At 60.5% G+C, this 228,884-nt stretch carries 210 protein-coding genes, 1 tRNA gene, 5 pseudogenes and 1 riboswitch (1 of these 217 running past the window's edge); of the genes and pseudogenes, 130 read left to right on the top strand and 86 right to left on the bottom strand.

The features are described from left to right. Positions 1-90: 90 nt before the first annotated feature. The 4 genes from NJC38_RS04675 to NJC38_RS04660 all read right to left on the bottom strand — a co-directional run bounded on the left by NJC38_RS04675 (position 91) and on the right by NJC38_RS04660 (position 4,256). Positions 91-855, bottom strand: a complete 765-nt coding sequence (locus tag NJC38_RS04675) for an amino acid ABC transporter ATP-binding protein (RefSeq protein ID WP_045482932.1) — start codon at positions 853-855, stop codon at positions 91-93. A 10-nt stretch (positions 856-865) separates the two neighbouring features. Next, positions 866-1,963 carry an amino acid ABC transporter permease gene (locus NJC38_RS04670; protein ID WP_253111794.1) on the bottom strand — a complete coding sequence of 366 codons (1,098 nt, stop codon included), beginning with the start codon at positions 1,961-1,963 and terminating at the stop codon, positions 866-868. Positions 1,964-1,973: 10 nt separating this feature from the next. Beyond that, on the bottom strand, positions 1,974-3,155 hold the full coding sequence (locus tag NJC38_RS04665; RefSeq protein WP_253111793.1) for an amino acid ABC transporter permease: 1,182 nt from the start codon (positions 3,153-3,155) through the stop codon (positions 1,974-1,976). A 72-nt stretch (positions 3,156-3,227) separates the two neighbouring features. Further along, positions 3,228-4,256, bottom strand: a complete 1,029-nt coding sequence (locus NJC38_RS04660; protein WP_045482940.1) for an amino acid ABC transporter substrate-binding protein — start codon at positions 4,254-4,256, stop codon at positions 3,228-3,230. Positions 4,257-4,740: 484 nt separating this feature from the next. On the opposite strand from NJC38_RS04660, the gene NJC38_RS04655 reads away from it, so the two are divergent. Together NJC38_RS04655 and rhlB are read left to right on the top strand one after the other, a co-directional pair. Further along, entirely contained in the window at positions 4,741-5,397 is a 657-nt protein-coding gene (locus NJC38_RS04655; protein WP_045482943.1) for an alpha/beta fold hydrolase, read from the top strand. An 84-nt stretch (positions 5,398-5,481) separates the two neighbouring features. Continuing rightward, a complete protein-coding gene (gene rhlB, locus NJC38_RS04650) occupies positions 5,482-6,981 on the top strand; it encodes an ATP-dependent RNA helicase RhlB (RefSeq protein WP_253111792.1) in 1,500 nt (499 codons plus the stop codon). 441 nt (positions 6,982-7,422) lie between these two features. Here the strand turns inward: rhlB and moaE are convergent, their stop codons facing one another. From moaE to NJC38_RS04625, 5 genes and pseudogenes are all read right to left on the bottom strand, one after another. Further along, positions 7,423-7,869, bottom strand: a complete 447-nt coding sequence (gene moaE / locus NJC38_RS04645) for a molybdopterin synthase catalytic subunit MoaE (protein WP_253111791.1) — start codon at positions 7,867-7,869, stop codon at positions 7,423-7,425. 2 nt (positions 7,870-7,871) lie between these two features. Beyond that, positions 7,872-8,117: a MoaD/ThiS family protein gene (locus NJC38_RS04640; protein ID WP_045482953.1), complete on the bottom strand. Its 246-nt coding sequence runs from the start codon at positions 8,115-8,117 to the stop codon at positions 7,872-7,874. Continuing rightward, complete coding sequence (moaC, locus tag NJC38_RS04635) at positions 8,114-8,596, bottom strand: cyclic pyranopterin monophosphate synthase MoaC (RefSeq protein WP_253111790.1); 483 nt, start codon at positions 8,594-8,596, stop codon at positions 8,114-8,116. The genes NJC38_RS04640 and moaC overlap by 4 nt, the downstream gene beginning before the upstream one ends. 151 nt (positions 8,597-8,747) lie before the next feature. Continuing rightward, positions 8,748-10,142: a PhoH family protein gene (locus tag NJC38_RS04630; protein ID WP_045482957.1), complete on the bottom strand. Its 1,395-nt coding sequence runs from the start codon at positions 10,140-10,142 to the stop codon at positions 8,748-8,750. A 564-nt stretch (positions 10,143-10,706) separates the two neighbouring features. Next, positions 10,707-11,834, bottom strand: a pseudogene (locus tag NJC38_RS04625) (polysaccharide deacetylase family protein); the annotation flags it as partial. A 148-nt stretch (positions 11,835-11,982) separates the two neighbouring features. Between NJC38_RS04625 and yaaA the strand changes: the two are divergent. The 16 genes from yaaA to NJC38_RS04545 all read left to right on the top strand — a co-directional run bounded on the left by yaaA (position 11,983) and on the right by NJC38_RS04545 (position 32,812). Continuing rightward, entirely contained in the window at positions 11,983-12,762 is a 780-nt protein-coding gene (gene yaaA / locus NJC38_RS04620; protein ID WP_253111789.1) for a peroxide stress protein YaaA, read from the top strand. An 843-nt stretch (positions 12,763-13,605) separates the two neighbouring features. Further along, on the top strand, positions 13,606-14,922 hold the full coding sequence (locus NJC38_RS04615) for a nucleotide sugar dehydrogenase (protein ID WP_045482961.1): 1,317 nt from the start codon (positions 13,606-13,608) through the stop codon (positions 14,920-14,922). Between the two features lie 121 nt (positions 14,923-15,043). Next, on the top strand, positions 15,044-16,528 hold the full coding sequence (alg8, locus tag NJC38_RS04610; RefSeq protein WP_253111864.1) for a mannuronan synthase: 1,485 nt from the start codon (positions 15,044-15,046) through the stop codon (positions 16,526-16,528). A 40-nt stretch (positions 16,529-16,568) separates the two neighbouring features. After that, positions 16,569-17,741, top strand: coding sequence for an alginate biosynthesis protein Alg44 (locus NJC38_RS04605; RefSeq protein WP_253111788.1), 1,173 nt, complete (start codon positions 16,569-16,571; stop codon positions 17,739-17,741). A 2-nt stretch (positions 17,742-17,743) separates the two neighbouring features. Continuing rightward, entirely contained in the window at positions 17,744-19,183 is a 1,440-nt protein-coding gene (gene algK, locus NJC38_RS04600) for an alginate biosynthesis TPR repeat lipoprotein AlgK (RefSeq protein WP_253111787.1), read from the top strand. Continuing rightward, positions 19,180-20,688, top strand: coding sequence for an alginate export family protein (locus NJC38_RS04595; protein ID WP_045482966.1), 1,509 nt, complete (start codon positions 19,180-19,182; stop codon positions 20,686-20,688). Before algK ends, NJC38_RS04595 begins: the two co-directional genes overlap by 4 nt. A gap of 26 nt (positions 20,689-20,714) precedes the next feature. Continuing rightward, on the top strand, positions 20,715-22,325 hold the full coding sequence (gene algG / locus NJC38_RS04590) for a mannuronan 5-epimerase AlgG (RefSeq protein WP_253111786.1): 1,611 nt from the start codon (positions 20,715-20,717) through the stop codon (positions 22,323-22,325). Between the two features lie 14 nt (positions 22,326-22,339). Next, positions 22,340-23,779: an alginate O-acetyltransferase gene (locus NJC38_RS04585; protein WP_253111785.1), complete on the top strand. Its 1,440-nt coding sequence runs from the start codon at positions 22,340-22,342 to the stop codon at positions 23,777-23,779. 8 nt (positions 23,780-23,787) lie between these two features. Continuing rightward, positions 23,788-24,912 (top strand): mannuronate-specific alginate lyase, encoded by a 1,125-nt coding sequence (locus NJC38_RS04580; RefSeq protein WP_253111784.1) that lies wholly within the window; start codon positions 23,788-23,790, stop codon positions 24,910-24,912. A gap of 161 nt (positions 24,913-25,073) precedes the next feature. After that, entirely contained in the window at positions 25,074-26,627 is a 1,554-nt protein-coding gene (locus tag NJC38_RS04575) for an MBOAT family protein (RefSeq protein WP_045482971.1), read from the top strand. A 10-nt stretch (positions 26,628-26,637) separates the two neighbouring features. Continuing rightward, a complete protein-coding gene (locus tag NJC38_RS04570; protein ID WP_253111783.1) occupies positions 26,638-27,810 on the top strand; it encodes an alginate O-acetyltransferase in 1,173 nt (390 codons plus the stop codon). A 13-nt stretch (positions 27,811-27,823) separates the two neighbouring features. Next, complete coding sequence (locus NJC38_RS04565; RefSeq protein ID WP_045482977.1) at positions 27,824-28,507, top strand: alginate O-acetyltransferase AlgF; 684 nt, start codon at positions 27,824-27,826, stop codon at positions 28,505-28,507. A gap of 104 nt (positions 28,508-28,611) precedes the next feature. Continuing rightward, a complete protein-coding gene (locus NJC38_RS04560; RefSeq protein ID WP_045482980.1) occupies positions 28,612-30,063 on the top strand; it encodes a mannose-1-phosphate guanylyltransferase/mannose-6-phosphate isomerase in 1,452 nt (483 codons plus the stop codon). A gap of 111 nt (positions 30,064-30,174) precedes the next feature. Continuing rightward, complete coding sequence (locus NJC38_RS04555; RefSeq protein ID WP_253111782.1) at positions 30,175-30,636, top strand: multidrug transporter; 462 nt, start codon at positions 30,175-30,177, stop codon at positions 30,634-30,636. A 334-nt stretch (positions 30,637-30,970) separates the two neighbouring features. Further along, a complete protein-coding gene (locus tag NJC38_RS04550; protein ID WP_253111781.1) occupies positions 30,971-31,789 on the top strand; it encodes an SDR family oxidoreductase in 819 nt (272 codons plus the stop codon). 354 nt (positions 31,790-32,143) lie between these two features. Further along, complete coding sequence (locus NJC38_RS04545; RefSeq protein ID WP_253111780.1) at positions 32,144-32,812, top strand: class I SAM-dependent methyltransferase; 669 nt, start codon at positions 32,144-32,146, stop codon at positions 32,810-32,812. A 240-nt stretch (positions 32,813-33,052) separates the two neighbouring features. On the opposite strand, the pseudogene NJC38_RS04540 reads toward NJC38_RS04545, so the two are convergent. The 5 genes and pseudogenes from NJC38_RS04540 to NJC38_RS04520 form a co-directional block, all read right to left on the bottom strand. Then, positions 33,053-33,303: pseudogene (locus NJC38_RS04540) on the bottom strand (transposase); the annotation flags it as partial. Between the two features lie 218 nt (positions 33,304-33,521). Then, positions 33,522-34,379: an HlyD family secretion protein gene (locus NJC38_RS04535; RefSeq protein ID WP_253111779.1), complete on the bottom strand. Its 858-nt coding sequence runs from the start codon at positions 34,377-34,379 to the stop codon at positions 33,522-33,524. A 21-nt stretch (positions 34,380-34,400) separates the two neighbouring features. After that, positions 34,401-34,601 carry a DUF1656 domain-containing protein gene (locus NJC38_RS04530; RefSeq protein ID WP_045482991.1) on the bottom strand — a complete coding sequence of 67 codons (201 nt, stop codon included), beginning with the start codon at positions 34,599-34,601 and terminating at the stop codon, positions 34,401-34,403. Further along, positions 34,591-36,774 (bottom strand): FUSC family protein, encoded by a 2,184-nt coding sequence (locus NJC38_RS04525; protein WP_253111778.1) that lies wholly within the window; start codon positions 36,772-36,774, stop codon positions 34,591-34,593. Before NJC38_RS04525 ends, NJC38_RS04530 begins: the two co-directional genes overlap by 11 nt. 24 nt (positions 36,775-36,798) lie before the next feature. Further along, positions 36,799-38,298 carry an efflux transporter outer membrane subunit gene (locus NJC38_RS04520; RefSeq protein ID WP_253111777.1) on the bottom strand — a complete coding sequence of 500 codons (1,500 nt, stop codon included), beginning with the start codon at positions 38,296-38,298 and terminating at the stop codon, positions 36,799-36,801. Positions 38,299-38,498: 200 nt separating this feature from the next. On the opposite strand from NJC38_RS04520, the gene NJC38_RS04515 reads away from it, so the two are divergent. From NJC38_RS04515 to NJC38_RS04500, 4 genes are all read left to right on the top strand, one after another. Continuing rightward, on the top strand, positions 38,499-39,437 hold the full coding sequence (locus tag NJC38_RS04515; protein WP_253111776.1) for a LysR family transcriptional regulator: 939 nt from the start codon (positions 38,499-38,501) through the stop codon (positions 39,435-39,437). 87 nt (positions 39,438-39,524) lie between these two features. Further along, positions 39,525-40,238, top strand: a complete 714-nt coding sequence (locus NJC38_RS04510; RefSeq protein ID WP_253111775.1) for a YajG family lipoprotein — start codon at positions 39,525-39,527, stop codon at positions 40,236-40,238. Positions 40,239-40,274: 36 nt separating this feature from the next. Then, the gene (locus NJC38_RS04505) at positions 40,275-40,832 is read left to right on the top strand and encodes a hypothetical protein (protein ID WP_253111774.1); all 558 of its coding nucleotides are present in this window, start codon (positions 40,275-40,277) and stop codon (positions 40,830-40,832) included. A 333-nt stretch (positions 40,833-41,165) separates the two neighbouring features. After that, on the top strand, positions 41,166-42,140 hold the full coding sequence (locus tag NJC38_RS04500) for a D-glycerate dehydrogenase (protein WP_253111773.1): 975 nt from the start codon (positions 41,166-41,168) through the stop codon (positions 42,138-42,140). Here the strand turns inward: NJC38_RS04500 and NJC38_RS04495 are convergent, their stop codons facing one another. Further along, the gene (locus NJC38_RS04495) at positions 42,141-43,043 is read right to left on the bottom strand and encodes a DMT family transporter (RefSeq protein ID WP_253111772.1); all 903 of its coding nucleotides are present in this window, start codon (positions 43,041-43,043) and stop codon (positions 42,141-42,143) included. A gap of 134 nt (positions 43,044-43,177) precedes the next feature. Here NJC38_RS04495 and NJC38_RS04490 point away from each other — a divergent pair, with 134 nt between their 5' ends. After that, a complete protein-coding gene (locus NJC38_RS04490) occupies positions 43,178-44,098 on the top strand; it encodes an AraC family transcriptional regulator (protein ID WP_253111771.1) in 921 nt (306 codons plus the stop codon). A 113-nt stretch (positions 44,099-44,211) separates the two neighbouring features. Here the strand turns inward: NJC38_RS04490 and NJC38_RS04485 are convergent, their stop codons facing one another. Genes NJC38_RS04485 through NJC38_RS04475 form a run of 3 tightly spaced genes read right to left on the bottom strand, consistent with a single transcriptional unit; the run spans position 44,212 to position 46,501 of the window. Next, a complete protein-coding gene (locus NJC38_RS04485) occupies positions 44,212-44,541 on the bottom strand; it encodes a DUF3325 domain-containing protein (RefSeq protein ID WP_253111770.1) in 330 nt (109 codons plus the stop codon). Then, entirely contained in the window at positions 44,541-46,133 is a 1,593-nt protein-coding gene (locus tag NJC38_RS04480; protein WP_253111861.1) for a PepSY-associated TM helix domain-containing protein, read from the bottom strand. Before NJC38_RS04480 ends, NJC38_RS04485 begins: the two co-directional genes overlap by 1 nt. A gap of 20 nt (positions 46,134-46,153) precedes the next feature. Beyond that, a complete protein-coding gene (locus NJC38_RS04475) occupies positions 46,154-46,501 on the bottom strand; it encodes a DUF3649 domain-containing protein (protein ID WP_045483014.1) in 348 nt (115 codons plus the stop codon). A 193-nt stretch (positions 46,502-46,694) separates the two neighbouring features. Here NJC38_RS04475 and NJC38_RS04470 point away from each other — a divergent pair, with 193 nt between their 5' ends. The 5 genes from NJC38_RS04470 to NJC38_RS04450 all read left to right on the top strand — a co-directional run bounded on the left by NJC38_RS04470 (position 46,695) and on the right by NJC38_RS04450 (position 51,918). Next, positions 46,695-47,198, top strand: a complete 504-nt coding sequence (locus NJC38_RS04470; RefSeq protein ID WP_045483016.1) for a sigma-70 family RNA polymerase sigma factor — start codon at positions 46,695-46,697, stop codon at positions 47,196-47,198. Next, the gene (locus NJC38_RS04465) at positions 47,195-48,172 is read left to right on the top strand and encodes a FecR family protein (RefSeq protein ID WP_253111860.1); all 978 of its coding nucleotides are present in this window, start codon (positions 47,195-47,197) and stop codon (positions 48,170-48,172) included. The genes NJC38_RS04470 and NJC38_RS04465 overlap by 4 nt, the downstream gene beginning before the upstream one ends. 97 nt (positions 48,173-48,269) lie before the next feature. Further along, positions 48,270-50,618: a TonB-dependent Fe(3+) dicitrate receptor FecA gene (gene fecA / locus NJC38_RS04460; protein WP_253111769.1), complete on the top strand. Its 2,349-nt coding sequence runs from the start codon at positions 48,270-48,272 to the stop codon at positions 50,616-50,618. A gap of 264 nt (positions 50,619-50,882) precedes the next feature. After that, complete coding sequence (locus NJC38_RS04455; protein ID WP_045483025.1) at positions 50,883-51,308, top strand: HPF/RaiA family ribosome-associated protein; 426 nt, start codon at positions 50,883-50,885, stop codon at positions 51,306-51,308. A gap of 265 nt (positions 51,309-51,573) precedes the next feature. Then, complete coding sequence (locus NJC38_RS04450; RefSeq protein ID WP_045493773.1) at positions 51,574-51,918, top strand: DUF3509 domain-containing protein; 345 nt, start codon at positions 51,574-51,576, stop codon at positions 51,916-51,918. Positions 51,919-51,981: 63 nt separating this feature from the next. Here NJC38_RS04450 and NJC38_RS04445 read toward each other — a convergent pair whose 3' ends face one another. Next, the gene (locus NJC38_RS04445) at positions 51,982-52,455 is read right to left on the bottom strand and encodes a phosphate-starvation-inducible PsiE family protein (protein WP_045483028.1); all 474 of its coding nucleotides are present in this window, start codon (positions 52,453-52,455) and stop codon (positions 51,982-51,984) included. A 238-nt stretch (positions 52,456-52,693) separates the two neighbouring features. Between NJC38_RS04445 and NJC38_RS04440 the strand changes: the two genes are divergently transcribed. Then, entirely contained in the window at positions 52,694-52,957 is a 264-nt protein-coding gene (locus tag NJC38_RS04440; RefSeq protein ID WP_253111768.1) for a YebG family protein, read from the top strand. A gap of 64 nt (positions 52,958-53,021) precedes the next feature. On the opposite strand, the gene NJC38_RS04435 is transcribed toward NJC38_RS04440, so the two are convergent. Genes NJC38_RS04435 through pdhA form a run of 3 tightly spaced genes read right to left on the bottom strand, consistent with a single transcriptional unit; the run spans position 53,022 to position 56,220 of the window. Further along, positions 53,022-54,125: a dihydrolipoamide acetyltransferase family protein gene (locus tag NJC38_RS04435; RefSeq protein ID WP_253111767.1), complete on the bottom strand. Its 1,104-nt coding sequence runs from the start codon at positions 54,123-54,125 to the stop codon at positions 53,022-53,024. 18 nt (positions 54,126-54,143) lie between these two features. Next, positions 54,144-55,130 carry an alpha-ketoacid dehydrogenase subunit beta gene (locus tag NJC38_RS04430; RefSeq protein WP_253111766.1) on the bottom strand — a complete coding sequence of 329 codons (987 nt, stop codon included), beginning with the start codon at positions 55,128-55,130 and terminating at the stop codon, positions 54,144-54,146. Beyond that, positions 55,123-56,220 carry a pyruvate dehydrogenase (acetyl-transferring) E1 component subunit alpha gene (gene pdhA, locus NJC38_RS04425; RefSeq protein ID WP_253111765.1) on the bottom strand — a complete coding sequence of 366 codons (1,098 nt, stop codon included), beginning with the start codon at positions 56,218-56,220 and terminating at the stop codon, positions 55,123-55,125. The genes NJC38_RS04430 and pdhA overlap by 8 nt, the downstream gene beginning before the upstream one ends. A 346-nt stretch (positions 56,221-56,566) precedes the next feature. Here pdhA and NJC38_RS04420 point away from each other — a divergent pair, with 346 nt between their 5' ends. Further along, positions 56,567-57,367 carry a transglutaminase family protein gene (locus NJC38_RS04420; protein WP_253111764.1) on the top strand — a complete coding sequence of 267 codons (801 nt, stop codon included), beginning with the start codon at positions 56,567-56,569 and terminating at the stop codon, positions 57,365-57,367. Here NJC38_RS04420 and NJC38_RS04415 read toward each other — a convergent pair. Beyond that, complete coding sequence (locus NJC38_RS04415; protein ID WP_253111763.1) at positions 57,364-57,927, bottom strand: hypothetical protein; 564 nt, start codon at positions 57,925-57,927, stop codon at positions 57,364-57,366. The genes NJC38_RS04420 and NJC38_RS04415 overlap by 4 nt on opposite strands. Before the next feature lie 410 nt (positions 57,928-58,337). Here NJC38_RS04415 and NJC38_RS04410 point away from each other — a divergent pair, with 410 nt between their 5' ends. Then, the gene (locus NJC38_RS04410) at positions 58,338-58,790 is read left to right on the top strand and encodes a hypothetical protein (RefSeq protein ID WP_253111762.1); all 453 of its coding nucleotides are present in this window, start codon (positions 58,338-58,340) and stop codon (positions 58,788-58,790) included. Between the two features lie 101 nt (positions 58,791-58,891). Beyond that, positions 58,892-60,388 carry a hypothetical protein gene (locus NJC38_RS04405; protein WP_253111761.1) on the top strand — a complete coding sequence of 499 codons (1,497 nt, stop codon included), beginning with the start codon at positions 58,892-58,894 and terminating at the stop codon, positions 60,386-60,388. A 19-nt stretch (positions 60,389-60,407) separates the two neighbouring features. Here NJC38_RS04405 and NJC38_RS04400 read toward each other — a convergent pair whose 3' ends face one another. After that, positions 60,408-60,860, bottom strand: coding sequence for a flavodoxin (locus tag NJC38_RS04400; protein WP_253111760.1), 453 nt, complete (start codon positions 60,858-60,860; stop codon positions 60,408-60,410). Positions 60,861-61,117: 257 nt separating this feature from the next. On the opposite strand from NJC38_RS04400, the gene NJC38_RS04395 reads away from it, so the two are divergent. The 7 genes from NJC38_RS04395 (at position 61,118) to NJC38_RS04365 (ending at position 64,974) form a co-directional block, all read left to right on the top strand. Further along, a complete protein-coding gene (locus tag NJC38_RS04395; protein ID WP_045483051.1) occupies positions 61,118-61,723 on the top strand; it encodes a hypothetical protein in 606 nt (201 codons plus the stop codon). A 171-nt stretch (positions 61,724-61,894) separates the two neighbouring features. Next, positions 61,895-62,461: an antibiotic biosynthesis monooxygenase gene (locus NJC38_RS04390; protein ID WP_253111759.1), complete on the top strand. Its 567-nt coding sequence runs from the start codon at positions 61,895-61,897 to the stop codon at positions 62,459-62,461. A gap of 178 nt (positions 62,462-62,639) precedes the next feature. After that, on the top strand, positions 62,640-63,347 hold the full coding sequence (gene folM, locus NJC38_RS04385; RefSeq protein ID WP_253111758.1) for a dihydromonapterin reductase: 708 nt from the start codon (positions 62,640-62,642) through the stop codon (positions 63,345-63,347). A gap of 20 nt (positions 63,348-63,367) precedes the next feature. After that, a complete protein-coding gene (gene folE / locus NJC38_RS04380; protein WP_045483060.1) occupies positions 63,368-63,931 on the top strand; it encodes a GTP cyclohydrolase I FolE in 564 nt (187 codons plus the stop codon). Then, complete coding sequence (gene folX, locus NJC38_RS04375) at positions 63,931-64,302, top strand: dihydroneopterin triphosphate 2'-epimerase (RefSeq protein ID WP_045483063.1); 372 nt, start codon at positions 63,931-63,933, stop codon at positions 64,300-64,302. Before folE ends, folX begins: the two co-directional genes overlap by 1 nt. A 44-nt stretch (positions 64,303-64,346) precedes the next feature. Continuing rightward, positions 64,347-64,640: a DUF1244 domain-containing protein gene (locus tag NJC38_RS04370; protein WP_045493779.1), complete on the top strand. Its 294-nt coding sequence runs from the start codon at positions 64,347-64,349 to the stop codon at positions 64,638-64,640. After that, on the top strand, positions 64,633-64,974 hold the full coding sequence (locus NJC38_RS04365) for a HopJ type III effector protein (protein ID WP_253111757.1): 342 nt from the start codon (positions 64,633-64,635) through the stop codon (positions 64,972-64,974). The genes NJC38_RS04370 and NJC38_RS04365 overlap by 8 nt, the downstream gene beginning before the upstream one ends. A gap of 86 nt (positions 64,975-65,060) precedes the next feature. Here NJC38_RS04365 and trxB read toward each other — a convergent pair whose 3' ends face one another. Both trxB and NJC38_RS04355 read right to left on the bottom strand, forming a co-directional pair. Next, a complete protein-coding gene (gene trxB, locus NJC38_RS04360) occupies positions 65,061-66,023 on the bottom strand; it encodes a thioredoxin-disulfide reductase (RefSeq protein WP_045483069.1) in 963 nt (320 codons plus the stop codon). A 122-nt stretch (positions 66,024-66,145) separates the two neighbouring features. Continuing rightward, entirely contained in the window at positions 66,146-66,745 is a 600-nt protein-coding gene (locus NJC38_RS04355) for a peroxiredoxin (protein WP_045483072.1), read from the bottom strand. A 250-nt stretch (positions 66,746-66,995) separates the two neighbouring features. Here NJC38_RS04355 and cysZ point away from each other — a divergent pair, with 250 nt between their 5' ends. From cysZ to NJC38_RS04335, 4 genes are all read left to right on the top strand, one after another. Continuing rightward, the gene (gene cysZ / locus NJC38_RS04350) at positions 66,996-67,757 is read left to right on the top strand and encodes a sulfate transporter CysZ (RefSeq protein WP_045483075.1); all 762 of its coding nucleotides are present in this window, start codon (positions 66,996-66,998) and stop codon (positions 67,755-67,757) included. 212 nt (positions 67,758-67,969) lie between these two features. Beyond that, the gene (locus NJC38_RS04345) at positions 67,970-68,449 is read left to right on the top strand and encodes a hypothetical protein (RefSeq protein WP_253111756.1); all 480 of its coding nucleotides are present in this window, start codon (positions 67,970-67,972) and stop codon (positions 68,447-68,449) included. A gap of 261 nt (positions 68,450-68,710) precedes the next feature. Then, positions 68,711-69,058: a hypothetical protein gene (locus NJC38_RS04340; RefSeq protein ID WP_144403190.1), complete on the top strand. Its 348-nt coding sequence runs from the start codon at positions 68,711-68,713 to the stop codon at positions 69,056-69,058. Positions 69,059-69,606: 548 nt separating this feature from the next. Then, complete coding sequence (locus tag NJC38_RS04335; protein ID WP_253111755.1) at positions 69,607-70,779, top strand: glycosyltransferase family 1 protein; 1,173 nt, start codon at positions 69,607-69,609, stop codon at positions 70,777-70,779. 24 nt (positions 70,780-70,803) lie between these two features. Here NJC38_RS04335 and NJC38_RS04330 read toward each other — a convergent pair whose 3' ends face one another. After that, on the bottom strand, positions 70,804-71,286 hold the full coding sequence (locus NJC38_RS04330; RefSeq protein WP_253111754.1) for a glutathione peroxidase: 483 nt from the start codon (positions 71,284-71,286) through the stop codon (positions 70,804-70,806). A gap of 110 nt (positions 71,287-71,396) precedes the next feature. Beyond that, positions 71,397-71,882, bottom strand: a complete 486-nt coding sequence (locus tag NJC38_RS04325) for a peptidylprolyl isomerase (protein ID WP_045483084.1) — start codon at positions 71,880-71,882, stop codon at positions 71,397-71,399. On the opposite strand from NJC38_RS04325, the pseudogene NJC38_RS04320 reads away from it, so the two are divergent. From NJC38_RS04320 to NJC38_RS04310, 3 genes and pseudogenes are all read left to right on the top strand, one after another. Then, positions 71,851-72,202 (top strand): annotated as a pseudogene (locus NJC38_RS04320) (DUF3565 domain-containing protein). The gene NJC38_RS04325 and the pseudogene NJC38_RS04320 overlap by 32 nt on opposite strands. Positions 72,203-72,292: 90 nt before the next feature. Next, on the top strand, positions 72,293-74,383 hold the full coding sequence (gene pta / locus NJC38_RS04315) for a phosphate acetyltransferase (RefSeq protein ID WP_253111753.1): 2,091 nt from the start codon (positions 72,293-72,295) through the stop codon (positions 74,381-74,383). Between the two features lie 61 nt (positions 74,384-74,444). Continuing rightward, positions 74,445-75,362, top strand: a complete 918-nt coding sequence (locus NJC38_RS04310) for an acyltransferase (protein WP_253111752.1) — start codon at positions 74,445-74,447, stop codon at positions 75,360-75,362. Positions 75,363-75,391: 29 nt separating this feature from the next. Here NJC38_RS04310 and NJC38_RS04305 read toward each other — a convergent pair whose 3' ends face one another. Next, positions 75,392-76,123 (bottom strand): OmpA family protein, encoded by a 732-nt coding sequence (locus NJC38_RS04305; RefSeq protein ID WP_045483092.1) that lies wholly within the window; start codon positions 76,121-76,123, stop codon positions 75,392-75,394. A gap of 454 nt (positions 76,124-76,577) precedes the next feature. Between NJC38_RS04305 and NJC38_RS04300 the strand changes: the two genes are divergently transcribed. Further along, positions 76,578-77,756 (top strand): HD-GYP domain-containing protein, encoded by a 1,179-nt coding sequence (locus NJC38_RS04300; protein ID WP_253111751.1) that lies wholly within the window; start codon positions 76,578-76,580, stop codon positions 77,754-77,756. Here NJC38_RS04300 and NJC38_RS04295 read toward each other — a convergent pair. The 5 genes from NJC38_RS04295 to NJC38_RS04275 all read right to left on the bottom strand — a co-directional run bounded on the left by NJC38_RS04295 (position 77,749) and on the right by NJC38_RS04275 (position 86,712). Then, the gene (locus tag NJC38_RS04295; RefSeq protein ID WP_253111750.1) at positions 77,749-80,433 is read right to left on the bottom strand and encodes a LuxR C-terminal-related transcriptional regulator; all 2,685 of its coding nucleotides are present in this window, start codon (positions 80,431-80,433) and stop codon (positions 77,749-77,751) included. The two genes, NJC38_RS04300 and NJC38_RS04295, sit on opposite strands and share 8 nt — an antisense overlap. Before the next feature lie 196 nt (positions 80,434-80,629). After that, positions 80,630-81,988 (bottom strand): DUF1329 domain-containing protein, encoded by a 1,359-nt coding sequence (locus NJC38_RS04290; RefSeq protein ID WP_253111749.1) that lies wholly within the window; start codon positions 81,986-81,988, stop codon positions 80,630-80,632. Positions 81,989-82,013: 25 nt separating this feature from the next. Then, positions 82,014-83,951 carry a DUF1302 domain-containing protein gene (locus NJC38_RS04285; RefSeq protein ID WP_253111748.1) on the bottom strand — a complete coding sequence of 646 codons (1,938 nt, stop codon included), beginning with the start codon at positions 83,949-83,951 and terminating at the stop codon, positions 82,014-82,016. Between the two features lie 343 nt (positions 83,952-84,294). Further along, on the bottom strand, positions 84,295-85,977 hold the full coding sequence (locus NJC38_RS04280) for a fatty acid--CoA ligase (protein WP_253111747.1): 1,683 nt from the start codon (positions 85,975-85,977) through the stop codon (positions 84,295-84,297). A 105-nt stretch (positions 85,978-86,082) separates the two neighbouring features. Then, positions 86,083-86,712: a LysE family transporter gene (locus NJC38_RS04275; protein ID WP_045483107.1), complete on the bottom strand. Its 630-nt coding sequence runs from the start codon at positions 86,710-86,712 to the stop codon at positions 86,083-86,085. A gap of 101 nt (positions 86,713-86,813) precedes the next feature. Between NJC38_RS04275 and NJC38_RS04270 the strand changes: the two genes are divergently transcribed. Beyond that, positions 86,814-87,779, top strand: coding sequence for a 2-hydroxyacid dehydrogenase (locus tag NJC38_RS04270; RefSeq protein WP_253111746.1), 966 nt, complete (start codon positions 86,814-86,816; stop codon positions 87,777-87,779). A gap of 154 nt (positions 87,780-87,933) precedes the next feature. Here NJC38_RS04270 and NJC38_RS04265 read toward each other — a convergent pair whose 3' ends face one another. Beyond that, positions 87,934-89,061: an IS481 family transposase gene (locus NJC38_RS04265; protein WP_253111859.1), complete on the bottom strand. Its 1,128-nt coding sequence runs from the start codon at positions 89,059-89,061 to the stop codon at positions 87,934-87,936. A gap of 179 nt (positions 89,062-89,240) precedes the next feature. On the opposite strand from NJC38_RS04265, the gene NJC38_RS04260 reads away from it, so the two are divergent. From NJC38_RS04260 to NJC38_RS04250, 3 genes are all read left to right on the top strand, one after another. Further along, entirely contained in the window at positions 89,241-89,477 is a 237-nt protein-coding gene (locus tag NJC38_RS04260) for a hypothetical protein (RefSeq protein ID WP_253111745.1), read from the top strand. Between the two features lie 46 nt (positions 89,478-89,523). Then, positions 89,524-90,522, top strand: a complete 999-nt coding sequence (locus NJC38_RS04255) for a class I SAM-dependent methyltransferase (RefSeq protein WP_253111744.1) — start codon at positions 89,524-89,526, stop codon at positions 90,520-90,522. 40 nt (positions 90,523-90,562) lie between these two features. Further along, a riboswitch (yybP-ykoY riboswitch) is annotated at positions 90,563-90,682 on the top strand. Between the two features lie 87 nt (positions 90,683-90,769). Next, a complete protein-coding gene (locus NJC38_RS04250) occupies positions 90,770-91,354 on the top strand; it encodes a TMEM165/GDT1 family protein (protein WP_045483111.1) in 585 nt (194 codons plus the stop codon). 3 nt (positions 91,355-91,357) lie between these two features. Here NJC38_RS04250 and NJC38_RS04245 read toward each other — a convergent pair whose 3' ends face one another. Then, on the bottom strand, positions 91,358-92,176 hold the full coding sequence (locus NJC38_RS04245) for a M48 family metallopeptidase (protein WP_253111743.1): 819 nt from the start codon (positions 92,174-92,176) through the stop codon (positions 91,358-91,360). A gap of 291 nt (positions 92,177-92,467) precedes the next feature. On the opposite strand from NJC38_RS04245, the gene NJC38_RS04240 reads away from it, so the two are divergent. After that, on the top strand, positions 92,468-92,920 hold the full coding sequence (locus NJC38_RS04240; protein WP_253111742.1) for a hypothetical protein: 453 nt from the start codon (positions 92,468-92,470) through the stop codon (positions 92,918-92,920). A gap of 3 nt (positions 92,921-92,923) precedes the next feature. Here NJC38_RS04240 and NJC38_RS04235 read toward each other — a convergent pair whose 3' ends face one another. Genes NJC38_RS04235 through NJC38_RS04225 form a run of 3 tightly spaced genes read right to left on the bottom strand, consistent with a single transcriptional unit; the run spans position 92,924 to position 93,993 of the window. Then, a complete protein-coding gene (locus NJC38_RS04235; protein ID WP_253111741.1) occupies positions 92,924-93,547 on the bottom strand; it encodes an SOS response-associated peptidase in 624 nt (207 codons plus the stop codon). 3 nt (positions 93,548-93,550) lie between these two features. Beyond that, positions 93,551-93,811, bottom strand: coding sequence for a DUF2007 domain-containing protein (locus NJC38_RS04230; protein ID WP_045493784.1), 261 nt, complete (start codon positions 93,809-93,811; stop codon positions 93,551-93,553). Next, positions 93,811-93,993 (bottom strand): CPXCG motif-containing cysteine-rich protein, encoded by a 183-nt coding sequence (locus tag NJC38_RS04225; protein WP_045483118.1) that lies wholly within the window; start codon positions 93,991-93,993, stop codon positions 93,811-93,813. The genes NJC38_RS04230 and NJC38_RS04225 overlap by 1 nt, the downstream gene beginning before the upstream one ends. A 138-nt stretch (positions 93,994-94,131) precedes the next feature. Between NJC38_RS04225 and NJC38_RS04220 the strand changes: the two genes are divergently transcribed. Both NJC38_RS04220 and NJC38_RS04215 read left to right on the top strand, forming a co-directional pair. Next, entirely contained in the window at positions 94,132-95,301 is a 1,170-nt protein-coding gene (locus tag NJC38_RS04220; protein ID WP_253111740.1) for a 1-acyl-sn-glycerol-3-phosphate acyltransferase, read from the top strand. Between the two features lie 148 nt (positions 95,302-95,449). Next, on the top strand, positions 95,450-95,671 hold the full coding sequence (locus NJC38_RS04215) for a hypothetical protein (RefSeq protein WP_253111739.1): 222 nt from the start codon (positions 95,450-95,452) through the stop codon (positions 95,669-95,671). 69 nt (positions 95,672-95,740) lie between these two features. Here the strand turns inward: NJC38_RS04215 and NJC38_RS04210 are convergent, their stop codons facing one another. Further along, positions 95,741-96,322: a YajG family lipoprotein gene (locus NJC38_RS04210; protein ID WP_045483125.1), complete on the bottom strand. Its 582-nt coding sequence runs from the start codon at positions 96,320-96,322 to the stop codon at positions 95,741-95,743. A gap of 179 nt (positions 96,323-96,501) precedes the next feature. Between NJC38_RS04210 and NJC38_RS04205 the strand changes: the two genes are divergently transcribed. Beyond that, positions 96,502-96,735 (top strand): hypothetical protein, encoded by a 234-nt coding sequence (locus NJC38_RS04205; protein WP_045483128.1) that lies wholly within the window; start codon positions 96,502-96,504, stop codon positions 96,733-96,735. Between the two features lie 665 nt (positions 96,736-97,400). After that, positions 97,401-98,912 (top strand): malate dehydrogenase (quinone), encoded by a 1,512-nt coding sequence (gene mqo, locus NJC38_RS04200; RefSeq protein ID WP_253111738.1) that lies wholly within the window; start codon positions 97,401-97,403, stop codon positions 98,910-98,912. A 127-nt stretch (positions 98,913-99,039) separates the two neighbouring features. On the opposite strand, the gene NJC38_RS04195 is transcribed toward mqo, so the two are convergent. Next, on the bottom strand, positions 99,040-99,936 hold the full coding sequence (locus NJC38_RS04195) for a homocysteine S-methyltransferase family protein (RefSeq protein WP_253111737.1): 897 nt from the start codon (positions 99,934-99,936) through the stop codon (positions 99,040-99,042). A gap of 109 nt (positions 99,937-100,045) precedes the next feature. On the opposite strand from NJC38_RS04195, the gene NJC38_RS04190 reads away from it, so the two are divergent. Next, entirely contained in the window at positions 100,046-100,867 is an 822-nt protein-coding gene (locus NJC38_RS04190) for an ABC transporter substrate-binding protein (protein ID WP_253111736.1), read from the top strand. Continuing rightward, positions 100,864-101,697, top strand: coding sequence for an amino acid ABC transporter permease (locus tag NJC38_RS04185; protein ID WP_045483138.1), 834 nt, complete (start codon positions 100,864-100,866; stop codon positions 101,695-101,697). The genes NJC38_RS04190 and NJC38_RS04185 overlap by 4 nt, the downstream gene beginning before the upstream one ends. Before the next feature lie 53 nt (positions 101,698-101,750). Here the strand turns inward: NJC38_RS04185 and NJC38_RS04180 are convergent, their stop codons facing one another. The 3 genes from NJC38_RS04180 to NJC38_RS04170 form a co-directional block, all read right to left on the bottom strand. Further along, positions 101,751-102,044 carry a PA4642 family protein gene (locus NJC38_RS04180; protein ID WP_253111735.1) on the bottom strand — a complete coding sequence of 98 codons (294 nt, stop codon included), beginning with the start codon at positions 102,042-102,044 and terminating at the stop codon, positions 101,751-101,753. A 65-nt stretch (positions 102,045-102,109) separates the two neighbouring features. Continuing rightward, complete coding sequence (locus NJC38_RS04175) at positions 102,110-102,589, bottom strand: hypothetical protein (protein WP_045483142.1); 480 nt, start codon at positions 102,587-102,589, stop codon at positions 102,110-102,112. A 48-nt stretch (positions 102,590-102,637) separates the two neighbouring features. Beyond that, positions 102,638-103,195, bottom strand: a complete 558-nt coding sequence (locus tag NJC38_RS04170; RefSeq protein ID WP_045483145.1) for a hypoxanthine-guanine phosphoribosyltransferase — start codon at positions 103,193-103,195, stop codon at positions 102,638-102,640. Between the two features lie 200 nt (positions 103,196-103,395). Here NJC38_RS04170 and upp point away from each other — a divergent pair, with 200 nt between their 5' ends. Continuing rightward, on the top strand, positions 103,396-104,034 hold the full coding sequence (gene upp / locus NJC38_RS04165; protein ID WP_045483148.1) for a uracil phosphoribosyltransferase: 639 nt from the start codon (positions 103,396-103,398) through the stop codon (positions 104,032-104,034). Positions 104,035-104,038: 4 nt separating this feature from the next. After that, positions 104,039-105,316, top strand: a complete 1,278-nt coding sequence (locus tag NJC38_RS04160; RefSeq protein WP_253111734.1) for a uracil-xanthine permease family protein — start codon at positions 104,039-104,041, stop codon at positions 105,314-105,316. A gap of 406 nt (positions 105,317-105,722) precedes the next feature. Here NJC38_RS04160 and hemH read toward each other — a convergent pair whose 3' ends face one another. After that, positions 105,723-106,748, bottom strand: coding sequence for a ferrochelatase (gene hemH, locus NJC38_RS04155; protein ID WP_253111733.1), 1,026 nt, complete (start codon positions 106,746-106,748; stop codon positions 105,723-105,725). Positions 106,749-106,756: 8 nt separating this feature from the next. Beyond that, on the bottom strand, positions 106,757-107,665 hold the full coding sequence (locus NJC38_RS04150) for a TIGR01777 family oxidoreductase (RefSeq protein ID WP_253111732.1): 909 nt from the start codon (positions 107,663-107,665) through the stop codon (positions 106,757-106,759). A gap of 306 nt (positions 107,666-107,971) precedes the next feature. Here NJC38_RS04150 and NJC38_RS04145 point away from each other — a divergent pair, with 306 nt between their 5' ends. From NJC38_RS04145 to NJC38_RS04095, 11 genes are all read left to right on the top strand, one after another. Then, on the top strand, positions 107,972-108,961 hold the full coding sequence (locus NJC38_RS04145; RefSeq protein ID WP_253111731.1) for an NAD(P)/FAD-dependent oxidoreductase: 990 nt from the start codon (positions 107,972-107,974) through the stop codon (positions 108,959-108,961). After that, positions 108,958-109,173: a TIGR02450 family Trp-rich protein gene (locus NJC38_RS04140; RefSeq protein ID WP_045483164.1), complete on the top strand. Its 216-nt coding sequence runs from the start codon at positions 108,958-108,960 to the stop codon at positions 109,171-109,173. The genes NJC38_RS04145 and NJC38_RS04140 overlap by 4 nt, the downstream gene beginning before the upstream one ends. A 328-nt stretch (positions 109,174-109,501) precedes the next feature. Next, the gene (locus NJC38_RS04135) at positions 109,502-110,464 is read left to right on the top strand and encodes a DUF523 and DUF1722 domain-containing protein (protein ID WP_045483167.1); all 963 of its coding nucleotides are present in this window, start codon (positions 109,502-109,504) and stop codon (positions 110,462-110,464) included. Between the two features lie 3 nt (positions 110,465-110,467). Further along, entirely contained in the window at positions 110,468-111,400 is a 933-nt protein-coding gene (locus NJC38_RS04130; RefSeq protein WP_253111730.1) for a MerR family transcriptional regulator, read from the top strand. Between the two features lie 19 nt (positions 111,401-111,419). Next, complete coding sequence (phrB, locus tag NJC38_RS04125) at positions 111,420-112,859, top strand: deoxyribodipyrimidine photo-lyase (protein ID WP_253111729.1); 1,440 nt, start codon at positions 111,420-111,422, stop codon at positions 112,857-112,859. Beyond that, complete coding sequence (locus NJC38_RS04120) at positions 112,859-113,281, top strand: nuclear transport factor 2 family protein (RefSeq protein ID WP_045483176.1); 423 nt, start codon at positions 112,859-112,861, stop codon at positions 113,279-113,281. Before phrB ends, NJC38_RS04120 begins: the two co-directional genes overlap by 1 nt. Continuing rightward, positions 113,278-114,069, top strand: a complete 792-nt coding sequence (locus NJC38_RS04115) for an SDR family NAD(P)-dependent oxidoreductase (protein WP_253111728.1) — start codon at positions 113,278-113,280, stop codon at positions 114,067-114,069. The genes NJC38_RS04120 and NJC38_RS04115 overlap by 4 nt, the downstream gene beginning before the upstream one ends. Continuing rightward, positions 114,066-115,313, top strand: a complete 1,248-nt coding sequence (locus NJC38_RS04110) for an FAD-dependent oxidoreductase (RefSeq protein WP_253111727.1) — start codon at positions 114,066-114,068, stop codon at positions 115,311-115,313. The genes NJC38_RS04115 and NJC38_RS04110 overlap by 4 nt, the downstream gene beginning before the upstream one ends. Next, positions 115,310-116,116, top strand: a complete 807-nt coding sequence (locus NJC38_RS04105; RefSeq protein ID WP_253111726.1) for a DUF1365 domain-containing protein — start codon at positions 115,310-115,312, stop codon at positions 116,114-116,116. The genes NJC38_RS04110 and NJC38_RS04105 overlap by 4 nt, the downstream gene beginning before the upstream one ends. After that, positions 116,097-117,365 carry a cyclopropane-fatty-acyl-phospholipid synthase family protein gene (locus NJC38_RS04100; protein ID WP_253111725.1) on the top strand — a complete coding sequence of 423 codons (1,269 nt, stop codon included), beginning with the start codon at positions 116,097-116,099 and terminating at the stop codon, positions 117,363-117,365. Before NJC38_RS04105 ends, NJC38_RS04100 begins: the two co-directional genes overlap by 20 nt. Then, entirely contained in the window at positions 117,358-117,825 is a 468-nt protein-coding gene (locus NJC38_RS04095; RefSeq protein ID WP_253111724.1) for a DUF2878 domain-containing protein, read from the top strand. Before NJC38_RS04100 ends, NJC38_RS04095 begins: the two co-directional genes overlap by 8 nt. A gap of 66 nt (positions 117,826-117,891) precedes the next feature. Here the strand turns inward: NJC38_RS04095 and NJC38_RS04090 are convergent, their stop codons facing one another. From NJC38_RS04090 to hemA, 6 genes are all read right to left on the bottom strand, one after another. Then, complete coding sequence (locus NJC38_RS04090) at positions 117,892-118,410, bottom strand: acyloxyacyl hydrolase (RefSeq protein ID WP_045493787.1); 519 nt, start codon at positions 118,408-118,410, stop codon at positions 117,892-117,894. A 115-nt stretch (positions 118,411-118,525) separates the two neighbouring features. Beyond that, the gene (gene murI / locus NJC38_RS04085; protein ID WP_253111723.1) at positions 118,526-119,341 is read right to left on the bottom strand and encodes a glutamate racemase; all 816 of its coding nucleotides are present in this window, start codon (positions 119,339-119,341) and stop codon (positions 118,526-118,528) included. Beyond that, the gene (locus NJC38_RS04080; protein ID WP_162484332.1) at positions 119,338-120,084 is read right to left on the bottom strand and encodes a molybdopterin-synthase adenylyltransferase MoeB; all 747 of its coding nucleotides are present in this window, start codon (positions 120,082-120,084) and stop codon (positions 119,338-119,340) included. Before NJC38_RS04080 ends, murI begins: the two co-directional genes overlap by 4 nt. Further along, complete coding sequence (gene prmC, locus NJC38_RS04075) at positions 120,078-120,911, bottom strand: peptide chain release factor N(5)-glutamine methyltransferase (protein ID WP_253111722.1); 834 nt, start codon at positions 120,909-120,911, stop codon at positions 120,078-120,080. The genes NJC38_RS04080 and prmC overlap by 7 nt, the downstream gene beginning before the upstream one ends. Then, entirely contained in the window at positions 120,912-121,994 is a 1,083-nt protein-coding gene (gene prfA, locus NJC38_RS04070; RefSeq protein WP_045483203.1) for a peptide chain release factor 1, read from the bottom strand. Continuing rightward, complete coding sequence (hemA, locus tag NJC38_RS04065; RefSeq protein ID WP_045483205.1) at positions 121,991-123,268, bottom strand: glutamyl-tRNA reductase; 1,278 nt, start codon at positions 123,266-123,268, stop codon at positions 121,991-121,993. The genes prfA and hemA overlap by 4 nt, the downstream gene beginning before the upstream one ends. Before the next feature lie 214 nt (positions 123,269-123,482). Here hemA and NJC38_RS04060 point away from each other — a divergent pair, with 214 nt between their 5' ends. From NJC38_RS04060 to ychF, 8 genes are all read left to right on the top strand, one after another. Continuing rightward, the gene (locus tag NJC38_RS04060; protein WP_045483208.1) at positions 123,483-125,210 is read left to right on the top strand and encodes a tetratricopeptide repeat protein; all 1,728 of its coding nucleotides are present in this window, start codon (positions 123,483-123,485) and stop codon (positions 125,208-125,210) included. A 208-nt stretch (positions 125,211-125,418) separates the two neighbouring features. Next, entirely contained in the window at positions 125,419-126,036 is a 618-nt protein-coding gene (gene lolB / locus NJC38_RS04055; RefSeq protein WP_045483211.1) for a lipoprotein insertase outer membrane protein LolB, read from the top strand. A 4-nt stretch (positions 126,037-126,040) separates the two neighbouring features. Beyond that, the gene (gene ispE, locus NJC38_RS04050) at positions 126,041-126,889 is read left to right on the top strand and encodes a 4-(cytidine 5'-diphospho)-2-C-methyl-D-erythritol kinase (RefSeq protein ID WP_045483214.1); all 849 of its coding nucleotides are present in this window, start codon (positions 126,041-126,043) and stop codon (positions 126,887-126,889) included. 39 nt (positions 126,890-126,928) lie between these two features. Next, positions 126,929-127,003 (top strand) — tRNA-Gln (locus tag NJC38_RS04045). Between the two features lie 45 nt (positions 127,004-127,048). Further along, entirely contained in the window at positions 127,049-127,990 is a 942-nt protein-coding gene (locus tag NJC38_RS04040) for a ribose-phosphate pyrophosphokinase (protein ID WP_002552145.1), read from the top strand. Between the two features lie 139 nt (positions 127,991-128,129). Further along, on the top strand, positions 128,130-128,726 hold the full coding sequence (locus NJC38_RS04035; protein WP_045483216.1) for a 50S ribosomal protein L25/general stress protein Ctc: 597 nt from the start codon (positions 128,130-128,132) through the stop codon (positions 128,724-128,726). A 190-nt stretch (positions 128,727-128,916) separates the two neighbouring features. Further along, positions 128,917-129,498, top strand: a complete 582-nt coding sequence (gene pth, locus NJC38_RS04030) for an aminoacyl-tRNA hydrolase (protein WP_045483219.1) — start codon at positions 128,917-128,919, stop codon at positions 129,496-129,498. A gap of 165 nt (positions 129,499-129,663) precedes the next feature. Further along, positions 129,664-130,764 (top strand): redox-regulated ATPase YchF, encoded by a 1,101-nt coding sequence (ychF, locus tag NJC38_RS04025; protein ID WP_045483222.1) that lies wholly within the window; start codon positions 129,664-129,666, stop codon positions 130,762-130,764. A 475-nt stretch (positions 130,765-131,239) separates the two neighbouring features. Here the strand turns inward: ychF and NJC38_RS04020 are convergent, their stop codons facing one another. Continuing rightward, positions 131,240-131,827, bottom strand: a complete 588-nt coding sequence (locus NJC38_RS04020; protein ID WP_045483225.1) for a TetR/AcrR family transcriptional regulator — start codon at positions 131,825-131,827, stop codon at positions 131,240-131,242. A 165-nt stretch (positions 131,828-131,992) separates the two neighbouring features. Between NJC38_RS04020 and NJC38_RS04015 the strand changes: the two genes are divergently transcribed. From NJC38_RS04015 to NJC38_RS04000, 4 genes are all read left to right on the top strand, one after another. Next, positions 131,993-133,093, top strand: coding sequence for an alkene reductase (locus NJC38_RS04015; RefSeq protein ID WP_045483228.1), 1,101 nt, complete (start codon positions 131,993-131,995; stop codon positions 133,091-133,093). Positions 133,094-133,145: 52 nt separating this feature from the next. Beyond that, the gene (locus NJC38_RS04010; protein ID WP_253111721.1) at positions 133,146-133,928 is read left to right on the top strand and encodes an SDR family oxidoreductase; all 783 of its coding nucleotides are present in this window, start codon (positions 133,146-133,148) and stop codon (positions 133,926-133,928) included. Between the two features lie 219 nt (positions 133,929-134,147). Further along, complete coding sequence (locus NJC38_RS04005; protein WP_253111720.1) at positions 134,148-135,146, top strand: NADP-dependent oxidoreductase; 999 nt, start codon at positions 134,148-134,150, stop codon at positions 135,144-135,146. Between the two features lie 149 nt (positions 135,147-135,295). Next, positions 135,296-136,303 (top strand): aldo/keto reductase, encoded by a 1,008-nt coding sequence (locus NJC38_RS04000; protein WP_253111719.1) that lies wholly within the window; start codon positions 135,296-135,298, stop codon positions 136,301-136,303. Between the two features lie 114 nt (positions 136,304-136,417). Here the strand turns inward: NJC38_RS04000 and NJC38_RS03995 are convergent, their stop codons facing one another. Further along, positions 136,418-136,654, bottom strand: coding sequence for a helix-turn-helix transcriptional regulator (locus NJC38_RS03995; protein ID WP_045483240.1), 237 nt, complete (start codon positions 136,652-136,654; stop codon positions 136,418-136,420). Positions 136,655-136,730: 76 nt separating this feature from the next. Between NJC38_RS03995 and NJC38_RS03990 the strand changes: the two genes are divergently transcribed. Continuing rightward, entirely contained in the window at positions 136,731-137,048 is a 318-nt protein-coding gene (locus NJC38_RS03990) for a hypothetical protein (protein WP_253111718.1), read from the top strand. Between the two features lie 738 nt (positions 137,049-137,786). Here the strand turns inward: NJC38_RS03990 and NJC38_RS03985 are convergent. Next, positions 137,787-138,074 carry a helix-turn-helix transcriptional regulator gene (locus NJC38_RS03985; RefSeq protein WP_253111717.1) on the bottom strand — a complete coding sequence of 96 codons (288 nt, stop codon included), beginning with the start codon at positions 138,072-138,074 and terminating at the stop codon, positions 137,787-137,789. Between the two features lie 128 nt (positions 138,075-138,202). On the opposite strand from NJC38_RS03985, the gene NJC38_RS03980 reads away from it, so the two are divergent. Both NJC38_RS03980 and NJC38_RS03975 read left to right on the top strand, forming a co-directional pair. After that, positions 138,203-138,535: a hypothetical protein gene (locus NJC38_RS03980; RefSeq protein ID WP_253111716.1), complete on the top strand. Its 333-nt coding sequence runs from the start codon at positions 138,203-138,205 to the stop codon at positions 138,533-138,535. 225 nt (positions 138,536-138,760) lie between these two features. Continuing rightward, positions 138,761-140,401 (top strand): methyl-accepting chemotaxis protein, encoded by a 1,641-nt coding sequence (locus tag NJC38_RS03975; protein ID WP_253111715.1) that lies wholly within the window; start codon positions 138,761-138,763, stop codon positions 140,399-140,401. Positions 140,402-140,413: 12 nt separating this feature from the next. Here NJC38_RS03975 and NJC38_RS03970 read toward each other — a convergent pair whose 3' ends face one another. Both NJC38_RS03970 and NJC38_RS03965 read right to left on the bottom strand, forming a co-directional pair. Next, positions 140,414-141,169: an NAD-dependent deacylase gene (locus NJC38_RS03970; protein WP_253111714.1), complete on the bottom strand. Its 756-nt coding sequence runs from the start codon at positions 141,167-141,169 to the stop codon at positions 140,414-140,416. Then, positions 141,166-141,447, bottom strand: a complete 282-nt coding sequence (locus tag NJC38_RS03965) for a hypothetical protein (protein WP_253111713.1) — start codon at positions 141,445-141,447, stop codon at positions 141,166-141,168. The genes NJC38_RS03970 and NJC38_RS03965 overlap by 4 nt, the downstream gene beginning before the upstream one ends. Before the next feature lie 206 nt (positions 141,448-141,653). Between NJC38_RS03965 and NJC38_RS03960 the strand changes: the two genes are divergently transcribed. Both NJC38_RS03960 and NJC38_RS03955 read left to right on the top strand, forming a co-directional pair. After that, positions 141,654-142,760 (top strand): saccharopine dehydrogenase, encoded by a 1,107-nt coding sequence (locus NJC38_RS03960; RefSeq protein ID WP_253111712.1) that lies wholly within the window; start codon positions 141,654-141,656, stop codon positions 142,758-142,760. Beyond that, entirely contained in the window at positions 142,757-143,227 is a 471-nt protein-coding gene (locus tag NJC38_RS03955; RefSeq protein ID WP_253111711.1) for a DUF2269 domain-containing protein, read from the top strand. Before NJC38_RS03960 ends, NJC38_RS03955 begins: the two co-directional genes overlap by 4 nt. A 9-nt stretch (positions 143,228-143,236) precedes the next feature. Here NJC38_RS03955 and NJC38_RS03950 read toward each other — a convergent pair whose 3' ends face one another. Continuing rightward, a complete protein-coding gene (locus NJC38_RS03950; RefSeq protein ID WP_045483260.1) occupies positions 143,237-143,707 on the bottom strand; it encodes a MarR family winged helix-turn-helix transcriptional regulator in 471 nt (156 codons plus the stop codon). A gap of 252 nt (positions 143,708-143,959) precedes the next feature. Here NJC38_RS03950 and NJC38_RS03945 point away from each other — a divergent pair, with 252 nt between their 5' ends. The 6 genes from NJC38_RS03945 to NJC38_RS03920 all read left to right on the top strand — a co-directional run bounded on the left by NJC38_RS03945 (position 143,960) and on the right by NJC38_RS03920 (position 150,900). Further along, entirely contained in the window at positions 143,960-144,913 is a 954-nt protein-coding gene (locus NJC38_RS03945; protein WP_253111858.1) for a PDR/VanB family oxidoreductase, read from the top strand. Positions 144,914-144,947: 34 nt separating this feature from the next. After that, complete coding sequence (locus tag NJC38_RS03940) at positions 144,948-146,027, top strand: aromatic ring-hydroxylating dioxygenase subunit alpha (RefSeq protein ID WP_045483266.1); 1,080 nt, start codon at positions 144,948-144,950, stop codon at positions 146,025-146,027. 240 nt (positions 146,028-146,267) lie between these two features. Then, positions 146,268-147,602 carry an MFS transporter gene (locus NJC38_RS03935; RefSeq protein ID WP_253111710.1) on the top strand — a complete coding sequence of 445 codons (1,335 nt, stop codon included), beginning with the start codon at positions 146,268-146,270 and terminating at the stop codon, positions 147,600-147,602. A gap of 72 nt (positions 147,603-147,674) precedes the next feature. Continuing rightward, entirely contained in the window at positions 147,675-148,916 is a 1,242-nt protein-coding gene (locus NJC38_RS03930) for an OprD family porin (protein WP_253111709.1), read from the top strand. Positions 148,917-149,132: 216 nt separating this feature from the next. Continuing rightward, complete coding sequence (ycaC, locus tag NJC38_RS03925; protein WP_045483275.1) at positions 149,133-149,759, top strand: isochorismate family cysteine hydrolase YcaC; 627 nt, start codon at positions 149,133-149,135, stop codon at positions 149,757-149,759. Positions 149,760-149,946: 187 nt separating this feature from the next. Continuing rightward, entirely contained in the window at positions 149,947-150,900 is a 954-nt protein-coding gene (locus NJC38_RS03920; RefSeq protein ID WP_253111708.1) for a LysR family transcriptional regulator, read from the top strand. 65 nt (positions 150,901-150,965) lie between these two features. On the opposite strand, the gene NJC38_RS03915 is transcribed toward NJC38_RS03920, so the two are convergent. Next, positions 150,966-153,329, bottom strand: coding sequence for a TonB-dependent receptor (locus NJC38_RS03915; protein WP_045483280.1), 2,364 nt, complete (start codon positions 153,327-153,329; stop codon positions 150,966-150,968). A gap of 283 nt (positions 153,330-153,612) precedes the next feature. Between NJC38_RS03915 and NJC38_RS03910 the strand changes: the two genes are divergently transcribed. Next, entirely contained in the window at positions 153,613-155,214 is a 1,602-nt protein-coding gene (locus NJC38_RS03910; protein WP_366855439.1) for a sulfatase-like hydrolase/transferase, read from the top strand. Positions 155,215-155,289: 75 nt separating this feature from the next. On the opposite strand, the gene NJC38_RS03905 is transcribed toward NJC38_RS03910, so the two are convergent. After that, positions 155,290-156,195 (bottom strand): TauD/TfdA family dioxygenase, encoded by a 906-nt coding sequence (locus tag NJC38_RS03905; RefSeq protein ID WP_045483286.1) that lies wholly within the window; start codon positions 156,193-156,195, stop codon positions 155,290-155,292. A 177-nt stretch (positions 156,196-156,372) separates the two neighbouring features. On the opposite strand from NJC38_RS03905, the gene NJC38_RS03900 reads away from it, so the two are divergent. Then, the gene (locus NJC38_RS03900) at positions 156,373-157,287 is read left to right on the top strand and encodes a LysR family transcriptional regulator (RefSeq protein WP_253111707.1); all 915 of its coding nucleotides are present in this window, start codon (positions 156,373-156,375) and stop codon (positions 157,285-157,287) included. 237 nt (positions 157,288-157,524) lie between these two features. Continuing rightward, positions 157,525-158,199: a hypothetical protein gene (locus NJC38_RS03895; RefSeq protein WP_253111706.1), complete on the top strand. Its 675-nt coding sequence runs from the start codon at positions 157,525-157,527 to the stop codon at positions 158,197-158,199. Between the two features lie 53 nt (positions 158,200-158,252). Here NJC38_RS03895 and NJC38_RS03890 read toward each other — a convergent pair whose 3' ends face one another. Next, a complete protein-coding gene (locus NJC38_RS03890) occupies positions 158,253-159,128 on the bottom strand; it encodes a hypothetical protein (protein WP_253111705.1) in 876 nt (291 codons plus the stop codon). A gap of 192 nt (positions 159,129-159,320) precedes the next feature. Beyond that, the gene (locus NJC38_RS03885; RefSeq protein ID WP_253111704.1) at positions 159,321-160,331 is read right to left on the bottom strand and encodes an ABC transporter substrate-binding protein; all 1,011 of its coding nucleotides are present in this window, start codon (positions 160,329-160,331) and stop codon (positions 159,321-159,323) included. A 287-nt stretch (positions 160,332-160,618) separates the two neighbouring features. Between NJC38_RS03885 and NJC38_RS03880 the strand changes: the two are divergent. Further along, positions 160,619-161,122, top strand: a pseudogene (locus NJC38_RS03880) (ABC transporter permease); the annotation flags it as partial. An 18-nt stretch (positions 161,123-161,140) separates the two neighbouring features. Here NJC38_RS03880 and NJC38_RS03875 read toward each other — a convergent pair. Beyond that, a complete protein-coding gene (locus NJC38_RS03875) occupies positions 161,141-162,211 on the bottom strand; it encodes a transposase (RefSeq protein ID WP_253111703.1) in 1,071 nt (356 codons plus the stop codon). A gap of 63 nt (positions 162,212-162,274) precedes the next feature. Here NJC38_RS03875 and NJC38_RS03870 point away from each other — a divergent pair. After that, positions 162,275-162,436, top strand: a pseudogene (locus NJC38_RS03870) (transposase); the annotation flags it as partial. Positions 162,437-162,535: 99 nt separating this feature from the next. On the opposite strand, the gene NJC38_RS03865 reads toward NJC38_RS03870, so the two are convergent. After that, the gene (locus tag NJC38_RS03865; protein ID WP_253111702.1) at positions 162,536-164,560 is read right to left on the bottom strand and encodes an ATP-binding protein; all 2,025 of its coding nucleotides are present in this window, start codon (positions 164,558-164,560) and stop codon (positions 162,536-162,538) included. Positions 164,561-164,779: 219 nt separating this feature from the next. On the opposite strand from NJC38_RS03865, the gene NJC38_RS03860 reads away from it, so the two are divergent. Genes NJC38_RS03860 through NJC38_RS03850 form a run of 3 tightly spaced genes read left to right on the top strand, consistent with a single transcriptional unit; the run spans position 164,780 to position 172,170 of the window. Further along, a complete protein-coding gene (locus NJC38_RS03860) occupies positions 164,780-167,608 on the top strand; it encodes a TonB-dependent receptor (RefSeq protein ID WP_253111701.1) in 2,829 nt (942 codons plus the stop codon). A 60-nt stretch (positions 167,609-167,668) separates the two neighbouring features. Beyond that, the gene (locus tag NJC38_RS03855; protein ID WP_253111700.1) at positions 167,669-170,488 is read left to right on the top strand and encodes a M16 family metallopeptidase; all 2,820 of its coding nucleotides are present in this window, start codon (positions 167,669-167,671) and stop codon (positions 170,486-170,488) included. After that, positions 170,485-172,170, top strand: a complete 1,686-nt coding sequence (locus tag NJC38_RS03850) for an ABC transporter ATP-binding protein/permease (protein WP_253111699.1) — start codon at positions 170,485-170,487, stop codon at positions 172,168-172,170. Before NJC38_RS03855 ends, NJC38_RS03850 begins: the two co-directional genes overlap by 4 nt. On the opposite strand, the gene NJC38_RS03845 is transcribed toward NJC38_RS03850, so the two are convergent. From NJC38_RS03845 to NJC38_RS03830, 4 genes are all read right to left on the bottom strand, one after another. Continuing rightward, complete coding sequence (locus NJC38_RS03845; RefSeq protein ID WP_253111856.1) at positions 172,161-174,548, bottom strand: TonB-dependent receptor; 2,388 nt, start codon at positions 174,546-174,548, stop codon at positions 172,161-172,163. The genes NJC38_RS03850 and NJC38_RS03845 overlap by 10 nt on opposite strands. A 120-nt stretch (positions 174,549-174,668) precedes the next feature. Beyond that, complete coding sequence (locus tag NJC38_RS03840) at positions 174,669-175,508, bottom strand: FecR family protein (RefSeq protein WP_253111698.1); 840 nt, start codon at positions 175,506-175,508, stop codon at positions 174,669-174,671. Continuing rightward, entirely contained in the window at positions 175,505-176,029 is a 525-nt protein-coding gene (locus NJC38_RS03835; protein WP_253111697.1) for an RNA polymerase sigma factor, read from the bottom strand. The genes NJC38_RS03840 and NJC38_RS03835 overlap by 4 nt, the downstream gene beginning before the upstream one ends. Before the next feature lie 722 nt (positions 176,030-176,751). After that, positions 176,752-177,486 (bottom strand): FadR/GntR family transcriptional regulator, encoded by a 735-nt coding sequence (locus tag NJC38_RS03830; RefSeq protein WP_045494978.1) that lies wholly within the window; start codon positions 177,484-177,486, stop codon positions 176,752-176,754. Positions 177,487-177,635: 149 nt separating this feature from the next. Between NJC38_RS03830 and NJC38_RS03825 the strand changes: the two genes are divergently transcribed. From NJC38_RS03825 to NJC38_RS03815, 3 genes are all read left to right on the top strand, one after another. After that, a complete protein-coding gene (locus NJC38_RS03825; protein WP_253111696.1) occupies positions 177,636-178,361 on the top strand; it encodes a FadR/GntR family transcriptional regulator in 726 nt (241 codons plus the stop codon). Between the two features lie 177 nt (positions 178,362-178,538). Continuing rightward, positions 178,539-179,561 carry an iron chelate uptake ABC transporter family permease subunit gene (locus NJC38_RS03820; RefSeq protein ID WP_045492425.1) on the top strand — a complete coding sequence of 341 codons (1,023 nt, stop codon included), beginning with the start codon at positions 178,539-178,541 and terminating at the stop codon, positions 179,559-179,561. Beyond that, positions 179,558-180,349: an ABC transporter ATP-binding protein gene (locus tag NJC38_RS03815; protein WP_253111695.1), complete on the top strand. Its 792-nt coding sequence runs from the start codon at positions 179,558-179,560 to the stop codon at positions 180,347-180,349. Before NJC38_RS03820 ends, NJC38_RS03815 begins: the two co-directional genes overlap by 4 nt. On the opposite strand, the gene NJC38_RS03810 is transcribed toward NJC38_RS03815, so the two are convergent. After that, the gene (locus tag NJC38_RS03810; protein WP_045492429.1) at positions 180,346-181,020 is read right to left on the bottom strand and encodes an RraA family protein; all 675 of its coding nucleotides are present in this window, start codon (positions 181,018-181,020) and stop codon (positions 180,346-180,348) included. The two genes, NJC38_RS03815 and NJC38_RS03810, sit on opposite strands and share 4 nt — an antisense overlap. A gap of 230 nt (positions 181,021-181,250) precedes the next feature. Between NJC38_RS03810 and NJC38_RS03805 the strand changes: the two genes are divergently transcribed. Together NJC38_RS03805 and NJC38_RS03800 are read left to right on the top strand one after the other, a co-directional pair. Then, the gene (locus NJC38_RS03805; RefSeq protein WP_253111694.1) at positions 181,251-182,225 is read left to right on the top strand and encodes a hydroxyacid dehydrogenase; all 975 of its coding nucleotides are present in this window, start codon (positions 181,251-181,253) and stop codon (positions 182,223-182,225) included. 83 nt (positions 182,226-182,308) lie between these two features. After that, on the top strand, positions 182,309-183,637 hold the full coding sequence (locus tag NJC38_RS03800; RefSeq protein WP_253111693.1) for an MFS transporter: 1,329 nt from the start codon (positions 182,309-182,311) through the stop codon (positions 183,635-183,637). A gap of 42 nt (positions 183,638-183,679) precedes the next feature. Here NJC38_RS03800 and NJC38_RS03795 read toward each other — a convergent pair whose 3' ends face one another. Next, entirely contained in the window at positions 183,680-184,369 is a 690-nt protein-coding gene (locus NJC38_RS03795) for a helix-turn-helix domain-containing protein (RefSeq protein ID WP_045494983.1), read from the bottom strand. Between the two features lie 325 nt (positions 184,370-184,694). Then, positions 184,695-185,705 (bottom strand): AraC family transcriptional regulator, encoded by a 1,011-nt coding sequence (locus NJC38_RS03790; RefSeq protein ID WP_253111692.1) that lies wholly within the window; start codon positions 185,703-185,705, stop codon positions 184,695-184,697. Between the two features lie 559 nt (positions 185,706-186,264). On the opposite strand from NJC38_RS03790, the gene antA reads away from it, so the two are divergent. The 4 genes from antA (at position 186,265) to NJC38_RS03770 (ending at position 191,487) form a co-directional block, all read left to right on the top strand. Next, positions 186,265-187,665 carry an anthranilate 1,2-dioxygenase large subunit gene (gene antA / locus NJC38_RS03785; RefSeq protein ID WP_253111691.1) on the top strand — a complete coding sequence of 467 codons (1,401 nt, stop codon included), beginning with the start codon at positions 186,265-186,267 and terminating at the stop codon, positions 187,663-187,665. Between the two features lie 2 nt (positions 187,666-187,667). Then, positions 187,668-188,159 carry an anthranilate 1,2-dioxygenase small subunit gene (antB, locus tag NJC38_RS03780; protein ID WP_045492437.1) on the top strand — a complete coding sequence of 164 codons (492 nt, stop codon included), beginning with the start codon at positions 187,668-187,670 and terminating at the stop codon, positions 188,157-188,159. A gap of 19 nt (positions 188,160-188,178) precedes the next feature. After that, positions 188,179-189,204 carry an anthranilate 1,2-dioxygenase electron transfer component AntC gene (gene antC / locus NJC38_RS03775; protein WP_253111690.1) on the top strand — a complete coding sequence of 342 codons (1,026 nt, stop codon included), beginning with the start codon at positions 188,179-188,181 and terminating at the stop codon, positions 189,202-189,204. 273 nt (positions 189,205-189,477) lie between these two features. Next, entirely contained in the window at positions 189,478-191,487 is a 2,010-nt protein-coding gene (locus NJC38_RS03770) for a U32 family peptidase (RefSeq protein ID WP_253111689.1), read from the top strand. A 168-nt stretch (positions 191,488-191,655) separates the two neighbouring features. Here NJC38_RS03770 and NJC38_RS03765 read toward each other — a convergent pair whose 3' ends face one another. Together NJC38_RS03765 and NJC38_RS03760 are read right to left on the bottom strand one after the other, a co-directional pair. Beyond that, positions 191,656-192,288 (bottom strand): hypothetical protein, encoded by a 633-nt coding sequence (locus tag NJC38_RS03765; protein ID WP_253111688.1) that lies wholly within the window; start codon positions 192,286-192,288, stop codon positions 191,656-191,658. Then, complete coding sequence (locus NJC38_RS03760) at positions 192,275-192,790, bottom strand: GNAT family N-acetyltransferase (protein WP_253111687.1); 516 nt, start codon at positions 192,788-192,790, stop codon at positions 192,275-192,277. Before NJC38_RS03760 ends, NJC38_RS03765 begins: the two co-directional genes overlap by 14 nt. 378 nt (positions 192,791-193,168) lie before the next feature. Here NJC38_RS03760 and nirB point away from each other — a divergent pair, with 378 nt between their 5' ends. The 3 genes from nirB to NJC38_RS03745 all read left to right on the top strand — a co-directional run bounded on the left by nirB (position 193,169) and on the right by NJC38_RS03745 (position 197,878). Beyond that, positions 193,169-195,730 carry a nitrite reductase large subunit NirB gene (nirB, locus tag NJC38_RS03755; protein ID WP_045492448.1) on the top strand — a complete coding sequence of 854 codons (2,562 nt, stop codon included), beginning with the start codon at positions 193,169-193,171 and terminating at the stop codon, positions 195,728-195,730. Then, entirely contained in the window at positions 195,730-196,113 is a 384-nt protein-coding gene (gene nirD, locus NJC38_RS03750; RefSeq protein ID WP_253111686.1) for a nitrite reductase small subunit NirD, read from the top strand. The genes nirB and nirD overlap by 1 nt, the downstream gene beginning before the upstream one ends. 415 nt (positions 196,114-196,528) lie before the next feature. Then, on the top strand, positions 196,529-197,878 hold the full coding sequence (locus NJC38_RS03745) for an OprD family porin (RefSeq protein WP_253111685.1): 1,350 nt from the start codon (positions 196,529-196,531) through the stop codon (positions 197,876-197,878). Positions 197,879-197,883: 5 nt separating this feature from the next. On the opposite strand, the gene NJC38_RS29145 is transcribed toward NJC38_RS03745, so the two are convergent. Then, on the bottom strand, positions 197,884-199,224 hold the full coding sequence (locus tag NJC38_RS29145; RefSeq protein ID WP_052483537.1) for a HAMP domain-containing sensor histidine kinase: 1,341 nt from the start codon (positions 199,222-199,224) through the stop codon (positions 197,884-197,886). A gap of 1 nt (position 199,225) precedes the next feature. Continuing rightward, a complete protein-coding gene (locus NJC38_RS03735) occupies positions 199,226-199,915 on the bottom strand; it encodes a response regulator transcription factor (RefSeq protein WP_045492457.1) in 690 nt (229 codons plus the stop codon). A gap of 402 nt (positions 199,916-200,317) precedes the next feature. On the opposite strand from NJC38_RS03735, the gene NJC38_RS03730 reads away from it, so the two are divergent. From NJC38_RS03730 to NJC38_RS03715, 4 genes are all read left to right on the top strand, one after another. Then, positions 200,318-201,643 (top strand): OprD family porin, encoded by a 1,326-nt coding sequence (locus NJC38_RS03730; RefSeq protein ID WP_045492459.1) that lies wholly within the window; start codon positions 200,318-200,320, stop codon positions 201,641-201,643. A 190-nt stretch (positions 201,644-201,833) separates the two neighbouring features. Next, positions 201,834-203,858 carry a DNA topoisomerase III gene (locus NJC38_RS03725; protein WP_253111684.1) on the top strand — a complete coding sequence of 675 codons (2,025 nt, stop codon included), beginning with the start codon at positions 201,834-201,836 and terminating at the stop codon, positions 203,856-203,858. A 61-nt stretch (positions 203,859-203,919) separates the two neighbouring features. Further along, positions 203,920-204,288: a hypothetical protein gene (locus NJC38_RS03720; protein ID WP_253111683.1), complete on the top strand. Its 369-nt coding sequence runs from the start codon at positions 203,920-203,922 to the stop codon at positions 204,286-204,288. Position 204,289: 1 nt separating this feature from the next. Continuing rightward, the gene (locus tag NJC38_RS03715) at positions 204,290-204,475 is read left to right on the top strand and encodes a DUF1289 domain-containing protein (protein ID WP_253111682.1); all 186 of its coding nucleotides are present in this window, start codon (positions 204,290-204,292) and stop codon (positions 204,473-204,475) included. A gap of 211 nt (positions 204,476-204,686) precedes the next feature. On the opposite strand, the gene yghX is transcribed toward NJC38_RS03715, so the two are convergent. The 4 genes from yghX to NJC38_RS03695 all read right to left on the bottom strand — a co-directional run bounded on the left by yghX (position 204,687) and on the right by NJC38_RS03695 (position 209,606). Continuing rightward, positions 204,687-205,574, bottom strand: coding sequence for a YghX family hydrolase (gene yghX, locus NJC38_RS03710; RefSeq protein ID WP_253111681.1), 888 nt, complete (start codon positions 205,572-205,574; stop codon positions 204,687-204,689). 55 nt (positions 205,575-205,629) lie between these two features. Further along, the gene (locus tag NJC38_RS03705) at positions 205,630-208,014 is read right to left on the bottom strand and encodes a TonB-dependent receptor (RefSeq protein WP_253111680.1); all 2,385 of its coding nucleotides are present in this window, start codon (positions 208,012-208,014) and stop codon (positions 205,630-205,632) included. A gap of 109 nt (positions 208,015-208,123) precedes the next feature. After that, positions 208,124-209,080 carry a FecR family protein gene (locus NJC38_RS03700; protein WP_253111679.1) on the bottom strand — a complete coding sequence of 319 codons (957 nt, stop codon included), beginning with the start codon at positions 209,078-209,080 and terminating at the stop codon, positions 208,124-208,126. Continuing rightward, complete coding sequence (locus NJC38_RS03695; RefSeq protein ID WP_253111678.1) at positions 209,070-209,606, bottom strand: sigma-70 family RNA polymerase sigma factor; 537 nt, start codon at positions 209,604-209,606, stop codon at positions 209,070-209,072. Before NJC38_RS03695 ends, NJC38_RS03700 begins: the two co-directional genes overlap by 11 nt. Before the next feature lie 197 nt (positions 209,607-209,803). Between NJC38_RS03695 and NJC38_RS03690 the strand changes: the two genes are divergently transcribed. The 3 genes from NJC38_RS03690 (at position 209,804) to NJC38_RS03680 (ending at position 213,629) form a co-directional block, all read left to right on the top strand. Then, positions 209,804-211,906: a TonB-dependent siderophore receptor gene (locus NJC38_RS03690; protein WP_253111677.1), complete on the top strand. Its 2,103-nt coding sequence runs from the start codon at positions 209,804-209,806 to the stop codon at positions 211,904-211,906. A 23-nt stretch (positions 211,907-211,929) separates the two neighbouring features. After that, on the top strand, positions 211,930-212,661 hold the full coding sequence (locus NJC38_RS03685) for a DUF4198 domain-containing protein (RefSeq protein WP_253111676.1): 732 nt from the start codon (positions 211,930-211,932) through the stop codon (positions 212,659-212,661). Between the two features lie 239 nt (positions 212,662-212,900). Next, positions 212,901-213,629: a DUF4198 domain-containing protein gene (locus NJC38_RS03680; RefSeq protein WP_253111675.1), complete on the top strand. Its 729-nt coding sequence runs from the start codon at positions 212,901-212,903 to the stop codon at positions 213,627-213,629. Between the two features lie 258 nt (positions 213,630-213,887). On the opposite strand, the gene NJC38_RS03675 is transcribed toward NJC38_RS03680, so the two are convergent. Next, a complete protein-coding gene (locus NJC38_RS03675) occupies positions 213,888-214,328 on the bottom strand; it encodes a thiol-disulfide oxidoreductase DCC family protein (RefSeq protein WP_253111674.1) in 441 nt (146 codons plus the stop codon). A 139-nt stretch (positions 214,329-214,467) separates the two neighbouring features. On the opposite strand from NJC38_RS03675, the gene NJC38_RS03670 reads away from it, so the two are divergent. From NJC38_RS03670 to NJC38_RS03660, 3 genes are read left to right on the top strand one after another with little or no spacing between them, the layout of a single operon-like run. Continuing rightward, on the top strand, positions 214,468-214,962 hold the full coding sequence (locus NJC38_RS03670; RefSeq protein ID WP_253111673.1) for a MarR family transcriptional regulator: 495 nt from the start codon (positions 214,468-214,470) through the stop codon (positions 214,960-214,962). Then, positions 214,952-215,698, top strand: a complete 747-nt coding sequence (locus tag NJC38_RS03665) for a class I SAM-dependent methyltransferase (RefSeq protein ID WP_253111672.1) — start codon at positions 214,952-214,954, stop codon at positions 215,696-215,698. Before NJC38_RS03670 ends, NJC38_RS03665 begins: the two co-directional genes overlap by 11 nt. A gap of 51 nt (positions 215,699-215,749) precedes the next feature. Next, entirely contained in the window at positions 215,750-216,556 is an 807-nt protein-coding gene (locus NJC38_RS03660) for an AraC family transcriptional regulator (RefSeq protein ID WP_253111671.1), read from the top strand. Here the strand turns inward: NJC38_RS03660 and NJC38_RS03655 are convergent. The 3 genes from NJC38_RS03655 to NJC38_RS03645 all read right to left on the bottom strand — a co-directional run bounded on the left by NJC38_RS03655 (position 216,508) and on the right by NJC38_RS03645 (position 219,397). Next, positions 216,508-217,167, bottom strand: coding sequence for a LysE family transporter (locus tag NJC38_RS03655; RefSeq protein WP_144403339.1), 660 nt, complete (start codon positions 217,165-217,167; stop codon positions 216,508-216,510). The genes NJC38_RS03660 and NJC38_RS03655 overlap by 49 nt on opposite strands. Before the next feature lie 131 nt (positions 217,168-217,298). Next, complete coding sequence (locus NJC38_RS03650) at positions 217,299-218,156, bottom strand: transporter (RefSeq protein WP_253111670.1); 858 nt, start codon at positions 218,154-218,156, stop codon at positions 217,299-217,301. A gap of 281 nt (positions 218,157-218,437) precedes the next feature. Then, entirely contained in the window at positions 218,438-219,397 is a 960-nt protein-coding gene (locus NJC38_RS03645; RefSeq protein ID WP_253111669.1) for an AraC family transcriptional regulator, read from the bottom strand. Positions 219,398-219,707: 310 nt separating this feature from the next. Here NJC38_RS03645 and NJC38_RS03640 point away from each other — a divergent pair, with 310 nt between their 5' ends. The 4 genes from NJC38_RS03640 (at position 219,708) to NJC38_RS03625 (ending at position 225,005) form a co-directional block, all read left to right on the top strand. Continuing rightward, entirely contained in the window at positions 219,708-220,967 is a 1,260-nt protein-coding gene (locus tag NJC38_RS03640) for an MFS transporter (RefSeq protein WP_253111668.1), read from the top strand. Between the two features lie 82 nt (positions 220,968-221,049). Beyond that, positions 221,050-222,675 (top strand): GMC family oxidoreductase N-terminal domain-containing protein, encoded by a 1,626-nt coding sequence (locus NJC38_RS03635; protein ID WP_253111667.1) that lies wholly within the window; start codon positions 221,050-221,052, stop codon positions 222,673-222,675. Between the two features lie 162 nt (positions 222,676-222,837). Then, complete coding sequence (locus tag NJC38_RS03630) at positions 222,838-223,653, top strand: hypothetical protein (RefSeq protein WP_253111666.1); 816 nt, start codon at positions 222,838-222,840, stop codon at positions 223,651-223,653. A gap of 338 nt (positions 223,654-223,991) precedes the next feature. Further along, on the top strand, positions 223,992-225,005 hold the full coding sequence (locus NJC38_RS03625) for an alpha/beta hydrolase (protein ID WP_253111855.1): 1,014 nt from the start codon (positions 223,992-223,994) through the stop codon (positions 225,003-225,005). 52 nt (positions 225,006-225,057) lie between these two features. Here NJC38_RS03625 and NJC38_RS03620 read toward each other — a convergent pair whose 3' ends face one another. After that, positions 225,058-225,951, bottom strand: a complete 894-nt coding sequence (locus tag NJC38_RS03620) for a LysR family transcriptional regulator (RefSeq protein WP_253111665.1) — start codon at positions 225,949-225,951, stop codon at positions 225,058-225,060. A gap of 156 nt (positions 225,952-226,107) precedes the next feature. Between NJC38_RS03620 and NJC38_RS03615 the strand changes: the two genes are divergently transcribed. Then, on the top strand, positions 226,108-227,346 hold the full coding sequence (locus NJC38_RS03615; protein ID WP_253111664.1) for an MFS transporter: 1,239 nt from the start codon (positions 226,108-226,110) through the stop codon (positions 227,344-227,346). Here NJC38_RS03615 and NJC38_RS03610 read toward each other — a convergent pair. Continuing rightward, positions 227,317-227,643, bottom strand: a complete 327-nt coding sequence (locus NJC38_RS03610) for an AzlD domain-containing protein (protein WP_253111663.1) — start codon at positions 227,641-227,643, stop codon at positions 227,317-227,319. The two genes, NJC38_RS03615 and NJC38_RS03610, sit on opposite strands and share 30 nt — an antisense overlap. Further along, positions 227,640-228,374 carry an AzlC family ABC transporter permease gene (locus NJC38_RS03605; protein ID WP_253111662.1) on the bottom strand — a complete coding sequence of 245 codons (735 nt, stop codon included), beginning with the start codon at positions 228,372-228,374 and terminating at the stop codon, positions 227,640-227,642. Before NJC38_RS03605 ends, NJC38_RS03610 begins: the two co-directional genes overlap by 4 nt. A 166-nt stretch (positions 228,375-228,540) precedes the next feature. Here NJC38_RS03605 and NJC38_RS03600 point away from each other — a divergent pair, with 166 nt between their 5' ends. Continuing rightward, positions 228,541-228,884, top strand: the 5' portion of a protein-coding gene (locus NJC38_RS03600; protein WP_253111661.1) for a LysR substrate-binding domain-containing protein. The gene runs 610 nt beyond the window's last position; only the first 344 of its 954 coding nucleotides appear in the window; its start codon is at positions 228,541-228,543; its stop codon lies beyond the right edge, outside the window.

Below are 228,884 nucleotides of genomic sequence, written 5' to 3'. Positions count from 1 at the left end.
GATTACAAGGTTCAGCCGGCTGGAGCTTGGGTTGCGGGGCGAAAAAAAACCCGGGCATCAGGCCCGGGTTCTTTATCGCTCAAGCGCCGATCAATGAATGATCTGGCTCAGGAACAGGCGGGTACGGTCGCTTTGCGGGTTGTCGAAGAAGTCGTCAGGTGCAGCCTGTTCGACGATTTCGCCGCGGTCCATGAAGATCACGCGGTTGGCCACGGTCCGGGCAAAGCCCATTTCGTGGGTTACGCAAAGCATGGTCATGCCCTCTTCGGCCAGGCTGACCATGGTGTCGAGCACTTCCTTGACCATTTCCGGGTCGAGTGCCGAGGTTGGCTCGTCGAACAGCATGATTTTCGGTTTCATGCACAAGGCGCGGGCGATCGCCACACGCTGCTGCTGACCGCCAGAGAGCTGGCCCGGATACTTGTTGGCCTGCTCCGGGATACGCACACGCTGCAGGTAGTGCATGGCGATCTCTTCGGCTTCCTTCTTCGGCATCTTGCGTACCCACATCGGTGCCAGGGTGCAGTTCTGCAGAATGGTCAGGTGCGGGAACAGGTTGAAGTGCTGGAACACCATGCCCACCTCACGGCGGATGGTTTCGATCTGCCGCAGGTCCGAGGTCAGCTCGGTGCCGTCAACGATGATCCGGCCCTGCTGGTGTTCTTCCAGACGGTTGATGCAGCGAATGGTGGTGGACTTGCCCGAACCGGACGGGCCGCACAGCACGATACGCTCGCCCTGGCGAACATTGAGGTTGATGTCCTTGAGCACATGGAACTGGCCATACCACTTGTGCACGCCTTCCAGGCGGATCATGCCTTCAGCGCCCAGAGGCTTTTTGACTGCTTCACTCATCACGAAACTCCTAACGCTTGTGGCCAGTGTCCAGCTTGCGCTCCAGATGCATGGAGTAGCGGGACATACCGAAACAGAAAATCCAGAACACCAGGGCCGCGAACACGTAGCCCTCGGTCGCCATGCCCAGCCAGGTCGGGTCGGCCGCAGCCTGCTTGACGCTGTTGAGCAGGTCGAACAGACCGATGATGATCACCAGGCTTGTGTCTTTGAACAGGGCAATGAAGGTGTTGACGATGCCGGGAATCACCAGCTTCAGGGCTTGCGGCAGAATCACCAGGCCCATCGCGCGCCAGTAGCCCAGGCCCATGGCCGCAGCGGCTTCATACTGGCCCTTGGGAATGGCCTGCATGCCACCGCGCACCACCTCGGCGATGTACGCCGACTGGAACAGGATCACGCCGATCAGCGCCCGCAGCAGCTTGTCGAAGTTCATGCCTTCAGGCAGGAACAGCGGCAGCATCACCGAGGACATGAACAGCACGGTGATCAGCGGCACGCCACGCCAGAACTCGATGAAGGTCACGCAGACCACCTTCACCGCCGGCATGTTCGAACGCCGCCCCAGCGCCAGCAGGATACCCAGCGGCAAAGCACCGGCGATACCCACCGTGGCGATCACCAGGGTCAGCATCAGGCCGCCCCACTGGCTGGTCGGTACGGTGCTCAGACCGAACGCACCGCCGTGCAGCAGGTAGAAGGCAATGATCGGGTACAGCACCAGGAAGCTCAGGCCGTAGACCACCTTGCGCGGCACGGCCTTGATGAACAGCGGCGCGATACCGACGATGGCCAGAATCACGGTCAGGTCGACACGCCAGCGTTGGTCGCTGGGGAAGTAACCGTACATGAACTGCCCGAAGCGCTGCTCGATGAACACCCAGCAGGCGCCCGCCTTGGTGCAGTCGGCGCGGGTTGTGCCGCTCCAGTTCGCATCCAGAATGGCCCAGTTGATGATCGGTGGCAGAATCAGCCAGACCAGATACAGCGAAAACAGCGTCAGCAGCGTGTTGAACCAGCTTGAAAACAGGTTCGAACGCATCCAGCCGATCACCCCGACAGTGGCCTTGGGTGGCGCCAGATTAGGTTTGAAAATATGTGTGCTCATGCGCGTTTCCTCACCGCTCGATCAGCGCAATGCGCTTGTTGTACCAGTTCATCAGCAGAGAAATGCTGATGCTGATTGCCAGGTACACGCTCATGGTGATGGCAATGACCTCGATGGCCTGACCGGTCTGGTTCAGCACGGTTCCTGCGAACAGCGAGACCATCTCCGGATAGCCGATACCGGCCGCCAGCGACGAGTTCTTCACCAGGTTCAGGTATTGGCTGGTCAGCGGCGGAATGATCACCCGCAGTGCCTGGGGAATGATCACCTTGCGCAGGGTCGGACCAGGACGCAGCCCAAGCGAGCGAGCCGCCTCGGTCTGGCCGTGGCTCACCGACTTGATGCCCGACCGCACGATCTCGGCGATAAACGCCGCGGTATATACGGTCAGGGCCAGAGTCAGGGCCAGCAGTTCAGGGATCAGGACCCAGCCGCCGACAAAGTTGAAACCGCGCAGCTCAGGCATTTCCCAGTGCACGGGCACGCCGAATACCAGCATGCTCAGGCCGGGAATGGCCAGCAGGATGGCAAGGCCGGCCCAGAACTTGTGGAACGGCTCGCCGGTCAGTTCGAAGCGCTTGTTGGCCCAGCGGGTCATCAGGACAGTGGCGATCACCGCCACCACCAGGCTGACCACAAAGGCGGTCATGCCTTCGGCCGCCAGGGCTCTTGGCATGTTCACGCCGCGGCTGCTGACATAGAACATGTCGAGGTAGCCATGGGCATTGCGTGGCCCGGGCAGGGTCAGGAATACCGCGAAGTACCAGAACAGAATCTGCAGCAAGGGCGGAATGTTACGGAAAACCTCGACGTAGACAGTTGCCAGCTTGTTGACCATCCAGTTGGGCGACAGGCGGGCGATACCGATGACGAACCCCAGCAGGGTCGCCAGAATGATGCCGATAAACGATACCAGCAAGGTGTTGAGCAATCCGATCACGAAGACCCGGGCGTAGCTGTCCGCTTCGGTGTAGTCGATCAGGTGCTGGGCGATGCCGAAGCCGGCACTGCGCTCCAGAAAGCCGAAACCAGAGGTGATGCCACGGTGTTCCAGGTTGGTCTGGGTGTTATCGAAGAGAAACCAGCCCAGGGAGATCACCGCTACGACGGTGATGATCTGGAATAGCCAGGCGCGCACTTTGGGGTCGCTCAGGGTGAGCTTTTGTTTAGGTGCGTCGATTTTATTCTGCATGAAATGCCCCGGAATAAATAAACATTACAAGACGCCCGACCACCTCTTCAGGTGGTCGGGCGCTGGGTCATATCAGCGGATCGGTGGAGCGTACTGGATGCCGCCCTGGTTCCACAGAGCGTTCAGGCCACGCTTGATTTTCAGCGGGGTGGTTTCGCCCAGGTTGCGCTCGAAGACTTCGCCGTAGTTACCAACCTGCTTGACGATCTTCACTACCCAGTCTTTTGGCAGTTTCAGGTCTTTGCCGTACTCGCCGTCAGCACCGAGCATACGGGCAACATCAGGGTTTTTGGTCGACTTGGCTTCAGCTTCGACGTTCTTGGAGGTCACACCGGCCTCTTCGGCGTTGAGCATGGCGAACAGGGTCCACTTGACGATGGAGAACCACTCTTCGTCGCCTTTACGCACGACCGGGCCCAGAGGCTCCTTGGAAATGACTTCCGGCAGTACGACGTAGGACTCCGGGCTGGCCAGCTTGCTGCGCTGTGCGTACAGCTGCGACTGGTCGGAGGTCAGCACGTCGCAACGGCCGCTTTCCAGCGACTTGGCGCTTTCGTCGGAGGTGTCGAAAGTGATCGGGGTGTACTTCAGGCCGTTGGAGCGGAAGTAGTCGGAGACGTTCAGCTCGGTGGTGGTACCGGCCTGGATGCACACGGTGGCGCCGTCCAGTTCCTTGGCGCTCTTGACGCCCAGTTTGTTGTTTACCAGGAAGCCGATGCCGTCGTAGTAGGTCACGCCGGCGAACACCAGGCCCATGCCTGAGTCGCGCGAGCTGGTCCAGGTGGTGTTACGCGACAGAATGTCGACTTCACCCGATTGCAGGGCGGTGAAACGCTCCTTGGCGTTCAGCTGGCTGAACTTGACCTTGGTGGCGTCACCGAACACGGCAGCCGCTACTGCGCGGCAGACGTCCGCATCGATACCGGTGATGGTGCCCTTGGCATCAGGAACGGAGAAGCCTGGCAGACCATCACTGACGCCGCACTGTACGAAGCCTTTCTTGACCACCGCATCGAGGGTTGCGCCAGCATTGGCTGCACCGGTTACACCCAGTGCGGCTACAGCAGTCACTACAGCCAGCGTGGATTTCAACATCTTCATTCATAACCTCCGGATTGCTCTTTGTTGTTTGGAGCTTCAGTCACGTCGCACCCTTGTGAGGCATCAATGACCCGTGTTGGCTTGTTTTTGGGTCATGCGACGTTGGGTCTGTTCATGTGGGCTCAGGATCTCCCTGGCACCGCCTGTAACCGTTACCCGCAGTCCCGCGGACCAAAGCTCCCTGATTGTTCCGTAGCTGTGCTGCGGAATGAATCTTGCCGACAGTCCTGTAGCTGGGATTGCCGTGCGACGCTCGACGGTAAAGCTAATAGCAAAATAGTGTTACCGGTCGACGTGAGCACTCTGACTCCGCATGATGCATAGCAAACCGCGTACCAGACCGCTCGCCGGGTCGATAAACAAACAGGTCAAGACCAAAAGTTGTAACCTTGCGACATCTTCGTTCAGATTTGACAGACGCTCGCCGCACCACGCACCTATTCAATGCACATCAAAATGCGGCGCGCACAATTTCGGAGCACACATGACTACACCGCTGATCCTTGAGCCTTCCCGCCAGGCCGATGCCTGCGTCATCTGGTTGCACGGCCTGGGCGCCGACCGGCATGACTTCGAGCCGGTCGCACAGGCGCTGCAAACCACACTGGGCAGTACCCGTTTCGTGTTACCGCAGGCGCCACACCGCCCCGTTACCATCAACGGCGGTTACCAGATGCCCAGTTGGTACGACATCATTGCCATGAGCCCGGCCCGGGCGATCAGTCACGAAGAGCTGGAAATTTCGGCGCAGACCGTGATGGACCTGATCGAGGCGCAGCGTGACAGCGGCATCGACCCGGCGCGGATTTTCCTGGCCGGCTTCTCGCAAGGCGGCGCGGTCGTGCTGCACACCGCCTATCGCCGCTGGCAGGGGCCGCTGGGCGGTGTTCTGGCGCTTTCGACCTACGCCCCCACCTTCAGCGACGGCATGAGCGTGTCGGCCAGCCAGCAACGGATCCCGGCCTATTGCCTGCACGGTTACCACGATGAGGTGGTGCTCAATGCCATGGGCCGCACCGCCTACGAGTATCTGCAATCACTTGGGGTCGATGCCCAATGGCAGGAATACCCGATGGGCCATCAGGTGTTACCGCAGGAGATTGCCGACATCCAGACCTGGCTGAGCGCAAGACTGGGGTAACACCGCCTGAGGTCTGTTGCCACTACGCCGAGCCAGCAACTTGCTTTACACTGCTCGGCGTACATTCCTTGACCAACTGACGAGATGACCGTGCTCAAAGCACTCAAGAAGATGTTCGGTAAAAGCGAGGCTGAGCCGCTCGCGCCTGTGCCGACAACATCCAGTTCCGCTGCCGTGATCAGCACTGAAAGCCACCCAGCCCGAACTGCCGCGCCGCAGCCGGCCAACCCCCAGGACAGCACCCAGGCCCCACCACGCCCGGTGCGGGCAGACAAACCCCGTGCAGACAAACCTGCCGAGGACAAGGCAGTGGCGAAGCCGCGCGCCGAACGCCAGCGCCCGGCCCGCAAACCCAAGCCCGTCGACACCTGGAAGCCTGAAGATTTCGTTGTCGAACCTCAGGAGGGCAAGACCCGCTTCCACGACTTCAAGCTCGCCCCGTCGCTGATGCACGCCATTCACGATCTGGGCTTTCCTTATTGCACCCCGATCCAGGCCGGCGTTCTGGGTTATACCCTCAAGGGTCAGGACGCTATTGGTCGGGCCCAGACCGGCACCGGCAAGACCGCAGCCTTTCTGATTTCGACCATTACCCAGCTGCTGCAGACCCCAGCGCCCAAAGAGCGCTACATGGGCGAGCCGCGCGCGCTGATCATCGCCCCGACCCGCGAGCTGGTGGTCCAGATCGCCAAGGACGCTGCGGCGCTGACCCGCTACACCGGGCTGAACGTGATGACCTTCGTCGGCGGCATGGACTTCGACAAGCAGCTCAAGCAGCTCGAAGCGCGCTTTTGCGACATTCTGGTCGCCACTCCGGGCCGTCTGCTGGACTTCAATCAGCGTGGCGAAGTGCATCTGGACATGGTCGAAGTCATGGTCCTCGACGAGGCTGACCGCATGCTCGACATGGGTTTCATTCCCCAGGTCCGCCAGATCATCCGCCAGACGCCGCCCAAGAGCGAACGCCAGACCCTGCTGTTTTCGGCCACCTTCACCGATGACGTGATGAACCTGGCCAGGCAGTGGACCACTGACCCGGCGATTGTCGAGATCGAGGCCGAGGGCGTGGCCAATGCCAATGTCGAGCAGCATGTGTATGCGGTGGCTGCGGCCGACAAGTACAAGCTGCTGTACAACCTGGTCAGCGACAATGGCTGGGAGCGGGTGATGGTGTTTGCCAACCGCAAGGATGAGGTACGCCGTATCGAGGAGCGCCTGGTGCGCGATGGCGTGAATGCTGCGCAGTTGTCCGGTGATGTGCCGCAGCACAAGCGGATCAAGACGCTGGAGGGGTTTCGCGAGGGCAAGATTCGTGTGTTGGTCGCCACCGATGTGGCAGGTCGGGGGATTCACATCGACGGTATCAGCCATGTGATCAACTTCACCTTGCCTGAGGTCCCGGATGATTATGTGCACCGTATCGGTCGTACAGGCCGGGCCGGTGCCGAGGGTGTATCGATCAGTTTTGCCGGTGAGGATGATTCGTACCAGTTGCCGGCGATCGAGGAAAAGCTGGGGCGCAAGATCAGTTGCGAGATGCCGCCGACCGAACTGCTGCGGGCAGTGGAGCGTAAGCGCTCCTGATTCGAACGTTACGTAGGAGCGGCTTCAGCCGCGAAGACAACTGCGAAGACCTTTCGGTCGATGCAAGATTGTTTGCCGCGGTTGCCTGGGCTGCGGGTTCCGCCCCGACGGGCGGGTCACTTTGGGGCGCCAAAGTGACCAAAACGCTTGCTCCGGCTAGTCCCGCTTCAAGCGGGATTCCCTCGCTCCGGCGCCGATTTGGCGGTCGGCGCGATGGGCGTCCTGCCCAGCGCACCTGCTCCTGATATCAAGAGCAGCGACATCCATGTCGGTTTCCCCACCCAATCGACACCTACTCTCGGCCAGCGCCAATCGTCGCGTTCGGCGTCGTCTTTACTATCTCGGCTCGAAGAGCAAAAGCGAAGCACCGCAATGGCAACGATGGACTGAAGCCAGACCTATATTCTTTTGGAATACTTCTGCCAGGACGAAACACCACGCCTACCAGCGCTTCGCAGCCTCTTCATCACTACTACGCCCATCCACCCAGCGCTGCCCTTGCGGCGTGGTTTCGCGTTTCCAGAACGGTGCGCGGGTCTTGAGGTAGTCCATGATGAATTCGCAAGCCTCAAACGCCGCCTGACGGTGGGCGCTGGTGACGCCGACGAAGACGATCGGTTCGCCCGGCTCGAGGTTGCCGACCCGGTGCAGCACTTCAACGCCCAGCAGCGGCCAGCGTTGCCGCGCCTGGTCGACGATCTTGCCCAGCGCCTTTTCAGTCATGCCGGGGTAGTGCTCCAGGAACATCCCCGACACCTCCAGGCCCTCGTTGAAGTCGCGCACGTAGCCCACGAAGCTGACCACCGCCCCAACCCCACGATTGGCCGCATGCAACGCGTTGACCTCGGCGCCAGGATCAAAGGTCGCGGCCTGGACACGAACACTCATGTTCAGCCTCCGGTTACCGGTGGAAAGAACGCCAGTTCATCGCCATCCTGAACCGGTTCGGCCAGGGAGCAGAGTTCCTGATTACGGGCGCACATCACCCCCGCTTCGCCCAGCACCTGCCAGACGCCATCACGGGCCAGCAAGTGCTGACGCACGGCATCGAGGCTGGAGAAGTCGCCGGCGAGCTGTTCACTGTCGCGCCCCAGCACCTCACGGTAGCGGGCGAAGTACTGCACGGTCAGGCTCATTGTTCAGACTCCTGATCCGCCACGAAGTGGCCACTCTTGCCGCCGAGTTTTTCCAGCAGCCGCACCGCCTCGATGACCATGCCGCGGTCCACCGCCTTGCACATGTCATAAATGGTCAGCGCCGCCACACTGGCGGCGGTGAGCGCTTCCATTTCCACCCCGGTCTGCCCGGACAGCTTGCAGCGGCTGGTGATCAGTACCGCGTCCGCACCCTCGGCCTGCAACTCGACCTTGACGCCGGTCAGCATCAATGGATGGCAGAGAGGGATCAGGTCACTGGTCTTTTTCGCCGCCTGGATACCGGCAATACGCGCAACGGCGAACACATCGCCCTTGGGATGGCCGCCGGCGACGATCATTTGCAGGGTCGATGGCAACATGCGCACCCGCGCCTGGGCCACCGCTTCGCGGAAGGTCACTGCCTTGTCGGTCACATCGACCATATTGGCGCGACCTTGGGAATCTAGATGAGTCAGCACAACCTTCACTCCGGAACAGGAGTGAAGATTGTAAACCCAAATGCTGCGACTCATGAGGTAGGAGCGAGCTTGCTCGCGAAAGCAGACAGCACATTCGTGGCGCCTGGTGAATTCGCGAGCAAGGCGGATCGCCGCCCGCTCGCTCCAACTGCTACAGATGGCTCTCGGCGTATTCGGCGAGGATCGAGCGTGGCACCCCTTGCAGGGTGATGTGCACGCCATTGGGGAAATCCTTGAAGCGCTCCGTCAGGTAGGTCAGCCCCGAACTGGTGGCCGACAGGTAAGGGGTGTCGATCTGTGCCAGGTTGCCCAGGCAGACCACTTTGGAACCGGCACCGGCACGGGTGATGATGGTCTTGATCTGGTGCGGGGTCAGGTTCTGGCATTCATCGATCAGGATCAGGCTCTGCTGAAAGCTGCGACCACGGATGTAATTGAGGGATTTGAACTGCAGTGGCACTTTGCTAAGGATGTAATCGACGCTGCCATGGGTGTTTTCGTCCTCCATGTGCAAGGCTTCGAGGTTGTCGGTGATGGCGCCCAGCCAGGGTTCCATTTTCTCGGCCTCGGTGCCGGGCAGGAAGCCGATTTCCTGGTCCAGACCCTGCACGCTGCGGGTGGCGATGATGCGCCGGTAGCGCTTGGTGACCATGGTCTGTTCGATGGCGGCGGCCAGGGCCAGGATGGTTTTGCCGGAGCCGGCGGCGCCGGACAGGTTGACCAGGTGAATGTCCGGGTCCAGCAATGCAAACAGCGCCAGGGCCTGGTAGATATCACGTGGTTTGAGGCCCCAGGCTTCCTGATGCAGCAGCGGCTCCTGATGCATGTCGAGGATGATCAGTTCGTCATTCTTGACGCCCTTGACCCAGCCCACGAAGCCTTGCTCATCGATGATGAACTCGTTCATGTGCACTTGCGGCAGGTTTTCGTTCAGTTGTACCCGGTGCCAGGTGCGGCCGTGGTCCTGACGGGTTTCGACCTTGTTGACCCGCTCCCAGAACGAGCCGCTGAGTTCGTGATAGCCGCGTGACAGCAGCGAGACGTCATCGACCAGTTGGTCGGTGCTGTAGTCCTCGGCGGCAATGCCACAGGCGCGCGCCTTGAGGCGCATATTGATGTCTTTGGTGACCAGCACGACCGAGCGGTCCTTGCGACGTGCGTGCAGATCAATCAACTGGTTGATGATGATGTTGTCGTTGAGATGCTCGGGCAGCGGACTGCTGGACTCCTCGCGCTTGCTCATCAGGATCGACAGACTGCCTTTGAAAATACCGGTACCACGGTCGATGGGCACGCCCTTCTCGACATCCTCGGGTGAGGCTTCACCGAGGGTCTTGTCGATCAGGCGAATGGCCTGGCGGCACTCGGCAGCGACCGAATGCTTGCCATCCTTGAGCTTGTCCAGCTCCTCCAGGACGGTCATGGGGATGGCGACGTGATGTTCTTCGAAATTCAGCAGAGCGTTCGGATCATGGATCAATACGTTGGTATCGAGCACGTAAAGGATAGGCTGGTTGTTGGAGGGGCTGCGTCCGTGATCATCCATACTCGCTCACCTTTATAGAAGCCAGGCAGCACGGTCTCAATGGGTCACCGTGCCACGGGAAGGCCGCCGAGCGCTGTCCTTGAGGCAGGACAGCAAGCGCTCAAGGTGGGTCTTGTCTGACGCCACCTGTGTTGCAGGTTTCGGCGGTCTGACTCAGGTAATACCGCAAAACAGATGACAGAAAAAAGTACTTTGACAGTTTTTTGAAGTTTATTTCACAGGGTGACCAATAGCGCTTGGCGCAGGGCCATCAGCCCGTTACAGTCGCTAATTGAGTGCATCCGGGTCAGCCTCGCCAGCGGGCATCTGCATCTGTCCCGGCTCGATCCGCTGTACCGGTCCGGCGCCCGCCGGCCCTGGCTCAGAAGGCGTTGGTTGTTGAGGCTGCGGCTCCTGCGGTGCCTGTGCAGGCTGCTCCTGATCCGTTGGCTGCTCTTCAGACGTCTGCTGCTCTTGCAGCGCCCGCTGTTCTTCGAGTTCCTGCTGCTCTTTGGCCCGCAGCGCTTCCTGCAAATGCCGCTCCTGAGCCTCCAGCGCTTGCTGCTCCTGCTGCTGCGCGTCCTCTGGCGCTCGCTCGATCGTGCGGCAGTCTTCCCAGGTCAGCTCACTCTGTGCGCTATTGGCCAGCAACAATGGCAAGGCCGACTGAGCGCGGTTACCGGTGTCATGGAACACCACCGTGCCTTTGCGCCAGAGCAGCATCAGGGTCTGTACCCGGTCGCTGATCTGCGCCGAATTCAGCCGGCCCAGGTTGTCCTGGGCATCAATGGTCCATAACGAGACCCGCAGATCCTGTGCACGGAAGAACTCGCCGCTGTCCGGGCGTCGATGGCCATAAGGCGGACGAAACAGCGGCACCATGCTGTCGGGCAGAATGCGCTCGACCAGGTCGGCGCTGCGTTGCACCGAACCTTGCCAGTCACGCCACTGGCTATGCGAGCGATACTCCCAGCCCTGAATCCCGACGCATTGCTGGCGATACAGATTTTGCAAGGCAGCGGCCGAACTGCTGTTCAAACGTGCTTGCAAGGGTTTGCCGAGGACAAAGAAGGTGGCGGTCATCTTCTGCTGGCGCATGAAGTCCGCCAGCCAGTCGGTGTCGCCATTGACAGGGCTCGGCCCGCCTTCGAAGTTGAGCATGAAGGACCGGTCAGGCATGTCGTCACCGGTCAGCTCATCGGAGTTGTAGCGGGCGATCTCGCTGCTGGTCTGGGGAAACAGGGCCGCCTTGTAGAGCAATTCGTCGAGATACTGGCGGTGGAACAGTGCGCTCGGTGCCCCCCAGGCGGCATAGAAGGAATCGGGCGCGATGCTGAATTCCTCGGCGCGCTGGCGCAGTTGCTCCATGTCCTGGGCATAGACACAGAAGTTGGCATCGGTGGTGCAACTCACCCGCGCCTGACGAAAGTTATCCAGCAGGCGCACCCACAACCGGTGGCGCAGCAGATTGATCGACGCCATGTTCACGTAGCGCAGCCCCAGACGGGCTTTCAAGGCTTCCTCGTCCTGCTGCTCGCTGAGCCACAAGGCACGCGCGAAACCGAGAATCTCGGCCCGTGAGGCCACATCGAACAGGGCAGGGCTTTCCAGGCGCTCGGGCCAGATGCTGCGATCGATCAGGGCCACATCCGGGACCGCCGCATGAACCTTGACGCCCAACAGACACGCGAAAACTGCCAGAACGATACGCAAACCCTGTGCTCCCTCGATTTTAATGCTGACGGCGATCCAGGCGGCACTATAGCCGATTGAGCGGCAGCGTTAACGGCTATGAACCCTATAGCTGGAGTGATCTGCCATCAGCCCCTAGAATCGGCGCACGATTTAAGGAGTGCCGCCCATGCTGATGGTGATATCCCCAGCCAAGACCCTCGATTTCGAGACCCCGCCCACCACTACCCGTCACACCCTGCCCCAGTATCTGGACCATTCCCAGCAACTGATTACCCAGTTGCGCGAGCTGACGCCCCCGCAGATCGCCGAGCTGATGCATCTGTCGGACAAGCTGGCCGGCCTGAATGCTGCACGTTTTGGCAGCTGGAATCCGGACTTCAACCTGGCCAATGCCAAACAGGCATTGCTGGCGTTCAAAGGTGACGTGTACACCGGTCTGGCTGCCGAGACGCTCAATGAAGCCGGCCTGGACTACGCCCAGCAACACCTGCGCATGCTCTCGGGCCTGTATGGCCTGCTGCGGCCGCTGGACCTGATGCAGCCTTACCGCCTGGAAATGGGCACCCGGCTGGCCAACGCCCGTGGCAAGGACCTGTATGCCTTCTGGGGCACCCGGATCAGTGAGTGGCTGAATCAGGCGCTGGCCGATCAGGGCGACGACCTGCTGCTCAACCTGGCGTCCACCGAATACTTCTCGGCGGTCAAGCGCAGCGCCCTGCAGGCACGGGTCATTGATACCGAGTTCAAGGACTTCAAGAACGGCCAGTACAAGATCATCAGTTTCTACGCGAAAAAAGCACGCGGCATGATGAGCCGTTTTGTCATTGATGAACGCATCCAGTCGCCTGAAGCACTTCAGGGGTTTGATGTGCAGGGTTACTACTACAGTGCCGAACAGTCCACGGCTAATAAGCTGGTGTTCCTTCGTGACGCACCTGCCGACTGATTGATGCCCTGCTGACACCTCCCGCTTCCCGGCCCGGTAAGGCAGATAGCCATTACCGGGGCCGCGGCTGTCAAGTTCCTGCAATAAACCGCCGGATAAGTGGCGCCTGAAAAATGGCAAAAGGGTCTATGATTCTTTTACTTCTTCACGCTTATCGAAAAAAAATCATTTTTTTAGCCGATGGCCTGTGGCCTTAGATGGTTAGTGGCCACTAACCATCAAACTAGCTGAAACGCTTAACTTTAAAGGACTGGGCCGGGGGCAGCCATCATTTTGCAACTACCCGGCTAGTTGGCCAACTTTGAAAATCTGCGGAAAACGGGACGAGTGGCCCGGAACTATTTCATGCCACTCAGGTTCCTACATCCCGTAACGATTCAGGCCCACCATGTAGGTAATAACTTACAGCGACACGGAGAGCGACAGGGGTTACCACAACGTAGTTTGATCACTGGGATGATCAAGGCTGTCGGTATCGAATCAATACATAGACTTATAACGTCAGACAGGAAAGACATTGAGCCGAACGCTTCAGACAGGACGAGACAGGATGGCGAGGCCCTGGCCCCGCAGTGTTGCTGATCTTACGGGCTGATGAAGGCGGTTCAGTAAGTGGTACATGACTCCCAGAGCAAACCCCTGCCCTCACGGACAGGCTATTTGCCACGTGTACCTGGCGTCAATTGAGTCGGCCCTCCCTGTATTTGGCTACTCATTAAATTAAACATGCCTGCGTTAGTTAAGTGACTTGTTATAAGTCACCGCTGCCGACGTAGGGAATCTGCTGGCCCGCGTTTCATACCCAGCAACTTTTAGTTAGGCGTTACAATCGAGGAGAGTGCGATGCGTATCAGCATTTTTGGTTTGGGTTATGTCGGTGCAGTGTGTGCCGGATGCCTTTCTGCACGGGGTCATGACGTTGTCGGTGTAGATATCTCTGCCGAGAAGATTGCCCTGATCAATAACGGTAAGTCGCCCATCGTCGAGCCCGGTCTGGGCGAGTTGCTGGAACAAGGTATCCGGACCGGCAAACTGCGCGGAACCACTGACTTCTCCGAAGCCATCCGCAGTACTGACCTGTCGATGATCTGTGTCGGGACGCCCAGCAAGAAGAACGGCGACCTGGAACTTGATTACATCGAATCGGTGTGCCGCGAGATCGGTTACGTCCTGCGCGAAAAAAACTCGCGCCACACGGTAGTTGTGCGCAGCACCGTACTGCCAGGCACGGTCGCCAATGTGGTGATCCCGATCCTGGAAGATTGCTCGGGCAAGAAGGCCGGCGTCGATTTCGGCGTGGCAGTCAACCCGGAATTCCTGCGCGAAAGCACCGCGATCAATGACTATGACCAACCGCCAATGACCGTCATCGGCGAGTTCGACAAAGCCTCCGGTGACGTGCTGCAGTCGCTTTACGAAGAGCTGGATGCGCCGGTGATCCGCAAGGACATCGCGGTCGCCGAGATGATCAAGTACACCTGCAACGTGTGGCACGCCACCAAGGTGACCTTCGCCAACGAGATCGGCAACATCGCCAAGGCGGTCGGCGTCGATGGTCGTGAAGTGATGGAAGTGGTCTGCCAGGACAAGACCCTGAACCTGTCGCAGTACTACCTGCGTCCGGGCTTCGCCTTCGGCGGCTCGTGCCTGCCCAAGGACGTCCGCGCCCTGACCTACCGTGCCGGCAGCCTGGACGTCGAAGCGCCGCTGCTCAACTCGCTGATGCGCAGCAACGTCTCGCAGGTCCAGAACGCCTTCGACATCGTTGCCAGCCACGACACCCGCAAGGTTGGCCTGCTGGGTCTGAGCTTCAAGGCCGGCACTGACGATCTGCGTGAAAGCCCGCTGGTGGAGCTGGCCGAGATGCTGATCGGCAAGGGCTTCGAGCTGAGCATCTACGACAGCAACGTCGAGTATGCCCGCGTCCATGGTGCCAACAAAGACTACATCGAATCGAAGATCCCCCACGTCTCCTCGCTGCTCAACGCGGACTTCGACAAGGTCATCAACGACTCGGACATCATCATTCTGGGTAACCGTGATGAGCGCTTCCGCGCGCTGGCCGACAAAGCGCCGGAAGGCAAGCGGGTGGTCGATCTGGTGGGCTTCATGTCCAAACCGACCACTGAAAACGGCCGCGCCGAAGGCATTTGCTGGTAAGCGCAGCAGTAAGTTTTAAGCGGCAAGCTTCAAGCTGTCAGCCGCTGCCCCAAGTCCGGAGCCTGATGCTCCTGACCTGTGGTTTGCAGCTGACAGCTTGCAACTAATCCGAAGGATGCTTCTGATGGACAGGCTTAAAAACGGCCTTTTGCAGGCTGCCGGTTGGCTGTTTTACCTGACTCTGCTGGGTGCGCTGGTGACTGCGCTGCCAACCAGCATCTTCGACTCGCAGTCGAAGAACTTCATTTTCCTCATCGGTATCGTCGGTATCTGGCGTTACTCGATGGGCGCCACGCACTTTGTGCGCGGCATGCTGTTTCTCTACGTGGTCTACCCGCGCCTGCGCCGCAAAATGCGCAAGCTGGGCGAGCAAGCCAACCCTTCCCACGTGTTCCTGATGGTTACCAGCTTTAGGATCGATGCCAGCACCACCGCCCAGGTGTACAGCTCGGTCATTCAGGAAGCCATCGACTGCGGCCTGCCGACCACCGTGGTCTGCTCGCTGGTCGAGCTGTCTGACGAGTTGCTGGTCAAAAGCCTCTGGGAGCGCCTCAATCCACCAGAGCGGGTCAGCCTGGATTTCGTCCGGATTCCCGGCACCGGCAAACGTGACGGCCTGGCCTATGGCTTTCGCGCCATCTCCCGGCACATGCCCGATGACCGTGCGGTGGTGGCAGTGATCGACGGCGATACCGTGCTCAACAAAGGCGTGGTGAAAAAGACCGTGCCGTGGTTTCACCTGTTTCCCAATGTCGGTGGCCTGACCACCAACGAATTCTGCGAAGTGCTCGGCGGCTACGTGATGAGCGAGTGGCACAAGCTGCGCTTCGCCCAGCGGCACATCAACATGTGCTCGATGGCCCTGTCCAAGCGGGTACTGACCATGACCGGACGGATGTCGGTGTTCCGCGCCAGCGTGGTCACCGACCCGGAATTTATTGCCGACGTCGAGGCCGACTCGCTGCACCACTGGCGCCTGGGCACCTTCCGCTTTTTGACTGGCGACGATAAATCCAGCTGGTTCAGCCTGATGCGTCTGGGTTACGACACCTTTTATGTGCCCGACGCCGCCATCAATACCGTGGAGCACCCGCCAGAGAAAAGCTTCCTGAAAGCCAGCCGCAAGCTGATGTACCGCTGGTACGGCAATAACCTGCGGCAGAACTCCCGCGCCCTGGGGCTGGGCGTGCGACGCCTGGGCATCTTCACCAGCATCGTGCTGTTTGACCAGCGCGTGTCGATGTGGACTTCGATTCTGGGCCTGACCGTGGCGATCATCGCCAGCTTCAAATACGGCGGCGCGTTCCTGCTGATGTACCTGCTCTGGATCGGTATTACCCGCCTGATCCTGACCCTGTTGCTGGCCTGCTCGGGGCACCGGATCGGCCCGGCCTACCCGATCATTCTCTATTACAACCAGATCGTCGGCGCCCTGATGAAGATCTACGTGTTCTTCCGCCTGGATCGTCAGTCCTGGACCCGCCAGGACACCAAACTCAGCCGCGACATGGCCAGCTTCCAAGGCTGGTTCAACACCTGGTCGTCCCGAACCATGACCTTTTCAGCCGGCAGCATTTTTGTCGCTGTGTTGCTGACCATGGTCTGACCGGGCCTCTGAATCAATCGATCAATCAGGAAAACTCACCATGAATACCGCCGTGAACGCCAATGTCGTGCATGAATCCGAAGCCCAGCGCCAGCACGCCCGAGTCAAGCTGCCGGCCAAACTGCGCCTGCTCAACGGGGCGCCCAACGCGCCGCTGGTCAAGGTCGAAGACCTCAGTGCCGGCGGCCTGAGCTACATCGCCCCGAACCCGCAAGCCTTGCGCGTCGGCGAAGTGATCAAGGCGCGCATGCAGTTTCTGGTCGACAACCTGGGCCTGGCCATGGACGTCGAGTTGCTGATCCAGTCGATCAACCCCACCACCGGCCGGGTCGGTGCGCAGTTCCAGAACCTTGAGCCGCAGGACATCGCCACCCTGCGCCACCTGATTACCTCGCACCTGGCCGGCGACATCGTCAGCGTTGGCGAAGTACTGGCCACCCTGCAACGCGATAACTTCACCCGGCCGCGCAAGAACAAGGCCGGCGAAGGCGGCATGGGCTTCTTCGGACGGCTGCGCGCCGTGACCTTCAGCCTGGGGATTTTCATTGTCGGCCTGGGTGCGTTCGGCTTCATTCTCAAAACCGTCTACGGCCTGTACTTCGTCAGCCACGCCTCGGCCGGCCTTGTCACCGTACCGAGCCTGGACGTGACCATGCCTCGCGAAGGCACGCTGCAAAGCCTGGTGCAGGTCAACCACGAGGCCGAGAAAGGCGCGCCACTGGCCTCGTTCAACACCAACATGCTGGAGATGCTCAAGGGCGGCCTGGCCGGTGAAGACCTGCAACCGGCGAAGATTGAAGAGCTGTACGGCAAGCAACTGAGCGGCACCCTGACCAGCCCGTGCGACTGCGTTGTGGCTCGCCAACTGGTAGCCGACGGCCAATATGCCTCCAAGGGCCAGGTGATCTTCCAATTGGTGCCACGCAACACCCCGGCCACTGTTGAAGCCCGCTTCACCTATCGCCAGTTCCGTGACGTCAAGCCCGGCACCCAAGTCAGCTTCCAGATCGCCGGCGAAGACCAGGTGCGCACCGGCCGGGTGGTCAGCAGCGCCAACCTGACCAATAACGACCTGTCGACCGACATTCGCGTGCAAATCAAGCCTGACGAGTCGCTGAGCAGCGCCTTCATCGGTCGTCCGGTGGAAGTGGTCAGTGATCGCGGCCCGTCGATGAACTGGCTGATCGATAAAGCCGTGGCTGCAGGTCTGTAATCATGAACCGTCCGCTTCGACGCTCGTCGATCTTCCCGCTGCTGTCCGCGACCACATTGGGCCAGGCTGTTGCTCTGGGACTGGCTGTGACCCTGGCTGGCTGCGCCGGCCTGCCCGATCAGCGCCTGGCCAATGAAGCCATGCAGAACGGCGATACTGCCCTGGCGGAGCGCAACTATCGGCAACTGGCCGAGCTGGGTTACAGCGATGCCCAGGTCGGTCTGGCCGACATTCAGGTGGCCAGCGGTGACCCGGCCCGCCTCAAGGAGGCCGAGGCCACCTACCGGGCTGCGGCGGCCACTTCGCCACGCGCCCAGTCACGCCTGGGCCGGCTGCTGGCCGCCAAGCCCGACGCCACCAATGCCGAACGCAAAGAAGCCCAAGGGCTGCTGCAAAAAGCCTTCGCCAGCGGCGAGTCTGGCAGCCTGTTGGCGCTGGCCATGCTTTACCTGCAATACCCGCACAGCTTCCCTGAGGTCAACGCCCAGCAGCAGATCAGCCAGTGGCGCAGCATGGGCTATGCCGAAGCCGGCCTGGCACAGATCGTTCTGTACCGCACCCAAGGCACCTACGAGCAGCATCTGGATGAAGTCGAGAGCATCTGCAAACAGGCGCTGGCCAGCACCGACATGTGCTACGTCGAACTGGCCACGGTCTACCAGACCCGTGGCCAGGCCGACCAGCAAAAAGCCCTGCTCGACCAGCTCAGAAGTGCCTACTCGGCCGGCCGGGTCGACGCCCAGCGCGTCGACAGCGTGGCCCGGGTACTGGGCGATGCGCAGGTCGGCAGCCCTGATCCGCAAACCGCTCAGCAATTGCTCGAAGGCATCGCGCCGGGCTACCCGGTGTCATGGGTCACCCTGGCCAAGCTGCTCTACGACTTCCCGGAGCTGGGCGACGTCGACAAGATGATGGAGTACCTGGACAACGGCCGCGCTGCCGACCAGCCGCGCGCCGAACTGCTGCTGGGCCGACTCTACTACGAAGGTAAATGGGTACCGGCTGACGCGAAGAAAGCCGAGCAGCACTTGAGCAAGGCCAGTGCCAGCGAACTGTCTGCCCACTACTACCTGGGCCAGCTGTACCGCCGTGGCTATCTGGGTCAGGTATACCCGCAAAAAGCCGTGGATGAACTGCTGCTCGCCGCCCGTGGCGGGCAGGCCAGCGCGGACTTCGCCCTGGCGCAGCTGTTTTCCCAGGGCCGCGGCATCAAGCCTGACCTGGTCAATGCCTGGGTCTTCAGCCAACTGGCCAAGACCCACAATCCGACCCCGCAGGCCGATGAACTGGCCCAGCAGATCAACCCACAACTGTCACCCGCACAACTCGCCGCTGCCCAGCAGCTGTTGCAACGCGAGCAAAAAGCCCGGGGCGCGACCGCCAGCCAGAACGCGCTGGTCCTGCAGACCCTGCAAAAAGACGACGGTGAGGAAGCACTATGAAGCTGAACCCTTTGATGGCCGCTGGCATGGGCCTTGGTTTCACCCTGCTGTGGGCCTGCCCGACGCTGGCCGCCATGACTGAAGAAAAAAACTTCGGCCTGGAAGCGAAGATCACCGCGCAAAGCGAGGATGACCGCGACCTGGGCACCCGCTCCGGCGGTGACGTCAAGGGTATCGGCCTGGACCTGCGCCCCTGGGTATACGGCGAGCGCGGCAACTGGAGCGGCTACGCCATGGGCCAGGTGGTCACCGCCACCGATACCATCCAGACCGACCCGCTGGAACAGACCACCATCGACAGCAATGGCCAGAGCGGCACGCAGATCTCCCGCGGTAACGCCAGCGAGCGTGAAGTCGACAAGACCTACGCCGCGCTGCGTGAATTCTGGATCGGCTACAGCGGCTTCACCCCCTACCCCGGGGAAGTACTCAAATTCGGCCGCCAGCGCCTGCGCAACGCTGATGGCCAGTGGCACGACACCAATATCGAAGCGCTGAACTGGACCTTCGACACCACCCTGCTGCGTGCCGAACTGGGTGCCGCTCAGCGTTTCAGCGAGTACCGCACCGACCTCACCGAACTGGCGCCGGAAGACGAAGACCGTCAGCACCTGTTCGGCTCGGCCAGCTATCAATGGACGCCAGGCCACTGGGCCGGCATCCGCGCCCACCACAGCCATGACGACGGCAAGCTCAAGCGCAGCGGCGAAGTGCTCGACGATCTGGACAAGACCGCCAATGGCGACCTGACCTGGGTCGGCCTGAACGTCGACAGCGATGCCTATAACCATCGCAATACCCACACCGTCAATTACTGGGGCAGCCTGACCTGGCTGACCGGTAACCGCGACCAGATCGGCGCCAACTACGACAACACCACCGACCAGTACCTGGCCGGCGACAAGACCGGGCGTAACGTCAATGGCTGGGCGACCGACCTGGGCATCCGCCTGCGTCTGGACCCGCAATGGCAAGTCGGCGCCGCGTACTCGCGCGCCAGCAAGGATTACGAACAGAACGGCCTGGAGAGCAACCGCTCGAACTGGACCGGCACCCGCTCGCGCGTGCACCGCTTCGGTGAAGCCTTCCAGGGTGAAATGGCCAACGTCGAAAGCGCTTCGCTGTTCGCCTCCTGGCAGTTCAACGAGGAGTACGACGCCTCGCTGATCTACCACAAGTTCCGCCGCGTCGATGGCAACGCCGGCATCGGTGGCGCCGGGATCAACCCGACCCGTGAAGTGATCGATGCCAGCGGCATCCCGACCAATACCTTCAGCTCCCTGCCGCTGGAAGACGGCCGTAAGGATCTGGGTCAGGAGATGGACCTGGTGGTCACCAAGTACTTCAAACAAGGCCTGCTGCCGGCAGCGTTGAGCCAGTCGTTCGATGAGCCGTCGGCGCTGGTGCGCCTGCGCGCCGGGGTGTTCAAGCCGGGTGATGCCTATCACGACCAGGTCGACAGCTACATGCATCGCGCCATTGTCGACGTCATCTGGCGCTTCTGAAGCGACGGCCCAAGGAGTGCGATGAAATGAATCGTCAGATCAACAACGCCAGGCCGCGCCATTGGCCGCATACCCTGCTCGAAAGCGCAGTGCTGGGCAGCGCCTTGCTGGTGGCCAGTGCCGCACTGGCCAACACCCCGGTGGTCAGCGAACCGGCCAAGTCGGTGGTCAAGGAGCTGCAACAGGCCAAGACCTACACCATCACCAGCCCACCGGCCGAGCCGCTGGCGATGCAGACCCCCGAGCTGCCCGACCTGTCCGGCTACACCACCGAGGCTGCGCTGCAAAAGATCGACCGCAGCGCCAAAGGCAAGGTCCGTGTCACGCGAATGATGGATGAAGAAACCGGCATGAAGGAGTTCGTCGGCGGCGACAACAAGATGGCCGAGTGGGTGGCGCGCCAGCGCGGTATCCCGCAGATCATCGTGGTCGAGAACGGCTATGCCAGCCTGCAGGATGTGGCCCGCCAAGTGCCCAAACAGATGCTCAGCGAAGTGTCGCCCGGCGTATTCATCGCCCGCGTGCCGATTCTGGTCAAGCAAACCGGCAGCCTGGAAATCGACAAGCGCACCACCGAACTGCGCCTGTCTCAGGAGCGCGGCGCATTTCTGGTCAACGAAGGCAAGCTGCTGATCGCCAACACCCAGGTCAACGGCTGGAGCGAGACCCGCAACGGCCATTCCACCTGGCGCAAGGCCGGCGAATTCCGCCCGTTCCTGCTTAGCTGGGGCGGCTCGCAGACCTGGATCGCCAGCAGCAAGATGGCCAGCCTGGGTTATGACCAGAGCAAGTCTTACGGTGTGAGTATTTCCCAGTACACGCCCAATGCGGCCAAGGTGCTTAACCGCCCCGAGCCGACCGGCTGGATCATTGACTCGGAATTCTCGGACCTGTGGTACGGCTTCTACTGCTATGAAACCGAAAACTTCGTGATCAAGGGCAGCACCTACCGCGACAACATCGTCTACGGCATCGACCCGCACGACCGCTCGCACGGGCTGATCATCGCCGAGAACACCGTGTACGGAACCAAGAAGAAGCACGGGATCATCATTTCCCGCGAGGTGGACAACAGCTTCATCTTTCGCAACAAGAGCTACGACAACAAGCTCTCCGGCGTGGTCCTGGACCGTAACAGCGTCGGCAATATCGTCGCCTTCAACGAGATTTACCAGAACCACACCGACGGCATCACCCTGTACGAGAGCGGCAACAACCTGTTGTGGGGCAATCGGGTGGTGGCCAACCGTCGCCACGGTATCCGGGTGCGTAACAGCACCAACATCAAGCTCTACGACAACCTTGCTCTGGGCAATGGCCTGATGGGCGTCTACGGCCACATCAAGGACTTGAACGACACCGACCGCGACATCGACCTGGACCCGTTCGACGCCGAAGTTTCGCTGATCGTGGTCGGCGGCCAGCTGGCCAGCAACGGTTCCGGCCCGCTGGCAATCGACTCGCCGCTGAGCGTCGAACTCTACAACGTGGCCATGCTGGCACCGACCAAAAGCAATGGCATCACCTTCAACGGCGTACTGGGCGAAAACCAGGAGCAGATCCTCGATCTGCTGGTGCGCCAGAAACGCGCCGTCCTGATCGATCCCGTCGAAAGCCAGAGCGAGCTGCGCCAATGAGCCGAGAGACTTCCATGCATAGCCACCTGATCAAATGGCTGGGCCTGTCCAGCCTGACCCTGGGCCTGATGGCCGCTGCCGGCGCCGCGCGGGCCGACGACAGCCTGGCACCGGACTTCACTGCCCAGCCGTGCTGCCAACTGTGCCCGGCCGCCCATGATGCCAGTAACTACACCACCCGCTATCAGCAGAACTTCACCACCCTGATTCAGGCTGAGGGCGACTGGCTGTTCCGTACCAAAGAAGACCTGCGCACCGAGTTCGACACCACGCCGGCCGGCTATAAGCGCCTGCAAGAACTGCAACGCGCCTTCAAGCGCAAGGGCATTGACCTGGTGGTGGTTTATCAGCCAACCCGTGGCATGGTCGACCGCAACAAGCTGCTGCCGCAGGACCGCGCCAAATACGACTACGACACCGCGCTGAAGAATTACCAGGCGATGCTCGGCCGCTTCAGCAAGATGGGTTACTGGGTTCCGGACCTGAGCCCGCTGACCAGTGAAACCCAAGACCAGGATTTCTACTTCCGTGGTGACCAGCACTGGACCCCTTACGGCGCCCAGCGCACCGCCAAGGTGGTGGCCGAGACGGTGAAGCAGATCCCGGGCTTCGACGAGATTCCCAAGCGCGAATTCGAAAGCCACAAGTCCGGGCGCATGGGCAAGACCGGCACCCTGCACAACATGGCCGGCCAGCTGTGTGGCACCAGCTATGCGATCCAGTACATGGACCAGTTCGCCACTGAGCCCAAGGGCGAAGCCGGTGACGGCGACCTGTTCGGCGACTCGGGTAACCCGAAGATCACCCTGGTCGGCACCAGCCACAGCGGCAAGAACTACAACTTCGGCGGTTTCCTGCAGGAATACATCGGTGCCGACGTGCTCAACGTGGCCTTCCCCGGTGGCGGCCTGGAAGGCGCGATGATCCAGTATCTGGGCAGCGAAGACTTCCACAACAATCCGCCGAAAATCATCGTCTGGGAATTCTCGCCACTGTACCGCCTGGACCAGGACAGTATCTGGCGGCAGATGTTTGCCCTGCTCGATGACGGCTGCGATGCCAAGCCTGCGGTGCTCAGCGCTGAAACCAGCCTCAAGCCCGGCAACAACGAAGTGCTGGTCAACGGCAAGAACGGCATCAAGGACATTCGCAACTCGGCCAACCGGGTCGACATCCAGTTTGAAGACACGTCGGTAAAAACCCTCAAGGCGCGCCTGTGGTACATGAACGGCCGCCATGAAGACCTGAAGATCGAAAAACCGGAAACCGCCGACACTGATGGACGCTTCGCCTTCGACCTGCGCGAAGACGAAGACTGGGCCAGCCAGCAACTGCTGGCCCTGGAAATCGAAGGACCCGAAGCAGGTAGTGAGCCACAGAAAGTCAAAGCCCAGGTGTGCAAACGCAATGCATTGCCAGGTACCCAACAGCATTCTGCGCAAGCCGGATTATGAGGTGACTTATGCAGATATCCCGACCTGTCCGCCCCGCCCTGCTGTCGCTGGCCATTCTGGCTGCGACCGCCTGGAGCGGCGCGGCTGCGGCAGCAGCGCCGCTGATTCCGCCCCAGGGTTACTCGGCCCCCATCGAGAAGATGAAAACCGGCGATCACAACTTCAGTTGTGCCGCCATCCCGCAGCCGTATACCGGTGCGCTGGTGTTTCGCAGCAAGTACGAGGGCTCTGACAAGGCCCGTGCAACCCTTAACGAAGACGCTGAAAAAGCCTTTCGTAACGCCACCCAGGACATCACCGATCTGGAGCGCGGGGTGAGCAAGGTGGTCATGCAATACATGCGTGACGGCCGCCCCGAGCAGCTCGATTGCGCGCTCAACATCCTGACCACCTGGGCCCGCGCCGGTGCGCTTGAGTCGCAGGAGTTCAACCATACCGGCAAGTCGATGCGCAAATGGGCGCTGGGCAGCATGTCGGCGGCGTACCTGCGGCTGAAGTTCTCCGACTCGCGGCCGCTGGCCAACCATCAGCAGCAGGCCCAGGAAATCGAAGCCTGGTTCAGCAAGCTCGGTGACCTGGTGATCAGCGACTGGAGCAACCTGCCGCTGGAAAAAATCAACAACCACTCGTACTGGGCCGCCTGGTCAGTCATGGCCACCGCCGTGGCGACCAACCGCCGCGACCTGTTCGACTGGGCCGTCAAAGAGTTCCGGGTCGCCGCCAATCAGGTCAGCCCGGAAGGCTTCCTGCCCAATGAAATGAAACGTCGCCAACGCGCGCTGGCTTATCACAACTACGCCCTGCCGCCGCTGGCGATGGTCGCCAGTTTCGCCCGCGCCAATGGTGTGGACCTGCGCCAGGAAAACAACGCGGCGTTGCAGCGCCTGGCCCAACGGGTGCTTGAAGGGGTACGCGACCCGGACGAGTTTGCCGACCGTGGTGGCGAGAAGCAGGACATGACGGATCTGAAGAAGGACCCGAAATTCGCCTGGCTGGAACCGTACTGCAGCCTCTACACCTGTGATGCCGAGGTGCTGGAGGAAAAGCACGAAAAGCAGCCGTTCAAGACCTTCCGCCTGGGCGGGGACCTGACCCGGGTCTATGACCCTAATCACGACCGTGACAACCAGTGATTGGGTAACACCGTAGGAGCGGCTTGAGCCGCGAATGATTCATAGCGAATTTCGCGGTTCAAGCCGCTCCTGCAGATAGCGATGCGATGTCCCCCCTGTTTTTCATAGGGGGGTTTGGGGGGGCATTGGCCCTTATTGCCGGACTGACGGAGTAAAGACGGATGGTGTTTTCATCCAACGTGTTCCTGTTCCTGTTCTTGCCGATCTTCCTCGGCTTGTACTACGTGAGCGGGCAACGCTACCGCAACCTGCTGTTGCTGATCGCCAGCTACATTTTCTACGCCTGGTGGCGTATCGACTTCCTGAGCCTGTTCATCGCCGTTACGGTGTGGAACTACTGGATCGGCCTGAAGGTGGGCGCCGCCGGGGTACGGACCAAGACGGCGCAGCGCTGGCTGCTGTTGGGGGTGGCGGTCGACCTGTGCATCCTGGGCTACTTCAAGTACGCCAACTTCGGTGTCGACAGCCTCAACGCCATCATGACGTCCATGGGCCTGGAGCCGTTCATCCTGACCCACGTACTGTTGCCGATCGGTATCTCGTTCTACATCTTCGAGTCCATCAGCTACATCATCGACGTCTACCGGGGTGACACACCGGCGACCCGTAACCTGATCGACTTTGCCGCGTTCGTGGCGATCTTCCCGCACCTGATCGCCGGTCCCGTACTGCGTTTTCGTGACCTGGCCGACCAGTTCAACAACCGCACCCACACCCTGGACAAGTTCTCCGAAGGCTGCACGCGATTCATGCAGGGCTTCATCAAGAAGGTGTTCATCGCCGACACCCTGGCCGTGGTCGCCGACCATTGCTTCGCGCTGGAGAACCCCAGCACCGGTGATGCGTGGCTGGGTGCGCTGGCCTATACCGCACAGCTGTACTTCGACTTCTCCGGCTACAGCGACATGGCCATCGGCCTGGGCCTGATGATGGGCTTTCGCTTCATGGAGAACTTCAAACAGCCGTACATCAGCCAGTCGATCACCGAATTCTGGCGGCGCTGGCACATCAGCCTGTCGACCTGGCTGCGCGACTACCTGTACATCACCCTGGGCGGCAACCGCGGCGGCAAGATCGCCACCTACCGCAACCTGTTCCTGACCATGCTGCTTGGCGGCCTGTGGCACGGCGCAAACATCACCTACGTGATCTGGGGCGCCTGGCACGGTATCTGGCTGGCCATCGAGAAAGCCGTGGGCATCAACACCAAGCCTTACAGCTTCAACGTGATCCGCTGGGCGTTCACCTTCCTGCTGGTGGTCATCGGCTGGGTGATCTTCCGTGCCGAGAACCTGCACGTGGCCACCCGCATGTACAGCGCGATGTTCAGCTTCAGCGACTGGCAGTTGTCGGAACTGACCCGCGCCAACCTGACCGGCCTGCAGATCGCAACCATGGTGCTGGCTTACGCGACCCTGGCGTTCTTTGGCCTGCGCGACTTCTACAGCGACCGGCCGGCCAAACAAGGCAAGGCCAAGGCCGACGGCCCGGCCACTGACCAGCCTGGCACCATCAAAGCGGTCCCGGGCGATGCCGCTGGCAGCATCCATGAGCCGGGCTTCACCGTGGGCCGCGAAGCCAATGTGCAGGCGGCCTACTGGCAGGCTGACTGGCCACGCTACGCGATGCGCGTGCTGGTGCTGCTGCTGTTCATCGCGTCGATCCTGAAACTGTCGGCGCAGAGTTTCTCGCCGTTCCTGTACTTCCAGTTCTGAGGGGCCTGACATGACCCGTTCATTACGCATCCTCTACATCGCGGTATTCATGAGCCTGCTGATCGTGCTGGGGCTCTGGTCGCTGGGCAGTTTCGCCAGCTTCACCAAGACCCCACAACAGACGGTACTCAACGGACGCTGGACCAAGGCGGTGGAAACTCATTACGACGATGAGTTTCCGATCAAGCGCCTGAGCACCAACTTGTGGGCGGCGCTGGACTACAAACTGTTCAACGAGGGCCGCCCCGGTGTAGTCCTGGGTGAGGACCAGTGGCTGTTCACCGATGAAGAGTTTGACGCCATCGCCGGCGGCGAAAAAAACCTGGCCGACAACCTGGCGCTGGTTCGCGGTGTGCAAGACACCCTGAACAAACAGGACGTGAAGCTGGTGCTGGCGATCATTCCGGCCAAGACCCGCCTGTACCCTGAGTTCATCGGTGAACACACCCCGGCGCGCCTGCATGCCGATCTGTACCAGCGCTTCCATCAACAGGTCGCCCAGGCCGGCATTCTTGCCCCTGACCTGCTGCAACCGCTCAAGGACGCCAAGCAGCGTGGCCAGGTATTCCTGCGCACCGACACCCACTGGACCCCGCTGGGTGCCGAAGTCGCCGCGCAGCAACTGGGCATGGCCATTGACCGCCAGGTGCAACTCAATGGTGAGCAGACCTTCGTCACCGCTGAGCAAGGCACTGCCGAGTACAAGGGCGACCTGACCAACTTCCTGCCGCTCGATCCGTTGTTCAGCAACCTGCTGCCCAAGCCCGATGCCCTGCAAAAGCGCAACACCGAAGCAGTCGGTGGCGCCAGTGAAGGTGACGAGGCGCTGTTCGCCGACAGCGAAATCCCGGTGGGCCTGGTCGGCACCAGCTACAGCGCCAACCCGAACTGGAACTTCCTGGGGGCACTCAAGCAGGCGCTGCGCAGTGATGTCGTCAACTACGCCGAAGACGGTCACGGCCCAGTACTGCCAATGCTCAAGTACCTGCAGACCGAAGAGTTCAAAAACAACGCGCCACAAGTGGTGATCTGGGAATTCCCCGAGCGCTACCTGCCGGTACACAACGACCTGGGTGAATTCGATGCCAACTGGATCGCCCAACTGAAAAAGCCGCAAGCCAGCCAGGACAACCTGGCACAGAACACCCAACCATCCGAGTCGCCCGAGCGGGCGCAAAACTGAGAGGACTGCCCTTATGACCTTGAAGACCACTGCCAATCGTTCGGCCAACACCACCCTGATCAAGCGCTGCGCGCTGGCCATGAGCCTGAGCCTGGGACTGGGCATCGCCGCACTGCCGGTGCAGGCCGCCGGTGACGCCGCCCTGTACGGCCCGACCGCCCCGAAAGGCTCGACCTTCGTGCGGGTCTATAACGCCAGCAACAGCGAAGTCAGCGCCAGCGTCGGCAACACGGCGCTCAATGACGTCGCGCCACTGGGCAGCACTGCATTCAGCTTCATGCCGGGCGGCGACTACACCGCCAAACTCGGCAGCCAGAGCGTCCCGGTGAAGCTGGCCAGCGATCATTACTACACCCTGGTCAATCACGCCAACGGCAAACCGCAACTGGTCGAGGAAGCGCCGTTCAAGAACAAGCAGAAGTCTCTGGTGCGCCTGCAAAACCTCAGCGACCAGCCACTGACCCTGAAAACCGCCGACGGCAAGACCGACGTGGTCAAGAGCGTCGCGGCCAAGGGCACTGGCGAGCGTGAAATCAACCCGGTGAAGGTCAGCCTGGCACTGTACAACGGCGACAAAAAAGTCTCCGACGTCAAACCGGTCGCCCTGGAGCGCGGTGAGGCAGCGGTGCTGTACGTCACCGGCAGTGGCAGCAGCCTGTCGCCGGTGTGGGTCAAGCCACCGGTTGAAACTCGCTAACCCGATTGCTGCCCCGGCTCTTGCCGGGGCTCTGGAACAACAACAAGACGCAAGAATGGCAGTACCCGTACAGCCCCTATTGAATACTTCGGAGATGAAGAAAAATGATTCCAGTAATCCTGTCAGGCGGTAGCGGTTCTCGACTCTGGCCACTGTCGCGCAAGCAATTTCCCAAGCAGTTCCTGGCATTGACCGGCGAACACACGCTGTTCCAGCAGACTCTGGAGCGCCTGGTGTTTGAGGGTATGGAAGAACCCATCGTCGTGTGCAACAAGGAACACCGCTTTATCGTCAACGAGCAACTCGCCGCACTGAACCTCGACACCCAGGCGATCATCATGGAGCCGTTCGGCCGCAACACGGCACCGGCCGTGGCGCTGACCGCCATGCTGATGGTCAATGAAGGCAACGACGACCTGATGCTGGTGCTGCCGGCCGACCACGTGATCGAAGATCAGAAAGCCCTGCAACGCGCCCTGGCGCTGGCCACCATTGCTGCCGAACGTGGCGAGATGGTGCTGTTCGGCGTGCCGGCGACCAAACCGGAAACCGGCTACGGCTACATCCGCTCCACTGGCGACTCACTGCTGCCCGAAGGCGTGCGCCGGGTGCAGAGCTTCGTCGAGAAACCCGACGAAAAACGCGCCAAAGAGTTCGTCGAAGCCGGTGGCTACTACTGGAACAGCGGCATGTTCCTGTTCCGCGCCAGCCGCTACCTCGAAGAGCTTAAAAAGCATGATCCGGACATCTACGACACCTGCGTGCTGACCCTTGAGCGCAGCAAGCAGGACGCCGGCAGCATCGACATTGACGAAGCCACCTTCGCCTGCTGCCCGGACAACTCCATCGACTACGCGGTCATGGAAAAGACCCAGCGTGCCTGTGTGGTGCCGCTGAGTGCCGGCTGGAGCGATGTGGGTTGCTGGTCGTCGCTGTGGGAGGTGCACGAGAAGGACAACCAGGGCAACGTCACCAAGGGTGATGTGGTTCTGCAAGACAGCCGCAACTGCATGATCCATGGCAACGGCAAGCTGGTGTCGGTGATCGGCCTGGACAACATCGTGGTGGTGGAAACCAAAGACGCGATGATGATCGCCCACAAAGACAAGGTCCAGGGCGTCAAGCAGATGGTCAACACCCTCAACGAGCGTGGCCGCAGCGAAACCCAGAACCATCTGGAAGTCTATCGTCCGTGGGGCTCCTACGACTCGGTGGACATGGGCGGGCGCTTCCAGGTCAAGCGTATCTCGGTCAAGCCGGGTGCCAGCCTGTCGCTGCAGATGCACCACCACCGCGCCGAGCACTGGATCGTGGTCTCGGGCACCGCCCAGGTGACCTGCGACGAGAACGTGTTCCTGCTCACCGAAAACCAGTCGACCTACATCCCGATCGCTTCGGTGCACCGCCTGAAAAACCCCGGCAAGATCCCGCTGGAAATCATCGAGGTCCAATCGGGCAGCTACCTGGGTGAAGACGATATCGAGCGCTTCGAGGATGTCTACGGGCGCACCGACTCCATCGAGTCGGGGGTCAAGACCCAGACCATCGCGCGCTGATTCAGCACCGCAACACCTGCAGCATCTGATAACGCCCTGCCTTTGTGCAGGGCGTTGTCGTTATGCCGATGGTAGGATGACCCGCATCGTCACGTGCGAGGACACTCTTCCATGCTGATCGGCATCCTGTTGATCCTGACCTGGTTCATCTTGCTACTGCGCAATCCGGCCAAGGCTTTGCCGGTGTCGCTGGTGGCCGCCGTGGCGCTGGGTCTCGTGGCCGCCACGGTCATCTGGCAAGACAGCCGGGAAACCCGCCAGCTGGAGCGCCTCGACCTGCGTTTGAATCTGGCGCAAAGCTGCCCGGCCGACCGACCGTTGCAGGTGAACATCACCAATACCAACAAGACGCCGCTGCGTGAGTTGCGCTGGCGGGTGGCGGTTTATGTGCCGGGCGACACGGTCAACCTGGCGGATAACACCTACAATTCTGCGCGTTATCGTGGGCCGGGTGAGTTGCAGGCTGGCGCTTCGTGGCAGGAGTGTTTGCCATTGCCGGCGTTGCGCAGTGGCTATCGGGCGCAGAGCCTGGAGTTTCGGGCCGAGCATTTGCAGGGGAGTTTTTCCAACTAATTTGGGTGGGGCCAGGTAGGAGCGGCTTTAGCCGCGAATTGGTCTTTAGACTGGTGCATGGACCATTATTGCGGTTGCCTATTCGTCAGGTTCCGCCCTGCGTCCGGCATCGATTCGGGGGCCGGCGCGATGGGCGTCCTGCCCAGCGCACCTGCCCGTCATATCAAGAGCAGTGGCATCCCTGCCAGTTTCTCCCCCGAATCGACGCCTACCCTCGGCCGGCGCCAAGTCGCGATTCGCGTCGTCTGTGCCATCTCGGTTTGAAAAGCAAGAGCAGATCGGCAGCGGCAGCGGCAGCGGCAGACATTAAAAGCAGTATTTATAAGGACTCTATATGCCCATTACTCTGATCACCGGTTGTTCCAGCGGCATTGGCCGTGCGTTGGCTGATGCGTTGCATGCGGCCGGTCATGAGGTTTGGGCCACGGCGCGCAAGGCTGAGGATGTCGCGGCGCTGGCCGCTGCGGGTTTCACTGCTGTGCAACTGGACGTCAACGATGCCGCCGGGCTGGCGCAATTGGCTGCACGGCTGGAAACCCATGGGCTGGATGTGCTGATCAATAACGCCGGTTACGGTGCGATGGGGCCGCTGCTCGATGGCGGTGTCGAGGCGATGCAGCGTCAGTTTGAAACCAATGTCTTTGCGGTGGTCGGGGTGACCCGTGCGCTGTTCCCGGCATTGCGGCGCAATCGCGGCCTGGTGGTGAATATCGGCAGTGTCTCGGGTGTGCTGGTGACGCCGTTCGCCGGTGCCTATTGCGCCTCCAAGGCAGCGGTGCATGCACTCAGCGAAGCGTTGCGTCTGGAGCTGGCGCCGTTCGGTATTCAGGTGATGGAAGTACAACCGGGCGCGATTGCTTCAAGCTTTGCGAAAAACGCCAGCCATGAGGCCGAGCAGTTACTTGATGAACAGTCGCCCTGGTGGCCGATCCGCGAAGGCATCCGCGCCCGTGCGCGTGCGTCCCAAGACAAGCCGACACCCGCTGAAGACTTCGCCCGTGGTGTGGTCGCCGCCTTGCAACGCCCTCGCCCGCCGCGCCTGTTACGGCTGGGTAATGGCTCGAAAGTCATGCCACTGATGGCCTGGCTACTGCCTGGCAGCTTGCTTGGGTTTGCCTTGAAAAAGCGTTTTGGACTGAATGTACAACTGTAAGACACAATGAGTACTCTACAGACACTGATGCAGTCAAAAACCATGCTGCTGATTGTTGGGTGACCGTCCTTTGCACTGTACAACGCTGATAGCCGCTTCAGGAGTCGGCAAAAACAAGTATCGAGCGCGCAGTACAGTTACCTCAAAGTGTCATGCACTTGAGACCAACCAGCGTGAGAATGTCATCGTTCACCAAGCTTTCATTTTGCCAGTGCGGCTTTGTTAAGGTTAACCACACAACCACGGCACGATTTAACTTTTCCCCGGGGAACACTATAGTGATCCTCTCGGCTCAGGCCTGAACTCAAGCGTGCTTTCGCAAGCACGTATCTTTACTGGAAGATCAGAGAAAACATGATTACTCTCCAAGAGCTCAATGACTTCACCAGCAATCCTGAATTGACTGCCAACATAGCGCAGGTTTGGGATTTGATCGGCCAGCATTTCGAGCAGGCGCAGGCCAGTCTGCCGCCAGAAAAGGCAATGCAGCGTCGCGAGTTGTCGTTCCATGACGATGTACTTCTGTTGGGCTATCTTTCTCTTCTGATTGCCGATCTGCCAGGTGACGTGGTGGAAATCGGTGTGTGGAAGGGCAAGTCATTGATGCTGATGAATGAGGCGTGTAACCGCGAACGTCGGATCATTGGTATCGATCCGTTCGTATTGCCAAACCAGTTCGAAGAGTTCAGCCACTATCAGGAAATGATGCTGCCAAACGTAACGGTGCTCCGCGGCTTTTCAGAACTGAGTGCCGAGCGTTTTTACAACCTTATGCCCAAGGTTGCGCTATTGCATATCGATGGAGGGCACGCTGGCCGCAATGTGTTACTGGACTTCCTGCTGTATTCCCCCCGTGTAGTGCCGGGCGGTTTTATCGTGTTTGACGATTACCGCGACTTTCAGCACTCGCCTGAAGTCGGGCCGGCAGTCGACTTGCTTAGGGCCGCCGGCTACTTTCATGGCTTTAACATACTTGGCGGTGTGCATGGCTTCGAAAGCAGTTACGTTCTGCAACGCATGTGATCGTTAGATAGCAGGTGTGCTGGTCTCATAGCCAGCACACCGAGAACCAATTCGGTCAAACCTTCGAGACGGGATTCGCCAGTGAGTAAGCCATGAGCGAACAGACTGATGATTCATGGATGATAGCCCGGCTTACAAGATGCCTCTTAAGACATAAGCGAGGCAGCCAGCGCAAGGCAAAAACAGGCGAGAAATGGTCGCACTCGACTTTACGCGCAGCAATGTCTGCGGTAAGAGCTGTATCAAAGCCTTTGTTGCTGGCAAGGTAATCCCGAATCCCAACAGGAAACCATGTATACGATTGGTCGTTTCTACACGATGAGAAGCCAATGTCTCTCGTAGCCGATGCCGGGCAGAGAGGATCTGTTGCTCCTGTGTCTTGGCGGCAACGTAATAAGTGCGTGCTCTGTAGGCCGCCTCACAGATGGCCTCTGCGTCGATGAAGTCGTTCTTGTTACGGTGGCATAAGGCCTCACATGTTGAGGAGCGATTGCGTCGAACTTCGCGAAGAATGCCAGTCATGAAGTCGAGCAATTGCTTGATGAGCAGTCGCCCTGACAGCCGATCCGCTAAAGTATCCGCGCCCGGGCATGTGCATTGCCGGACAATGCCAACACCCACCGGATGAGAGTCGTGCTTGCTAATCGCGTTACACACAAACTCTGTGGGAGGCTCTGCTGGCGAACAGCATTCAACGCCGATACGTGCTTTACGGCCCCGCCTTGAGTATCACCGTACACGTCATCCCCGCCGCCAGCACAAAATCCTCCGGCCACGGATCAAGCCGGATGCGTACCGGCACCCGCTGGGCCAGGCGTACCCAGTTGAAGGTCGGGTTGACATCGGCCAGCAGCTCACGGCTTTGCGGGTTGTCGCGGTCGTAGATGCCGCGGGCGATGCTGTCGACCCGGCCGGTCAGGCGCTCGCCGCTCATCATCTCCAGTTCTGCCATATCGCCGACCTGCACATGGGGCAGTTTGGTTTCTTCGAAGTAGCCGTAAACCCAGAACGAATGCCGGTCGATCAGCGCCAGCTTGGCCTCGCCGGCATGGGCATAGTCGCCGCGATGCACGTTGAGGTTGGTGATGTAACCGTCCACTGAAGCGCGCACCTGGGTGCGTTGCAGGTTCAGTTCGGCGATTTCCAGACGGGCCTGGGCCTGCCGGTAATCGGCTTCGGCGCTCAAGGCCAGATGCCCTGTATCATCGCGGTTTTCGGCAGAGATCATCCGTGTATCCATGTCGGCGCGGCGCTTGGCATTGCTGGCGCGCATCTGCCAGGCGGCCTTGCGCGCAGCCACTTCGGCGCGGGCCTGCTTGACCGCCAGTTGGTAATAATCGGGGTCGATCTGCAGCAGCAGATCGCCCTTTTTCACTGTCTGGTTATCGCGCACCGCAACATCAACTACTCGCCCGGACACCTCCGGCGCCACGTTGATGATGTCGGCCCGCACCCGGCCATCGCGGGTCCAGGGGGTCTGCATGTAATGCACCCACACCGCACGCCCCAGCGCAATCGCCACGGCCAGGATCAACAAGGTAGCGGCGACACCGAACAGCTTTTTCATCCCAGGTTCTCTCACCAGGCATCAACGATAGAGGCCCAGCGCCAGAGCGCCGAACACACAGACAAACAGGCTCAGGCGCAACAACGCCGGGTGCCAGAACAGGCGGTACAGGTCCAGGCTCGCCAGCAACCGGTCCAACAGCCAGGCAAACAGCATGGCCAGCACAAACAGCAAGCCCATCCCCGGCATGTACAGGTCGAACACAGCGATCTCACGCAGCATCTGGCCCCCCCGCAACAGGCAGTGGCTGACCGAACCCCGCCAGCGGCGATTGCGGATCGAGCAGGCAGGTGCGGATAAAGTGCAGATAACTCTCGACCCGACGCAGTGGCGAGGTCTCGAAATGCGAGGCAAACGGCTCTTCGGTGTGCCTGACCCTGGCAATCGCCCTGTCCACGGCTGCCAGGCTGCGTCCCAGATTGCGTGCATCGGGCTGGATGAACAGGCGGATCAGCGCACGGCCCATGACCCGGATCGACAGCCGCCACGAGCGATGTTGCGCATAGCTGGGATGGACCGGCAGCAGCGCCTGCTCGCGGCGCAGCTCGATGATCGCGTGGCCGATCTCCAGCACCACGAACATCCAGCGCAACAACTCGCGCTGCACCTGCGGCTTACCAGCGGCCAAGGCGTCAGCCTGGTGCATCACGTCGCGGGTCTGGCTTTCGAAGCTCGACCCCAGACGCTCGAGCGGCGCGCTGATGGCAAACACCACCTGGCGGCGCAGGTCGTCCTCCAGATGGCGCCACATCCAGCGGCTGTTGGGCGGCAGGATCACTGCACCGGCCGCTGTGCAAACCAGCATGGCCACCAGCATGGCGAGGTAATCATTGATAAACGCCGACGGATCGTAATGGGCCAGATTGCCCGGCAGTGAACCCATGCAGAAAAACAGCAACAGGCCCAGACCATAGCCGCTCCACTGCGCCCGTGAGGACAGAAAGGTCCCGACCACAAACACTGGCGCCAGCACCATGCATAGCAGCGCGAAACCGTCGATATGCGCAAAGACCACAAAGGTCTCGACAAAGCCGAGCAGCGCCGCCAGTGCCGTACCGCAGCCGATCTGCAGCGACAGACGCCAGGGGTTGGCGTTCATCGAGGACAGCGCCACGGTCACCGCCGCGACCACGATCATGGTCGCGCCACTGGGCCAGGCGGTCAGCACCCACCCGGCACTGAGCAGGCCGACCACCAGGCTGGCGCGAACCCCGGCGCCCCATGCCGCCATGGCGTTAGTGCGATTGACGAAGGGTTCTTGCCACTGTTCACGCACGTGGTTGTGGTCGGCCAGCGAGGCGTGGGTCTGCGCATAGTTGTGCAGGTCGCAGACCAGCCGGTACAGCAGTTCGAACGCCGTGTGAAAGTCCAGCCGCTCGGCTTCACTGGGGCTATCGGCCTCCAGTTCGCGGCGCATCTGCCGTACCCGTGGCGGCAGCTCTTGTTTCCAGTATTCCAGGCCAATCACCAGCCGCGCCGCCGCTTCCAGAGTCAGGGCATGGTCGGCGCAACTTTCCAGCAAACTCGCCAGGCTGAGCACGCCCGGTTCGATGCGTTTGAGCACCCTCGTCAGTTGCTGGCTGCGCAGGCGCTCCAGCAACTGATGCAGAGCATTGAAGCGCGTGGTGACGGCCATGAACTCGCTGTTAAGGCGGTTGATCCGGCCATTGCGCCGCCGCATGTACGGGTCTTCGAACAGGGTCACACTGCGCAGCCCTTCCAGGCCGATAGCCTCTGCAACGAAGCGCAGATTGCCGGCCTCGAAGGCCTCTGGCGGATGGCCCTCACGCAATCCGTCCACGGCAAAGCGGGCAAAGCGGCCAAAGCGCTGGAACAAGCTGTTGCGCAGCGCGGCGCCAGCGCTCTGCGGCAGGATCGCAGCGCTGACCAGGGTGGAGCAGACGATGCCGAGAAAAATCTCCAGCACGCGCCAGACCGCCGCCATGAACGCGGCCTCCGGATGCGCCAGGCTCGGCAGGCCGATCAACGCGGCGGTGTAGCCGGCCAGTACGAAGGCGTAGGCGCGAAAGTTGCGAAAGCGCGCAGCCCCCGCCGCACACAGCCCCACCCACAAGGCCAGGCAACCGAGAAACGGCACTGAGTCCTGCCCGAATAGCGCCATGAGCAGCACCATCATGCTCGACCCCACCAGGGTGCCGAGCAGCCGATAGAAGCTCTTGGCAAACACCTGACCACTTTGCGGCTGCATGACCAGAACCACCGTGATTACCGCGATGCGCGGCTGCGGCAACTCCAGACGCAAGGCCAGCCAGTAAGTCAGATACACCGCCAGCAAGACCTTGGCGATATACACCCAGGTAACGCCGTCGCTGCGCAACCACACATCAAATTCCCGGCGCCAGGGCAAGGCAGCTTCGGGCACGCTAACGCTCATCAGGTCTATGTCCAGAGGTGATTTCTAGTTGTGGTTTGTCGCCAGGCCGGCAGGTATCTGCGGGGCCTTTAACTGCGGTTCGGCAGGAGAATCCTGGCCGGCCTGCAGGCCCCCACCCAAAGCGATCGACAAGTCTGCATAAGCGCTTAACCGCGCGGCCTCGACCTGTTGCTCGATACCCTGCAGGCGCCACAGGCGGGTCTGGCTGTGCAGCACACTCAGGTAGTCGACCAGCCCGCGCTGCCAGGCCAGGCGCGCCAGGGCGCACAGCTCATTGGCCTTGGCCACTGACTCGGCAGCCAGACGTTGTTGCTGCTCAAGGGAGTGACGCCGCACCAGTTGGTCAGCGATGCCTTGCAGGGCGCTGACCAGGGTCTGCCGGTAATGCGCCACCGCCAGGTCGTAAGCGGCGCTGGCCTGACCCAACTCGCCGCGCAGACGCCCGCCGTCGAAGATCGGCAGGCTGATGGCAGGGCCTGCGTTGTACGCCAGCTTACTGGCGGTCAAGAACTCCAGCATGCCGCCACCGGTGGCCATATAGCCGAGGCTGGCAGTCAAATCGACATTGGGATAGAAGCCCGCTTGCGCCACGGCGATGCCCCGCGCCTGGGCGGCGACCTGCCAGCGGCTGGCAACCACATCGGGGCGCTGACCCAGAAGTTGCGCAGGCACAGCAGTGGGCAATGGCAACGGCTGGTGGAGTGTCAGTAACGGCCGCTTGAGGCTCGCCGCGTGCTCCGGCCCAAGCCCGGCCAGCGCGGCCAGTTGGTGGCGGCTCAGCTCAATGGCTTCATGCACGCCGTCGATCTGCCGATGAGTCTCCGGCAGCGATGCTTCGGCCTGGCTCACCTCCAGTTGGGTGCCGATACCGGCTTGCAGACGCCGCCGGGCCAGCTCGGCAATCTGCACCTGCTGGGCCAGCGTCGCATCAAGAATGTCGAGCTGCGCATATTGCAAGGCCAACTGGATATAGGCGTGGATGACATTGCCCTGCAATTGCAGTTGCGCCTGACGCTGCTCGGCGGCGCGTTGCTGAGCGATATCCAGTGCCCGCTCGCTGGCGTTGCGCTCACGCCCCCAGAGATCAAGATCCAGGCTCAGGTTCAGGCCGGCATTGTTGTCCCAAGTGTGGGAGTCAGCCAGATTGCCAGGGCCATAAAAGCCATCCTCGGGCCAGCCTCTACGGGCCAGGCGGCCACCGCTAGTGAGCTGCGCAGCCTCACGGGACTGGGCAACACCGGCCATGGCCTGAGCCTCGCGAACCCGCGCAGTTGCCGCTTGCAGGCTCGGGCTGCCACGGCTGGCGCGTGCGATCCAGGTGTCTAACTGCGGGTCGCCATAGGCACGCCACCACTGCGTCGCCGGCCAGTGGGCGTCACGGTTGGCCAGGTCAATGGCCAGTTCGGCGGTGGGTAGCAGGTCGGTGTGCGGCTGGATGCCTTGGGTGGAAATGCAGCCGTTGAGTAACACGGATACTGCCAGGACATTGAACGTTTCAAGCGCTCTGATGAGGCAACGCGGCAAGGCTGCAAATTCCCGGAGAAATAACGCGACTGTCTGAATGACGGCGATTCTAGGGCGGGCTCAGGAAGGCGATAAGCAGGGCAAAACGGGAATCTTTGTTACCGAAACGGAAATAATCGCCAAAGGAGGATGGACAGAGGCTGGTTACTTCGTGTCACAATTTGCTACAACCGTGATTGACGTTGCTTCCGAGAAGTTCCATGGACACCCTGCAAAACATGCGCGCCTTCAGTTGTGTGGCGCAAGCGGGCAGCTTTACTGCGGCCGCTGCACAACTGGACACTACCACTGCGAATATTTCCCGTGCGGTCTCCAATCTCGAAGCGCACCTGCAGACCCGTCTGCTGAACCGCACCACGCGGCGCATCGCGTTGACCGAAGCCGGCAAGCGCTACCTGCAACGCTGCGAGCAGATTCTGGCGTATGTCGAACAAGCCGAAGCCGAGGCCAGTGATGCCCACGCGCGACCGGCCGGGTTGCTCAAGGTGCATTCGATGCCTGGTATTGGCCAGCACTACGTGATCGACGCCATCGCCCGCTACCGCAGTGACCATCAGGATGTGGCGTTTGACCTGACCCTGACCAATCGGGTGCCGGATCTGCTGGAAGATGGCTACGACGTGTCGATCGTGCTGGCCAGTGAACTGCCGGATTCGGGCTTTGTATCGCAGCGTCTGGGCATCACTTACAGCATCGTCTGTGCCTCACCTGCTTACATCAGGGCGCGGGGCATGGCGCATAAGCCCGCAGACTTGCTGGGGCATGACTGCCTGCGGCTGGTGAGCCCGGTGTTTCCGCTGGACAAGTGGCCGTTTACCGGCCCGGATGGCCAGGAGATGGTCACGCTGAAGAGTTCACCGTTTCTGGTCAATTCGGCCGAAGCGATGAAGACAGCGATTGCCAGCGGCATGGGGGTGGGGATTCTGCCGATCTATTCGGCCATCGACGGCCTGCGTGACGGCACGCTGGTAAGGGTATTGCCGCGCTATCGCTTCCAGGAGCTGAATCTGTATGCGGTGTATCCATCGCGACAGTATCTGGATGCCAAGATCAAGACCTGGGTGGAGTATCTGCGCAGCACCTTGCCGGAGATCCTGGCGGCGGATGAGGCGGATTTGCAGGTGCATACGCTGGATTGAGGTATCCATCGACGGGCTTCATGTCGCGGTAATGGCAATGTAGAATCGCGCGCCCTCCTTATCATCCTGGCGAAATGGACTTTACCTATGCGTATCGCGTCTAAATTGGCACTGATGCTGTTTATCGGTGCACTTCACGGTTGTGCCTTTACCACTGAGACTATTGATATCAATTACCTGCCCGAACCGGGTGTGAGCAAGGTTGCAGGCGCAGAGTCGGTCGCCGTTGCTGTAGAAGTGACAGATAGTCGCCAGGATCGAAGCCGGGTGAGCAGCAAGAAAAATGGTTATGGCATGGAAACAGCGCCGATCCTGGCCAATGAAGACGTTGCAGCCACAGTCCGTCGCGCCCTGACCGAAGAGATCAGGGCCAGGGGTTATCAATCCGCGACAGCGCAGGCCGATGTACAGGTCAACGCGTTGGTGACTCGATTTTACAACGATCACAAATTGGGCTTCTTCTCCGGCGACGCCGTTGCGGACTTCAACATGACCATCAAGGTTGTTGGCGCTGCGAATCGTGAATTGTTCTCCCGCACCATCGCCTCCGAAGGCAAAGAGGCCAACACCCAACTGGCCACAGGTGCCAATGCCAAGCGCGCGCTGGACAAGGCTCTGGCAAACGGTATGCGCACGCTCTTCGCCGATCCGGCATTCATTGCCGCCCTGTCGTCGCATGCCAAGGCAACGGTATCCACAGACAAGACGGGGCATCTGCTTGAAGAACTGGCTGCCGACAAGACCTTGAGCCCGGAAGAATACAAGCGCCGCTACGAAATCATTCGCAGAAACCAAAACTGATTACGGCTCAATCATTCCCAGCAGGAAGCTTTTTACATGCAATTGAAGTCCGCGAGACCATTTTTTCTCGCATTAACCCTCATCAGCCTCTACGGATGCGCCAGCATTGTCAGCGAGTCAAGAACCCCCGTCTCGATCAACTCCTCTCCTGCGGGCGCCTCGTATCAGATCACCAATGAAGATGGAGCCTTGGTGCATTCAGGCGTGACACCTGAGCAGGTGACGCTCAAGGCTGGTGCCGGCTATTTCGATGGCGAGACTTACAAGGTCATTTTTCGCAAGGATGGCTATGCGGAAAATTCCGCGATCATCAATTCCAGAATGAACGGCTGGTACTGGGGAAACATCGTGTTCGGCGGCCTGATAGGCATGTTGATTGTCGATCCGCTCACCGGGGCGATGTACAAACTGCCAGAAAGCAGCTTTGCCCGTCTGGATAATCTCCCTGCAGCGGTTCAGCCAGATCAGATATCAAGCACTTCGTTTAGCCAGGGCAAGAGCAAAGAACAACTGTTGAATGAGCTGGCGGCCGACAAAAGCCTGACCTATGACGAGTACCTGCGCCGGCACAAAATCATCACGCAGGGCGACTGATAAAAAATCAGATATAAAGCTAATGCCGATCCGTTAAGGGCTGCACGGTCTCTGTGGGAACGAGCTCGCTCGTGAAGGCGGCTTTACATCCCACAGCAGATGGAGTGTTTTTACTGGCCTCTTCGTCGGAATGCAGCCCAGACCAAGGTCTCCCACCGAGGGCATACAGTACCTAAGTGAGCAGTATTGATTCTGAGCCTGCATGCCCAGATGAGCTGGCGAAACCTGCTCAACTTTCGGCCACTCATCGGTTGTACGACAAGAAAACGGCTGACCTGTGCGCGGGGGAATGTTAGCGTGCTACTCATTCATCCGCTCAAGAGTGAACGCACAATGAAAAAAACCGTACTCGCCTTCAGCCGTGTCAATCAGGAGATGGCCGAACGCCTGGCGCAGGACTTCAACGTGATTATTCCCGACCCGAAGAAGGGCGATATCAATGCGCAGTTCAACGAGGCATTGCCCGAGGTGCACGGGCTGATCGGTTCGGGGCGCAAGCTGGGGCGTGAGCAGTTGGCGACGGCTGAGCGTCTGGAAGTGGTGTCGAGCATTTCGGTGGGTTACGACAATTATGATGTCGAGTACCTCACGGAGCGCGGTATTGCGCTGACCAACACCCCGGACGTGTTGACCGAAAGTACCGCCGACCTTGGTTTTTCGCTGATCATGAGCAGCGCCCGCCGCGTTGCGGAGCTCGATGCCTACACCAAGGCCGGTAACTGGAAGCGCAGTATCGAGCCGCCGCACTTCGGCACTGATGTGTACGGGAAAACCCTGGGTATCGTCGGCATGGGCAACATCGGCGCAGCCATCGCCCGACGCGGTCGGCTGGGTTTCAACATGCCCATCCTGTACAGCGGCAACAGCCGTAAAAGCGCACTGGAACAAGAGCTGGGCGCGCAGTTCCGTAGCCTGGATCAACTGCTGGCCGAGGCTGATTTCGTCTGCCTGGTGGTGCCGTTAAGCGACAAGACTCATCACTTGATCGGCAAGCGTGAGCTGGGGTTGATGAAGAAAAGCGCCATTCTGGTGAATATCGCCAGGGGGCCGATCGTTGAGGAGCCGGCGCTGATCGAAGCCTTGCACAACGGCACCATTCGCGGCGCAGGCCTGGACGTCTACGAGAAGGAGCCGCTGTCGGAGTCGCCGCTGTTCAAGCTCAGCAACGCGGTGACCCTGCCGCACATTGGCTCGGCCACCACCGAGACCCGCCAGGCCATGGCTGACCTGGCCTACCAGAATCTGCGCAGCGCCCTGCTCGGTGAGCGGCCGCAGAATCTGGTCAATCCGCAGGTGTGGAAGGGCTGATCACGCCAGCTTGCCCGCCGCCGTGCCCGGCACGGCGCGCGGCTTGCTGAACACCAGCACGTTACCGGCCATCACCAACACCAGCCCGAACAGCGCCGGCAGGGTCCACTGGTAGCCCTCGACAAACACCGAGATATTCAGCGCCACCACCGGAAACAGCACGGTGCAGTAGGCCGCGCGCTCCGGGCCCATCCGGCCGACCAGGGTCAGGTAAGTGGTGAAGGCAACCACCGAGCCTGGGATGACCAGATACAGCAGCGAGCCGACATAGCGTACGTTCCATTCGAAGTGCAGCGGCACACCGCTGACCAGGCAATACAGGCTCAGCAGCAACGCGCCATAGAGCATGCCCCAGGCATTGGTCGTCAGCGGCTTGAAACCAGCCTTCTGCTGCAGGCTGGAGAGCATGTTGCCGGCCGAAAAACACAAGGTGCCCAGCAAGGCCAGGCCCAGGCCGATCAGGGTCTCGCGGCTGGCCGTATGCCCGACCAGCTCAGGCCAGAACAGACACGCCAGACCACTGAGGCCCAGCAGCGCACCCAGCAGCACATTACGGGCAATGCGCTGGCCGAAGAACAGACGTGCATTAAGCGCGTTCCACAGCGTGGAGGTGGAGAACACCACGGCAATCAGGCCGCTGGGGATCCACTGGCTGGCCGTGTAGAAACACAGGAAGTTCAGGCAGAACAGACAAAGACCTTGAGCCATACAAATGCCTTGTCCGCGACGGTTCAGTGGTTGCAAGCGGCCGCTGAGCAGCAAAAAGGCGAACAGCACCAGCGCGGCCAGTGCAAAGCGGTAAGCGATCGACAGGGCAATTGCCACTTCGCCCAGTTGCAGCTTCAAGGCGATCCAGGTGGTGCCCCAGATCAGTACGGTGGCCAGATAAAGCGAGAGGTTCATGACGCAGACTCCTGAATGAGCCTTGAGTCTGCGTAGCGGCGAGCTGACCCGCTTGCACAATCTTGCGCATTTGTACGAAGGCCCGATGGCAAGCACCCACGTGCGGCGTAGGATAGCGTCATAGAGGAGTCATCATGTCCGCGCTCGACACCATTCAGGTCTTCCAGTCATTGAACAGTTCACCCCACGCCCGCCTGGAGCGCAGTGCGTGGCTGGGCGACGGTTTGATTGCGGCGCAATGGAACAACCACCATGACCTGCGCGAATACCACTCGCCAAGCCACCACACCCTGTCGTGCTATATCGCCGATGGGACTGGCACCTTTCGCCGGGATCAGCCCGACCAGAAGGGGGCGCCGGGCAAATTATGCGTGCTGCCGGCTGGCCACGAATCAGCGTGGGTCATCAACGGCCAGATCCGCCTGGCGCATCTGTATGTCAGCCCTGAGCAATTGGCGCTGGGCTGCGTCACCCTGCTCGACCGCGAACCTCGGGAGCTGCAACTGCAGGAAAACACCTTTCTCGATGACGCCCGGCAGACCGCGCACTTTCAACAGTTGATCAGCCTCAACTGGCAAGAACCGGGCGAACGTCTGCTGACCAGCAGCCTGGCTCATGAAATGCTCAGCCATGCGGTACTGACCCAAGTCGGCCTGCGTGAAGGGCTGCAACTCAAAGGCGGTCTGGCTCCGCACCTGCGCCGACGTGTACGCGAGTTCATTGAAACGCAACTGGACCAGCCCCTGAGCCTGGGGCAACTGGCCGGGCTGTGTGCCCTGTCGGAATATCACTTTGCGCGAATGTTTCGCGAGAGCTTCGGCACGCCACCGCATCGCTATGTATTGCAGCGTCGTTTGCAGCGAGCTTGCCGGTTATTGCGCGAGACCACCCAGCCGCTGGGTGAGGTGGCGCTGGCCTGCGGATTTGCCAGTGCCAGCCACTTCACCAACCGGTTTCGTCAAACGCTGGAGGCGACACCGGGTGAGTATCGCCAGGTCTTTCGCACGTCCTGCGAAAGGACCTTGCAGGCGCACACAGACGGCGCTCCGCTCTAGCCGCAAAGAGGCCAGTAAAGTCACAGCATCTGCTGCCAATGCAGTGTTCTTACTGGCCTCTTGGTCGGAATGCCACCCAGACCAAGGTCGTTCCCACCGAGGACATGAAGCACTTAAGTGACCGGTATTGCGGCCAAAGCCGCTGCTACCAGCAATCCGGCGCCCGCCAGCGGCAGGATCCAGCGCGGTTTGTAGGGCATCAGAAACACCAACAGCACCGCGCTGCCCATCAACGCTGCCGTCCATTCGACCAGGCCCATCGCCCAGCCACGGCTAGCGACTGCCAGCCAGCCAGCCATGACCAGCAACAGCCAGCCGGTGATTTTCAGGCCACGGCGGCGCTGCACTGAAGGTTTGCCAGCCAGCAGCTCGCTGTAATGGCGCTCCATGGACAGGCACAGCGCCGTAAAGCCCGAGTAACACAGCAAGGCAGGCAGCAGCATCAGTTGGCCTCCTTGATCACGGCACCGGTCATGTCCGTCGGCTCCGCTAACGCAGCCGCCGCGTGTGGGGCCTTGCGCACCTTGGCCGGAGCTTCAGGGCGGTTCCTGAATTTCAGCGCCGCCCAGCCGAGCAGCAGGCCGGTGGCCAGGGCCGTCAGGTCGAAGCCGATCAGCACCCAGCTGCCGCCCTTGAGCGAGGTCAGCAGGTACTGGCTGCTGGTCACAATATCCAGTAGCGGCAACGCGCCAAACAGCAACGCGCCCAGCCCCAACTGCTCACGCCAGGCGGTTTGCCCATTGCGTAACGCGGCATGCAGCACTGACAGCGCCCAGATGATGAAAAATGCATTGACCTCCCAGTCTTCGCGCCCCGGCATGCCCACCGGCAATAGCCGGTTGGCCCAGAACACCGCGACCATGGCAAGCATCAGCCCGGCCATGCTGGAGATATTGAGGATCTGCACCAGCCGCAACTCGAACGGCAGCACACCGGTCTTGGCATGTTTAAGCACCCGCTTGCCGAGCCACATCACCAGCCCCGTGCCGATCATCGCGGTGCCGGCGATGCCGAACACGAAGTACAGCCAGCGCACCACGCTATTGGCGAATTGCCCCATGTGCAGATCCCAGAAGCCTTCGGTAATCAGCGATGGTGCGGCTTTGGCCGGGAGGCTGTCAGACAACAGCGCGCCGCTGGTGGCATCGAAGACCAGGGTATCGCCTTGCTGGCGGGTCACCCGGTCGTGGCCGTTACGGTAGAGAGTCGCTCTGGCATTGGCATCACCCGGATTGTCGATGGTCACCCGGGAAATCATGTTCTCGCCCCAGCGCTCGTCGGCCATGCTCAGCAACGAATCCAGGCGAATCAGCGGTGCCGCCACACCTTGCGCCTTGGGGGTCGCCGAGGCCGGGTATAACTCGTCATAGAAGGCCCTGGTGTTGTCACCGTAGGTGGTGATGATGCTCGCCGGCATCACCAGCGAGGCGAAGAACAACAGGCTGCTGTAGGTGATCATCAGGTGGAACGGCAGCACCAGAATGCCTAACGCATTATGGCCGTCCAGCCAGGAGCGCTGGCCCTTGCCGGGCCTGAAGGTGAAGAACTCCTTGAAGACTTTCTTGTGCACAATGATGCCGGTGATCAAGGCGATGAACATCACCATGGCCGCGATCGTGGTCAGCCAGCGGCCCCAGGGGTAAGGCATTTCCAGTTGGTAATGGAAACGGTAGAAGAAATCACCGCCACGGGTTTCGCGTGCCTGTATCTCAGTGCCGGTCAGCGGGTCGAGGGTCATCCGCTCGAACTTGCCACGCTCACCCGGCTTGGCGGGCTTGCCGACCGCGACCACATTCATCGTCGGATCGCGTTGTTCGGGCAGGTTGATGAACCAGCGCACGGCGCCCGGCGATTTCTCCTGCAGATAATCCTGGGCCACGCGGACAGTTTGCGCGGAGTCCAGCGCCCGCACCTCAAGCTCCGGGGTCATCCAGTGAGTGATCTCGGCACGAAAGTACGACAGCGTTCCGGTCAGGAAAATCGCAAACAGCAGCCAGCCAAAGATCAGCCCGAGCCAGGTGTGCAACCAGGCCATGGCCTGACGCAAGCCCTCTTTCATGACAACCACCGCGTCGCAGCCCAGGCCGCCCCCAGCAATGCGCAAGGCAGCAGCGTGCCGACCCAGGCATGCCAGGCGCTGCGGCACGAGAAGCACCAGATGAACGCGCCCAGATACGCGAGAAACGACAACATCATCCCTGCCAGTACCGCCTCGGCACGGGGCAACGGCAGCCAGAGGGCCAGGCAGATGCTCGACAGCGAGGCCAGCAGGTAGCCACCGAATGTTGCGACAATAAAGCGTGAAGCCACGGCCAGCCGGTAAGCAACCGGGACGCCGGTCTGTTTCGGCCGGGGCGCGCGGGCTGCGGCCTTGGGCGCAGGGTTGGTAACGGTGCCGTCCATCTAAGGGGCTCGCGACAGAGATGAATAAGGATCCAGAACAGCATTCACAGCTGCCTGTTACTGGCCGGTCAAACACACCGCACCGATAAAGAATGCGGAAAAAACCCGGCAATAGTAATGATAAATATTCTCACAAGCAAAAGAGTCTGACAGAATCGCCACCCTTTCTCGCTCGTCGTGGATTGTCTACGCCATGCCCATCGCCCAGCCCAGCGTAAACCAGACTGTCGCAGGCCTGTATCAGGAGCATCACGGCTGGCTGACCGGCTGGCTGCGGCGCCGCCTGGGGTGCCCGGACAATGCCGCCGACCTGGCCCAGGACACCTTCGTCAAGGTGCTGCTGGCCCGTGACACAGCGCAGTTGGTAGAACCCCGGGCGTTCCTGACCACCATTGCCAAACGGGTGTTGAGCAATCACTACCGCCGTCAGGATCTGGAACAGGCCTGGTATCAGGCGCTGGCCGACTTACCCGAGTGCTACGCGCCGTCTGAAGAAGAGCGGGCAATCATCTTTGAGACCCTGGTCGAGCTTGATCGTCTGCTCGACGGTCTGGCCATGCCGGTCAGGCGCGCGTTCCTGCTGTCGCAGATCGACGGCCTGAGCCATGGTGAAATTGCTGCCCAGCTGGGCATCTCTATTGCCACGGTCAAACGCCACCTGAACAAAGCGGCGCTACGCTGCTATTTCGCGCTCTGAACATGAACGGCGAATCGCTCAATCGCTCCGACATCTCCCCCGCCGTGGCGCAGCAGGCGGTCGGCTGGCTGATTGAAATGCAGGACGGCGCGCTCAGCCCGGCGCGTCAGCTAGCCTGGCAACAATGGCTCAACGGCCATCCCGAGCATCAGCGTGCCTGGGCGCATATTCAGCGCGTCAATCAGCGCCTGGGCGGGCTGTCGTCGCCACTGGCCCATGCCACCCTCGGGGCGCCGAAGTCCGCCGGGCGGCGCCAGGCGCTGAAACTGCTGATACTGCTGGGCGGCGGCAGTGCGCTGGGCTGGAGCCTGCGTGATGAGTTGCCGGTGCAGGCGTTGCTGGCTGACTATTCCAGCCGCGTGGGTGAGCGACGCAAAATCGCCCTGGACGACGGCAGCCAGTTGCAGTTGAACACCGCCAGTGCCGTGGATGTGCACTTCGACACGCACGCGCGGCTGATTCGCCTGCGCCAGGGCGAGCTGCTGATCAGCACCGCCGCCGATCATCGCCCGCTGAATCTATTGACTGCCGAAGGCCGCATCGAGGCTGGCAACAGCGCCAACCGCTTCAACCTGCGCCAGCTCAATGGCCGTACGCACCTGGCGTTGCTGGCCGGCAACGTGCAGATCATCCCGCATGAGCATCCGGGGGCGCCGCTGCTGCTCAAGGCCCGTCAGCAAGTAAGCTTCGAAGCGAACGGCTGGGGCAAGGTGCAGCCGGTGGATGCCGGCAACGGCGCCTGGGCCGACGGCATGCTGGTCGCTTCGCGCATGCGGCTGGCCGACTTTCTGCTGGAGCTGGGGCGTTACCGCCATGGCCGCCTCAAGTGCGACGAGCGTATCGCCGACCTGCTGATTTCCGGCAGTTACCCGCTGGCCGACAGTGAACGCATTCTCGACATGCTCGAAGTGGTGCTGCCGGTGAAGGTGCAGCGCTATACCCGTTATTGGGTGAATGTGCAGGCCAACGTTTGAAGGCCGAAAAATAAATGAAAAAACCTGAGCCGTTTTGCCCGGCTCGCGTGACAGACAGGGAAAGCACCACTCAATCCTCATCAAAAGGACACCCCGAATGTCTGCCCGCCCTGCCCCTTTGCACCCATTGGTACGCACCCTGCGCCACGTCATCTTTGGTGCCAGTCTGGCGCTGACCGGTGTGTTGCCGGCCTACGCCGAAGCACCCGCCAAGACTTACCACATCGCCGCCAGCGAACTGGAAAGTGCGCTGAATCAGTTTGGCCGTGAGTCCGGCGTGCTGATTTCCTATGGCTCGCAATTGACCAATGGCCTGCGCAGTCAGGGCCTGCAAGGCCAGTACACACCGCAACAGGGGCTGGCCGCGTTGCTGCAAGGCACCGGCCTGCAAGCCCAGGCCGATGGCCAGGGCGGTTTCACCCTGCAAGCGGCCAGCCCGGCAGTCAGCGGCCCGATCGAACTGGGCGCGTCGAGTATCGTCGGCGACTGGTTGGGCGAAGCCAAACAAGACAACGTTTTCGAGCATGCCGGGGCCCGTGATGTGATCCGCCGTGAGGAGTTTGAGCGCAGCGGTGCCAGCAGTGCCCGCGAAGTGCTCAACCGCATTCCCGGCGTCAACGCCCCGGAGAACAATGGCACCGGCAGCCACGATATGGCGCTGAACTTCGGCATTCGTGGTCTCAACCCGCGCCTGGCGGCACGCTCCACGGTATTGATGGATGGCATCCCGGTGCCGTTCGCGCCCTATGGCCAGCCGCAGTTGTCGCTGGCACCGGTCAGCCTCGGCAACATGGATGCCGTGGACGTGGTGCGTGGCGGCGGCGCGGTGCGCTATGGCCCGCAGAACGTCGGCGGGATCGTCAACTTCGTGACCCGTGCGATCCCCGCTGAGCCGACCGTCAAAGCCAGCGTGCAGACCCAGGTCAGCCCGTCGTCCAGCCAGGATGGCTTGAAAACCACCGGCAACCTGCTGGCCGGTGGCACCGCTGAAAACGGCCTGGGGGGCGCAATTCTGTACTCCGGCGTGCGCGGCAGCGACTGGCGCGAGCACAGCGATACGCAGATCGACGACCTGATCCTCAAGGGCAAGTACCAGATCGATGAGGCCAACAGCCTCAACGCCATGGCCCAGTACTACGAAGGTGAAGCCGACATGCCCGGTGGCCTGAGCACAGCGGCCTACAAGGAAGACCCGTACCAGTCGACACGCCTGAAAGACAAGTTCTGGGGCCGCCGCACGCTGGTGAACTTCGGTTACCGCTATGAGCAGGACGCCCGGGTATTCACTGCCAATACGTTCTTCACCAAGACCCTGCGCAGTGGCTATCTCGACCAGGCCTCGTTCGTCTCGCTGTCACCGCGCGAGTATTGGGTGCGCGGCCTGGAAACCCGCTTCTCACAAGGTTTCGCACTGGGCGAAAGCTGGCATGAAGTCGGTGTGGGCTATCGCTATGTCAACGAAGCCGGCCATGAGTTGCGCTTTCGCGAACCGGTGACCGGCGCCCTGCCGACCACCGCCAGCCGCAACGACCGTGATACCCGCGGCGCCACCGAAGCCAATGCGTTCTACATTGACGACCGTATCGACATCGGCAAATGGACCATCACGCCGGGCATCCGCTACGAGATGATCGACACCGCGCAGACGAACAAGCTGACCAGCGTCAAATACCAGGGCGATTACAATACCGCGCTGCCGGCCCTGAACGTGGTGTATCACGTCACTGACGAGTGGAACCTGTATGCCAACACCGAAGGCTCGTTCGGCAGCGTGCAGTACAGCCAGATGCCCAACCGGGTCGCCGGTGGCGAAGTCAAACCCGAGAAAGCCCGCACCTGGGAGCTGGGCACACGTTACGACAACGGCCCGCTGCGTGCCGAGATCGGCGTGTTCCTGATCAACTTCGACAACCAGTACGAGAGCAACCAGACCAACGACAGCGTGATCGCCCGCGGCGAAACCCGTCATCAAGGCATCGAGACCAGCGTCAACTACGCGCTCGACGCGCTCAACCCGGCGCTGGCCGGCGTCGACGTCTACGCCAGCTACGCCTATGTTGACGCGACCATCCGCGAAGACGGGCCGAACAAGGGCAATCGTGTGCCGTTCTCGTCGAAGCACAAAGGCACGCTGGGCCTGAGCTACACCGAAGGTCCATGGAAGCTCAATCTCGACAGCGCGTTCCAGAGCGACCAATTCGCTGACAACGCCAATACCTCAGCCGAAAGCGCCGACGGCAGCACCGGACGGATTCCGGGTTACATGCTGTTCAGCACCCGCGCCGCCTATGATTTTGGCCCGAAACTGTCTGACCTGAACGTGGCAGTGGGAGTGAAGAATATCTTCAACCGCGAGTACTACACCCGCTCGTTCGACGACAACAACAAGGGCAAATACGTGGGCGAACCACGCACGATTTACCTGCAGACTTCAGTGGCATTCTGACGCAGCTCGCCTCCAGGCGCAGGAGCGGCTTTAGCCGCGAATTTAGGGTTTTTTGCCGAATTTAGCGGCTGAATCCGCTCCTGTGGAGACAGATCTGAAGCCATATGAATTTTTTGCAGCGAAATATTTCTTCCACACAGGGGCTTGAAATATGAATCGATTAGCGCCAACACTGTGATTGAGCGCGGCCGAAATGTGACTGATTGCTCAGGAGCAAACGTGCCGCCTCGCTCAAGCACGAGTTAGCCCTAGTAAGGATCGACTATGCAAATCCAAGTCAATAGCGACAACCACATCGAAAGCAGTGTCCGACTGGAGAGTTGGGTTCGTTCTACCCTTGAAAGCACGCTCGAACGCTACGACGATTACCTCACTCGCGTTGAAGTCCATCTGCGCGATGAAAACGGCGACAAATCCGGCCCTGATGACATTCGCTGCCAGATCGAAGCTCGCCCCAAAGGCCATCAGCCTATTTCCGTGACCAGCAAAGCCGGCTCTGTCGATCAGGCCGTTGAAAGTGCTGCGACCAAACTCGACAGTGCCCTGGAGCATCTGATCGGCAAATTGCGTGACAAACACCGCAGCGCCGCGCAAAACGGATTCCCGCTGGCATCTGAAAACACCGATGCCTTGTTGCAGGAAGAATTCCTCGAAAAAGAACAGGAAAAAGAAGCCGAAAAACTGGTCTGATCAATTCACCGAGCAGCCAGAAGCGGGCCCGCAAGGCCCGCTTTTTTGTGCCTGCGATTTACCGGCACCGTTGGTCGCAACTGGCTTGATGCATGCATGCTGTTACGTCGTCTGCGGCATCAAACCGGTCGCTCATGTGCCACTGCATCATGAACATTACCGCTACCTTGCCATGACGGCCAATTGCTGACCGCTTATCCGTCGCTGAGAACCAAAGGATATGAGCCCGGTCAACTTATGCAGAATCCATGAGCAGGTACCGATGATGGACACCCCCGACAATCCCTTTCAGTTGATCACTGACACGTTTGCCCCGCAGTACCGGGTGAACCTCAGCATTCAAGGGCTGGATGGCAGCATCATGCTGACCCTGTCGAACGAGTCTGGCGTGGTCGCCAAGCGGCTGATCAGCCCGCAGCAGCGCAATGAACCCAAGCGCCTGCAGCGGCTGATAGAAAGCGTGCAATTCGGCATTGCCATCGAACAGGGCCACAGCGCCGTGACTCTCCTTGAAGCCATGACCGACCAGGACCGCCTCAAGCAACTTGCAGCGCCAGCTCCACAGCGCAACTGGCTGAGCAACCGCCCAAGCCTGGCGGTCGGCGTCTGAAACCATGCTCCATAACAAAGCCCGCTGCTCCAACAGCGGGCTTTTGCTAAAGGCGATCGTGCCTCACTTCTCCGTCACGTTATCGCCCACCTCTTCTCCCGAGGCATCGATCGCCTTGCTCGACGGGAATTGATAGGACGCATAACGCACCGCCAGCACCGACAGCGCCAGGAAGAAAATACCACCACACAGGTACAACAGACCGATGTCCGGCGCCTTGTGGTGGGACACGTCGCCAATCAGGTAGCGGGTCAGCGCGGTGATGGCGATGTACAGCAGAAAGCGGATTGGCAGGTGGTTGGTCTTGAAGTAAATCCCGACCATCGCCCCCAGCTCCAGGTAGATGAACAGCAGCAGGATGTCATCGACACTGGCGTGGCGTTTGTCGACCATGTCCATGAACGCCATGATCGAAGCCCATGCCGTCACGGCGCCAATGGCAAACAGACCGAGATAGTGAAACCCCTCCACCAGCAGGTTGCCGATGGAGTTGGCACCATCGTGCATACGTTTACGGCTGTTGTTCGCCCATTTCATGCTCTGTTTCCTTAAAAACCAATCACAGTGTTGGCGCGGGCTTTGTAAAGCAGGAACAAGGCCATATCCAGTCCTTTGGGCGCGGTCAGTTGTCGCAAGGCAAAGCTTTGCCTATAAAAAGTGGTGTCTGGAAAAGAATGCACGGGCCACTTTCCACAAACGCAAAGATGGCTTATTCTTACCACTGTATAAAAATACAGTTAACCCATATCTGTCTGGAAGGCTTGTGAGGTGGTGAATGGCCGTCGAAGTGGTATACCGCAGCAGCCGAGATCTGGAGCGCCTGTTCATGGATAAAGCCGAAGCTGATCGTCATGACAAGATGCTCGAACTCGCCGAGTTGCTGGCAACAGTGTTGAGCAAAGCCGTACCTTCGCTGAGCGAAGATCAGGTAGAAGAGGCCGGTATCTACATGGCCAAGAACCGTGATGTATTCGCCCGCGCCTTCAAGAGCCAGCCGGACGCCTTGAACGAGCTGTTCAATGATGCAGAAGCCGAGTGACGGTTTGGCGACACGGTTGATCCGTCAGCGTCACACTGGCTGACGGATCAACTGGCCATGGCCGTTACTCAGGCTGCTCCAGAGCCTGCACCAGCGCTTTGAAGAACCGCGCGGCCTCGCCGCCAGTCACTGCCCGGTGATCGAAAGACAGCGATAACGGCAGGATTGGATGAATCACCACAGCCCCGTCAACCGCCACCGGTTCATCACGAATGCCACCGGCGCCGAGTATCGCCACCTGTGGCGGCACCACGACCGGGTTGGCGTAGCGGCCGAACAAGGTGCCGAAGTTCGACAGGGTGATGGTCGCGCCCATCATTTCCTGAGGCGGAATAGAGCGCGCCTTGACGTCTGCACGCAACCGGCTCAGCCCCTCCTTAAGGTCATCCGCCTGGCGATTGCCCACATCTCGCAACACCGGCACGAACAAACCATCCGGCGTGTCCACGGCAATGCCCAGGTCCAGATGCTCGTGCTGGCGAATCGACAATGACTTGCCATCGAACCAACTGTTGAGCACCGGCTCGACCTTGCACGCCTCAGCCATGGCCTTGCCCAGCCGCATCAACGGGTCACGGGCCTTGCCCCAGCGATGCAGGTCAGCATCGGCATACAGGGTCACTGGCACCACTTCAGCATGCGAGCGAGCCATATTGATCGCCATGCTGCGCTGTACGCCGCGCAGCTTCTGGCCACCAAAGCGGTCACGCTCGGCCTGGGCGGCGCGCTCGACATCGGCGCGGCTGATCAGCCCGTCGCCACCAGTACCTGTCAGGCTGGCCAGTTCTACCCCCAATTGCCGGGCCAGTTGGCGGACTGCCGGCGTGGCGCGGGTTGCCAAGTGTTCACGGGTAGAGGGCGCCGCGCCGACAAAGAATTGATCCTCATGGCTGCCACCGGCTTCAAGCTTGCCCACCACCGTACCGTTATCGCCCTCGCCTTCAAAGCCGATCAACGGTTCGCCCACATGCAGAATGTCGCCATCGCCACCAAACAGTTTACCTACCACGCCGTCATAGGGCGCCGGAATGTCCACCAGCGCCTTGGCAGTCTCAACCGATACCAGCAACTGGTCAGCCTTGACGCTATCGCCCACCTTGACGTGCCACTGCACCACTTCGGCTTCTTGTAAACCTTCGCCCAGATCGGGCAGTTTGAAAAATTTCATCGCAAACCTCCTCGGGTCTCAGGCGTATTCCAGCGCGGTGTCACAGGCGTGAAGAATGTCCTCGACACCAGGCATGTACAGCTGTTCCAGCCGGTACAGCGGCGGCGGGATGTCCGGGGCGGTAACGCGCTGGATCGGCGCATGCAGGTCGAGCAAGGCCCGTTCGTAAAGGCTGGCGGCGATCTCGGCGCCGACCCCGCAGGAACGCGGCGCCTCGTGAACAATCACACAGCGGCCAGTCTTGCGCACCGATGCTTCCAGAGTGTCGAGGTCCAGTGGCTTGATGCACGCCACATCAATGACCTCCGCCGACACCCCGCGCTCGGCCAGCGCCTGGGCGGCCTGCAGGGTCTCATGCACACTGGCGCCCCAACTCACCAGGGTGATATCGCTGCCCTCACGCAGGGTGAAGCAAGTGTCCAGAGGCAGGCGTTTGCCGTCATCGACCAGTGCTTGCGGATTCATGCGATAGAGCCGGGTCGGCTCCAGAAAAATCACCGGGTCCGGGTCGTCGATAGCGGCCAGCAGCAGCCCGTAAGCGCGAGCCGGCGAAGAAGGAATCACCACGCGTAGACCGGGAATGTGCGCAAACAGCGCCTCGGTGCTTTCACTATGGTGTTCGGGTGCACGAATACCCGCGCCCATTGGCGCACGCAGCACCATCGGGCAGGTCAGCCGGCCACGGGTACGGTTGCGCAGCCGGCTGGCATGGGACACCAGATGTTCCATGGCCGCATAGATAAAGCCCAGAAACTGGATTTCCAGCACCGGCTTAAGGCCCTGCGCCGCCATGCCCACGGCCAGACCGCCAAGCATGGTTTCGGCCAGCGGCGAGTCGATCACGCGCTTGAAGCCAAAGCTCTCGCGCAGCCCTTGTGTGGCACGGAACACCCCGCCATTGACCCCGACATCTTCGCCCAGCACCACAATGTTTTCGTCTTCTGACATGGCCCGGTGCAAGGCCAGGTTGACGGCTTCGAGCAAGGTGACTTTTTCATTATTCATGGTGTTCGCCTCCGCCACGCCGTGCGACCCGCTCCAGGAACCACTCACGCTGCTCGGCCAAGGCTGCCGGCCAGCGGGCGTAGACGTGGTCCATCGCCGAAATGGCAGGTTGCAGCTCATGCGCCTCATAAGCATTGACCGCCTCCTGGATCAGCGCCTGGCACTCGCTGACCAGCGCCTGCTCACGGCCTTCGTCCCAGATGCCCTGGGCGGCCATGAAACTCTGCAGGCGCTTGATCGGCTCTTCGTTCCAGGCCTGGCGCACTTCATCAGCCGAACGGTAACGGGTGGCATCGTCGGCCGTGGTGTGGTCACCCAACCGATAACTCAGGCATTCCAGCACCACCGGGCCCTTGCCCTTGCGCGCCCGGTCGAGCGCCACCTGCATACGGTCGTAGACCGCGAGGATGTCGTTGCCATCGACCTGTTCACCCTGAAAGCCGGCGCCTATGGCCTTTTGCGCCAGGGTCGGTGCGCCGCACTGAATGCGCCGCGGCACAGAGATCGCCCACTGGTTGTTATTGATCACGAACACCACCGGCAACTGCCAGGCGCCAGCCACATTAAGCGCTTCTAGAAAGTCGCCCTTGCTGGTCGCACCGTCACCACAGGTGGTGACCGCCACTCGATGCTCGCCACGCACCTTGAAGGCGCTGGCCACGCCACAAGCATGCAGCGCCTGGGTCGCAATCGGCACGCACAGCGGAAAGTCCTGGGCGACGCTGGGCTCGGCGTAGGCGCTACCGCGCTCGTCACCGCCCCAATACAGCAAAATCTCATCCATGCGCACCCCGCGCATCAGTTGCACGGCGGTGTCGCGGTAGTAAGGCACCAGCACGTCTTCGCCGCGCATCAGGCTGCCAATGGCCACGCCGATGGCTTCCTGACCAAGACACGGGGCAAAGGTGCCGATCCGGCCAGTGCGTTGCAAAGCGATGGTTTTCTGATCGAACAGCCGGGTCAGGACCATCTGCCGATAGAGGCGGGTCAGCAGATTGAAGTCGTCAGCCCAGGCGGGCAGAGGGGCAGTCAGTTGGCCGTCAGGGGCCAGGTAGCGGGTGTACGCCAGCTCACTCTTGTTATTGGACATTGCCTACTCCAGACACGCAGGTCATGCGTGATAGTCGTGGTTCGCGGCTTGTGGCTGCATGGAACCGTCGACAGCACCGGGTAATGGCGCCAGCCGACACTCATAAGGTGTTATGCCAAGGCCTGAGTGCTGCACGCTTGGGAATCGGCATAGACCTATGTCAATCGTAGTCCGGTTCGAAAAATATGCGCGCTGGTGCTTGCGTCGAGATCCGCAGGAGGCCTGATTCAGCGCACAACTTTTGAAAGCATTTAAACGCCGTGCTGAATGCATCTGGCGCTGGACGAATATTGACCAGAGGACTAAAACAGAGGCGTGTCTGCAAACAATCACTGGGGGAACGGTCATGACGCCACGCCAACACTGCCTGAGGTGTTTGCAACGGACCCCGCCTGCGGTGTTCGAAGCCGCGCTATGGATCGGCGCCGAACACGACCCGGCGTTTCTTCCCGCCCATATCAATGACGATATGGATCATCTGCTGCACGACATCAGCGTTGCATTGCCGGCGTTGCCGACGGCAGAACTTGCCCAGCCACTGCTGCGTGAAATGAGCCATCTGGGCTTTCAGCGTGACGAATGGAACCCGCCCAAAGCCGAGTCTGCCCTGCTGCACCGGATCATCCAGCGGCGTCGCGGTCAGCCCTTGGGTATCGCCCTGATCGCGATGGAAATCGCACGACGCTTGAACATCGAGCTCGAAGGGGTGAATTTTCCCGGACACTTCCTGCTGCGCGTGCCGGGTGCCGATCACGTACTCGACCCATGCAATGGCCGACGCCTGTATCCCAAAGATTGCCGTGAGCTGCTGGTCCGCCAGTTCGGCCCGGACATGCCGCTGCGCGCCGAACACATGATGCGCGCCAGCCCTTTGAGCCTGTTACAGCGCATGTCACGCAACCTACGTCACCTGCATCAGATCAACGACGACTTTCTGGCCTCGCTGATGGATGCCAACCGGATCATGGAACTGGGCCAGGCGACCAGCAGCGACCACATGGCCCGCGCCAGCCTGTACCAGACCCTCGACTGTCCGCAGGCGGAACGCTTCGACCTCGAGCATGCCCTGCTGCTGAGCGAAGACCCGTTGCAACGCCTGCGGCTGACCGAGCGTCTGAGCCAGCTGCCGGCCAGCCGCCTGCATTAAGGCGCCTTGGCATTGCGCGTCACCGGCCTCGTGCCGTTGCGCTCCTGTGCCTTGATCTTGACCATCTCCGGGCTATCGCCGGACTCGGCAAACACCCGCAGGTTCTGGACGATGTGAATGGTGCGGATGTAATCGGGCAACAGCGCCTCGGCATAGCGATCACCCCAGAGTGTTTTCTCCTTCATCTCGACGATGCGCTGGGCCAGAAACTCCAGAGCATTGATCGGCTGATCGGCATTGATCACCTTGCCATTCTTGTCGAACTCCGCCCCGGCGCGGCTCATCAGGTCGGCAGTCAGGTTGTCGATCAGCCCGAACTTGTACAACACCATGCCGGCTTTGCTGAGCTCTTTGGGAGTGATCTGTTCAGGATTGAAGTCCTTGAACAGCGGCTTCATTCGTTGCCGCTCCATGGCCGGGGTATTGAGTGCAATCGCGTTTTCACCGATTTCACGTAGTACCTGTTGGGCCTGTTCAGAAGAAACAACAGGGGCCGTTTCACGTGCCTTGGGCGTTCTGATCTCGACTTGCGGCATTTCACCCCATATGGAACTTACCATGAGAAAACTCCTGATGTGAGAAAGGCCCGCTCACTATCGCCCCCTAAATCCAGGAAAGAAGCACAAGATAAAAATCAAGAACAGTACTACACGCCAGACAGAAGACTCTTACTAAACACTCAGGTTGACGCATAAGAAGCTAATGAGCTTAAAAATCCCTGACACATCCAGTTTTAGCTTCCACAGAAAGACTCACCTCTGTAACGCAGAAAACCGAGCTCTATAACTTGTGCAGTGATACGCACTTTTTAGCTCAAAAGAAATGTCCCACAGCATTGAAGCGAAACGTCCTGCATTGCGACGCTTTAAAATGTGTTTTAAGGGCACTTCAATTCATTGACTGATTCAGGGTGAGGTCGTGGCTGGCACAAACGGAATGTGGAAAAAACCAATCAAAGCCAGGTATAAAAATGAAAAAGACTCTATTCCTAATCCTTACTCTCTTTGCGTTTTTTAGTCACGCCGATGAGATTCCTATCAGCAAGAGTGCTAGCCCCGGCGTTGTAAACATAAGACTGACCGGGACCGGACTCTCTCAATTCAGCATCCGCCATCTGGACTTACCCAGAGGCTACTTGGGCAACCCTATGAAAATAAAAAATATTCAATGGCAATCTGCACATTACTCCACTGAAGGCATTACAGAGACGGTAAAAATTTGCTACTACCCTTATGGATACGGTGTAAAAAAACCAGAACACTGTAAAACCATATCTCCAAACGCTTCGGGGGATACAGAAGAGTTTCAGTCAATGCGTTTTGGATATGAGTCCAGAGTCACTATCCGCCACGAGCTTGAGGGCGGCAGACTGACGGCTTACCCAACAGGCACAGACAAGATCACCATCCACTACCAAAAATAGTCAATTGCGTACACCTCAGCCGAGGTGTACGCCCTATGCCATTCATCCATAAAACTGACGCCTTACTCCGACTTGCCTAACTGTAGTACTGGAGAGCTTTCATGATAAGAATAGATGACCGCACCCTGCCTACAACTCATCGACTCACCACACTAGCAGCCACACCAGAAAAGGCCGCCAGTCATCAAGACACAAAGATGACCACGAACACGGATGGTTTATCTGACATGGCACAGAGACTCAGTCGTGCAGCACTGCACGCAGCCCATCGCGAACAATTGCTATCAAGCCCGCAATTACGTGAGCATGCCATCAGTACCCATAACGAGGCCTTCCAAGATGCACCCGCCCTTGACCTTCTGACTTTTCAAACCAACTCACGCGAGCATCTGTCACTGATCGCCTATGACGGAAGTGGTAGTTTTACTCTTCATGAACGTCGCATTGCACGGCAAGAGATTTATGCCCGTGATGCGCTCACATACAAAATATTGGTTAGCGATGGCCAAAAGGAACTGGCCAACGATTCGAGGCTGGTGAACACAGCCGAAAAAGCGCTACAGCATTTCAATAGCCTTTCGGCCATTGAGCAAACGCTATATCCCGCAGGCTATCCTGAGCGTCTGCAGGAATACTTCGAAGGCAAGCCCCCCTCACAGCTGTCGACATTCAGCATCAAAGACCTCTTCTCTGCGGTCAACAGTAACGCGGTACCCGCTGCTGCTTCACCTCCGTCAGCAATAGTGGGTCAAGGACGAAGTGAGGCAGGCCATAAATTACTACTGGCACGAAAATTTGGAGTATTCGAACCACCAGTGGCCGATAGCAGTCAAGGGGCAACCTGGCAGAATGTATCTCTGCCCAGTATCAACTTTCTTACACGACAAGACCGGACCCTGCTTTCACAAATCTATGCCTACGCACACACTCAGAGCATGGATCTCCACTATGTAGACGACCTGGCCCGCGATCTTGCATGCTACCGGCGGCACAACGACGGCCAATCCCTGTTCAACATGAATAGTGGCCACAGCTACGATGGCATGGGCCGTCAGTTAAGCGTGAAGTTCACGCCGGAAAATTCAGTAATAGCCCAACGCATACTCAGTAGCAAAGCGCTCAATAGTACGCAGTTGGATAAAGGTTTTCTGCGCTTTGCCATGGAGCCGGGCTATATGCCTTACGGAGCCAGTTGTGATCTGCGATTCATGGAGCAAATCATGACGTATTTCTCTTCCGCACAGGACACTGGACATTCGCTGGATCAGCGGTTTGGCAGTTACCCCACAGGCGGAACCCACAACAAGATTGTCAGTACTTCAGAAACCGTTAGAAAACAATCCTCCAAGCCTCCTTTAGCTTATGTACATAATGGCGTCTGGACCATCACCCCTAAAGGAAAAGCGGCAGGTTATGCTTTGAACCCGACTACCGGCCAGCTTGAGCAGATCAAGCCTGCCCCCAAGCCCATCGAGAAAAAAACCGGAAATTTGCTTGATGGTTTTTTTGACAAGCCCGGGGTCAAGCGGCTATTGCCGACACCCTTTATGCTACTTTTGATGAAATACAAACTGCAGGGCCGGGTACGCAGGCCCTGAGTCTAGAGCAGGCCCGCCGTCAGGCGAGTTTGCCAATCAGCTCAGCCAGCCAAGGCTCGGCGTCGGTGTCCGGGGTGACGCTCTCACTGGCATCCAGGCGCAGCATAGGCTGCACCTCATTGACGCCCAGCTCGCCGAACAACTCGCGCAGTTGTTCGCCACCGCCACAGAACGTGTCGTCGTAGGCGCTGTCACCCAACGCGATCACTGCACCCGGCAGGCCGCGCAGGCTGGCGGGCAGTTCATCGCGCAGTTGGTAGTACAGGTCCTGAATATTGTCGGGCAACTCGCCCATGCCGGTGGTGGAGGTCACGGCCAGCAATAGCTCAGGGGCAAAGCCCAGCAGTTCAGCCTGGGTCAGGCGCGGGTTGAACAACACTTGATGACCGGCATTACCCAGCAGGCTGCTGGCATGCCGGGCGACGTCTTCTGCTGCGCCGAAGACAGAACCGCAAAGGATGGCAATTTTCATAAGTAGTCCCATGACCCGGTAAAAATTCAGGCATTATGCACCATCACGTCGGCCTGTTTGTTCAGCCAGGATGCAAAGCATGACTTGCCGACTTTAATGATGAGCACCGGGCCTGCGTTCTGACGTACGGTCAGCCCCCTCAAAACCATGTGATCCGGGCCTGAGCCAGAATCGCCGGTGCTTTACGACCAACGGTATGAACATTACCGGGAATCAATGGTCTCCTTACACAATTGCGGACTCGTCCGAGCTTCGATATGAACCCTGACGCCTTACTGACGCAGGATGAACTGGATTTCATCCTGGACATGCAGCACAACCCGAAACTCAATGTGCGTGACAACACGCGCAATTTGATGATGAACGGTGGTGCCCAGATTCAGGAACTGTTGGCGCGCTTGGCGGCGAGCGAGCAGGTGACCATCCAGGCGCAGTTCAATAACCAGCAGATGACCTTCCCGCTTCATCTTGTGGAAGACGAGTTCCATGCCTTGCACCTTGAGCTGGGCACGCCGAGTATCTACGAAGAAGGCCCGCAGATTCGCCCATGGCGTCTGATATTGCCCAAACCACAGCCGCTGGAAACCGAGGATGGTGCGCTGACGGCCCTGTGGATACACGAAATATCCTTTAAAGGCGTATTACTGGAGCAGCGCCGGCCCGGTGATTTCCCCCAGCGTTTTTCAGCCTGGTTCGCCCCTGATGATTACGAGCCGATACCGTTGCGCGGCCGTTTCGAACGCCTGACCGAAAATGGCATGGCAGCCTATCGGCTGAGCCAGAGCAATCCGTTGCATGCCGAGCGCCTGCGCCAGTACATGCTTCATGAGCATCGCAAGGCCAATCCCGACCTGCACGCCTGAACATACCTTGGGCGCGAACTCAGCCGACCCAAACTCCCTCTGGATTGTTTTGCAAATTCAGGAATAATCCTTGCTTGCTTTCAAGCGAAGCCGTCGCGGCTCCACCACCCCGGAGCCATGACTTGTGCGCGTCCCTACCCGGGAGGCTCATGCATCTATCGGAGATACACAATGTCTACTGCTCCCGTCACCTTGATGGTGGCCCGCCGTGTGACCCACGGTCGCTATCAGGAGTTAATCGCCTGGCTGCATGAAGGCGAACGCCTGGCCACTGATTTTCCCGGTTACCTCGGCTCTGGGGTGTTGGCACCGCCACCGGGCGATGATCAATTTCAGATGATATTCCGCTTCACCGACGCGCAGACCATGCACGCCTGGGAGCATTCGGCATCACGACGCGCCTGGTTGGTGCGCGGCAGCGGCCTGTTCGACAGTCCATCGGAGCAGCGCGCCAACGGTATCGCCGGCTGGTTTGGCAGCGCCGGTACACGCCCGCCGCGCTGGAAACAGGCCGTGGCCATCTGGCTGGCATTTTTCCCAGTGTCGCTGCTGTTCAATTATGTTCTCGGACCGCTGCTGAGCCAGCTTGAACTGATGCCACGCATCATGCTCAGCACCCTGATCCTTACACCGTTAATGGTCTATCTGTTCATTCCACTGTCGACCCGCCTGCTGTCCAGCTGGCTCAATGACAGCCCGCAGCGCAGTAATCGCGCCGGATCGACGGCTCCGCACTGAGAGACCACCCAGCACGCCTGGAGCCGGCACAGCCCTCCAGGACGTGCAAGCCTGCCCCGCAGGTTGTACAGCGCACGGCATTGGTATAACTTCGCTCGTTACACCAGTTTCCAACCTGTACGCAGATGTGATCCTTGTATCTCATCCTGCTGCGCAGATCTGACTCCGTGAGCTGTCCATGGCCTCCACTGCACCGATACTGATCACCGGCGCCAGCCAGCGCGTCGGCCTGCACTGTGCGCAGCGCCTGCTCGAAGAAGGTCAGGCGGTGATCATCAGCTACAGAACGCCACGACCTGCAGTCGAGCAGTTGCGTGCGGCAGGGGCTGTTACCCTGCACGCCGACTTTTCGTCGCAGAGCGGCATCATGGCGTTTATCGACACCCTGCAGCAGCACACCGACTGCCTGCGGGCCATTGTGCATAACGCTTCAGAGTGGCTGGCCGAAACACCGGGGGACGAGGCCGAGGTCTTCACCCGGATGTTCAACATTCACATGCTCGCGCCCTACCTGATCAACCTGCATGGGGCCAGGCTTTTGCAACGCAGTGCGGTTGCCGACATCGTGCATATCAGCGATGACGTGACCCGCAAGGGCAGCAGCAAGCACACCGCTTACTGTGCCAGCAAGGCTGGCCTGGAAAGCCTGACCCTGTCGTTCGCCGCGCGCCTGGCGCCGCAGATCAAGGTCAACGGCATTGCCCCGGCGCTGCTGATGTTCCAACCCGATGACGACGCGGCATACCGCGCCCAGACCCTGGCCAAGTCGGCCCTGGGCATCGAGCCTGGCCCGGAGGTGATCTATCAGAGCCTGCGCTACCTGCTCGACACGCCCTACGTGACCGGCACCACCCTGACCGTAAACGGCGGACGGCATCTCAAGTAAGCCGCCCCGAGGACCCTGAAATGAGCGAACCCCTGTCACAGCAGTACCGAGACATTCTCGTGGGCCTGGGCGAAGATCCACAGCGTGAAGGCCTGCTCGATACCCCCAAGCGGGCCGCCAAGGCCATGCAGTACCTCTGCCACGGCTACAATCAGAGCCTGGACGAAATCATCAATGGCGCGCTGTTTGCCTCGGACAACGACGAGATGGTGATCGTCAAGGACATCGAGCTGTACTCGTTGTGTGAACACCACCTGCTGCCCTTCATCGGCAAAGCTCATGTGGCCTATATTCCCACCGGCAAGGTTCTGGGCCTGTCGAAGATCGCCCGGGTGGTGGATATGTTCGCCCGCCGCCTGCAGATCCAGGAAAACCTGACCCGACAAATCGCCGAAGCCATCCAGAGCGTCACCCAGGCCGCCGGTGTGGCGGTGGTGGTCGAAGCGCAGCACATGTGCATGATGATGCGCGGTGTCGAGAAACAGAATTCACTGATGAACACTTCAGTCATGCTCGGCGCATTCCGTGAGTCGAGCACCACACGCATGGAGTTTCTGCAACTGATCGGACGGAGCAAGGGCTGATGGCGAAACTGGAACCAGGCACCGCGCGCATCCGGGTCAAGGACCTGCGCCTGCGCACATTCATCGGCATCAACGAAGACGAGATTCTCAACAAGCAGGACGTGCTGATCAACCTGACGATCTGCTACCCGGCCCAGCAAGCGGTGCGCGACAACGACATCGATCACGCGCTGAATTACCGCACCATCACCAAGGCAATCATCCAGCACGTCGAAGGCAATCGCTTCGCCCTGCTCGAACGCCTGACCCAGGAAGTCCTGGATCTGGTGATGAGTAATGAAGCGGTGACCTACGCCGAGGTTGAAGTCGACAAACCTCACGCCCTGCGTTTTGCCGAGTCGGTGTCGATCACCCTCTCTGGCCAGCGCTGATATCATCGCGCGCTTCAACGGAGCCCATCATGACCGAGCCACAATTGACCGAACAGCAACGCCTGGAACTCGAAGCTGCCGCCTTTCGCCGCCTGGTTGCCCATCTGGACAGCCGCAAGGACGTGCAGAACATCGACCTGATGAACCTCTCGGGTTTTTGCCGCAACTGCCTGTCGAAGTGGTACAAGGCCGCCGCTGACGAGCGCAGCATCGAGGTCAGCCTCGACGACGCCCGCGAGGTGGTCTACGGCATGCCGTACAACGAGTGGAAATCGCTTTACCAGAAACAAGCCAGTGCCGAGCAACTTGCGGCCTTCAAGGAACCCAAGCATGACTGATCTGAACACCCTGCGCGCCAGCCTGCGCAGCGGCCAACACGCATTCGCAGAGACCCTGGCATTCATTGCCGAAGGCTACGACTACCAGCCACAGGCCTTCCGCAACGGCGAGGTGGAAAACGCTGCCGGGCAGAACGAGGGTTCGTGCAAAACCCTGGGCCTGGCCCTGCTTGAAGGGCTGAGCGACGAAGAAGCCCTGCTGGCCTTCGGCGAACACTATCGCTCGGTACAGGCCACTCCTGAAGGCAGCGACCACGGCAATATTCGCGCCCTGATTGCCCATGGCCTGGCCGGCGTGAAGTTCGAAGCCCAACCGCTCAAGCGCAAAGCCTGATCTGCGCCGCTGAAGCGGCTCTTACGGGCGCGCAAGGCAAAAAAAAACCGGCTATCGAAGCCGGTTTTTTTGTGGGTCAGACGCAATCAGAACGAGGCGTTGGCCAGGCCGTCCAGGTAGCGTTCGACGTCCAGGGCCGCCATGCAGCCGGCACCGGCCGAGGTGATCGCCTGACGGTACACGTGGTCAGCCACGTCGCCCGCCGCGAACACACCCTCGACACTGGTCGCCGTGGCATTGCCTTCACGGCCGCCATTGACCACCATGTAGCCGTCCTTGAGCGCCAGTTGGCCTTCGAACAGCGAGGTGTTCGGTGTGTGGCCGATGGCGATGAACACACCGTCAACCTTCACATCTTCCTGACTGCCGTCGTTGTTCTTCAAGCGCGCACCGGTCACGCCCATGTTGTCGCCCAGCACTTCGTCCAGGGTCGCGTTGAGCTTGAGTTCGATCTTGCCCTCGGCGACGCGGGCGTGCAGCTTGTCGATCAGAATCTTCTCGGCGCGGAAGGTGTCGCGGCGGTGTACCAGCGTGACCTTGCTGGCGATGTTGGCCAGGTACAGGGCTTCTTCCACAGCGGTATTGCCACCGCCGACCACCGCCACTGGCTTGTTGCGGTAGAAGAAACCATCACAGGTCGCACAGGCCGAAACGCCCTTGCCCATGAATGCTTCTTCGGACGGCAGGCCCAGGTAGCGGGCGCTGGCACCGGTGGCGATGATCAGCGCGTCGCAGGTATAGGTGCCGCTGTCGCCCTTGAGGCTGAACGGTTTGCCGGCCAGGTCCACAGAGTTGATGTGGTCGAAGACGATCTCGGTCTCGAAGCGCTCGGCGTGCTCACGCATACGCTCCATCAGCGCCGGGCCGGTCAGGCCGTGGGGGTCGCCCGGCCAGTTGTCGACTTCAGTGGTGGTGGTCAGCTGACCGCCTGCCTGCATGCCGGTGATCAGCAGCGGCTTGAGGTTGGCACGGGCGGCGTAGACCGCAGCACTGTAACCGGCAGGGCCGGAGCCGAGAATAATCACTCGGGAATGACGGACATCGGACATGACACGCTCCTGTCGACCGGCCACTAACGCCGGAGTTGCAACGATTGAACGGGTGGGGCCCCGCAACGCATGCGCTGCCCCTGAATTCGGTTGGCCGCAACCGAGGTCACGGCCAGAGGGCCTTACAGGCCTTTGGCGTTCGAAGCCAGGTAATCAGCAACGCCCTGGGCGTCTGCTTTCATGCCTTTCTGGCCTGGGCGCCAGCCGGCCGGGCAAACTTCGCCGTGCTCTTCGGTGAACTGCAGGGCTTCGACCAGACGGACCATTTCGTCGACGTCACGGCCCAGTGGCAGGTTGTTGACCACCTGGTGCTGAACCACACCGGACTTGTCGATCAGGAACGAAGCGCGCAGGGCCACGCCAGCGTCGTGCTCGATGCCGTAGGCGCGAGTGATCTCGTGCTTGACGTCAGCGACCATCGTGAACTCGACTTCGCCAATGCCGCCCTTCTCGACCGGCGTGCTGCGCCAGGCGTGGTGAGTGAACTGCGAGTCGATGGAAACGCCGACCACCTCAACACCCAGCTCGCGAAAGCGCGCAATGCGGTTGTTGTGGGCAATGATTTCCGAAGGGCAAACGAAGGTGAAGTCCAGCGGCCAGAAGAACAGCACCACGTATTTGCCACGCAGCGAAGACAGCTTGAAGCTGTCGACGATCGAACCGTCGCCCAATACTGCTGCGGCATCGAAATCAGGGGCTTGCTTGTTTACCAGTACGCTCATGGATGACTCCAGTCAGAAATGGAAAAGGATAGGTGAGGAAATTGGTCATCAGCCTATCGGGGTGGCGAAGATTAAGGAAATTTCGTTTCACAATCCACCTCATAGACTTCTCCTATTCAGAAAAGTACCGAGGCCATTACTTTAACCCCTGCTACGTCATTGCGGCGAATCCGGGCCATGCCGGACACACCTCTTTAACCACTGCCACAAAGCCGGTAAGGTCGCCGCAGACCCTGATTCGGAGGCTGTCATGCCCGCACCCGCCCTCACCGGCCCGCAATACCTCGCCGAAGGCCTGAAACTGATACTCAGTCCTGGCCTGCGCCTGTTTGTCCTGCTGCCCTTGAGCATCAACCTGCTGCTGTTCGGGGGCCTGGTGTATCTGGCGGTGCATCAGTTCGGCATGTGGGTGGACACCTTCATGCCGACCCTGCCGGACTGGCTGAGCTTTCTGAGCTACATCCTGTGGCCGCTGTTCGTGTTGCTGGTGCTATTGATGGTGTTCTTCACCTTCACCATGCTGGCCAACATCATTGCCGCACCGTTCAACGGTTTTCTGTCGGAAAAGGTCGAGGCCGTGGTGCGCGGTGAAGACACCTCACCACCGTTCAGTTGGGGTGAACTGGCCGCCATGATTCCCCGCACTCTGGCTCGTGAAGCTCGCAAGCTGGGTTACATGTTGCCGCGGGTTATAGGGCTGTTCATCCTGTCGTTCATTCCGGTGGTCAACCTGATCGCGACCCCGCTGTGGCTGTTGTTCGGTGTATGGATGATGGCAATCCAATACATCGACTATCCCGCCGACAACAACAAAATGAGCTGGCAGGACATGCTCGCCTGGCTGCGCAGCAAACGCTGGGCCTGTTTGAGTTTTGGCGGCACAGTGTATGCCGCGTTGCTGATCCCGTTCGTCAATATTTTCATGATGCCGGCAGCGGTGGCCGGGGCGACGTTGTTCTGGGTCCGGGAGCGGGCCGAGGCAGGTTTGTCACAGGCTAATACTGGCCGTTAAAGGCAGATTGTTGCCGGGCAGCACAGCAGTGATCACCCGCTGCCCGGCAGCTTTACAGGGCCCCAGCCCTCTTACGCCACTATGGCATCGGTCTTGCTCAGGGGATCCGGCGCAGGGAACCGGATTGCCATGACGGCGGTAGCATTACGTGCTGTCATCGTCAGCCGCCTCCTGGTCACGCCCGGCGCGCCCACAACCATTGAGGACAGAACATGCGCATTGATGCCACTTCCCCCATTACCGCGCTCACCGGCCAGCAAAACCCGACAAGAAAAGCCGAGGCTGATACGCAACAATTCAATGTCCAGGCTGTGCAAGCACAAGCCGCCCTGCCGACAGACAAGCCAACTGACAGTGTCAAATCTGAAAACATGTACGTAAAAATGGCCAGGCAATCCCCGGACAAAGCCGAAGAAACCGCATATTCACTGGTCAACGACTCCATGAAAGATCCACTGCTGAACATTTCCAGCTGGCCGGTGATTCGCTATTCGGTCTCAGGGCAGTTGGTGACAGATGAGTCCAACGCCTACTTCCAGAAACTCTCGGCTGATTCATTGAAACTGCGTACCGACCTCTACAACTCGGAAAAGGCCAAAGGCACTTCCGCACTCGAAATTGTTGAAAAGCTGGTCGCATTAAATAGCAGTTTGCCCAAAAGTTTTCAGGACATGGCCAACTGGCAAGCATAACGCTGTAGGCAAGGCGGTTTTCGCTTCGGCAACCGCCTATCGCCCCACAAATCCAGGAACATTCTTACATTGCTTGGGGAACAATTCGATTTTCCGGCAACGCGTAATTAATAGCGGCAATCGATCTCCAGCACTGGCAAATAGTTGCCATCAGAAAAACACCAAAGACATGTAAGAATATTCCCAACCAGACCAACCAGCGCACTTCCCACTCTTTATTTATAGCCCCATCGCCGCGACAGCATAAACCTGGCATTCAGTTTGCTCTTCACTATCGTGTCCACAGAAGAGGAACTGACCATGACAACTGATTTATCCATTTCGAATTCATCCGGCTACACCCGTGCGCCCGCAGCGCTTGAGAGCGTTCCGTCATCACGCGCAGGCCGATTCAGCCAGATCCTGAAAAATGCCAGTAACGACGCCCCCAAGCCACCGCCAGAACCTGCCGCCGCTACGCTCATACCTCTTCAGCTAATGCGCCCGGCGACCTTCATGCAGAACAAGAATGTGCAACAACAAGGGTCGGTCGTGCAGGACGACAACTTTGTACCGGCGCCAGCGGCATTGGAGCGTATCCCTGGCAAAGGGCGAGTGCTCAAAAACTAGCGATGCACCACCCTGGTTTGTTTGACGCACATCGCAAGAGGATCTTTTCCATGTTTTTTTCCACAACCGCCGGTTCTGACCGCCTCATTCACGCCCACTCAATTCTGAAACACTATAAGTTGAAGGGCGCAACCTTGAGGGACAATGACCGACGAGCAATCAAGGCAGCAGAATGAACTCATGAAAGGCACGCCTGCCATCAGAACTCTGGAAAAAACCTGAACTTCAACAATGTGCTGTTTCAACGATATCCGTGACATGGCCAATTGGTGAATAATGGGGCTCTGGGTGTTGCCAGAGCTCCACACTTTTTAATCAAGCCAATTATTCGATAATACAACGCTATTCAGAATAGCTTTCACGCCCCCCAAAATCCCTAACTGAAACTCACAGAAACGTCCTACAACATCTTCAGCGCTTGAAAAGTTTTATGTAGTCCTGATGCCGTCTTCGAGGAATTTGACGGGCGCATACCTCTCAACCTGCCCGTCATAAAACCACCACAAAAACCTCACACAAACGCAATCGGTCAGGTCAACACTGAGGTAATGAGCACATTCCTGCATGTCACCCTGATCACCGAAACCTATGCTCCCGAAATCAATGGCGTGGCCAATACCCTCGGGCGGCTGTGTGATGGTTTGCGTCTGCGCGGTCACAAGGTCGAGCTGATCCGGCCCCGTCAGGGTCACGAGCCGGCGCCTGCCGAGCCTGATGAACTGATGCTCTGCCGTGGCTGGCCGATTCCGGGTTATCCGGGGCTGCAATGGGGCCAGACCTCGATGCACAAGCTGTTACGCCGTTGGCAGCGCAAACGGCCAGACGTGCTGTACATCGCCACCGAAGGGCCTTTGGGGCTGTCTGCATTGCGTGCTGCAAGGCGGCTGGGTATCGCGGTGGTCAGCGGTTTCCACACCAACTTTGCGCAATACACCCAACAGTACGGCATGAGCTTCATTACCCGGGCGCTGACGCATTACCTGCGCTGGTTCCACAACCGTTCGCATTTCACCCTGGCCCCCAGCGTCAGCCAGCGCCTGGAGTTGCAACGCCGTGGCTTCGAGCGGGTCGAGCTATTGTCGCGTGGCGTGGACAGCCAATTGTTCAACCCGTCGCGGCGCTCGGCCGCCTTGCGCGCCGAATGGGGCCTTGAAGAAGATGCAATCGCCGTGCTGCACGTCGGCCGGCTGGCAGCGGAGAAAAACCTCGGTTTGCTCAAGACCTGCTTTGAGGCGCTGAGCCAGAATTATCCGCAGTACACGCTGCGTCTGGTGATCGTCGGTGATGGCCCACAGCGTCAGTGGCTGCAACGCGAACTGCCTGAGGCCATTTTCTGTGGGGCGCAACGTGGGGAGGCGCTGGCCGAGCATTTCGCTTGCGGCGACATGTTTCTGTTTCCCAGCCTGACCGAGACGTTTGGCAATGTGGTGCTTGAGGCGCTGGCGTCAGGACTGGCGGTGGTGGCTTATGACGAAGCGGCAGCCGGTCAGCACATTCGTCATGGGCATAACGGTGCGCTGGCCATGCCGGGCGACGAGGATGCTTTCGTCGATGCCGCCTGCTGGCTGCTCGAAGACAGTGAAACCCTGCGCCGGGTGCGGCTTAACGCCAGGCAGCATGCCAGCCGCCAGGGCTGGAACAGCATCATTGATCAGTTCGAAGGGCAGTTGTTGAATGCCTGCACGCAAGACAGTGCGGTGCCGGTAAAGCCCGTGCCTTGAGGGCGCGGGCCATTGAACGCGGACTCAGGCCAGGGCCTTCTCGATCGCCTGAATGACAGCCTGATCATCCGGCGCAGTGCGCGGCGAAAACCGCGCGACCACCGCGCCTTTGCCATTGACCAGAAATTTCTCGAAATTCCAGGTGATGTCACCGGGAAACTCCGCTCCTTCGCCGGCCAGCAGACGGTACAGCGAATGACGATGCGCGCCGTTGACCTCAAGCTTCTCACCCAGCGGGAAGGTCACGCCGTAATTGAGCTGGCAGAACGACTGGATCTCGGCGTGCGAACCTGGCTCCTGCCCGGCGAACTGGTTGCACGGCAGGCCCAACACGCTGAAGCCTTGGTCTTTATAGTGCTGATAGAGCGTTTCAAGCGCTGCGTACTGAGGTGTCAGGCCACATTTGGAGGCCACGTTGACCACCAGTACCACCTTGTCCTTGAACGGCGCCAGAGGCAGAGCCTGCCCGTCGAGCCCGGTCAGGGTGATGTCGTGAAAAGCACTCATGGATGGAACCCCCCTTCAAGCCATACCCGCAAAAAAGGGCGGCCCGCAGGCTGCACAACGCGCAGAACTGCCGGGACGCCCTTGCGGTTATCTGAGCTTAGCAGCCCAAATCAGTGGTGATGGCCACCTTCGCCATGAATATGGCCGTGGGCCAGTTCTTCCTGGCTGGCATCACGAATATTGATGACCTTGACCTTGAAGTTCAGGCGCTGACCGGCCAGCGGGTGGTTGCCGTCGACCGTCACGTCGTCGCCGTCCAGATCACGGATGGTGACGATCTGCATGCTGCCGTCCGGGCCGGAAGCGTGGAACTGCATGCCAACTTCCAGTTGGTCGACACCTTCGAACATGCTGCGGCTCAGGGTGCTGATCAGCTCGGCAGAGAACTCGCCGTAAGCGTCTTCAGGCTCGATGGAGACGCTCAGCTCGTCGCCTACATCTTTGCCTTCCAGCGCTTTTTCCAGGCCTGGAATGATGTTGCCGGCACCGTGCAGGTAGACCAGCGGCGCGCCGCCGGACGAGCTGTCGATGACCTCACCAGCGTCGTTGGTCAGGGTATAGTCGATGGAGACAGCCTTTTGGGCAGCGATAGGCATGAGTGCAAGACCTTTGCTTGATATGGATGAACGCCCAAGTCTAACCAAGCCATGCCCTGAAAGCTAACGCAACACCGACAGGAGGGTTTATGAACACGACACCGGTACTGACAATCCTGACCGGCTGGCGCCAGGATGAAGAAGGTAACTGGGTCGCGATCCTGGCTTGTGGCCATACCCAACACATGCGCCATCAGCCGCCATGGCAATCGCGTGCCTGGGTGCTGGACCCGCAGTTGCGCGCTGAAAAAATCGGCGAGCCGTTTGCTTGCGGATGGTGCGCACGCCCCCCCGATGACGATAGTCTTGGCTCCAGTTAGAGCGCTGCGACAGACAGCGTCGGTATTTTCGGGATCATCCGGCAGCCATAAGTGCCGGGGACCCTTGCACTGCTCAATTCGGAAGCCCCCATGCAGACTTTTTTCATTGCGCCCACGGACTTCGGCGTGGGACTGACCTCCATCAGCCTGGGTCTGGTCCGGACCCTGGAACACGCCGGGCTCAAAGTCGGGTTCTTCAAGCCCATCGCCCAGCCACACCCTGGCGATACCGGCCCGGAACGCTCCACCGAACTGGTCGCCCGTACTCACGGCCTCAAGCCGCCCACTCCACTGGCGCTGTCGTATGTCGAGCGCATGCTGGGCGACGGCCAGCTCGATGAGCTGCTCGAAGAAATCATCCGCCTGTATCAACAGGCCGCAGTCGGCAAGGATGTACTGATCGTCGAGGGCATGGTCCCGACCCGGCACGCCAGCTACGCCGCGCGCGTCAATCTGCATCTGGCCAAAAGCCTGGATGCCGAGGTGATCCTGGTATCGGCACCGGAAAACGAAGTGCTGACCGAACTGTCCGGCCGGGTTGAATTGCAGGCCCAGATGTTTGGCGGCCCGAAAGACCCGAAGGTTTTAGGCGTGATTCTCAACAAGGTGCGCACCGAAGAAAGCATGGAGGCTTTCGCTGCCCGCTTGAAAGAGCACTCGCCCTTGCTGCGCAGCGGCGACTTTCGCTTGCTTGGCTGCATTCCTTATCAAGCCGACCTGAATGCCCCGCGTACCCGCGATGTGGCTGAACTGCTCGGCGCCGAGGTGCTCAATGCCGGCGATTATGAGCAGCGGCGCATGGCCAAGATCATCATTTGCGCACGCACCGTGGTCAACACGGTGCACTTGCTCAAACCCGGTGTGCTGGTGGTCACCCCTGGCGACCGCGACGACATCATTCTGGCCGTCAGCCTGGCCACCATGAACGGCGTACCGCTGGCCGGCATGCTGCTGACCAGCGATATCGTGCCCGACCCACGCATCATGGAACTGTGCCGTGGCGCGCTGCAGGCTGGCCTGCCAGTGCTGTCGGTGAGCACCGGCACCTACGACACCGCCAACCGGCTGAACCAGCTCAACAAGGAAATTCCTGTCGATGACCGGGAGCGGGCCGAGATCATCACCGATTTCGTGGCCGGCCATCTGGACGCCGAATGGCTGCATCAGCGCTGCGGCACGCCACGGGAACTGCGTCTGTCGCCGGCGGTATTCCGTTATCAGTTGATCCAGCGCGCCCAGGCCAGCAACAAGCGCATCGTATTGCCTGAAGGCAGCGAGCCGCTGATCATCCAGGCGGCGGCCATCTGCCAGGCTCGCGGCATTGCGCGCTGCGTCTTGCTGGCAAGGCCCGCTGAAGTCCAGGCCGTGGCCAAGGCGCAAGGTATCGAGCTGCCAGCGGGGCTGGAAATCATTGATCCGGAGCTGATTCGCCAGCGTTATGTCGAACCGATGGTCGAACTGCGCAAGAGCAAGAGCCTCAATGCACCGATGGCCGAGCAGCAACTGGAAGATCCGGTGGTGATCGGCACCATGATGCTGGCCCTCGATGAAGTCGACGGCCTGGTCTCGGGTCTGGTGCACTCTACCGCCAACACCATTCGCCCGGCCCTGCAACTGGTCAAGACCGCACCGGGCTGCAGCCTGGTGTCTTCGGTATTTTTCATGCTGTTCCCGGATCAGGTGCTGGTCTATGGCGACTGCATCATGAACCCGCACCCCAGTGCCCAGGCGCTGGCTGAAATCGCCCTGCAAAGCGCCGACTCGGCGCAAACCTTTGGCATTGCGCCACGGGTGGCGATGATCAGCTACTCCAGCGGCCACGCGGATAACGATGAAGAAGTGGCAAAGGTCCGCGAAGCCACGCAATTGGCCCGTGAGGCGCGCCGTGGCCTGCTGATCGACGGCCCGTTGCAGTACGACGCAGCGGCCAACGAAAACGACGCCCGGCAACTGGCGCCCAATAGCCAGGTGGCAGGGCGCGCCACGGTGTTTGTGTTTCCCGATCTCAACACCGGTAACACCACCTACAAGGCCTTACAACGCAGTGCTGACTGCGTGACGCTGGGGCCGATGCTGCAAGGCCTGCGCAAGCCGGTCAATGACCTGCCGCGTGGTGCACAGGTCGATGATATTGTGCACACCATCGCCCTGACCGCCATTCAGGCCGACACATTGTCCTGATACACCGAGTGATGCCGGAACGCTCCGGCATCATCTTCAATACCCGGAGTTGTTCACTACCATGGCTTTCCTGCCTGCCCCTTTGCGTGGCGTTGTTGCCGCGCTGCTGTTGGCGCTCAACACGCTGGCCTGCTGTATTCCACTGTTTGTGGTGACCGTGTTCAAGCTCTGCCTGCCGTTCGCCGCTGCCCAGCGCCTGAGTAACAGGCTCATGAATCTGATCCAGGAAAGCTGGATCGCCAACAACAACGCCTGGATTCGCCTGCTGACCGGCACCCGCTGGCACCTGAGCGGCCTGGAAGGTCTGGATTACCAGCACTCCTATCTGGTGACCAGCAATCACCAGAGCTGGGTCGACATTATGGTGCTGCAATTCTTGCTTAATAAACGCATTCGGCCGTTGAAGTTCTTTCTCAAGCAAGAGCTGATCTGGGTGCCGGTGATCGGTCTTGCCTGGTGGGCACTGGGCTTTCCGTTCATGAAGCGCTATTCCAAGGCTTATCTGGCCAAACACCCTGAAAAGCGCGGCAAAGACCTGGAAACCACACGACGCACCTGCGCGAAGTTTCGTGACAACCCGGTGAGCATTTTCAACTTCGCCGAAGGCACCCGCTTTACTCCGGCCAAACACGCCGAACAGCAGTCACCGTTTCGTCACCTGCTAAAACCCAAGGCTGGCGGTATCGCCTTTGTGCTCGATGCGATGGGCGAACAGCTGGAGTCGATCGTCAACGTGACCCTTTATTACCCCAATGGCCAGCCTGGTTACTGGGACCTGCTGTGCGGGCGGGTCGGTCAGGTGGTCGCGCATTTCGATGAGGTGCCTATCCCGGCCGGGTTCATCGGCAAAAGCTACGATCAGGATCAAGCCTACCGCCAGGCCTTCCAGCAGTGGATCAATGCCTTGTGGGAAGAGAAAGACCGGCTGCTGGATCAATTGGCAATCGAGCACCCCGCCACAGGCCGTCAGCGCCGATAAGTCACTCGGCGCTGGGCAGGCTGCAGCAATTACTGCTGATACTGATCGTACTGCTGGCCCGGAATCGGCTTGAGATTGACCTCGACCCGGCGGTTCTGGGCACGGCCATTGGCATCGGCATTGCTGGCAATCGGCGAGTCAGGGCCGGCACCGCGCACCGACAAGTGCGTCGGATCGACCCCTTGGGAAGTCAGGTAAGTCGCCACGCTCTGCGCGCGCTGCTGGGACAGGTCCATGTTGTGCTGGCGGCTGCCGGTGCTGTCGGTGTAACCGATGATCTCGATATTGTTCTGGTTGAACTGTTTGAGTGAGCCCGCCAGGTTATTGAGCGGCGAATAGAAGCTGCTGGCGATGGCCGCCGAATCGGTGGCGAAGGTAATGTTGCCAGGCATGATCAGCTTGATCTGGTCACCCTGACGCTGCACTTCAACCCCGGTATTGGCCATCCGCGCGCGCAGCGCAGCTTCCTGACGGTCTGCGTAGTAGCCGTAGCCGGCCGAAGCAGCACCCACCACCGCCGCACCGATCAGCGCCCCCTTGCCACGGTTGTTATGGTCAATGGCAGCACCTGCCACAGCGCCTGCGAGGGCGCCGAGCCCGCCATACTTGGCGGTACGGCTCATACCCTGTTGCTCCTGGTTGCCGTAACCGCCTTGATTGCCGCCATAACCTCCCTGGTTATCGTAGGGGTTGGGCGAGGCGCAGCCGGCCAGCAGGGCAACGGCAGTGGCGGCAATAATCAGTCGGGGCGTGATCAACATTCAATGTGCTCCTGATTTTTACATTTCTTTGTACATTGCAACGAACGCTTATTGCCGATTTAGAACGCAAAAGGTGCGGAAAATTCCTGGCCGAACGGCATCATTCGAGGTTGGCCAGGCGGCACTGACGGCACATTGATTGAAGCAAAAACGGCCACCCAAAAGACCTTGTAAAAAAAATTTAAGCCAGCCTCTGACGCCATTAAACCAGCACGTTACAACAAGCTGATTTATCTAAGAAAATTAAATACAGCAAGGCGTTGACGCCTGAACATTGTCATACAAACTCATTAATTGCTCCGTATACTGGCATAACGCGACCATCGGATTTTATGGTCTTGAGAACAGGGCAGATGTGAGGTTGCCAACCGCACGCGCCTCTCTTGCTTTACACCATTTTCTGAACGACCCGGCACGGACCGCTGCATCCACCTCCTAGAAAGGGTGACCAGCCATGCTAAGAAAAATACTGGTATCCGACCTCGCCCTGGGCATGCATATCCACGAATTCTGCCGGCCCAGAACCAACGATCCGTTCTGGATCGGACAGGTCGAGGCTGTGCTGCGTGATATCGAAGTTCTCGAACGCATCAAGCGTTCTGACACGCTGGAAGTGTGGATTGACACCTGCCGCGGCAAAGCCCCTGACACTTGCTCGCCTGCGCAGAATGCGGATGTCGCACCGGTCAGCCTCGATAAAGAGCTGCTGCGCGCCAGATTGATTTGCGGACGTGCAAAAAACGCCGTCATGTCCATGTTTGCCGAAGCCAAGATGGGCCACGCACTCAATACCGACGATATCGAACTGCTGATCGAGGAGATTTCCGGCTCGGTCATGCGCAACCCGCATGCGCTGATCAGCCTGTCGCGCCTGAAAAACTCCGATGAATACACCTACATGCATTCGGTGGCGGTCTGCGCCCTGATGGTCGCACTGGCCAGACGCATGGACCTGCCCGAAGACCAGGTGCGTGACGCCGGGGTTGCCGGTCTGATGCATGACGTGGGCAAGATGATGATGAACCCGGACATTCTCAACAAGCCCGGACAACTGACCCGCGAAGAGTTCGAGGCGATGAAATCGCACCCGGAAGCCGGGCTGAAAATCCTTGAAGGCAGTTGCCAGGTTACCCGTGCAGTGATGGACGTCTGCCTGCATCATCACGAGAAATTCGACGGCAGCGGCTATCCCCATGGCCTGGTGGGTGAAGAGATCAGCTTGTTCGCCAGAATGGGCGCGGTGTGTGATGTCTACGACGCCATAACCTCTGACCGGCCCTACAAGAAAGCCTGGGGAGCCGCCCGGGCGATCCGTGAAATGGCCACCTGGAAAGGCCATTTCGACGACAAGATCTTCCAGCACTTCGTCAAGACCGTGGGCATCTACCCGGTGGGCGCGCTGGTGCGCCTGGAAAGCGGGCGGCTGGCAGTGGTCATGGAGCAATCCGAACAGTCGCTGCTGACCCCCAAGGTCAAGGTGATCATGTCGGCGCGCACCGGCAAGCCGCTGGAGCACCGCATCGTGCACCTGGGCAAGAGCCAGGAAGCCGACAGCATCATCAAGTTCGAATGCCCCCATGAATGGGGGATCGAGAAATTCAACGAATTGTGGGCCGGGGCGCCGCTCAACTAAGCAACCCCAACGCCTTGGCCCGGGCCACCGCCTGAGTGCGTCGTTCGACACCGAGCTTGCCGTTGATATGGCTGGCGTGGCTCTTGACCGTGTGCAACGAGATGAACAACCGCTCGCTGATCTGCTGATTGGAAAAACCCTGGGCGATCAACTGTAGAACACCCAGCTCACGTGCACTGAGGCTCTCGCCCGACAGCGTTGCGCATTGCGGGTTATCCCCGCCAGGCAGGTGCTCCAGCAGCGTGTCACGGACCTCGCTGACTGCCACCCTGAACAATTGCTGACGTAACCACGCCGCGTGCCGCTCGATCAAGGGCTCAAACGCCAGTAGCCCGCCACGTTCACTGATTGCCAGACTGCGAGCCAGCAACGGCGTGGCACATTCCTGTCGCCCCTGATCAAGCAGCACCGCCATGCGTCTGGTCAGGGTATTGAGCACCAGCCACTGGGCGTCGATGTCCGCCGCACGTTGTTCGAGTGCCTGCAAGGCGCTCAGGGCAGTCTCTGCGTTGGCCAGTTCAGCACGCTGCAGCTCGACCTGTAGCGGCAATTGCGGCTGGCATTCAGGCGCGGCCAGCGACAGCCCGGCACTGTAGGTCTGGCTCAGGCGTAACAGCCACGGGCCGGCCAGGCCTATGCGTCCCTGGCCCTGCCACAGTTCGCATTTGACCAGGGTTATCATCGCCAGATAGTGCACCGGCGGCACGCCCCAGCCATGCATCAGGCGCTCGACCTCGGCCAGCTCGGCGAATGCTTCGGCGTGGCGCCTGGCGCGTCCGAGCAACGAAGCCAGGGTGCAATAACCGGTCAGTACACTGATGTCCCGACAATCACGGGCTTCGGCCAACCCGCTGCGCAAGGTCTCGAAGGCTTCATCGGTCCGCAGGCACAGACTCAGCAGATAGCCATGGTAAAGAGTCAAGCGGGCACGAATGGGATAACGTCGCGCAGGATCCAGTTTGGTGAGCAATTGCAATCCCGTGCGCACCTGTTCCAGGGCGCGGAAAATCTCGCCACGGGCCTGTAGAACCTGCGCACGGTCGTGGCAGGCCAAGGCTTCGAACAACGGGTTGGCGAGCCGCTGCGCCAGCTCCAGCGCATCGCGACTCAAGGCCCGGGCACGCAGCAGGTCACCGTCGGTGATCGCCAGGTTGACCAGCGTCGACAGACACACCAGACGTTGCCCATAGCGTCTCTCTGGCAAGCTGAGCAAGGCTTCGCTGCAATAACGCCGCGCCGTATCGGCATCTCCCCTGCCCCGGGCAATGATGCCGCTCAGCGCCAGCCATTGGGCGAGCATTGATTGTTGCGCCGTGGCCGAAGGCGCCGGCAGAAAACGCGCCAGATGGCTGGCCAGTTCTTCGGCAGCATCAGGCTGGCAAGCCAGCCCCAATGCCCAGGCATACAGCACGATCAGGCGCGGCGTGCTGGCCAGCAGGCTGTCGGGCAAGTCCATTTTCCAGCGCAACAACATGACCACGTTCTGTTCGGCCAGCAGCTTTTCTTCGGCCAAGTGCTGCGCCAGGCTGGCTGCAGTATCGGCATCGCCGGCCAGCAGTGCCTGTTCAACCGCCTCGTCGAGCATGCCGTGTTCATGGAACCAGCGGCAGGCATTGAGATGCAGGCGCGTGGCGGCCTCCGGGCGGCGGCTGCGCAAAAAATCAGCAAACAGATGGTGGTAACGCAACCACTGCCCCTGCTCATCCAGCGGTATCAGGAAAACCTGGTGAAGTTGCAGGTAATCGAGCATCGCGGCGCTGTCATCACGATCACGCAGGGCGTCACACAGCCCGCTGCAGAAACGCTCCAGACAGGCCGTGTCATACAGAAATGCCTGCACCTGCTCTGGCAGGTAGTCGATGACTTCCTCAAGCAGGTATTCGCTGACCAGCGCCTCACTGTCTTGTGCGGCATGCCCCTGAGTGGCCAGCAACCAGAAACGCAGCCCCGCTACCCAGCCTTCGTTGCGTTCGATCAATCGCTGCCGGGCCGGGCCATCGGCAACCAGGGCATGGCGCGCCAGCAAGGCCTGCGCTTCACCGCAGGTCAGGCGCAGATCCTGTTCGTTGAGTTCCAGAATATGCCGCGCCAGGCGCAGCCGAGACAGCTGCCAGTCCGGACGCTGGCGGCTGGTGACCAGCAACACCAGCCCGCCTGGCAGATGATCAAGGAGCATTTGCAAACAGCGATCCAGCACCGGCCCCTGAACCAGGTGATAGTCGTCCAGCACCAGCAGCAGCGGCCGGCTCAGCACCAGGTGCATGGCCAGTTCGTCGAGCAAGGCATCGAGCCAGGCTTCCAGCGCCTGTGGCTCCTGGGCGTTGCGCAACCTCAGCGAGGCCAGCGGCAGGCCACCGAGCTGCGGAAAAAAGCCCTGCAGCGCACACAGCAGCCGCTCCATGAAGCGTCCGGGCTCTGCATCTCGTCTACCCAGTCCCAGCCAGGCACTTTGCCATGGTGCCGGCAATGATTCGCAGAACTCCACTGCCAGCGAGCTCTTGCCGAACCCGGCGGGCGCGCCGACCAGGATCAGCCGCCCGGACAACCCTTGGCGCAGCCGCTCGCACAGACGCGGGCGCGGCACATGGTCTTCGGATAACGGGGGACGAAAGAAACGCCGCTCCAGCGTATGGGTGGCGTGATCGACGAATCCTTGCATGCGGGACAGATCAGTCATGGCCGGCTCTTGTAATTGTCTTGGCAAGACATTTATTCGGCATCGCAGATGTCCGCAGCCTAACGGCTGCTTGAGCGCTTTTGAAGGACATACCCTAAAGATTCGTAACAAAATTCCTACAAGGATTAAAAAACGTCTGCGCCGCCAATGAAAAAGCCCCCTGACGGGGGCTTGATCACAGCGAACGTTCAGATGCTCAGCGCACACCGTCCTGACGCAGGGCGCCAGAGCTGAATTCGCTGGCGCTGGCCTCGAAGCCGAACTCGTAGGCGCGACGCTCTTCGTTCTTCATGCCCAGCGCCATGTAACGGCCGGACTGCAGATCGTAAAGGGTTTCGATCACGTACCACGGCACTTGCTTGTCGTAGTAGTTGACAGCGTGAGCCTCGGCCACCCGCCACAACTGACCACGACCGTCGTAGTGATCGATTACCGCAGCCTGCCAGGTGTCTTCATCGATGAAGAAGTCACGTTTGGCATAGATATGCCGCTGGCCGGATTTCAGGGTTGCCGTGACATGCCAGACCCGACGCAGCTCATAACGGGCCAGGTCCTGATTGATGTGCCCGGCCTTGATGACGTCGTCGTACTTGAGCGAGGTGTCATCGAGCTTGTGACTGTTGGCGGCGATGTACATCTCCTGCTTGCCCACCAGCTTCCAGTCGTAGCGGTCCGGCGCACCGTTATACATGTCCAGGTTGTCCGAGGTCCGGGTGCCATCGGCCGCAGTACCCGGACCGTCGTAGGAAACCTCCGGCGCCCGGCGTACACGCCGCTGACCGGCGTTGTACACCCACGCCATGCGCGGTTCCTTGACCTGGTCGATCGTCTCGTGAACCAGCAACACACCACCGGCCAGCCGCGCTGGCGCGGTGACCTGTTGCTTGAAGTAGAACAGGATGTTCTCGGAAATACCGGTGCCCTTCATCTGGTCACGGAACACGAACTGGTCGCTGAACTTGACGATCGAGTAAGAACCGTTGGGCTGCGGAGTGGCCTGAGTGACCTGACGTTTGACGGCCCCACCGCGATAACGGGTGATGTGGTTCCAGATCACCTCGACGCCACTGGCCGGGATCGGAAACGGAATGGCGGTCTGGAAGTTCTCCAGACCGTTGCCGCCTGCGGTCAACTTCGCGTTGGTGGCATTGCGCTTGGCCGCAGCGGCGACTGAATCGGGCACCGTCGCACCACGGTGGCCGGGGTAGACCACAATCTTGTAGCTCTGCGGGTAGCGCTTGAACAGCGCGTACTGCCCCGGCGCGAGCTTTTCCTTGTACTGCTCGACATTGCTCGCGGTGATGGTGAACAGCGGTTTTTCATTGGCATAAGGGTTGGCCAGGAAGCCCTTGCCATCGATGGCTCCGGCATTGGTCGGCATCGGGCTCCAGGCCGGGATGCTGTTGTCGGCATTACCGGCCTTTTCCCCGCCCAAGGGGGTCAGGCTGGTCCCCAGCTTGGCGGCTTCGGATTCCGATACCGCCGCCATTACCCCGGTCGCCAGCATCGACAGCCCCAGCACACTGGCTTGCAACAGACCTTTGGTCATTTTCATGTTCGTCGTCCTGAAATACCGATTCTTAGAAGTTCACACCAAAGCTCAGTGCCACAAAGTCGCGGTCGTCGACCGTGGTGTACTTGCCATCGAAGAAGTTGGTGTAGGAAAGGCTCGCGGTGTAGGTGTTCTGGTATTCGGCATCCAGACCAAGGCTGACCGCCTTGCGACCTTCCTCGAAGTTGCCGCCAGGACCTGGCGAATAGCCTTTGACGTCATGCGACCAGGCAACGCTGGGCCTGAGGTTGACCCCGGCGAAGACGTTGTTGTAGTCCCAGATCGCCCGGGCGCGGTAGCCCCACGAGTTGCTGGTCGTGAAGCCGTCGTTCTCGCAGTAACGGCTCAGGTTGTTTTGCGCAGCGCCGGTCAGAGTACCCGAGTTGAGAATGCCGCACTGACCGCGTGGCAGCGGACCAGGCCCGTACACCGGGTCGCGGCCATAACGGATTTTCGAGGTGCTCTCCAGCCCGCCGACGTGGGTCCAGCCCACCTCGCCCACCACGGTCAGACGCTCGGCGCCCATCACCTGGTCGAAGAAGTGGGTGAAGGTGGTCTGCAGCTGGGTGATTTCCTTGCGCCGGTAACCCGGCTGGTCGGTGTTGGGCCGACCGGTCAGCACTGACACATCAGGGTTGAGCGGCGACAGCCCGGAATACAGGATGTCAGTGGTGTTGATCTGCACCGGCGCGTTGGGCCGGTAGCTGATTTCACCGCTCCACGCCGTGCCGGTAGGCAACGAGGTCGAGAAGCTCAAGCCATACAGGCGGATGTCTTCGGGGTACTCGACGTAGTAGCTGGAGTTGCCCGCCACCACCACCGGCAGCAGGGTCGGAGCCAGCGCCGTGGCGGTGGCCAGCGGAATACCGTTGCCCACCAGCGAGCCGACCAGGCCGGAGGCGCTGAAGGATGCCGGCGCACCACCGCGACCGCTGAAGATCGGCGCACGGCTGTGGTAGTTCATCATGTAGGCACCGAACTCGGTGTTCAGTGGCTCGAAGTTGTAACGCACGGCAAAGCCGAACTGGCCGCTGTCGCGGGCATCGCGATCCGGGCCGCGCCGCACGATGGCGCCTTCGTCGGGCGATCCGAACAGCACGCCCTGCTGGGCCAACGAGTTGAATATCGCGCCGCGGGCTGCTGCTGGCAGGCCCGATGCGGCCAGCCCGGCGTTCAGGCCATTACGGCTACGCAGCACCGCCAGGTTATTGTTACAGCCGTCGGCGATCACATCCGGCTGAGAGAAGAAGGTGCCGCAGTTATCTACTACGGTCTGGTCCCACTCCAGCTGATAGAAGCCCTCGACGGACAGATTCTGGGTAATGCCCTGCGACAGGTAGAACATGTTGACCGGAATCAGGCCTTCCTTGACCTCTGAACCGGGCCGGCGGAACGCCGAAACGTCGATCGGGTTCACGCTGTTGATGCCGCCACCAATGAAGGTACTTTCACCCCAGCTGACCACCTGCTTACCGAACCGCACCGTGCCGGGTTCATCGCCAATCGAGTAACGGTGGTAGATAAAGGCATCGAGCAACTGCGCGCCGGACGACTTGGCGCCTTCCTTGCGGTTGGAGTCGCTGATGTCCTTGAACTCGCGGCCTTCGTCCTTGAGCTCAAAGTCATACCAGTACTTGCCACGCACGAAGACCCCGGTGTCCCCGTATTTTAGCTCCAGGTCGTGGATACCTTTGAAGACCTTGGAAAAGGTCTCGCCGCGCTTGAAATTCAGGTGGCCGTCGTCGGAAGTCTGGGACAGGCCACGCCCGCCGTTGTTGGCACCGATCAGGTTCTTGTTGGGGCTGGCGGTCGACCAGCTTGCCCCCACCGAAAGCGAGGAGTCGAAGCTGCCTTCGATTTCGCCAATATTGAAACTGACACCGAACGCGGGGCCAGCGAGCGTAGAGGCGAGGCTGACCGCCAAAGGCAGTCTGGCCCTGCGCCAGAACGGGGTTGCTGTAGTCATCGACGCTACTCCATGTGCTTTTATTTTTATGGCAAGAGGGACTTCGAAAACGACTCGGTGCTCCAGACATATCCGAGTGGCAGCGCGTAGGTCTGGCGTGGGCTCCACCACGCCGTTGCGCTTTGATGCCAGATCCCCTGTGCCGACTATAGCCAGCAGTCTGTAATGCTTGATCCCTCTAAAGTGTGATTTAGGGCATCAGACTCTCTGGCCCGCCCATTCCCGCCCGACTGCGTGACAGGCTCCGGGGAGAATGGCTGGTTTTGGCAATTTGGCAAGCCACGCATGTGGCTGGCCAGACAGAATGCCTGTCGCCCTCGATACAGACGACAGGCATTCGACCTCAGAGTGTAGACAGCAAAACGCTATTACTGCTTTGCCATTCGACGATATCCAGACGCATGCGTTTTTTGTCGAGTTTGCCAACACTGGTCTTGGGGATTTCCGGCACCACGGCAATCTGCTGCGGAATCGCCCACTTGTTGATATGCCCCTGCTCAACGAACGGCGTAAGGTGCGCCTTGAGCAGCGCGGCATCGATAGGCTGCCCTTCATGGGCAACGATCAGGGCAAACGGACGCTCGCCCCATTGCGGGTCAGGAATGCCGACCACCGCCACTTCACGCACGGCGGCATGCCGACTGCACAGGTCTTCAAGGGCCAGGGACGACAACCATTCGCCGCCGGTCTTGATCACGTCCTTGATCCGGTCACGAATATCGATGAAGCCATAGCCGTCGAGGGTGGCGACATCGCCGGTGTGCAACCAGCCGCCGGCCCACAGCTCACGGCCCTTTTCCGGCTCGCGGAAGTAATTCTCGGTCAGCCACGGTGCGCGCAGCACCAGTTCGCCTTGGGTCTGGCCATCAGCCGGCAGGAAATTGCCCTGTTCGTCGACGATGGCGGCCTCGACCAGCATGCCCGGCACACCGGCCTTGATCCGGAAGCGGATCTGCTCGTCATCACTGCTGGCCAGCAGCTCTTCGTTCAAATGCGCCACGGAAATCAGCGGCCCGGTTTCCGACATGCCATAGGCGGCGGTCAGTTGTATGCCCTTGGCCTTGGCCGCCTGATACAGGCTACGGTTCAGCGAGCTGCCGCCGATGATGATCTTCCAGCCGCCAAAGTCCTTGTCCTTGGCCGACCTGGCATTGAGCAGCATCTGCAGGATGGTCGGCACACAGTGCGAGAAGGTGACTTTTTCGGTTTCCCACAGCCGGACCAGAAACTCCGGGTCGTAACGTCCGGGATAGACCTGTTTGACCCCGAGCATGGTCGCGGCATAGGGCACGCCCCAGGCATGCACATGGAACATCGGGGTGATGGGCATGTACACATCATTGGTGCCCAGCAGCCGCACGCTGTCGATGCTGCCCATGATCGCCGCCACGCCCATGGTGTGCAGCACCAGTTGCCGGTGGGTGAAATACACGCCCTTGGGGTTGCCGGTGGTGCCGGTGGTGTAGAAGGTGGTGGCCACCGAATGCTCGTCGAAATCCGGGAAGTCGTACTCCGGGCTGGCCGCTGCCAGCAACGCTTCGTACTCGCCGATCAGGCCTGGCAGCTCGACGGGCTGATCCGGCGTGTCGGTCAGCAACAGGGTCTTTTCCACCGTGGTCAGATGCCCGGCAATCCCTTGATACAAGGCGGCGAATTCACTGTTGACCAGCACGAGCCGGTCATCGGCGTGATTCATGGTGTAGACAATTTGCTCCGCGGACAGACGCACATTGATGGTATGCACCACCGCGCCGATCATCGGGATGGCGAACATGCACTCAAGATAACGATGGCTGTCCCAATCCATGACTGCCACGGTGTCGCCGGCCTTGACGCCGGCCTCGGTCAAGACATTGGCCAGGCGGCGCACGCGCTCATTGAGGGTCGGATAGGTGTAGCGGACCAGGTCGCGGTATACGATCTCGCGGGTTCGTTCATAGCGAGTGCCGGAAAGCAGCAGGCTTTTGATCAACAGAGGATATCGATAGGCGCCTTCAGCGGGCGCCAGAACGCGAGTCTGCAACATAAGAGTCCCTTTCCAGAGTTCACAGGCGAAGATCCAATATGGACGCTAGAGCGCTTGCTCGCCAGTGTGCATCAGTCAAAGGGACGATTTATCGACCAATACCCGTCATTGGCTCTGGGTGAACGCCAGCTTGACCCCAAGGGCCACGAGTACGCCCCCCATCGCACGATCAAACCAGTGCCCCATGCGCGCAAAGCCGGCGCGCACCCGCGCCTGGCTGAACAGTCGCGCGACCATGACAAACCAGGCCGCGGTGGCAATCGCCAGGTACACGCCGTAACCACCCTGCACCGGCAGCGGCGTGTGCGGATCGATGACCACGGTGAACAGCGACAGGAAAAACAGCGTGGCCTTGGGGTTGAGGCCGTTGGTGACAAAGCCGCTGACGAAGGCGCCGCGTGCCGAACGTTGCACGGCACCGGCCGCCAATGGCTCGGCCGAGGCACTGGCCGGTCTGGCGCGCAAGGCCCTGATGCCGATGTACAGCAGGTAGGCCGCCGCCGCCCATTTCAGGGCATTGAACAGCACGATCGACTGAGACACGATGATGCCGATGCCCAGCAACGAATAGCCCACGTGGAGGAAAATCGCCGAACCGACGCCCAACGCGGCCCAGGTTCCAGCCTTGCGTCCGTGGGCCACGCTCTCGCGCACCACGACGGCGAAATCCGGACCGGGACTGGCAACCGCCAGCAGATGAATCAGGGCAACGGTGAGAAACTCGGTCCAGTACATGCAGCGCTCCAACGAACAAAACCGCCAGCGCCAGGCGCAGCGTGTGATAGAAAAGATTGGTAACACTACAACCCTCAACCCCGACACGGAAGGTACAGCTGATGAGTAATAACGGCAGAGCAGTTTTTCTCGACCACACTTCACTGGATCTGGGCGATCTGGACCTTGGCATCCTGCGCGACAGCTTTGCCGATCTGATCCTGCACGCCAGCACCACCCCTGACCAGGTGATCGAACGCCTGCAAGATGCACAGGTGGTGATTACCAATAAAGTGTTGATCGACGCAAAAACCTTTGCCGCCTGCCCACAGCTCAAACTGGTCCTGGTCGCCGCCACCGGCACCAACAACGTCGACCTGGCAGCGGCCCGTGAACACGGGGTGAGCGTATGCAACTGCCAAGGCTACGGCACGCCATCGGTGGCGCAGCACACCCTGCTGTTGCTGCTCGCTCTGGCGACACGTCTGCCGGATTACCAGAACGCTGTACAGCAAGGGGCGTGGCAGCAATCTTCGCAGTTCTGCCTGCTGGATTTCCCGATCGTCGAACTGCAAGGCAAGACCCTCGGCCTGCTGGGCCACGGCGAACTGGGCGGTGCGGTGGCGCGCCTGGCCGAAGCCTTCGGCATGCGGGTACTGAGCGGCCAGTTGCCCGGCAGGCCGGCCCGTGCCGACCGCCTGCCATTGCATGAGCTGCTGCCGCAGGTCGATGCTTTGACCCTGCACTGCCCGCTCAACGAGCACACCCGGCATATGCTCGGCGCCCACGAACTGGGCCTGCTCAAGCCTCATGCACTGGTGGTCAACACGGCACGTGGCGGGCTGATTGATGAACAGGCGCTGGCCGATGCCTTGCGTAATGGCCACCTGGGCGGTGCGGCCACTGACGTGCTCAGTGTCGAGCCGCCGGTCAATGGCAACCCGTTGCTGGCGGGCGACATTCCGCGCCTGATCATCACCCCGCACAGCGCCTGGGGCGCCCGCGAAGCGCGGCAACGGATCGTTGAACAGATCGCCGAAAATGCCCGCGGGTTCTTTACTGGTGCACCGCTGCGGGTTGTCGCGTAGGACGTTGGCTTATCGGCGATGCTCTTTCGAGCGATGGAAAATCCCTGATCGAGTTGTCTGAACCGCAGGTTTCGCCCTGCTGGGCGACCCGATTTTGTCTTGGTGTACGGACCGGAGACATCGCTGACACGTGTGCGGGGACATGGTTGACACATTATCGCTTGCTATCGGGCTGGTTGAAATCGATCGTTCTTAGTTTGTGATGGCAGAAGAACACATCGAAGTGCTCGGGCCCTTTCTTGCTCGGCCGCAGCGCCAAAGTATGACCCGACAGGGCATGGGCGATGCGGAACGAGCGCTTCTTGAAGCGGAACTGGCTGTCATAGGGCTTCACCAAAACATCCTCCGGGCTGTACTCAAACTCGCCGAGCTGCCTGGGGAACGCTCTCTGGCTGATGCGATAACGATGCATGGGCGTCTTGTAATTCAGAGCTTCATGCGGGCGCCGATGGTTGTAGATCTCCCGCCACTGATCAAACGCCTGCTGGGCCTCATTCAGGTTACGGAACGTGCAACCATTTAAGACTTCAGCCTTGAAACTTCGGTGAAAACGCTCGTTCTTACCGTTGGTTTGCGGGTGCCTGGGGCGGCTGAAACTAAGGTGAATGCCCAGTCGCACAAGCCAGATGCCAAGGGGCGTGAGCTCGCCGGGGTTGCGAGGCGCTCCCCAGGGTGCGCCATTGTCGACATTGATCTGCAACGGTATTCCATAGCGCCTAAATACCTCCGTCATGTGCTCTTGAACCAATGGTCCACGCTGATGCGCGCAAGCTTGAATCACCAGGTTGAAGCGCGAGTGATCGTCGATCATTGTCAACGGATGACAAACACCCTGACCTGTTTGGAAATATCCTTTGAAATCCATCTGCCACAGATCGTTGGGCGCTTCATGTTCGAAGCGTTTCCAAGGGGTGGCTGCGGCACTGGCCTCAGGTGTTATCAACCCATGCCGATGCAGAACATTGGTGACGGTGCTGGGCGAAATGCGCCGATCTAGCACGTGACTGATCTTGCGACCACCCCATGCCGGGTGAGCTTGGCGTAGCGCAATGACTTCCGCCTCAAGCCCGGGGGCCGTTTGCGTGGGGCTGGCAGCCGGTCTGCGGGACTTCTCCTTCAGGCCCTCCTCACCGTCTTGCTCAAAACGTCTGAGCCACTTGTAGCCCGTTTGCGGGCTGATGCCGTACTGGCGGCATAGCGCTCTGATGTTGGCGCTGGGCTGGCGCGCCAGGGTAATGAACTCTTCTTTCAGGCTCATGGCGTCTCTCGTGTTCCAAGGCATGATCGAAACATTCCGGCAAATGTGCTTGCCGAAAGTGTCAACCATGTCCCCGTACACGTGTCCACCATGTCTCCAGTCTATACATCTTGGCAAAACCGGGGAAAACCGCTTGCTCCTGGTTTGGGTCTGCCCTGCGGGCAGACTTCCCTCCGTCCGGCGCCGATTCGGGGGCCGGCGCGATGGGCGTCCTGCCCAGCGCACCTGAAACCAGCTTCCCTGCTGGTTTCTCCCCCAAATCGACGCCTACCCTCGGCCAGCACCCAAGTCGCGATTTGCGTCGTCTGTGCCATCTCGGCTCGAAGATCAAGATCAAGATCAACGGCAACGGCAACGGCAACGGCAACGGCAACGGCAACGGCAACGGCAACGGCAACGGCAACGGCACTTGCAGCTTATGGCTTGAAGCTTGTGGCTAGCGCCTGCGGCGCTGTTAAACTGCGCCCTTTTTTCAGGAGTCAGGACATGGACCCGCGCAGTGAGGTGATTCTTCGCCAGGCCGAGTTGTTTCAGGGCAATCTGCTGCTGGCCGGGCTGCCGGCCGACGACTTGCTCGGCAAACTGCCGAATGCGCAGGGCTGGTGCTGGCATGCCGGTGACATGGCCGCGCTGGAGGGCCGCTTTGCCGGGCGCCTGCATTTCGGAGTCGAGCCGCCGGCAGCGGACTTCGATGCCGCCGTGGTGTTTCTGCCCAAGGCCCGGGACCTCAGCGACTACCTGCTCAACGCCCTGGCAGCGCGTCTGGGCGGCAAGGATCTATTCCTGATCGGCGAAAAACGCGGCGGGATCGAAGCCGCTGCCAAACAACTGCACCCACTGGGCAAACCGCGCAAGCTTGACAGTGCACGTCATTGCCAGCTCTGGCAGGTGACCGTTGAACATCCACCACAAGCCAAACCGCTGAACAGCCTGGCGAAGACCTTTGAAGTCGCTCTGGAGGACGGTGTGCTGAACGTTGTCAGCCTGCCGGGCGTATTCAGCCATGGCCGGCTCGACCGCGGCACCGCACTGCTGCTCAAGCATCTGGCTAACCTGCCAGAGGGCTCATTGCTGGACTTCGGCTGTGGCGCAGGCGTGCTCGGCGCTGCGGTCAAACGTCGCAACCCGGCCCTTGAAGTGGTCATGCTGGATGTCGACGCGTTTGCCACTGCCAGCTGCGCGCTGACCCTTGCCGCCAATGACCTGCAGGCACAAATCATCACTGGCGACGGTATCGATGCCGCCCCGGACGGACTCGATACCATCCTCAGTAATCCGCCGTTTCATACCGGCGTGCATACTGACTACAAAGCCTCGGAAACTTTGCTGAAAAAAGCCCGGTTACATCTGCGAAAAGGTGGTGAACTTCGGTTGGTAGCCAATAGTTTCCTGCGCTATCAACCTCTGATCGATGAGCATGTCGGCGCCTGTGAAACCCTGGCCGAGGGCGATGGTTTTCGGATTTATCGCGCCAGACGCAACTGAAAATAAGCGCTTGCCCAAACCGCACGAGCTAGGCAGAATCCGCTCCGTCCTAGGGGAGTAGTCTCCCGCGAGCCACCGGCTCGTCCGGCATGCATCAACATACTTGGCCCGCAGGCCATGGTGCGTGCGACCCGCAATCCGCGTCAGACGGAGCAGGGTTTGACAAGACCTATGACACGCACAACCTTACCCAGGGCGGGGAGGCTGTACGTGTCATTAGCCGTGTCGACCCGCCCCTGGAAACCTGATGCTGGAATCTCTACTTATCCCCACCGCCATCGTGGCCCTCGCCGAAATAGGCGACAAAACGCAACTGCTGGCGCTGATCCTTGCCGCACGCTTTCGCAAACCCTGGCCGATCATTGCCGGTATCGTCGCTGCGACCCTTGCCAACCATGCCGCAGCAGGTGCCGTAGGCGCCTGGGTCGGGCAGTTTTTCTCGGATGTCGTACTGCACTGGATCCTGGCTGCCAGCTTTGCCGCCACGGCGCTGTGGACCCTGGTGCCAGACAAACTGGACGATGACGAAACCAGCACCGCGCGCAAGTTCGGCCCGTTCATGACCACCCTGATTGCCTTCTTCATCGCCGAAATCGGCGACAAGACCCAGATCGCCACGGTGATGCTCGCGGCCCAGTACAGCTACCTGTGGCTGGTGATTCTGGGCACCACCCTCGGCATGTTGATCGCCAACGTGCCGGTGGTGCTGGCCGGTAATTTCGCCGCCGAGAAACTGCCCCTGACCCTGATTCGTCGTCTGGCAGCCAGCGCCTTTCTGGTCATGGCGCTGGTTGCGGTGTACAAGGCGATGCAGATCAGCGGCTGGCTGTAATACTCAGGACTTCTTCGCTTGCTCATAAAGCGGCATGACCTTGGGAATTGCCGCCTGCAGCGAGGCAATGCGGTTCTGCGAGGCCGGGTGGGTACTCATGAATTCCGGCGTCGAACCGCCGGCTTTCTGGGTCATTTTCTGCCACAGCGTGATCGCCGCGTTGGGGTTGTAACCGGCGCGGGCCGACAATTCCAGGCCCAACAGGTCGGCTTCATTTTCGTTGCTGCGGCTGTTGGGCAGGGTCAGGCTGTAATTGACCACGGTATCGGCCAGCGCCAGGCTGTCCTGGCCCAACCCCAGCAACGCGCCAGCGCCCTGCTTGGCCATCGCCACACCATAAGCCTTGGACATCGCCTCGCGGCCATGTTCACGCAGGGCATGGGCGATTTCATGGCCCATCACGGCTGCGATCTCATCGTCAGTGAGGTTAAGGTTCTCGATCAGCCCGGTATAGAAAATGATCTTGCCGCCCGGTCCGCAGTTGGCATTGAGTTCGTCGCTTTTGATCAGATTCACTTCCCACTGCCACTGCGCCGAATCGGCACGCAACTTCGGCGCCTGGGCGATCAGCCGGTCAGCGATGGCATGCACGCGCTTGGCATTGCTGCTGGTGGTATCCAGCACGCCCTTGCTTGAGGCCTCACCGACCGTCTGCTGATAAGACTGGGCATACATGTTGTTGACCTCTTCGGTCGACAGCATGCTGAACATGTACTGCTTGCGCTCTACCCCTACCGAGTCACCGGTGGTGGTGTTAACTGCCTGGCAGCCGCCCAGCAGTACGGCAGCGCCAAGGGCGCAAATGGCAAAAGACTGACGCATCACGTAACTCTCCTTACAGGCTTGGCGGTCATCCTAGGCCGTACAGAGCTTGTGCGCCAGCGCTCCGCCAATCGCCCCTTGGTCCGCAAAAAACGCCCGATAGTTCCCTGGCCTGTAACAGACTTGCTGGATCATGCAGCCTGGGTTCGTCGTCGGCCAGGCTTCATGATTTTCCGGCAGCGGGCGATAGCACTAAGAGGGTGTTTACAAAATAGGCGAACGCCGTATTGCCGAGTGCAGCCATTTTGTGGACACCCTCTAAAGAACGGGGCTGTTCGGTCTGGAGTTGCCATGAAGCGCAAGTCGATCCGGTTTTCCATCGCGTCACTGACAGGCACACTGACGCTAGGCATAGCGGCGTTGCCCGGTAGCAGCCTGGTCGGGCTGCTGCCCGGTGTGGCAGGGTTGCTGCTGATCTGGCTGGCCGCCAGCAGGGTCGTGCGCCGCCCACAGCGACAAGCCGAGCACTATGAAGGCATCGCTGATGCCATGAACCTGATACAGCGCCTGCCACACACAGACGTCAATGCTGACGCCCTTCGCCCCCGGATGCGCAACCTTGCCGACCAGGCCAACCTGCTGGCCCTCAACAGCGCCATCCACGCCGCAACGCGGCAGCTACAAGGCCGGGATGTTACCCAAACGCCCGGCCGCACGCGCCCGGTGGTGCCGCGTCAGGACGACACCGACCCGATCCGCCTGGCAGAGCAGCAACGGCGGTTGATCAATCAGTTCAAGGTCTGAAAGCTAGAGAGGCGTGAGGCACTGCGGCCCATTCAGGGCCGGATCATTGATCAGATTGGCCAGCGGCCGCTCGCGCAGTTGCGTCTGCCGCGCAGCCAGCAGGCCTTGCAAGACGTGCTCCGGAGTCTTCGGCTCGAGCCAGGCGCGCTGGCCGTCTTCGTCGAGTATCAGCGGCCGGCGCTGATCCATGGCCGGCTGAGTGACCACCGCCACGCTCAGCCACTCCTGCTCCTGCACCGGGTAGCGCTCCCAGATGGCTGCGAAAAACAGCGAAGAGCCTTCGGCGGGCGTCAGCCAGAAGGGCTGCTTGCGGGCATTGCCGCGCCATTCATAGAAGCCGTTGGCCGGCAGCAGGCAGCGCCGCTGAGAAAACGCCTCACGAAACATCGGCTGCTCGGCCACGGTTTCGGCGCGGGCATGGGCCGGGGTGCGGCTCAGATCGGTCAGCCAGGCCGGCGTCAGCCCCCAGCGCGCGCGTGCCAGGGTAGGAGCGCCCTGTTCATCGGCACGCAGCATCAAGACCCATTGCGTCGGGGAGATGTTCCACTGTGGCTGCTGGTCGGATGGAAACCCCGGTATGGCGGCAAAGTCACGATTCCAGCGAAACAGGGCATAGCGTCCACACATAGTTCAGCACACCAGTACATCAGGAAAACTGTCGGGCTCGTCAGCGTCGACAGGCAAGGCGGCATTGTACGCATTGATCAGTTGCAGTGCCTGTTGCACCTGTTCATCGCAGACCACAATGCCCAGCAGGCCGCTGACCGGCAGATGCCCAGCCCCGCCGAGCAGGTCACGGCCGGTCATATGCGCCTCGATGCCCTCGCTGGCCAGCATCGCCAATAGCAGCTCCCCTTCCAGCAAATGCTCAGGTTCGTAGATTCGCTGCATCATTCATTCTCGCTGCGCACATCCAGACTCCAGTGCTCACCATCAGTGCGCAGGTCGAAAACAATCGGCCGACAGCACACCTGGCAATCTTCTATGTACTGCTGATCGCCACCAGAAAGGTCCAGCAGCGTCTCGACCGGCTCGCCACAATAGGGGCAGTCATAACTCTGTAGTTCCTGCATCAGGTCTGCTCCGTGAGATTTGCGTATAATCAGCGTCCGTTCGAAGGCTGATCCTTTTTTGAATCCGGATTTTGCTATCTGTTTATTTCAGACCAGCCTTTTCATACCTGTATCCGTTCCCACCCCCTACAAGAGAGCATGATGGGCGAATTTGATGCCATCCGACCTTATGACGACGCCGAGGTGCCTGCTGTACTGGCGCGTCTGCTTAGCGACAAGGCCTTCCTCGCGACCCTGACCAAGTTCCGCTTTCCGCGCCTGGCCAACACCTTTGGCTGGTTCCTGCAACCGGCCCTGGCCCGCAAACTGCGCAAGGAGTTCGCCGGCATCAATTCGGTGGCGACCCTGCAGGACAAGATCGAGGTGTACGTCGATCACACCATCGAGCGCGCCACCGACGGCGTGACCTACGCCGGCGTTGAACAGCTCAAGTCCGGCAGTGCCTATCTGTTTTTGGCCAACCACCGCGACATCGTGATGGACCCGGCCTTCGTCAACTATGCGGTGTATCACGCCGGCCTGCCCACGCCGCGCATCGCCATTGGCGACAACCTGCTGCAAAAGCCGTTCGTCAGCGACCTGATGCGCCTGAACAAAAGCTTCATCGTGCACCGCTCGATCAGCGGCCGCCGCGAGAAAATGGCCGCCTACCAGTTGCTGTCGGCCTATATCAACCATTCGATCACTCACGATACCCAGTCAATCTGGATCGCCCAGGCCGAAGGGCGGGCCAAGGACGGCGACGACCGTACCGAGTCGGCAATCCTCAAGATGTTCCACATGAGCCGCAAGGACGAGCCGTTCGGTGAGGTGATTCGCTCCTTGAATCTTAGCCCGGTATCGATCAGTTACGAGTACGACCCGTGCGACCAGGCCAAGGCCCGTGAGCTGTACATCCGTGCCACCACTGGCAGCTACGCCAAGACCCCGGGCGAAGACGACATCAGCATTGCCCTGGGCATTACCGGCTACAAAGGCCGGGTGCATGTGAACTTCGCGCCGCCGATCAGCGCACAGTTCGAAGACACCAAGCAACTGGCCGCAGAAATCGACCGGCAGATTCTTACCGGTTACCGGCTGTTCCCGGTGCATTACCTGGCCTGGGCGCAGTGGAGCGAGCGCGACGCCAGCCTCAGCGTGCCGCAGGCTGATGAACTGTTTGGCGCCGAAGAACTGGCCAAGGCCAAAGCTGAGTGGGAAACGCGCCTGGCAGGCTGCCCTGCCGAGCATCGCCCGTATCTGATCCAGCAATATGCGACTCCGGTGCGCAATCAGTACCGGATCAAGGCCGGCCTGGCCCTGCCTTGAGGCTCAATGGCAGCCGCCCGGAGGCTGCCATTTTCTGCTCCGCTGTCACCGGCTTGTCATCCAGCCACGCCATTGTATGGCCCTTCAAAAGGGAGCCTGGCACTTGCCAGGCATTTTGCAGGGAACGCCCGTACATTCTGGAGTCGACATGCTGCACGCCAACAATCAGGACCGTCTCTACCTCATCGCCCAAAGCGATGAGCAGCAGGAGCTTATCGACGGCCTGGCCTTCAATGTCCACGACCGCCACTGGCTGGTCTATTGCGCTCTGGGCGGTCATCAACATCACGACCTGCCTGAGCAAGACCCGGACACCGGCCTGAGCTTTCTGGATTTTTCCGTGGCCACCGCAGCGGCGGTGAATCACTGATCAACGCAGCCGCAACGAAAAAGCCCGGCCTCTGATCGAGAGCCGGGCTTTTTTACATCGGCAACACGGTTACTGAGACAGTGTGCTACCGATGGTCGGGTCCTGGAACACCCGGGTCAGGGCATCGCTCAACACATCGCCGACCAGCTTGGTGTTGGTTTCCTGGTTCGGCGCCATGCCAAAGCGCTGGTCCAGCGACGCTGCATAACGGCCGTTGTAGCTGCGACCGTTGTTGCGCACGTCAGCGCGGAACGTCGAGCTGATGGTCGCCTCGGTTACATACATGCCTTCTTTGGGCGACTGGTAACGCAGGTCGGCCAGGGTCACGGTCAGTTGCGGAGCGTTACCGCCCTGGGTCGGTGTGAAGCCCAGCAGGCGGACGGCGGCTTCGGCCTGGGCCTGCAGTTTAGGCAGCAGGTCGGCGCCATTGACGGTGATCGAACTGGTTTCAGGGTACATGCCGCCGCGCGTGCCCAGAGTCTGGCTCTGACGACCATCCACCACCCGTACCACGACCGGCTGGCCATGCCCCACCGGCGCCAGTTGCGCGGTGATACGCGGCTGCGGGCTCAGTTGTTGCGGGCTGTGGGCACAACCGACCAGAGTCAAACTGCTTACAGCAAGCAGACCAAACAAAACGCGACGCAGCATGTTTATTTCTCCATGGGGGCCAGCAATCGATGCCGGGAGTATAGCGGCGCACCGCAACTGCCTGATAGCTGAAAATCCGACCACCGGTTCGCGCTGATGGTTCCGGTCTGGCCGGGCTGTAATCAGGGTGTCACGTCAAGCCGCCAAGCTAGCCTCAATCAACAAACGAGAGCACCGTCATGGGCTTTTTCCAGTCTCTGTTCAGCGTCCGCCCTGCCCTTCGCCACTATGCCCGCATCGACCAGCAGGGTATCTGCCGTGCACTGAAGCACTGCAGCCAGGCTCCGGCAGGCAATGAATGGGTCGAAGTGACTGAACAACGCATGGCGTGGCTCGGCCAGCCACTGCCCGCCAGCGCCCGGATTGCACCGCGTGCAGACCGTTTGGTAGCACGTGAGCTGCTGGCTGCCTGAATTAATCGCGATAAAAGTCAAACAGGCCGATCAATTCCCGATGTTTCATCGCTATAATCTCCCCCCGATTATAAGGACGTCTCCTGATCGGGCCTCGCTGCATCGCTAATCCACGAAATTAGCTCCCCCGCAACGCCCACAGAGAGCCGCCCACGCAGTCCGCTTGCATCGCGATAATTCGATGGCTGGTAGGCAATGGCTCGAATCCGATCGAACCTTTCCCGCCACCGCCGTCTCATCTGTGATAGCCGGGCATGCCAGAGCTGCCCTCGCAGCCCTTTTTGAGGTTTGGTTCGCGTGTCCAAAAGAGCGCGAAATAACGGGTTTCACAACTTCACAAGAGTGTGGCGAGCACATGAACAGGTTTGAAGATGTACCTTTAACGTTTCCGTCGGCCTCACCCGGCAGGGTCGAACGTCGCTGCGCAGCGTCCTGACGATGGTCGAATGGCCCGGCATGCTGGAAAATGCGTTCATAGTCATTATGAACCCTTGAACAGTCTGACCGGGGCCTGCGCGAGAGATGCAAAACATTGCGAAGAATCGGACCCTCGATCCCGGCCAGGACGTGCGTAGCATGAATGCGGTTCATGCCCTCAATACCTGGCATCCAGCCTCGGGATCGCAGGCCGTCAATTGGGTGCAGCAGATTTTGGAGACGCGTTAATGGCGCATAACGAAGCAGTCGACGTGGTATTGGTCGGAGCCGGCATCATGAGTGCCACTCTGGCGGTACTGCTCAAAGAGCTCGACCCCAGCCTGAAACTGGAGGTCGTCGAACTGATGGACTCCGGCGCTGCGGAAAGTTCCAACCCGTGGAACAACGCCGGCACCGGTCACGCCGGGCTGTGCGAACTGAACTACACCCCGCAGGCTGCCGACGGTTCGGTCGACATCAAAAAAGCCGTGCACATCAACACCCAGTTCGAGGTTTCGAAGCAATTCTGGTCCTATCTGGTGCGCAAGGGCAGCTTCGAAACGACCCGCACCTTTATCAATCCCGTCCCGCACCTGAGCTACGTGCAGGGCGAGAAAGACATGTCGTTCCTCAAGGCGCGTTTCGAGGCCCTGCGCCAGCATCACGCCTTCGCCTCGATGCAGTACACCGAAGACCACAGCAAGATGACCGAGTGGATGCCGCTGATGATGGCCGGCCGCCCAGCCGATCAGAAGCTGTCCGCCACCCACATGGCCAATGGTACTGACGTCAACTTCGGCGCTCTGACCAACCAGTTGCTCAAGCACCTGGCCAGCGAGCCCGATGCCCAGGTCAAGTACAACAAGCGCGTCACCGACCTGACCCGCAATGGCAAGGGCTGGACCGTCACCATCAAGGACGTCAACAACGGCAGCAGCCGTGACATCGACGCCCGCTTCGTATTCCTCGGTGCCGGTGGCGCTGCGCTGCAATTGCTGCAGATGTCCGGTATCGAAGAAGGCAAAGGCTTTGGCGGCTTCCCGGTCAGCGGCCAGTGGCTGCGCTGCGACAATCCTGAAGTGGTCAAGCATCACCAGGCCAAGGTCTACAGCCAGGCCGCCGTAGGTTCGCCGCCGATGTCGGTTCCGCACCTCGACACCCGCGTGGTGGACGGCAAGACTTCGCTGCTGTTCGGCCCGTTCGCCGGCTTCACCACCAAGTTCCTCAAGCACGGCTCGTTCATGGACCTGCCGTTCTCGGTGCGCCTGTCGAACATCAAGCCGATGCTGTCGGTGGCCCGCGACAACATGGACCTGACCAAGTACCTGATCAGCGAAGTGCGCCAGACCATGGAACAGCGCCTGGATTCGCTGCGCCGCTTCTACCCGCAGGTCAAGGCCGAAGACTGGCGCCTGGAGATTGCCGGCCAGCGCGTGCAGATCATCAAGAAAGACGCCAGAAAAGGCGGCGTGCTGCAATTCGGCACCGAGCTGGTCTCGGCCGCTGATGGCTCGCTGGCCGCCCTGCTCGGTGCGTCGCCGGGTGCATCGGTGACCGTATCGATCATGCTCGACCTGATCGAACGCTGCTTCCCTGAACAAGCCAAGGGTGCGTGGAGCGCCAAGCTCAACGAGATCTTCCCGGCTCGCGAAAAAGAGCTGGCCAGCGATGCCCAGCTGTACAAGCGCATCAGCACCCAGAGCGACAAGGCCCTGGGGCTGATCGAACAGCAGCAGACCGAGGCACAAAGCATCGCCTGATGCCTTGAAAGCCGAATAAACAAAACCCCGTGCGCTCAGTGAGCCACGGGGTTTTGTTTTTTAGCTGGATTCGCGGCTGAAGCCGCTCCTACCGGACCCGAGTGAGCGCCTGTCACATCGCGGGCTTTCAGAGGCTCTCGGCCAACACAGCGATGTGCTCCGGGCCGATTCCACAGCAGCCGCCGATATGGGTCGCGCCACGTTTGACCCAATCGGCGGCCCATTGCTGGTAGCCCTGCGGGTCGAGGTCTTCGCGCAGCTCATCCAGACCATCGTTGGCGGTGGCGTCCTTGGGCTGTGGCGGGAAGGCGTTGGCATAGGCCCCTACCCCGATTTGCACATTCAGCTCGGCAAACACCGCGCGGGCGGTATCAATCGCCGCGCCGATCACTTCCGGCTGGCTGCAGTTGAACAGCAGGGTCGCCGCACCCAGCTCGGCCGCCGCTCGCGCGGCATCGGCCACCGGCTCGCCGGAGCGCAGCCGCGGGGTGTCATCGGTGTCTTCATCCTGCAGAGTGAACGACAGCCAGAACGGCTTGCCGTCAGTCGGCAGGCCAGCGCGGATGGTCCGCGCTTCGACAATTGCGCTCTGGGTTTCTGCCAGCCACAGGTCGACGTGCGCCGCCAGGCCACGCACCAGTGGCTGGAGGATCTCGTCGGCACGGCTGGCATCGAACAGGTCAGGACGGTAGGAGCCAAACAGTGGCGGCAAAGAGCCGGCCACCAGTGCCCGGCCGCCAGCGGCATCAGCAGCCTGGCGCGCCAGTTGCCCGGCGGTGGTGGCCAGCGCCTGGCCTTCACGAGCGAAACGCTCCTCACCGATATGAAACGGCACCACCGCATAGCTGTTGCTGGTAATCACCCGCGCACCGCTCTGGATGTACGCCGCATGCACCGCCACTACCGCCTCGGGCGCCTCGGTCAGGGCCAGCGCCGACCACTCCGGCTGACGGAACGGCGCACCACGACGTTGCAGTTCCCGGCCCATGCCGCCATCAAGAATTACCGTCGAACCTTGAGTCATATTTGACCTGCTTATATACATATGAAAAAGACTCATTAGAATTGAGCCCTATATAACGTATTTAATACGCGCCTTTATCCAAACAACAACCATTTTTTGAGGATCTGACGTGAAACTACGTGCGCTTGCAGCTATCGGCCTGTTTGCCCTGACCGTCTCCAGCCAGGTTCTGGCGGGCGCCACTCTGCAACGGGTGCAGGACAACAAAGAGCTGGTCAATGTGCTGATGGAAAGCTACCCGCCCTTCTCGTTTCTCAATGATCAGAACCAGCTTGATGGTTTTGACGTCGATGTCGCCAAGGCCGTAGCCGCGAAGCTGGGCGTCAAGGCGCGCTTCGAGACTCCCTCCTGGGACGTGATCGCCGCCGGCCGCTGGAGCGGTCGCTATGACATCTGCATCTGTTCGATGACCCCGAGCCAGGCCCGCGCCGAGGTCTTCGACTTCCCGGTGGAATACTACGCCTCGCCAGCAGTAATCGTGGTCAACGCCAAGGATGAGCGGATTCATGAGGCCAAGGATCTGAGCGGCAAGAAAGTGGGCCTGACCAGCGCCTCGAGCTACGAAAGCTACCTGAACAAGAACCTGGTGATTGAAGGCAGCACCGGCAAGCCGCTGGAGTACCCATTCGAAAACGTGCAGATCGCCCCTTATGACAACGATAACGTGGCGTTTCAGGATCTGGGCCTGGGGGCCGGCAAACGCCTGGATGCCGTACTGACCAACCTGGTTACCGCCCAACCGCGTCTGGATCAGGACAAGCGCTTCAAGCTGGCCGGCGCGGCGCTGTATGAAGAGCCGAATTTCGTCGCCATCGAGAAAGGCGATGCCGAATGGAATGCCAAGGTCCGCGAGGTGTTCGAAGAACTCAAGAAGGACGGCACCCTGAGCAAGCTGTCGCAAAAGTGGATCGGCGCCGATATCAGTAAATGACCCAGTTTCCTTCACAACGCCCACCTGAGCAGGCCAAGACCAGCCTGCTCAAGCGCGTGTTCGGCTTTCGGACCCGGCTGTACCTGACCTGGGCGACGATGTTCGCCCTGTTTGCCGGTTTTTTCCTGAGCTTCGATCTGAAGTTCTCGATCATCCTCGACAAGTTGCCGAACCTGATCGGCCTGAGCCTGGCCCCTAACGGCTTTCTGCAAGGCGCGGTGCTGACTCTGTTCGTGTGCCTCTGCTCGATTGCGGTGTCGGTGCTGCTGGGTTTTGTTGCCGCGCTGGCGCGTTTATCGCGCAGTGCGGTGGCGTTCGGGATCGCCAGTTTCTATGCGTCGTTCTTTCGCGGCACACCGCTGCTGATCCAGATTCTGTTGATTTATCTGGGGCTGCCGCAGATTGGTGTGGTGCCGGGGGCGGTGACCGCCGGGATCATTGCGCTGTCGTTGAACTACGGCGCGTACCTGAGCGAGATTTTCCGGGCGGGCATCATCGGCGTTGCGGCCGGGCAGCGTGAAGCAGCCATGGCCATGGCGCTCACGCCACTGCAGGTGTTCTGGCTGATTACCCTGCCTCAGGCGATGCGCACGATTATTCCGCCTACCACCAATCAGTTCATTTCGATGCTCAAGGATTCATCGCTGATTTCGGTGATGGGGGTTTGGGAGGTGATGTTTCTGGCGCAGTCGTACGGGCGGTCGAGTTATCGCTACATCGAGATGCTGACCACCGCGGCGGTGCTGTACTGGATCATGTCGATCGGGCTGGAGTTGTTGCAGGCAAGGATGGAGCGGCATTACGGCAAGGCGTATCAGCCGCGCAACTGAACGCTTGCAGAAGGGGCTTGAGCTCAAGCCCCTGCCACGAGTCCGCCTGCCGCTCAGGCTGCTGCGCGGGCTTGTTCGATCAGGGCGATGTAGTCGTCGGCGTTGCGCTGGTCCTTGATCAGGTCGACGAAGGTGTTGCCTTGTTCGTCTTTGCCGTTCAGGTCCAGGCCAGCTTCGCGGAAGAACACCAGAAACCGCTCGAAGTCGTCGATACGCAGGCCACGATAGGCTTTGATGAGTTTGTGCAGCGACGGCGAAGTGGCGTCGAACGGTTCAAAGTCGAGGAACAGTTTGATCTGCTCGTCGCCGATTTCGTCACCAATGATCTGCTTCTTGTCTTTACGCATTGCGGGCTCCAGCTGTCGCGCTCACTTTCACGGGGCAGGCAGTTTATATCTGCCAGCCAAACCACTCAACGCGGCTTTGTGCCTGCGGTATGCAGATCGGCCCAGACGTGGCCGTTGGCGTAGGTCAGGAACTGGCAATAGACCTTCTCGTTGCGCAGCAGGTCCACCAGAGTGCGGTAGTGCGACTGCGGGTAAGACAGGGTCAGGGTACGGGTCGCCGGATCAAAGCTGGGCTTTTTCAGGCTTTTGCTTTCACCGTCGAAATGAATCTGCACCTCGCTAAGGGTCGCGCCTTTATTAAGCGGTTTACCTTTGAGGCTGATCGACAGCGGCGCGGTCACAGGTATCGGCTGCTGATTGGACGGTCGCTGGTTGCCGACCACCACCGAGTACTCAGTGACCAGCATCAGCTGTTGCTGCTCCGGCTGCCCCTCACGCAGGTTCAGGTCGTCAGGCGGCAGGTATTGCTCGTGCATCGGCGCGGCCAGCGCCGCATCCGCCAGCAGGGCCAGCGTCAGTGCACCGGTCATCATCAACGATTTCATTTACCTGTCTCTCCTTATCCCTGACCTGCCACGCAGTCAGGCCGTCAATTACATTCCTTTGACCGCATAAATGCCTGCGGCGTTACGCCAGTAGCCTTTGTAATCCATGCCATAGCCAAAGATATAGCGGTCAATGCACGGCAGGCCCACATAGTTGGCTTTCAGGTCAGGCCGCGCTTTGCGGTCATGGTCCTTGTCGATCAGCACAGCAGTGTGTACTGCACGGGCACCGGCATGGCGACAGAAATCGATGATGGCGCCCAGGGTGTGACCTTCATCGAGGATGTCGTCGATGATCAGCACGTCACGGTCGATGAACGAAACTTCCGGCTTGGCCTTCCAGAACAGCTCGCCGCCGCTGGTTTCGTTGCGGTAGCGGGTGGCGTGCAGGTACGACGCTTCCAGCGGGAAGTTCAGGTGCGTCAGCAGTTTGCCGGAAAAGATCAGGCCGCCGTTCATCACACAGAACACCACGGGATTGCTGTCAGCCAGTTCGGCATTGATCTGCGCGCCGACCCGGGCGATGGCAGCCTCGACTTCGGCTTCGGTGTACAGGCAGTCAGCCTCGCGCATGATTTGACGGATATGCTCGAGATCAGCGGACATGAATCGCTCCAGATAACAATGAGAAAAACCGGCAAAGGTACGCAAGCAGGTGACTCGGAGCAAGCAGATATCGACTAACGTTGCCGATGTTGCTCAATTGAAGGCCAAGTGCGTCAGACAATACTGCAAGCGGCGTAAGACAGTCACCGCTTGATCGATTAATCTAGGCCGTTTTTTGCCCGTATCCAGGAGCCTTTCCCATGCCCATCCGTGAAATCCGTCATCCGCTGATCCGTCACAAGCTCGGCCTGATGCGCCGCGCCGATATCAGCACCAAGAATTTCCGCGAGCTGGCTCAGGAAGTTGGCGCTCTGCTGACCTATGAGGCAACCGCCGACCTGCCGCTGGAAAACTACGAAATTCCGGGCTGGGCCGGCCCGGTGCAAGTCGAAAAGATTGCCGGCAAGAAAATCACCGTCGTACCGATCCTGCGTGCCGGTATCGGCATGCTCGACGGCGTGCTCAGCCTGATTCCCGGTGCCAAGGTCAGTGCCGTAGGCGTTGCCCGTAACGAGCAAACCCTGCAAGCGCATACCTACCTGGAGAAGCTGGTCGACGGCATCGACGAGCGTCTGGCGATGATTATCGACCCGATGCTGGCCACTGGCAGCTCGATGGTCGCCACCATTGACCTGCTGAAAAAGGCCGGTTGCCGCGAGATTCGCGCCATGGTCCTGGTCGCCGCGCCAGAAGGCATTGCCGCCGTCGAAAAGGCTCACCCGGATGTGCTGGTGTACACCGCCTCGATTGACGAGCGCCTGAACGAGCACGGCTACATCATCCCGGGCCTGGGCGATGCCGGCGACAAGATCTTCGGCACCAAGCAGAAGGACGCCTGAGCCGATGAAACACGATGAGTTCAACGACCCGCTGTGGCGCACGGTGCTGTCTGGGGCGCAGATGCTGTTCGTGGCGTTCGGCGCCCTGGTGCTGATGCCGCTGATTTCAGGACTCGACCCGAACGTTGCGCTGTTTACCGCAGGTTTGGGCACCCTGCTGTTCCAACTGGTCACTGGCCGTCAGGTGCCGGTGTTCCTGGCATCGAGCTTTGCCTTCATCACCCCGATCATTCTTGCCAAGGGCCAGTTCGGCCTGGCGGCGACCATGGGCGGGGTCATGGCGGCAGGCTTCGTCTACACCTTCATGGGCATCGCAGTAAAGATCAAGGGCACCGGTTTCATCGACCGCATGCTACCGCCGGTGGTGATCGGCCCGGTGGTGATCTCCATCGGCCTGGCCATGGCGCCGATCGCGGCCAACATGGCGATGGGCAAGGCCGGTGACGGCGCCGAACTGATTCATTACCAGACGGCCATGTGGATCTCCATGCCGGCGTTGCTGACCACGCTGATCGTGGCGGTGTTCGGCAAAGGCATCTTCCGCCTGGTGCCGATCATCGCTGGCGTGCTGGTGGGCTTTGGCATGTCGTTCTGGTTTGGCGTGGTCGATACCGCCAAGATCGCCGCCGCACCCTGGCTGGCGATGCCGCACTTCACCGCGCCGGAATTCAACTGGCAGGCGATCCTATTCATCGTTCCGGTGGCCCTGGCTCCGGCCATCGAGCACATCGGCGGGGTGATCGCGGTGGGCAGCGTGACCGGCCGCGACTACCTGAAAAAGCCCGGCCTGCATCGCACTCTGCTAGGTGACGGTATCGCCACGACCTCAGCCGGCCTGTTCGGCGGTCCGCCCAACACCACCTATGCCGAAGTAACCGGCGCAGTGATGCTGACCAAGAACTACAACCCGAAAATCATGACCTGGGCGGCGATCTTTGCCATCAGCCTGGCGTTCGTTGGCAAATTCGGCGCGCTGCTGCAGAGCATCCCGGTGCCGGTCATGGGCGGTATTTTGTGCCTGCTGTTCGGATCTATCGCCGCGGTGGGGCTCAACACCCTGATCCGCCATCAGGTGGACATGGCCGAAGCACGCAATCTGGTGATTGTCTCGGTAACGTTGGTGTTCGGTATCGGCGGCGTGCTGATCGGCACCGGCACCGGCCCGGATGATTTTGGCCTCAAGGGCATCGCCCTGTGTGCGATCACCGCGATCTTCCTCAACCTGATCCTGCCGGGTAATGACGGCTGGAAGAAGAAGCCGCTGGAAGACCAGGCACCCTGAAGGCGCTGAGCGATAGCCTCGTAGGAGCAGCTTCAGCTGCGAAAGCTTCGCGGTTAAAACCAATACTGTTCAGTTAAGTACACAAATCTCGGTGGGAGTTGGCTTGCCGACGAAGACGGCGGCACATTCGCAGCAGATGTAGTGCTTTTACTGGCCTCTTCGCGAGCAAGCTCGCTCCCACCGGGTCCGCAGTGCTTATCTGACCAGTATTGCGGTTAAAACCAATACTGGTCAGTTAAGTGCCTTATGTCCCCGGTGGGAGCTACCTTGGTAGCGAAGAGGCCGGCACATTCGCAGCAGATGCTGTGACTTTACCGGCCTCTTCACGAGCGAGCTCGTTCCCACAAAGATTTGCGGCGCCTAAACGAACGGTATTGCGGTTAAAAACGCCCCTGCGGCCGCGCGCTTACAAAGGCGCGGCAATTCGCTCACAGAGCGCATTGAGCGCCACCGCCCAATGCTCATCGTCGTTCAGGCACGGCACCAGTACCAGTTCATCACCGCCAGCTTCCTTGAACTGTTCGGCACCGCGGTCGCCAATTTCTTCCAGGGTCTCGATGCAGTCAGCGACAAACGCCGGGCACATGACCAACAGGCGCTTGACACCTTTGCTGGCCAATTCATCCAGCCGTTGCTCAGTGTAGGGCTCAATCCATTTGTCGCGCCCCAGACGCGACTGGAACGACACGGACCATTTGCCGTCGGCGATACCCGCCAGTTTGGCAAACGCCGCCGCCGACTGGATGCATTGGGCACGGTAATTGGTGGCCAGTACCTCAGCCGGGGCATTCATGCAGGCTTCATCATCCTGAAAGCGGAATTTACCGGTAGGGTCGAGCTTGCGCAGGTGGCGCTCCGGCAAGCCGTGGAAGCTCAGCAACAGGTGGTCGTAAGGCTGCTCGAGGTACGGACGGGTGGTCTGCACCAGTGCCTCAAGGTATTCAGGCTGGTCGTAGAACGGCGGCAGCAGGTTGAACTGCATGTCCAGACCTTTGTCGCGCACCACCCGCTTGACCTCTTCAATCGCCGTGGTCACCGTGCTGTCGGCAAAGTGCGGGTACAGCGGCGCCAGCGTCACCTGGCGGATGCCCTGGCCGGCCAGGCGCTCAAGTACCGACTCAATGGACGGCTCGCCATAGCGCATGGCCAGTTCAACCGGGCCATGCTGCCACTGCGCCTGCATCTTCGCCTGTAAACGCTTGCTCAGCACCACCAGCGGCGAGCCCTCGTCCCACCAGATCGACGCATAGGCATGCGCCGACTGCTCGGGCCGCTTGATCAGGATCAGCGACACCAGCAGGCGGCGGATCGGCCACGGCAGGTCGACCACATAAGGGTCCATCAGGAACTGATTGAGGTAACGGCGTACGTCAGCCACGCTGGTGGAGGCTGGCGAGCCCAGGTTGATCAGCAACAGCGCATGATCGGTCATGCAAGGTCCTATTTCGAAGAGGAAGCCAGCACGTTACCCAAGGCATCGTGCAGTTCGGTAAAACGGAAAACAAACCCGGCTTCGTGCAGGCGTGCCGGGCGCGTGCGCTGACCGCCGAGCAACAGGTCAGACATTTCGCCCAGCACAATACGCAGGGGCAGCGCCGGCAATGGCAGCAACGCCGGGCGGTGCAGCACTTTACCCAGGGTCTTGGCGAACTCGCGGTTGCGCACCGGGGCTGGCGCGCAGAGATTATAAGGACCGCGGGCTTCGCTGTGGTTCAACAGAAAATCTATCGCCGCAATCTGGTCGTCGATATGCACCCACGGCATCCACTGCCGGCCATTGCCAATCGGCCCGCCCAGACCGCACCGAAACGGCGGCAGCATGCGTTTGACAAACCCGCCATTGGCCGACAACACCAGCCCGGTGCGCAGCAGCACCACCCGCATCCCGAGCGGCTCGGCACGCTGGGCAGTTTCTTCCCAGGCCTGGCACAAATGACTGGCAAAATCGTCCTTGACCGGTTGCTGGCCCTCATCCAGTTCACGCTCGCCGCCATCACCATACCAACCCACCGCGGAACCGGAGAGCAGCACTCGCGGGCGCTGCGTCTGGCGTTCAAGCCAGGCCAGCAGTTGTTCGGTGAGGCCAATCCGGCTTTCCCAGAGCAGCAAGCGCCGCTTGCGCGTCCAGGGCCGGTCGGCAATCGGCGCACCGGCCAAGTTGACCACCGCATCCACCGCCTGGCCATCGAGTTCTGCGAGCTTGGCGATACCTCGCACCCCATCACCGCACACCTTGCGCACCTCGGCGGGGCGACGGCTCCAGACCGTGAGTTGATGTCCTTGCTGCTGCCAGAACTGGCAAAGCGCTTTACCGATCAATCCTGTACCACCGGTCAGCAAGATGTGCATGAGGGGTATCCTTGAGTGGCGTTAATGGCCTTGAAGTAGTCTATTTCTTGCAGGCTGTGCTTGTTGATGTTCTGCAGTGAACCCTTTTGCTGAACCATAGGCCACACCTGAAAGGATTGGAGCTTTACTGCCCGAACCGTGGCAGTTGGCCCATTGTCTATTAGCTACAGACTGACCGTTACGGACCGTACGAGTTGCAGTGCCTTCATGCCCTTATATGTGAACGGCTGCAACTTATACCAACGAAGAAGATTGTACAGGTTTTCAGGACGGCGTAGTCTGTGCAGACAAGGTAACGAGGCCCCTATGACTGTACCTATCGCAATCATCGGTACCGGTATCGCCGGACTCTCCGCCGCCCAAGCGCTATTCAGCGCCGGGCATGCCGTTCACCTTTTCGACAAGAGCCGCGGCAGCGGCGGACGCATGTCCAGCAAGCGCAGTGATGCCGGCTCGCTGGACATGGGCGCGCAGTATTTCACCGCCCGCGACCGTCGTTTCGTCGCCGTCGTCAACCACTGGCAAGCCAATGGCTGGGTCGAGCAATGGAAACCTTCGCTGTACAACTACCATGGCGGCCGGCTCAGCCCGTCCCCGGATGAACAGGTACGCTGGGTCGGCAGTCCCGGCATGAGCACCATCACCCGCGCCATGCTCGACGACCTGCCGGTGACTTTTTCCTGCCGCATCACCGAGGTATTCCGCGGCAGCCGTCACTGGAGCCTGCAGGATGCCGAGGGCAAGACCCATGGCCCGTTCAGCCACGTGATCATCGCCACGCCAGCGCCACAGGCCACCACCTTGCTGGCCGGGGCACCGAAACTGGCCTCGGTTGTGGCCGGGGTCAAGATGGACCCGACCTGGGCGGTGGCACTGGCGTTCAGCACGCCCCTTGATACTCCGCTGCAAGGCTGCTTCGTGCAGGACAGCCCGCTCGACTGGCTGGCCTGCAACCGTAGCAAGCCAGGGCGTGAGGGCCAGCTCGATACCTGGGTGCTGCACGCCACCAGCACCTGGAGCCGCGAGCACGTCGACATGCCCAAAGAGCAAGTGATCGAGCACTTGCATGGCGCCTTTGCCGAACTGATCAGTTGCGCTATGCCAGCGCCAGTGTTCAGCCTCGCGCATCGCTGGTTGTATGCGCGGCCTTCCGGTACGCATGAATGGGGCGCACTGTCCGATGCCGACCTGGGCATCTATGTGTGTGGCGACTGGTGCCTGTCCGGCCGCGTCGAAGGGGCCTGGCTCAGTGGCCAGCAAGCGGCAAACCGACTGATTGAGCATCTGGCCCGTTGAACCGCATCAACCCCCGCAAACTGCTGCTGTCGAAGTGGACGGCAGCAACCCCGCAGAATCGCGAAAAGCACTTTCTGGTCACCGAACTGTTCCGTGACGAGGAAGGCACGGTGCTGGAGATCGAGCTGCAGGCTGTGCTGACTCAACGTACTGAGCGCCTGGCCTGGCAGGTGTTGCAGGATGCGCAGCGCTGGCGGATGGGTTGGAAGTAGGAGCGGCCGGGCGGCGATCCGCTTTAGCGGCGAATTGGTATTTAGACCGATGGAAAATCCTGCATCGCGTTGACTGATCTGCTGGTTTCGCCCTGCTAGGCGAGAAGCTGGCTTCCCTGCCAGTTTCTCCCCCGAATCGACGCCTACCTTCGGCCTGCACCCAAGTCGCGATCTGCGTCGTCTGTGCCATCTCGCTTCGAAGATCAAGATCAACGGCAACAACCGCACCCTGTACAAAAAATTTGACTTGTACAACCCCACATCTAAGATGAACTCAGATTGTACAAGCAATGTCATCTGTACAAGTTCTTGAGTTCTGAGGTGTGCAATGCTCCAGCCTGTGACCGATAAACCCAAACTGGGCGTCAGTGCCTGCCTGATGGGCGTTGAAGTTCGTTACAACGGTGGCCACAAACAATCGGACCTGTGCACCCGCACACTCAGCGATTACTTCGACTTCATCCCCGCCTGCCCGGAAGTGGCGATCGGCATGGGCATCCCGCGCGAGACGATCCGCCTGGTCGGTGACCCCGACGCGCCGCAGGCGGTGGGCACCGTACACACAGACCTCAACGTGACCCGTGAGCTGGCCGAGTATGGCCAGCACATGGCCGGGGCAATGACCGGGATCAGCGGCTACATCTTCATGCAGAAGTCGCCCTCCTGTGGCCTGGAGCGGGTCAAGGTCTACCGCGACAACGGCGCGCCATTCGAGACCGGCAGCCGGGGGATTTACGCCCAGGCATTCTGCGCGCAGCATCCCGACCTGCCGGTGGAGGAAGACGGCCGCCTCAATGACCCGGTGCTGCGCGAGAATTTCATTACCCGGGTTTACGCCTACACCGCCTGGCAGCAATTGCTCGCACAGGGCCTGAGCCGCCGCGCCCTGACCGAATTTCACTCACGCTACAAGTACCAGCTCATGGCCTGTGACGTGCAGCAATACCGGGCGCTGGGCAAGCTGCTGGGCAGCATGGGCCGCAGCGACCCCGACCAGGTCGGACCGGATTATTTCAGCCAACTGATGCAAGCTCTGAAGAAGTGCGCCACCCGCGGCAGCCACACCAACGTGCTGCAGCACCTGAGCGGCTACCTCAAGCAGACCCTGGATGCCGATGCCCGGCAAGAATTGCACGACCTGATCCTCCAGTACCGCCAGGGCATCGTGCCGCTGATCGTGCCGCTGACCCTGCTCAAGCATCATTTTCGTCAACACCCGGACCCGTATGTGGCGCTGCAGGTTTATATGCAACCGCACCCGGAACCGCTCAGCCTGCGAAACGCTATCTGAATCATGAACACACTCGCACTCGACGACGCCGCGCAACAACCGCAACCGGAGCACTTGCCCAACGACTGGCTGCCCATTCGTGAAGTGGCCCGCCAGACCGGGGTCAACGCTGTGACCTTGCGGGCCTGGGAGCGACGCTACGGGCTGATCGTGCCGCACCGCACCGCCAAGGGTCACCGGTTGTACTCCGATGAACACGTGCAACGGGTCATGGCCATCCTCACCTGGCTGGACCGTGGCGTGGCGGTCAGTCAGGTCAAGGCCTTGCTCGACAGTAAAAGCCCGGCCCCGGTCAGCCCCGGTAACGACTGGCAAACGCTGCGTCAGACGCTGCTGCAGGCCATCAGCGAACTGGCCGAACGACGCATCGATGACCTGTTCAACCGGGCCATGTCGCTGTACCCGCCACGCACCCTGTGCGAGCAATTGCTGATACCACTGCTGGCCGATCTGGAACAGCGCTGGCAAAGCCAGTTCGGCAGCCAGATGGAGCGGATGTTTTTCCATTCCTGGCTACGCAGCAAGTTCGGCGCCCGCATCTATCACAACAACCGTCAGCTCAGCGGCCCGGTGGTGTTACTGGTCAACCAGTCGGACCGGCCCATGGAGCCGCACCTGTGGCTGGCGGCCTGGCTGGTCAGCAGCGCCGACTGCCCGGTGGAGGTGTTCGACGGCCCGTTACCGGTGGGTGAACTGGCCCTGGCCTGTGAATACCTGAGCCCTCGCGCCGTGCTGCTGTATGCCAGCAAAACCCTGAACCTGCCACAACTGCCCAAACTGCTGGGCAACATCCATTGCCCAATCCTGCTCAGCGGGCCGGCCGTGGTGATCCATCATGACCAATTGCCCGTATACACCCACGGGATCGCCAATCTGAGCCTGGCCCATGACCCGCTTGAGGCTTATGGCGAGTTGAACAGACTCGGCCTTATCTAACCGATCCTGAGGACTTTTCATGCAACTGCTCTGGCTGCGCAGCGACTTGCGCGTACATGACAACACGGCCCTCAACGCTGCGATGGCTAAAGGCCCGACCGTGGCGCTGTTCCTGCTCAGCCCTGCCCAATGGCAGCGCCATGACGATGCCGGCTGCAAAGTGGATTTCTGGCTACGCAACCTGGTCGAGCTGGAAAAAGCCTTGGGCAAGTTGAATGTACCGCTGCTGATTCGCCAGGCCGATACCTGGGACAAGGCGCCGCAGGTGCTGCTCAAGTTGTGCGAAGAACTCAAGATCGAGGCCGTGCACGCCAACGAGGAATATGGCGTCAATGAGAGCAGCCGCGACCAGGCGGTGCGCCAGGCGCTGGAAAAAGCCGATATCGGCTGGCACAGCCACCTGGACCAGTTGCTGTTCCCGCCGGGCAGCGTTCTGACCAAAAGCGGGCAGTATTTTCAGGTCTATAGCCAGTTCCGCAAGGTGTGTTACGCACGCCTGCACACCTCGATCCCCCAGCCGCAGCGCCTGCACAAGGCGCAGCCGCCGTTGCAGATCAGCAGCGATGCAGTGCCGGACCAGGTCAAGGGCTTCGACACCCCCTCGCAGGCACTGCGCGAGCTATGGCCGGCCGGCGAGGCCGAAGCCCGGCGGCGGCTTGACCAGTTCAGTGACGAGCAAATTCACTACTATCTGAGCGAGCGCGACTTTCCGGCCAAGCCTGGCACCAGTCAGCTCTCGGCGTATCTTGCCGCCGGGGTAATTTCCCCCCGCCAGTGCCTGCATGCCGCGCTTAACAGCAACCAGGGTGAGTTCGAGAGCGGTAACGAAGGCAGCGTCACCTGGATCAACGAATTGCTGTGGCGCGAGTTCTACAAGCACACCCTGGTGGGTTACCCGCGGGTGTCCAGGCACCGCGCCTTCCGCCTGGAAACCGACGCCCTGCGCTGGCGCAACGCGCCCAGGGATCTTGAAGCCTGGCAGCAGGGCCGCACCGGGATACCTATCATTGATGCGGCGATGCGCCAATTGCTGGAAACCGGCTGGATGCACAATCGCCTGCGCATGGTCGTGGCAATGTTCCTGACCAAGAACCTGCTGATCGACTGGCGCGAGGGCGAGCGGTTTTTCATGCGTCATCTGATCGACGGCGATCTGGCCGCCAATAACGGCGGCTGGCAGTGGAGTTCGTCCACCGGCACTGATTCGGCGCCGTACTTCCGTATTTTCAACCCGCTGTCGCAGTCAGAGAAATTCGACCCCGAGGGCCGCTTTATCAAACAGTGGTTGCCGGAGCTGGCCGGGCTGAACAAAAAAGAGGTGCATAACCCCTCGGCGGCAGGCGGCCTGTTTGGCGTGCAAGGCTACCCACAACCGATTGTCGACCTGAGCGCCAGCCGCACCCGCGCCCTGGATGCCTTCAAGAATCTTCCTCACCGGCAGGTCAGCCAGGAGCATTGATGAGCGATTTCCTCCAGCAGTTCGCCCACGGCTTTGCGGCGCTGAACAAAGACAACCTCGACCGCCTTGGCCAGTTGTACAGCGAGGACGTGTGCTTCAGCGACCCGTTGCACAACCTGCAGGGGCTGGGACAGATGCGCGAGTATTTCGACCAGTTGTACGCCAATGTCAGCGAGCTGAGCTTTGACTTTCATGGCTTCGATGAAGTGCGCCCCGGCGCCGGTTATCTGCTGTGGACCATGCATTACCGGCATCCGCGCCTGGAAGGCGGCAAGCTGCTGCAGGTCGAAGGCTGCTCGCATTTGCTGTGGCACGACAAGGTGTATCGCCACCGCGATTACTTCGACGCCGGCGCCCTGCTTTATGAACACCTGCCAGTGCTGGGCGGGGTGATTGGCTGGTTGAAGCGGAGGCTGGCATGAAGCGGCGTGTCTGGTTGACCGGTGCCAGCAGCGGCATCGGCCATGCGTTGGCGGTGCAACTGCTGCAAGACGGCCACCAGTTGGCCTTGACCGCGCGCAACGTCGAGCCGCTGGAGGCATTGGCGCGGCGCTTTGCCGGCCAGACGCTGCTGGTGCCCGGTGACCTTACCGATGCCGCCCAGGTAAAGGCGATGGGTGGGCGTATCCAGCAGCACTGGGGCGCGCTGGACAGCGCCATCCTCAACGCCGGCACCTGTGAATACCTCGAGACGTCCAGCTTCGACGCCCGTCTGGTGGAACGGGTGATCCACACCAACCTGATCGCCACCAGCCTGTGTATTCAGGAGGCGCTGCCGCTGTTACGTCAGGGCCAGCGGCCGCATCTGGTCGGTGTCGCCAGCGCGGTAACCTTTCTGGCCCTGCCAAGGGCCGAAGCTTATGGCGCGTCCAAGGCCGGCCTGCGCTACCTGCTCGAATCGCTGCGCGTCGACCTGGCCCATGAGCAGATTGACGTCACCGTGGTCAGCCCAGGTTTTGTCGACACGCCACTGACTGCCCGTAATGACTTCCCGATGCCGATGCGCTGGTCGGTCGAAAAAGCCGCACGGCACATTGCCCAGCGCCTGCAACGGCCCCGCCGCCCACTGGAAATCGCCTTTCCGTGGCTGTTTATCTTCAGCCTGCGGCTGCTCGGGTTGCTGCCGGCCCGCCTGCGTCTGATGCTGGGCAAACGCATGGCCCGGCCAGCCGCTTCGCCCTCTTCGTCTGAGAATAAGGACATTCAATGAAAATTGCCGTGATCGGCTCTGGTATTTCCGGCCTGACCTGCGCCTGGTTGCTTGACCGCCGCCATGAGGTGACGGTCTTCGAAGCCTCCAGCTGGATCGGCGGGCACACTCACACGGTGGATGTGCAGGTCGGCGGCCGTGATTACGCCATCGATACCGGCTTCATTGTGTTCAACGACTGGACTTACCCGAACTTCATCCGCCTGCTCGGCCAGTTGGGCGTCGCTTATCAACCGGCAGAAATGAGCTTTTCGGTGCATGACCCGAAAACCGCCACCGAATACAACGGCAATAACCTAAACAGCCTGTTCGCCCAGCGCAGCAACCTGCTGTCGCCGGCGTTCTGGGGCATGCTGCGCGACATTCTGCGGTTCAATCGCCAGGCCATTGCCGACCTGGAGCAACAGCGGATCGCCGCCGACACCACGCTGGGCGAGTACCTGCGCGCCAAGGGCTATGGCACGCGCTTTATCGAGCACTACATCGTGCCCATGGGCTCGGCGATCTGGTCGATGTCGCTCAACGAGATGCTCGGCTTTCCGTTGCAGTTCTTTGTGCGTTTCTTCAAGAACCACGGTTTGTTATCGGTGACAGACCGTCCGCAATGGCAAGTCATCCAAGGCGGCTCGCGCAGCTACATCGACCCCCTGACCGCCCGTTTTCGTGAGCGTATCCGCCTGGACTGCCCGGTCCAGCGCGTCGAGCGCGATGATGGCGGGGTGACGCTGCACAGCGGCGCCGGCAGCGAGCGGTTCGATCAGGTGGTGTTTGCCTGTCATAGCGACCAGGCGCTGCAAATGCTGGCCGCACCGACCGCGGCCGAACAGCAGATCCTTGGCGCCCTGCCCTATGCCGAGAACGACGTGGTGCTGCACACCGACACCCGCCTGCTGCCCGACCGCCGCCTGGCCTGGGCCAGCTGGAACTACCGGCTCGGCGGCGACCCGCAGCAGATGGCTGCGGTCACCTACAACATGAACATCCTGCAAGGGCTGCACAGCGACACCACGTTCTGCGTCAGCCTCAATCAGACGAGCGCCATCGACCCGGCGAAGATCCTCGGCCGCTACCGCTACGCCCACCCGCAATACAGCCTGGCCGCCGTAGCAGCGCAAGCACGCTGGGCCGAACTCAAAGGTGCCAACCACAGCTGGTATTGCGGCGCCTACTGGGCCAACGGGTTTCATGAGGACGGCGTCAGCAGCGCGCTGCGGGTGGCCGAAGCCTTTGGGGAAACGTTGTGAACAGCGCCCTGTACAGCGGCTGGATCGCCCACCGGCGCTTCGTGCCGCGCGGGCATCAGTTTCGCTACCGGATCGGGCTGCTGTACCTGGACCTCGACGAGCAGGACGCGGTACTCGGCCTTTCCCCACTGGCCGGCAGGCAGCGCTTCATGCCGTTCTCGTTCCGCGAAACCGATTACCTCAAGGCCTGGACCGGCCGCGGCGTACCGCTGATCGATGCGGTACGCGAGCGCGTCGCAGAGGCGCTGGGCAAAGTGCCCGACGGGCGCATCTGCCTGCTGACCCAGGCGCGCAGTTGGGGTCTGGCGTTCAACCCGGTGAGTTTCTTCTATTGCCATGACCGCAACGGCGCCTTGCAAGCGATTCTCTGTGAAGTCAGCAATACGCCCTGGCGTGAGCGTTATCACTATGTACTGCCGGCTCAAGGTACAGGGCATCAACACTTTGCCGTGGCCAAGGCCTTTCATGTCTCGCCGTTCATGCCCCGCGATCTGGAATACCGCATGAAATTCAGCCCGGCCGCCGAACGCCTGGGCGTACATATGGCGGACTGGCAAGGCGAGCAGAAGGTCTTTGATGCAACCTTGACCCTGCAACGCCAGGCGCTCAGCCGCAGCACCTTGCACCGCTACCTGCTGGCCTTTCCATGGATGACCGCCAAAACCTGCCTGGCCATCTACTGGCAAGCCCTGCGCCTGCTGCTCAAACGGATCCCGATTGTCGACCATCAACCTGCCGAAGGCGAATACCGCACGGCCACAACGCCTCCCAAGGAAAGACCTCATGAAAAGCCTCAGCAGTAGTTTTTCCGCGTCACGGACCACCTATGGCCTGACCGCAGGTTTGTTGCGTAAGGGCGTACTGCGCCAGTTGGGTAACTTGCGTCAAGGCCAACTGGTGATCGTCGAAGGCAATGAGCGTCAGGTATTCGGCCGCGCCGGCGCGTTGCTGCAAGGCGAGATTCAGGTGCTCGACAGCGCGCTCTGGGGCATGGTCGCCAGCAATGGCTCGATTGGTGCCGCCGAGGCGTTTATCCACGGCTATTGGACCACCCCGGACCTTACCGCCGTGGTACGCATCTTCGTCAGCAACCTCGATGTGCTGGACGCCATGGAAGGTGGGCTTGCGCGCCTGACCCGACCACTGCTGCATGGCCTGCACTGGCTCAACCGCAATACCCGCCAGGGCTCGCGGAAAAACATCGAGGCGCATTACGACCTGGGCAATCGCCTGTTCGAACAGTTTCTCGACCCGACCATGATGTACTCGGCGGCGCAGTTTCGCAGCGCCGACGACACTCTGGAACAGGCGCAGCTCAACAAGCTGGAGCGCATCTGCCAGAAGCTTGACCTCAAACCCGAAGACCATCTGCTGGAGATCGGCACCGGCTGGGGCAGCATGGCGATTTATGCCGCGCAGCACTACGGCTGCCGGGTGACCACCACCACCCTGTCCAAAGAACAGTTCGCCTACACCGCCCAACGGCTGGTCACGCTGGGCCTGCAAGATCGGGTGACCCTGCTGCTGGAGGACTACCGCGACCTGAGCGGCGAGTACGACAAGCTGGTGTCCATCGAGATGATCGAAGCCGTGGGCCACCGCTTTTTGCCTACCTATTTCAAGCAATGCGCCAGCCTGCTCAAGCCCGACGGGCTGATGTTGCTGCAGGCGATTACCATCCGCGAACAACGCTACGAGCAGGCACGGCGCAATGTGGACTTTATCCAGCGCTATATATTCCCCGGCGGCGCGCTGCCTTCGGTACACAAGATGCTGGAAATCGTCGGCAGCGACACCGACATGAATCTGCTGCACATGGAGGATTTCGGTCTGCACTACGCCCGAACCCTGCGCCTGTGGCACGACAACTTCCGCCAGGCCCACACACAGTTGAAAGAACTCGGCTACGACGATTACTTCCTGCGCCTATGGGAGTTCTACCTGTGCTACTGCGAGGGCGGCTTCATCGAACGAACCATCGGCACCGCACAACTGCTGCTGGCCAAGCCACAGGCACAACGCTCGCCACTGCTCGGCAAACTTGATGCGTGACAAGCTCATCAACGCCCTGCTGTTCCAGGCGGGTTGGTTCGCCTGTGTGCTGGACTGGTTGTGGCCGGCGGCGCTGATTCTGGGCGTGCACATCCTGCGTCACGGGCAAATACGCCTGCTGCTCAGCGTGATGCTGTTCGGCACCTTGCTCGACAGCGCCCTGACCTGGCTTGGGGTGTTCGATTTCAGTACGGGCAGCCAATGGATACCGCTGTGGCTGATGCTGCTCTGGGCACTACTGGGCACGACCTTGAACCACTGCCTGGCCTGGACAGCAAAGCCGTGGTGGCTGGGGAGTTTGCTGGGTGCAGTAAGCGGGCCACTGTCGTATTACGCCGGGGCGCAACTGGCGGGGGTGGGGTTGCCGCTGGGGCTGTGGCCGAGTCTGTTGCTGCTGGCCGCAATCTGGGCGGTAGTGTTGCCGTTGTTACATGGGCTGGCGCGGCGTGTTCGCGGTTGAAGCGGTTCGCTGCCCGACCGTTACCGGGTTGCGTGTAAACCCCGTAGGAGCGGGCAGCGGGCGGTATCAGAACGGCAGCTTGTAATGCAGCGCGTAGCTTTCAATCCCGTCGTTCGGCTGTTTGAGGCCGGCGTTGGAGTAATGAGTGGCGCGGATGCCCACTTCATGACCACCGGCAAACCGCAGGCCGAAGCCGATGCGGTCTTCGAAGTTGAACGAACTGCCCAGCTTGTTACCTTCGATCTGGGTATTGGAGAAGCCCGCAATACCAATACCGGCCTCAATGTAAGGCTTGACGCTGTTGCCGGCGAATTCATACACAAACACTGGCGAGAACGACAGCGAGTGGTTGTCCTTGTATTTGTCACCGTCCCAGAACGTATAGGCCGCATCCCAGTAACCGGTCAGGCGACCGACATCGCTTTGCAGCCAGCTCTTGTCCCAATCGAACTGCACGCCCAACCGATAGGTCATGGTCGACTCACCGGTATAACCCACGGAGAACTCCGCACCATCAGCCTGTGCTACGCAAACCTGCCCCATCATGGCAGCTGCAAACACAGCCACGCTAAAAAGTCGTTTCATCAGAAACATCCCTGAATAATCACGCCGTTATAGTTTTTTGAAGCTTGCAGACCGGTAAATAGAAATCTGTAACCAAACATTAGTTCAGTCGCGCCAACAGAATTTCACATTTTTTTTACAAGTTGAAGCTTTGCACACTGTCGGCGCTTTTCCATAGGGTAGGTAAGATTTTTCTGAAATTGTCCGAATCGCCACTGGTCCAGAACTGGGTTGGCCGAGCCGGCCCCTGCGCCGTCAGCTCACGCTGCTCCAGCAGGCGCTGCAACTGGCGGGCAACCGCAGCCCCGGTGTCGATCAGGCTGATGTGCGCTGGCAGCATCTGGCGCAGCAGCGGTTTAAGAAACGGATAGTGGGTACAGCCCAGAATCAGAGTGTCACAACCTTGTGCCAGCAGCGGCTCGACATAGCGTTGCAGCAGCCGGGTAATGGCCGGGCCATGCAGCTCGCCGGTTTCGATCAGCTCCACCAGTCCGGGGCACGGCTGGGTCACGACCCGCACATCCCCGGCAAAACGGTCGAGCAAGGCCGCGAATCGAGCACTCTGCAACGTACCGGTGGTCGCCAGCACCCCCACCACGCCACTGCGGGTGGCGGCGGCCGCCGGTTTGACGGCAGGCTCCATGGCCACCAGCGGCCAGTCCGGGTAGCGCTCACGCAGTTGCGCAGCAGCGGCGGCAGTGGCCGTGTTACACGCCAGCACCAGCGCCTTGGCGCCCTGGGCATGGAAAAAACCGGCGATGCTCATGCAGCGCTGGACAATGAACTCGGGGCTTTTCTCGCCGTAGGGCACATGCCCGGCATCGGCAAGGTAATACAACGACTCGGCCGGCAACAGGCGGCGGATCTCGGCCAGCACCGACAGGCCGCCAACCCCGGAGTCGAACACCGCCACCGGCGCTTGGCGAGCATGGCTCATCTGCACCTCAGTCATGAACCACACACGGCACAAGCCGGATCACGGCGCACTTTCAGCTCGCGAAAGCGCGTGCCCAGCGCGTCGATCAACAACAACCGGCCGACCATCGGCTCGCCAAAGCCGGCCAATAGTTTCAGCGCCTCAAGGGCTTGCAGGCTGCCGACCAGCCCCACCAGCGGGCCGATGACCCCGGCTTCGCTGCAGGTCAGTTCGGTATCGCTGCCGTGGCCGTACAGGCAGTGGTAACACGGACTCTCGGCACGGCGTGGGTCAAATACCGAAAGCTGCCCTTCCTGACGAATCGCCGCCCCGCTGACCAGCGGTTTGCCGGCGGCGACACAGGCGGCATTGACCGCCTCGCGGGTGGAGAAGTTGTCGCAGCAATCGAGTACCAGATCGACCCCGGCGATTACGGCCGCCAGCGAATCGGCATCCAGTGCCTGACGATGCGGCACCAGCGTGACCAGCGGATTGATCGCCGCCAGCCGGGTCATTGCCGAGTCAACCTTGAGCACCCCGACACTGTGGCTATCGTGAATGACCTGGCGTTGCAGATTGGTCAGGTCGACGCTGTCGAAGTCCGCCAGATGCAACTCGCCGACCCCTGCCGCCGCCAGATACAGCGCCACCGGCGAGCCCAGCCCGCCCAGGCCGACGATCAGTACACGGCTGGCCTTCAGGCGCAACTGCCCATCGATATCCACGTGTTGCAGGAGAATCTGCCGGCTGTAACGCAGCAGCTCTTGGTCACTCAGCACGGCAGGCATCCGAAGCTGATGCGCTCGTGATCACCCAGATCGCGGCGGGTCTGTACGCGCTGATAGCCATGCTCGACCAGCAACTCGCGCACCGCAGCGCCCTGGTCATAGCCGTGTTCAAGCATCAACCAGCCAGCGGGGTTCAGATGCTCCACGGCCTGGGCAATGATCAGCCGGATGTCATCCAGGCCATCGCCACCGGAGGTCAGCGCGCTGCTGGGTTCAAAGCGCACGTCGCCCTGGCTCAGGTGCGGATCGGTATCGGCGATATAAGGCGGATTGCTGATGATCAGATCGAAACGTTCACCGGCCAGCGCCTCGAACCAATGGCTCTGCAGGACCTTGGCATTGTCCAGGTGCAGTCGCTGGCGATTGCGCTCGGCCAGCGCGACCGCTTCCGGTACACGGTCGACAGCGGTAACCCGCCAGTTGCGCTTTTCATTGGCCAGCGCCAGGGCGATCGCCCCGCTGCCGGTGCCCAGATCGAGCACACTGGCCGACGCGAAGGGCGGGACCTGCTCCAGAGCGGCCTCCACCAGCATCTCGGTTTCAGGACGCGGAATCAGCGTATGCGGCGCCACCTCCAGATCCAGCTTCCAGAAGCCTTGCTGGCCCAGGATATAGGCCACCGGCTCACCGCTGCGGCGGCGCTCCAGGTAACCCGAGAACGCCTGGGCCGCCTCGCTGCTGACGATCCGCTCTGGCCAGGTGTGCAGAAAGCTGCGCGGTTTGCCCAGTGCCGCTGCCAGCAGCAACTCGGCGTCCAGACGCGCCGTCGGAGAATCGGGAAGTTCAGCACTTCTTAACAGGCTGGCGATGATGGTCATTTATTCACCCAGTGCCGCGAGTTGGTCTGCCTGGTATTCGGCAAGCAATGGTTCTATCACTGCATCGACTCCACCGGCCAAAACTTCATCCAGCGAATACAAGGTGAGATTGATCCGATGGTCGGTCACCCGGCCTTGCGGATAGTTGTAGGTGCGAATGCGCTCGGAACGGTCGCCTGAGCCGACCAGCAGCTTGCGCTCGGTGGCAATGGCGTTGGCCGCCGCACTGCTTTGCATGTCGTTGAGTTTGGCAGACAACCACGACATTGCCCGGGCGCGGTTCTTGTGTTGCGAACGCTCTTCCTGGCACTCGACCACGATACCGGTAGGCAAGTGGGTGATGCGGATCGCCGAATCGGTCTTGTTGACGTGTTGACCACCGGCCCCCGAAGCACGGTAGGTGTCGACGCGCAATTCTGCCGGGTTGATCTCGATGGCCTGCTGTTCATCAGGCTCGGCGAGCACTGCCACGGTGCAGGCCGAGGTGTGGATGCGACCCTGGGATTCGGTTTCCGGCACGCGCTGGACACGGTGCGCACCGGACTCGAACTTGAGCTTGCCATAGACACTGTCGCCCTCGACGCGGGCAATGATTTCTTTGTAGCCGCCGTGCTCGCCTTCGTTCTCGGACAAAACCTCGACCCGCCAGCCACGCCGCTCGGCGTAACGCGAATACATCCGGAACAGGTCGCCGGAAAAAATCGCCGCCTCGTCACCGCCGGTGCCGGCGCGAATTTCCAGAAATACGTTACGCCCGTCGTTAGGGTCTTTGGGCAGCAACATGCGTTGCAGTTGCTCTTCGAGCGCCTGCAATTGCAGCTTGCCTTCGCGCACCTCTTCGACGGCCATTTCACGCATGTCCGGGTCGCTGTCCTTGAGCAGCGCCTGGGCGCCGTCAAGATCAGCCAGCACCTTCAGACGCTGCTTATAGGTCTCGATGACCGGCTCCACTTCGGCGTATTCACGCGAATAGGCACGGAATTTGGTCTGGTCGCTGATGACTTCCGCGTCGCCCAGCAGCGCGGTCAGTTCCTCGAACCGGTCGTTGAGCACGTCCAGCTTATTGAGCAGTGAAGCTTTCATTGCGGGGATTTATCCGTCGAGCCCTCACCGAGGGCGAATAGTTCCTGGGCCATGGCCAGCGCATCGAGGCGGCCTTCGGCAGACAGCTTCTTGAGCTGCACACTTGGCGCATGCAGCAGCTTGTTGGTCAGGCCACGGGCCAGTTGCACAAGGATTTCCTCGGCATTGCCGCCATTGGCCAGCAGGCGCTGGGCCTTGCTCAGTTCTTCATCGCGCAGGCGTTCGCTCTGCTGACGATAGGCCTTGAGCACATCGACCGCCGCCAGTTCGCGCAGCCGTGACATGAACTCTTCGGCACCGACCTCGACCAGCGCTTCGGCGGCCAGCGCGGCGCCCTGGCGTGACTTGAGGTTTTCCGCGACCACTTCGTGCAGGTCGTCGACGGTATACAGGTAGACGTCGTCCAGCTCACCGACCTGAGCCTCGATATCCCGTGGTACGGCGATATCGACCATGAAGATCGGCTTGTGCTTGCGCAGCTTCAGTGCACTTTCAACCGCGCCCTTGCCCAGAATCGGCAACTGACTGGCGGTGGAACTGATGACGATATCGCTGTTGACCAGCTCGGCCGGGATATCCGAAAGCAGCACCGCATGGGCGCCGAACTCGGCGGCCAGAATGCTGGCGCGCTCCAGGGTCCGGTTGGCGACCACGATACGTTTGACGCCCAGATCGCGCAGGTGGCGAGCAACCAGGGTGATGGTCTCGCCGGCGCCGATCAGCAACGCCTGGCTGCGTTGCAGGTCACTGAAGATCTGCTTGGCCAGGCTGACCGCAGCAAAGGCCACTGACACCGGGTTTTCACCAATGGCCGTGTCAGTACGCACCTGCTTGGCGGCGCTGAAGGTGGCCTGAAACAGCCGGCCGAGCAGCGGCCCCACCGTACCGGCCTCACGGGCCACGGCATAGGCGGATTTCATCTGGCCGAGAATCTGCGGCTCGCCCAGCACCAGCGAGTCGAGTCCGGAGGCGACGCGCATCATATGCCGTACGGCGGAATCATCCTGATGCACATAAGCACTCGCCTGTAACTCTTCGAGGCTAAGCTGGTGGTAACTGGCCAGCCAGCCCAGCACGGCGTCGGCGCTCAGGTGTTCATGGGCGATGTACAACTCGCTGCGGTTGCAGGTCGACAGGATTGCTGCTTCGCTGCTGTCAGTCAGGCGGCAGAGCTGTTGCAGGGCCTCAACCAACTGCTCAGGCGTAAATGCCACGCGCTCGCGCACGTCTACTGAGGCAGTCTTATGGTTGATACCAAGTGCAAGGAAGGCCATTCAGGGTCGCTGGTGGTGACGTGAAGCCAGCAATTGTCCTACTTAGCCAGGATTAGAACAACCACCGTAGATTATTGTCCCACTAGAAATCCGGCCAATTGCCCCTGAAATACCGGCACCGGCGGGGGCTCCGGTTTTTTAAAGCCGCTGTGGGTTTTGCCGACAGCCTTGTGTCATGATGGTCCAAACCGCAGGTAAGCCGCCTCTCTTATATATGAATAAATCCCCCGCGTTGTTCCTCGCCCTCGTCATGCTCGGCGGATGTCAGTCTTTGGCTCCGGTCGACACACCTTCGGCGCAGGCCCAGAAAGAACCGACCCCGGCACCGGCTGAAAAGCCGGTGGTGTACGGCTCGTTCACCCAGGAGACGATGTACAGCCTGCTGGTGGCCGAACTGGCTGGGCAACGCAATCGCTTCGATATTGCCCTGGACAACTACGTGTCTCAGGCGGCGACCACCCAGGATCCGGCCGTCTCCGAACGCGCCTTTCGTATCGCAGAATACGTCGGTGCCGATGACGCGGCGCTGGACACCGCACTGATCTGGGCGCGCAATAACCCGGAAAATCTCGAGTCGCAACGCGCAGCCGCCATTCAGCTGGCCCGCGCCGGTCGTTACGACGACTCGATGCGTTATATGGAGCGGGTTCTGCAGGGGCAGGGCGACACGCATTTTGATTTCCTTGCGCTGGCGGCCGCCGAAACCGACTCCGACACTCGCAATGCACTGATCAAGAGCTTCGACCGGCTGCTGGCCAAATACCCCAACAATGGCCAACTGGTGTTCGGCAAGGCCCTGCTGCTGCAGCAGAACGGCGACTCTGAACAGTCGCTCAAGCTGCTTGAAGACAACCCGCCCAAAGACGGCGAGATTGCCCCGATCCTGTTGCGTACCCGCCTGCTGCAAAGCCTGGGGCGCGGCAAGGAAGGCTTATCGATCCTGGAAAAAAGCCTCAAGAAATACCCCGACGAGAAGCGCCTGCGCCTGACCTACGCGCGCATGCTGGTCGAACAGGACCGCATGACCGACGCCAAGGCGCAGTTCGCCAACCTGTTGCAGCAATACCCTGACGACGATGACCTGCGCCTGTCGCTGGCACTGGTGTGTCTGGAAGCCAAGGCCTGGGACGAAGCCGCCGGTTATCTCGAAGAACTGGTCGCCCGCGACGCCCATGTCGACACCGCGCACCTGAACCTGGGGCGTATCTTTGAAGAGCGTGACGACCCGCAAAGTGCCCTGGATGAATATGCGCAGGTAGGGCCGAGCCAGGAGTTTCTGCCGGCGCAGTTGCGCCAGGCCGATATCCTGATCAGCAATGGCAACGCTGCCGAGGCCTCGCGGCGCCTGAAAGAAGCGCGCGACAACCAGCCGGACTACGCCATCCAGCTGTACCTGATCGAGGCCGAGACCCAGACCGCCAACAATCATCCCGAGCGTGGCTGGCAGGTGCTCAACAGCGCACTGAAACAGTTCCCGGACGACATGAACCTGCTGTATACCCGGGCCATGCTCGCGGAAAAACGCGACAATCTGGCGCAGCTTGAAACCGACCTGCGGGCCATCCTCAAGCGCGACCCGGAAAACGCCATGGCGCTCAATGCGCTGGGCTACACCCTGGCCGATCGCACTACCCGCTATGAAGAAGCCAAGGCTCTGATCGAAAAAGCCCACATCATCAACCCTGATGACCCGGCCGTGCTCGACAGCCTCGGCTGGGTGAACTTCCGCCTCGGCAACCTCGAAGAAGCCGAGCGCCTGCTGCGCCTGGCACTGGAGCGCTTCCCCGACCATGAAGTCGCCGCCCACCTGGGCGAAGTGCTTTGGGCGCGGGGCAAAGAGCGCGAGGCGCGCCAGGTTTGGGCCAAAGCCTTTGAAGAGCAACCCGACAGCCCGGTTTTGCGCAGCACCGTGCAACGCCTGACCGGCTCCGAAAAACTCTGAACCCAAGGCTGAGGTGAACCTCGTAGGAGCGGCTTTAGCCGCGAAAGGCTTCGCAGCTAAAGCTGCTCCTACGAGGCCCCGTGTTTGCTACGCGACAGCGCGGCACCGGGGCGATAGACGAGTTCCTACCGTCGAATCAAGCTACATCACGGTTGGAACCGAACGCCGGCCAGTCGCTCCAGATCAATCTCATAACCCAGAGATGACTATGTTTTTACGCAATCTCATCGTATTCAGTTTCATCGCCCTGCTCGCCGGCTGCGCCGGCATTGGCTCGCGCGAAGCCCTGCAAGGCAAAGGCAACTCCCAGCAGTGGGGATTGCATAAACAACAGCTCAGCACCCTCGATGGCTGGCAGATCAACGGCAAGGTCGGCATTCGCGCGCCTAAAGATTCGGGCAGCGGCACGCTGTTCTGGCTGCAACGCCAGGATTACTACGATATCCGCCTGTCCGGCCCGCTGGGTCGCGGCGCGGCTCGTCTGACCGGCCGCCCTGGCAGCGTAGCCCTGGAAGTTGCCAACCAGGGGCGCTTCGAAGCGACCACCCCGGAAGGCCTGCTGGAGGAGCAACTGGGCTGGAAACTGCCAGTCTCGCATCTGGTCTGGTGGGTGCGCGGCCTGCCAGCACCGGAGACCAAGAGCCGTCTGACCCTGGATGACGACAGCCGACTGGCCAGCCTCGAACAAGACGGCTGGCAGGTCGAGTACCTCAGCTACATCGAGCAGAACGGCTTCTGGCTGCCCGAGCGGGTCAAGCTGCACGGCCAGGATCTGGACGTGACCCTGGTAATCAAAGACTGGCAACCACGCAAGCTGGGGCAGTAAACCAATGACTGACGCACCACTGTGGCTGCCCGCCCCGGCCAAGCTCAACCTGATGCTGCACATTCTCGGCCGCCGCGCCGACGGCTACCACCAGTTGCAGACCCTGTTTCAGTTCGTCGACTACGGTGACGAGCTGGGTTATGCGCTGCGCGATGACGGCCAGATCATCCTCAACACCGAAATTCCCGGCGTGCCTCACGACAGCAATCTGATCGTGCGCGCCGCCCGCGCCCTGCAAGCGCAGTCCGGTTGCCCGCTGGGCATCGACATCTGGCTGGAGAAGCGCTTGCCCATGGGCGGCGGCATCGGCGGCGGCAGCTCCGACGCCGCCACCACCCTGCTCGCCTTGAACCACCTCTGGCAACTGGGCCTGGACCATGACGCGCTGGCAAAACTGGGCCTGAGCCTGGGCGCCGACGTGCCGGTGTTCGTCCGTGGTCACGCGGCATTTGCCGAAGGCGTGGGTGAAATCCTCACCCCCGTGGAACCCGACGAGCCTTGGTATCTGGTGGTTGTGCCACAAGTCTCTGTAAGTACAGTAGAAATATTTTCCGATCCATTGTTGACACGTGATTCCAAGCCCATTAAAGTGCGCCCCGTTCCCGAGGGAAACGGTCGAAATGACTGTCAGGCAGTGGTTGAAAGACGTTATCCAGAAGTACATAACGCCTTGAAATGGCTAGGTAAATACACCGAAGCCAAACTGACTGGAACTGGAGGTTGCGTGTTTGGGGCCTTCCCAAACAAAGCTGAAGCTGATAAAGTCTCGGCCCTTCTTTCAGATCCCCTTACAGGATTTGTAGCCAAAGGCAGCAACGTTTCGATGTTGCACCGCAAGCTACAGGGTCTTTAGAGGAACAGAGTGCCAGGCACTCGAGAGCACCACCACTACAGGGGCGTCGCCAAGCGGTAAGGCAGCAGGTTTTGATCCTGCCATGCGTTGGTTCGAATCCAGCCGCCCCTGCCATTTTCCTATCTCATCCAGGTTACTCACAGCCTCCAGGTACTGCGCGTGTCCAAGATGATGGTCTTTACGGGGAATGCCAACCCCGATCTGGCTCGGCGTGTTGTACGTCAGCTGCATATCCCTCTCGGTGACGTCTCTGTCGGTAAATTCTCCGACGGCGAGATCAGCACTGAGATCAATGAAAACGTTCGCGGTAAAGACGTTTTCATTATTCAGCCGACTTGCGCTCCGACCAACGATAACCTGATGGAACTCGTCGTGATGGCTGATGCCTTCCGCCGCTCCTCAGCATCGCGAATCACTGCTGTGATCCCCTACTTTGGTTATGCCCGCCAGGATCGCCGTCCGCGTTCCGCACGTGTGGCAATCAGTGCCAAGGTCGTCGCCGACATGCTCACCGTTGTGGGTATCGACCGCGTTCTGACCGTTGACCTGCATGCTGACCAGATCCAGGGCTTCTTCGATATTCCGGTAGATAACATCTACGGTTCGCCAGTTCTGGTGGACGATATCGAAGACCAGCGCTTCGAAAACCTGATGATCGTTTCCCCGGACATCGGCGGCGTCGTGCGTGCACGTGCTGTTGCCAAGTCGCTGGGTGTCGATCTCGGCATCATCGACAAACGCCGTGAGAAAGCCAATCACTCTGAAGTGATGCATATCATTGGCGACGTTGAAGGACGCACCTGCATCCTCGTCGACGACATGGTCGATACTGCCGGTACCCTGTGCCATGCAGCCAAAGCTCTGAAAGAGCACGGCGCGGCCAAGGTATTCGCCTACTGCACACACCCTGTGCTGTCGGGTCGGGCCATCGAAAACATTGAAAATTCCGTGCTCGACGAACTGGTGGTGACCAACACCATCCCGTTGTCTGCCGCAGCACAAGCCTGCAGCCGTATCCGTCAACTGGATATCGCGCCGGTGGTAGCTGAAGCGGTTCGCCGCATCAGCAATGAAGAATCGATCAGCGCGATGTTCCGCTAAGAGCCAACAGCTTTCAGCGTGCATCTCGTCGACGAAAAGCGCCCCGCCCTGGTCATCTGGCCAAGGCGGGGCTTTTTTGCCCATATCGCCTGACGCTGGTCGCAAACGTCAGGATGATTGGCTACTTTGGAGATCCAAAATGACTGATTTCAATCTGAATGCTGAAGCGCGTTCCGACCTGGGGAAAGGTGCGAGCCGCCGCCTGCGTCGTATCGCCAGCCTGGTTCCAGCTGTTGTCTACGGTGGCGACAAAGCCCCTGAGTCGATCAGCATCCTGGCTAAAGAACTGGCCAAACTGCTGGAAAACGAAGCGTCCTACGCTCACGTTATCGCCCTGAACGTTGGCGGCCAGAAACAAGACGTGGTCATCAAGGCCCTGCAACGTCACCCAGCCAAGGGTCACGTACTGCACGCTGACTTCGTTCGCGTTGTAGCTGGTCAAAAACTGACCGCTAAAGTACCGGTTCACTTCATCAACGAAGAAGCTCCGATCAAGAAAGGCGGCGAAATCTCGCACACTACCACTGAGCTGGAAGTGAGCGTTCTGCCGAAAGACCTGCCTGAGTTCATCGAAGTTGACCTGGGTAACGCCGAAATCGGCACCACTATCCACCTGTCCGACCTCAAAGCACCTAAAGGCGTTGAGTTCGTAGCACTGGCACACGGCACCGACCTGGCTATCGCCAACGTCCACGCGCCACGTGTAGCTGCTGAAGAAGAACCTGCTGCCGAGTAATTTCATTAGGGTGCCTCTAAAAACGTCGGCGAAGCAGCCAGTTTTAAGAGCTACCCGTTACCCGGTAACGCGCAGTTGTTCAGATAGCATCGTGATAAAACAGCGTTTACACCGGTAAATGAGCCCGTTTTGTCCACAGCCGCCTTAGAGCGGCGATGTTATCCACAGCTGTAAGAAGGAAGCCCCTGCAGTGACCGTAAAACTGATCGTTGGCCTGGGAAATCCAGGCGCCGAATACGAACAGACCCGGCATAACGCAGGGGCTTTTTTCGTCGAGCGTATTGCTCAGGCGCAACGGGTCAATCTCGTCGCCGAGCGCAAATTCTTTGGCCTGACCGGACGCTTCACGCATCAGGGTCAGGACGTTCGTCTGTTGATTCCCACCACCTACATGAACCGCAGCGGCCAGGCCGTGGCGGCACTCGCCGGCTTCTACCGTATCGGTATCGACGAGATCCTGGTGGCCCACGACGAACTCGACTTGCCGCCGGGCGTCGCCAAACTCAAGACGGGCGGCGGTCATGGCGGCCACAACGGCCTGCGCGACATCATTGCGCAAATGGCCAACCAGAACACATTTCATCGCCTGCGGCTCGGCATTGGCCACCCAGGGGATGCCAGCAAGGTGTCAGGGTTTGTCCTGGGTCGCGCGCCACGCGCCGAACAGGAAAAGCTCGACGCCAGTATCGACTTTGCCCTCGGCGTGCTGCCGGATATCCTTGCCGGCGACTGGAGCCGTGCGATGCGTACCCTGCACAGCCAAAAGGCCTGACAGGGGGAGTCTCTAAAAACGTAGGCGAGGCAGTCAGCGCAAGGCAAAAACAGGCGAACAAGCGCAGTTGACTGACGGTCAATGAGCATTGTGAGCCTGTTTTAACGCAGCGATGACAACGCAGGTAGTTTTTAGAGCCTCCCCCAAATAACTGAGGGGAACACCATGGGATTCAATTGCGGCATCGTCGGCCTGCCTAACGTCGGCAAGTCCACCCTGTTCAACGCCCTGACCAAGTCGGGCATCGCGGCAGAGAACTTTCCCTTCTGCACCATCGAGCCGAACAGCGGCATCGTACCAATGCCCGACGCGCGCCTGGCGGCCCTGGCAGCCATCGTCAACCCCAAGCGCATCCTGCCGACCACCATGGAATTCGTCGACATCGCAGGTCTGGTAGCCGGTGCCTCGAAAGGCGAAGGCCTGGGCAACAAGTTCCTGGCCAACATCCGTGAAACCGACGCCATCGCCCATGTGGTGCGCTGCTTCGAAGACGAGAACGTGATTCACGTTGCCAACAGCGTCGACCCCAAGCGTGACATCGAAATCATCGACCTGGAACTGATCTTCGCTGACCTCGACAGCTGCGAGAAGCAGGTCCAGAAAGTTGCCCGCAACGCCAAAGGCGGCGACAAAGACGCCGTGGCCCAGAAGGCCCTGCTGGAACAACTCATCGCCCACTTCACCGAAGGCAAGCCAGCGCGCAGCCTGATGAAGAACATGAGCAGCGACGAGAAAGCCGTGATCCGTGGCTTCCACCTGCTGACCAGCAAGCCGGTCATGTACATCGCCAACGTCGCTGAAGACGGCTTCGAGAACAACCCGTTTCTCGACGTCGTCAAAGCCATCGCCGAAGAAGAAGGCGCGGTAGTGGTGCCGGTGTGCAACAAGATCGAAGCCGAAATCGCCGAGCTGGACGAAGGCGAAGAGAAGGACGAATTCCTCGAAGCCCTGGGCCTGGAAGAACCTGGCCTGAACCGCGTCATCCGTGCCGGTTACGAGCTGCTGAACCTGCAGACCTACTTCACCGCCGGCGTGGAAGAAGTACGTGCCTGGACCGTGCGGGTCGGCGCTACTGCGCCGCAGGCGGCCGGTGTGATTCACACCGACTTCGAGAAAGGCTTCATTCGCGCCGAGTGCGTGGCGTATGCCGACTTCATTCAGTTCAAGGGTGAGGCTGGGGCTAAAGAGGCTGGCAAATGGCGCCTGGAAGGCAAGGATTACATCGTTAAAGACGGTGACGTGCTGCACTTCCGCTTTAACGTTTGATGTTCAGCCCCGTGGAGTGACACGCGGCTTGATGCAATGACCAAACCCCCGGTTCGCGTTGGCGACCGGGGGTTTTGTTTTTTTGCCGCAAAGCGTTATTGCACTAGGGGCTGTTGACGTTTCAGCGCAGGCCGCGTTGCAGCGCCAAATCGTGTCAGGCGAGGCGAAGGACGCAGGAAATGGTCGCTCCCTTTTCAAGTCCTTCAACGACGCATGGCGCGATTTGGGGCGCAACCCGCAGGGCCGTGGCTGTTTTGTCACACACACTTCAACAGACTGAAGCCTATGCAGGCCGACAAAACAGACCTCGGCGCGGTTGTGATGAAACGTCATCAGCCCCTAGACCCAGCACATGCAGACACCGCACTCAACAGCGCCGGCAAAGTTTCCACACCCAGATCCATCACGACCCGGCCAGTAGCGACTGCCCGTGCGGCTGCACCTTCAAGCGAATCAGCGAGGACGTGGGCAATGCTCAGACGCCACTTTGTTTATTCGCTGGCAAAGATGCAATTATGTCGGCACGGCAAGTTTCCAGTATTTCATCCGCGAGAGCCGAGTCATCCGGACACGCCCGAGACAGGATGACCGCACCGACTGCATGGGCCAGCAGGTCGATCATTCTCGCCCTGGCGTCCTGCTGCGGCGCATCCAGACCTGCCTGAAATTTTTCCTCAAGCGCTGCCAGCATCTTTTCAACGCCAACGGCAAAGGTCGCCTTCAATTGCTCTGATTGGCGAGCCGCGTCACCGCACAGCGCTGCCATCGTACAGCCCTCACCCCGTCCGTCTCGATGCCCCCGAGAAACGTACCTGTTTACGAAACCTGCAACATCAAGGTCGCGGGTACGGTCAAGCGATTGCGAAAGGCTATTTTCAGCGGCTTCAGCCATCAGATCAGCCTTGGAACCGAAGTGCTTATAAAAGCCCCCCTGAGTAAAGCCAGCAGTGGCCATCAGCTCCGTCACACCGACCCCATCGTATCCACGCTCACGAAACAGCTCTGAAGCCGTATCCACAATGCGAGCCCGGTTGGCGAGTGATTGCGTCTTGGTGATCTTCATTGCGCACTCCTGAGCCTGGCAAACATAGGCCGCACTATACTCTGATGTCGATCATAATCAAAACAGTTGACACTTTTGATTACGATCGACATCATAAAAGCCAGCAGCATATCTTTGCCTCCTGGGCGCAGATGGCGGTCCTTGATCAACGAGTATGGAATCAATATGAACGACAAGACCTTGTTTGAGCCCTACACCCTTGGCTCACTGACGCTTTCCAACAGACTCGTCATGGCGCCGCTGACGCGAAACCGCGCTGGGGCGGGTTTTGTGCCGCAGCAGCTCACTGCAACCTACTACGCGCAACGAGCGTCTGCAGGCCTGCTGATTGCTGAGGCCACTCAGATCTCACAGCAAGGACAGGGCTATCAAGATACGCCCGGTATCTATACAGCGGCGCAGATAGAGGGATGGCGCGCTGTGACCGAAGCAGTTCACGCCGAAGGAGGACGCATTTTCCTGCAGTTGTGGCATGTAGGGCGCGTTTCTCATGTTGATCTTCAGCAAAACGGTGCAGCGCCAGTAGCGCCTTCTGCCCTTCAAGCCTCGACGAAAGTCTTCGTCAACAACGGCTTCGCCGATGCCTCAGTCCCTCGGGCCCTGGATATCGAAGAGTTGCCCGGGATCGTTAATGACTTTCGCCAAGCGGCAAAAAACGCCATCACTGCGGGGTTTGACGGCGTAGAGATCCACGGCGCCAACGGCTATTTGCTGGATCAGTTCCTGAAAGATGGCGCCAATGTTCGTACTGACGCCTACGGTGGCTCGGTTGAAAACCGTGCACGCCTGCTGCTCGAAGTCACTGATGCCGTGCTCAGCGAGATCGGTGCTGAACGAACCGGAATTCGTATCTCTCCAGTGTCACCTGCCAATGGCGTTTCAAGCAGCGATCCGCAAGCTCAGTTCGACTACCTCGTTGACCAACTCAACGCCCGAAGCCTGGTTTACCTGCACGTGGTCGAAGGTGCGACTGGCGGCCCCCGTGACGTCGCCCCCTTTGATTTTGGCTCCCTGCGCCAGCGCTTCAAAAATACCTACATCGCCAACAACGGCTATGACATTAACCTGGCGACTTCCCGACTCAACGATGACAAGGCCGATCTGATCGCCTTCGGACGTCCGTTTATTGGCAACCCGGATTTGGTAGAGCGACTCAAGACTGATGCCGCTTTGTCCGCATTCGACCCTGCCACTCTGTATGGCGGAGGTGCAGCCGGCTACATCGACTACCCGACGCTTGCAGAATCCCGCGATGCGCACAACTGAACAACCTCAAACACTGAATCGTTAATCGACGTCCATTCAAGAGCATCTATTTATGAGCATCTCTGAAACCGTACTTATTACTGGCGCCTCTACAGGCATTGGCGCAACTTACGCCGAGCGCTTTGCCCAGCGCGGGCACAACCTGGTACTGGTTGCCCGCGACAAAAGCCGATTAGACGCACTGTCGGCCCGTCTGCGTGAGAAATACAGCGTTGTGGTTGACGTGGTTCAGGCTGACCTGACTCAAACCAGCGAACTGGCAACCGTAGAAACGCGTCTGCGTGAAGACGCTCGCATCGGGATTCTTGTGAATAACGCGGGAGCGGCCCAATCCGGCAGCTTCGTTGATCAATCCACCGACAGCATTGCCAATCTGGTCGCCCTCAACACGACCGCACTGGTCCGACTCTCCAGCGCTATCGCCCCTCGGCTCGCGCAAGCCGGTAGTGGTGCGATTATCAACATTAGCTCGGTCGTCGGGCTGGCACCGGAATATGGGATGGCGGTCTACGGTGCGACCAAGGCGTTTGTGCTGTGTCTCTCGCAAGGGCTGAACCTCGAACTCTCACCCAAAGGTGTGTACGTCCAGGCCGTACTGCCAGCCGCGACCCGTACAGAGATCTGGGAACGTGGAGGCTACGACATCAATACCATCAGCGAAATAATGGAAGTCGCAGACCTGGTCGATGCCGCACTGGTTGGTTTTGATCGCCGCGAACCGGTGACCATTCCACCTCTGCAAGAAGGCGCTCGTTGGGATGCCCTACAGGCTGCCCGCCAAGGCTTACTGTCAGATATCCGCCAATCCGCAGTCGCCGAACGCTACAAAAACTGAGGTGCGATTGTCATGCAGCAAACGTTCATATGTTGCTCTAAAGACCGAGCGTTTGCTGCGCATTGTCCCCTCTTGCCAATCTGACTCTCGATTGGACACGCTGCGCAAATGATCACTGAAGCCAACAACAATCTCTCTTGGACGCCTGAGCAAGCACCTCAAGACGCGTTGGTGCCACTGGCCGGCGCGCCGCTTTCTGCCACTAAGGGTTGAATAATCATGAAGGCTTTTTTTATCAAGCAATACGGCAAGCGCAGTGGCAGTATCGGTGAGTTACCGGAGCCAAAAGTAGGCGCCAACGACGTTATGGTGCAAATAAAGGCCACCAGCATAAATCCTCTGGACGCCAAGATCAGATCAGGGGAATTCAAACAGATTCTTCCCTACACATTCCCTCTGATATTGGGCAATGATTTGGCTGGCGTTGTGGTTCGTGTTGGGCCTGGTGTTCGCCAGTTCAAACCTGGCGACGAAGTCTATGCACGGCCTGCGCAAGATCGAATCGGGACATTTGCCGAGCTTATTTCTGTCGACCAGGACTCGTTAGCTCTGAAACCTCGCAACATCAGTATGGAGCAAGCGGCGTCATTGCCTCTAGTTGCGCTGACGGCATGGCAAGTGCTGGTTGAAACTGCCCAATTGAAGAAAGGCCAAAAGGTGCTCATCCATGCAGGGTCTGGAGGCGTAGGTAGCGTTGCCATTCAGCTTGCCAGGCATCTGGGTGCTTTCGTTGCCACGACGACAAGCACGCCGAATGTTGAGTGGGTAAAAGCACTCGGGGCTGACATCGTTATTGACTACAAAAAGCAGGATTTCGAGACCGCCCTGAATGACTATGACGTTGTAGTTAACAGCCTGGATCCGGTTGTTCTCAAAAAGTCGGTGAATTGCCTCAAGCCGGGAGGTCTGCTCGTATCGATCTCCGGGCCACCACCCCCTGAGTTTGGCGATGCACAAGGCTTGTCTTGGCCGATCAAACAGATCCTGCGCTTGCTTAGTTTCAGGATCCGGAAAATTTCACACGCAGCCGGGGTCAAATATTCATTCGTTTTCATGCGCGCCAATGGCACTCAACTGAAAGAAATCACGTCGCTGGTTGAATCGGGCGCCATCAAACCGGTTATCGACAAAGTCTACCCATTTACATCGATCGCTGACGCACTCACGTATGTCGAACAGGGAAGAGTCAAGGGAAAAGTCGTGATTAACCTTGCGTAACCCGGAGTGGGCGAGGATCCAGAAATGGGCCGTAGAAACATCGAAACATCGGGCTCAGTCGTGGGAATGCCAGATGAAGCTTTTTACCGGCAGCGGCAGCCGCAGCGTTCGTGGACTCAAGTGCATCAACATCCCATGTGGAGATAACTATGAACTACCAAACGTTCGGCAATACAGGGCTGCGTGTCTCAGAACTCGCACTCGGCACAGGTAACTTCGGTACTGGCTGGGGCTATGGCGCAGACCCCGACTCCAGTGCGGCGATCTTCAACGCTTACGCAGAGGCCGGTGGCAACTTCATCGACACCGCAGATATCTATCAATTTGGCCAGTCCGAGGAGTTGCTCGCAACGCTGCTTGAGGGGCGACGCGACGACTTCGTGCTAGCCACGAAATTCACCAACGGTGCGGCAGCCAGCCCTAACAGGCTTGCGACAGGTAACAGCCGTCGTGCTTTGGTGAGCTCGGCAGAAGCGAGCCTGAGACGTCTTAAAACAGACCGGATCGACATTTACTGGGCCCATCACCCAGACGGTGTAACTCCGGTGGAAGAAATTGTCAGAGGCTTCGAGGATTTGGCACGCGCAGGGAAGATTCTGTACGCGGGCCTGTCCAACTTTCCGGCGTGGCGACTTTCCCGAGCCGTCACGTTAGCCGAGCTCACCCATGCGTTGCCTATTGCAGCGGCTCAATTCGAGCACAGCCTGGTCCACCGTGAGCCCGAAGCTGATCTGTTCCAGGCTTCATATGCTCTGGGCCTTGGCATCGTGACGTGGTCGCCGTTAGGCGGAGGCATGCTGACCGGTAAATATCGACAAGGCGAAAAGGGTCGTGCCGAAGGTTTCGGTGGCAAAGTATTTCAAGCTGAAAACTCCCCTCAGCGCAGCTTGATCCTGGATACAGTTCTGGAGATTGCAGGTGAAATCGGCGTCAGTGCTGGCCAGGTTGCGATTGCATGGGCTGGCACCCACGGGTCGATTCCAATCATCGGGCCGCGCTCCAGGCAGCAACTTACCGACAACCTGGGCGCATTGTCTGTGAACCTCACACATGAACAAATTTGCAAGCTCGATGCGGTCAGTAGCGTGGCTCCTTGCGCGCCGTTGAGGCTGTCAGGGTATGAAGCGGACCGGTCTCGCGCAAGGGTCGTTGCTTGAGGTAATGGGAAAGTAACCGCAGGCCCGGCCAAGCCTCCGTGTTTTGGCCGATCCCGAACGCTCAAGGCAATCCAATTCGCGACGCAGTGCGTCGCGCATTGATGAGCCACCAAATTAAAAAGGACTCACCTGTCCACACTCAGGCGCCACGTCCCCCGTGGTAAGCCACAACGCATATTTCCTGAACCGCTCATGATTGGCGACTTTCAGGAAAGGCTGCAGCCCCATCTCAGTGATCGCAGCTTCGTACTTTTTCCAGCTACTGATACTGATGCCAACAACCTCACAAAACTCACCCTGCGTCAGGCCCTCCCGGGCGCGAATGGCTTTCATTTTTTCAGGCAGATCCACGCTTCGACATCTCCATTGACAAGTTCCACCCCGCCCCGCCAGCGCCATTGATCATACCGGCAAGCGTCGCGGCAAGGTGACGGCCATTGCCTGGTATCGTCGCAGCCATTCCGGCAAGGCCACGGTCTGGCTGTGCCGCTGCGATTGCGGGCTGTTTGAATACCGGCGCCCCGGCACCTGGGTTGCCCGGCCTTTCCCTGATGATATGTGTCGTGCGTGTCTGCGAGCCAAAGGCCCCAATGCCCGGCATACAGCCCCGGAGCGTCTGCAGCGATGGTGCGAGGAACTGCGCAGCCTTGGCCTGACCGACGTGGAGATTGCCCGGATTCAGGCACCTGGCGCGACTGTGGAGGCCAGAGGCAAGACTGCGGCCGAGATCCGCGAGCAGCTGTAGCTGCAACAGTGTTCACCAAGGTACTGGATGCCCGCGGTGGGAGCTACCTTGGTAGCGAAGAGGCCGGTAAAGTCACAGCAACTGCTGCGAATGTGCTGGCGTCTTCGCGAGCAACCGGAGCGCCGGCCGGCTGCTCCCACCGGGGGCATACGTGCTTAAGTGAACAGCCTTGCGGCTAAAGCCGCTCACAAATTGCTGAGGCCCAGCCAAGCGATTATCCGGCCCCACTCAATCCGCTATGTATTGAATTCCGGATCGGGAGCGCCGGCTAGAACGCATGCAATGTCCCGGTCTACTTCGGTTCTGGAACTGGCCGATCAATGATCAGTTGCTGGACGAGCTATCGGCCATGACCGGGCATCGCTATCGTCTGGTGCATCAGCACACCTGAATCTGGAGCACACAATGGATCTCGACAACCATGCGTACCTGACGACCTCCGAGGCGCTGGCGCAGCTCTGCGGCGCCGTGGCCCGGCCCTTAAGGAAGTCGATCATCTGATTGATAGCGAAGTCTATGATAAGGCGCTGCCTGGGCGCATTGCCGCCAGCTTGTATCAGGCTTGCAGAAAAAGTGATTGGACCCGCTGCCAGTGCTCTGGAAAATCGGGTCGCAAGATTCATTTACTTCAGTGCTTGCTGAACGCGCCCGATCGAACATGCTGAAAAAACTGACCCACTCATCAACTAACAAGTGCGGATTTCATAACTTCCTTACCATCGAGCTATAAAGCCTGCTTCACGTTATCTTTCCCATACGGACGTTTAGCCTTTCCAGAAGAAGCTTGACCACCTCCTCCTGGCTGAGCGCACCGCGCTTTGCGTAGCACACGACCAACAGTTCCAGCGGATGGACGCCCATCCTCGCTGCCAGTTGATCGAGCTTCTCCAGCGTGGGGCTTTTCAAGCCCCGTTCGATTTCAGAAAGGTAGGTCCGGCCGCTGACCCCGACAAAATCTTCCTGGGTCAGTCCTTTGGACTCTCGAACTTCTTTCAGCGCAGCACCGACGGCTTTGCTCAGCTCCATGGCGTGCCCCTTTACAAAAGAAAGGGTTTTCGCTTGAATGCATGCAATAGCACTACACGCTATAGCAGTCACACCTAAAATTTATCCTCTCAGTTTTAGTACCGCCCCCAGCAGGAAGCAACTCGCTCATGATCACCAAGGACTTGAAAACGCAACTAACGGCCCATCTTTTTTCATTATTGTCCCCCGATTCCCCGTCAAGCTCGGCGCTCGAAACTTGCACCACAAATGAACAGGCCCATGTGCGTGCCGAAATGGTCAGCGCGCTCTGCTGCTATTTAATGAAAGACTGGGAACAGCTGCCCGAGTACAGCAAGCGCCCAATCGATTTCAACTTCGTGGCCGGCAGCGAGGCTGAGGAAGTCGCCCTGAAACAACTGGCCAGGGTCTTCATGGAATACGCGGAGATTGCCTTGAAAAACGCGCTGGCTTCGCAGCGCGAGCGGCAGGCAGACAAGTAACCAAACGTTTCTTTGCGCACAGCGCCCGGTGCTGCCCAGCCAAGCCGCAACAGGTTCAGGCTGGGGCTTTCGGCTCGTTGCTGACGGGAGTTCTGCGAACATCGCTTGATCTGGATCAACTCGTAACGCGGCGCCGCCGTTAATCTTGGCAAAATGCCACTAAAGTTTTCGCACTTCTGTTCGAGACACTGGCTACAGAAAATAATTCAGCCTGGATGCTGCACTATGCCTTTGCGTAATTTCAGTTTGCAAACCAAGCTGCTGCTAGTGTTGACCGTGGTCAACCTGATCAGTGTGGTGTCGTTCATCAGCTACGCCCAATACGCCAAGACTCAGGACATCCGCCAGCAGATCGACAATCGCCTGCGCACCGCAGCTTATGCGGTGCCGCGAGTGCTGGGCGACAACTACCTTGACCGCGCGCGCAAGGCCGATGGCCTCAAGGAAGGCGAGTACCTCAGCCAGGTGCGCAACCTGGGCGAGTACGCCGGGGATGTGGATCTCAAGTATGCCTACAGCATGATGGTCGATGCACAGGGCCAGGTGTATTACCTGGCCGACGGCTCCAGCGCTGCCGACATTGCCAATAACAGCTATTCCAAACACCTGCAGCATTACACCGATGCCAGCCCGGCAGTGCTGGAGGCGGCGCGCAGCGGGCAAGCGCAGTTTGATGAGTACACCGACAGCTATGGCAGTTTCCGCTCGATCTTCCTGCCACTGCGCACCGCCAGCGGTCAGGCCTATGTGGTCGGTGTGGATGTCACCCTGACCGCCCTGCAACAGGCTATCCGCGCCAGCCTGTACAGCCTGTTGCTGATCGGCGCCGCCACCTTCGGTATCGGTTTGCTGCTGTCGTGGCTGGCGGCGCGGATGCTGGTGCAGGGCATTCACCACCTGACCGGCCAGCTCAACCATATTGCTGACAAACGCGACCTGTCGACCACCGTGACCGTCATCACCGGCGATGAAATGGGCCAGATGGGCAAACGCCTGTCGAGCCTGTTGCAGGACGTGCGCCAGACCCTGGGCAGCGCCTCGGGCATGGCTGACAACAACCAGCGGCTGGCCGCGACCTTTCTGTTGCTGGCAGAAGACATTGCGAGGCGCATCCAGCAAGCCGGTGGCCAACTGGCCGATATCAACCAGCACGGCCAGTCGATTCGTCAGTCGGCCGAGCAGTCGTCCAATCTGGCCGGCACGGTGCGCGGTTACCTGGAATGCGCCACCAGCGAACTGACCCGCACCCATCAAGACCTCAAAAGCCTGATCGGCGATGTGCACCACAGCACCTCGGCCAATATAGAACTGGCCGGTGACCTGAACCGCCTGAGCAGCGAGGCCGAACAGATCGGTCAGGTGCTGCAGATGATTGCCGGGATTTCTGACCAGACCAACCTGCTGGCACTCAACGCCGCCATCGAAGCTGCGCGTGCCGGTGAAGCCGGGCGCGGCTTTGCGGTGGTGGCCGATGAAGTGCGCAAGCTGGCCGGCCAGACCCAGAGCGTGCTGACCGACGCCCAGCAAGTGATCAGCGCTGTAACCCAGGGTATCCGCCAGACCGCCCAGCGCATGGGCAGCGCGGCCGAACAGTCGCGCAACCTTGCCACCGCCTCGGACGGTACCCTGGATGTGATCGACGGGCTGGTCAAACAAATGGGCCAGGTCAGCGACACCATGGACCGCGCCCTGGCCAGCAGCGAAGAAATCCAGCACGCGGTGACCGACATCGCCGGCCGCCTGGGCGGCATGCATGAAACCTTCGAACAGACGCATCAGGGCGTGACCGAGATCCACGACTCGGCCACCACCCTGGGCAACAATGCTCAGGCGCTGAAGGTGGGGCTTGGCGTGTTCATGACCTGAGCCGCTGCGGGCTCACTGCCCCGACACTTGCGCCAGCAGCGTCGGCAACACCTGCGCCGCTCTGCCGGCCAGTGTGTATTCCCGTATGCCGTTGACCGGTTCGGGTTGCAGATTGATGTGCACCACCTGCGCCCCGTGACGCAAGGCGATACGCGGAATTTCTGCGGCCGGCTGCACCAGGCCGGAGGTCCCGACCGATAGCAGCAGGTCGCAGCTGCGTGCCGCCTCCAGCGCACGCTCCCAGGCCAGTTCGGGCAGCGACTCGCCAAACCAGACCACACCGGGCCGAACCATCCCATGACAGTGGCGACACAGCGGCGGTTCGATGCGTTGTCCCGCTTCCGGATGCTCAGGCACCAGCAAGGGCAGTTCATGGGGCTGTGCGCAGTCGAAACAGCGCGACGCATGCAAGCTACCATGCAGGTGCAGCACATCCTGGCTGCCGGCACGCTCGTGCAGGTCGTCGACGTTCTGGGTCACTACCGTAAGCTTCGGTACTCGCTGCGCCAGTTCGGCAATTGCTTGGTGCGCGGCATTGGGCGCAGCGCTCAGGACCTTGGCCCGGCGCCATTCGTACCAGCCCCAGACCAGCGCCGGATCACGCTCAAAGGCCTCGGCGGTGGCCAGGGCAGCAGGGTCATAGCGCGCCCACAACCCCGTCAGGGCATCGCGAAAGGTGGGAATGCCACTTTCGGCAGACACCCCGGCGCCGGTAAACACCACCACATGCCCTGCATCACGCAAGTCACACGCCGCAAACCCGCTCATGCCTCATGCTCCTGCTGAGCAGCCCACCACCTGGCCCCGGCCTCCAGTGCCGCTTCACGGCTGGAGAAAGGCGTATCTGGCCCGCTGATGATTCGTGGTGAAGTCTGACCGTCACCCTTGACCGTCCATAGCTCCCAGGTGCCGTCGTCGCGCCAGCCGGGTATGGCGGTATAAGGCTGGCTCTTGAGCAGGTTCGCGACGGCTTCCAGTTCAGGACGCACTTGCAGCTCACCGCTATACAACAATGGCGTGCCGCAGCGCGGCCCAGGTTTTCGCATGGTCATGACTCCAGATTGTTTTTCGTTCAACACCCGGCACCCACTTGTAGCCGGCAGCTCTGCAGGCGGCGCACCTGTTTGCCCAGGCACCTGCGACTCGTGGCGCAATGCCTGACACTGACACCGCTATCGCAATAGCATGCCTGAGCGGTTGTTGCACCTTTGCTGCACGCCTAGAATCCCCCGAACCTCACAGGGAGTCACGCATGTCATTCAGGGTGCTGGTTGTCGGCGGCTACGGCAATTTCGGTTTTATCGTCTGTCGGCATCTGTCCGGTGCGCCGGGCATCGAGCTGTTCGCGGCCGGGCGCGATGCGGCGCGTTTGCACAAGCTGGCAGGCCAATTCCCGCTGCAGACCTGGTGCGGTGACGCCCAGGGGGCAGGGTTTGCCGAGGCGCTGCGTCAGTTGCAGATCAATCTGGTGATCCACACCGGCGGGCCGTTTCAGGGGCAGCCCTACCGGGTCGCCGAGCAGTGCATCGAAGCGGGCGTGCATTACTGCGACCTGGCCGACTGCCGGACCTTCGTCAACGGTATTGATGTGCTCGATGCCCAGGCCAAAGCGGCCGGGGTCGCCGTGCTCAGCGGCTGCAGTTCGGTGCCGAGCCTGTCGGCGGCGTTGCTGGATGAACACCGCCAGCGCTTCAGCCGCATCGACCGGATCGAGCACGGCATTTCCTCGTCCTCGAAGATGCCCGGCCTGGCCACCATCGAGGGCGTCCTGGCTTACGCTGGCCAGCCGATCCTGCAACGCCGCAATGGCCAGCCCCACGCGGTGCCAGGCTGGCTGGGCTTGCAACGCCGGCATTTAGCGGGGCTGGGCTGGCGCTGGCTGGCCAATGTCGATGTACCGGACATGGACCTGTTCGGCGCCCGTTATGGCGCCCGTGAGCTAGTGTTCAAGGCCGGTCCCGGCCTGATGCCCGGCGCCCTGGCCAATGCGCTGCTGGCCCAGGCGCGGCGCATGGGGCTGATCAACGACCCGCTACCCTGGGCGCGGCGCCTGCATCGGCTGGGCACGGCCTGCGAACGGTTCGGTAACGGTCTCAGCGCGCTGTACATCGAGGCCCATGGCGTGGACCACAACAACCTGCCGTTGCGCCTGAATATCCAGCTCACCGCCGCACGCGAGAAAGGCCCGGAAATACCCAGCTGCGCCTCGGTGGCGTTGGCCCGCAAGCTGGCCAACGGTTACCGGCCTGCAGCAGGCGCGCGCCCTTGCCTGGACGAAATCAGCGTGGCCGAGTACCTGGCCGCCATCGACGCACCGAACGATATCCGGCTCAGCGTGCAGTACCAAGGTCCGGCATGACTTACCTGTACCTCAAGTATCTGCACGTCATCGCAGCGATATTTCTGTTCGGTTTCGGTATGGGTTCGTACCTGTACCTGATCGCCGCGCAGCGTACCCGCAACCCTGTGGTCATCGCCTCAGTGGCACAGATGGTGGTGCGCTTTGACACCTGGATCACCACCCCGGCCGGGGTCCTGCAATTGGCCACTGGCCTTGGCATGCTGCACCTGACCGGTCTGTCGATAGCCCAGCCCTGGCTGCGCGATGCGCTGATCGTGTTTGTCGCGGTCGGCCTGTTGTGGCTGCCGGTGCTGGTGCTGCAAAAACGCATGCAGAGCCTGGCCGAACACGCCGCCGAGCGCGGTCTGGCACTGCCGTCGAACTGGAACCGGCTGTACCGGCCATGGCTATGGATGGGCGTGGCGGGGTTCGCCGGGATGTTCGTGATTGTGCTGTTGATGGTGACCAAGCAGGGCTTGTTTTAAAGCATGCCCTCATGGCGCGGGCGGATCGTACTCGTTCACGTGCGGAATGTTTTTCTGTAAGCGCCCCAGCAGGTCGACGAGTGTATCCACCTCCGCGGACGACAGGCCGTCGAGCAACCGGCTCTCGCGCTCCAGCGCGACTTTCAATACCCGATCATGCAAAGCCTTGCCTTCTGGCGTCAGGCTGACGGTATAGCGCCGACCGTCGAGCTTATCCACCTGGCTGGTCGCATAGCCCTGTTGTTCCAGGGCCTGAAGGGATCTGCTGACCGCCCCCTTGTCCAGCCCGATGACCTGGCATACGCGGTTGGCCGTGATGTTGTTCTCCACCGCAAGCATTGAAAGCAAGCGCCACTCGACCACGCCGATACCAAAGTGCTTGCGGTACGTCAGAGAAGCGCCCGTAGCCAGTTTGTTGGCCAAGAAGGTCAGCAACGCCGGAACGTAGCGAACAAGATCAAGCTGAGTGGGTGCAGGCATAAAAATACGAACCTTAAGAATCAAACGTTTCAGGCAAATTGGTTGACACCGCAACTAAATACGCCGATTCTACATTCCACGAACCGTGCGTGCTGATCGCATCATAAGCGACAGCCTGATCCCACAAGAATAAATAACGGGAATCCTCATGAACCACACACCTATCCTGCACCCGCCCTGCGCCACCACGTGAGCTAAGCGCTCAGCCCCTATTGAACATTTTTGTGCCACTTGACTGTGGAGGGAGAAGCCATGCTCCGTGTAAAGGTTAGCCACAAGCACCTTGTGGCCGATGATATCTGCAGCTTCGAGCTGTCCCCCGTCGACGAGCAGATCCTGCCCGCGTTCACCGCAGGCGCCCATATCGATGTCTGGACCCCAGCAGGGACGGTGCGCCAGTACTCGCTCTGCAACCACCCTGAAGAACGCCATCGCTACCTGATTGGTGTCCTGCGTGATCCCCACTCAAGGGGCGGTTCGCAGGCCATGCACGAGCTTGTGCAGGAAGGCCAGGAACTCACCATCAGTGCGCCACGAAATCTTTTTCCACTGTCGCCCGATGGGAAAAAACACCTTCTGATCGCCGGTGGCATTGGCATCACACCCATGCTGGCGATGGCCTATGAGCTGTCCCAGCGCGGCGTTGATTTCGAGTTGCACTACTGCTTTCGCGCCAAAGCAAAAGCCGCGTTTATCGATGTGCTTGAGTCAGCGCCCTTTGCCCGGAACGTGGTGCTGCACGATGACAGCGCCGGCCCGGACGCCGCGTTGAATGCGAGCCTGTTGCTGCAGTCCCCCGTGACTGGCGTTCACCTGTATGTGTGTGGCCCAGGCGGGTTCATGGATTACATCCTGAAGGCCGCCGAAGCTGCGCACTGGCCGCAGGAACAGGTTCATCGGGAGTTCTTCGCCGCCGCACCTGTCGATCAGACCGGCGATCAAGCGTTTGAAGTGGTGCTCGCACGATCGTCCCTCACTTTTCAGATCCCGGCCGACCGCAGCGTCTTCGAAGTGCTTGATGAGGCCGGTATCGAGATACAAAGCTCCTGTGAACAGGGCATCTGCGGCAGCTGTATGACCCAGGTCCTTGAAGGCACGCCCGATCATCGCGACCAGTTCATGACCAAGGCCGAGCATGCATTGAACGACCAGTTCACCCCGTGCTGCTCACGTGCCAAAACACCGCGTCTGGTCCTGGATCTCTGACTTTCCCACTCTAACAACAGCATCGGAAAAGCCTATGAATACCTCAACCAAAGAGCTGGCCTATGAGGTCGGCAAGCAATCCACCCTGCCCAAATTTCCACTCGATCAGTGGTATGTCGCGGCGCTGGGCTGGGAGCTGAAAGACAAACCGGTCGGCCGCACACTGTTGAATAAAGCGGTGGTGCTGTTTCGTACAGCGGACGGGCAAGTCGCTGCTCTGGAAGATCGCTGCTGCCACCGGGCGCTGCCACTCTCCAGCGGCACACTGGAAAGCGGTGGGCTTCGTTGTGGATACCACGGGCTGCTGTTCGATTCTGCAGGCAAGTGCATCGAGATTCCGGGTCAGGAAAAAGTGCCCGGCAAGGCCAAGGTCGCCCTGTTTCATGTCCGCGAGCGTGACCAGATCGTCTGGGTCTGGTTTGGCAGCGAGTCGCACCCGGAGCCGACCTGCGAACCGCCCGAGTACAACGTGCACAGCAGCGGCAAGTATCTGTTTGACGGTGACGTGTACCACTACGACGCGCCCTACCAGCTTATTCACGACAACCTGATGGATCTCAGCCATCTGGGTTATGTGCATCTGAAGACGATTGGTGGCAATGCCAACGTTCATATGCATGCGCAAATGACCGTGCAAAGCGAAGGCGATGTGGTCAAGGTCATCCGTCACATGCCCAACTCGACACCGCCGCCCACCTACTCTGCCGCCTACCCGTTCAAGGGAAACATCGATCGTTGGCAAGAGATCGAGTTTCATGTCAGCCACCTGCGCATCTGGACGGGCGCCGTTGACGCCAACACAGAGTCTCTGCAAGACCCTGAACGCGGCGGATTTCACATGCGTGGGTTCCATGGCGTCACACCCGAGACCGAAAATACAACCCACTATTTCTGGTCGATGGCCACCAACCCCGAAAGCAATCATGCAGAGGTCAAGGCAAAGGTCATCGAACAAACCGCGCTGACCTTTGATGAAGACAAAATCATCATTGAGGCCCAGTACAAGAACATGTGCCGATTCGGCGAACGCCCCATGATCGATATCCATGTCGACGTCGGCGCAAATCGGGCGCGCAAAATCATTGAGCGCCTGCGCCAATCCGACCCGGCATGAGGCCGCTACACCTGCCCCGCCCCCGTCTGCAAGTCCAACGGCAGACTGACTGAAATGAGATGAAAGCAACGCCTTTGTGACTCGTCGAGAAACTGAGGTGCTGGTTAACCCGTGCGTGCTGTTTAAACAACAATAAAAGGTATAGCGCTATGTGTAAGCAATCTTCCCGATTTATCGGGCAGGCTTCGGCCGCCTTGCTTTTGCTCAATTCATTGCCATTGAACAAGGAGGTTTGACGATATGGACAAGTCAATTGGGCAACTAATGGACGAAAAACCCATGGTCAGTTCTCAATGGGGCGTGATCGCTCTTTGCATCCTGATCAACATGCTCGACGGCTTCGACGTGCTGGTAATGGCCTTCACCGCCGCGTCGGTTTCGGCAGACTGGGGACTCAACGGCATCCGCGTCGGCTACCTGCTCAGTGCCGGATTGGTCGGCATGGCAATCGGCTCGTTGTTTATTGCGCCCTGGGCGGACCGGTTCGGCAGACGCCCGCTGATCATGCTCTGCGTGAGCATCGCCGGACTGGGTATGCTCGCCTCCTCTCAAGCAAACAGTTTAGAAACACTCGCCATTCTGCGGCTGATTACGGGCCTTGGCATTGGTGGGGTTCTGGCCAGCAGTTACGTGATTGCCGGCGAATACGCCAACAAAAAATGGCGCGGGCTGGCAATCAGTTTGCAGTCGACGGCCTACGCGCTGGGTGCAACGATTGGCGGGATCATTGCCGCTCAGATCATCCCGACCCAAGGATGGCGCTCGGTGTTTCTGTACGGCGGCATCACCACGCTCTCGACACTGCCGCTGCTGTTTCTCTGGCTTCCAGAGTCACTTGCCTTTCTGACGTCTCGCCAACCGGTCGGCGCCCTGGCCAAGATCAATAAACTGCTGGTACGCGTAAAACTGAACACCATCAGCGCGCTGCCCACCGTTAACGACACCAGCCGTGCGCGCATGCGCGATACGGTAGCCGAATTGTTTTCACCGGCACTGCTGCGTTCAACCTTGCTGATCTGGCTGGCCTTCTTTCTGGTGATGTTCGGCTTCTACTTTGTGCTGAGCTGGACGCCCAGGCTACTGGTCTCGGCCGGCCTCTCCAACGCCCAAGGCATCACGGGCGGTGTACTGCTTAACATGGGCGGCATCGTCGGCACGACCGTCATCGGGCTGCTGGCTGCCCGCTACCCACTGGCTCGCCTGCTGATGCTGTACCTCATCATCAATGCGCTGTTGCTCGCGCTGTTCGTCCAGTTCACCCACAACCTCACACTGGCCTTTGCCGTGGCACTGGCCATCGGCGTATTCGTCAACGGCTGCGTCGCCGGGCTGTATGCCCTTGCCCCGTCTTTCTACAGCGCGTCACAGCGGGTAACAGGCCTGGGCTGGGGAATCGGCATGGGCCGTATCGGGGCCATCCTCTCACCGTTGGTTGCCGGTCACTTGATCGATGCCAACTGGAGCCCGTCGAAGCTCTACATCTTGTTTGCCAGCGCCTTCGTTCTGGCCGCGCTGGTGGTCTGGGGCCTCAAGCGCCGGGCAACGGCGCGCCTGGCACCGGCCAGCGCCAACTGACTGAACTGACAAAAACAAGAAATCAGGATGCTCGCAATGACTAACCGTATGAGTTGCCCCCAGCTGTTGAGCATGGGCGCGCTGGGCGTGTGTGTGTCTTTCTGCGCCGAGGCAGAACTGCTGAAGGATTCAACCGTGACATTAATGTCACGCAACTTTTATCTGGACCGTGATTACAAGGGTGCCACACCGTACGCCGAAGCCAGGGAATGGGCGCAGGGTTTCATCCTCAAGGCCCACTCCGGCTTCACCGAAGGCCCCATTGGGCTGGGCCTGGACCTGACCGGCATGCTGGGTCTGAAGCTCGACTCGTCACCCGACAGAACCGCAACCCAGCTATTGGCCTTTAACCCGCAGACCCGACAGGCGCGTGACGAATACTCAGAGCTGGGGGCGGCACTCAAAGCCAGGGTTTCCAAGACCCAACTCTCGGTAGGCACACAATTTCCCAACCTGCCGGTCCTCACCGGCAGCCCTGCGCGCCTGCTTCCACAAACCTTCCGGGGCGCCTATTTACAGTCAGGTGACATCAAGGATTTATCACTGCATCTGGGGCGAATGGACCGAGTGAACATGCGCGACTCCACGGACTACCAGCCCATCTCGATCGCCTCTCCCAATGGCCGCTTTCGGCCCGGCGCCTCTTCGCAAGAGTTTGATTTCATCGCCGGTGATTACAAGTGGTCCGACGCGCTGACGCTGCGTTACAACTACGCCAAACTCGACAACATCTATCAACAGCATTTTTGGGGGCTTTTGCACACGCTGCCCATCGGTCCGGGCCTGTTGAAAACTGACCTGCGCATTTTTGATAGCCGTGAGGATGGGCGCGCAGAATCTGGCCGGGTGGATAACCGGAGCACCGGGGTGATGTTCACCTACCAGATGGGCGCACACAGCTTCGGCCTGGGTCACATGCGCCAGACCGGTGACACCGCCATGGTCTACCTCGCAGGTGGCGAGCCCAATGTGTTGAGCGACGGGACAATGAGTGCGGACTTCGTCAACCCGAAGGAGCAGACCTGGGCGCTACGCTACGACTACGATTTCGCCGGGCTGGGCATTCCCGGCCTCAGGGCCATGGCGCGCTACCTGCACGGCAGTCACATCAATCTCCCGGCACTCGGGGGGGATGACTTATCGGAGTCGTCCAAGGATTTCGAGCTGTCCTATGCAGTGCAGTCAGGCCCTGTGAAGGGGCTGGCGCTGCGGCTGCGGCAGAATTTCTATCGCAGCGACCTGAGTTCGGCTGCCACGTTCAGAAGTGACAACGAAACCCGCGTGAACATCGATTACACCTGGAAGCTTTGGTAACCATGCGCTGCCATTGGCGCAAGGTCTGACCCACGCCACGACAACCCCCGGCATCAGGCTGGGGATTGTCGCTTTCAAGGTGACAGTAAAACGCTTTTCAGCCGATTTATCCCGTTCAGGTAAATCCTTAATCTGTGCCCAGGTTGAACACAGCGCTGAACACAGCGCACTGACTCAACAACTTACTCAAAACCTCTCAGATAAAGGACTTACCCCATGGCCAACTTCACCTACAACCGCCTGAACAAAGACGACGCCGTAGTACTGCTGATCGACCACCAGACCGGCCTGATCTCGCTGGTGCAGGATTTCTCGCCAAACGAGTTCAAGAACAACGTGCTGGCGCTGGGTGATCTGGCCAAGTTTTTCAACCTGCCGACCATTCTCACCACCAGCTTTGAACAAGGCCCCAATGGCCCGCTGATCCCTGAATTGAAAGAGCAGTTCCCGGATGCGCCGTACATCGCCCGCCCTGGCCAGATCAACGCCTGGGACAACGAAGAGTTTGTCAAAGCGATCAAAGCCACCGGCCGCAAGCAACTGATCATCGCCGGAGTGGTGACTGACGTGTGCGTGACCTTCCCGGCCTTGTCGGCTCTGGCAGAAGGCTTTGATGTGTTCGTGGTGACTGACGCTTCCGGCACCTTCAACGAGACCGTGCAGCAAGCCGCATGGAACCGTATGAGCCAGGCGGGCGCGCAGTTGATGAACTGGTTCTCGGTGGCTTGTGAGCTGCACCGCGACTGGCGCAACGATATCGAAGGCCTGGGTAACCTGCTGAGCCAGCGCATCCCTAACTACCGCAACCTGATGAACAGCTACACCGCGCTGACTTCGCGCTGAGCCGAAGGCCTGCCGGGAACTCAAGCTGACGCTCCCCGGCAGGCCTGCTTTTACGCGACTGGGCGACATATTCCTCTCTGAAATATGCATATCTCTTATTAACTGTTTCAGGAATAAGCGTTTACTTCTATAAGAGCGTTCACCCTCTTGCAGCCCCTGCATCCAACCGAACGCTCAGATGTAAACCATGCATATCGACCTTCGCCAGCTTCGTCACTTTATCGCCCTAGCCGAGCACCGCAGCTTTGTCGCGGCCGCCGCCGCGGTCAATCTGTCGCAGTCGGCGTTCAGTCGCAGCATCCAGGCGCTGGAGCACAGTACGGGGTTTCAACTGGTCGACCGGGCCAGCAAGGAACTGCCGCCGACCCAGCAGGGCCTGGTGGTGCTGGAACATGCCCGGCGGCTGATCCGCGAGGCCCAGGAGCTGAACAACGAGATTGGCCGCCTGAACGGGGCAGAAATCGGCACCCTGCGATTCGGTTGCGGACCGGCGCCGGCCGGGCAGCTGGTGCCCAGGGCCGTAGCGCTGTTCATCGCCGAGTATCCCAAGGCCAAAGTGCATTTTCAGGTGGATAACTGGCAGGACCTCAACCAGCGGTTGATCAGCGAGGACATCGAATTTTTCGTGGCCGACACCCGGCGCTTTGAAGCGGACCCCGATTACCGCATCACCCGCCTGCGTGCACAACGCATGCGCTTTTATTGCCGCGCCGATCACCCCTTGGCGCAGCAGGCATCGGTGACTTGCAAAGAGCTGTTCGGCTATCCGCTGGCCACCACCTTCCGCCCCCCGAACATCCGCAAGTTACTCGCCGAATACAGCGGCCGCCGCGATTTCGTGCCTCAGGTGGAATGCGAGCACACCTACGCGTTGCTCAATGTGGTCCGCCATTCGGATGCCATTGCCATCGGTAATGCAATGAACCCGGAACCGGCCTTGTTCACCGCTGAGTTGCACTGGCTGCAACCGGTGGACCTGCCGCCGCATCTGGAAGAAATGAACACGCGCTACGGCATCGTCAGCCGTAACGCGAGGTCCTTGTCATCGCTGGCCAAGGCGATGATCGGCCTGATCGAAAAGACCGATCTGCACCTGGCCGACCACCTCAGCGGCGTGCCAATGCCGCATGTCGGGGTGTAGATAGGCCCGGCCGGGCCGGGCCTACAAGCATTCACCCGCAGGAGATGCTTATGCCTCAAAGCATTTCAGAAGTCGTAACGCCCGGTCACACCCACGGTCCGCGGTGCGCCCATAAAGCCCGAGTAGCCGCCGTTAGGCTCACTCCACAAGGAGGTGTAGTAGGTCTTGTCGAAGGCGTTCTTCACCCACAGCGACACATCCCACTGACCCTGGCCCCAGTCGCCGCGCAAGCCGGTGGCGAAGTTGGCCACGCCGTAGCCGGGGATCTGCGCATGCACGGAGTCTTCGACGATGCCCACAGCCCGCGAGCGATAGGCGTAGCTGCCGGTCACGTACTGCTCCAGGCCGTTGTCCCAGCCCCACGTGTATTCACCGTTGAAGTTAGCAATCCACTTCGAGGCGCCGACCACCTGATTGCCGCTCAGGTCGCAGGATGCCGGGGCACCGGGACGCAAGCTGACCTCCGGCGGGCACGGTGCATCCTTGTACGACAGATAACGCACGTCGTTGTAAGAGCCGTTGAGGTTGAGGGTCAGGCCGCGCAGCGGCACCACAGTAGCCTCCAGCTCCGCGCCGCGTGAACGCACAGAGCCTGCGTTGGTCAGGTACTGCACGCGGTTGGCTTGGTCGTAAGCGGTGGTCTGGTAGCCGTTGACCTGGGTCCAGAACAGGTTGCCGTTGAGTTGCAGACGGTTGTCCCACAGGGTGCTCTTGACGCCCAGCTCGAGGTTGTTGGCGCGCTCGGCACCGATCAACAGCGAGTCGGCACCGGCAGTCGGTGCGGTGCCAACCGTGAGATTGACGCCGCCAGACTTCTCGCCGTGCGACAGGGTCGCGTAACCCAGCACATCGTCGCTGAACTTGTAGCTCAGGTTGAGCAGCCCCGACGGGCTGATGCTGTACTGGTTAAGATCGCCGGAGTCATAGACACCATACCGACCGTTGCGCGCGGTCAGCGCAGCACCGGTCACCGCCACGCCGCCGGTTGGCGCGCTGCGGTTGACCCAAGCGCTCTTTTCTTCATAGGTGCCGCGAATGCCCGCAGTAAAGTCCAGCTTTGGCGTCAGGTGCCAGGTGCCTTGGCCAAACAGTGCGAAGCTGTTGGTGTCGATATGGCCCTTGGCAACGCTCTCGACATTGGCCAGCGCGCCTGCGGCAGTGCCGTTCCAGACATCGGCCAGCGGGCCGTTGCTGGCCTTGTTGGTGTTGTCCAGGTCCGAGCCATAGTAGTAAGCGCCAAGCACGTAATCGAAGGCACCGCCGGTGGGCGAAGCCAGCCGGATTTCCTGCGACCATTGCTGGCTCTGTACCGAGACACCACCGTTGTAACTGGCCGGCACGTTGATGCCGTCGTCGTTACGCGGGCTGAAATCCCACCAGCGATAGGCGCTGACCGAGGTCAGGGTGAAATCGCTGGGCAACTTCCAGTTGGCTTCCAGTGACAAGCCGCCCTGGTGCACAGTGACCCGCTGGGTGGCGTCGATATTGACCTTGCGATCGCGGCCATTGACCAGAGTGGCGCCGGCAGCGGCAGCCCGCGACTCATAGCGGTTTACGCCATTGATGGTCGGGCCGGTGCTGTACAGCGCGCGGGTGCCGGCACTGGAAGACTCTTCGTTATAGTCGCCGATCAGGCGCAGGTTGAAGTCTTCGCTGGGCTTGTACAGCAACTGACCACGAAAGCCTTCGCGCGAGCCGCCATTGAGGTCATGGCCGTTGTATTCGTTTTTCAGGTCGCCATCGCTACGGCTGCGGTAAGCCGAAAAACGCCCGGCCAGTTCATCACTGAGTGGCCCGGAGATCGTGCCTTTGGTCTGGAAAAAACCGTCTTCAGCCACCGAGGTTTCAATCGTACGTTCCGGGGTAAAGCTCGGCGCCCGAGTGCTGATATTGACCACCCCGGCAGTGGTGTTTTTGCCAAACAGCGTACCTTGCGGGCCGCGCAGCACTTCCAGTTGCTCGATGTCCATCAGGTCGAACACCGCCATGCCGGGGCGGCCCAGATAAACGTTATCGATGTACAACCCGGCACTGCCCTCCAAACCGTCACTGGCCGGGTTGTTACCCAGACCGCGGATCGACACACTGGACTGCCGGGCGTGCATGTAAGCCACGTTCAAGCTTGGGGTCAGTTGTTGCAGGTCCTGAATACGATAAACGCGCTGGCTTTCCAGGGTCTGGCCACTGACCACGCTGATCGGCGTCGGCACGTTCTGCGCACTCTCCTCACGGCGTCTGGCCGTCACGGTCACGGTTTTCAATTGCGCGTCGGCGGCCTGCGAGGTGCCTGCCTGGGGCGGCTCGGCATTGAGCGAGGTCTCGGCGGCATGGGCATATGACCCGCCGGCACAACCCGCCAGCAACAGCGCCAAAGGTAGACGTTTAAGTGGCCAGCGCGGCAGCGGATGAGTCGTTGCGGACGGGTTCATACAGGCTCCTTTCAAGCAATCACACACAAACGGCGACTCGCTCGAATATTCTATTAAGTTATATATTTATTAATTAAAAGATTTCAAATGCATAAGAGCATGCATTTAAAAGGAGTCCATCCAGACTTGGGAAATGCATTTGCCCAATATTTTTAATGTGCAAAATGCATATGCGAAAAGGGCTAATGTTATGCACGCCGCGCATCGTGGATATTCAATAAATGCGCTTGCCGCATAGGCTCGTAACGGCGCAAATAAGCCTTTTTGCAATCGGTGGTGAACCGTGTCCAAACCTGTGCGCAATGTGCTTTACATCATGTGCGACCAACTGCGTCGTGATTACCTGTCCTGTTACGGCCACCCGCATCTGCACACGCCGAACATCGACCGCCTGGCCGCTGCCGGGGTGCGCTTCAGCCGCGCCTACACCCAAGGCACTATTTGTGGCCCCTCACGGATGTCGGCCTATACCGGGCGTTATGTGAGCAGTCATCAAGTGGCGTGGAATGCCGTGCCGTTGCCACTGGATGAGCTGACGATCGGTGACTACCTGCGCCCGACAGGGATTCGCACTGCGCTGGTGGGCAAGACCCACGCCACCCCCAACAGCGACGCACAGCAACGCCTGAACCTGCCGGCAGGCAGCGCGCAGGTGCAGCAACTCGACGAAGTGGGTTTTGAACCCTATGTGCGCCACGACGGCCTGTACCCTGACGACCCGGTATTCACAGAAAAACGCGAGAGCGCGCCTTATACCCACTACCTGCGCGAGCAGGGCTTTGCCGGCGACAACCCGTGGCATGACTGGGCCAACGCGGCCGAAGGCGAAAACGGTGAGCTGCTCAGCGGCTGGAAGATGCGCAATGCGCATCGACCGGCGCGCATTCCCGAACAGTACTCAGAGACGGTGTACACCACCGAACGCGCGATCGACTTCATCGATGAACAAGGCGAGCAACCCTGGTGCCTGCACCTGTCGTACATCAAGCCGCACTGGCCCTATATTGCGCCTGCGCCCTATCACGCACTGTACAGCCATGCGCAAGTGATCGACCCGATCCAGCCGGCCGAACCCAACGATCACCCGGTGTACGCCGCGTTTCGTCAGCATCAAGAGAGCCAGAACTTTTCTCGCGATCAAGTGCGCCTGAATGTGGTGCCGACCTACATGGGCCTGATCAAGCAGATCGACGATCAACTTGGCCGGCTGTTCGAGCACCTGCAAAGCAACGGTCGCTGGGACGACACGCTGATCGTATTCACCAGCGATCACGGCGATTTTCTCGGCGACCACTATCTGGGCGAAAAAGAGTTTCTACTGGAACAGGCGGTGGGCATCCCGCTGATCGTCCGTGACCCACGACCGCAAGCGGATGTGACCCGCGGCACAGTGGATGAGCGCCTGGTAGAAACCATCGACGCCCTGCCGACTTTTTTGCAGGCGTTGGGCCTGCCGGCAGCCGATCACCGCCTGGAGGGCCGCTCATGGATACCGCTGCTGCACGGTGAACAACCCGACTGGCGCCGCTACGCCATCGCCGAGTACGACTACGCCTTCCAGGCCCCGGCCCGCGAACGACTGGGCCAGGCCATCGACCGCTGCCGCATGTACATGGTGCGCAGCGAGCGCTTCAAGTACTTGGCGTACGATGGCTTTCGCCCGCAGTTGTTCGACCTGGAAAACGACCCGCAGGAACTGCACGACCTGGGCAGCGACCCGGCCTATGCCAGCGTGCGCGAACAGCATCAGGGGTATCTGTTCGACTGGCTGCGCGGCCTGAAACGGCGCACCACCATCAGCAACAGCGAAATCGACCTGCGCGGCCAGCGCTTTCGCTATGGCGAGCCGGCCGAACAAAAGCTGGTGCCGATCGGGGTGTGGTAAGCGGCACAACGCTGACCCGCTGGAAGTCAGCGTGCTGGCCAATGCAGGCGCCGCATACCTGTTGCCAGCCACCCATCAAGCGCCGCGTGTGGTGACGCTGCGCTGGCCATGCACACCCACCGGCACTTCACCTTGCAGGGTCACGCGGCGCACGATGCGCGCCTGATCGCCGTAGTCGTCGACGGCGTAGTGTTGGGTCGCGCGGTTATCCCAGATGGCCACGTCGCCCACGCTCCAGCGCCAGCGCACGGTGTTTTCCAGACGAATCACGTGGCTCTGCAGCAACTCAAACAGGTGCACCGAATTGGCCTGTGAATAGCCCTTGATACGTTTGACGAAGTGCCCCAACAGCAACGAGCGCTCGCCACTGAGCGGATGCACACGCACCACCGGGTGCTCGGTCTCGAACACTGTGGAAGTGAAGGTCTTGCGGTACTTCGCCGCCTGCTCTGCAGTGACGTTCGGGCGCGGGTTGGCATAGTCGTACTCGTTGCTGTGCACCGCCCATAGCTGGTCGGCCAGCTCGCGCAGCTCGGGGCTCAGGTCGTTGTAAGCAGCCGCGGCATTGGCCCATACCGTGTCGCCCCCGGACTGCGGAGCCACCACCGAACGCAGGATCGACGCCTTGGGGTAGGCCGCGACGAACGTCACGTCGGTGTGCCAGGAGTTGGCGCGCTGGCCATCGGCGGCGCTCAGTTGCATCAGGTAGCTGGAGCCTTCGCGCACGGGCACCGTCGGGTGTGGCACCGGCTCACCGAGCAGTTTGGCGAACGCTTCCTGGCCTTGGTCGTCTAGGTGGGTCTGGCCACGGAAGAACAGCACCTTATGCTCCAGCAGTGCCTGTTGAATGGCCTCGACCAGCACCGGGTCGAGGGTGTCGCTCAGGGTGACCCCGCGCACTTCGGCACCGATGCGCCCAGCCACCGGCTTGAGGTCGAGTTGATGAGGCACAGGTTGCTTGGCGATTGCGGCATTGCTCATGGTTGATCCCTCAGGGCCGGCAGACAGTGGTCAACGAGGCAGCGAGCTATAGATATGCATAAACGCTATATCTAAAAAACAAACGCTTCGTTGACGGAATAAGAGTCTGCATTTAAAACCTGTCCCCAGCCCGAGGGCCAATACCTTCGACCTATTTTTCAAATGCCGGGAATGCATATGGATCTTCGCCAGTTGCGCTACTTCATCGCGCTCAACGAACACCGCAGCTTTGTCCGTGGTGCCGAAGCCATGGGCATTACCCAGCCGGCATTCAGCCGCAGCATCCAGAGCCTGGAACAGGAATTCGGCTGCGTGCTGGTCGACCGCGCCAGCAAAGACCTGCGCCCGACCCCGGAAGGCCATGTGGTGCTGCAGCACGCCTTGCGCCTGGTCAAGGGCGCCAACCAGCTCACCCGCGAAGTGGCCGAAATGACCAAGCTCGATGCTGGCGAGCTGCAATTCGGTTGCGGCCCGGCACCGGCGGTAAAACTGGTGCCCGATGCGGTCGCCAGCTTCATCAGCGCCTACCCAAGGGTCAAGGTGGGCTTTGAAGTGGACAACTGGGAAAAACTCAGCCGCAGCCTGAGCCGTGAAGAAATCGAGTTCTTCATTGCCGATATCCGCCACTTCGAGTCCGACCCGAACTTCCACACCCAGGCGCTGACACCCAAGCGCGGGGTGTTCTTCTGCCGGCCCGGCCATCCGCTGCTGGCCAAGGACAGCCTGTCGACCAACGATATGTTCGACTACCCGCTGGCTGCCACCCTGCTGCCGCCGGGGTTTCGCAAACTGCTGGCCAGCGCCAGTGGCCGCGACGACTTCAGCCCCGGCATCCAGACCGATCATTTCGCCAGCCTGATGAAAATCGTCCGGCAAACCAACGCCATCGGCATCAGCACCGAAGAGTGTTTTACCGAGGATGTCGCCCCCGGCGAACTGGTCCGCCTGCACTGGCGCAACCTGCCCATCGAACAGATGGGCGTCGGCGCGCGCTGCGGCATCGTCTGCCGCGCAGGCTTTCGCCTGTCACCGGCAGCCAGAGCGATGATCGACACGATTATCAGCCTGGATCAGGTGCACAAGGCGGCTTAGATCATAGGTCCCATTGCCTCGGCACCACGCTGTCGCACAATAAACCCGGCCCCCCGTAGGAGCTGCTTCAGCAGCGAAGCCTTCGCGGCTAAAGCCAATTCTGTTCGATTACGAAAAAAGATGAGACCCCACTCACAACCAGACCACACTTCAGAAACTTCCTACACCATTATCAGGACAAGTTAGCCGCCGGCTGGCCGTCACAAATAGCGAACCATTCAACTGGAGTATCTCGCTATGACTATCACCGGTATCACCTCAACGATCATACCTGCTCACTTGCCTGCCAACCCCGCCGTAACCAGCGCGGAACAGGCAGCGCCCAACCTTGCGCACAGCGTCGAAGACGAAAGACACGCTCGGGCAAAAGCGTTCTACACCCGCGAGGCAGAGCCGTGGCTGAAAGGCTATAACAAGAGCGAAATGACGCCAGAACAAAGCGCGGCAGCCAAGGAAATGTATCTGAGTGAGCTGAAGAGAGATTCAATCGATGCGCTAAAATCTCAGGGTGAGCACTATGGAAAATGCCTCACCGAAGTAGGTATCTACCGGCAGGATCTGGCCAAAAAGAACTTCAGCTATACGCTGGGCGATGATGGAAAAGTCAAACTTCTCGACCCGGAAAACTCGTTCACCGAGCACGAACGTAAATACCTGACATCGCTTTTGAACGAAGACAAAAAATTCACAAATAGCGTGGTCAAGTTCGCCAAACTGGCCATGGAACTTGTTGACCATGATGACAAGGCGTTCGGCGGAAAATACAAGCTGGACCTGCTGAACTTTAAGGACACGGTGGATTACAGAAAACTGATGACGAGCGACTCACAAGACATATACAAAAACCTCATTAGCCAGATTCTTGAAAAGGGCGAGAAGCGCGAAGAGCCGTTGGTGGATGTTGTCGTTTAATCGTGAAGCGGGGCGCTCTGCCGATAAAAATCAGCAGAGCGCCCCTTGACTCATCAGTTTCTGGACCAGTTGATCAGCCAGCGCTTACAGATGTGCCCAAAGTTATAGAGATGGGGTTCTTCAGCTTGAGTCCCAGCCAATAAATTCAACGCTTTGTAATCTCCCACTTCGTACCGTGTGGCCCAGGTATTTCTGCCATTGTTTACATGAAGAAACGGATCAGCATAATACCCGCCTGTACAACCTTCAAATTTCACAAGCTCCAGAATCTTCCCGTTTCTGTCGGATGTATAGTTCGTTGTTTTTCTGTTTTCCTTTTTACCGCTAGGCCTGAAGTCGAAGGCAACCACCCCGCCAGCGAGCGGGTGCCCGGTGCTGTCAGTAAAACTGACATCAAGCATGGCCTCGGTCATGGCCTGAGTGGCAAGAAATCTAGGTTCCGTGCGCCCAATGGGAATGGGTAAAAAGCCTTCTTGGTGATGAAAGTCGTAGCGCATATGCGGAAATGAGCCCAATCCGATCCGATACTCTACCTCATCGAATTGGGCGCCTTCGACGGCCATTACCCTGACTTCAACTTTGGCTCCCGGTGACAGCTTCTGAAATTTCTCGGTCCAGTTCCATCGTTTGACCTTCCATTCCCCAGCATCAATCCGGTATTCCAGCTGCCATAGCTTTCCGTATGTCTGTGCCTCTGAAATTAACAACACGACATCCTGCCCACGTACCGCACTAAAGCTGTAATGATGCACCTCTGACTTACTTCCCAGCGTATTGCTCAGCAAATGAACCTTATCCTCCAGAACCGTCGCCACTGACGCGTCAGTCGTCTGCGGCCCATTCACTTGATCCGCCTGAGCGAATACCTGCATGGCGGTAGCGGCCAATACACCCGCTACCACACTGTTCAAACGTTGTTTATTTATCATTGTAAAGTCTCGTTTGGTTAGTTCGATTAATCCGTGGTTCTTCTGGCATTAACTCCAGAAACGTGACCGACGTAATCACCCGAACACCAAACGTTCAATACCAAATGGAAATTTCAGAACACTCCTACACGCCCTACAATTTTGGAGATTTTGTAGGACCTATACGCGCAAGCCTTGCCACAACTGCATAAATCACAACGCCTTATCCGACACCCACTCACTGACCTTGAACGGCTTGCGCACCAGACGCTGCTCCGCCGCCAGGTCTACCGACTTCTGCAAGCTGGCAAGAAATTCAGGGTCAAGACGCGGATCGAAGCGCACGCTCAGGTCCAGGCCCGTGAGGTCGTCCTGCAAAACCGCCTGGGGGTAGTTGGCCAGTTCCGCAACCAGTGCAATGTAGGCCTGGCGGTTGCTCTCCTGTTGCAGCCAGTGCAGCGCCTGGGCGTTGGCCTTGAGCAGTTTGTCGATGGCCTGTGGATGCGCATCGATAAACGGCCCGTAGCCCAGCAGCACGCTCTGGATGCTGCCGGCCCCGCCCAGATCCAGCGTGTTGAGCGGGATTTCGGCAAGGCCGCGTTCACGCAGCGAGTTCAATGACGCCGAGCCCCAGGTCGCGTCGATCTGCCTGGCGCCGAGGGCGGCGACGGCAGCGTTGATGTCCAGGTTGATGACCTTCAGGTCTTTTTCCTTGAGTCCCTGGCTGGCCAGTGCAGCGGCGAACGACAGCTGGTAGGCGGTGCCGCGAAAGATTGCCACACGCTTGCCCTTGAGGTCTGCCAGGGTCTTGATCCCGGAGTCCGGTGCGACTGCCAGGTACTGCTTGATACCCCGCCCGGTGGCGCTGAGCAAGCGGGTGTCCAGACCATTGGCCTTGCCGATGATCGCCGCCAGATCGCCCAGGTAGGCGACATCTACCTGACCGTTGGCCAGCGCTTCGTTGATGGCCGGGCCTGCGCCTTTGAAGAAATTCCACTGCACCTTGATGCCGTCGGCGGCAAACGCCTGCTCCAGCAGTTGCTGGCTGCGCAGCACGTCGGTGACACCCGTACCGCTTTTCTGCGGGCCGGCACTCAGGTCCGGGACTGCGATGCGGATTTCCTTGAGTTCGGCTGCGTTGACGATGCCTGCGGCACACGCCAACAGGCCGGCCAGCAGCGGCGCAGCGAAACGGAGGGCAAAACGGGGAAGTGAGAGATTCATGCGAGGCTCCTGGCGCATCTGAAGATGGGCGCCAGTCAGGCATACATCGCACCTAAAATAAAATACTAAAAAATGATCTTTTAGTAACTTTAAAGAATATTAGGTCTGTAACCCTTGTGCTTGCTGGGCCATGCACATCTCGCATGAAAAATATTCCGGGAATGCATTGGCTGCAATTGCCCAAGACGGTATTAATGGCAGCCTTTATCCCATATTTGAATCAAATTAATTTTTTATATTCATTTAAAGAATAAGCAAATAAGCATTGGTTTGCGACGGAGAGCCTGATGACCCGTGATGCCACCCTCCCCTTACCGCCCGCCGCACTGCGCCCCAATGGTCGCGCAGTGGTGCTGCTGGCACGCCTGCAGGGCTGGTATGTGCCAATCCTGATTTTCGCTTTGTGGTGGGTTGCCAGCCGCGAGCACTGGATGAGCGAACAGATCCTGCCCGAGCCTGCACTGGTCTGGCAGAGCGCGCTGGAACTGGCCAGTGGCGAGATCTGGGTCAACCTGGGCATCAGCCTGCAACGCCTGGCCTTCGGTCTGCTGGCAGGCATCGGCAGCGGTGCCCTGCTGGGTGCCTGGCTGGGCTCCAGCCCACGGGCTGAACGGCTGATCCTGCCGACCTTCAGCGCCCTGGCACAGATCCCGACCCTGGCGTGGATTCCGCTGTTCATGGTGTTCTTCGGCATTGGCGAGGTGCTCAAGCTGGTGGTGCTGATCAAGGCCATCGTGGTGCCGGTGACCCTGCATACCCTGGTCGGTGTGCGCGATGCACAGCCGCGCTTGCTTGACATCCTCCCCGCCCTAAAGAGCGGGGATTCCTACAGCTAGACGGCGATGCCCCGCCGCAAGAATGTTCCGGGCCGCGTTTACATCACGGTCGTGGGCTGTACCGCAGCACACGCAGGTCCATTCTCTTATTCGCAAACCGGCTCTACCTTTCGGACTGCTGGTGGAAATGCTTCCACAGCACGAGCAGGTCTGGGTGGTATAGCGCTCGGCTACAACCTCAAAGACAACGCCTGCCCGTTGGCATTTCTGCTCCAGCATTGTCTTGAGTTGGCCCCATCCTGCATCAAGCGTGGATTTGGCCATTTGAGTCTTTACGAGTTTGGCGCTGGCTACATCGCCAACGAAAATGGCGGCGCAGCGCTCAACCAGGGCGGTTGAGAACTTGTGTTGCGCATCCTTGCGCCGGTTCCTGATCCTGGCATGGAGGGCGCGAACACGTGCCCTCTTGCCAGCACGCTGAGCGATGCCCAGCTTCTGCTCCAGGGTGCGATATTCGCGCCCGACCAACACCTGGCCCTCAGACGTTGTAGCTGCCGCTTTAAGGCCCAGGTCGATGCCAATGGTGGCAGTGCCGATGCACGGCTTGCTCTCAATCTGCACGCAGATATTGAGATACCAGCGCCCCCTGGAATCTTCACTGAAACTTCCGGCCCGCAGGGCGTACTGGCTTAAACCGTAGCTGTCCCACAGGCCAAACCTGAACCCGGCGAACTGAATCTGACCGTTCTTGTATTGCAAGGCACGAGCCTTGAATGGAATCCAGCCCAGGCTGTATTTGGAGCTGCTCCTGCTGGACACCCGCCAATTGAGCCTGGAACGCTTGAACTGCTTGCGGGCCTTGGCGTAGTCCTCGCAAACCTGCTGCACGGTGGGCGAGCCGATCTGCACGCCGTCGCATTTGCTTAATCCATTGGTCATCTTTTGCAGGTCAAAACCGGAGAGCCACTGGTGGCGTTCCCGGATGGCGCGATGACTCGTTTCATTGCAGTAGTTCCACACCAGATTGACCTCACGCGCCATCGCAAGCAGCGTTTTCGCGTGCTTGTCTTTGATTCGGAGCTTGAGGGTCTTGGTGTGGTTCATGGCATGAATTATGGTTTGGTCTTTCAAGCTATGGGTGGCGTTGTCGAATCGGGTGGCTTCACTCAGAGGGTATCATCCAGACTGCTGCGTAAGCAGCTCGGGGGTTTCCACCCCTGGCTCAAGCGAAGGGGTGTCCTCTGGTCGCCATCCTACCTCGCTTCTAGCTGCGGCGGTGCGCCGATTGAAATCCTGCGCCAATACATCGAAGAACAGCAGACTCCCAACCAGGACGCCTGCGGCGTCCGCGCTCTCGACCTCGGGCTAAACCCCGAGGCTTCTCGCGCATATGGTGATTCTCAACGCTTGGCAGGGTTCAGCAAAGGTTCAGCGGCTGCGCTCAAGCATCTGTGCAACGCGGCTCGCCAGCAGGTCGAGGCTGAAGGGTTTGCTCAACAGTTGCATGTGCAGGCCGAGAAAATCGCCACGATTGATCGCGCTCTCGGCGTAACCGGTGAGAAACAGCACGGGCAATCGGGCATGCAACTGCTGGACGATTTCCGCCAGTTGCCGGCCATTCATGCCCGGCAGGCCAACGTCAGTGATCAGCAGGTCCAGTGCCGTCATGCTGTCGAGCAGGCGCAAGGCCTCCTCAGCATGCTGCGCGACCACCACCTGATAACCCAGCTCCTGCAAAACTTCCTGATTGATCAGGCGCACCGAGTCGTCGTCTTCGACCAGCAGAATGGTCTGGCCATGGCCTGGCACCGCCACGCTGCTCAATACCTCGTTTTGCGGTTCATGATTGGGGCATTGCGGCAGACTTATCGTTACCCGGGTGCCCTGGCCCTCGTGACTGTCGATGACCAGCCGACCACGGCTCTGGGTGGCGAAGCCGTAGACCATCGACAGCCCCAGCCCGGTGCCCTGACCGATGGGTTTGGTGGTGAAAAACGGCTCCAGTACCTTGTCGAGCAAGCGCTTGGGGATGCCCACGCCGGTGTCGCTTATTTCAATGCGCACCTCACCCTCGGACAGTCGGGTTGCGATGCTTAACAGGCCACCGTGGGGCATCGCATCGCGGGCGTTGATCACCAGATTGAGCACGGCATTTTCCAGCTGGTTGGCATCGGCCAGCACCCAGGGATCTTCGCTGCACAATTGGAAATCGACCCGTGTCTGTTCGGTCAGCATGCCTTGCAGCAATTGCCGCAGGGCGATGATCAGGGCATTGACCTGCAGGGGTTTGGCATCCAGCGATTGCCGCCTGGAGAACGCCAGCAGCCGCTGGGTCAGGGAGGCTGCACGCTGCGCAGAGTCGTAGGCGGCGTCCATGAAGCGCTCGACGCCGTCAATCCGGCCCTTGCCCAGCCGTAGACGAATCAGGTCCAGGGCGCTGATGACCCCGGTGAGCATGTTGTTGAAGTCGTGGGCGATACCGCCAGTCAACTGGCCGACCGCTTCCATTTTCAGCGACTGGCGCAGTTGCTCTTCGGCCTTGGCGCGCTCGCCGCTCTCGGCCTTGAGTTGTTCGATGGCGTTGTTGAGCGCCACAGTGCGGGCCTGGACCTGGATTTCCAGTTCATCGTTGAAGCGCCGCAGGGCCAGTTCGGCCTGCTTTTGCGCGTTGATATCGACAATCACCGAGGCCGCACCGATGATCTGCCGCGCCTCGCCATACAGTGGAATGGCGCTGACCCGCATCCACGATTCGCTGCCATCTTCCAGGGTGTGACGAAAATCGATGCCGTTGACCGGCACGCCGCGCAGGGCCTGGGCGCCAGGGAACATATGCGGCTCGATACGTCGGCCGGCGGCGTCGAAACCCAGCCAACGCACAGCGTTTTTCGCCGAGCGTGACGGGATAACGTCATCAGGTACATAGCGGTGATACAACGGGTTGCGGATCAGGCTCTGGCCTTGCGCGTCCATGAAACAGACCCCGACCGGGATGTTCTCCAGCAGCGTATGCAGGCGCCCACGCTCACCGGCCAGCTCTGCCAGGCGATCACGCATCTGGTATTGCCGCTCGCGGCCACGCCAGGCGGCGGCCACTACGCTGCGCAGGGTCACCAGGCTCAGCGGACGCTCGATCACCATCGCATTGGCGATCCAGGCCGGCAGATCAAGCAACGTGGCCGATTTGCCAGACGAGAGCAGGATGACCGGAATTTCCGACCAGTCGGGCTGGCCTTGCAGGGCCGCCGCGAGGGCTGCCACATCGCCCTGTAATGCCTGTTCGCTGAGCAACAGCACACCGGTCCCGACACCGATCCGCGCGGCCGCCGCAGCGGCACTGTCGTGCAGCTCCAGCTCATAACGCTCGGCAAACAGCGTGCGCAGGTCGGCGGCCTCGACCGGGTCAGGGGCACAGATCAACAGGCGCGTAGCCTGTCCGGTTTCACAGACCAAGCGAGAGGTCCTCCATGCACTGCACCTCAAAAATCAATGATGCCGCCCTTTCGGCTGGCTATTCGATCAGGAAAAAACCGATTGGTTGAACGCGTAATGAAAATATTTTCAGTTTTTTCTGAAAATTCTTTTCGCTGCGCCGTCCTTTGCCTCGCAGCAACGACGAGATCAATTCTCACTCAGCAAAACAAGGCTCTCCGGAGCCTGTGGGGACATCGGATGAAACCGACTTATCAGCCAGCCCAGCGTCTGGCCCTGGCGATACGCAAGCACTTTAGCACTGGCGCACTGGGGCTGTGCCTGGCCGTGAGCAGCCAGTACCTGGCAGCCGCACCCGGCCAGACAGCCCGCGAGCCCATGCTGCAGGCCCGGCACAGCTTCGACATCTCGGTGCAGGAGCTGGCCAGCGCGCTGATCAGCTTCGGTCAACAGAGCGGCTTGCAAGTCACGATGGACCCGGCCCTGCTCGGCCAGCGCTACAGCCAGTCGGTAGTCGGTGAGATGAGCGCCGAACAGGCCCTGCAAAAGCTGCTGCGTGGCAGCGCGATTGGTTGGCGCTTTGAGCAGGGTACGCTGGTCTTCAGCCTGGAGCCCAGCGCACGGTTCGATGCGCCCATGGAGCTTAACAGCACCGTGGTACTCGGCACCCCGCAAGACAACGCCTTTCAGGGTGAGACGGTGATCAACCGCAAGGCGATCAAGGCCTTTCCCGGTGCCAACGGCGATATCACCACATTGCTGCGCATGCACCCCAGCGTGCAGTTCAATAATGCCCAGCAAAGCTCCAATGCCCCCGGTGAAATCGACCCGGCCGATATCAGCATCAATGGTGCCAAGTACTACCAGAACAACTTTATGATCGACGGGATCTCGATCAATAACGATCTGGATCCCGGTGAACACAGTTACGGCTCGATCCGCCAGTTCGATTCACCGCCCAGCCGCTCCCATGGCATTGCCCTGGACGCTGACCTGCTTGAAGAGGTGCGGGTTTACGATAGCAACGTCCCCGCCGAATATGGCGGTTTCAACGGCGGGGTGATCGATGCCATTACCCGCAAACCGAGCCGTCAACTGCACGGCAAACTCTCGGCCTCGATGACCCGCTCGCAATGGACCCGTTACCATATCAACGAGGCCGACCGGGAAAATTTCGCCTACTCGACCGACGAGCAGTATCAGCCAGATTTCGAAAAAACCACCGTGCGCGGCACGCTGGAAGGACACCTCACCGATGACTTTGGTGCCATCGTGAACTTCTCGCAAAAGCGCTCGACCATTGGCCTGAACACCAATGACAACGGCTACAGCAGCAGTACCGCGATGGCCAATCAGGATCAGACCCGGCGCATCGACAACTACCTGATCAAGACTTACTGGAACGTCAGCGACCGGCTGAGCCTCGATACCTCGCTGACCTACGCCCCGCAGGAGAACTATTACTTCTTTGCCAACCGTATCAATGGCGGCTTCGTCAATGAAAGCGGCGGCTGGCAAGGCAGCCTGAAATCGGTCTGGAGCGACGACACCTTCACCTGGACCAACAAGCTGGCGTTGACCAATGTCACCAGCTCGCGCGACTCCGATTCCGATTACTACATCAACTGGTACTACTCGGACGTGAAAAACTGGGGCAACCCCGACAGCAATACCGCCCGCAGTGCCGAAGGCAATTATGGCGATGTCGATCAGACCCAGCGTGGCGCTACCTGGACCTCCAAGGTCGACTGGCAACCGCTGGAGTTCGCCGGGCTGGAGCATCACCTCACCGTGGGCATCGACCTGTCACACCAGACCGCGACCTGGGAGCGTCTCAATGACGCCATGTCCGTCGGCACGCTGATTCGCGACAACGGCACCCGTTGCGACAATAACGATAGCCTGTGCTCGATTGGCCTCCTGATCAACGCAAATACCAGGCAGTACGCCACCCGCAGAGTGGATTACAGCGCTGGCAAGATTGAAATCAGCGAAAACAAGTATGCGCTGTTCATGCAAGACACATTCTCGATCGGTGACCTGACCCTGCGCCCCGGTGTGCGCCTGGAAGGTGACGACTACATGGAGAAGAAGACCATCGCACCGCGGTTTTCCGGCGACTACGACATCTTCGGCGACCGCAGCAGCGTGCTGGTATTTGGCGCCAACCGCTATTACGGCCGCAACCTTTACAAGTATCGCCTGGCTGACGGACGCGGCGCCCTGCAGACCAGCTGGGCACGCAACAGCCAGACCGGCACCTGGACAGGTACTCGATCACAGAACCTGAGCAAATTCTCGACCCTGGATATTCCCTATGACGATGAACTGACGCTGGGTCTTGAACAACGGTGGCTGAACAGCCAGTTCAGCCTCAAATACGTGTATCGCGAGGGTAAAGACAAGATCAACCGGGCCTATGGGCGGGTGCTGGGCGTGCCTGCCGAACCGGGCTATGACACCAACTACTTCAGTTACACCAACGAAGGGTCGAGCAAAAGCGACAACGTGACGCTGACGGTCACGCCCCTTGAAGAGCTCAAATGGCTGGGCAGCAGCACCAGCCTGCAACTGGCCTTGAACTGGCAGCGCACCCGAGATGCCTACGGCAACTACGACGACGCAATTACCGCCGAACTGCTAGATAACGACAAGGTGATGTATGAAGGCCGAGTGATCGACTATATCGATCTGCCGGCCAATAACTTCAACCGGCCGTGGAGTGCGCGCCTGACCGCGATCACCGAAATCCCGCAACTGAACCTGACGTGGAGCAACTTCCTGCGTTACCGGGGGGCCTACGACCAACTGATCGCCACCGGCGACGATGTCACGGTCGACGGGCAAGCGTACCAGCTGTTCGAAACCGCCCGCGTCAAAGCCGCCCCGACCTGGGACATGCGGGTGGATTGGGAACTGCCCACCGGCAAGGACCAGGCGCTGTTCATGGCGGTGGATATCACCAACGTGACCGACAAGGTCAACCCGATTGTCAGCAGCGGCGCGACCGCCAAGACCACCTATGAAGTCGGCCGCCAATACTGGCTTGAGGTCGGCTACCGCTTCTGATCGCCCGACCCTTTGCCCAAGCAGGGGCGCAAAGCCTCTGCCAAGACTGGAAATAACCTGATGAAAACAACAATCGCGAGCCTGTGCGGCTTGCTGTTGCTGGGCGGCTGCGCCCGGCTTGCGGTGGACGACCAGGCGCAGACCTGGGACCCGCGTGTGGTCCGCGGCCAGTTGCCCAACGGCCTGGAATACCGCCTGGTGCGCGAGGCCTCGCAACCGGGGCGCATCGATGTGCGCCTGACCGTGCGTGCCGGCTCCGTGGATGAAAGCGACCGGCAGGTCGGTGTTGCGCACCTGGTCGAGCATCTGAATTTCTATAACCACGGCAACGCCACTGACGACATTCGCCAGCGCATGAGCCAATGGGGCTGGGTCTCGGGCCGCCATTACAATGCCGTCACCAGCTACGACCGTACCCAGTACCTGCTCAGCCCCAGCGGCGGCGCGGCGCAAACCGAACAGGCCCTTCAGGCGCTGGCCACCCTGAGCCTGGCAGCCGATTACAACGCGGCCGATCTGGACCGCGAACGGCCCATCGTCATTGAAGAATGGCGCGGCGGCCTGGGCGTGGCGCAACGCATGAACGATCAGCGCACCGCTGCCCAGCGCATCGGCTCACGCTACCCGCAACATCGCACCATCGGCAACGAAGCGGCGATCCGCAGCGCCAGCCTGGAGCAGCTCAAGGCCTTCCAGCAGCGCTGGTATGTCCCTGATAACATGGTCCTGACCATCGTCGGTGACATCGACCCGGCTGCCCTGCCCGCACGCATCAAGCACTGGTTCGGCAACGCTGCATCGGTGCCATTGCCTGACCGAACCTGGCGCGAACTGACGCTGGACGAGCAACTGAAGATCGTGCGCCTGCAAGACAGCCAGAGCGGCAGCAATCAGCTGGCCCTGCTGTTTCGCCTGCATGAGCCAGGCAGCCGCGCGATAACCCGAAGCGGCGCACGCGAGCGGCTGATCGACCGCCTGACCCTGGCGGTGCTGGTCGACCAGTTGCGCCGCCAGCCACGTGACGCGGGGGTACGCAGCCTCAGCGTGCAGAAGAACCAGATCGGCGAATACTCCAGCGTGCTGGGCATCGCCGCCGGCGTCGAGGCTCAGGGCCATGACAACGCCCTGCGTCAGCTGTCGAGTGAAATCGAGCGCCTGCGCCGTTTCGGCCTGTTTGAGGCGGACATGCAGCGCGAAAAGAGCCGCATCCGCGAAATTGCCCAGGGCATGCTGCGCAACGACCCGCAGCGCAGTTTCGAGCAGTGGGTCAACCACCTCAACGACGCGGCGATCCAGGACCGCCTGGTGATGGACAAGCACCAGATTGCCCGGCAATACCTGACGATGCTCGACACCGTCAGCCTCGATGACCTCAATCAGCGCTTCAAGCGCTGGACCGACAGCGCCGACCGGGTACTGCAGTTGACCGCACCCGCCGACCAGAACCTGCCGCTGCCAGGCCAGGCCGAGGTGCAGGCGCTGCTGGCCGACGTGCGCAAGAGCACACTCCAGGCACCGCAACCGCTGCCGGCCCAGACCCATGAAGTGCAGGCCGCACTGCCGGCCCTGCCGGCGGTCGGCGCCAGCGGCAAGGTTGTCGAGCAACGCCGTTATGACGCAGAAAACGTCGAGTACTGGCGGCTGAGCAACGGCGACCGGCTGGTCTGGCTCAAACAGGCTGCCGCCAACGGCGGTATGCTCATGCAGGCCATGTCGGACGCCGGGTTTCACACTGGAGAGATTCCGGGCTGGCGCAGTCAGGTGGCGGCCCAACTGGGCCAGCAACAAGCACCGCAGGGCTGGAGCCAGGTGCAGTTCAAGCGCTGGCAGCGTGAACAGGGCATTCAGTTGACTCATGAACAGGCCGCCGATCATTGGCAGGTCAAGGTCTCGACCCTGGAACAAGCCAAAGACCTGCCGGCCGCCGAGCGTTTGCAGGCCATGCTGCACAGTTACCACCTGAGCCAGGCTGCGCTGGTGGTCGATGAACAAGCGTTGCAACAGCCTCGTGAACAACTGATGGACCAGGCGGCGCCCAAACGCGAGAGCGTTCGCGCTCAGCAGCAACAGACCCTCAATGCCCTGCGCCATGCTGCCGGGCACGATCAAGTGCCCACTGTCAGCGAGCTGGAGCAGCTCAGTGCCGAGCAGCTTGCCAGCGACTGGCAGCGCCTGACCCAGGCGCCGGTCACCCATTACCTGATGGCCGGTGTCGATGCTGCGGTCTTGCAGCCGCTGGTCGAGCAACACCTGGCCAGTATCCCGCGCGGCGCCGCGCTGCACAGCCAGCCGTTCAGGCAACGCAGCGGCCGACACGTCAAAACCCTGGACATCGGTATCGAGCCACGCACCCAATTGCAGGCCTACAGCTACCGCCAACAACCCTGGACACCGGAGGATGCCGCACGCATCTCGGCCCTGCAAACCCTGGCCCAGGCAGCGTTGAAGCAGCAACTGCGCAGTGAAGCAACGGGCGTCTATTCGCTGACCTTCGAAACCAGCCTGAACCCGCGCAGCCAGCGTATTGAAACCCGGCTTAACTTCTACACCGACCCGGCGCGGGCCGACGAATTATGGCAGCTGGCGCGCCAGACCCTGGCCCGCCTGCCCGACAACCTGGACCGCCAGGCAGTGACCAGGTTACGCAATGCCTTGCTGCGAGAAGAGCGAGCCCGGCGCAGTGACGCCCAGACCCAGTTGCGCCGGCTGATTCTCAGCGATCAACAGTGGGGCGACCCGCGCTACCTGAGCCAGCAACAGCAACTGCCCGAAGCCCTGACCCACGCCGACCTCAAGCGTCTGGCCGGGCAGTTGTTCGATGAGCGCAATATGGTGCTGCTGCGCCTGAATCCGGCACCTGCCGGGGTGGCCGGGCGATGAAGACCCTGCGCACCTTTTGGACGCTGGCGCGCCCCTACTGGCTGGACCGCCGTCAGTGGCTGTCATGGGTGCTGTTGCTCAGCGTGATCGGCCTGGGCCTGATGGTGGTGCAGATCAACCTGTGGATCAACGCCTGGAGCAAGACCTTCTACGATGCGCTGGGCGAGTTCAACACCGCAGCGCTGTACGGGCTGATGCTGCAATACAGCCTGTACATCGGCCTGTACGTGATTGCAGTGGTCTACATCGAATGGCTGCGCCGCGCCCTGGTGCTGCGCTGGCGCCGGGCGCTGACACACAGCATGCTCGACGCCTGGTTCAAGGACCAGGCCTACTATCGGCTGGGCTTGGGGGGTGAACCGGACAACCCCGACCAGCGGATTGCCGAAGACATCGAGACGCTGACCAACCGCAGTGTCGAACTGGTCGCCTCGCTGGTCATCAACGTGGCTCAGGTCGGGGCCTTTCTGGTGGTGCTATGGAATCTGTCGGGGGTGTTGAAGTTCGAACTGTTCGGCCGCCCCTGGGAGCTGCACGGCTATCTGGTATGGGTCGCGGTTGCCTACAGTGTGCTCGGCACCCTGTTTACCCATTACCTGGGCCATCACCTGCACCGGCTCAATTACCAGCAACAGCAGGCCGAAGGCGATTTTCGCGCCAGCCTGCTGCGCAAACGTGAACACGCCGAGCAGATCGCCCTGTACCGTGGCGAGGCGGCTGAAAAACAGCAATTGCATAACAGCTTCGAGGGCATTGCCCGCAACTGGTGGCAATTGATGGAGCGGGTGCGCAAGCTGCAATTTTTCACCGAAGGCTACGACCGGGTCAGCCGCATCGTACCGGTGTTTGCCGCCCTGCCGGCCTTCCTGGCCAAGACCGTGACCCTGGGCGGGCTGATGCAGATTCGCAGCGCCTTCAGCGCCGTGCAGCAATCGCTGAGCTGGTTTGTCGATGTGTATCACCGGCTGATGATGGTCAGTGCGGCGGTCGAACGGCTGGGCCAGTTTCAGCAAGCCATCGACGCGACCCGCTGGCAGGCCTGCGATTGCCCACGCGGCGCAGTGCTGCGGCTGGACAACCTGAGCGTGCAACTGGCCGATGGCCGGTCGCTGCTGAACAACCTCAATCTGGTCGCCGGCCCCGGTCAGTGGCTGCGTCTGGAAGGCCGCAGCGGGCTGGGCAAATCCACCTTGCTGCGCACCCTGCAAGGTTTATGGCCCTGGTACCGCGGCCGCTGGCAACTGCCCGGTGGCAGCAGCCTGTTACTGCCGCAGCAGCCCTACCTGCCACCGTTGCCGCTGCGTCAGTTGCTGGCCTACCCGGCCAGCGACTGCCCGGCCGACGAGCGCCTGATCGAGGTATTGCGACTGGTCGGTCTGAATCAGCTGAGCGAGCGCCTCGGTGAACAGGCCGAATGGGGCCGGGAACTGTCAGGCGGTGAACAGCAACGCTTGGGCATCGCCCGCGCCCTGCTCTACGCCCCCCAGACCCTGTACCTTGACGAGGCCACCAGCCAGCTTGACGAGCCAGCGGCCTGCCAGTTGCTGACCACCCTACGCCAGGCACTGCCCGACACGCTGGTGGTCGGCATCAGCCATCAGCCCGGCGTGGCCCGGTTATTCACCCGCACCGTGACCTTGCACGGTCACGCCAGCGCCCAGCCAGCGCCTGCCTACCACTGATGGCTGTAGCCAACGGTCAGCACTGTGCCCGGTGCTGGCAGGTGGCTGGTGTTGTTGCTGCTGCGCATCAACTGACTGTACAGCGGGTAGTAGTCACGGTTGAACAGGTTCTGGATGCCAACGCTGATCTGATTGTCCGGGCTGAGTTTGTAACGGCTGATCAGGTCGACTGTGGTGTAGCTGTCCACCTCGCGGCGGCCAAAGCTGGCCTGACCGTTGAGGCGATAGTCTTGGCTGCCGATGTAGGTGGCCTGCAAGCGATTGCTCCACGCCTCGCCTGGCTGGTACTGCACGTAGGCGGTCAGCTTGACCGGCGGCACCCGGTAGCCGGTCATGTCCTGCCAGTCGCCGTTGGTCGGCTGCTCGCGGCCCTTCATCCAGGTCAAGGTGCCGCCCACACCCCAGACCTCATCGCTGGCCAGCCAGTCGGCGCTGGCCTCGACACCATGGATACGCTCTTTGGTACGGGTCAGGATCAGACCATTGTTGAAGCTCTGCACATCGCCGAGTTTCGAGGTGGTATAGAACAGCGCCAGCGACGCCAGGGTCTGGCTGCCCAGCGCGCCACGCCAGCCCAGTTCATAATTGTTGGTCTTGACCGGCTCCAGATCGGAAGCACTGATATCGAAACCGCGCCGGGCGTTGCGCATCTGCACCCCGATATCCGGCAACTGGAAGCCCTGGCTGAACGCGGCGTAGATTTCCTGGCCGGCGACCGGCGAATAGACCACCCCGAGGTTGCCCAGCAGGTCGTCATAACGAATCTTGCCGCCATCGATGCTGGCCGGGCTGGCATTGCGGATTTCCGAGAGCGGTATGAAATCACTGAACTCGGCGGTGGCGTACTCGTAACGCAAGCCGCCATCGATGGACCATTGGTCATTGAAGCGGTGCTGCAACTGAGCAAACGCGCCGGTACTGATGGTGGTCAGGTCAGGCATGTAGGTCAGCCGGCCGACCTTGTCGAAATGTCGCGCGCCGCTGGCGTCATAGGCGGCCGCGTCAAAGATATCCAGCGGCATGTCGCTGCGCTCATGGTTGAGGTCAGCGCCCCAGACCAGTTCGGTGCTTTCACCCAGCGGGGTGCGCAGGGTCAGGCGGCTGCCGAAGATCTCACTGTTCTGCATCACTTGGTCGACAAACCGCCCACGGGTCGCCACCGCCCGTGCATCGAAGGGGGTGAAGCGGGTGTAGTAGTCGCGGTAATAGACTTGCGCCGCCAGCCTGGAGCCCCACAGGTCATCATGCTCATAGCTGAGGTTGGCCAGGGTGTTGCGGATCTGGTTCTGCTCATCGAGCCGCAGGCCATCGAGCAACCGGGCCGGCACCGAGCCTGGCGGTAATGCCGCCACCGATGGATCGGAACCGTAGTCACTGTCCTGCTCAGCGTGGTAATGGCTGACCGCAAGCTGTAAACGCTGCTGCTCGTCCAGACGCAGGCCCAGTTTGCCGCCGATGTTCCAGGCGTTGGAGTCAAACAGATCGCCCTGACTCGGCTCCGGGGCGATCCGCCGGCCGTTGGCATCGAAGGCGCCACCGATATGCCGGGTACCGAAGTCCAGGGCGTAATCGACCACGCCCTGGGAACCGGCGACATGGTGCTGCAATTCGCCGCCCAGGCTGTCTTTGTCAAGCCGGCTCAGCGAAGCGTTGCCACTCAGGGTGGTCTGCGCACGGGGCTCGCCACCGGCCGGGCGAGTGGTGATATTGACGATCCCGCCAGTGGCCCCGGCGCCGTAGATCGCGCTGCTGCCATGAATGACCTCGACCCGCTCGATCAGTGCCGGGTCAAGACTGGCAAGGTTGCGCGAAGAATCACGGTTGGTGTTGAGCGGCACACCATCGACCAGGACCAGCATGGTCCGGCCTCGCAAGGTCTGGCCGTAATCGGTGATGGTCCGGCTGGAGTCGGCCATGCCGGGAATGCTCTTGGCCAGGACACCGGCCAGGTTATCGCTGCCGTGACGCAAGGTCTGTAATTGCTCACCCTCAATGACGTTGACCTGCCGGGCCTGAGGCACCAGCTGGCTGGCGGTGCGCGAGGAAGTGACCTCCAGCGGGGCAAGCTCGACCTGGCGGGTGGCCGAGGGTGCGCCAGGCAGCGCGGCAGATGCTTGAGCCGGTACCACGATGTAGGTGTTGTCATCCTGCTGGCGGGCCTCAAGGCCGCTGTCACCGAGCAACTGCTGCAGGGCCTGGGAAGTGGTGTAGCGCCCGCGCAAGGCGGCGGCCTGCCGACCGCTGACCACGTCGCTGGACAACACGATCTGGGCACTGGACTGGCGGGCCAGAGCGTTGAGCGACTGCTCCAGCGAGGCGGCCGGCAGGTCGAAGCTGAGCGGCTCGCCAGCCTGGGCCAACGACGACAAGCCAAGCATCAGGCTGCTGGCCAACAGGGAAAGACGCAAGGTCGGGGTGGTCACAGGGGCTTCTCCAGAAAAGACAGGGTTCCTGAAGACAGCCGCCACAGCAGGCACGCAACCCTACCTGCGGCTTATTTATTTTTTCACAGCGCGGCGGTTCAGCACTGGCGAGCCATCGGCGGCGCGGCTCAGCTCGACCGGCAGGACCTTGGGCAGCAGGCTCAGCAGGTAGTCCAGCCGTTGGCTATCGAAGCTGCCGGTGACCGGCAGTGGCGCCAGGCCCGGGTCGCCAAGCGCAATTGGCTGGCCAGTGTGGCGTTCAATGGCATCGAGCACTTCGCCCAGCGGCGTGCGATCAAACACCAACCGGCCGTCAGTCCAGGCGCCAACGCCCTGGACATCGACTGCGCCGGGTGCGGTGACCCGGCCATGGCTGACCAGCACCTGCTGGCCCGCCACCAGAGCCACGGCGCTGTCTGCACCTGCCACCCTGACCTTGCCCTGCTCAACGCTGACACGCGCATCATCGCCATGCCGGCTGACGTTGTAACGGGTGCCCAGCACGCTGATCTGCGCGGCACCGGCCTGTGTCTGGAATGGCCGGTAGGTGGCCGGCGCGACCTCGAACAGCGCCTGACCGGCCAGCAGCTGCACACGGCGGCTGCGCAGATGCCAGCCCACCGTGACCTGGCTGGCGCCATCAAGGGTCACGACGCTGCCATCGGCCAGTGCCAGGCGCTGCAACTGGCCACGGGCAGTGGCGTACTGCTCGGTGCGATAGGCCGGGTCCAGCCACCACAGACCGGCGGCCAGACCGAGGATCATCAAGCCGATGCCAAGGGTGGCGGGCGCCGGCCGGAGGTTTTTCTTCACCGGCGAAGGCAGCGGGAAACGCTGTTTGAGTTGCTCGCGGTGGCGGGCGATGGCGTGCTCGGCAGCCGTCGGTTCAGTGTGTTGCGAAACGGCTCGGGTCATGAAGAGGCACTCGTCTGGTCCAGCCATTGCAGGCACTTGCGCATGCCCACCTTGAGATGCTTTTCCACCGCCTTGACGGAGATCCCCATCCGCTCGGCCACTTCCTGCTGCGACAGCTCATGGAGTTTGTGCATCACGAACACCTGCTGGCAACGCAGCGGCAAGCGTTCGATGGCCGCGCATAACTGTTCCAGTTCGACACCTGCCGCATGGTGACGCTCCGGCCCTGGCGCCTGGCTGTGAATGTCGGGCAACTGCGCCTGGTCGTCGACCCACGCCTGGCGCCGGCGCTCGCTGCGGTAGTGGCTGACAGCGCGGTCATGGGTGATCTTGCGCAACAACGCCAAGGGCACTTTGACCCCGTCCTTTTCTGGCGCTTCGAGCAGTTGCAGGCACACATCATGGACCACTTCACGCGCCGCATGCCGGTCACCGAAACGGCGGCGCAGCGAATCCACCAGATCGTCATAGTGATGAACCAGCCAGGCAACCAGAGTCGATGGGGTCGGTGTACGGGACACAATCGCAAGCCACGCAGTGAACGGCTCGCAAATATAAGTGAGAACTCTTTTCAATTGAAGCTTTAGTCGCGATTTGTAATTGCCACTGCAAAACCTGGCACGGCGCGCTGGCTCTGATGAGCCAAGGCGCAGCCCGACGGGCTCGAAGGCCGCGCCAGAGCCTTTTAGCGCTAGAAGTCATCATACAATTGCGAGGTTTTTATCCCTTTTTCTCTGCGTCAGCGGCGAAAAAAGCATATTCACAACGAGAAAAAATAGATTATTACAAATGTCATCACACAACATGGGTTGACATACCCCCTTCCAGGCCCGAATAATCGGCCCACGTTGTATGACAACTTACGTTGCAAGGCCCCCAATAATTACAAGCAGGCCACCATGCCCCTCACCCGCATCTACATCGAGCAATGCATTTATCGCAGCGTCACGCCTGTACTCGCGATCGCTCCTGCGCGGCCCCGGCTCGTCTCACGTGGACCTGTTTCCTTTTCGAGCAGTCGGGTGCCTCCTCGCACCCGTCACAGCGGATCAGTAGTGGCGACGCTGTCCAGGCTGTTTTTGCTCGCTTTACCCATGGCACCTCTAAAAACTACCTGCTGGCTGGACGCCTGCGGCGCTACGCGCGCCATCGCTGCGCTGGCTGCCTCGCCCAGGTTTTTAGAGGCACCCTCCAGCACCACCACCAGCAGCAGCCTGCCCTGTCCGGCGTGGCGTGCAGCCGCTTAAGGCGCGTACTGCGCCTGAGTCCTGCGCAGCCTCATGCGGCTGTTGTTCAAATGCAGGTACATCGCCGCACGGGCGGCATCGGCATCGCTGTTGGCGATCGCATCAAAGATTTGCCGATGCTCATCGTTGATCCCCTGCAGGTAGGCACGCCGGTCACTTTGCCCGGTGTAGGCGGAGTTCATCCGGGTTCGCGGAATCAGCTTGGTGCCCAGGTGCTTCATGATGTCGATCAGGTAAACATTGCCGCTGGCCTTGGCGATTTTCAGATGGAACTGGAAGTCGGCATTGATGGTGCTGCCGGATTTCTCCGGACCTTCGAGCAAGGCGTCGAAGGCGCGTTTGAGCTCCTGCAGGTCCTCGGGGCTGCGCCGCTCGGCAGCCATGCCGGCGGCTTCGACTTCAAGGCTGAGGCGAAACTCCAGAAGGTTGAGTACGTCTGCCAGGGTGGCGATGGTCGCCGGCCCCACGCTGAAACCTTCCGGGGCCGGCATGTCCAGCACAAAGGTCCCGACCCCGTGGCGGGTTTCGACCAGCCCGGCGGCCTGCAGGCGCGACAGGGCATCACGCACCACCGTGCGACTGACACCTTCGGCCTGCATGATGTGGACTTCGGCGGGCAGCTTTTCCCCACGCTGCAGTTCGCCGCTGCGCATCCGCTGGGCGAAGCGGTCTACCAGGCTTTCGGCCAGACGGCGATGGTTCTTTTGCGAGATCAGGAGGTTGTCGGACATTGCAGCCTCGTTTTTGTCGAATGCGCGAGTATAGGCCGGCATGCTGGCAAACATGTGAAAAGGTCGTCAGACCACCGGTCCTTCATTTAGCTAAAATACCTCATCAGTGCGGTTATAATCCGCTCCCCTACAGGATCCGACCCATAGACATGGACCACTCTTCTTCGCCTCCAGGGCAGCGCAAGAAAAACCTGACCCAGCAACTGGTTGCCGAGTTTTCCCGCAAAATCCGCGAAGGCGAGATCCAGAGCGGCGAAAAGCTGCCTACCGAGCAAGTCCTCACCCGCGAAAACGGGGTCAGCCGCACGGTAGTGCGCGAAGCCATGGCACGCTTGCAGGCCGAAGGGCTGGTAGAAACCCGCCACGGTATTGGCACGTTCGTGGTCGATGCCACTGCCCCGCGCAGCGCGCTGGCCGACGCGCCACCACAGGCCGCCGGCAGCCCTCAGGATGCGACCGCCATTCTTGAACTGCGCCTGAGCCTGGAGCCTGAAGCCGCCGCGCTCGCTGCCCGGCGGCGCAGCACCGAACAGCTGGCGAACATCGAACAGGCGCTCAGCGACCTGCAGAACTGCGCCGCGCGTGGCGCAGACACGGTAAAGGCCGACCATGAGTTTCATCGCAGCATCGCGCTGTGCACCGACAACAGCTTTTTCATTGATGTGATGAACCAGCTGGGCAGCAGTACCCTGCCACGTGTCGGCGTCGGTTTCGGCAATCTGCCGGTCGCGGCTGACAGCGGCGACCCCGGCGCCCAGACCCGCGAGCAAGAGCAGATCTACAGCGCCATTGCCCTGCAAGACCCGGAAGCCGCCAGGGCCGCGATGCGCCTGCATTTGCGCAACGGCCTGCTGCGGGTGTCGGGCAAACATTAGGCTGCCCATTAGCCACTCACTGGCAGATCGTTTACCATGCCAGCCCGCCGGTTCAGCCAAGGCTGACCGGCAGTCGTCTGGCTGCCTGCGCAAAGGCCATGTCCCTGCCCTCCCCCTCTGTGTGTCTGTACGTATGAGCTACCCACACCCTGTCGCCAGCTGCGCTGATTCGTGCCAATGAGGCTGTCGATTCTGGCGCTGCATGTCCTCTGGGTCAGCGCGTTGTTGCTGGCAGCCGTGATTGCCGGTGCCGCGATTGGCGAAACCCGCATCAGCCCCGAGGTGGTCAGTCAGATTCTGGCCAACAAGCTGTGGAATGCCGGTTACCCGGTGGACCCCATCGATGAAGGGATCATCTGGAACTACCGCCTGACCCGTGCGATTGTCGCCGCGGCCTGCGGTGCCGGGCTGGCTATCTCCGGGGTGGTATTGCAGTCGCTGCTGCGCAACCCGCTGGCCGAGCCCTACTTGCTGGGTATTTCCGCTGGCGCCTCGACCGGCGCAGTGCTGGTTGCCCTGCTCGGTATCGGTGCCGGGGCCATTTCACTGTCGGCCGGCGCATTTGTCGGCGCCATGGCCGCCTTCGCCATGGTCGCGTTGCTGGCTCGCGCCTCACAAGGCGCTGCGGCTGCCAGTCATATCATTCTTGCCGGGATCGCCGGCTCTCAGCTTTTCAATGCGCTGACCTCGTTCATGATCACCAAGTCGGCCAGTTCCGAGCAGGCCCGCGGCATCATGTTCTGGCTGCTGGGCAATCTCAGCGGCGTACGCTGGCACTCGGTGGCCCTGGCGGTGCCGGTGGTGCTGGTCGGGTTGCTGGTCTGCGTCTGGCATCGGCGGGCGCTGGATGCGTTCATGTTCGGCAGCGACTCGGCGGCCTCGCTGGGCATTGCGGTACGGCGGGTACAGATCATGCTGATTGGCTGCGCGGCGCTGGTGACCGCGGTGATGGTCTCGATCGTCGGCTCGATTGGCTTCGTCGGCCTGGTGATTCCCCACGCCATACGCATGCTGGTTGGCGTGCGCCACGCCCGGCTGATACCGCTCAGCGCCTTGTGCGGGGCGTTGTTTCTGATTGCCGCCGATGTCCTGTCGCGTACCCTGATCAAGGGCCAGACCCTGCCCATCGGGGTCATTACCGCACTGATCGGCGCACCGGTTTTTGCGCTGATTCTGATTCGCGGCAACCGCTCACGATGAACGCCTTTTCCACACCACTGGACACCCCGGCGCTGAGCTGCACGGCGCTGAGCTATGGCATCAAGGGCCAGCTGCTGTTGCAGGAGGTCAGCCTCAGTGTGATACCGGGAGAGACCCTGGGCTTGGTCGGCCCCAACGGCTCGGGAAAATCGACTCTGCTCAAGCTGTTGTCCGGCATCCAGGCGGCGTCAGCTGGCGACGTGCAGCTGGGCGGCGAGCCGCTGCAGAAGCTGGGACGACGCAACGTTGCCCAGCGCTTGGCGGTGGTCGAGCAACAGGCGCAAACCGCCGACCACATTACGGTGCGCGATGTCGTGGAACTGGGACGAACGCCCTGGCTGTCGGCACTGCAACCCTGGGGGGCTGATGACCAACGAATCGTCCAGCAAGCGATGACCGATGTAGACCTGCTGCATCTGGCCGGCCGCCAGTGGCAGACGCTGTCCGGCGGTGAACGCCAGCGCACGCATATCGCCCGTGCCCTGGCCCAGCAACCGCAAGTGCTGCTACTGGATGAGCCGACCAATCATCTGGACATCCAGCATCAGCTCAATATTCTCGGGCGGGTCAAGCGCTTGTCGCTGACCACCGTGATCGCCCTGCACGACCTGAATCAGGCTCTGGAATGCGACCGCCTGGCCCTGCTCCACAACGGACGGCTGGTGGCGCTGGGCAAACCACTTGACGTGTTGACCCCGGAACGCCTGCGCAGCGCCTTTGGCGTGCAGGGCCACTGGCTGACCGACCCGCTGGACGGCAGCCAGATCCTGCGTTTGCGCCCGCTTTAAGGCAGTTGGCAGCCCTTCTTCTTCAGGCTTTCGATCACCCAGGAACGGTCATTGGTGCCCTCGGCAATCTGCTCCAGCTGTTTTTGCTCGGCACCGTGTTTGGCCGCCGCACGCTCGTAGACCTCAGCGACCTGGTCGTAAGGTACACACAGCAGGCCGTCTTCATCACCGATCACCAGGTCACCGGCCTCGATCACCATGCCGTCGATGGCAATCGGCACGTTGATTTCGCCCGGCCCATCCTTGTAAGGACCGCGGTGCGAGATACCGGCAGCGAACATCGGGAAATCACCGGCACCGATGGCGCCTGCGTCACGAATCGCACCGTTGATCACGATACCCGCCACACCGCGCTTGACCGCGTAGGCCACCATCATTTCACCGATCAATGCGTTGCTCAGATCGCCGCCGGCATCGACAACGATCACGTCGCCTGGCTGGGCGATGTCGATTGCGTAATGCAGCATCAGGTTATCGCCCGGCCGCGCCTTGACGGTCAGCGCAGGACCGGCCAGCACGCCTTCGCGGTGCATGGGGCGCAGTCTGGCGCCACCGGCTGTCATGCGGTTCATCGAATCGCTGACATTGGCAACCGGCACCTCGCGATAGCGCTCAACCCATTCGGCACTGACTTTGCGGGCCTGCTCCAGCACTCTGAATCCAATGCTCATTCTGATGTTCCTCTGTTGGTCTTGTAAGGGAATCTCCGCGGGCAAGCGAAGCTATTTTCAGAATGGCATTTCATTTTTTATATTTCAATAGTGATAAAAGCAGAATATCGAGCTTAAAAAAGACCGAAATAGGCAATATTGAAACGATGTTCTATTGTGTTAGGGTATTCATCGTCCGACCGTTGCCCACTGGCAGCGTCTCAAGACACCGACAACAACAAGGTGTAACCATGACCCGTACCATTGTGCTGACCGGCCCGGCACTCACTGCCGAAGCCATGAACCACGCTGCCGCCCATGGCGTCAGAGTGATCCCGACCACGCCGTATGCCGCCGACGAACTGCTCGCGGTGATCCGCGCCGAACAGCCGGATGCAATCATTGTTCGCCAGGGCAAACTGACCCGCGAAATGATCGAAGCGTCGAGCAAGCTGTCGATCATTGCCAAGCACGGCGTGGGCTACGACACCATCGATATCCAGGCAGCGGCCGACAACCAGGTGCCGGTCACCATCGCGCTGGGCGCCAATGCGCAATCGGTGGCCGAGCATGCCTTTGCCCTGATGTTCAGCGTGGCGCGCCAGACCGCGCTGCTCGATGCGCGGATGCGCGACGGTCATTGGGACAAAACCACAGCCAACGGCGTGGAGCTGTTCGGCAAGACCCTCGGCCTGGTGGGCCTGGGTTCGATCGGCGGGATCCTGATGGACCTGGTTGCACCGCTGCGCATCAAGGTCAAGGTCTATGACCCCTTCCTCAAACAGTTGCCCGAGCGCGAACATGTCGAACGCGAGGAAGACTTCGATCGCCTGCTGCAAGATTGCGACATCATCAGCCTGCACTGCCCGCTGACTGACCACAATCGCAAGCTGTTCGGCGCCGATCAATTCAAGCGCATGCGCCCCGCAAGCCTGTTGATCAACACCGCCCGTGGTGAGCTGATCGATACCGAGGCACTGATCCAGGCCCTCAGCGAGCGGCAGATTGGCGGCGCCGGCCTGGACACCTTCCACCCCGAGCCATTGCCAGCCGACAGCGCACTGTTCGGCCTGCCGAACGTCGTGGTCACCCCGCACGTGGGTGCCAATACCACCGAGGCACGTGACCGGGTCGGCCTGCTGGCCCTGCAACAGATTATCGGCCTGTGGAACGGCAGCGCGCCCGAGCCACGTGCGGTGGTCAACCGTCACCTGCTTGACAACTGATTACCCACAGCGTTAATGCGCTCCTGACGGCCGATGCCAGGGAGCGCCCGTGATACTCCATAAAAACAACAGCGGAGAGCCCCATGACCTCAGCCACTGATTCGCCAAGCGAGCTTGAACGCTCAACCATGCGCCGGGTTGCCTGGCGCATCCTGCCCTTCCTGATCGTTTGCTACCTGATCGCGATCATCGACCGCGGCAACATCGGCATGGCCGCGCTGCAGATGAACGAAGACCTGGCGCTGTCCGCCAAGGTGTTCGGTTTCGCCAGCAGCCTGTTCTTCTTCGCCTACTTCCTGGTTGAAGTGCCCAGCAACCTGGCCATGCAAAAGTTCGGCGCCAGGATCTGGATCGCCCGGATCATGATCACCTGGGGCCTGATCTCGGCCGGCACCGCCTTTGTTCAGGGCGCCAACTCACTGTACGTGATGCGTTTTCTGCTCGGCGCCGCCGAAGCGGGCTTCTTTCCCGGCGTGTTGCTGTACCTCACCTACTGGCTGCCATCGGCGTATCGCGGGCGCATGGTTGCGCTGTTCATGGTGGCGATTCCGGCCGCCAACTTCATCGGCTCACCGCTGTCAGGCCTGTTGCTGAGCCTCGATGGCTGGCTGGGCATGCGCGGCTGGCATTGGCTGTTCATCCTCGAAGGTATTCCGGCCGTGCTGCTGGGCATCGCCTGCCTGTTCGTGCTGACCGATAAACCCGAGCAGGCCAAATGGCTGACTGACGAGCAGCGCAACTGGCTGGTCCAGCGGATCGCGCAAGAGAACGCCGGAAAAAAAGCCATCGGCCACATGTCGCTGTGGAAACTGCTGCGCCACAAGGACATCTGGGTCATGGCGCTGATCTATTCCGGTGCTTCGGCAGCCGGCAGCACCCTTAGCGTATGGGGTCCGCAACTGCTCAAGTCGTTCGGCCTGACGTCCATGGAAGTCGGCCTGGTCAACGCCATTCCTTATGGCCTGGCGTCGATTCTGATGATCGTCTGGGGCCGCAGCTCGGACCGCTCCGGCGAGCGTCGCTGGCACACCGCGTGCACCCTGCTGCTGATCTCGGTCGGCTTGTTGATGACCCTGTTCACCACCAACCTGGCCTTGACCGTGTTGATGTTGAGCCTGGTACTGATCGGTGCCTACTCGATGAAAGGCCCGTTCTGGGCGCTGGCGTCGGGCTGGTTGTCGTCATCGACGGCGGCAGCGGGCCTGGCGGCCATCGGCGCAATGGCCAACCTGATCGGTGGCGGCATCATGGTCAACGTCTACGGCGCGATCCATGACGCGAGCGGCAGCCACTCGCTGGCACTGATGCCACTGGCGGCGCTGTGCGCGGTGGGTGCATTCCTGGTGGTGGTCATGGGCCGCAAGCGTCAGGCCGAAGCGGCTGCCCAGGACAAGACAGCCACCAGCCATTAGTCAAGCGCAACAGCGAGCAGCCGCTGTCGGCGCTGCTCGCGATCAGCCCTTGCAACCCAGACTGCGCATCAGGGTCTGGGCCGCTTCATGTAACTGCCCCTGCACCGTGCGTGCATAGTCTTCGGTCAGCCGGCTGGCCGGGCCGGAGACCACCAGGGCGCCAACAATTTCATGTTGAGCGTCGTAGATCGGCAAGGCCATGGAGGCTGCATGCGGGTCGGTCATGCCGCAGGAGTAGAATGCCACCTCCAGCGCAGCGCCTTTCTCGAACGGTGTGCGCAGCGCTTGAGCGCCGGCCGCGTTGTCCATCGGCCGCATGTCGCCCGGTTGCAGTTGCATGCGCAGGCGATGCGGTGAATTGACCCGGTACTGGCACAAGCGATACGCGCCGTGGCGTACGTAGAAGGATGTGGTTTCGCCGATGGCGTCGGTCAACTGGTGCAGCAGCGGCATGATGTGCCGCTCCAGGTCCAGGGCGTCCTGATACACCGCATTCAGGCGCATGACTTCACTGGCCAGTTGATAGCGGCCGTCGGCCATGCGGTTGATCAGACCGTGGGTTTCCAGTGACACCATCAGGCGCATGATGGTGCTTTTGTTCAGTGCGGTGCGGTCGGCGAGCTCGACCAGGCTCAATGCGCCATCCCCGATGCGAAAGGCCGTCAGCACGGTCAATACCCGGTCGGCCGATGCGACCCCGCTGACCGCCGGACGCGGTTTGACTTTTACCATCTTGCACACCTCGATTCTTGTGACCCGGCAGTCCAGCACGGGGCAATTTTGGCGGGGATTATCCGTCATGCGGCGTATCACCGCCATCGTCGGTGTGGCTTTGGCCATTGCCGTAGGAGCGGCTTTAGCCGCGAAGAAAGCCGCGAAGATCTTGCGATGGGTGCATGGATCATTGCCGCGGTTGTCTGGACTGCGGGTTTCGCCCCGCCCTTGAGGGCGCGATTGCCTCGCTCCGGCGCCAATCGTCGCGTGTCTGTGCCATCTCGGCTCGAAGGGCAAAAGCAGCGGTAGCGGTTAATCAATATCCGTCGGCTCTACCCTCAGCTCAATGCGCTCCAAACCTCTGTTGTTCAACCCGCTGCCGGGTCATGGTCGGGGTTTCGTTGAACAGTTTGCGGTATTCGCTGGAGAACCGGCCCAGGTGGCTGAAGCCCCATTCCATGGCGATGACCGAGATGTTGCGTGATACACGGTTTTCCAGCAGTTCCTGGCGTACGGCGCTGAGGCGGTATTTTTTCAGGTAGGCCATGGGCGAGAGTTCGAAGTGTCGGCGGAACGCCTCGAACAGTTTGAAGCGTGACACCCCGGATGCCGCCTCGATGTGCTCCAGATGCAGTTCGTCGCGGGCATGGGCGTGGATGTAGTCGCGGGCGCGGATCAGGTAGTGCGGCAGGCGCACTTCCAGGTTTTCACGCAGTTGCGCTGAATAGTTGTTCGGCTGCGAGAGGATCAGGCCTTTGACCAGCGCGCTTTCCAGGTCGCGGCTGAACAGCGGCTGGCTATACAGATCACCGAGTTCCATTTCATCGATGAAGTGCCGGGCCATTCGCCACCAGGAAGCGGTCGCGCCGTTGACCGCGTCCATCCGGGCGCTGAAGCGCAGCGCTTCATGAAGCGGCCGCTGCAGCATGTCTTCCAGCGTCTTGTGCATCGCTGCGCGGCTGATCACCACCTGCAACTTGCGGCAGTCACCCGTGATGTTCAGCTCCTGGCTCTCGTTGGGGGCGACGATCAGGCCGTACTCACGGTCCGAATGCAGCCGTTCACCGGCCTTGAGCAGCTCCTGCTCACCACTGAGCGGCAGGCTGATGCTGAAGCTGTTGAAGCTGTCCGGGTCGGCGATGCCGACGGTGACGTCGGTGCCGTACTCGATGATCCCCAGGGTGGTGGACATCGAACGCAGTACGCTGGCGCTGTGGCGGAACTGGATGCGCCCTGGCCGGCTGGCGACCAGTTGATGCGGCCCGCAGATGTTCGACATCCAAGAACGGGCCCCGGCAAGATCGAAATGATCGGCATGGATATCACGTAACTGTGATTCAGGCTTCGGATTCATCACGGCACTCTCAGGCTTGTTTTTCTGATGCGCGCTCTGCGGCACGTCTGGCGTTTCTTTGATGCAAGCGATGCAAGGCCCAGGCCACGGGCAGTGCTGTTCTAACCATAACTGACTATTCGGATAATGTTCGCCAACATTGCGGATAGGCCCGCCTGATCGCAAAACCTCCAGGGCTTTTCCAGGCCCCCGCGTTAGAGCCGTTGCTGCGCCATAGGGCAGCACGCCGTGGCTTTCGCGCTGCAACAGCGTGCAGCGCCGACCCGAGACGCCCGCTCACTGGCAAATGGGTAAGACCGACACAGCACTGTTACCGCCGCCCTGCGGCCGACTGGCAACTGCTGATTTTACGGCTAGCAATCGCCGACAAACCGGCCTGAACAACCCGTAGATTCGGTGCTATTCGCACCCGCCCGATATCCATTTGCCGCACAAATTTTATGGCCTGCGTTCGTGCACTAAGCGGATAGACCCTGTACCGCGCTGATTCGTTAAATGGTCCCAACCGAGGGGCCTGAACCACCCCAGCCGAATCGCCCGATGTGACAGGTACACCGCAATGAACCAGACAAGAAGCGTCGACCAGTGGAAAGCCTTCATCAATGGCTGCCTGGATTTTCGCCCCGTAGAGGGCGTGTTCCGCATCGCCCGTGACATGTTCACGGAGCCGGAGTTGTTCGACCTGGAGATGGAGCTGATCTTCGAGAAGAACTGGATCTACGCCTGCCACGAGAGCGAGATCGCCAACAAGCACGACTTCATGACCATGCGCGCCGGCCGCCAGCCGATGATCATCACCCGTGACGGTGAAGGTCAGTTGCACGCGCTGATCAACGCCTGCCAGCACCGCGGCACCACCCTGACCCGGGTGATGAAGGGCAACCAGAGCACCTTCACCTGCCCGTTCCATGCCTGGTGCTACAAGAGCGACGGCCGGCTGGTGAAGGTCAAGGCGCCCGGCGAGTACCCGGAAGGCTTCGACAAGGCCACCCGCGGCCTGAAAAAGGCACGCATCGAAAGCTACAAGGGCTTTGTGTTTATCAGTCTCGACGCTCAGGGCACAGGCAGCCTGGAGGATTTCCTCGGCGATTCAAAGGTGTTCTTCGACATGATGGTCGCCCAGTCGCCGACCGGTGAGCTGGAAGTGCTGCCGGGCAAATCGACCTACAGTTATGACGGCAACTGGAAGCTGCAGAACGAGAACGGCCTGGACGGTTATCACGTCAGCACCGTGCACTACAACTACGTGGCCACCGTGCAGCACCGCCAGCAGGTCAACGCCGAAAAAGGCAACGCCAGCAGCACCCTGGACTACAGCAAGCTCGGCGCCGGCGATGCGCAGACCGACGACGGCTGGTTCTCGTTTCATAACGGCCACAGCCTGCTGTTCAGCGACATGCCCAACCCCACAGTGCGCCCCGGCTACGCCACGGTGATGCCACGTCTGGTCGAGGCCTACGGCCAGGCCAAAGCCGAGTGGATGATGCACCGTCTGCGCAACCTGAACATCTACCCAAGTCTGTTCTTCATGGACCAGATCAGCTCGCAGTTGCGCATCGTACGCCCAGTGGCCTGGAACAAGACCGAGATCATCAGCCAGTGCATCGGCGTCAAAGGCGAATCCGACGCCGATCGCGAGAGCCGGATTCGTCAATTCGAAGACTTTTTCAACGTCTCGGGCATGGGCACGCCGGATGACCTGGTGGAGTTCCGTGAAGCCCAGCGCGGCTTCCAGGCGCGCCTGGAACGCTGGAGCGATATTTCCCGCGGCCACGGCAAATGGGTTGAAGGTCCGACCGCCAACAGTGAAGCAATCGGCATCCAGCCGGTGCTGACCGGCACCGAATTCACCCACGAGGGCCTGTACGTCAACCAGCACAACAACTGGCAGCGCTTTCTGCTTGAAGGTCTGGACAAGCAAGCCTGCGAACAAGACGCTTTGAAACTGCGCGAGGTGTGAACATGAATCCGCAATTGCATTACCAGATCGAGCAGTTTTTCTTCCGTAAATCCGAGCTGTGCGACGCCCAGGACTGGGACGCCTACCTGGCGCTGTTCAGTGAGGACAGCGAATTCCACCTGCCGCAGTGGGAGTCCGAACACAGCTATACCAGCGACCCGAAAAAGGCCATGTCGCTGATCTACTACGCCAACCGTTCGGGTCTGGAAGACCGGGTGTTTCGTATCCGTACCGGCAAGGCCGCGTCGACCGTGCCGATGCCGCGCACCTTGCACAACATCAGCAATATCCGGATCGCCGAGCAACCCGGCGGGCAACTGCAGGTCAGGCTCAACTGGCACACCCTGTATCACCGCCTGGGCCAGAGCGAGCAGTTTTTCGGTCACGCCACCTATCACCTGAAACCTGTGGCCGACAGCTTCCAGATCACCCGCAAACACGTGGTGCTGCTCAACGACACCATTAACTCGGTGCTCGATTTCTACCATCTCTGATGACGCGGATGCCCGAATCATGAGCCACAAAGTCGCGTTCAGTTTTGCCGATGGCAAAACCCTGTTTTTCCCGGTGCAGGGCAATGAAATCCTGCTCGATGCCGCGCTGCGCAACGGTATCAATATCCCGCTAGACTGCCGCGAAGGCGTGTGCGCGACCTGCATGGGCCGCTGCGAATCCGGCCAGTACAGCCTTGATTACGTCGATGAAGAAGCGCTGTCAGCCCGCGACCTGGAACAACGCAAGGTACTGACCTGCCAGACCCGGGTGCAGTCCGATGCGTCATTTTACTTCGATTTCGACTCCAGTTTGTGCAGCGCCGCAAAGCAGGTGCAGGAACGTGCGGTGGTGAGCCACGTCGAGCAGGTCTCGGCCAGCACCGCGATCCTGCATCTGGACGCCGACATGGACGGCCGAACCCTGGACTTCCTGCCCGGTCAGTACGCCCGTCTGCAGATTCCCGGCAGCCAGGCCTGGCGCTCGTACTCATTCGCCAGCCAGCCCAACGCGAACAACCGCTTACAGTTTCTGATCCGCCTGCTGCCTGACGGGGTGATGAGCAATTACATCCGCGAACGCTGCCAGGTCGGCGACGAAATTCACTTTGAAGCGCCGCTGGGTACGTTTTACCTGCGCCAGATCGAACGCCCGCTGGTGATGGTGGCCGGTGGCACCGGGCTGTCGGCGTTTCTCGGCATGCTCGACCAACTCGCTGAGCGTGGCGGCTGCGGCCAGCCGGTAACGCTGTATTACGGCGTGCGTCAGCAGGCTGATCTGTGTGAACTGGCGCGCATCGAGGCGTATGCCGAGCGCATTCCAGGCTTCAGTTTCATTCCTGTGCTCAGCGAGGCCGGCGAGGTCTGGCCGGGCCGGCGCGGTTATCTGGCCGAGCACTTCGACGCTGCTGCACTGCGCGAGTCAGCGTTCGACATGTACCTGTGCGGCCCACCGCCGATGGTTGAGTCAGTCAAGACCTGGCTAGACGAGAATGCCTTGGACAACGGCCATCTGTATTTCGAGAAATTCACCGAGAGCAACACCTGAACCAGACCTGAGCCCAGACCGGCGGCGCCAGACCCGCCGGCTGCACCACCGAATCGGCACCACGTTTGACCACTGCCCACCAACAACAACCACCAGGCAGCAGCAATGCGGCGCTGCCTATCCACAGGCGGCAAACAACACCACAATAATGATAACCACTCGCATAAAGACGCCATTGGCTGCGATCCAGCAGCTATCCGACCGGCAAAGGGTGCAGTCCGGCCTGCGTGCCACTACAATGCGCGTTTTGCCCTGCGCCGGACTCCACCCGTCATGTCTTTACCCAAGCACCACCTGGAACTGCTCAGCCCCGCCCGCGATGTGAGCATCGCCCGCGAAGCCATCCTGCACGGCGCCGATGCCGTCTACATTGGCGGGCCGAGCTTCGGCGCACGGCACAACGCCTGCAACGAGGTCAGTGAAATCGCCGAACTGGTGAAGTTCGCCCGCCGCTATCACGCACGGATTTTCACCACCCTCAACACCATCCTGCATGACGACGAGCTGGAACCGGCGCGCAAGCTGATCCACCAGTTATACGATGCCGGTGTCGATGCGCTGATCGTCCAGGACCTGGGCGTGATGGAGCTGGACATCCCGCCCATCGAGCTGCACGCCAGTACCCAGACCGACATCCGCACGCTGGAGCGGGCGAAGTTCCTCGATCAGGCCGGGTTCTCGCAACTGGTTCTGGCCCGCGAACTGGATCTGGGCCAGATCCGCGAAATTGCCGACAACACTGACGCATCCATCGAGTTCTTTATCCATGGCGCGCTGTGCGTGGCGTTCTCCGGGCAGTGCAACATTTCCCAGGCGCAGAACGGCCGCAGCGCCAACCGTGGGGACTGCTCCCAGGCCTGCCGCCTGCCCTACACCCTCAAAGACGATCAAGGCCGCGTGGTGGCCTTCGACAAACACTTGCTGTCGATGAAAGACAATAACCAGAGCGCCAACCTGCGCGCGCTGGTCGAAGCCGGTGTGCGCTCGTTCAAGATCGAAGGCCGCTACAAGGACGTGAGCTATGTGAAGAACATCACCGCTCACTACCGCCAGATGCTCGACGCGATCCTCACTGAACGCCCCGACCTGGCCCGCGCCTCCAGCGGCCACACCGCGCATTTCTTCGTACCGGACCCGGACAAGACCTTCCACCGCGGCAGCACTGACTACTTCGTCACCGAGCGCAAGATCGACATCGGCGCCTTTGACTCGCCGACCTTCACCGGTCTGTTGGTGGGTAACGTGGAGAAGGTCAACAAGCGCGACCTGATCGCCGTGACTCACGAGCCACTGTCCAACGGTGATGGTCTGAACGTGCTGGTCAAACGTGAAGTGGTGGGGTTCCGTGCCAACATCGCCGAGCTCAAAGGCGAGTTCGAAGAAGACGGCGAGAAGCGCTGGCGCTACCGGGTCGAGCCCAACGAGATGCCAGCCGCGCTGTCGCGCCTGCGCCCTAATCACCCGCTGAGCCGCAACCTCGACCATAACTGGCAGCAAGCACTGCTCAAGACCTCGGCCGAGCGGCGCATCGGGATCCGCTGGAATGCCGTGCTGCGCGAACAGCGTCTGAGCCTGGAAGCCACCAGCGAAGAAGGCGTACAGGTCGCGGTCAGCCTCGACGGCCCGTTCGGCGCAGCCAATAAACCGGAACAGGCGCTGGAGCAGTTGCGCGACCTGCTGACCCAACTGGGCACCACGATCTATCACGCCCAGGATGTGAAGCTCGACGCGCCGCAGGCGTTCTTCATCCCCAACTCGCAACTCAAGGCGCTGCGCCGCGAAGCCATCGAAGCGCTGGATGCCGCCCGTGTGGCTGCCCATCCGCGTGGCGCACGCAAGGCCGAGACCAACCCGCCGCCGGTCTACCCCGAGTCGCACCTGTCGTTCCTGGCCAACGTGTATAACCAGAAGGCCCGCGACTTCTACCATCGTCACGGTGTGAAGCTAATCGACGCGGCCTACGAGGCGCACGAAGAACCCGGTGAAGTGCCGGTGATGATCACCAAGCACTGCCTGCGCTTCTCGTTCAACCTGTGCCCGAAACAGGCCAAAGGCGTCACTGGCGTACGCACCAAGGTCGCGCCGATGCAACTGATTCAGGGTGACGAAGTACTGACCCTGAAATTCGACTGCAAACCGTGCGAGATGCACATCATCGGCAAGATGAAAAGCCACATCCTTGACCTGCCGCAGCCTGGCAGCAAGAAGGCAGGCATCGTCGGCCACATCAGCCCCGAAGAACTGCTCAAGACCGCCAAGCGCCCACCCCAGGCGCCGCATTGATGAAATGTCGGTAACGACCTTAGTGTGGGCGGCACTCCGATGAAGGCTAAGGGTCAGGCGCTGGACATGTTTTGTCTGGCCTGGCCCTTTCACGAGCAAGCTCGTTCCCACCTTATTTCAGGCCATAACCGGGTAAGGGCCAACCGGGCCCGCGTCACCCTGAACTGATCAGCATTGCTCCTGTAAGCCGTCGATCTCGGCCTGGATGTTTTCTCTGGCCCGCGCTTCCCAGCGGGCCTGTCCTGCGGGGCTGGTGAAAATCACTGGCCGCTGCAGAAACTTCTTCAACACCGCCACCCTCCCCGGCACATACAGCGCATCGGGAAAGCAACCGTATTCAAGGCGCACAGCTTTTGCGTAGGCGCTGTACTCGCTGGGTGTCGCAGCAAGAATCGACAAATCGATATCCACCAGCAGGCGCTGGTCGGCGCTGGTTGCAGGCTGACGATGGTCGGTGGCCATGATCAGCTCATGCACAGTCTGCACCTGTGTACCCAGCCCGCTGGCCTTTAGCACCTGGCTCGCCAGCTCGGCACTGCGCGATTCGTTGTCTTGGCGGCTGGGGTCGTAGATTGCGTCGTGGTACCAGATGGCAAGCTCCAGCAGTTCCGGGGCCTGGGCATGATCGCGCAGCGTGTCGAAGGTTTGCAGCATGGCGTCGATATGCGCGGCGCTGTGGTAATGCCGGGCGGGCCCGGCGTACAACCGCTGCAAGTGCTCGAAAGCGTCCTGCGGCGGCTGCACGCCCAGCCGCTGCCACAGCGACTGCCAGCGTTGCAGGTCGAGGTCAGGGGCGTTCATCCAGCGCTTTCTCCATATGGGTGGTGTGCCAGAGCGGATCGTCTTCCACATCGGTGATGGTGAAACCGTGCTTTTCCCAGAAAGCAATGGCGCCAGCCAGGAACGGATGGGTATGCAGGTACAGCACCTCGACGCCCTGCTGCTGCGCATGCTCGCTCAGCGCCCGGAACAAACGGCTCGCCAGGCCAGCGCTGCGAAACGCCGGCTCGACGAACAGGCGGACAATCTCCACGGTCCGACGCCCTTGATAGTCCAGTTGCGCAAAGCGGTGATCGTAAGGCAGGTAGCCGATAGCAGCGACGATCTGCTCATCCGCACGAGCGATCAGAAAATGACCGTCCGGGCCATCAATATAAACCTGTTCGAACCCGGCCAGGTCGGCGGGCATGGCGGCCGGGTCGAGCATCGGGAAGATCTGCGCTCTGGCCCGCATCACGAATGCAAGGGTGGCAGGGATATCGGCGTGGGCGGCAGCGGTGATCGGGATGGCCAGTGCTGACATGGTGCTCGTCTGATTGGGCAAAGTCGCATGGTAGTCGATCGGGGCTGGCTACGCCGCCCGACTGCTCCAACCTGGAACAACCCGCACCATTTGAATGCACCATTAAGCCAACGCGCAGCCTGAAAAACCCGAAATCCCCGCATGCCACGGAGCTTTCGGCAATCTGGCACAAGCCCTGCATTAACTCTGGCAAGCCCACCCACGCAGGTCGGGCAGCCCCTTGCAGTCGACGCAGATCAACGGGCTTAAAGGTACATCCGGCAACGTCGCCTGGGTAGCACCTCATAACCAGAACAGGCAAAGGCGCCTGGAACCTCACGGTTCCGGGCGCTTTTTTTTTGCTTCACGAAACCTGATTGGCCTAGGCCGGGATTTGCTATGAACACCACAGTCTTGCCTCACAACGATGTACAAACCCTGATCGTCGTCGGTAACGGCATGGTCGGTCATCATTGCGTCGAGCAGTTGATTGCGGGCGGTGCCCTTGAGCGCTATCGCATCCATGTCTTCGGTGAGGAGCAGCAGCGCGCCTATGACCGCGTGCATCTGTCCGAATACTTCAGCGGCCGCGATGCCGAATCGCTGGCGATGAGCGACGCGGCCCTCTACGAGCAACCCGGCCTCACCTTGCACCTCGGTGTCCCGGTGCTGGAAATTGACCGCGTGCGCCGTGAGGTGATCACCGCCCAGGGCAGTTTCGCTTACGACAAACTGGTACTGGCCACCGGCTCTTATCCATTTGTACCGCCGATCGAAGGCGCCAGCGGTCACTCGAAACTGGTGTACCGCACCCTGGACGACCTGGACACCATTCGCGCCGCCGCCAATCAGGCGCGGCGCGGCGTGGTGGTCGGCGGCGGCCTGCTCGGTCTGGAAGCTGCCAACGCCCTCAAATCCCTGGGTCTGGAAGCCCACGTGGTGGAATTCGCGCCACGCCTGATGCCGGTGCAGCTTGACGAGCTCGGTGGCGCGGCGCTCAAGGCGCGCATCGAAGCGCTGGGCGTTGGTGTGCATCTGTCACGCGCCACCCAATCAATCAGCGCCGGCAACCAATACCGCTACCGGATGAACTTTGCAGGCGACGAGTTTCTGGAAACCGACCTGATTGTGTTCTCCGCCGGTATCCGCCCGCAGGATGCCCTGGCCCGCCAATGCGAACTGGACCTGGGCCCGCGTGGCGGCGTAGCGATCGACGAACATTGCCGCACCAGCGATGCCGATATCTTCGCCATCGGTGAATGTGCCTCGTGGAACGGCAGCGTGTTCGGTCTGGTTGCGCCGGGTTATCAAATGGCCCGCAGCGTCGCCGCGCAGTTGTGCGAGCAGGATGCCGAGTCGTTCTTCGGCGCCGATATGTCGACCAAGCTCAAATTGCTGGGCGTGGACGTCGGCTCGATCGGCGACGCCCATGGCGCACTGGCCGGGGCAGTGAGTTACCGCTATATCGATGAAGCCACCGCCAGCTATCGTCGGCTGGTGGTGTCCGCCGACCGCAAGCACGTGCTCGGTGCGGTACTGGTCGGCGACAACAGCTACTACGACACCCTGCTGCAATATGCACAGAACGGCATCGCCCTGCCTGAAGACCCGGCCAGCCTGATCCTGCCGCACAGTGAAGGCGCGCCGGCGCTCGGTGCCGATGCGCTGCCCGCCACCGCGACCATCTGTTCCTGCCACAACGTCAGCAAGGGCTCGATCTGCGCGGCCATCGACGAAGGTTGCACTGACCTGGCCGGCATCAAGGCCTGCACCAAGGCCGCTACCGGCTGCGGCGGCTGTGCGGCCTTGCTCAAGCAGGTCTTCGAGCATGAGCTGATCGCTCGCGGTGTCAGTGTCGACAAGAGCCTGTGCGAGCATTTCGCCTATACCCGCCAGGAGCTGTACTCGATCGTGCGGGTGGAGAACATCGAGAGTTTCGAAGAACTGCTGCATCGCCATGGCAAGGGTGAACACGGCTGCGACATCTGCAAGCCGGCGGTCGGCTCGATCCTGGCGTCATGCTGGAACCGGCCGATCACCGACCCGCTGCTGATTCCGCTGCAGGACACCAACGACACCTTTATGGCCAACATGCAGAAGAACGGCACCTACTCGGTGGTGCCGCGTATTCCAGGTGGCGAAATCACCCCGGACGGCCTGATCGCCATCGGCGCGGTGGCCAAGAAATATGACCTGTACACCAAGATCACCGGCGGTCAGCGGATCGACCTGTTTGGTGCGCAGTTGCACGAATTGCCAGAGATCTGGGGCGAGCTGATCGAGGCCGGTTTCGAAACCGGGCATGCCTACGGCAAGTCGACCCGCACGGTGAAATCCTGCGTGGGCAGCACCTGGTGCCGCTACGGCGTGCAGGACAGCGTGGCCATGGCGTTGCGCATCGAGGATCGTTACAAGGGCCTGCGCTCGCCGCACAAGCTCAAGTTTGCGGTGTCGGGCTGCACCCGTGAATGCGCCGAGGCGCAGAGCAAGGACGTCGGGATCATCGCCACCGAGAACGGCTGGAACCTGTATGTCTCCGGCAACGGCGGCATGCGTCCACGGCATGCCGAGCTGTTCGCCACCGATCTGGATGACGAGACCCTGATCCGTTACATCGACCGCTTCCTGATGCTCTACATACGCACCGCCGACAAGCTGCAACGCACCTCGGTATGGCGCGAATCGCTCGAAGGCGGCCTGGATTATCTCAAGGCGGTGATCATCGATGACAGCCTGGGCCTGGCGGCCGAGCTGGAATCGCAGATGCAACTGGTCGTCGACCGTTACGAATGCGAGTGGGCCAATGCCCTGAAGGACCCGGAAAAACTCAAGCGTTTCCGTACCTTCGTCAACGACAAGCGCAGCGACCCGGATGTGCATTTCGTGCGTGAACGTGAACAGCGCCGCCCGGCGCGAGCCGATGAACTCAAGCTGATTCCCCTGTTCAAGGAGGTGGTGTAATGAGCCAAACCAACGTGGCATTTGCCGAACGTCCCCAAGCCACGGCGACCCTGCACTGGCATAACCTCTGCCAGCATCAGGACCTGGTCGCCAACTCTGGCGTAGTGGCCTGGGTCAATGATTGCCAAGTGGCGCTGTTCTATTTGCCTGGCAATGAACAGCCATTGTACGCCGTGGGCAACCGTGACCCGAAATCCGGGGCCAACGTGATCGGCCGTGGCCTGCTTGGCAAACTGGGCGACGACCTGGTCATTGCCTCGCCGCTTTATAAACAGCACTTTCGCCTGCAAGACGGCAGTTGCCTGGAGTACCCCGAGCAGCGGCTGGATGTCTGGCCGGTACGAATCAATGGCAGCCAGGTAGAGATCGGCCTGCCAGGCTGATATATAAACCAACAAGTTGAAACAATAGCGGCAGCCGGATCTTATTGACCGGCTGCCGCTTTGTTTTTCAGATTCGCTACAACATGAATGCTTGCAGAACCATGACAAAAACTTGATAAAGGAATTGGACTACAAACAATTCAGAACAAATAACACCTTCCCCTAGAATACCGAAACAACTTCAAACACCGCATCACTCATCGAAACAACACGCCCCGGACAACCAACTTCAACCATCAAAACTGCGTGATATAACTGTCTGCGTCGCCAACCACTGATCCCTGAATAACATTTGGCTGTTTGGCGACTCAATAAACCAGACTGATTTACATCAGCGCTCAATGACTGCTCGTCAGCGTTACAACCTCCACGGTTTGACACAACGACAGATTTGATGGATTCAAGGAGTTACACAATGCAAATAAAACACCTGAGCTGTATTGCTTTGGCGGTTTCGGCTGCCCTGAGCCAGAGCGCAATGGGCGCACTGGTAGATGACCAGGCACAGGCCAAGGGCTTGCTCGAAGACAGCAGCCTCAATGTGCACCTGCGCAACTATTACTTCAACCGTGATGCCAAACAAGGCGAGCGCGATAACCGCGACTGGAGTCAGGGCGCAATCGCCCATTACAACTCGGGCTTCACCCAGGGCACGGTCGGCGTGGGGGTCGACGCCTGGGGCCAACTGGGCCTGAAGCTCGACGGCCAGAGCCGCTACGCCGGCACCGGCAACCTGCCGGTCGACCGCCACGGCCACCCGGACCGCAGCTCCGCCAGCGCAGGCGCAAGTATCAAAATGCGTGCCGGCCAGACCCAACTGCGTTACGGCAACATGCAAACCGAGGCTCCGGTATTTGCCACCAGCCACTCTCGCCTGCTGCCACAAACCGCTACCGGTTTCAGCCTGCAAAGCAGTGACCTGGATAACCTTGACCTCGACGTCGGTCATTACACCGCAACCAGCGATAGCGTAACCACCAGCAACCGACATTCGATCCATGCCAACACCGCCGGGGTCTCCTCGTCCAGCGCCACATTTGCCGGCGCCACTTATCAGCTCAGCCCAACGTGGCGCAGCACGTTATATGGTGCCCGCCTCGACGATGTCTGGAATCAATACTACTTCAACAACAACTATGTACTCGGACTCAGCGGCCCAGACAGCCTGGCATTCGATGCCAACCTGTATCGCACTCTGGACCAGGGCCGCGCCAAGGCCGGGGCAATCAATAATACCGCCTGGTCGCTGGCCAGCACTTATTCATTCAATAAAGCACACGCCTTGACCCTGTCTTATCAAAAGATTCACGGCAATACGCCTTTTGACCTGATCGGCATGGGGGATAACCGCACCAATGAAGATTGCAGCTATCGCGCCGGTGAAACGTGTAGCTCAATGAATCTGGCCAACGCCGCACAGTTCTCGGACTTCAGCGGCCCGAACGAACGCTCGTGGGGGCTCACGTATAACCTGGACATGGCACCGTTGGGTGTACCGGGCCTGAGCTTCACGACCCGGCACATGCGCGGGACCGGCATTGATGGCAGCAAGACCCCGTATAACAGCGCCTATGCTGGCCTGTACGGAGAAAACGGTCGCCATCACGAGACCAACTTCGAAACCCGCTATATCGTCCAGAGTGGCGCCGCAAAAGACCTGTCAGTACGCCTGCGCCAGGCCTTCCATCGCGCCAACCTCGATCAGGGAGAGAAGAACGTCAATGAAGTACGGCTGATTCTCGACTACCCACTGAACCTGATCTGACCGCCTCAGCGACTCTGCAACACCACGCGCAGCCCCGGCTGCGCGTCTTCCAGCAGCAACTGATAGCCATGGGTTCTGGCCACGGCAGCAACGATGGCCAGCCCCAGCCCGCTGCCACTGGCTCTGGGCTCCTGCCGGCCACGGGCAAAGCGTTGCAAAACAGCCTGATGCTGGTCCGGGGTGATACCCGGACCATTGTCTTCAACCTCTATTCGTGTGCCCTGCTCACTGCGCAGCAGATTCAGACGAATCTGCCCGCCCGCAGGGGTGAACTTCAACGCGTTGTCCAGCACGTTCATCAGGGCTTCGGCCAGCAGCTCGCGATCCGCCAGCAACGGCGGAACCTGCTCGACATTCAACTGCAGCTCAATGCCCGCCTCTTCAGCCACCGGCTGATAGTCTTCAAACAATTGCGCCAGTAACGGTCCGACCATCAGGGTGGTCATGCCTGCGCGCCGCGAACGTGCGTCGATTTCCGCGATACGCTGCAATGCCCGAAACCGGCCAAGCAACACATCGGCGGCGTCCAGGGATTTCTCCAGACGCACTTTAAGCACCTCTGCGGGCGCCTGGTCGTATTCGATCAAGGCGCGATGCAACTGCGCCCGAAGCTTGTTCAGCGGTGTGCGCAAGTCATGTGCCGCGTTGTCTTCGAGGCTCTTGACCTCATCGAGCAAGCGCCCGACCTCACCCACCATCCGGTTGACCAGTGACGAGAGCATGTCCAGCTCATCGCCGCGCCGGCTGATGGGCAGCCGCTGGGTAAAATCGCCCTCGGCGATTCTGCGGCTGGCAGCCTGGACCTTGCGCATCCTGCGCAGTGGGCCCAGGCCCAGCAGTACGGCAAACAGCAGCCCGGCGATCAGGATCAGGCAGGCGCTCCAGCCCAGATAGCGCAACAGGATGTTACGCAGGCTTGCCAGGGTCTTGGCCTCGAAACCAACCACCAGAATCTGGCCATTTGGCAATTGCCGGGCCACGAACTTGGCTCCGTCAGCAAACCCCGAATCGTCCCAGTCATGCGGTTTGCCGTCCAGTACCAGCTCTTGTGGCGGCGTCTGCATCGTGCCATGCACATGCTGCCTCTGTGGGCTGAACAAGCCATAGGTCACGACCCCGCGCAGGTCGCCCTCTTGCAAGCGGGTGATTTCGTCAGGCAGGGACTCGACCGGGAGGTACGACAGTTGACGCATTTCACCAAGGATGGTCTGGTCGCCCTGGCGCGACATGTAGCTGGCCACCTGCCAATAGATCAGACCATTGAGCAACAAGGCTCCCAGCGACAAGGCGATCGCATAGGTGACGGTCAGCCGGAATGCCGTGGTACGCAACAAGCGGATCCGCACGTCAATTGACTCCGGTGTCGACCAGCACAAACCCCGAGCCGCGCAAGGCGTTTACCACCACCTGACAGCCCACTGCATCCAGCTTGCGGCGTAGCCGGGTGAGGTGCACGTCGATCAGTTTGGTGCCCGGATCGAAGTGGTAGCCCCATACCGTTTCGAAAATCAATGCACGGGTGACCACGGAGCCGGCGTTGCGCATCAGAAACTCCAGCAGCTTGAACTCGATGGGCGACAGGTTAATGCGCTGCTCGCCACATATCAGTTCACGGCTCAGCAGATCGAGACTGAGGTCAGCAACCTGCAACAGGGTTTCGCGCTCCAGTGGATCGATGTGCCGGCGCAGCAGCACATGGATACGGGTCGCCATTTCTTCGGAAACGAACGGTTTGACCAGATAGTCATCACCCCCGGCCCGCAGGCCGCGAATCCGGTCGTCGACATCGGTCAGGGCGCTGATCATCAAGACCGGAGTCTGCACGCCGGCGGCCCGTAACCGGGTAATCACCTGCAGGCCATCGAGCCCCGGCAGCATACGGTCAAGAGTGATCGCGTCAAACCCGCCAGCAAGCGCCAGTTCCAGGCCCCGCAGGCCGTCATCGGCGCACTCGACGACAAAGCCGACACGGCGTAATTCCGAGGCGATTTCCTGAGCGGTGTCGTGGTCGTCTTCAATGCACAAGACCTTTCGCATGAGGCTCCCCTAATCCTATGTGCCGCCATGGTAGCAAGCGGTGACAAACCCGCGCACAACACGCTGGCAATGATTCTGCCCATGGCTTGGCGGCTGCCCAAGGATGAGCAATAGCAGCAAAACGCCATTTGTGCGGCACGCTACAAGCCGGCAAGACCCCGACAAAGTTAAAAAATTGTAACCCGGCCTGTCACTGCTTCGTCTTAAGCCATTGAAATAGCGTGATATAAAAGCCTGGCGCGAGATAATGCATCGCCCACGTAGCGCATGCACCCTCATCTACTATCGCGCCCGCGATCCTTAGCTGGGCAATGCCCACCTGCCGTAAATGCCCGCCACCGATGACTGATCAACATGCCATCAATGGACACGCCGGGCCCTACCAATCAGGGGAATGATTCGATGAATGCAAAACAATGGAGCGCCATCGCACTGGCTGTTTCGGCCGCCGCGAGCCAGCTGGCTCACGCAGAAACAATCGAAGACCAGGCCGAGGCCAAAGGATTCGTCGAAGGCAGCAGCCTCTCGGTACTGGCCCGCAACCAGTACTTCAACCGTGACCGTCAGGATGGCGCCACCGACAACCGCGACTGGACCCAGGGGTTCATCGGCAACTACAGCTCCGGTTTCACAGAGGGCACCATTGGCGTGGGTATCGATGCCTTCGGCCACTTCGCCCTCAAGCTTGATGCCCAGGAAGGAGACAGCGGCACCGGCAACCTGCCACTGGACCGCAACGGCAAGGCTGAAGACAGTTTTGGTAGCGCCGGTGCCGCCGTAAAACTGCGTCTGTCCAAGACCCAGTTGCGCTACGGCAATATGCAACCCACCGCGCCGGTGTTCGCTGTGGGCGGCACCCGCCTGCTGCCACAGACCGCCACCGGGTTCGAACTCAAAAGCAGCGAAATCGAAGGGCTGGATCTGGAAGCCGGCCGTTACACCAGCACCAACAGTAACGTGACCACCAACCAAGACCACGACATCTACGCGTTGTACGCCAATGTCACGGCGCGCAAAGCCACCTTCGCCGGCGCGGTCTACCAGCTCACGCCGAACTGGACCGCCAGCCTGTACGGTGCGCAGTTCGAAGATGTATGGAACCAGTACTACGCCAACACCAACTATGTGCTGGCGTTGTCCGGTGACCAGTCGCTGACCTTCGACGCCAACCTGTACCGCACCCTGGATGAGGGCCAGGCCAAAGCCGGCTCGATCAACAACACCACCGCATCGCTGTCGGCGACCTATGCGTTCCTGAGCGCCCATTCGATCACCCTGAGCGCCCAGAAAGTCCATGGCGACACGCCGTTCGACTATCTGGCCGTCGGCAATAACGGTAACGGCGAAGGTGGCGACTCGATCTTCCTCGCCAACTCGATCCAGTGGTCGGACTTCAACGGCCCGAACGAGAAATCCTTTGGCATTCGCTACAACCTCGACATGGCGACTTACGGCGTGCCCGGCCTGAGCTTCATGGCGCGGCATGTGCGCGGCTATGACGTCGATGGCAGCAAGGTCTCGGCCGACAGCGCTTACGCGGGTTTGTACGGTGACGACGGCAAGCACAACGAAACCGATATCGAAGCCAAGTACGTGGTCCAGACCGGCCCGGCCAAGGATCTGTCGTTTCGTATCCGCCAGGCCTTCCACCGCGCCAACAGCGACCAGGGTGAAGGTGACCTGTCCGAGTTCCGCCTGATCGTTGACTACCCTATCAGCGTTCTCTAAGCGGCAAGTCATAAGCTGCAAGCGGCAAGCTGATTTGAGCCTGACTCACTTGCGGCTTATAGCTTGAAGCTTGCAGCTCCAGTAAGGCCGCTCAGCGGCCTTTACTGTACGTTCATACAGATAAAACTTGATCTGCCCTCGCGCCTGACGCATTCTGTCGAGCTCGACCGATCACAAGACTGCCCCGGCCATGCGCCTGTTTCTCTGCGAAAAGCCCTCTCAAGCCAAGGATATCGCCGCCGTGCTCGGCGCCACCCGACGTGGCGAAGGCTGTCTGGTCGGTCCCAATGCCACAGTCACCTGGTGTATCGGCCATCTGCTGGAAACCGCCCCGCCCGACGCCTACGACGCCCGCTACAAACGCTGGGCTCTGCAAGACCTGCCGATTGTCCCCGGCACCTGGAAAATGCAGGTTAAACCCAAGACAGCCAGCCAGTACAAGGCCGTCAAGCGCTTGCTGAGCGAAGCCCGTGAGCTGGTGATCGCCACCGACGCCGACCGTGAAGGCGAGATGATCGCCCGTGAGCTGGTCGAACACTGTCGTTATCGCGGGCCGATTCAGCGCTTATGGCTGTCGGCACTCGATGATGCCTCAATCCGCAAGGCGCTTGCAGCGCTCAAGCCCGGTGCTGCCACGTTCAGTCTTTACCACTCGGCACTGGGCCGCTCGCGCGCCGACTGGTTGATCGGCATGAACATGAGCCGGCTGTTTACTTTGCTCGGTCGGCAATCGGGCTACCAGGGCGTATTGCCCGTCGGTCGGGTCCAGACCCCTACCCTGCGCCTTGTCGTCGACCGTGACCGCAGCATCGCCGACTTCGTGCCGGTGCCTTATTGGGCGATTGAGGTCGGTCTGCGCCACGCCGGCCAGGATTTTACCGCCCAGTGGCGCGCCCCGGCCGATGCCTGCGACGAGCAGGACCGCTGCCTGAACCAGCCGTTGGCGCAACAGGCCGCGCGAGACATGCAGCAGGCTGGCCAGGCGACCGCCATCAGTGTGCGCACCGAGCGTATCCGCGAGGCGGCCCCGCTGCCGTTCGACCTCGGCACCTTGCAGGAGATCTGCTCAAAAAAACTCGGTCTCGGCGCCCAGGAAACCCTGGACATCGCCCAGTCGCTGTATGAAACCAACAAGCTGATCACCTACCCACGCAGCGACTGCGGCTACCTGCCCAACAGTCAGCATGGCGAGGCCGCCGGGATCATTGCCGCCCTCACGGCTGCCGACCCGTCGCTGCAGGCCTTGCGCGGCCATCTGGACCCGGCACGCCGCTCACGGGCCTGGAATGATGCAAAAGTCAGTGCTCACCACGGCATCATTCCCACCGCTGCCACCCGCGCCTTTGAGCGCCTCAGTGGCAAGCCACGGGCGGTGTACAGCCTGATCCGTGCCCGTTACCTGGCGCAGTTCCTGCCCAACCACGAATACGACCGCACCCAGGCCGACTTCGATTGTGCCGGCCATGCGCTGCGCGCGGTCGGCAAGTGCATCATCGAGGCCGGCTGGAAACGCGCCCTGCCCGAAGCCCTGACCCCGGCCAAAGGTCGCGAGGTCGCGCCGCCCCAAGCCTTGCCGGCGCTGCACAAAGGCTGTGTCTGCCCGGTCACCGCCGTGCAGCTCAAGGACCTGTGGACCCAGCCGCCCAAGCCCTACACCGAGGGCGATCTGATCAAGGCGATGAAAAACGTCGCCCGCCTGGTGGAAGACCCGTTGCTCAAACAAAAGCTCAAGGAAACCACCGGCATTGGCACCGAAGCAACCCGCGCCGGAATCATTCAGGGCCTGCTCGACCGCGGTTACCTGAGCAAGAACGGCAAGGCGCTGTCGGCCACGCCACCGGCTTTCAGCCTGATCGACAATGTGCCACGGGCCATCGCCGACCCCGGCACCACGGCCATCTGGGAGCAGGCTCTCGACATGGTGCAGAACGGCGAAATGAGCCTGGAAGAATTCGTCGCCAAGCAGGCCGCCTGGATGAGCAAGCAGGTCGAGCGTTGCCAGGGCCTGCGCCTGAACCTGCAAGGCATGCCCGCGCCGGCTGGCGCCGCGCCGTGGAAGAAGTCGCGCAAAGGCAGCGGCAAACGCAAGCCAGCCGCTGCATCGCGCAGCAACAAAACCGCCACGGCCAGCAAAACCGCCGGCAAAGGTTCATTGACCAGCCCGGCGGCGGCCAAGCCGCGCCGCAGCAGCCGCAAGCCTGCGGGCAGCGCCTGAATTTCCTGAGCCGGGTTATGCATGGCACACTAACGGCTTTTCACCGCCTGACCGGAACATCATGCCTTTGTCCAAGCGCGAACAAGCGCACCTTGAACGCCTGCTGAGCCAGACCCTGACCGAAGCCTGCGAAACCGCCAAGGCCGAACTGCTCGGTTTCCAGTGGCTGACCCATGTGGTCGACTACGCCAACGTTCCGGACAGCCTGCAAGTCATCTGGGTGTTCGACAGCGAAGCCAACCGCCAGGCCGCATTGGCCGCAGGGCAGATGCAACGCATGAATGACTTTACCGCCATGGCCCTGAGTGAAGCCGGTGTGCGGCTGCAACAGATTGAACGGCATGTGTCCTGTGACAGCGAACAAGCCTGCCAGCACAGCCACGCCGGTGACTGGCAAAAACGCCTGGCGCGTCGTTCGAGGCGCGCCTGAAATGGCCAAGGAAATCGACAACCCTTGCACGTCCCAGTGCCAGCTCAGTGGCGAGCTGTGCGTCAGTTGCGGCCGGACCCGGCAAGACATCCGTAACTGGAAACGCATGAAACGCCCGGAAAAAATGGCCGCCGTACAGCGTGCCAGCCAGCAACTCAAAAGCCTGCAAAAACGCAGCCGTAACTGATCCCCGGATAAGAGTGATACCGATCAGTTAAGCGATTTCGGATCTGGTTCGGTCCCGGTGGGAGGGAGTTCTACTCGCGACGAGGCCCGTGAAATCGGCACATTGGCTTCGAATGTACCGCCGTCTTCGCCTGCAGAGCTGCCTCCCACCGGGCCGAGTGGGCCTTAACCCGTATTGGCCCGCGATAGCACGGCGGTCCCGCCGCGCGCCTTCAAGCAAGATAACGCTTGAACCACTCCAGCGTCCGTTCCCAGGCCAGCCTGGCCGCTGCTTCGTCGTAGCGCGGCGTGGAGTCGTTGTGGAAGCCGTGGTTGGCACCTTTGTAGATGTAAGTCTGGTAGGTGGTGCCGGCCGCTTGCAACGCTTGCTCATAGGCCGGCCAGCCCTCGTTGATGCGGGTGTCCAGTTCGCCGTAATGAATCATCACTGGTGCCTTGATCCGCGGCACATCTTCGGCCTTGGGCTGGCGACCGTAGAACGACACTGCCGTGCCCAGCTCCGGATAAGCCACGGCTGCCGCGTTGGCGACCCCACCGCCATAACAGAACCCCGTGATGCCGACCTTGCCGGTCGTGGCGTCATGGGCCATCAACCATTCCAGGGCGGCAAAGAAATCGTTGAGCAGTTTTTCCGGGTTGACCTGCTGTTGCAGCTCGCGGCCCTTGTCGTCGTTGCCCGGATAACCGCCCACAGAGCTCAGGCCATCAGGGGCCAGGGCGATGAAGCCGGCCTTGGCGACGCGCCGCGCCACGTCTTCGATATACGGATTCAGGCCGCGGTTTTCATGGACCACCACCACGCCCGGCCGTTTGCCGCTGGCCTTGGCCGGACGTACCAGATAACCACGTACCTGACCGTGGCCATTGGGCGACGGGTAGCTCACGTATTCGGCCACGATGTCCGGGTCAGTGAACGGCACCTGCTCGGCCAGCGCATAGTCAGGACTGAGCGCTGCCAGTACGCCGACGGCGGTCAGGCCGCCGGCAGTGAACTTCGCCGCCCGGTCGAGAAACTCGCGGCGGTTGATCTGGCCGTGGGCATAGTAGTCGTACAGCTCCAGCAGTTGCGGGGCGAAGTCTTTGGCAGTCAGTCTTTGCATCGGTGTACATCCTGTAGGTCGGTGAGCGCCATTCAAGCATAGTCCGGCCAGCCTCTCAGTAACTCAAGCTCAGGCTGGCCAGCACATAGGCCGGCTCACCATAGTAATTGCCATCGGTACCGGCCACCGTTTCGATGTATTTGCGGTCGGTGAGGTTGCGGCCATTGAGCGACACCCGCACGTGCTCATTGAGGTCATAGAACAGGCTGGCATCGAAACGCGCGTAGCCGCCCACATCATAGCTGTTGTCCAGGTCGCCCTCGCGCTGGCCGGCGAAGATCACTCCGCCAGCAAAACCCAGGCCGCGCAGACGGCCCTCTTGCAACTGGTAACTGGACCACAGCGAACCGCTGAGCGTCGGCACCCCGGTCAGGCGGTTGCCCTCATTGATCAGCGTGTCCTGGGTGACTTCGGCGTTCAGGGCGCTGAGGTTGCCAATGATCTGCCAGCCCGGCAGCGGGTTACCGGTGACGTCCAGCTCGACACCCCGAACACGCTGCTCGCCGGTCTGCACGGCGTATTCGCTGTCATTGGGGTCGCTGGCGGCGACGTTCTCGCGGACGATTTCAAAAGCCGCCAGGGTCGCGCTGAGCTGCTCGGGAATGATGTCGAACTTGGCGCCGACTTCATATTGCACGCCTTGTTCGGGGTCGAGCACCCGCCCGGTGCGGGTCTTGGCGGTCTGTGGAGAGAATGAAGTGCTGTAGCTGGCATACAGGGCCAACCAGTCCTCAGGTTGCCAGACCACCCCGACACGCGGTGACAGTTGCTCCGGCTCGACGTCGGTGCGGGTAATGAGGTCGTCGGCATCCAGTGCCTTACTGGTCTGCCGGGTGTCATCGTAGCGGGCACCGAGCAGCAGCTTCCATTGCTCGTTGAACTCGATCTGGTCTTGCAGGTAGAGGCTGTAGGACTGCAGGTCGTAGCGCACTTGCTCCTGGAAGGCAAAGCGCCCCGGCGTAGCGCCGTAGACCGGACTGAACACATCCAGTGATGCCAGCGAAGCCCGATAACTGGACGTGTCGCGCTGACCATCGATGTACTCGAACCCGGCCAGCGCCGTGTGTTGCACGGCGCCGGTGGCGAAACGCGCAATGGCCTCGAACTGCATGTCCAGGGTGCGAATGCGTTCTTCACCATCCGTGGCGCGCCGGTTGAGCGTCCGGCCGTCACTGGCCAGGCCGCGCAGGTCGACCACATAGCGATCCTTGTGCGAGTCATCCCAGCGGGTCATCTGGCGCAAGCTCAGCCAGTCATTGAGGTCATGCTCGACGCGGTACCAGAGCGAGAATTTGTCGGCCTTGTCCCGTGCCCATGGCTCGTGCAGATAGCGGTCGGCCGGCAGATTGATTTTGCCATTGATGGGAATCGCGCCGCGGTCAAACGGTGAGCTCTGGTCGATGTATTCCAGCCCTGTATCGACCCGAGTGCTGTCGCTGGGCTGCCAACGCAGCGCCGGGGCGATGTAGCTGTGTTTGCTGTCGCGCAAGGTATCGCGAAAGCCGCGATCGGTCTGGGTCGCGACGGTCAGCCGGCCGGCCAGTGTCTCGGCCGGGTCCAGTGCGCCGCTGGCGCTGGCTTGCAGACGATAGAAATCACCACTGCCGGCCTGGACCTTGGCGCTGGCCTGCGGAGTGAAGGACGGCTTGCGGGTCACCAGATTGATCAGCCCGCCGGGGTTGCCCCGCCCGTACAGCACCGAGGCCGGCCCCTTGAGAACTTCGACCCGCTCGACATTGGCCAGGTCGCTGAGCGCTTCCGGGCGCGAGGCCAACGGATTGAGCGGCATGCCATCAACCGCATAACCGGTGGCATGAAAACCGCGAATCACGAAGCTCTCCGACGAACCGCCATGGCTGTTGCCGCGCTGCACACTGCTGACGTTGGCCAGCACATCGCCCAGGCGGTCAAGCTGTTGATCCTCGATGACCTGGCGTGGCACCACCTGCACTGACTGAGGAATGTCGCGCAGCGCGGTATCGGTCTTGCTCGCCGTGGCGGTGCGCGTGGCGCGGTAGCCCTGCACCGGTCCTGCGGCGGTCTCGACCTGCGCACTGCCATGAATGGTCGAAGGAGCCAGGTTCAGCGCGCCCTGCTCAGCCGACTGGCGGAACAACAGCAGCGTACGCTCCGGGGTCAGGCTCCAGCCCAGCCCGCTATCTTGCAGCAACTGGCGCAGCGCATCCTGTTCACTCATCACGCCCTTGAGCGCCGGGGCCCGCAGATCACGCGCCAACTCGGCATCGAAGCTGACCTGAATGCCACTTTGTGCCCCGAAGGCGCCCAACGCGCCAGCCAATGACTGGGCCGGCTGGTCATAACGCTGGCGCTGCTCGGCAGCCACTGGGGCGGCCGTGCCCAGTAGCGCACAGCCCAACAACCAGCCCAGCGGCCAGCGGGATGAGGCGGGGCGAAACAGATGAACACGAGGCACGGGCATGGCAAAAATCCTTGATTACGTCTGGTTAGCATCCGAGATAAATTCTCAAATTCACCAGAAAGACGCCGTGCCCGGTATTTTTTTCCAGATTTCTGTTTTTGCGCTCAGATCACAACACCCGCAGCCACGGCGTAACGGTCTGCAGCGGCACGTTCAGCGAACGCGCCAGGGCCTGCAAGGCCCGGTCCGGGTCGCGCAGATCGAACACCCCGCTGATGCGCCGACTGGCCAGTGCGGAATCGGCGACCACGATCCAGCCGGGCACATAGCGCTGCATGCGACCGACGACCTCTGCAACGCTCAGGTCTTCGACATACAGCATGTGTTGGCGCCAGGCCGCGACCCGGGCCGGGTCGAGTGTCGAGCGCTGCACCTTGCCGCTCGCCCAATCGACTTGTAGCCGCTCACCCGGCAACAGACGCTCACTGAGTTGCAGCGCAGACTGTTTACGGGCGTTTTCGACCTGCACCTGACCATGCTGCAAAGCGACCTCGCCGCGCTGGCCCTGCAGGTTCAGGTCAAACGCCGTGCCGAGCACCCGCACCGACATCTCTCCTGCGCTGGCAACAAAGGGCCGGGCAGGATCGGGCACCACCTCGAAATACGCCTGGCCCTTGAGCAGGGTGACCTGACGAGGCGACTCGGCCGACAGGCTGATGGCGCTGTCGGGTGCCAGCAGCACGCGGCTGCCGTCACTCAAACGCACCTCACGGGTGACCGCAGTGGCGGTGCTGTAGTCTGCGCGCCAGGACAGGCTGGCCTGTGGCGCCACCGCAATGATCAAGGCCAGCACGGCACCGGCCAGCGCTGCCTGGGGCCAGCGACGTCGGCGCCGGGACCCAGTGACAGGCCGTCTGGCAGTACGCAACGAGGGGTGAGCGACCGCCCGGGCCGGCACATCGCCCAACGCGCCCAGCATCGCCTGCATCTGTTGCCAGGCCTGCCGATGGCGTTCGTCAGCGGCCAGCCAGGCCTCGAACTCGGCATGCGCCTGCGGCTCTTCAGCCAGGCGGATCTGCCAGTCGGCAGCCTGCTCCAGCGGATCGGTTTGCTGCTCAACGCTCATGTTTGCCTCCGTGCAGCGCGTGATCGTCACACTCCTGTACAAACGCGCGGGTCAGGCGCACCAACGCATCGCGCAGCAGGCGATGGGCACTGGTCACCGACACCCCAAGCTGCTCGGCAATCTGCGCCAGGGTGTAGCCGCCAAAGCGGTGCATCTCCAGAGCGCGCCGATTGGCGACCGGCATGCTGTCGAGCACGCTGGCAAGGCGTTCAAGGGCCACGCCGTGCTGCCAGGTGTCGGCCGGGTCGCTCAACACCGCCGGCAGCAGCCAGTCAGGCGGCGAAGCGTGCCGCGCCTGCTCGCGGGCACGGCTGCGGATCAGGTCCAGAGCCAGATTACGTACCACCCGGTAAGCATAGGCTGCGGGTTGTTCGATGGGTTCGCCCTGCCCGGCAATCAGCCGCACATAAGCTTCCTGCACGATGTCTTCGGCCTGCATGCGGTCACCGGTAATGCCATTGGCATAGTTGACCAGCTCACGACGCAAGGCGAGCAGTGCATCGAGATCCTTTGCCGAATCTGCCATTGATCCGCTCCATTTACCCAGCCACCACGGCGCCATAGGAGCGCTGTCGAAAAGTGCGCCAGCTTAATGACAAACGATAAGCATTGCCAATTGCAATAATGGGCAGGTTCGAAATAGGCGGATCACTGCAAAAACAAATAGCAATAATTCCTGACGGAGATGTTATATTGTATCTATAACGATCAGGAACCCTCGCAATGTCCTCCCGCACACTCGCCTCTTTTGCCGGCTTCGCCTTTGGCGTGCTCGGCGCGCCGCTGTACGCCGCAGACCCCATTGAACTCGATAGCGTGACGGTCACCGCCGATCACGAATACGAAACCGCGACCAGTGCGGTGAAAGGCTATCGCGCCACGCGCTCAGCCACGGCGACCAAGACTGACACGGCGATCAAGGACATCCCGCAGTCGATCAGCGTGGTGCCGGCCAGCGTGCTCAAGGATTTGGGCACCACCCAGGTGGAGCGTGCGCTGGATTACGCCGGCGGTGTGTCGAAGCAGAACAACTTCGGCGGCCTGACCCTCTACGAGTACAGCATCCGCGGCTTTACCACCTCGGAGTTCTACAAGGATGGCTTCAGCGCCAACCGCGGCTACCCCGCCACCCCGGACGCCGCCAACATCGAGCGGATCGAAGTGCTCAAGGGGCCTGCGGCCAGCCTGTATGGCCGTGGCGATCCGGGCGGCACCGTGAACATGGTCACCAAGCAGCCGCAACAGCAAGCCTTCACCACCCTGCAGGCCAGCGCCGGCAGTTGGGATCGCTACCGCACCGCGCTGGACGTCAACACCCCGCTTGATGCCGACGGCAAACTGCTGAGCCGGGTCAACCTGGCGGTGGAAGACAATCACAGCTTCCGCGACCACGTCGAGAGCCATCGGGTGTTCGTCGCCCCGTCGCTGCGCTGGGAGCTTGACCCTGACACCACGCTGCTGGTGCAGACCGAGTTCGTCCGCCACGACTCGATCTTCGACCGTGGCATTGTTGCGCCCAACAACCGCTGGAGCGGTGTATCGCGTTCGACCTTCCTGGGTGAACCGAACGACAAGATCGACAACGACAACAACATGATCCAGGCCGCGCTGGACCATAAGCTCAACGACAGTTGGTCGGTGCGCCTGGCCAGCCATTACAAGCAGGGTGAACTGTCGGGTTTCGCCAGTGAATCACGGCCGCTGAACGCCGATGGCCGGACGGTCAACCGCCGTTACCGCGAGCGCGACATGAACTGGCACGACAGCATTACCCAACTGGAACTGCGCGGTTTCTTCGACACCGGTGCCCTGCAGCATGAAGTGCTGATCGGCACCGAATACGAGAATTACCGCAAGAACGAACGGGTCACCGCCATCGCCGGCAGCCCTTACGCGATCGACATCTACAACCCGGTCTACGGCCAGGCCAAACCGACGGGCGCGCGTTCCGGCACCGACTTTTTCGAGCACGTAGAAAGCCGAGCACTGAACCTGCAAGACCAGATCATCTTCACCGACAAGCTACGTGGCATGATCGGCGCGCGCTACGAGCACTTCGACCAGCAGATCGACAACTACGCCGGCAACGCCACCCAGCAGCAACGCCATGATGCGTTCACCCAGCGCGCCGGCCTGCTCTACCAATTGACCCCGCAAGTCGGTCTGTTCGCCAACGCCTCGACCTCGTTCAAGCCCAACAACGGACTGGATGCGGCGGGCAAGAGCTTCGATCCGGAAGAAGGGGTCGGGTACGAGGCCGGGATCAAGGCTGAACTGTTCGACCAGCGTCTGAGCACCACCCTGGCAGCGTTCCATATCGAGAAGGAAAACGTCCTGGCGCTGGACCCTGGCAGCGACACCAGCCGCGCCATTGGCAAGGCGCGCAGCCAGGGCCTGGACCTGCAATTGAGCGGCCAGCTCACCGACGCGATCCGGGTCATCGGCGCCTTCGCGTACGTGGATGCCGAGGTCACCAAAGGCGACCGCAGCATCCCGGCCGGCAGCCGCATTCTCGGGGTGGCCAAGCGCAGTGGCAGCCTGTTGGGGGTGTATGAGTTCCAGGAAGGCCTGCTGCGCGGTTCAGATGTCGGCGCAGCCTTCAGCTATGTGGGCGACCGTTCAGGTGAAGCGGGCACTTCGTTCGAGCTGCCGGCTTACCACACCGTTGACCTGCTGGCCCACTACAAGGCCACCGACAACGTCACTGTGGGCCTGAACCTGAACAACATCTTTGACGAAAAATATTACGAGCGCTCCTACAGCAACTACTGGATTGCCCCCGGCGAACCTCGTAATTTCACCGTCAGCCTCACCCTTAACCTCTGATCAACAACAAAAAAGGATTCATCATGCGCGTGACTCACTCTCTGCTGGCCTTGAGCGTCATCAGTGCGGCGCTGTTTGCCGGGCAGGCTGGTGCCCATGGTCTGTGGACCGAACAACGCCGCGGCAATATCGAAGTGGTCTACGGCCATGGCGCTGAAGACAACGCCTTCAAGGCGCAAAAAGTCGCCGGGGCCTGGGCGTACGACCTGGCCGGCAAGCAGATTCCGGTGACCGTCGAGCGGCTGGACGACCACGCCCGCCTCAAGCCGCTCAAGCCTGCGGCGGTGATGACCGTGGCGCTGGACAACGGCATGTGGACGCGCAACAAGGACAAGAAATGGATCAACGAAGGCCGTAGCAAAGTGCCCGGCGGCACCGACTCGATTCACACTTTCAAGTACAGCCTGGCGATCTATGAGCATGACGCCAAACTGCCGAATCTGGACAAGCTGAAGATGGTCATCGTGCCGCAGGCCGACCCGCTGGAAGTTGGTCCGGGCAAGCCACTGCCGGTGCAGGTGCTGATCGACGGCAAACCGGCCGCCGGTATCAAGCTGTTTGGTGACTACCGCAGCGAACCGGACACAGTCAGCGCCGAAACCGATGCTGAAGGCCGCGCCAACGTGATCATCCGCAACGAAGGCCTGAACATCATCGCCGCTGAAGCGACCTTGCCGGTCAAGGGCGACGCGGATATCGAAGCACGCGGGCTGTTCACCTCCCTGACCTTCGTGGGTGAAGAGCACCACGACTGATTGACCCGCGTTATCTGCCCGGCGAACCTGCCGGGCAGCTTCGGCCTGTGGCTATCCCTGCCCCCATGACAAGCGCTGCGCAGAGCCCTGACAGCCTTGAATCACCCTGTTACAAACAAGTAACAAGATGTTGTTGTGCCTTGCTGCGATCACTGCGATAACGGGAATCATTGTCAGTTACGTCATTCGACGAGTGGCTCCACTGCCCGCTTTCTCAACCTGATCGACAAGGATCGACCATGCGCCTCAAACCCTCCCTGCTCGCCCTGAGCCTGATCGGCAGCACTCTGTTCACAGCCCAGGCCAGCGCCCACGGTCTGTGGACCGAGCAACGCCGTGGCAATATCGAAGTGGTCTTTGGCGAAGGCGCTGAAGACACCGCTTACAAGCCGGCACAAGTGACCGCTGGCTGGGCCTGGGACAAGACCGGCAAACCGGTTGCCGTGACCATTGAGCCGCAGACTGATCACGCCCGCCTCAAGCCGGCTGGCGAAGCAGCCGCAGTGGCAACTGAACTGGACCTGGGGGTGTACACCAAGGGCAAGGATGGCAAATGGGTCAACCAGCCGCTGTCCAAAGTCCCCGGGGGCAGCGACGCCGTGCAGGCCCGCAAATACAGCCTGGCGATCATTGATCACGTGAAACTGCCAGCGCTGGACGCCCTGAAACTGGTCATCGTGCCCCAGGCCGACCCGCTGGAAATCGGCGTTGGCAAACCACTGCCGGTCAAAGTGCTGCTTGACGGCAAACCCGCCGCCGGCATCAAACTGATCCCGGACTACCGCAGCGCGCCGGATGAAACCAGCGGCGAAACCGACGCCCAGGGCAATGCTCAGGTGGTGGTACGTAACGCCGGCCTGAACGTCATCGCCGCACAGACCAGCGTTGAAGTCAAAGGCAACGCCGACTACAGCAAACGCGCGCTGTTCACCTCGCTGACGTTCGTGGGTGAAGAACACCACGATTGATGCCCAGGGCGCATTGATTGCGCCTGCGCGGGGTCACCCGCCGCGCGATCCTTGCAGAAGCGACCTTGGTCTGGGCGGCACTCCGACGAAGGCGGCGTGAAACCCAGCGCTAATGTGCTGATTTCACCGGCCCTTTCGCGAGCAAGCTCGCTCCCTCAGGCAGCAACAAGGCAGTGAAGCATACCGCCTTAACTGATCGGCATTAGTCCTGCGGGGCCGCTGTCTTCGCGAGCAACCGGAGCACCGGGGGCTGACGTGCTACAAAAACCGCTTTTGATGATCAGCCGTCGGCAACAGGCACTGGTCGTACTTGCCAAACCAACGATAACGGTTTCGCGCAATCCAGTCGTAACCGATATCGCGCAGCCGTACCGGCAGCCACCTGAACACCCCAAGCAGCGGCCAGCCACCCGGCAACTGCCGCAGCACCTCGAAAAACGCGTCAGAGCGCAGCCAACAGTGCCGGTCGCGGATTACTGCCATGGTCTCGAAGCGATCCAGCGGTAAACCGGCCCAGGCCAACAGCGCCTGCCCTTCGGGCGATTGCACGGTGGCCAGCCGCACACGCTGGCGCTGATCGTAGCGGATCAGAAACCTCGCCCAACCGTTGCACAGCTTGCACACCCCATCGAACAGCACGACGGTTTCTCCTGGCGCCAAGAGTGGCGCCGGTTCAGAGCGCAGCAGAACGTTGGGCATCGACAGATCCTTCACAAGATGATGCAGCGCCTCACCTTACTCCACGCGCCGCTTGCCAGGCCAGCGCAGGTTCTGAAACAGCGCTTGCCAATTACATTAGCGCTAATGTAGTTTTCACGCATTGCCCAAGGAGGCCCGCATGCCTGAGAAAAAACAACCCGGCCTGGGTGAACTGCTGCGCTATGTCAACGAACTGGTAGAGCACGGCGCGGAACACCACTACCAGCAGATGGGCCTGGACTACCGGGCGCGCTTCACGCCGGTGCTGCGTGCCATTCAGGCCGGCGCCAGCACCGTGACGCAGATTACCGCCCACAGTCACCTGACCCAGGGCGCGATCAGCCAGACGGTGGGCCAGATGGAGAGCGAGGGCCTGATTGCTCGCCAGCGTCTGGCAGATGCGCGTATGAGCCGCATCGAGCTGACCGCCCACGGCCAGCAGTTGATCGCCCGCCTTGAGCAGCACTGGTCAACCACTTTTCAGGTCATCGAAGACCTCGAACAGGAGATCGGCTATCCGCTGTGTCAGGCACTGCAACACGCCGCTCGGGCGCTGGAGCAAAAAGGCTTTGCCCAGCGGCTGACAGAACTGAAACTCAACCACTGCGCAGGAAAAACACTCAATGAGCAATAACTGGTTCGATCAGGGCGCGGCTGATTACTCGCGTTATCGGCCTCACTACCCTGCTGCACTGAGCGAGTACCTGGCCAGCCTCGCGCCGAACCGGACCCTGGCGGTGGACGTCGGTTGCGGCAATGGCCAGCTCACTCAGCAACTGGCCGGGCATTTTTCGCAGGTCGCAGGGTTCGACCCCAGCGCCGAGCAGATCGCCCACACCGTGGCGCATAGCAATATCACTTACCAATGCGCCCCGGCCGAAAGCATTCCGCTGCCCGACCACAGTGCCAGCCTGATCACTGCCGCCCAGGCCGCGCACTGGTTCGACCTGCCGGTGTTCTACAACGAGGTACGGCGCATTGCCGAGCGGGATGCGGTGCTGGCGCTGATCAGCTATGGCGTGCTGGGTCTTGAAGGCGAATTGGGCAAGCGCTTTGCGCAGTTCTACTGGCAAGAAATCGGCCCGTACTGGCCGGCCGAGCGCAAGCTGGTCGACGAGGGTTACCAGACCCTGGCGTTTCCCTTCGAGCCGGTCACTACACCTGCCTTGAGCATCAAACTGGACTGGGACTTGCCCGCGTTTCTGGGCTATGTCTCGACCTGGTCGGCGGTGCGCAAGGCCCAACAGGACGCTCAACAGGACCTGCTGCTGCGCTTTGCCCAAGACTTGGCGGCCATGTGGGGCGATGCAACCAACACCAGAACCATCAGTTGGCCGATCAATATGCGGGTGGGCAAGGTGTTGTCATAGAATCCGCACCTGCCAGATACTGGCTGCACGCACGTTTGAGACAGCCTGCCCATGCCTGTGACACTGGAACATCTGACCCGCATCGCGCACATCGAGTGCTCGAAGGTAACAGCGCAGAACACCGGCTACCCGAAACATACCCATGAAGAGTATGTCATCAGCGCCAACCTGCGCGGTCACGAACGGATCTGGTTCGACGGTCGCCAGCAGCAGGTCAGTCCGGGTCAGGTCACGTTGTACAACCCCATGACCATTCAGGCGTCGGAGTTTACCGCCGAGGGGGTGCAGTTCATCAGCCTGCACCTTGACGCACAGACGCTGCACTCGGCACTCAGCGAAACCGCCAGCACGCATGCCCTGCCGATTCTGCACGAAGGCGCGCTGAGCGATACCGCACTGTTCGGTGCCATCACCGGGCTTTATCAGTGCCTCGACACGCTTGATGTTGAAGAAGCGTTGCTGAGCCTGGTCAGCGAGCTGGCGCGGCTCACGACGTCGGCCGCCAGGCCAGAGGAGCCGGCGCGCGTCGGGCAGTTGATCCGCTTCATGCAGGCCAACCTCAATGAACCGCTTGAACTCGAAGACCTCTGCGCCGAAGCCAACGTGTCAAAGTTTCATCTGGTGCGCAGCTTCAAGGCCGCCGCGCAGTTGCCGCCCATGCAGTATTTCCAGCAGTTGCGCCTGATCGAAGCCCGCAAGCGTCTACGCCATGGCGAGCCGCCGGCACGGGTTGCCGCAGAGCTGGGCTTTTTCGATCAGGCCCATCTAAGCAACGCCTTCCGTAAAGTGATGGGCGCATCGCCGCTGGGCTACAGCTCGATGCTTGCTGGCGGTGAAGCCGGGAAAAACTCCAGGTAGCCGGTGAGCACGACGTAAACGGCAAAGTAAGCAAAGATCAGCGCCGAGCCGATGTAGGTGTACTTCATCAGCCGCGGCCCCAGCAGCCGCCCACCCTGTGCCGCCAGCAGGCACAACGCGCATGCCCAGAACACCCCGGCAGTGAAGAACCCGCCGAGGAACAGGCCGGCGCCGGTCATGTCGGCGCCTTGCCGGGCGATGATTGCGCCGCCCACTGCAGCGAACCACAGGATTGCGCTGGGCGACGACATCGCCAGGATGATGCCGCGAGAAAACAGCGCCAGGTTGCTCCGGCCCCACTGATCACCCGCCGCCTGCAGGTTGTCTGCACGCACGTTCAGGGCGCTGCGCAGCATCTTCACACACAGGTAACCGAGCACCAGCGAACCACCGAGCCACAGCACCCAGCGCACCCACTCGATCTGCAACAGGACAGCCATCCCGGCCATGGCCAACACCGCGTAGAGCAGATCACCGACACAGGTGCCGATGCCCAGCCATACGCCCTGGGAAAAACCGCGCTGCATCGCCAGATTGATCATCGCCATATTGGCCAGGCCAATCTCCAGGCACAGCGAAAGGCTGAGCAAAAAACCGTTACCAAATTCCATCATCGTTTCCTTGAACAACTGCCAGACAGGCGCCCGCCGTGAACGTGCAGGATCAGCGCAGCGCCATCAAAACAGCCTGCCCAGGACAAGTCTTGGAAAAAATTGCTCAGTGAAGCACCCAGGCGCTTATATCAGTAGAAATAGGCCAGGCGAAACTGCAACGAATGGTCGATCTTGACCCCTTCACGAATCGAAGTATCCCGCTGCACTTGCCCCAACACCTGTAACTGATTACTGAGCATGGTCGCCACGGTAAAACCTACAGTGCCGTTATCGTGACGGCTTGCCAGTGTGCGCCCGTCCAGTGTTTCCCTGGCGCCCCAGTTATGCCGGTAAGACAGCGCCGCGTAGGTTTGCGGGGTGAAGTTGTAGCGCAAGTGGTTGTGCAGTTGCAGCAACGGCTCTTTCTTTGCGTCAGTGGAACGCTGATTGTCATAGAACTCGGTCTCGGCGATCACGTCCCAGGTGATGCGGTCGGTCAGGCCCTTGATATAGCCGACCTGCAGGTCCAGTGCCCAGCGGTTATTGCTCAAGGCAAAGCCCTGGTTCTTGTCTGCGCCGGTGGGGGCAGTGACGAAGACCGACCAGCCGAGATGTTCATTACGCGCCGGATCAGCAATGGTCCACACCGTGCCACCGAAGGTAATGTCGCCGATGCCTGTGTTGGTACTGTCAGTCAGACCGACTTGCTGACGCCCGAACGGGATCACGATCTGCGGATCCCAGGTGTAGCCTGTACCAAAGAAGTCTGTGAAGTGGATCAGGCGCAACACACCCACGGTCATTTTCAGTCCCAGGTCATCGGCAACTTTTTCGCCACCGGAATACTGCGCCTCACCCCGCGGATTCTGTTGATAGAGCACGACGGCGTTGGTGCCCTTCGGTAATGCGGTGTAATCACCGGGGTCGGGACGCACATCCGCCTGGACGAACTGAGCCGCCATCAGCAAGCCAAAACTTGCACACGAGCAAGAGCCAATGTTTCTCATGACAAACCTCATTTATTGTTATGGTTAGTTGTCATCGCGCACACATACCCCGGCACGTTTACATGTACCAAGAGGCCATGAAGTTGCTTGATCAGTTATTTAAAATTTGACGGCCGTGACAGTGCGCTCAGGGAAACTGGCCATCACCCTGATAACAAGGTGATGGTTATCCCCTGCGACACACCGGCTTACCGTGATATTAAACAACCAATCAGAAGTGCCTGTTTGACCCGCGCGGCCACGATTGTTGGCATTTTCTGCCAATCCGGTGGCCAGCTACATCAACCCCGGCGTACCTCACTGGGCGTCACGCCATAACGCGCCTTGAAAGAGCGGGCAAAGTGCGCCTGGCTAGAGAACCCGTTGCAATAGGCAATTTCAGCCACACCCAAACGCGCGCCCATAGGCGAAGCGAGCATTTGCCGGGCACGGGCCAGGCGCTTTTCCAGCAAGTAACGGCCTGGCGCCCCGCCTTCCTGGGCGAACAACCGCGCCAAGTGGCGACTGGAGACCCCGGTGGCCGCCGCGACCTGCTCGCAACTGAGCGCCGGGTCATCAAGGTGCTGCTGAATATACTGTTTGGCAGCCAGCAGGTAGGCCGCGCTCAGCGCGCTGGCCCGGTGCTCGCCGGCGTGGTCGCTGATGATGCTGGCCAGCAGGTCGTAAGTCTCCGTCTGGAAGCGAGCGGCCTGTTCATGACTGGGGGCATCGAAAAAGCCATCGACACGCTCACCCAATGAGCGAACCAGCAAGCGTTGCACCGGACTTTCGGCGCCCACTCTGACCGCGCCCTGCAAATCACGCAGGCAGTGTTCGGCGAAGTCACTGGCCGGCATATCGAAGATGAACAAACGCATCGGCCCGGAAAAACCAAACAGGTAAGGTTTGTCATTTCGATAAAGCAACAGGTCACCGGGCTGTAACAGCAGACAATTGTCGCCCTGGTAAAAGAACGACTGACTGTGCTGCACCAAAGCGACAAAGATGGACTCGCTGGGCGTCGACCGAATCATCGGCAGGCTGCGTTCGACCACATGTTCATTGCCGTCGATGCGCGCCAGCCGTAATCGATCAAGACACAGGTTGTCTTGGGTGGCCGTCAATCCTGTCTGAGCAAAGGACGAACACTTGAGGCCAACCAGAATCGACGCATTGTAGTCATCCCAAAAAGCCAGGCGTTGCTCGACCGGTATATCGAGGGTGCTGGCTCGCCGTGTTTCAAGCACTGTCGTGGCAGGCATTTTATTGTTCTCTGTATGGCAGGGCATCGAAGCCGCAACCACATGATTAACATGTGAACATTCAAGCGTCAACGGTCACACTTTTACCCTTTCCAGCCTTTCTGAAACCGATGTCAGGAAACCACAAACATCCTGACCGTTCAGATCAAACCCCGATTTCGGGCCGCAGATAGAGTTTGTCTGGCCCTGACAAGACCGGGAAAAACCATGCTCACCACCTTGCGACAGCGCGCTGCCCGGCCACCCTGAGCACGCCCTTGAGCTAGACGATTTTCTGCCTCTGTGACTGGCCCCTGGCCTGGAGAACGACATGGCGTATAAAAATAATACCGCCCGCTATGAAAACACTTTGCTGTGCATCCTGTTCCTGACTTTCGGCTTCGTCTTTTTCGATCGTCTGGCGCTGTCTTTTCTGTTTCCGTTCATGCAGCAGGAGCTGCAACTGAACAACAGCCACTTGGGAATGCTGTCTTCGGTACTGGCGCTGGCCTGGGCGATTTCCGGGCTGGTGGTCGGTGCCTGGTCCGACCGCCACGGCAAGCGCAAGCCGGTGCTGATCGTGGCGGTTATTCTGTTTTCACTGTGTTCGGCAGTGTCCGGGCTGGTCGGAGGTTTCCTCAGCCTGCTGCTGTTTCGCGCCATCATGGGGCTGGCCGAAGGGCCGATCCTGCCGTTGTCGCAATCGCTGATGGTCGAGGCGTCATCGCCGCATCGGCGCGGCCTGAACATGGGCCTGCTGCAAGGCTCGGCCGCCGGCCTGCTCGGCGCGGTGGTCGGCCCGCCAGTGCTGGTGGCCCTGGCCGAGGCATTCGGCTGGCGTCACGCGTTCATCGTTTCGCTGCTGCCTGGGCTGCTGATCGCCTGGCTGATCTGGCGCTACGTAAAACCTGACGAACCACGCCCGGCGGCGCAGCCCACCAACAGCGACACCGGCAAAGTCAGCATTTTTGCCCTGTTGAAGATCCGCAACATCATGCTCTGCACGTTGATCAGCTGCACCTTCGTCACCTGGTTCGTGGTGCTGATCTCCTTCACCCCGACCTTTCTGGTCAGCATCCGTGGCTTCAGTGCCAGCACCATGGGCACCCTGATGAGTTGCCTGGGCGTCGCCTGGGTGATCTGGGGCTTCGGCGTGGCGGCGATCTCCGACCGGCTCGGCCGTCGTCCGACCCTGGTGATTTTTTCGCTGCTGGCGGCAGCCTGCCCGATTGCGCTGCTGTATGCGCCCGACGCCATCAGCCTCGGTGCACTGCTGGTGTTGACCTACACCGGGCTGGGCTGCTTCACCCTGTTCATGGCCACCATTCCGGCAGAGACCGTGGCACGCGGCAGCATCGCCACCGCGCTGGGCCTGATCATGGGCCTTGGCGAACTGATTGGCGGCTTCGTGGCCCCGACCATCGCCGGCTTTGCCGCTGACCGCTTCGGCCTGTCAATCATCATGTGGATCTCCTGCGGCGGCGCGCTGCTGGCCGGTTTGCTGTCGCTGTTTCTGCAAGAAACCGCACCCGCCGTGCTGGCCCGCAAAAACCTTGCGGGCGCTCTGCCCGCCAAGACAGGCCAGGCCTGATACCCGACCCAGACCAGAAAAAACGTGAAGCCCGCGCGCGCGTGCGGGCTTCACCAGCACTTGGCATTATGAGGTACACCCTATGACCACCCTCACTCAACGCAGCTTCGACTACATCGTAATCGGCGCAGGTTCCGCCGGCTGCGTACTGGCCAACCGACTGTCAGCCGACCCATCGGTTTCAGTCTGCCTGGTGGAAGCCGGCCCCAGCGACCGCACCCCGCTGCCGGCCGGCTACATCCGCACACCCGCCGGGATCATCCGCCTGATCGCCAACCCGAAGTGGAACTGGATGCACCGCTTCGCGCCGCAGAACGGCGTCACCAACCCCGTAATCCCCTGCCCGCGCGGCAAGGTCTGGGGTGGCTCCAGCGCAATCAACGGGATGATCTACATCCGTGGTGACCGCAATGACTATGACCGCTGGGCCGCTGCGGGCAACCGTGGCTGGAGCTACGATGAGTTGCTGGCGTACTTTCGCCGCAGCGAACACTTCGAGCCGGGCGAGTCGCAATGGCATGGCCGTGGTGGCGAACTCAACGTCGCCGAGCAGCGCAGCCCAAGCCCGGTCAATCAGGTGTTCTATGAGGCCGCCGCCGAGCTGGGCTGGCCTTACAACGCCGACTTCAACGGCGAGCAACAGGAAGGCATCGGCCCGTTCCATGTCACCCAGATCAACGGCGAACGCTGCAGCGCCTCCAGAGCGTTTCTGCATCCGATCCTGCAACGCCGCAACCTGACCATTCTCAGCAGCACCCTGACCCATCGGGTACTGCTGGAGGGCAAACGGGCGACCGGCGTCGAAGTCAGCCACAACGGTGAGGTGATAAAACTGCTGGCCAACCGTGAAGTGATTCTCAGCGCCGGCGCGATCAACTCACCACAGTTGTTGCTGCTGTCCGGTATCGGCCCGGCTGCCGAACTGGCCCGTCACGGCATTGCGCAACAGCACGAACTGCCCGGTGTCGGGGAAAACCTGCAGGACCATCAGGACGTGGTGCTGATGTACCGCTCAGATGCCGAGCTGGGCTACGGGCTCAGCAGCAAAGGCATCGGCAGGCTCGCGCTGTCGCCATTGCAGTACCTGTTTGGCCGCCGTGGGCCGATGACTTCGAACACCGTAGAGTCCGGTGGTTTTCTGCGCCTGGACCCACAAGCCGCCACACCGGAAATCGGCGTAATCGTCGCCCCGGCGCTGAAAAACCAGCCGCAGCGCGTCATTCCGGTCGGTCACGGTATCAGCCTGCATGTGGCAGTGATGCACCCGCGCAGCCGCGGGCGGATCGGCCTGAACTCACCAGACCCGCATGACAAACCGCTGATCGAAGCCAACTTCCTCAGCGACCCGGCAGACCTCGACACGCTGGTTCAGGGCGTGCAGTTGATCCGCAAACTGGTCGCCACCGAGAGTTTTGCCCGACACCTCAAGGGCGAACTGGTGCCCGGCCCGCAGGTCACCAGCCGCAGCCAGATCGAAACCTGGATTCGCGCCAACCTGGGCACGGTGTTCCACCCGGTCGGCACCTGCAAGATGGGCCACGACGACCTGGCGGTGGTCGACGATCAACTGCGCGTACACGGGCTTGAGGGCCTGCGGGTGGCCGATGCCTCGATCATGCCGACGCTGATCACCGGCAACACCAATGCCCCGGCGATCATGATCGGCGAGAAAGCGGCCGATCTGTTGTTGGGCAAGTCGATTGCTTGAGGCGATTTGGGCGGCGGGCACGTGTGTTCTGTTCAGCGCCGGCTTGCCTGCTGCCTGCACCTGGGGCGCTGGCGAGGCATATGCCGGACGCTATTGCAGGATAACGCTCAAGCCAGCCAACTCGTCGCCGATACTGTGCGCAACCTTGCAACTGTGACCAACATGCCCAAACGAACACGCCTGCTGCTGGTATTGCTCGGCCTCAGCGCAATGCTGTACATCGCCGTGCAAGTCGACTGGTCTGTGCCAGGCCGCTACTACCGCAATTACCAGCATGTCCAGGCGATGCTGGCCCGCAAGGATCAGCTCGACAGTGCAGTGGCCAGGTTGCGTGCGCGCTACGGCGAAAGCGCAAACATGAGTTTCGCTGTCAGCTTCGACTTGCAGGGCACCTTCACCCAGGTTGTCCAGGTCACTCGTGAATGCGGAGAACTGGACGACCACAGCTTCCTCGACGACGCCAGGCAGTTGTTCAAGGAAGCTGGACTCGGCAGGATCGACCGCCTCGAATACCGCTATGGCTGTGATCAGCCACTGAGCTTTGGCATGACCGTCCAAGCCTTCAATCAGAGCTTCATCAGCGCACTCAAAGAGCACAGTTGGTGTCGCGAGATCACGCCGTCGCAGGCCTTTAGCCAGGCCAGGCTGGACCAGCCGTCTCAGCTGTGGACAGACAAGAATGCAGCGATACAGGCGCAACTGGACTCAGACGGCGACGGTTCGATAACCCGTGGGCGCTGGTACAGTGCCTTGGCACCGCTCAACGATGGCCAAGCGCAATATCGGATGATGCTGTGCACCACGCGGGCTGTGATTCGGGTCCTGGAACCTGGGCTGGATAAAGCGCAGGTCCTTAAACTGATCAGCGAAGTGCATAGCGAAGGCCCAGACAGTCAGGCAGTCGAGGTGGGCCGCTATAGATTCTCCGGCGCTACCCGACCAATGGGGTTCAACGTCAGCCGGGTGCGCAAGGATTAGCCGCCGCGTGAGCGGCATTGGCGACACCAGCGAACGCCATGCAAGACGCTATCGCTGCGCCACGAACTACTGAGTTTTTTTCACAAAGACATGAAAACGCCCCCTACTAATCAGCAGACTCGCGGACAGTCAACATAGCGGTCACCGGGAACAGCAGCCACAACCGGTAGCGGTTCTGGCTGGCCTGACCTTTGACTCCTGCTTGATAAGGTGCACTGACTGTGAGTAGTTCTTTAACGATTACCCAAGCCAACTCCAATCCCCTGCCTGTTGCCGGCAAACCCCGCGCGCGGCTGGCGGCCATCGGTATTTTTCTCGCCTCACTCGGCCTGCTTTCCCTGCCAGCCGGTTCCGCTCTTGCCGCGCAGGCACTGAAGGCCCCGGCGATCCCCGCAGGCGCTGATAACTTTTATAACAGCGCCAGCGTCACCGTGCAGAAAGTGACGTTCAAGAACCAGTACAACATGCAGGTCACCGGCAATCTGGTGACACCGAAAAACCTTGATCGCAAGGCCAAGGCACCCGCCATCATCGTCGGCCATCCCATGGGCGCGGTGAAAGAGCAAAGCGCCATGCTCTACGCGCAGAAACTGGCTGAGCAAGGCTTCGTAACCCTGGCCATTGATCTGCCGTTCTGGGGCGAAAGCGAGGGCCAGCCGCGCAATCTGGTGGCTCCCGAGCTGTACACCGAAGCGTTCAGCGCAGCGGTCGATTACCTGGGCACAAGTGACCTCGTTGACCGTGACCGTATCGGTGTATTAGGCATTTGTGGCAGTGGCAGTTTCTCGATCAGCGCGGCCAAACTCGACCCGCGCCTGAAAGCCGTTGCCACCGTCAGCATGTACGACATGGGTGCCGTTACCCGCCATGGCCTGCAGCACTCCGTGACCCTGGACCAGCGCAAGGCGTTGCTCGCCAAAGCGGCCGAACAGCGCTACACCGAGTACACCACCGGCAAGGGCATTTTCCTTGATTACCTGCCCGCGCAGGCGGATGCCGAGACCGACCCGATAACCCGCGAGTTCTGGGAGTTCTACCGCACGCCACGCGGGGCGGCCACCCCGCAAGGCATGACGCTGGAGCAAACCCAGAACCGCATGCTGAGCAGCGAAATCCGTTTCATGAATTTCTACCCGTTTAACGATATAGAAACGATTTCACCACGCCCGATGCTGTTCATCACAGGTGATCAGGCACACTCCAGGGAGTTCAGCGAAGACGCCTTCCAGCGCGCTGCCGAACCCAAGGAGCTTTACTACGTCAAGGGTGCCGGGCACGTCGATCTGTATGACCGTGCCGACCTGATTCCCTGGGAAAAACTGACCGGCTTTTATCAGCGCAATCTCAAGTGACCGCCTCGGTGCTCCGCTCGGGGCACCGTTGTACAGGGCTCGCCAGTGACGATCAGGGTGTGTAGCGCAACGCTTGCACCAGAGCCGCGAACGCTGGCGAGGCCTGCCTTCGATTCGGGTAATACAGGTGGAACCCCTGAAATGTCGGGCACCACTGCGGCAGCACTTCGATGAGTCGGCCATCGGCAAGGTAAGGCGCGACCAGCTCTTGCGGGACATAGCCGATGCCGATTCCATCCAGAGCTGCATTGAGTACGTGAACAATGCTGTTGAACACCAGCGGTCCTTCGCCCTTGACTGTGAAGGGCTTGCCGTCTCGCTCGAACTCCCAGGCGTAGATCGATCCGGACGGCCGGTGACGAATATTGATGCAGGTGTGCTTCATCAAGTCGTAGGGCGTGGCCGGCGCGGGGTTACGTTCGAAGTAAGCCGGCGTGGCGACCAGCGACAGTCGCCAGTCTGGCCCGATGCGCACCGCAATCATGTCCTTGCTGATGGACTCCCCGAGGCGAATGCCAGCATCAAAACGTTCTTCCACCACATTGGTGAAGCCATAGTCGACGAACAATTCCAGTACGATGTCCGGGTATTGCTCAGTGAACCGCTTGAGCTTCGACCTCACGCACAACTCAATCGAATCGTCCGTACAGGTGATACGGATGGTCCCGCGCGGCGTCTCGCGCAAATCGTTCAACGCCTCAACCTCGGCAGCGATCTGCTCGAACAACGGTGCGACGGAACGCATCAACCTGTCACCGGCTTCGGTCGTCGAGACATTGCGCGTCGTACGCGACAACAGCCGCACGCCCAGCCGCTCTTCAAGCCCCCGCAACGTGTGGCTGAGCGCCGAAGGCGTGACACCCAGTTTGACCGCTGCTTTGGTAAAGCTCTGATCGCGGGCAACGGCCACGAAGGCTTGTAGATCGTTGATTTTGTGCCGGCTCATTCTTGAATTTTTCTCAGTAACTCATAAAAACCATACCTACTAATCATGCCAATGCCGATACGTCAACATGGCCTTGAACGATCAGCCGTGGCCTCAGCCGGCGGCTGAATACTTTTCGGCAAGCCATTTCGTGAATAACGGTTACGAGTGACGTCAATGAACAACCCAAGCATCGAGCCGGTCCACGAGGACCTGTCCGCCCCACAGGCACCGGCACACTGGAGCGGCGTATGGGCCATGACCCTGTGCGTCTTTGCGCTGATCGCCTCAGAGTTCATGCCCGTGAGCCTGCTGACGCCCATCGCGACCGAACTGGGCGTCAGCGAGGGCCTGGCCGGTTATGGCATCGCCATTTCCGGCACCTTTGCGGTGCTGACCAGCCTGTCCATCTCATGGATCGCTGGCGCCATGAACCGCAAGACGCTGTTGCTGCTGCTGACCGCACTGATGTGTGTGTCAGGACTGGTGGTGGCGCTGGCCAGCAACTACATCATGTACATGGTCGGGCGCGCCCTGATCGGCGTGGTGATTGGCGGCTTCTGGTCGATGTCGGCAGCTGTCGCCATGCGTCTGGTGCCTGCCGAAAACGTGCCCCGTGCCTTGGCGATCTTCAACAGCGGCAATGCCCTGGCGACCATCGTCGCCGCCCCTCTGGGCAGCTATCTGGGCGGTATCATCGGTTGGCGCGGTGCGTTTTTCTGCCTTGTTCCGGTCGGGCTGATCGCCCTGATCTGGCAATGGATCAGCCTGCCAGCGATGCAGGCTGCGCCTCGGGCGAGAGGATCGGCCAATGTATTCACGCTGCTGGGCAATCCACTGGTGGCGCTGGGCATGCTCGCGGTGGGCCTGTTCTTTATGGGCCAGTTCGAACTGTTCACCTACATTCGTCCGTTCCTGGAAACCGTGCCCCGCGTTGATGTACCCACCTTGTCGACGATGTTGCTGGCACTGGGTATCGCCGGCTTCATAGGCACCCTGCTCATCGGTTCATTCATCAAACAAGGCCTGTATCGAACCCTGATCGTCATCCCTTTGCTGATGGCTGGACTGGGCATTGGCTTGGTGGCATTCGGGAATTCGGTTGCGATGGTCTTCGTGCTGCTCGCCTTATGGGGCCTGGTCGCCACCGCCGCGCCGGTGGGCTGGTGGTCATGGCTGGCTCAATCGGTACCGTTTGATGCCGAAGCAGGCGGCGGGCTGATGGTGGCGGTGATCCAGCTCTCTATTGCTCTGGGTTCCACGCTGGGGGGTGTGCTGTTCGATACCCAGGGCTATCAAACCACCTTCGTTGCCGCAGCCATTGTGCTGACTGCTTCGGCTGCCGTGACGTTGGCCGCCGCCCGCATCAACGCCTCCCAAAATCCGCTACGCGGCCAGATACCTGATTGCCCATAACACCGCCATCCCGACCGCCAGGGTCAGCACCGTACTGCGGGTCTTCCAGGCCACCAGCGCAGCGATGACGGCGGCCGGGATTTGCGGGTTGCTGATATCGATGCTGCTCTGGCCTGCCGGGTAGACCACCGCTGGCAACGCCAGCGCGGCCATGACACTGGCGGGCACGTACAGCAGTGCCCGCGTGAACAGCGCCGGAACCTGCCAGCGGCCTTGCAGCTCGATGAAACACAGGCGGATGGCAAAGGTGCCGATACCGACGGCGGCGAACATCACCCACATGGTCAGCTCGCTCATTGAGCCTCCTCGGTCGCAGGTGCTGGGCTCTTGCCCGACGCATTGGTCAACCGCTCGATCCACAGCCCGGCCACGATGCCGCCCAGCGAGGCGACGATCAGCCCCAGGTTATACGGCAACCTCACCAGCCACACCGCCAGCAGGCCACCGACCACCGCCGCGGCCAGGCTCGGTTTGCTGCGAATGCCGGGCACCAGCAGGGCCAGGAACGACAACGGGATGGCAAAGCCCAGCGACCAGTTTTCCGGAATGCTCGCGCCGACATACACCCCTGCCACCACCGAGAGCATCCAGGCCAGCCACATGGCGACCGCGGTGCCAGCGTAGAACGGAAACAGATACGGCCCCAGTTCACCGGAAAAAGCCTTCAGGCTGCACAGCGCAAAAGACTGGTCAGACAAGAGATAAGCCGACGGCCAGGACCAGCGCCGCGGCAAATGCTGCAGGTGCGGTGCAAAGGTGGCGCCATACATGATGAAGCGCAGGTTGATGATCCACGCGGTGACCACGATGGCGATCGGCACCACCCCGCTGTGCATCAGTTGCAGCACTGCCATCTGTGCGGAACCGGAATAGAACATCGCGGCCATGCCCAGAGTGGTCGCCGGTGACAACCCCATATTGATCGCGGTCACGCCCGTCACCAGGCCAAAGGGAATCACCCCCGGCGTCAGTGGCAACAGTACGCGCACCCCGTGCATGAAGGCATGTCTGGCCGAGGGGTAAGGCATCGGTTTTTCCTTTTTATGTGGGCACAGTCACCCGCGCCGGGTTATCGCGGCAGTTGCAAGGCTGGGCATGGAATAGGCTGCACGGGACGTGGTGCGTTAGAGTGTAGGGCCCGGCGGCTGGCCGGCGGAATCGACTTTTTATGCAGATAAACAGGTAGTTTTTGTTATGCGCGAAGGCTCTCAGACTGATCTGGCATTGCTGAAAATGCCCTCGTTCAAGGCCATGCGTTCGTTTGTCGCCGCCGCCCGGTATCGCAGTTTTACCCGCGCCGCCGATGCCCTGTGTGTGACCCAGGCGGCGATCAGTCGGCAGATTCGTGACCTTGAGCTGCACCTGGGCACTGACTTGTTCGTACGCAGCGGCCGGGACCTGCGCCTGACCCCTGCCGGCACGTTGCTGTTTGATTCGGCGCAGCTCTCGCTGCTCAATATCTTCCACACCACCGAGCGGATTCGTCGCCAGACCAGTGATAAAGACACCCTGACGCTGTGTTGCACCCATGCATTTTC

The sequence above is a fragment of the Pseudomonas sp. 21LCFQ010 genome (assembly GCF_024129905.1).
GTDB lineage: Bacteria > Pseudomonadota > Gammaproteobacteria > Pseudomonadales > Pseudomonadaceae > Aquipseudomonas.
This window is presented reverse-complemented; position numbering and strand designations above follow the sequence as displayed.

Excerpts from the sequence above, each read along its gene's own strand:
- NJC38_RS04675 (WP_045482932.1), bottom strand. The coding sequence starts at position 855 with ATGAGTGAAGCAGTCAAAAAGCCTCTGGGCGCTGAAGGCATGATCCGC.
- NJC38_RS04670 (WP_253111794.1), bottom strand. The coding sequence starts at position 1,963 with ATGAGCACACATATTTTCAAACCTAATCTGGCGCCACCCAAGGCCACT.
- NJC38_RS04665 (WP_253111793.1), bottom strand. The coding sequence starts at position 3,155 with ATGCAGAATAAAATCGACGCACCTAAACAAAAGCTCACCCTGAGCGAC.
- NJC38_RS04660 (WP_045482940.1), bottom strand. The coding sequence starts at position 4,256 with ATGAAGATGTTGAAATCCACGCTGGCTGTAGTGACTGCTGTAGCCGCA.
- NJC38_RS04655 (WP_045482943.1), top strand. The coding sequence starts at position 4,741 with ATGACTACACCGCTGATCCTTGAGCCTTCCCGCCAGGCCGATGCCTGC.
- rhlB (WP_253111792.1), top strand. The coding sequence starts at position 5,482 with ATGACCGTGCTCAAAGCACTCAAGAAGATGTTCGGTAAAAGCGAGGCT.
- moaE (WP_253111791.1), bottom strand. The coding sequence starts at position 7,869 with ATGAGTGTTCGTGTCCAGGCCGCGACCTTTGATCCTGGCGCCGAGGTC.
- NJC38_RS04640 (WP_045482953.1), bottom strand. The coding sequence starts at position 8,117 with ATGAGCCTGACCGTGCAGTACTTCGCCCGCTACCGTGAGGTGCTGGGG.
- NJC38_RS04630 (WP_045482957.1), bottom strand. The coding sequence starts at position 10,142 with ATGGATGATCACGGACGCAGCCCCTCCAACAACCAGCCTATCCTTTAC.
- yaaA (WP_253111789.1), top strand. The coding sequence starts at position 11,983 with ATGCTGATGGTGATATCCCCAGCCAAGACCCTCGATTTCGAGACCCCG.
- NJC38_RS04615 (WP_045482961.1), top strand. The coding sequence starts at position 13,606 with ATGCGTATCAGCATTTTTGGTTTGGGTTATGTCGGTGCAGTGTGTGCC.
- NJC38_RS04605 (WP_253111788.1), top strand. The coding sequence starts at position 16,569 with ATGAATACCGCCGTGAACGCCAATGTCGTGCATGAATCCGAAGCCCAG.
- algK (WP_253111787.1), top strand. The coding sequence starts at position 17,744 with ATGAACCGTCCGCTTCGACGCTCGTCGATCTTCCCGCTGCTGTCCGCG.
- NJC38_RS04595 (WP_045482966.1), top strand. The coding sequence starts at position 19,180 with ATGAAGCTGAACCCTTTGATGGCCGCTGGCATGGGCCTTGGTTTCACC.
- algG (WP_253111786.1), top strand. The coding sequence starts at position 20,715 with ATGAATCGTCAGATCAACAACGCCAGGCCGCGCCATTGGCCGCATACC.
- NJC38_RS04585 (WP_253111785.1), top strand. The coding sequence starts at position 22,340 with ATGCATAGCCACCTGATCAAATGGCTGGGCCTGTCCAGCCTGACCCTG.
- NJC38_RS04580 (WP_253111784.1), top strand. The coding sequence starts at position 23,788 with ATGCAGATATCCCGACCTGTCCGCCCCGCCCTGCTGTCGCTGGCCATT.
- NJC38_RS04575 (WP_045482971.1), top strand. The coding sequence starts at position 25,074 with ATGGTGTTTTCATCCAACGTGTTCCTGTTCCTGTTCTTGCCGATCTTC.
- NJC38_RS04570 (WP_253111783.1), top strand. The coding sequence starts at position 26,638 with ATGACCCGTTCATTACGCATCCTCTACATCGCGGTATTCATGAGCCTG.
- NJC38_RS04565 (WP_045482977.1), top strand. The coding sequence starts at position 27,824 with ATGACCTTGAAGACCACTGCCAATCGTTCGGCCAACACCACCCTGATC.
- NJC38_RS04560 (WP_045482980.1), top strand. The coding sequence starts at position 28,612 with ATGATTCCAGTAATCCTGTCAGGCGGTAGCGGTTCTCGACTCTGGCCA.
- NJC38_RS04555 (WP_253111782.1), top strand. The coding sequence starts at position 30,175 with ATGCTGATCGGCATCCTGTTGATCCTGACCTGGTTCATCTTGCTACTG.
- NJC38_RS04550 (WP_253111781.1), top strand. The coding sequence starts at position 30,971 with ATGCCCATTACTCTGATCACCGGTTGTTCCAGCGGCATTGGCCGTGCG.
- NJC38_RS04545 (WP_253111780.1), top strand. The coding sequence starts at position 32,144 with ATGATTACTCTCCAAGAGCTCAATGACTTCACCAGCAATCCTGAATTG.
- NJC38_RS04535 (WP_253111779.1), bottom strand. The coding sequence starts at position 34,379 with ATGAAAAAGCTGTTCGGTGTCGCCGCTACCTTGTTGATCCTGGCCGTG.
- NJC38_RS04530 (WP_045482991.1), bottom strand. The coding sequence starts at position 34,601 with ATGCTGCGTGAGATCGCTGTGTTCGACCTGTACATGCCGGGGATGGGC.
- NJC38_RS04525 (WP_253111778.1), bottom strand. The coding sequence starts at position 36,774 with ATGAGCGTTAGCGTGCCCGAAGCTGCCTTGCCCTGGCGCCGGGAATTT.
- NJC38_RS04515 (WP_253111776.1), top strand. The coding sequence starts at position 38,499 with ATGGACACCCTGCAAAACATGCGCGCCTTCAGTTGTGTGGCGCAAGCG.
- NJC38_RS04510 (WP_253111775.1), top strand. The coding sequence starts at position 39,525 with ATGCGTATCGCGTCTAAATTGGCACTGATGCTGTTTATCGGTGCACTT.
- NJC38_RS04505 (WP_253111774.1), top strand. The coding sequence starts at position 40,275 with ATGCAATTGAAGTCCGCGAGACCATTTTTTCTCGCATTAACCCTCATC.
- NJC38_RS04500 (WP_253111773.1), top strand. The coding sequence starts at position 41,166 with ATGAAAAAAACCGTACTCGCCTTCAGCCGTGTCAATCAGGAGATGGCC.
- NJC38_RS04495 (WP_253111772.1), bottom strand. The coding sequence starts at position 43,043 with ATGAACCTCTCGCTTTATCTGGCCACCGTACTGATCTGGGGCACCACC.
- NJC38_RS04490 (WP_253111771.1), top strand. The coding sequence starts at position 43,178 with ATGTCCGCGCTCGACACCATTCAGGTCTTCCAGTCATTGAACAGTTCA.
- NJC38_RS04485 (WP_253111770.1), bottom strand. The coding sequence starts at position 44,541 with ATGCTGCTGCCTGCCTTGCTGTGTTACTCGGGCTTTACGGCGCTGTGC.
- NJC38_RS04480 (WP_253111861.1), bottom strand. The coding sequence starts at position 46,133 with ATGGCCTGGTTGCACACCTGGCTCGGGCTGATCTTTGGCTGGCTGCTG.
- NJC38_RS04475 (WP_045483014.1), bottom strand. The coding sequence starts at position 46,501 with ATGGACGGCACCGTTACCAACCCTGCGCCCAAGGCCGCAGCCCGCGCG.
- NJC38_RS04470 (WP_045483016.1), top strand. The coding sequence starts at position 46,695 with ATGCCCATCGCCCAGCCCAGCGTAAACCAGACTGTCGCAGGCCTGTAT.
- fecA (WP_253111769.1), top strand. The coding sequence starts at position 48,270 with ATGTCTGCCCGCCCTGCCCCTTTGCACCCATTGGTACGCACCCTGCGC.
- NJC38_RS04455 (WP_045483025.1), top strand. The coding sequence starts at position 50,883 with ATGCAAATCCAAGTCAATAGCGACAACCACATCGAAAGCAGTGTCCGA.
- NJC38_RS04450 (WP_045493773.1), top strand. The coding sequence starts at position 51,574 with ATGGACACCCCCGACAATCCCTTTCAGTTGATCACTGACACGTTTGCC.
- NJC38_RS04445 (WP_045483028.1), bottom strand. The coding sequence starts at position 52,455 with ATGAAATGGGCGAACAACAGCCGTAAACGTATGCACGATGGTGCCAAC.
- NJC38_RS04440 (WP_253111768.1), top strand. The coding sequence starts at position 52,694 with ATGGCCGTCGAAGTGGTATACCGCAGCAGCCGAGATCTGGAGCGCCTG.
- NJC38_RS04435 (WP_253111767.1), bottom strand. The coding sequence starts at position 54,125 with ATGAAATTTTTCAAACTGCCCGATCTGGGCGAAGGTTTACAAGAAGCC.
- NJC38_RS04430 (WP_253111766.1), bottom strand. The coding sequence starts at position 55,130 with ATGAATAATGAAAAAGTCACCTTGCTCGAAGCCGTCAACCTGGCCTTG.
- pdhA (WP_253111765.1), bottom strand. The coding sequence starts at position 56,220 with ATGTCCAATAACAAGAGTGAGCTGGCGTACACCCGCTACCTGGCCCCT.
- NJC38_RS04420 (WP_253111764.1), top strand. The coding sequence starts at position 56,567 with ATGACGCCACGCCAACACTGCCTGAGGTGTTTGCAACGGACCCCGCCT.
- NJC38_RS04415 (WP_253111763.1), bottom strand. The coding sequence starts at position 57,927 with ATGGTAAGTTCCATATGGGGTGAAATGCCGCAAGTCGAGATCAGAACG.
- NJC38_RS04410 (WP_253111762.1), top strand. The coding sequence starts at position 58,338 with ATGAAAAAGACTCTATTCCTAATCCTTACTCTCTTTGCGTTTTTTAGT.
- NJC38_RS04405 (WP_253111761.1), top strand. The coding sequence starts at position 58,892 with ATGATAAGAATAGATGACCGCACCCTGCCTACAACTCATCGACTCACC.
- NJC38_RS04400 (WP_253111760.1), bottom strand. The coding sequence starts at position 60,860 with ATGAAAATTGCCATCCTTTGCGGTTCTGTCTTCGGCGCAGCAGAAGAC.
- NJC38_RS04395 (WP_045483051.1), top strand. The coding sequence starts at position 61,118 with ATGAACCCTGACGCCTTACTGACGCAGGATGAACTGGATTTCATCCTG.
- NJC38_RS04390 (WP_253111759.1), top strand. The coding sequence starts at position 61,895 with ATGTCTACTGCTCCCGTCACCTTGATGGTGGCCCGCCGTGTGACCCAC.
- folM (WP_253111758.1), top strand. The coding sequence starts at position 62,640 with ATGGCCTCCACTGCACCGATACTGATCACCGGCGCCAGCCAGCGCGTC.
- folE (WP_045483060.1), top strand. The coding sequence starts at position 63,368 with ATGAGCGAACCCCTGTCACAGCAGTACCGAGACATTCTCGTGGGCCTG.
- folX (WP_045483063.1), top strand. The coding sequence starts at position 63,931 with ATGGCGAAACTGGAACCAGGCACCGCGCGCATCCGGGTCAAGGACCTG.
- NJC38_RS04365 (WP_253111757.1), top strand. The coding sequence starts at position 64,633 with ATGACTGATCTGAACACCCTGCGCGCCAGCCTGCGCAGCGGCCAACAC.
- trxB (WP_045483069.1), bottom strand. The coding sequence starts at position 66,023 with ATGTCCGATGTCCGTCATTCCCGAGTGATTATTCTCGGCTCCGGCCCT.
- NJC38_RS04355 (WP_045483072.1), bottom strand. The coding sequence starts at position 66,745 with ATGAGCGTACTGGTAAACAAGCAAGCCCCTGATTTCGATGCCGCAGCA.
- cysZ (WP_045483075.1), top strand. The coding sequence starts at position 66,996 with ATGCCCGCACCCGCCCTCACCGGCCCGCAATACCTCGCCGAAGGCCTG.
- NJC38_RS04345 (WP_253111756.1), top strand. The coding sequence starts at position 67,970 with ATGCGCATTGATGCCACTTCCCCCATTACCGCGCTCACCGGCCAGCAA.
- NJC38_RS04335 (WP_253111755.1), top strand. The coding sequence starts at position 69,607 with ATGAGCACATTCCTGCATGTCACCCTGATCACCGAAACCTATGCTCCC.
- NJC38_RS04330 (WP_253111754.1), bottom strand. The coding sequence starts at position 71,286 with ATGAGTGCTTTTCACGACATCACCCTGACCGGGCTCGACGGGCAGGCT.
- NJC38_RS04325 (WP_045483084.1), bottom strand. The coding sequence starts at position 71,882 with ATGCCTATCGCTGCCCAAAAGGCTGTCTCCATCGACTATACCCTGACC.
- pta (WP_253111753.1), top strand. The coding sequence starts at position 72,293 with ATGCAGACTTTTTTCATTGCGCCCACGGACTTCGGCGTGGGACTGACC.
- NJC38_RS04310 (WP_253111752.1), top strand. The coding sequence starts at position 74,445 with ATGGCTTTCCTGCCTGCCCCTTTGCGTGGCGTTGTTGCCGCGCTGCTG.
- NJC38_RS04305 (WP_045483092.1), bottom strand. The coding sequence starts at position 76,123 with ATGTTGATCACGCCCCGACTGATTATTGCCGCCACTGCCGTTGCCCTG.
- NJC38_RS04300 (WP_253111751.1), top strand. The coding sequence starts at position 76,578 with ATGCTAAGAAAAATACTGGTATCCGACCTCGCCCTGGGCATGCATATC.
- NJC38_RS04295 (WP_253111750.1), bottom strand. The coding sequence starts at position 80,433 with ATGACTGATCTGTCCCGCATGCAAGGATTCGTCGATCACGCCACCCAT.
- NJC38_RS04290 (WP_253111749.1), bottom strand. The coding sequence starts at position 81,988 with ATGAAAATGACCAAAGGTCTGTTGCAAGCCAGTGTGCTGGGGCTGTCG.
- NJC38_RS04285 (WP_253111748.1), bottom strand. The coding sequence starts at position 83,951 with ATGACTACAGCAACCCCGTTCTGGCGCAGGGCCAGACTGCCTTTGGCG.
- NJC38_RS04280 (WP_253111747.1), bottom strand. The coding sequence starts at position 85,977 with ATGTTGCAGACTCGCGTTCTGGCGCCCGCTGAAGGCGCCTATCGATAT.
- NJC38_RS04275 (WP_045483107.1), bottom strand. The coding sequence starts at position 86,712 with ATGTACTGGACCGAGTTTCTCACCGTTGCCCTGATTCATCTGCTGGCG.
- NJC38_RS04270 (WP_253111746.1), top strand. The coding sequence starts at position 86,814 with ATGAGTAATAACGGCAGAGCAGTTTTTCTCGACCACACTTCACTGGAT.
- NJC38_RS04265 (WP_253111859.1), bottom strand. The coding sequence starts at position 89,061 with ATGCCTTGGAACACGAGAGACGCCATGAGCCTGAAAGAAGAGTTCATT.
- NJC38_RS04260 (WP_253111745.1), top strand. The coding sequence starts at position 89,241 with ATGGGCGTCCTGCCCAGCGCACCTGAAACCAGCTTCCCTGCTGGTTTC.
- NJC38_RS04255 (WP_253111744.1), top strand. The coding sequence starts at position 89,524 with ATGGACCCGCGCAGTGAGGTGATTCTTCGCCAGGCCGAGTTGTTTCAG.
- NJC38_RS04250 (WP_045483111.1), top strand. The coding sequence starts at position 90,770 with ATGCTGGAATCTCTACTTATCCCCACCGCCATCGTGGCCCTCGCCGAA.
- NJC38_RS04245 (WP_253111743.1), bottom strand. The coding sequence starts at position 92,176 with ATGCGTCAGTCTTTTGCCATTTGCGCCCTTGGCGCTGCCGTACTGCTG.
- NJC38_RS04240 (WP_253111742.1), top strand. The coding sequence starts at position 92,468 with ATGAAGCGCAAGTCGATCCGGTTTTCCATCGCGTCACTGACAGGCACA.
- NJC38_RS04235 (WP_253111741.1), bottom strand. The coding sequence starts at position 93,547 with ATGTGTGGACGCTATGCCCTGTTTCGCTGGAATCGTGACTTTGCCGCC.
- NJC38_RS04230 (WP_045493784.1), bottom strand. The coding sequence starts at position 93,811 with ATGCAGCGAATCTACGAACCTGAGCATTTGCTGGAAGGGGAGCTGCTA.
- NJC38_RS04225 (WP_045483118.1), bottom strand. The coding sequence starts at position 93,993 with ATGCAGGAACTACAGAGTTATGACTGCCCCTATTGTGGCGAGCCGGTC.
- NJC38_RS04220 (WP_253111740.1), top strand. The coding sequence starts at position 94,132 with ATGATGGGCGAATTTGATGCCATCCGACCTTATGACGACGCCGAGGTG.
- NJC38_RS04215 (WP_253111739.1), top strand. The coding sequence starts at position 95,450 with ATGCTGCACGCCAACAATCAGGACCGTCTCTACCTCATCGCCCAAAGC.
- NJC38_RS04210 (WP_045483125.1), bottom strand. The coding sequence starts at position 96,322 with ATGCTGCGTCGCGTTTTGTTTGGTCTGCTTGCTGTAAGCAGTTTGACT.
- NJC38_RS04205 (WP_045483128.1), top strand. The coding sequence starts at position 96,502 with ATGGGCTTTTTCCAGTCTCTGTTCAGCGTCCGCCCTGCCCTTCGCCAC.
- mqo (WP_253111738.1), top strand. The coding sequence starts at position 97,401 with ATGGCGCATAACGAAGCAGTCGACGTGGTATTGGTCGGAGCCGGCATC.
- NJC38_RS04195 (WP_253111737.1), bottom strand. The coding sequence starts at position 99,936 with ATGACTCAAGGTTCGACGGTAATTCTTGATGGCGGCATGGGCCGGGAA.
- NJC38_RS04185 (WP_045483138.1), top strand. The coding sequence starts at position 100,864 with ATGACCCAGTTTCCTTCACAACGCCCACCTGAGCAGGCCAAGACCAGC.
- NJC38_RS04180 (WP_253111735.1), bottom strand. The coding sequence starts at position 102,044 with ATGCGTAAAGACAAGAAGCAGATCATTGGTGACGAAATCGGCGACGAG.
- NJC38_RS04175 (WP_045483142.1), bottom strand. The coding sequence starts at position 102,589 with ATGAAATCGTTGATGATGACCGGTGCACTGACGCTGGCCCTGCTGGCG.
- NJC38_RS04170 (WP_045483145.1), bottom strand. The coding sequence starts at position 103,195 with ATGTCCGCTGATCTCGAGCATATCCGTCAAATCATGCGCGAGGCTGAC.
- upp (WP_045483148.1), top strand. The coding sequence starts at position 103,396 with ATGCCCATCCGTGAAATCCGTCATCCGCTGATCCGTCACAAGCTCGGC.
- NJC38_RS04160 (WP_253111734.1), top strand. The coding sequence starts at position 104,039 with ATGAAACACGATGAGTTCAACGACCCGCTGTGGCGCACGGTGCTGTCT.
- hemH (WP_253111733.1), bottom strand. The coding sequence starts at position 106,748 with ATGACCGATCATGCGCTGTTGCTGATCAACCTGGGCTCGCCAGCCTCC.
- NJC38_RS04150 (WP_253111732.1), bottom strand. The coding sequence starts at position 107,665 with ATGCACATCTTGCTGACCGGTGGTACAGGATTGATCGGTAAAGCGCTT.
- NJC38_RS04145 (WP_253111731.1), top strand. The coding sequence starts at position 107,972 with ATGACTGTACCTATCGCAATCATCGGTACCGGTATCGCCGGACTCTCC.
- NJC38_RS04135 (WP_045483167.1), top strand. The coding sequence starts at position 109,502 with ATGCTCCAGCCTGTGACCGATAAACCCAAACTGGGCGTCAGTGCCTGC.
- NJC38_RS04130 (WP_253111730.1), top strand. The coding sequence starts at position 110,468 with ATGAACACACTCGCACTCGACGACGCCGCGCAACAACCGCAACCGGAG.
- phrB (WP_253111729.1), top strand. The coding sequence starts at position 111,420 with ATGCAACTGCTCTGGCTGCGCAGCGACTTGCGCGTACATGACAACACG.
- NJC38_RS04120 (WP_045483176.1), top strand. The coding sequence starts at position 112,859 with ATGAGCGATTTCCTCCAGCAGTTCGCCCACGGCTTTGCGGCGCTGAAC.
- NJC38_RS04115 (WP_253111728.1), top strand. The coding sequence starts at position 113,278 with ATGAAGCGGCGTGTCTGGTTGACCGGTGCCAGCAGCGGCATCGGCCAT.
- NJC38_RS04110 (WP_253111727.1), top strand. The coding sequence starts at position 114,066 with ATGAAAATTGCCGTGATCGGCTCTGGTATTTCCGGCCTGACCTGCGCC.
- NJC38_RS04100 (WP_253111725.1), top strand. The coding sequence starts at position 116,097 with ATGAAAAGCCTCAGCAGTAGTTTTTCCGCGTCACGGACCACCTATGGC.
- NJC38_RS04095 (WP_253111724.1), top strand. The coding sequence starts at position 117,358 with ATGCGTGACAAGCTCATCAACGCCCTGCTGTTCCAGGCGGGTTGGTTC.
- NJC38_RS04090 (WP_045493787.1), bottom strand. The coding sequence starts at position 118,410 with ATGAAACGACTTTTTAGCGTGGCTGTGTTTGCAGCTGCCATGATGGGG.
- murI (WP_253111723.1), bottom strand. The coding sequence starts at position 119,341 with ATGACTGAGGTGCAGATGAGCCATGCTCGCCAAGCGCCGGTGGCGGTG.
- prmC (WP_253111722.1), bottom strand. The coding sequence starts at position 120,911 with ATGACCATCATCGCCAGCCTGTTAAGAAGTGCTGAACTTCCCGATTCT.
- prfA (WP_045483203.1), bottom strand. The coding sequence starts at position 121,994 with ATGAAAGCTTCACTGCTCAATAAGCTGGACGTGCTCAACGACCGGTTC.
- hemA (WP_045483205.1), bottom strand. The coding sequence starts at position 123,268 with ATGGCCTTCCTTGCACTTGGTATCAACCATAAGACTGCCTCAGTAGAC.
- NJC38_RS04060 (WP_045483208.1), top strand. The coding sequence starts at position 123,483 with ATGAATAAATCCCCCGCGTTGTTCCTCGCCCTCGTCATGCTCGGCGGA.
- lolB (WP_045483211.1), top strand. The coding sequence starts at position 125,419 with ATGTTTTTACGCAATCTCATCGTATTCAGTTTCATCGCCCTGCTCGCC.
- ispE (WP_045483214.1), top strand. The coding sequence starts at position 126,041 with ATGACTGACGCACCACTGTGGCTGCCCGCCCCGGCCAAGCTCAACCTG.
- NJC38_RS04035 (WP_045483216.1), top strand. The coding sequence starts at position 128,130 with ATGACTGATTTCAATCTGAATGCTGAAGCGCGTTCCGACCTGGGGAAA.
- ychF (WP_045483222.1), top strand. The coding sequence starts at position 129,664 with ATGGGATTCAATTGCGGCATCGTCGGCCTGCCTAACGTCGGCAAGTCC.
- NJC38_RS04020 (WP_045483225.1), bottom strand. The coding sequence starts at position 131,827 with ATGAAGATCACCAAGACGCAATCACTCGCCAACCGGGCTCGCATTGTG.
- NJC38_RS04015 (WP_045483228.1), top strand. The coding sequence starts at position 131,993 with ATGAACGACAAGACCTTGTTTGAGCCCTACACCCTTGGCTCACTGACG.
- NJC38_RS04010 (WP_253111721.1), top strand. The coding sequence starts at position 133,146 with ATGAGCATCTCTGAAACCGTACTTATTACTGGCGCCTCTACAGGCATT.
- NJC38_RS04005 (WP_253111720.1), top strand. The coding sequence starts at position 134,148 with ATGAAGGCTTTTTTTATCAAGCAATACGGCAAGCGCAGTGGCAGTATC.
- NJC38_RS04000 (WP_253111719.1), top strand. The coding sequence starts at position 135,296 with ATGAACTACCAAACGTTCGGCAATACAGGGCTGCGTGTCTCAGAACTC.
- NJC38_RS03985 (WP_253111717.1), bottom strand. The coding sequence starts at position 138,074 with ATGGAGCTGAGCAAAGCCGTCGGTGCTGCGCTGAAAGAAGTTCGAGAG.
- NJC38_RS03980 (WP_253111716.1), top strand. The coding sequence starts at position 138,203 with ATGATCACCAAGGACTTGAAAACGCAACTAACGGCCCATCTTTTTTCA.
- NJC38_RS03975 (WP_253111715.1), top strand. The coding sequence starts at position 138,761 with ATGCCTTTGCGTAATTTCAGTTTGCAAACCAAGCTGCTGCTAGTGTTG.
- NJC38_RS03970 (WP_253111714.1), bottom strand. The coding sequence starts at position 141,169 with ATGAGCGGGTTTGCGGCGTGTGACTTGCGTGATGCAGGGCATGTGGTG.
- NJC38_RS03965 (WP_253111713.1), bottom strand. The coding sequence starts at position 141,447 with ATGCGAAAACCTGGGCCGCGCTGCGGCACGCCATTGTTGTATAGCGGT.
- NJC38_RS03960 (WP_253111712.1), top strand. The coding sequence starts at position 141,654 with ATGTCATTCAGGGTGCTGGTTGTCGGCGGCTACGGCAATTTCGGTTTT.
- NJC38_RS03955 (WP_253111711.1), top strand. The coding sequence starts at position 142,757 with ATGACTTACCTGTACCTCAAGTATCTGCACGTCATCGCAGCGATATTT.
- NJC38_RS03950 (WP_045483260.1), bottom strand. The coding sequence starts at position 143,707 with ATGCCTGCACCCACTCAGCTTGATCTTGTTCGCTACGTTCCGGCGTTG.
- NJC38_RS03945 (WP_253111858.1), top strand. The coding sequence starts at position 143,960 with ATGCTCCGTGTAAAGGTTAGCCACAAGCACCTTGTGGCCGATGATATC.
- NJC38_RS03940 (WP_045483266.1), top strand. The coding sequence starts at position 144,948 with ATGAATACCTCAACCAAAGAGCTGGCCTATGAGGTCGGCAAGCAATCC.
- NJC38_RS03935 (WP_253111710.1), top strand. The coding sequence starts at position 146,268 with ATGGACAAGTCAATTGGGCAACTAATGGACGAAAAACCCATGGTCAGT.
- NJC38_RS03930 (WP_253111709.1), top strand. The coding sequence starts at position 147,675 with ATGGGCGCGCTGGGCGTGTGTGTGTCTTTCTGCGCCGAGGCAGAACTG.
- ycaC (WP_045483275.1), top strand. The coding sequence starts at position 149,133 with ATGGCCAACTTCACCTACAACCGCCTGAACAAAGACGACGCCGTAGTA.
- NJC38_RS03920 (WP_253111708.1), top strand. The coding sequence starts at position 149,947 with ATGCATATCGACCTTCGCCAGCTTCGTCACTTTATCGCCCTAGCCGAG.
- NJC38_RS03915 (WP_045483280.1), bottom strand. The coding sequence starts at position 153,329 with ATGAACCCGTCCGCAACGACTCATCCGCTGCCGCGCTGGCCACTTAAA.
- NJC38_RS03905 (WP_045483286.1), bottom strand. The coding sequence starts at position 156,195 with ATGAGCAATGCCGCAATCGCCAAGCAACCTGTGCCTCATCAACTCGAC.
- NJC38_RS03900 (WP_253111707.1), top strand. The coding sequence starts at position 156,373 with ATGGATCTTCGCCAGTTGCGCTACTTCATCGCGCTCAACGAACACCGC.
- NJC38_RS03895 (WP_253111706.1), top strand. The coding sequence starts at position 157,525 with ATGACTATCACCGGTATCACCTCAACGATCATACCTGCTCACTTGCCT.
- NJC38_RS03890 (WP_253111705.1), bottom strand. The coding sequence starts at position 159,128 with ATGATAAATAAACAACGTTTGAACAGTGTGGTAGCGGGTGTATTGGCC.
- NJC38_RS03885 (WP_253111704.1), bottom strand. The coding sequence starts at position 160,331 with ATGAATCTCTCACTTCCCCGTTTTGCCCTCCGTTTCGCTGCGCCGCTG.
- NJC38_RS03875 (WP_253111703.1), bottom strand. The coding sequence starts at position 162,211 with ATGAACCACACCAAGACCCTCAAGCTCCGAATCAAAGACAAGCACGCG.
- NJC38_RS03860 (WP_253111701.1), top strand. The coding sequence starts at position 164,780 with ATGAAACCGACTTATCAGCCAGCCCAGCGTCTGGCCCTGGCGATACGC.
- NJC38_RS03855 (WP_253111700.1), top strand. The coding sequence starts at position 167,669 with ATGAAAACAACAATCGCGAGCCTGTGCGGCTTGCTGTTGCTGGGCGGC.
- NJC38_RS03850 (WP_253111699.1), top strand. The coding sequence starts at position 170,485 with ATGAAGACCCTGCGCACCTTTTGGACGCTGGCGCGCCCCTACTGGCTG.
- NJC38_RS03845 (WP_253111856.1), bottom strand. The coding sequence starts at position 174,548 with ATGCTTGGCTTGTCGTCGTTGGCCCAGGCTGGCGAGCCGCTCAGCTTC.
- NJC38_RS03840 (WP_253111698.1), bottom strand. The coding sequence starts at position 175,508 with ATGACCCGAGCCGTTTCGCAACACACTGAACCGACGGCTGCCGAGCAC.
- NJC38_RS03830 (WP_045494978.1), bottom strand. The coding sequence starts at position 177,486 with ATGTCCGACAACCTCCTGATCTCGCAAAAGAACCATCGCCGTCTGGCC.
- NJC38_RS03825 (WP_253111696.1), top strand. The coding sequence starts at position 177,636 with ATGGACCACTCTTCTTCGCCTCCAGGGCAGCGCAAGAAAAACCTGACC.
- NJC38_RS03820 (WP_045492425.1), top strand. The coding sequence starts at position 178,539 with ATGAGGCTGTCGATTCTGGCGCTGCATGTCCTCTGGGTCAGCGCGTTG.
- NJC38_RS03815 (WP_253111695.1), top strand. The coding sequence starts at position 179,558 with ATGAACGCCTTTTCCACACCACTGGACACCCCGGCGCTGAGCTGCACG.
- NJC38_RS03810 (WP_045492429.1), bottom strand. The coding sequence starts at position 181,020 with ATGAGCATTGGATTCAGAGTGCTGGAGCAGGCCCGCAAAGTCAGTGCC.
- NJC38_RS03805 (WP_253111694.1), top strand. The coding sequence starts at position 181,251 with ATGACCCGTACCATTGTGCTGACCGGCCCGGCACTCACTGCCGAAGCC.
- NJC38_RS03800 (WP_253111693.1), top strand. The coding sequence starts at position 182,309 with ATGACCTCAGCCACTGATTCGCCAAGCGAGCTTGAACGCTCAACCATG.
- NJC38_RS03795 (WP_045494983.1), bottom strand. The coding sequence starts at position 184,369 with ATGGTAAAAGTCAAACCGCGTCCGGCGGTCAGCGGGGTCGCATCGGCC.
- NJC38_RS03790 (WP_253111692.1), bottom strand. The coding sequence starts at position 185,705 with ATGAATCCGAAGCCTGAATCACAGTTACGTGATATCCATGCCGATCAT.
- antA (WP_253111691.1), top strand. The coding sequence starts at position 186,265 with ATGAACCAGACAAGAAGCGTCGACCAGTGGAAAGCCTTCATCAATGGC.
- antB (WP_045492437.1), top strand. The coding sequence starts at position 187,668 with ATGAATCCGCAATTGCATTACCAGATCGAGCAGTTTTTCTTCCGTAAA.
- antC (WP_253111690.1), top strand. The coding sequence starts at position 188,179 with ATGAGCCACAAAGTCGCGTTCAGTTTTGCCGATGGCAAAACCCTGTTT.
- NJC38_RS03770 (WP_253111689.1), top strand. The coding sequence starts at position 189,478 with ATGTCTTTACCCAAGCACCACCTGGAACTGCTCAGCCCCGCCCGCGAT.
- NJC38_RS03765 (WP_253111688.1), bottom strand. The coding sequence starts at position 192,288 with ATGAACGCCCCTGACCTCGACCTGCAACGCTGGCAGTCGCTGTGGCAG.
- NJC38_RS03760 (WP_253111687.1), bottom strand. The coding sequence starts at position 192,790 with ATGTCAGCACTGGCCATCCCGATCACCGCTGCCGCCCACGCCGATATC.
- nirB (WP_045492448.1), top strand. The coding sequence starts at position 193,169 with ATGAACACCACAGTCTTGCCTCACAACGATGTACAAACCCTGATCGTC.
- nirD (WP_253111686.1), top strand. The coding sequence starts at position 195,730 with ATGAGCCAAACCAACGTGGCATTTGCCGAACGTCCCCAAGCCACGGCG.
- NJC38_RS03745 (WP_253111685.1), top strand. The coding sequence starts at position 196,529 with ATGCAAATAAAACACCTGAGCTGTATTGCTTTGGCGGTTTCGGCTGCC.
- NJC38_RS03735 (WP_045492457.1), bottom strand. The coding sequence starts at position 199,915 with ATGCGAAAGGTCTTGTGCATTGAAGACGACCACGACACCGCTCAGGAA.
- NJC38_RS03730 (WP_045492459.1), top strand. The coding sequence starts at position 200,318 with ATGAATGCAAAACAATGGAGCGCCATCGCACTGGCTGTTTCGGCCGCC.
- NJC38_RS03725 (WP_253111684.1), top strand. The coding sequence starts at position 201,834 with ATGCGCCTGTTTCTCTGCGAAAAGCCCTCTCAAGCCAAGGATATCGCC.
- NJC38_RS03720 (WP_253111683.1), top strand. The coding sequence starts at position 203,920 with ATGCCTTTGTCCAAGCGCGAACAAGCGCACCTTGAACGCCTGCTGAGC.
- NJC38_RS03715 (WP_253111682.1), top strand. The coding sequence starts at position 204,290 with ATGGCCAAGGAAATCGACAACCCTTGCACGTCCCAGTGCCAGCTCAGT.
- yghX (WP_253111681.1), bottom strand. The coding sequence starts at position 205,574 with ATGCAAAGACTGACTGCCAAAGACTTCGCCCCGCAACTGCTGGAGCTG.
- NJC38_RS03705 (WP_253111680.1), bottom strand. The coding sequence starts at position 208,014 with ATGCCCGTGCCTCGTGTTCATCTGTTTCGCCCCGCCTCATCCCGCTGG.
- NJC38_RS03700 (WP_253111679.1), bottom strand. The coding sequence starts at position 209,080 with ATGAGCGTTGAGCAGCAAACCGATCCGCTGGAGCAGGCTGCCGACTGG.
- NJC38_RS03695 (WP_253111678.1), bottom strand. The coding sequence starts at position 209,606 with ATGGCAGATTCGGCAAAGGATCTCGATGCACTGCTCGCCTTGCGTCGT.
- NJC38_RS03690 (WP_253111677.1), top strand. The coding sequence starts at position 209,804 with ATGTCCTCCCGCACACTCGCCTCTTTTGCCGGCTTCGCCTTTGGCGTG.
- NJC38_RS03685 (WP_253111676.1), top strand. The coding sequence starts at position 211,930 with ATGCGCGTGACTCACTCTCTGCTGGCCTTGAGCGTCATCAGTGCGGCG.
- NJC38_RS03680 (WP_253111675.1), top strand. The coding sequence starts at position 212,901 with ATGCGCCTCAAACCCTCCCTGCTCGCCCTGAGCCTGATCGGCAGCACT.
- NJC38_RS03675 (WP_253111674.1), bottom strand. The coding sequence starts at position 214,328 with ATGCCCAACGTTCTGCTGCGCTCTGAACCGGCGCCACTCTTGGCGCCA.
- NJC38_RS03670 (WP_253111673.1), top strand. The coding sequence starts at position 214,468 with ATGCCTGAGAAAAAACAACCCGGCCTGGGTGAACTGCTGCGCTATGTC.
- NJC38_RS03665 (WP_253111672.1), top strand. The coding sequence starts at position 214,952 with ATGAGCAATAACTGGTTCGATCAGGGCGCGGCTGATTACTCGCGTTAT.
- NJC38_RS03660 (WP_253111671.1), top strand. The coding sequence starts at position 215,750 with ATGCCTGTGACACTGGAACATCTGACCCGCATCGCGCACATCGAGTGC.
- NJC38_RS03655 (WP_144403339.1), bottom strand. The coding sequence starts at position 217,167 with ATGGAATTTGGTAACGGTTTTTTGCTCAGCCTTTCGCTGTGCCTGGAG.
- NJC38_RS03650 (WP_253111670.1), bottom strand. The coding sequence starts at position 218,156 with ATGAGAAACATTGGCTCTTGCTCGTGTGCAAGTTTTGGCTTGCTGATG.
- NJC38_RS03645 (WP_253111669.1), bottom strand. The coding sequence starts at position 219,397 with ATGCCTGCCACGACAGTGCTTGAAACACGGCGAGCCAGCACCCTCGAT.
- NJC38_RS03640 (WP_253111668.1), top strand. The coding sequence starts at position 219,708 with ATGGCGTATAAAAATAATACCGCCCGCTATGAAAACACTTTGCTGTGC.
- NJC38_RS03635 (WP_253111667.1), top strand. The coding sequence starts at position 221,050 with ATGACCACCCTCACTCAACGCAGCTTCGACTACATCGTAATCGGCGCA.
- NJC38_RS03630 (WP_253111666.1), top strand. The coding sequence starts at position 222,838 with ATGCCCAAACGAACACGCCTGCTGCTGGTATTGCTCGGCCTCAGCGCA.
- NJC38_RS03620 (WP_253111665.1), bottom strand. The coding sequence starts at position 225,951 with ATGAGCCGGCACAAAATCAACGATCTACAAGCCTTCGTGGCCGTTGCC.
- NJC38_RS03615 (WP_253111664.1), top strand. The coding sequence starts at position 226,108 with ATGAACAACCCAAGCATCGAGCCGGTCCACGAGGACCTGTCCGCCCCA.
- NJC38_RS03610 (WP_253111663.1), bottom strand. The coding sequence starts at position 227,643 with ATGAGCGAGCTGACCATGTGGGTGATGTTCGCCGCCGTCGGTATCGGC.
- NJC38_RS03605 (WP_253111662.1), bottom strand. The coding sequence starts at position 228,374 with ATGCCTTACCCCTCGGCCAGACATGCCTTCATGCACGGGGTGCGCGTA.